This is a genomic window from Rhodoferax sp. GW821-FHT07G04, from assembly GCF_059418585.1.
Window position 1 is genome coordinate 1,594,662 of the sequence record NZ_JBWKQD010000001.1, and the last position, 230,686, is coordinate 1,825,347.

General features: G+C 62.2%; 208 protein-coding genes, 1 tRNA gene and 1 pseudogene (2 of these 210 only partly in view). 89 read left to right on the forward strand and 121 right to left on the reverse strand.

Annotation, left to right across the window (positions count from 1 at the left end):
- The 6 genes from AC07OO_RS07390 to AC07OO_RS07415 all read left to right on the forward strand — a co-directional run.
- Window positions 1-312, forward strand: the 3' end of a protein-coding gene (locus tag AC07OO_RS07390) for an ABC transporter permease (protein ID WP_495081402.1). 513 nt of this gene lie to the left of the window's left edge; the window shows 312 of its 825 coding nt (coding positions 514-825); its start codon lies beyond the left edge, outside the window; the stop codon is at window positions 310-312.
- Window position 313: 1 nt separating this feature from the next.
- Window positions 314-1,111 (forward strand): ABC transporter ATP-binding protein, encoded by a 798-nt coding sequence (locus AC07OO_RS07395; RefSeq protein WP_495081403.1) that lies wholly within the window; start codon window positions 314-316, stop codon window positions 1,109-1,111.
- Window positions 1,112-1,115: 4 nt separating this feature from the next.
- A complete protein-coding gene (locus AC07OO_RS07400) occupies window positions 1,116-2,921 on the forward strand; it encodes a sensor histidine kinase (RefSeq protein ID WP_495081404.1) in 1,806 nt (601 codons plus the stop codon).
- Window positions 2,922-2,935: 14 nt separating this feature from the next.
- Window positions 2,936-4,279 (forward strand): sigma-54-dependent transcriptional regulator, encoded by a 1,344-nt coding sequence (locus tag AC07OO_RS07405; RefSeq protein WP_495081405.1) that lies wholly within the window; start codon window positions 2,936-2,938, stop codon window positions 4,277-4,279.
- Window positions 4,280-4,480: 201 nt separating this feature from the next.
- Window positions 4,481-5,590, forward strand: coding sequence for an ABC transporter substrate-binding protein (locus tag AC07OO_RS07410; protein ID WP_495081406.1), 1,110 nt, complete (start codon window positions 4,481-4,483; stop codon window positions 5,588-5,590).
- A gap of 42 nt (window positions 5,591-5,632) precedes the next feature.
- Complete coding sequence (locus AC07OO_RS07415) at window positions 5,633-6,118, forward strand: acyl-CoA thioesterase (protein WP_495081407.1); 486 nt, start codon at window positions 5,633-5,635, stop codon at window positions 6,116-6,118.
- Between the two features lie 12 nt (window positions 6,119-6,130).
- Here the strand turns inward: AC07OO_RS07415 and AC07OO_RS07420 are convergent, their stop codons facing one another.
- Genes AC07OO_RS07420 through AC07OO_RS07430 form a run of 3 tightly spaced genes read right to left on the reverse strand, consistent with a single transcriptional unit; the run spans window position 6,131 to window position 10,323 of the window.
- Window positions 6,131-6,715: a chalcone isomerase family protein gene (locus tag AC07OO_RS07420; protein WP_495081408.1), complete on the reverse strand. Its 585-nt coding sequence runs from the start codon at window positions 6,713-6,715 to the stop codon at window positions 6,131-6,133.
- Between the two features lie 4 nt (window positions 6,716-6,719).
- Window positions 6,720-8,687: an alkyl/aryl-sulfatase gene (locus AC07OO_RS07425; protein ID WP_495081409.1), complete on the reverse strand. Its 1,968-nt coding sequence runs from the start codon at window positions 8,685-8,687 to the stop codon at window positions 6,720-6,722.
- Window positions 8,688-8,718: 31 nt separating this feature from the next.
- Window positions 8,719-10,323, reverse strand: coding sequence for a GMC family oxidoreductase (locus AC07OO_RS07430; protein WP_495081791.1), 1,605 nt, complete (start codon window positions 10,321-10,323; stop codon window positions 8,719-8,721).
- 116 nt (window positions 10,324-10,439) lie between these two features.
- On the opposite strand from AC07OO_RS07430, the gene AC07OO_RS07435 reads away from it, so the two are divergent.
- Window positions 10,440-11,384, forward strand: coding sequence for a LysR family transcriptional regulator (locus AC07OO_RS07435; protein WP_495081410.1), 945 nt, complete (start codon window positions 10,440-10,442; stop codon window positions 11,382-11,384).
- Here the strand turns inward: AC07OO_RS07435 and AC07OO_RS07440 are convergent.
- Window positions 11,371-11,577, reverse strand: a complete 207-nt coding sequence (locus AC07OO_RS07440; protein WP_495081411.1) for a CsbD family protein — start codon at window positions 11,575-11,577, stop codon at window positions 11,371-11,373. The genes AC07OO_RS07435 and AC07OO_RS07440 overlap by 14 nt on opposite strands.
- A gap of 277 nt (window positions 11,578-11,854) precedes the next feature.
- Here AC07OO_RS07440 and AC07OO_RS07445 point away from each other — a divergent pair, with 277 nt between their 5' ends.
- Entirely contained in the window at window positions 11,855-12,040 is a 186-nt protein-coding gene (locus tag AC07OO_RS07445) for a CsbD family protein (protein ID WP_495081412.1), read from the forward strand.
- A 139-nt stretch (window positions 12,041-12,179) separates the two neighbouring features.
- Window positions 12,180-12,620, forward strand: a complete 441-nt coding sequence (locus AC07OO_RS07450; RefSeq protein ID WP_495081413.1) for a hypothetical protein — start codon at window positions 12,180-12,182, stop codon at window positions 12,618-12,620.
- A 20-nt stretch (window positions 12,621-12,640) separates the two neighbouring features.
- Here AC07OO_RS07450 and cls read toward each other — a convergent pair whose 3' ends face one another.
- From cls to AC07OO_RS07465, 3 genes are all read right to left on the reverse strand, one after another.
- A complete protein-coding gene (cls, locus tag AC07OO_RS07455; protein ID WP_495081414.1) occupies window positions 12,641-14,014 on the reverse strand; it encodes a cardiolipin synthase in 1,374 nt (457 codons plus the stop codon).
- A 113-nt stretch (window positions 14,015-14,127) separates the two neighbouring features.
- Entirely contained in the window at window positions 14,128-15,246 is a 1,119-nt protein-coding gene (locus AC07OO_RS07460; protein ID WP_495081415.1) for a beta/gamma crystallin-related protein, read from the reverse strand.
- Between the two features lie 165 nt (window positions 15,247-15,411).
- Window positions 15,412-15,978 carry a hypothetical protein gene (locus AC07OO_RS07465; RefSeq protein WP_495081416.1) on the reverse strand — a complete coding sequence of 189 codons (567 nt, stop codon included), beginning with the start codon at window positions 15,976-15,978 and terminating at the stop codon, window positions 15,412-15,414.
- 201 nt (window positions 15,979-16,179) lie between these two features.
- On the opposite strand from AC07OO_RS07465, the gene AC07OO_RS07470 reads away from it, so the two are divergent.
- Entirely contained in the window at window positions 16,180-17,937 is a 1,758-nt protein-coding gene (locus AC07OO_RS07470; protein WP_495081417.1) for a putative bifunctional diguanylate cyclase/phosphodiesterase, read from the forward strand.
- 45 nt (window positions 17,938-17,982) lie between these two features.
- On the opposite strand, the gene AC07OO_RS07475 is transcribed toward AC07OO_RS07470, so the two are convergent.
- The gene (locus AC07OO_RS07475; RefSeq protein WP_495081418.1) at window positions 17,983-18,201 is read right to left on the reverse strand and encodes a YMGG-like glycine zipper-containing protein; all 219 of its coding nucleotides are present in this window, start codon (window positions 18,199-18,201) and stop codon (window positions 17,983-17,985) included.
- 428 nt (window positions 18,202-18,629) lie between these two features.
- Here AC07OO_RS07475 and AC07OO_RS07480 point away from each other — a divergent pair, with 428 nt between their 5' ends.
- The 3 genes from AC07OO_RS07480 to AC07OO_RS07490 all read left to right on the forward strand — a co-directional run bounded on the left by AC07OO_RS07480 (window position 18,630) and on the right by AC07OO_RS07490 (window position 23,385).
- Window positions 18,630-21,722, forward strand: coding sequence for a PAS domain S-box protein (locus AC07OO_RS07480; RefSeq protein ID WP_495081419.1), 3,093 nt, complete (start codon window positions 18,630-18,632; stop codon window positions 21,720-21,722).
- A gap of 90 nt (window positions 21,723-21,812) precedes the next feature.
- Window positions 21,813-22,634, forward strand: coding sequence for a response regulator (locus AC07OO_RS07485; RefSeq protein ID WP_495081420.1), 822 nt, complete (start codon window positions 21,813-21,815; stop codon window positions 22,632-22,634).
- 25 nt (window positions 22,635-22,659) lie between these two features.
- Window positions 22,660-23,385, forward strand: a complete 726-nt coding sequence (locus AC07OO_RS07490) for a Crp/Fnr family transcriptional regulator (protein ID WP_495081421.1) — start codon at window positions 22,660-22,662, stop codon at window positions 23,383-23,385.
- 52 nt (window positions 23,386-23,437) lie between these two features.
- On the opposite strand, the gene AC07OO_RS07495 is transcribed toward AC07OO_RS07490, so the two are convergent.
- Window positions 23,438-24,016 (reverse strand): BON domain-containing protein, encoded by a 579-nt coding sequence (locus AC07OO_RS07495; RefSeq protein ID WP_495081422.1) that lies wholly within the window; start codon window positions 24,014-24,016, stop codon window positions 23,438-23,440.
- Between the two features lie 128 nt (window positions 24,017-24,144).
- Between AC07OO_RS07495 and AC07OO_RS07500 the strand changes: the two genes are divergently transcribed.
- From AC07OO_RS07500 to AC07OO_RS07515, 4 genes are read left to right on the forward strand one after another with little or no spacing between them, the layout of a single operon-like run.
- Window positions 24,145-25,284 (forward strand): ABC transporter permease, encoded by a 1,140-nt coding sequence (locus AC07OO_RS07500; RefSeq protein ID WP_495081423.1) that lies wholly within the window; start codon window positions 24,145-24,147, stop codon window positions 25,282-25,284.
- Window position 25,285: 1 nt separating this feature from the next.
- Window positions 25,286-26,119 (forward strand): ABC transporter ATP-binding protein, encoded by an 834-nt coding sequence (locus AC07OO_RS07505; protein WP_495081424.1) that lies wholly within the window; start codon window positions 25,286-25,288, stop codon window positions 26,117-26,119.
- Window positions 26,104-26,961, forward strand: a complete 858-nt coding sequence (locus AC07OO_RS07510) for an MlaD family protein (protein ID WP_495081425.1) — start codon at window positions 26,104-26,106, stop codon at window positions 26,959-26,961. The genes AC07OO_RS07505 and AC07OO_RS07510 overlap by 16 nt, the downstream gene beginning before the upstream one ends.
- The gene (locus AC07OO_RS07515; protein WP_495081426.1) at window positions 26,958-27,593 is read left to right on the forward strand and encodes an ABC-type transport auxiliary lipoprotein family protein; all 636 of its coding nucleotides are present in this window, start codon (window positions 26,958-26,960) and stop codon (window positions 27,591-27,593) included. The genes AC07OO_RS07510 and AC07OO_RS07515 overlap by 4 nt, the downstream gene beginning before the upstream one ends.
- Window positions 27,594-27,656: 63 nt before the next feature.
- On the opposite strand, the gene AC07OO_RS07520 is transcribed toward AC07OO_RS07515, so the two are convergent.
- From AC07OO_RS07520 to AC07OO_RS07540, 5 genes are all read right to left on the reverse strand, one after another.
- A complete protein-coding gene (locus AC07OO_RS07520; protein ID WP_495081427.1) occupies window positions 27,657-27,971 on the reverse strand; it encodes a BON domain-containing protein in 315 nt (104 codons plus the stop codon).
- 116 nt (window positions 27,972-28,087) lie between these two features.
- Window positions 28,088-36,523, reverse strand: coding sequence for a glycoside hydrolase family 94 protein (locus AC07OO_RS07525; protein WP_495081428.1), 8,436 nt, complete (start codon window positions 36,521-36,523; stop codon window positions 28,088-28,090).
- A gap of 3 nt (window positions 36,524-36,526) precedes the next feature.
- Window positions 36,527-36,769: a hypothetical protein gene (locus AC07OO_RS07530; protein WP_495081429.1), complete on the reverse strand. Its 243-nt coding sequence runs from the start codon at window positions 36,767-36,769 to the stop codon at window positions 36,527-36,529.
- Window positions 36,770-36,870: 101 nt separating this feature from the next.
- Entirely contained in the window at window positions 36,871-37,806 is a 936-nt protein-coding gene (locus tag AC07OO_RS07535; protein WP_495081430.1) for an OmpA family protein, read from the reverse strand.
- Between the two features lie 19 nt (window positions 37,807-37,825).
- Window positions 37,826-38,209, reverse strand: a complete 384-nt coding sequence (locus tag AC07OO_RS07540; protein ID WP_495081431.1) for a DUF4398 domain-containing protein — start codon at window positions 38,207-38,209, stop codon at window positions 37,826-37,828.
- Window positions 38,210-38,470: 261 nt separating this feature from the next.
- Here AC07OO_RS07540 and AC07OO_RS07545 point away from each other — a divergent pair, with 261 nt between their 5' ends.
- From AC07OO_RS07545 to AC07OO_RS07555, 3 genes are read left to right on the forward strand one after another with little or no spacing between them, the layout of a single operon-like run.
- Complete coding sequence (locus AC07OO_RS07545; protein ID WP_495081432.1) at window positions 38,471-39,616, forward strand: OmpA family protein; 1,146 nt, start codon at window positions 38,471-38,473, stop codon at window positions 39,614-39,616.
- 34 nt (window positions 39,617-39,650) lie between these two features.
- On the forward strand, window positions 39,651-40,262 hold the full coding sequence (locus AC07OO_RS07550) for a hypothetical protein (RefSeq protein WP_495081433.1): 612 nt from the start codon (window positions 39,651-39,653) through the stop codon (window positions 40,260-40,262).
- A gap of 43 nt (window positions 40,263-40,305) precedes the next feature.
- Window positions 40,306-40,599 (forward strand): hypothetical protein, encoded by a 294-nt coding sequence (locus AC07OO_RS07555; RefSeq protein WP_495081434.1) that lies wholly within the window; start codon window positions 40,306-40,308, stop codon window positions 40,597-40,599.
- A gap of 114 nt (window positions 40,600-40,713) precedes the next feature.
- On the opposite strand, the gene AC07OO_RS07560 is transcribed toward AC07OO_RS07555, so the two are convergent.
- The 4 genes from AC07OO_RS07560 to AC07OO_RS07575 form a co-directional block, all read right to left on the reverse strand.
- Complete coding sequence (locus AC07OO_RS07560; RefSeq protein WP_495081435.1) at window positions 40,714-40,872, reverse strand: DUF3309 family protein; 159 nt, start codon at window positions 40,870-40,872, stop codon at window positions 40,714-40,716.
- Between the two features lie 137 nt (window positions 40,873-41,009).
- The gene (locus AC07OO_RS07565) at window positions 41,010-42,110 is read right to left on the reverse strand and encodes an AI-2E family transporter (RefSeq protein ID WP_495081436.1); all 1,101 of its coding nucleotides are present in this window, start codon (window positions 42,108-42,110) and stop codon (window positions 41,010-41,012) included.
- Between the two features lie 125 nt (window positions 42,111-42,235).
- Window positions 42,236-42,436 carry a CsbD family protein gene (locus AC07OO_RS07570; protein ID WP_495081437.1) on the reverse strand — a complete coding sequence of 67 codons (201 nt, stop codon included), beginning with the start codon at window positions 42,434-42,436 and terminating at the stop codon, window positions 42,236-42,238.
- Between the two features lie 123 nt (window positions 42,437-42,559).
- Window positions 42,560-43,477 (reverse strand): LysR substrate-binding domain-containing protein, encoded by a 918-nt coding sequence (locus tag AC07OO_RS07575; protein ID WP_495081438.1) that lies wholly within the window; start codon window positions 43,475-43,477, stop codon window positions 42,560-42,562.
- A gap of 103 nt (window positions 43,478-43,580) precedes the next feature.
- On the opposite strand from AC07OO_RS07575, the gene AC07OO_RS07580 reads away from it, so the two are divergent.
- From AC07OO_RS07580 to AC07OO_RS07610, 7 genes are all read left to right on the forward strand, one after another.
- Window positions 43,581-44,294 (forward strand): substrate-binding domain-containing protein, encoded by a 714-nt coding sequence (locus AC07OO_RS07580; protein WP_495081439.1) that lies wholly within the window; start codon window positions 43,581-43,583, stop codon window positions 44,292-44,294.
- A 72-nt stretch (window positions 44,295-44,366) separates the two neighbouring features.
- Window positions 44,367-45,395, forward strand: a complete 1,029-nt coding sequence (locus tag AC07OO_RS07585; RefSeq protein WP_495081440.1) for an amidohydrolase family protein — start codon at window positions 44,367-44,369, stop codon at window positions 45,393-45,395.
- Window positions 45,396-45,397: 2 nt separating this feature from the next.
- On the forward strand, window positions 45,398-46,081 hold the full coding sequence (ligK, locus tag AC07OO_RS07590) for a 4-carboxy-4-hydroxy-2-oxoadipate aldolase/oxaloacetate decarboxylase (protein WP_495081441.1): 684 nt from the start codon (window positions 45,398-45,400) through the stop codon (window positions 46,079-46,081).
- 174 nt (window positions 46,082-46,255) lie between these two features.
- On the forward strand, window positions 46,256-47,161 hold the full coding sequence (locus AC07OO_RS07595; protein WP_495081442.1) for an amidohydrolase family protein: 906 nt from the start codon (window positions 46,256-46,258) through the stop codon (window positions 47,159-47,161).
- 5 nt (window positions 47,162-47,166) lie between these two features.
- Window positions 47,167-47,610, forward strand: a complete 444-nt coding sequence (ligA, locus tag AC07OO_RS07600; protein WP_495081443.1) for a protocatechuate 4,5-dioxygenase subunit alpha — start codon at window positions 47,167-47,169, stop codon at window positions 47,608-47,610.
- A 3-nt stretch (window positions 47,611-47,613) separates the two neighbouring features.
- Entirely contained in the window at window positions 47,614-48,513 is a 900-nt protein-coding gene (locus tag AC07OO_RS07605) for a class III extradiol dioxygenase subunit beta (protein ID WP_495081444.1), read from the forward strand.
- A 13-nt stretch (window positions 48,514-48,526) separates the two neighbouring features.
- Window positions 48,527-49,486, forward strand: coding sequence for a Gfo/Idh/MocA family oxidoreductase (locus AC07OO_RS07610; RefSeq protein WP_495081445.1), 960 nt, complete (start codon window positions 48,527-48,529; stop codon window positions 49,484-49,486).
- 8 nt (window positions 49,487-49,494) lie between these two features.
- On the opposite strand, the gene AC07OO_RS07615 is transcribed toward AC07OO_RS07610, so the two are convergent.
- The 3 genes from AC07OO_RS07615 to AC07OO_RS07625 form a co-directional block, all read right to left on the reverse strand.
- A complete protein-coding gene (locus tag AC07OO_RS07615) occupies window positions 49,495-50,274 on the reverse strand; it encodes a hypothetical protein (RefSeq protein ID WP_495081446.1) in 780 nt (259 codons plus the stop codon).
- 87 nt (window positions 50,275-50,361) lie between these two features.
- The gene (locus AC07OO_RS07620; protein ID WP_495081447.1) at window positions 50,362-50,868 is read right to left on the reverse strand and encodes a DUF1993 domain-containing protein; all 507 of its coding nucleotides are present in this window, start codon (window positions 50,866-50,868) and stop codon (window positions 50,362-50,364) included.
- A 119-nt stretch (window positions 50,869-50,987) separates the two neighbouring features.
- Window positions 50,988-51,317, reverse strand: coding sequence for a DUF2917 domain-containing protein (locus AC07OO_RS07625; RefSeq protein ID WP_495081448.1), 330 nt, complete (start codon window positions 51,315-51,317; stop codon window positions 50,988-50,990).
- An 82-nt stretch (window positions 51,318-51,399) separates the two neighbouring features.
- Between AC07OO_RS07625 and AC07OO_RS07630 the strand changes: the two genes are divergently transcribed.
- Both AC07OO_RS07630 and AC07OO_RS07635 read left to right on the forward strand, forming a co-directional pair.
- Entirely contained in the window at window positions 51,400-52,371 is a 972-nt protein-coding gene (locus tag AC07OO_RS07630) for a LysR substrate-binding domain-containing protein (protein WP_495081449.1), read from the forward strand.
- Complete coding sequence (locus AC07OO_RS07635; protein ID WP_495081450.1) at window positions 52,368-53,642, forward strand: serine hydrolase domain-containing protein; 1,275 nt, start codon at window positions 52,368-52,370, stop codon at window positions 53,640-53,642. Before AC07OO_RS07630 ends, AC07OO_RS07635 begins: the two co-directional genes overlap by 4 nt.
- A gap of 3 nt (window positions 53,643-53,645) precedes the next feature.
- Here the strand turns inward: AC07OO_RS07635 and AC07OO_RS07640 are convergent, their stop codons facing one another.
- The 4 genes from AC07OO_RS07640 to AC07OO_RS07655 form a co-directional block, all read right to left on the reverse strand.
- Window positions 53,646-54,407: a substrate-binding periplasmic protein gene (locus AC07OO_RS07640; protein WP_495081451.1), complete on the reverse strand. Its 762-nt coding sequence runs from the start codon at window positions 54,405-54,407 to the stop codon at window positions 53,646-53,648.
- A 69-nt stretch (window positions 54,408-54,476) separates the two neighbouring features.
- Complete coding sequence (locus AC07OO_RS07645) at window positions 54,477-55,352, reverse strand: amino acid ABC transporter substrate-binding protein (RefSeq protein ID WP_495081792.1); 876 nt, start codon at window positions 55,350-55,352, stop codon at window positions 54,477-54,479.
- 296 nt (window positions 55,353-55,648) lie between these two features.
- The gene (locus AC07OO_RS07650) at window positions 55,649-56,560 is read right to left on the reverse strand and encodes a glutaminase (RefSeq protein ID WP_495081452.1); all 912 of its coding nucleotides are present in this window, start codon (window positions 56,558-56,560) and stop codon (window positions 55,649-55,651) included.
- A gap of 108 nt (window positions 56,561-56,668) precedes the next feature.
- The gene (locus AC07OO_RS07655; RefSeq protein WP_495081453.1) at window positions 56,669-56,887 is read right to left on the reverse strand and encodes a helix-turn-helix transcriptional regulator; all 219 of its coding nucleotides are present in this window, start codon (window positions 56,885-56,887) and stop codon (window positions 56,669-56,671) included.
- A 164-nt stretch (window positions 56,888-57,051) separates the two neighbouring features.
- Between AC07OO_RS07655 and AC07OO_RS07660 the strand changes: the two genes are divergently transcribed.
- A complete protein-coding gene (locus tag AC07OO_RS07660; protein WP_495081454.1) occupies window positions 57,052-57,687 on the forward strand; it encodes a hypothetical protein in 636 nt (211 codons plus the stop codon).
- Between the two features lie 69 nt (window positions 57,688-57,756).
- Here AC07OO_RS07660 and AC07OO_RS07665 read toward each other — a convergent pair whose 3' ends face one another.
- The gene (locus tag AC07OO_RS07665) at window positions 57,757-58,011 is read right to left on the reverse strand and encodes a hypothetical protein (RefSeq protein WP_495081455.1); all 255 of its coding nucleotides are present in this window, start codon (window positions 58,009-58,011) and stop codon (window positions 57,757-57,759) included.
- A 253-nt stretch (window positions 58,012-58,264) separates the two neighbouring features.
- Between AC07OO_RS07665 and AC07OO_RS07670 the strand changes: the two genes are divergently transcribed.
- Complete coding sequence (locus AC07OO_RS07670) at window positions 58,265-59,032, forward strand: SDR family oxidoreductase (protein WP_495081456.1); 768 nt, start codon at window positions 58,265-58,267, stop codon at window positions 59,030-59,032.
- Between the two features lie 80 nt (window positions 59,033-59,112).
- Window positions 59,113-60,048, forward strand: coding sequence for a sterol desaturase family protein (locus tag AC07OO_RS07675; protein WP_495081457.1), 936 nt, complete (start codon window positions 59,113-59,115; stop codon window positions 60,046-60,048).
- Here the strand turns inward: AC07OO_RS07675 and AC07OO_RS07680 are convergent.
- Together AC07OO_RS07680 and AC07OO_RS07685 are read right to left on the reverse strand one after the other, a co-directional pair.
- The gene (locus AC07OO_RS07680; RefSeq protein WP_495081458.1) at window positions 60,045-61,397 is read right to left on the reverse strand and encodes an ATP-binding protein; all 1,353 of its coding nucleotides are present in this window, start codon (window positions 61,395-61,397) and stop codon (window positions 60,045-60,047) included. The two genes, AC07OO_RS07675 and AC07OO_RS07680, sit on opposite strands and share 4 nt — an antisense overlap.
- The gene (locus AC07OO_RS07685) at window positions 61,397-62,137 is read right to left on the reverse strand and encodes a response regulator (protein ID WP_495081459.1); all 741 of its coding nucleotides are present in this window, start codon (window positions 62,135-62,137) and stop codon (window positions 61,397-61,399) included. Before AC07OO_RS07685 ends, AC07OO_RS07680 begins: the two co-directional genes overlap by 1 nt.
- Before the next feature lie 210 nt (window positions 62,138-62,347).
- On the opposite strand from AC07OO_RS07685, the gene AC07OO_RS07690 reads away from it, so the two are divergent.
- Window positions 62,348-63,664: a serine hydrolase domain-containing protein gene (locus tag AC07OO_RS07690; RefSeq protein ID WP_495081460.1), complete on the forward strand. Its 1,317-nt coding sequence runs from the start codon at window positions 62,348-62,350 to the stop codon at window positions 63,662-63,664.
- 64 nt (window positions 63,665-63,728) lie between these two features.
- Window positions 63,729-64,529, forward strand: a complete 801-nt coding sequence (locus AC07OO_RS07695) for a ParB N-terminal domain-containing protein (protein ID WP_495081461.1) — start codon at window positions 63,729-63,731, stop codon at window positions 64,527-64,529.
- An 8-nt stretch (window positions 64,530-64,537) separates the two neighbouring features.
- Here the strand turns inward: AC07OO_RS07695 and AC07OO_RS07700 are convergent, their stop codons facing one another.
- From AC07OO_RS07700 to AC07OO_RS07740, 9 genes are all read right to left on the reverse strand, one after another.
- Window positions 64,538-65,272, reverse strand: a complete 735-nt coding sequence (locus tag AC07OO_RS07700) for an amino acid ABC transporter ATP-binding protein (RefSeq protein WP_495081462.1) — start codon at window positions 65,270-65,272, stop codon at window positions 64,538-64,540.
- Window positions 65,259-65,909, reverse strand: coding sequence for an amino acid ABC transporter permease (locus AC07OO_RS07705; RefSeq protein ID WP_495081463.1), 651 nt, complete (start codon window positions 65,907-65,909; stop codon window positions 65,259-65,261). The genes AC07OO_RS07700 and AC07OO_RS07705 overlap by 14 nt, the downstream gene beginning before the upstream one ends.
- Window positions 65,910-65,912: 3 nt before the next feature.
- A complete protein-coding gene (locus AC07OO_RS07710) occupies window positions 65,913-66,599 on the reverse strand; it encodes an amino acid ABC transporter permease (RefSeq protein WP_495081464.1) in 687 nt (228 codons plus the stop codon).
- A 34-nt stretch (window positions 66,600-66,633) separates the two neighbouring features.
- Window positions 66,634-67,443: a transporter substrate-binding domain-containing protein gene (locus AC07OO_RS07715; RefSeq protein ID WP_495081465.1), complete on the reverse strand. Its 810-nt coding sequence runs from the start codon at window positions 67,441-67,443 to the stop codon at window positions 66,634-66,636.
- Window positions 67,440-68,237 carry a GntR family transcriptional regulator gene (locus tag AC07OO_RS07720; RefSeq protein WP_495081466.1) on the reverse strand — a complete coding sequence of 266 codons (798 nt, stop codon included), beginning with the start codon at window positions 68,235-68,237 and terminating at the stop codon, window positions 67,440-67,442. Before AC07OO_RS07720 ends, AC07OO_RS07715 begins: the two co-directional genes overlap by 4 nt.
- A gap of 223 nt (window positions 68,238-68,460) precedes the next feature.
- The gene (locus AC07OO_RS07725) at window positions 68,461-69,120 is read right to left on the reverse strand and encodes a DUF2894 domain-containing protein (protein WP_495081467.1); all 660 of its coding nucleotides are present in this window, start codon (window positions 69,118-69,120) and stop codon (window positions 68,461-68,463) included.
- Window positions 69,117-69,773: an OmpA family protein gene (locus AC07OO_RS07730; RefSeq protein WP_495081468.1), complete on the reverse strand. Its 657-nt coding sequence runs from the start codon at window positions 69,771-69,773 to the stop codon at window positions 69,117-69,119. The genes AC07OO_RS07725 and AC07OO_RS07730 overlap by 4 nt, the downstream gene beginning before the upstream one ends.
- Before the next feature lie 2 nt (window positions 69,774-69,775).
- Window positions 69,776-71,818, reverse strand: a complete 2,043-nt coding sequence (locus AC07OO_RS07735; protein WP_495081469.1) for a hypothetical protein — start codon at window positions 71,816-71,818, stop codon at window positions 69,776-69,778.
- A complete protein-coding gene (locus tag AC07OO_RS07740; RefSeq protein ID WP_495081470.1) occupies window positions 71,815-72,618 on the reverse strand; it encodes a DUF3348 domain-containing protein in 804 nt (267 codons plus the stop codon). The genes AC07OO_RS07735 and AC07OO_RS07740 overlap by 4 nt, the downstream gene beginning before the upstream one ends.
- A 216-nt stretch (window positions 72,619-72,834) precedes the next feature.
- On the opposite strand from AC07OO_RS07740, the gene AC07OO_RS07745 reads away from it, so the two are divergent.
- Window positions 72,835-73,359, forward strand: a complete 525-nt coding sequence (locus tag AC07OO_RS07745; RefSeq protein ID WP_495081471.1) for a glycine zipper 2TM domain-containing protein — start codon at window positions 72,835-72,837, stop codon at window positions 73,357-73,359.
- On the opposite strand, the gene AC07OO_RS07750 is transcribed toward AC07OO_RS07745, so the two are convergent.
- Complete coding sequence (locus tag AC07OO_RS07750; RefSeq protein ID WP_495081472.1) at window positions 73,353-74,246, reverse strand: LysR family transcriptional regulator; 894 nt, start codon at window positions 74,244-74,246, stop codon at window positions 73,353-73,355. The two genes, AC07OO_RS07745 and AC07OO_RS07750, sit on opposite strands and share 7 nt — an antisense overlap.
- Window positions 74,247-74,355: 109 nt before the next feature.
- Between AC07OO_RS07750 and AC07OO_RS07755 the strand changes: the two genes are divergently transcribed.
- Window positions 74,356-75,333, forward strand: coding sequence for an SDR family oxidoreductase (locus tag AC07OO_RS07755; protein ID WP_495081473.1), 978 nt, complete (start codon window positions 74,356-74,358; stop codon window positions 75,331-75,333).
- 9 nt (window positions 75,334-75,342) lie between these two features.
- Here AC07OO_RS07755 and AC07OO_RS07760 read toward each other — a convergent pair whose 3' ends face one another.
- Window positions 75,343-75,756, reverse strand: a complete 414-nt coding sequence (locus AC07OO_RS07760; RefSeq protein ID WP_495081474.1) for a hypothetical protein — start codon at window positions 75,754-75,756, stop codon at window positions 75,343-75,345.
- 79 nt (window positions 75,757-75,835) lie between these two features.
- On the reverse strand, window positions 75,836-76,978 hold the full coding sequence (locus AC07OO_RS07765) for an HPP family protein (protein ID WP_495081475.1): 1,143 nt from the start codon (window positions 76,976-76,978) through the stop codon (window positions 75,836-75,838).
- A 108-nt stretch (window positions 76,979-77,086) separates the two neighbouring features.
- Here AC07OO_RS07765 and AC07OO_RS07770 point away from each other — a divergent pair, with 108 nt between their 5' ends.
- Entirely contained in the window at window positions 77,087-78,112 is a 1,026-nt protein-coding gene (locus AC07OO_RS07770) for an MBL fold metallo-hydrolase (RefSeq protein WP_495081476.1), read from the forward strand.
- 7 nt (window positions 78,113-78,119) lie between these two features.
- Here AC07OO_RS07770 and AC07OO_RS07775 read toward each other — a convergent pair whose 3' ends face one another.
- Window positions 78,120-81,065 (reverse strand): bifunctional diguanylate cyclase/phosphodiesterase, encoded by a 2,946-nt coding sequence (locus AC07OO_RS07775; protein WP_495081477.1) that lies wholly within the window; start codon window positions 81,063-81,065, stop codon window positions 78,120-78,122.
- A 232-nt stretch (window positions 81,066-81,297) separates the two neighbouring features.
- On the opposite strand from AC07OO_RS07775, the gene AC07OO_RS07780 reads away from it, so the two are divergent.
- The gene (locus AC07OO_RS07780) at window positions 81,298-82,587 is read left to right on the forward strand and encodes a lytic murein transglycosylase (RefSeq protein WP_495081478.1); all 1,290 of its coding nucleotides are present in this window, start codon (window positions 81,298-81,300) and stop codon (window positions 82,585-82,587) included.
- Between the two features lie 52 nt (window positions 82,588-82,639).
- Here AC07OO_RS07780 and AC07OO_RS07785 read toward each other — a convergent pair whose 3' ends face one another.
- From AC07OO_RS07785 to AC07OO_RS07795, 3 genes are all read right to left on the reverse strand, one after another.
- Window positions 82,640-83,116 carry a CreA family protein gene (locus AC07OO_RS07785; RefSeq protein WP_495081479.1) on the reverse strand — a complete coding sequence of 159 codons (477 nt, stop codon included), beginning with the start codon at window positions 83,114-83,116 and terminating at the stop codon, window positions 82,640-82,642.
- Window positions 83,117-83,150: 34 nt separating this feature from the next.
- Window positions 83,151-85,007: a S8 family peptidase gene (locus AC07OO_RS07790; RefSeq protein WP_495081480.1), complete on the reverse strand. Its 1,857-nt coding sequence runs from the start codon at window positions 85,005-85,007 to the stop codon at window positions 83,151-83,153.
- A 189-nt stretch (window positions 85,008-85,196) separates the two neighbouring features.
- Window positions 85,197-85,826: a TetR/AcrR family transcriptional regulator gene (locus AC07OO_RS07795; protein ID WP_495081481.1), complete on the reverse strand. Its 630-nt coding sequence runs from the start codon at window positions 85,824-85,826 to the stop codon at window positions 85,197-85,199.
- A 105-nt stretch (window positions 85,827-85,931) separates the two neighbouring features.
- Between AC07OO_RS07795 and AC07OO_RS07800 the strand changes: the two genes are divergently transcribed.
- Window positions 85,932-86,465: a DinB family protein gene (locus AC07OO_RS07800; protein ID WP_495081482.1), complete on the forward strand. Its 534-nt coding sequence runs from the start codon at window positions 85,932-85,934 to the stop codon at window positions 86,463-86,465.
- On the opposite strand, the gene AC07OO_RS07805 is transcribed toward AC07OO_RS07800, so the two are convergent.
- On the reverse strand, window positions 86,462-86,941 hold the full coding sequence (locus AC07OO_RS07805; RefSeq protein WP_495081483.1) for a hypothetical protein: 480 nt from the start codon (window positions 86,939-86,941) through the stop codon (window positions 86,462-86,464). The genes AC07OO_RS07800 and AC07OO_RS07805 overlap by 4 nt on opposite strands.
- A gap of 166 nt (window positions 86,942-87,107) precedes the next feature.
- Window positions 87,108-88,442, reverse strand: coding sequence for an aminotransferase-like domain-containing protein (locus tag AC07OO_RS07810; RefSeq protein ID WP_495081484.1), 1,335 nt, complete (start codon window positions 88,440-88,442; stop codon window positions 87,108-87,110).
- Window positions 88,443-88,553: 111 nt separating this feature from the next.
- Between AC07OO_RS07810 and AC07OO_RS07815 the strand changes: the two genes are divergently transcribed.
- From AC07OO_RS07815 to AC07OO_RS07825, 3 genes are all read left to right on the forward strand, one after another.
- Complete coding sequence (locus AC07OO_RS07815; RefSeq protein WP_495081485.1) at window positions 88,554-89,177, forward strand: DJ-1/PfpI family protein; 624 nt, start codon at window positions 88,554-88,556, stop codon at window positions 89,175-89,177.
- A gap of 78 nt (window positions 89,178-89,255) precedes the next feature.
- Entirely contained in the window at window positions 89,256-90,233 is a 978-nt protein-coding gene (locus AC07OO_RS07820; RefSeq protein WP_495081486.1) for an oxidoreductase, read from the forward strand.
- Window positions 90,234-90,475: 242 nt separating this feature from the next.
- The gene (locus AC07OO_RS07825; RefSeq protein WP_495081487.1) at window positions 90,476-91,486 is read left to right on the forward strand and encodes an aldo/keto reductase; all 1,011 of its coding nucleotides are present in this window, start codon (window positions 90,476-90,478) and stop codon (window positions 91,484-91,486) included.
- A 57-nt stretch (window positions 91,487-91,543) separates the two neighbouring features.
- On the opposite strand, the gene AC07OO_RS07830 is transcribed toward AC07OO_RS07825, so the two are convergent.
- The 9 genes from AC07OO_RS07830 to AC07OO_RS07870 are packed head-to-tail and all read right to left on the reverse strand — an operon-like array spanning window position 91,544 to window position 100,736.
- Window positions 91,544-92,002, reverse strand: coding sequence for a MarR family winged helix-turn-helix transcriptional regulator (locus AC07OO_RS07830; protein WP_495081488.1), 459 nt, complete (start codon window positions 92,000-92,002; stop codon window positions 91,544-91,546).
- A gap of 15 nt (window positions 92,003-92,017) precedes the next feature.
- A complete protein-coding gene (locus AC07OO_RS07835) occupies window positions 92,018-92,761 on the reverse strand; it encodes an ABC transporter ATP-binding protein (RefSeq protein WP_495081489.1) in 744 nt (247 codons plus the stop codon).
- Window positions 92,762-92,773: 12 nt separating this feature from the next.
- Window positions 92,774-94,573 carry a branched-chain amino acid ABC transporter ATP-binding protein/permease gene (locus AC07OO_RS07840; RefSeq protein WP_495081490.1) on the reverse strand — a complete coding sequence of 600 codons (1,800 nt, stop codon included), beginning with the start codon at window positions 94,571-94,573 and terminating at the stop codon, window positions 92,774-92,776.
- A 1-nt stretch (window position 94,574) separates the two neighbouring features.
- The gene (locus AC07OO_RS07845) at window positions 94,575-95,612 is read right to left on the reverse strand and encodes a branched-chain amino acid ABC transporter permease (protein WP_495081491.1); all 1,038 of its coding nucleotides are present in this window, start codon (window positions 95,610-95,612) and stop codon (window positions 94,575-94,577) included.
- A gap of 7 nt (window positions 95,613-95,619) precedes the next feature.
- Window positions 95,620-96,753: an ABC transporter substrate-binding protein gene (locus tag AC07OO_RS07850; RefSeq protein WP_495081492.1), complete on the reverse strand. Its 1,134-nt coding sequence runs from the start codon at window positions 96,751-96,753 to the stop codon at window positions 95,620-95,622.
- A 59-nt stretch (window positions 96,754-96,812) separates the two neighbouring features.
- On the reverse strand, window positions 96,813-97,598 hold the full coding sequence (locus tag AC07OO_RS07855; protein ID WP_495081493.1) for an SDR family NAD(P)-dependent oxidoreductase: 786 nt from the start codon (window positions 97,596-97,598) through the stop codon (window positions 96,813-96,815).
- Between the two features lie 33 nt (window positions 97,599-97,631).
- Window positions 97,632-98,030, reverse strand: a complete 399-nt coding sequence (locus AC07OO_RS07860) for a nuclear transport factor 2 family protein (RefSeq protein WP_495081494.1) — start codon at window positions 98,028-98,030, stop codon at window positions 97,632-97,634.
- Window positions 98,027-99,922, reverse strand: coding sequence for a feruloyl-CoA synthase (locus tag AC07OO_RS07865; RefSeq protein WP_495081495.1), 1,896 nt, complete (start codon window positions 99,920-99,922; stop codon window positions 98,027-98,029). Before AC07OO_RS07865 ends, AC07OO_RS07860 begins: the two co-directional genes overlap by 4 nt.
- 28 nt (window positions 99,923-99,950) lie before the next feature.
- Window positions 99,951-100,736 carry a crotonase/enoyl-CoA hydratase family protein gene (locus tag AC07OO_RS07870; RefSeq protein ID WP_495081496.1) on the reverse strand — a complete coding sequence of 262 codons (786 nt, stop codon included), beginning with the start codon at window positions 100,734-100,736 and terminating at the stop codon, window positions 99,951-99,953.
- 171 nt (window positions 100,737-100,907) lie between these two features.
- On the opposite strand from AC07OO_RS07870, the gene AC07OO_RS07875 reads away from it, so the two are divergent.
- From AC07OO_RS07875 to AC07OO_RS07910, 8 genes are all read left to right on the forward strand, one after another.
- On the forward strand, window positions 100,908-102,113 hold the full coding sequence (locus AC07OO_RS07875; RefSeq protein WP_495081497.1) for a thiolase family protein: 1,206 nt from the start codon (window positions 100,908-100,910) through the stop codon (window positions 102,111-102,113).
- A gap of 15 nt (window positions 102,114-102,128) precedes the next feature.
- Complete coding sequence (locus AC07OO_RS07880) at window positions 102,129-103,373, forward strand: thiolase family protein (protein WP_495081498.1); 1,245 nt, start codon at window positions 102,129-102,131, stop codon at window positions 103,371-103,373.
- A 12-nt stretch (window positions 103,374-103,385) separates the two neighbouring features.
- Complete coding sequence (locus AC07OO_RS07885) at window positions 103,386-104,939, forward strand: acyl CoA:acetate/3-ketoacid CoA transferase (protein ID WP_495081499.1); 1,554 nt, start codon at window positions 103,386-103,388, stop codon at window positions 104,937-104,939.
- Window positions 104,940-105,326: 387 nt separating this feature from the next.
- Complete coding sequence (locus AC07OO_RS07890) at window positions 105,327-107,564, forward strand: NADP-dependent isocitrate dehydrogenase (RefSeq protein ID WP_495081500.1); 2,238 nt, start codon at window positions 105,327-105,329, stop codon at window positions 107,562-107,564.
- Between the two features lie 287 nt (window positions 107,565-107,851).
- The gene (locus AC07OO_RS07895) at window positions 107,852-110,041 is read left to right on the forward strand and encodes an EAL domain-containing protein (protein WP_495081501.1); all 2,190 of its coding nucleotides are present in this window, start codon (window positions 107,852-107,854) and stop codon (window positions 110,039-110,041) included.
- Between the two features lie 108 nt (window positions 110,042-110,149).
- On the forward strand, window positions 110,150-111,091 hold the full coding sequence (locus AC07OO_RS07900; protein ID WP_495081502.1) for a helix-turn-helix domain-containing protein: 942 nt from the start codon (window positions 110,150-110,152) through the stop codon (window positions 111,089-111,091).
- Window positions 111,092-111,200: 109 nt separating this feature from the next.
- Window positions 111,201-112,868, forward strand: a complete 1,668-nt coding sequence (locus AC07OO_RS07905) for a methyl-accepting chemotaxis protein (protein WP_495081503.1) — start codon at window positions 111,201-111,203, stop codon at window positions 112,866-112,868.
- A 106-nt stretch (window positions 112,869-112,974) separates the two neighbouring features.
- The gene (locus tag AC07OO_RS07910; protein WP_495081504.1) at window positions 112,975-115,029 is read left to right on the forward strand and encodes a tetratricopeptide repeat-containing diguanylate cyclase; all 2,055 of its coding nucleotides are present in this window, start codon (window positions 112,975-112,977) and stop codon (window positions 115,027-115,029) included.
- Between the two features lie 33 nt (window positions 115,030-115,062).
- Here the strand turns inward: AC07OO_RS07910 and AC07OO_RS07915 are convergent, their stop codons facing one another.
- Window positions 115,063-116,646 carry a methyl-accepting chemotaxis protein gene (locus AC07OO_RS07915; protein WP_495081505.1) on the reverse strand — a complete coding sequence of 528 codons (1,584 nt, stop codon included), beginning with the start codon at window positions 116,644-116,646 and terminating at the stop codon, window positions 115,063-115,065.
- Window positions 116,647-116,701: 55 nt separating this feature from the next.
- The gene (locus AC07OO_RS07920; protein WP_495081506.1) at window positions 116,702-117,427 is read right to left on the reverse strand and encodes a substrate-binding periplasmic protein; all 726 of its coding nucleotides are present in this window, start codon (window positions 117,425-117,427) and stop codon (window positions 116,702-116,704) included.
- A 167-nt stretch (window positions 117,428-117,594) separates the two neighbouring features.
- Here AC07OO_RS07920 and AC07OO_RS07925 point away from each other — a divergent pair, with 167 nt between their 5' ends.
- Together AC07OO_RS07925 and AC07OO_RS07930 are read left to right on the forward strand one after the other, a co-directional pair.
- Window positions 117,595-118,449, forward strand: a complete 855-nt coding sequence (locus AC07OO_RS07925) for a helix-turn-helix domain-containing protein (RefSeq protein ID WP_495081507.1) — start codon at window positions 117,595-117,597, stop codon at window positions 118,447-118,449.
- A 137-nt stretch (window positions 118,450-118,586) separates the two neighbouring features.
- On the forward strand, window positions 118,587-120,353 hold the full coding sequence (locus tag AC07OO_RS07930; RefSeq protein WP_495081508.1) for a tannase/feruloyl esterase family alpha/beta hydrolase: 1,767 nt from the start codon (window positions 118,587-118,589) through the stop codon (window positions 120,351-120,353).
- 194 nt (window positions 120,354-120,547) lie between these two features.
- Here AC07OO_RS07930 and AC07OO_RS07935 read toward each other — a convergent pair whose 3' ends face one another.
- The 9 genes from AC07OO_RS07935 to AC07OO_RS07975 form a co-directional block, all read right to left on the reverse strand.
- Entirely contained in the window at window positions 120,548-121,513 is a 966-nt protein-coding gene (locus tag AC07OO_RS07935; RefSeq protein ID WP_495081509.1) for an alpha/beta hydrolase, read from the reverse strand.
- A gap of 47 nt (window positions 121,514-121,560) precedes the next feature.
- The gene (locus tag AC07OO_RS07940) at window positions 121,561-122,682 is read right to left on the reverse strand and encodes an ABC transporter substrate-binding protein (protein WP_495081510.1); all 1,122 of its coding nucleotides are present in this window, start codon (window positions 122,680-122,682) and stop codon (window positions 121,561-121,563) included.
- A gap of 12 nt (window positions 122,683-122,694) precedes the next feature.
- Window positions 122,695-125,124, reverse strand: coding sequence for an efflux RND transporter permease subunit (locus AC07OO_RS07945; RefSeq protein ID WP_495081511.1), 2,430 nt, complete (start codon window positions 125,122-125,124; stop codon window positions 122,695-122,697).
- Window positions 125,125-125,173: 49 nt separating this feature from the next.
- Window positions 125,174-126,262: a WD40/YVTN/BNR-like repeat-containing protein gene (locus AC07OO_RS07950; RefSeq protein ID WP_495081512.1), complete on the reverse strand. Its 1,089-nt coding sequence runs from the start codon at window positions 126,260-126,262 to the stop codon at window positions 125,174-125,176.
- Entirely contained in the window at window positions 126,262-127,629 is a 1,368-nt protein-coding gene (locus AC07OO_RS07955) for a DUF1329 domain-containing protein (RefSeq protein WP_495081513.1), read from the reverse strand. Before AC07OO_RS07955 ends, AC07OO_RS07950 begins: the two co-directional genes overlap by 1 nt.
- A gap of 32 nt (window positions 127,630-127,661) precedes the next feature.
- The gene (locus tag AC07OO_RS07960; RefSeq protein WP_495081514.1) at window positions 127,662-129,398 is read right to left on the reverse strand and encodes a DUF1302 domain-containing protein; all 1,737 of its coding nucleotides are present in this window, start codon (window positions 129,396-129,398) and stop codon (window positions 127,662-127,664) included.
- A 65-nt stretch (window positions 129,399-129,463) separates the two neighbouring features.
- Window positions 129,464-130,603, reverse strand: coding sequence for an ABC transporter substrate-binding protein (locus tag AC07OO_RS07965; protein WP_495081515.1), 1,140 nt, complete (start codon window positions 130,601-130,603; stop codon window positions 129,464-129,466).
- A 34-nt stretch (window positions 130,604-130,637) separates the two neighbouring features.
- Entirely contained in the window at window positions 130,638-131,405 is a 768-nt protein-coding gene (locus AC07OO_RS07970; protein WP_495081516.1) for a coniferyl-alcohol dehydrogenase, read from the reverse strand.
- 122 nt (window positions 131,406-131,527) lie between these two features.
- Window positions 131,528-132,982, reverse strand: a complete 1,455-nt coding sequence (locus AC07OO_RS07975) for a benzaldehyde dehydrogenase (RefSeq protein ID WP_495081517.1) — start codon at window positions 132,980-132,982, stop codon at window positions 131,528-131,530.
- A gap of 255 nt (window positions 132,983-133,237) precedes the next feature.
- On the opposite strand from AC07OO_RS07975, the gene AC07OO_RS07980 reads away from it, so the two are divergent.
- Entirely contained in the window at window positions 133,238-135,070 is a 1,833-nt protein-coding gene (locus AC07OO_RS07980) for a sigma 54-interacting transcriptional regulator (RefSeq protein WP_495081518.1), read from the forward strand.
- Window positions 135,071-135,161: 91 nt separating this feature from the next.
- Here the strand turns inward: AC07OO_RS07980 and AC07OO_RS07985 are convergent, their stop codons facing one another.
- From AC07OO_RS07985 to pobA, 4 genes are all read right to left on the reverse strand, one after another.
- The gene (locus tag AC07OO_RS07985) at window positions 135,162-136,136 is read right to left on the reverse strand and encodes a PDR/VanB family oxidoreductase (protein ID WP_495081519.1); all 975 of its coding nucleotides are present in this window, start codon (window positions 136,134-136,136) and stop codon (window positions 135,162-135,164) included.
- Between the two features lie 2 nt (window positions 136,137-136,138).
- A complete protein-coding gene (locus AC07OO_RS07990) occupies window positions 136,139-137,188 on the reverse strand; it encodes an aromatic ring-hydroxylating dioxygenase subunit alpha (RefSeq protein ID WP_495081520.1) in 1,050 nt (349 codons plus the stop codon).
- Window positions 137,189-137,690: 502 nt separating this feature from the next.
- The gene (locus AC07OO_RS07995; RefSeq protein WP_495081521.1) at window positions 137,691-138,149 is read right to left on the reverse strand and encodes a MarR family winged helix-turn-helix transcriptional regulator; all 459 of its coding nucleotides are present in this window, start codon (window positions 138,147-138,149) and stop codon (window positions 137,691-137,693) included.
- A 200-nt stretch (window positions 138,150-138,349) separates the two neighbouring features.
- Window positions 138,350-139,534: a 4-hydroxybenzoate 3-monooxygenase gene (gene pobA, locus AC07OO_RS08000; protein ID WP_495081522.1), complete on the reverse strand. Its 1,185-nt coding sequence runs from the start codon at window positions 139,532-139,534 to the stop codon at window positions 138,350-138,352.
- Between the two features lie 139 nt (window positions 139,535-139,673).
- Here pobA and AC07OO_RS08005 point away from each other — a divergent pair, with 139 nt between their 5' ends.
- Window positions 139,674-140,459, forward strand: coding sequence for an IclR family transcriptional regulator domain-containing protein (locus AC07OO_RS08005; RefSeq protein ID WP_495081523.1), 786 nt, complete (start codon window positions 139,674-139,676; stop codon window positions 140,457-140,459).
- A 14-nt stretch (window positions 140,460-140,473) separates the two neighbouring features.
- Here the strand turns inward: AC07OO_RS08005 and AC07OO_RS08010 are convergent, their stop codons facing one another.
- Entirely contained in the window at window positions 140,474-141,331 is an 858-nt protein-coding gene (locus AC07OO_RS08010) for a LysR family transcriptional regulator (protein ID WP_495081524.1), read from the reverse strand.
- Between the two features lie 89 nt (window positions 141,332-141,420).
- Between AC07OO_RS08010 and AC07OO_RS08015 the strand changes: the two genes are divergently transcribed.
- Entirely contained in the window at window positions 141,421-141,801 is a 381-nt protein-coding gene (locus tag AC07OO_RS08015) for a tautomerase family protein (protein ID WP_495081525.1), read from the forward strand.
- Window positions 141,802-141,816: 15 nt separating this feature from the next.
- Here the strand turns inward: AC07OO_RS08015 and AC07OO_RS08020 are convergent, their stop codons facing one another.
- From AC07OO_RS08020 to rplN, 25 genes are all read right to left on the reverse strand, one after another.
- The gene (locus AC07OO_RS08020; protein ID WP_495081526.1) at window positions 141,817-142,734 is read right to left on the reverse strand and encodes an NAD(P)-dependent oxidoreductase; all 918 of its coding nucleotides are present in this window, start codon (window positions 142,732-142,734) and stop codon (window positions 141,817-141,819) included.
- 89 nt (window positions 142,735-142,823) lie between these two features.
- Window positions 142,824-143,567: an ABC transporter ATP-binding protein gene (locus AC07OO_RS08025; protein ID WP_495081527.1), complete on the reverse strand. Its 744-nt coding sequence runs from the start codon at window positions 143,565-143,567 to the stop codon at window positions 142,824-142,826.
- Window positions 143,560-144,411: an ABC transporter ATP-binding protein gene (locus tag AC07OO_RS08030; RefSeq protein WP_495081528.1), complete on the reverse strand. Its 852-nt coding sequence runs from the start codon at window positions 144,409-144,411 to the stop codon at window positions 143,560-143,562. The genes AC07OO_RS08025 and AC07OO_RS08030 overlap by 8 nt, the downstream gene beginning before the upstream one ends.
- A complete protein-coding gene (locus tag AC07OO_RS08035) occupies window positions 144,408-145,397 on the reverse strand; it encodes a branched-chain amino acid ABC transporter permease (RefSeq protein ID WP_495081529.1) in 990 nt (329 codons plus the stop codon). The genes AC07OO_RS08030 and AC07OO_RS08035 overlap by 4 nt, the downstream gene beginning before the upstream one ends.
- Window positions 145,397-146,269, reverse strand: coding sequence for a branched-chain amino acid ABC transporter permease (locus AC07OO_RS08040; protein ID WP_495081530.1), 873 nt, complete (start codon window positions 146,267-146,269; stop codon window positions 145,397-145,399). The genes AC07OO_RS08035 and AC07OO_RS08040 overlap by 1 nt, the downstream gene beginning before the upstream one ends.
- Before the next feature lie 175 nt (window positions 146,270-146,444).
- Window positions 146,445-147,620: an ABC transporter substrate-binding protein gene (locus AC07OO_RS08045; RefSeq protein ID WP_495081531.1), complete on the reverse strand. Its 1,176-nt coding sequence runs from the start codon at window positions 147,618-147,620 to the stop codon at window positions 146,445-146,447.
- Between the two features lie 313 nt (window positions 147,621-147,933).
- A tRNA-Met gene (locus AC07OO_RS08050) sits at window positions 147,934-148,010 on the reverse strand.
- An 18-nt stretch (window positions 148,011-148,028) separates the two neighbouring features.
- Window positions 148,029-148,424 (reverse strand): 50S ribosomal protein L17, encoded by a 396-nt coding sequence (rplQ, locus tag AC07OO_RS08055; RefSeq protein WP_495081532.1) that lies wholly within the window; start codon window positions 148,422-148,424, stop codon window positions 148,029-148,031.
- A gap of 81 nt (window positions 148,425-148,505) precedes the next feature.
- The gene (locus AC07OO_RS08060; protein WP_209394008.1) at window positions 148,506-149,495 is read right to left on the reverse strand and encodes a DNA-directed RNA polymerase subunit alpha; all 990 of its coding nucleotides are present in this window, start codon (window positions 149,493-149,495) and stop codon (window positions 148,506-148,508) included.
- A gap of 110 nt (window positions 149,496-149,605) precedes the next feature.
- Window positions 149,606-150,229, reverse strand: a complete 624-nt coding sequence (gene rpsD, locus AC07OO_RS08065; protein ID WP_495081533.1) for a 30S ribosomal protein S4 — start codon at window positions 150,227-150,229, stop codon at window positions 149,606-149,608.
- A gap of 90 nt (window positions 150,230-150,319) precedes the next feature.
- Entirely contained in the window at window positions 150,320-150,724 is a 405-nt protein-coding gene (gene rpsK / locus AC07OO_RS08070) for a 30S ribosomal protein S11 (protein ID WP_209394006.1), read from the reverse strand.
- A gap of 19 nt (window positions 150,725-150,743) precedes the next feature.
- The gene (gene rpsM, locus AC07OO_RS08075; protein WP_114972516.1) at window positions 150,744-151,109 is read right to left on the reverse strand and encodes a 30S ribosomal protein S13; all 366 of its coding nucleotides are present in this window, start codon (window positions 151,107-151,109) and stop codon (window positions 150,744-150,746) included.
- A 24-nt stretch (window positions 151,110-151,133) separates the two neighbouring features.
- Complete coding sequence (gene rpmJ / locus AC07OO_RS08080) at window positions 151,134-151,247, reverse strand: 50S ribosomal protein L36 (protein ID WP_012348927.1); 114 nt, start codon at window positions 151,245-151,247, stop codon at window positions 151,134-151,136.
- 60 nt (window positions 151,248-151,307) lie between these two features.
- Window positions 151,308-151,526: a translation initiation factor IF-1 gene (gene infA, locus AC07OO_RS08085; RefSeq protein WP_007869286.1), complete on the reverse strand. Its 219-nt coding sequence runs from the start codon at window positions 151,524-151,526 to the stop codon at window positions 151,308-151,310.
- Between the two features lie 16 nt (window positions 151,527-151,542).
- On the reverse strand, window positions 151,543-152,853 hold the full coding sequence (secY, locus tag AC07OO_RS08090; RefSeq protein ID WP_495081534.1) for a preprotein translocase subunit SecY: 1,311 nt from the start codon (window positions 152,851-152,853) through the stop codon (window positions 151,543-151,545).
- 23 nt (window positions 152,854-152,876) lie between these two features.
- Entirely contained in the window at window positions 152,877-153,308 is a 432-nt protein-coding gene (gene rplO / locus AC07OO_RS08095) for a 50S ribosomal protein L15 (protein ID WP_495081535.1), read from the reverse strand.
- Between the two features lie 13 nt (window positions 153,309-153,321).
- Complete coding sequence (rpmD, locus tag AC07OO_RS08100; RefSeq protein ID WP_315487710.1) at window positions 153,322-153,504, reverse strand: 50S ribosomal protein L30; 183 nt, start codon at window positions 153,502-153,504, stop codon at window positions 153,322-153,324.
- 14 nt (window positions 153,505-153,518) lie between these two features.
- Complete coding sequence (gene rpsE / locus AC07OO_RS08105) at window positions 153,519-154,043, reverse strand: 30S ribosomal protein S5 (protein WP_495081536.1); 525 nt, start codon at window positions 154,041-154,043, stop codon at window positions 153,519-153,521.
- A 17-nt stretch (window positions 154,044-154,060) separates the two neighbouring features.
- A complete protein-coding gene (gene rplR / locus AC07OO_RS08110) occupies window positions 154,061-154,426 on the reverse strand; it encodes a 50S ribosomal protein L18 (protein WP_326529997.1) in 366 nt (121 codons plus the stop codon).
- Between the two features lie 11 nt (window positions 154,427-154,437).
- Entirely contained in the window at window positions 154,438-154,971 is a 534-nt protein-coding gene (gene rplF / locus AC07OO_RS08115) for a 50S ribosomal protein L6 (protein WP_495081537.1), read from the reverse strand.
- A gap of 23 nt (window positions 154,972-154,994) precedes the next feature.
- Window positions 154,995-155,390 carry a 30S ribosomal protein S8 gene (rpsH, locus tag AC07OO_RS08120; RefSeq protein WP_495081538.1) on the reverse strand — a complete coding sequence of 132 codons (396 nt, stop codon included), beginning with the start codon at window positions 155,388-155,390 and terminating at the stop codon, window positions 154,995-154,997.
- Window positions 155,391-155,408: 18 nt separating this feature from the next.
- Window positions 155,409-155,714, reverse strand: a complete 306-nt coding sequence (gene rpsN / locus AC07OO_RS08125) for a 30S ribosomal protein S14 (RefSeq protein WP_495081539.1) — start codon at window positions 155,712-155,714, stop codon at window positions 155,409-155,411.
- An 8-nt stretch (window positions 155,715-155,722) separates the two neighbouring features.
- A complete protein-coding gene (gene rplE, locus AC07OO_RS08130; protein ID WP_495081540.1) occupies window positions 155,723-156,262 on the reverse strand; it encodes a 50S ribosomal protein L5 in 540 nt (179 codons plus the stop codon).
- A gap of 2 nt (window positions 156,263-156,264) precedes the next feature.
- Window positions 156,265-156,585: a 50S ribosomal protein L24 gene (gene rplX, locus AC07OO_RS08135; RefSeq protein ID WP_495081541.1), complete on the reverse strand. Its 321-nt coding sequence runs from the start codon at window positions 156,583-156,585 to the stop codon at window positions 156,265-156,267.
- 9 nt (window positions 156,586-156,594) lie between these two features.
- A complete protein-coding gene (gene rplN, locus AC07OO_RS08140) occupies window positions 156,595-156,963 on the reverse strand; it encodes a 50S ribosomal protein L14 (protein ID WP_007861702.1) in 369 nt (122 codons plus the stop codon).
- Between the two features lie 330 nt (window positions 156,964-157,293).
- On the opposite strand from rplN, the gene proC reads away from it, so the two are divergent.
- Window positions 157,294-158,112: a pyrroline-5-carboxylate reductase gene (gene proC, locus AC07OO_RS08145; protein WP_495081542.1), complete on the forward strand. Its 819-nt coding sequence runs from the start codon at window positions 157,294-157,296 to the stop codon at window positions 158,110-158,112.
- Between the two features lie 76 nt (window positions 158,113-158,188).
- Here proC and AC07OO_RS08150 read toward each other — a convergent pair whose 3' ends face one another.
- The 8 genes from AC07OO_RS08150 to AC07OO_RS08185 form a co-directional block, all read right to left on the reverse strand.
- Complete coding sequence (locus tag AC07OO_RS08150; RefSeq protein ID WP_495081543.1) at window positions 158,189-162,637, reverse strand: EAL domain-containing protein; 4,449 nt, start codon at window positions 162,635-162,637, stop codon at window positions 158,189-158,191.
- A 15-nt stretch (window positions 162,638-162,652) separates the two neighbouring features.
- Window positions 162,653-163,645 (reverse strand): ABC transporter substrate-binding protein, encoded by a 993-nt coding sequence (locus tag AC07OO_RS08155; protein WP_495081544.1) that lies wholly within the window; start codon window positions 163,643-163,645, stop codon window positions 162,653-162,655.
- Window positions 163,646-163,679: 34 nt separating this feature from the next.
- Window positions 163,680-165,770: a TonB-dependent receptor plug domain-containing protein gene (locus AC07OO_RS08160; RefSeq protein WP_495081545.1), complete on the reverse strand. Its 2,091-nt coding sequence runs from the start codon at window positions 165,768-165,770 to the stop codon at window positions 163,680-163,682.
- Window positions 165,771-165,858: 88 nt separating this feature from the next.
- Window positions 165,859-166,662 carry a citrate/2-methylcitrate synthase gene (locus tag AC07OO_RS08165; RefSeq protein WP_495081546.1) on the reverse strand — a complete coding sequence of 268 codons (804 nt, stop codon included), beginning with the start codon at window positions 166,660-166,662 and terminating at the stop codon, window positions 165,859-165,861.
- Window positions 166,659-167,468, reverse strand: a complete 810-nt coding sequence (locus AC07OO_RS08170) for a citrate synthase family protein (protein WP_495081547.1) — start codon at window positions 167,466-167,468, stop codon at window positions 166,659-166,661. Before AC07OO_RS08170 ends, AC07OO_RS08165 begins: the two co-directional genes overlap by 4 nt.
- Complete coding sequence (locus AC07OO_RS08175; RefSeq protein ID WP_495081548.1) at window positions 167,465-169,342, reverse strand: thiamine pyrophosphate-binding protein; 1,878 nt, start codon at window positions 169,340-169,342, stop codon at window positions 167,465-167,467. The genes AC07OO_RS08170 and AC07OO_RS08175 overlap by 4 nt, the downstream gene beginning before the upstream one ends.
- 265 nt (window positions 169,343-169,607) lie before the next feature.
- Entirely contained in the window at window positions 169,608-170,528 is a 921-nt protein-coding gene (locus AC07OO_RS08180; protein ID WP_495081549.1) for a LysR family transcriptional regulator, read from the reverse strand.
- A gap of 6 nt (window positions 170,529-170,534) precedes the next feature.
- Window positions 170,535-171,743, reverse strand: coding sequence for a CaiB/BaiF CoA transferase family protein (locus AC07OO_RS08185; protein ID WP_495081550.1), 1,209 nt, complete (start codon window positions 171,741-171,743; stop codon window positions 170,535-170,537).
- 119 nt (window positions 171,744-171,862) lie between these two features.
- Between AC07OO_RS08185 and AC07OO_RS08190 the strand changes: the two genes are divergently transcribed.
- From AC07OO_RS08190 to AC07OO_RS08220, 7 genes are all read left to right on the forward strand, one after another.
- Window positions 171,863-173,770, forward strand: a complete 1,908-nt coding sequence (locus AC07OO_RS08190) for a hypothetical protein (RefSeq protein ID WP_495081551.1) — start codon at window positions 171,863-171,865, stop codon at window positions 173,768-173,770.
- Window positions 173,771-173,909: 139 nt separating this feature from the next.
- Entirely contained in the window at window positions 173,910-176,129 is a 2,220-nt protein-coding gene (locus tag AC07OO_RS08195) for a malate synthase G (RefSeq protein ID WP_495081552.1), read from the forward strand.
- 162 nt (window positions 176,130-176,291) lie between these two features.
- A complete protein-coding gene (locus tag AC07OO_RS08200) occupies window positions 176,292-178,868 on the forward strand; it encodes a type I restriction-modification system subunit M (protein WP_495081553.1) in 2,577 nt (858 codons plus the stop codon).
- Window positions 178,861-180,159 (forward strand): restriction endonuclease subunit S, encoded by a 1,299-nt coding sequence (locus AC07OO_RS08205; protein ID WP_495081554.1) that lies wholly within the window; start codon window positions 178,861-178,863, stop codon window positions 180,157-180,159. Before AC07OO_RS08200 ends, AC07OO_RS08205 begins: the two co-directional genes overlap by 8 nt.
- Window positions 180,156-181,220, forward strand: coding sequence for a PDDEXK nuclease domain-containing protein (locus AC07OO_RS08210; protein WP_495081555.1), 1,065 nt, complete (start codon window positions 180,156-180,158; stop codon window positions 181,218-181,220). The genes AC07OO_RS08205 and AC07OO_RS08210 overlap by 4 nt, the downstream gene beginning before the upstream one ends.
- On the forward strand, window positions 181,217-184,483 hold the full coding sequence (locus AC07OO_RS08215; protein ID WP_495081556.1) for a type I restriction endonuclease subunit R: 3,267 nt from the start codon (window positions 181,217-181,219) through the stop codon (window positions 184,481-184,483). The genes AC07OO_RS08210 and AC07OO_RS08215 overlap by 4 nt, the downstream gene beginning before the upstream one ends.
- Window positions 184,484-185,191 (forward strand): M48 family metallopeptidase, encoded by a 708-nt coding sequence (locus AC07OO_RS08220; protein ID WP_495081557.1) that lies wholly within the window; start codon window positions 184,484-184,486, stop codon window positions 185,189-185,191.
- 104 nt (window positions 185,192-185,295) lie between these two features.
- On the opposite strand, the gene AC07OO_RS08225 is transcribed toward AC07OO_RS08220, so the two are convergent.
- The gene (locus AC07OO_RS08225) at window positions 185,296-185,907 is read right to left on the reverse strand and encodes a glutathione S-transferase family protein (protein WP_495081558.1); all 612 of its coding nucleotides are present in this window, start codon (window positions 185,905-185,907) and stop codon (window positions 185,296-185,298) included.
- Window positions 185,908-186,011: 104 nt separating this feature from the next.
- On the opposite strand from AC07OO_RS08225, the gene AC07OO_RS08230 reads away from it, so the two are divergent.
- Window positions 186,012-186,983: a helix-turn-helix transcriptional regulator gene (locus AC07OO_RS08230; protein ID WP_495081559.1), complete on the forward strand. Its 972-nt coding sequence runs from the start codon at window positions 186,012-186,014 to the stop codon at window positions 186,981-186,983.
- On the opposite strand, the gene AC07OO_RS08235 is transcribed toward AC07OO_RS08230, so the two are convergent.
- Window positions 186,970-187,815: an SDR family oxidoreductase gene (locus AC07OO_RS08235; RefSeq protein ID WP_495081560.1), complete on the reverse strand. Its 846-nt coding sequence runs from the start codon at window positions 187,813-187,815 to the stop codon at window positions 186,970-186,972. The two genes, AC07OO_RS08230 and AC07OO_RS08235, sit on opposite strands and share 14 nt — an antisense overlap.
- A 116-nt stretch (window positions 187,816-187,931) precedes the next feature.
- Here AC07OO_RS08235 and AC07OO_RS08240 point away from each other — a divergent pair, with 116 nt between their 5' ends.
- From AC07OO_RS08240 to AC07OO_RS08285, 10 genes are all read left to right on the forward strand, one after another.
- Entirely contained in the window at window positions 187,932-188,882 is a 951-nt protein-coding gene (locus AC07OO_RS08240) for an AraC family transcriptional regulator (RefSeq protein ID WP_495081561.1), read from the forward strand.
- Window positions 188,883-189,039: 157 nt separating this feature from the next.
- Window positions 189,040-189,978, forward strand: a complete 939-nt coding sequence (locus AC07OO_RS08245; RefSeq protein WP_495081562.1) for an ABZJ_00895 family protein — start codon at window positions 189,040-189,042, stop codon at window positions 189,976-189,978.
- Window positions 189,979-190,143: 165 nt separating this feature from the next.
- Complete coding sequence (locus AC07OO_RS08250; RefSeq protein ID WP_495081563.1) at window positions 190,144-191,403, forward strand: RNA polymerase sigma factor; 1,260 nt, start codon at window positions 190,144-190,146, stop codon at window positions 191,401-191,403.
- A 109-nt stretch (window positions 191,404-191,512) separates the two neighbouring features.
- Window positions 191,513-191,920, forward strand: coding sequence for an SRPBCC family protein (locus AC07OO_RS08255; protein WP_495081564.1), 408 nt, complete (start codon window positions 191,513-191,515; stop codon window positions 191,918-191,920).
- Window positions 191,917-192,501 (forward strand): YceI family protein, encoded by a 585-nt coding sequence (locus AC07OO_RS08260; protein ID WP_495081565.1) that lies wholly within the window; start codon window positions 191,917-191,919, stop codon window positions 192,499-192,501. The genes AC07OO_RS08255 and AC07OO_RS08260 overlap by 4 nt, the downstream gene beginning before the upstream one ends.
- Window positions 192,502-192,515: 14 nt before the next feature.
- Entirely contained in the window at window positions 192,516-192,890 is a 375-nt protein-coding gene (locus AC07OO_RS08265; RefSeq protein WP_495081566.1) for a YciI family protein, read from the forward strand.
- An 11-nt stretch (window positions 192,891-192,901) separates the two neighbouring features.
- Window positions 192,902-193,327, forward strand: a complete 426-nt coding sequence (locus tag AC07OO_RS08270) for a VOC family protein (RefSeq protein ID WP_495081567.1) — start codon at window positions 192,902-192,904, stop codon at window positions 193,325-193,327.
- Window positions 193,328-193,494: 167 nt separating this feature from the next.
- Window positions 193,495-194,484, forward strand: coding sequence for a hypothetical protein (locus tag AC07OO_RS08275; RefSeq protein WP_495081568.1), 990 nt, complete (start codon window positions 193,495-193,497; stop codon window positions 194,482-194,484).
- A 212-nt stretch (window positions 194,485-194,696) separates the two neighbouring features.
- Complete coding sequence (locus tag AC07OO_RS08280) at window positions 194,697-196,448, forward strand: NHL repeat-containing protein (protein WP_495081569.1); 1,752 nt, start codon at window positions 194,697-194,699, stop codon at window positions 196,446-196,448.
- A gap of 18 nt (window positions 196,449-196,466) precedes the next feature.
- Complete coding sequence (locus tag AC07OO_RS08285; RefSeq protein WP_495081570.1) at window positions 196,467-196,778, forward strand: hypothetical protein; 312 nt, start codon at window positions 196,467-196,469, stop codon at window positions 196,776-196,778.
- 17 nt (window positions 196,779-196,795) lie between these two features.
- On the opposite strand, the gene AC07OO_RS08290 is transcribed toward AC07OO_RS08285, so the two are convergent.
- Both AC07OO_RS08290 and AC07OO_RS08295 read right to left on the reverse strand, forming a co-directional pair.
- A complete protein-coding gene (locus AC07OO_RS08290) occupies window positions 196,796-198,808 on the reverse strand; it encodes a PAS domain-containing sensor histidine kinase (RefSeq protein ID WP_495081571.1) in 2,013 nt (670 codons plus the stop codon).
- Between the two features lie 4 nt (window positions 198,809-198,812).
- Window positions 198,813-199,568 carry a phosphate/phosphite/phosphonate ABC transporter substrate-binding protein gene (locus tag AC07OO_RS08295; protein ID WP_495081572.1) on the reverse strand — a complete coding sequence of 252 codons (756 nt, stop codon included), beginning with the start codon at window positions 199,566-199,568 and terminating at the stop codon, window positions 198,813-198,815.
- Between the two features lie 322 nt (window positions 199,569-199,890).
- Between AC07OO_RS08295 and AC07OO_RS08300 the strand changes: the two genes are divergently transcribed.
- A complete protein-coding gene (locus AC07OO_RS08300; RefSeq protein ID WP_495081573.1) occupies window positions 199,891-201,072 on the forward strand; it encodes a saccharopine dehydrogenase family protein in 1,182 nt (393 codons plus the stop codon).
- 128 nt (window positions 201,073-201,200) lie between these two features.
- Here AC07OO_RS08300 and AC07OO_RS08305 read toward each other — a convergent pair whose 3' ends face one another.
- The 5 genes and pseudogenes from AC07OO_RS08305 to panD form a co-directional block, all read right to left on the reverse strand.
- Window positions 201,201-202,346 (reverse strand): ABC transporter permease, encoded by a 1,146-nt coding sequence (locus AC07OO_RS08305; RefSeq protein WP_495081574.1) that lies wholly within the window; start codon window positions 202,344-202,346, stop codon window positions 201,201-201,203.
- Window positions 202,347-202,431: 85 nt separating this feature from the next.
- Window positions 202,432-203,115, reverse strand: a pseudogene (locus AC07OO_RS08310) (ABC transporter ATP-binding protein); the annotation flags it as partial.
- The gene (locus AC07OO_RS08315; RefSeq protein WP_495081575.1) at window positions 203,112-204,122 is read right to left on the reverse strand and encodes an HlyD family secretion protein; all 1,011 of its coding nucleotides are present in this window, start codon (window positions 204,120-204,122) and stop codon (window positions 203,112-203,114) included. The gene AC07OO_RS08315 and the pseudogene AC07OO_RS08310, both read right to left, overlap by 4 nt.
- Window positions 204,115-204,798 (reverse strand): TetR/AcrR family transcriptional regulator, encoded by a 684-nt coding sequence (locus AC07OO_RS08320; protein WP_495081576.1) that lies wholly within the window; start codon window positions 204,796-204,798, stop codon window positions 204,115-204,117. Before AC07OO_RS08320 ends, AC07OO_RS08315 begins: the two co-directional genes overlap by 8 nt.
- Before the next feature lie 209 nt (window positions 204,799-205,007).
- A complete protein-coding gene (gene panD, locus AC07OO_RS08325; RefSeq protein ID WP_495081577.1) occupies window positions 205,008-205,388 on the reverse strand; it encodes an aspartate 1-decarboxylase in 381 nt (126 codons plus the stop codon).
- Window positions 205,389-205,506: 118 nt separating this feature from the next.
- On the opposite strand from panD, the gene nadC reads away from it, so the two are divergent.
- The 8 genes from nadC to AC07OO_RS08365 all read left to right on the forward strand — a co-directional run bounded on the left by nadC (window position 205,507) and on the right by AC07OO_RS08365 (window position 216,682).
- On the forward strand, window positions 205,507-206,379 hold the full coding sequence (gene nadC / locus AC07OO_RS08330) for a carboxylating nicotinate-nucleotide diphosphorylase (protein ID WP_495081578.1): 873 nt from the start codon (window positions 205,507-205,509) through the stop codon (window positions 206,377-206,379).
- A 2-nt stretch (window positions 206,380-206,381) separates the two neighbouring features.
- Window positions 206,382-207,500 (forward strand): quinolinate synthase NadA, encoded by a 1,119-nt coding sequence (gene nadA / locus AC07OO_RS08335; RefSeq protein ID WP_495081579.1) that lies wholly within the window; start codon window positions 206,382-206,384, stop codon window positions 207,498-207,500.
- A 420-nt stretch (window positions 207,501-207,920) separates the two neighbouring features.
- Complete coding sequence (locus tag AC07OO_RS08340) at window positions 207,921-210,803, forward strand: TonB-dependent receptor domain-containing protein (RefSeq protein WP_495081580.1); 2,883 nt, start codon at window positions 207,921-207,923, stop codon at window positions 210,801-210,803.
- Window positions 210,804-210,882: 79 nt separating this feature from the next.
- Window positions 210,883-212,874: an alpha/beta hydrolase family protein gene (locus AC07OO_RS08345; protein ID WP_495081581.1), complete on the forward strand. Its 1,992-nt coding sequence runs from the start codon at window positions 210,883-210,885 to the stop codon at window positions 212,872-212,874.
- Between the two features lie 25 nt (window positions 212,875-212,899).
- Complete coding sequence (locus tag AC07OO_RS08350; RefSeq protein WP_495081582.1) at window positions 212,900-213,670, forward strand: substrate-binding periplasmic protein; 771 nt, start codon at window positions 212,900-212,902, stop codon at window positions 213,668-213,670.
- Window positions 213,671-213,746: 76 nt separating this feature from the next.
- The gene (locus AC07OO_RS08355) at window positions 213,747-214,511 is read left to right on the forward strand and encodes a substrate-binding periplasmic protein (protein WP_495081583.1); all 765 of its coding nucleotides are present in this window, start codon (window positions 213,747-213,749) and stop codon (window positions 214,509-214,511) included.
- 87 nt (window positions 214,512-214,598) lie between these two features.
- Window positions 214,599-216,107 carry a glycoside hydrolase family 13 protein gene (locus AC07OO_RS08360; RefSeq protein ID WP_495081584.1) on the forward strand — a complete coding sequence of 503 codons (1,509 nt, stop codon included), beginning with the start codon at window positions 214,599-214,601 and terminating at the stop codon, window positions 216,105-216,107.
- Window positions 216,104-216,682, forward strand: coding sequence for a hypothetical protein (locus AC07OO_RS08365; RefSeq protein ID WP_495081585.1), 579 nt, complete (start codon window positions 216,104-216,106; stop codon window positions 216,680-216,682). The genes AC07OO_RS08360 and AC07OO_RS08365 overlap by 4 nt, the downstream gene beginning before the upstream one ends.
- A gap of 34 nt (window positions 216,683-216,716) precedes the next feature.
- On the opposite strand, the gene AC07OO_RS08370 is transcribed toward AC07OO_RS08365, so the two are convergent.
- From AC07OO_RS08370 to AC07OO_RS08400, 7 genes are all read right to left on the reverse strand, one after another.
- Entirely contained in the window at window positions 216,717-217,556 is an 840-nt protein-coding gene (locus tag AC07OO_RS08370) for a putative outer membrane beta-barrel protein (RefSeq protein WP_495081586.1), read from the reverse strand.
- 131 nt (window positions 217,557-217,687) lie between these two features.
- Window positions 217,688-218,263: a GNAT family N-acetyltransferase gene (locus AC07OO_RS08375; RefSeq protein WP_495081587.1), complete on the reverse strand. Its 576-nt coding sequence runs from the start codon at window positions 218,261-218,263 to the stop codon at window positions 217,688-217,690.
- A 380-nt stretch (window positions 218,264-218,643) separates the two neighbouring features.
- On the reverse strand, window positions 218,644-220,131 hold the full coding sequence (gene dgt, locus AC07OO_RS08380; RefSeq protein ID WP_495081588.1) for a dGTP triphosphohydrolase: 1,488 nt from the start codon (window positions 220,129-220,131) through the stop codon (window positions 218,644-218,646).
- 133 nt (window positions 220,132-220,264) lie between these two features.
- The gene (locus tag AC07OO_RS08385) at window positions 220,265-220,435 is read right to left on the reverse strand and encodes a hypothetical protein (protein WP_495081589.1); all 171 of its coding nucleotides are present in this window, start codon (window positions 220,433-220,435) and stop codon (window positions 220,265-220,267) included.
- Between the two features lie 806 nt (window positions 220,436-221,241).
- Window positions 221,242-222,852: an L-aspartate oxidase gene (nadB, locus tag AC07OO_RS08390; protein ID WP_495081590.1), complete on the reverse strand. Its 1,611-nt coding sequence runs from the start codon at window positions 222,850-222,852 to the stop codon at window positions 221,242-221,244.
- An 88-nt stretch (window positions 222,853-222,940) separates the two neighbouring features.
- Window positions 222,941-224,131 (reverse strand): dipeptidase, encoded by a 1,191-nt coding sequence (locus AC07OO_RS08395; RefSeq protein ID WP_495081591.1) that lies wholly within the window; start codon window positions 224,129-224,131, stop codon window positions 222,941-222,943.
- Window positions 224,124-224,447: a hypothetical protein gene (locus AC07OO_RS08400; RefSeq protein WP_495081592.1), complete on the reverse strand. Its 324-nt coding sequence runs from the start codon at window positions 224,445-224,447 to the stop codon at window positions 224,124-224,126. Before AC07OO_RS08400 ends, AC07OO_RS08395 begins: the two co-directional genes overlap by 8 nt.
- A 197-nt stretch (window positions 224,448-224,644) precedes the next feature.
- Between AC07OO_RS08400 and AC07OO_RS08405 the strand changes: the two genes are divergently transcribed.
- From AC07OO_RS08405 to AC07OO_RS08430, 6 genes are all read left to right on the forward strand, one after another.
- Window positions 224,645-226,138 carry an AMP nucleosidase gene (locus AC07OO_RS08405; RefSeq protein ID WP_495081593.1) on the forward strand — a complete coding sequence of 498 codons (1,494 nt, stop codon included), beginning with the start codon at window positions 224,645-224,647 and terminating at the stop codon, window positions 226,136-226,138.
- 81 nt (window positions 226,139-226,219) lie between these two features.
- On the forward strand, window positions 226,220-226,681 hold the full coding sequence (locus AC07OO_RS08410) for a hypothetical protein (protein ID WP_495081594.1): 462 nt from the start codon (window positions 226,220-226,222) through the stop codon (window positions 226,679-226,681).
- A gap of 62 nt (window positions 226,682-226,743) precedes the next feature.
- Entirely contained in the window at window positions 226,744-227,658 is a 915-nt protein-coding gene (locus AC07OO_RS08415; protein WP_495081793.1) for an ATP-binding cassette domain-containing protein, read from the forward strand.
- Window positions 227,658-228,461 carry an ABC transporter permease gene (locus AC07OO_RS08420; protein WP_495081595.1) on the forward strand — a complete coding sequence of 268 codons (804 nt, stop codon included), beginning with the start codon at window positions 227,658-227,660 and terminating at the stop codon, window positions 228,459-228,461. The genes AC07OO_RS08415 and AC07OO_RS08420 overlap by 1 nt, the downstream gene beginning before the upstream one ends.
- Window positions 228,458-228,985 carry a hypothetical protein gene (locus AC07OO_RS08425; protein WP_495081596.1) on the forward strand — a complete coding sequence of 176 codons (528 nt, stop codon included), beginning with the start codon at window positions 228,458-228,460 and terminating at the stop codon, window positions 228,983-228,985. Before AC07OO_RS08420 ends, AC07OO_RS08425 begins: the two co-directional genes overlap by 4 nt.
- A complete protein-coding gene (locus tag AC07OO_RS08430) occupies window positions 228,982-230,322 on the forward strand; it encodes a GAF domain-containing protein (RefSeq protein ID WP_495081597.1) in 1,341 nt (446 codons plus the stop codon). The genes AC07OO_RS08425 and AC07OO_RS08430 overlap by 4 nt, the downstream gene beginning before the upstream one ends.
- Window positions 230,323-230,327: 5 nt before the next feature.
- Here AC07OO_RS08430 and AC07OO_RS08435 read toward each other — a convergent pair whose 3' ends face one another.
- On the reverse strand, window positions 230,328-230,686 hold the final stretch of the coding sequence (locus tag AC07OO_RS08435) for an RCC1 domain-containing protein (RefSeq protein WP_495081598.1). The gene runs 1,174 nt beyond the window's last position; the window shows 359 of its 1,533 coding nt (coding positions 1,175-1,533); its start codon lies beyond the right edge, outside the window — the gene reads right to left on this strand; its stop codon occupies window positions 230,328-230,330.

The window sequence follows — 230,686 nt, forward strand, 5'->3', positions numbered from 1 at the left end:
CGGGCCGCGCGCAACCTGGGCGCCAGCCAGAGCACGCTGTTCCTGCGGGTCATGCTGCCGGCGGCCACGCCCTACATCCTGGCCGGCATACGCATTGCGATTGGCGCGGCCTTCATGATCGTGATCGTGTCCGAGCTGATTGCCGTGCCCGATGGCCTGGGCTTTCGCATCAACGAAGCCCGCGAATACGCCTGGACCGACAAGGTCATGGCCGGCATGTTCACGATCGGTCTGATAGGCCTGGCGTTGGACATAGCCATGAACAAACTCAATAACCACTTGCTGCGGTGGCACCGTGGCCTGGAGAGCTGATATGAACGCAAAACACATCCAAGTTCAAGCCGTCAACAAGATCTTCAAGACGGCGGACAAAGAGGTCGTCGCGCTGCGCGACATCAACCTCGACATCCCCGAAGGCCAGTTCGTCTGCCTGTTGGGGCCCTCGGGCTGCGGCAAGTCCACACTGCTCAATGCGGTGGCCGGCTTTGCATTGCCCAGTTCGGGCGCCATCACCGTGAGCGGCACCACGGTCACTGGACCGGGACCAGACCGGGGCATGGTGTTCCAGGAATACGCACTGTTCCCCTGGATGACGGTGGAACAGAACATCGGCTTTGGCCTGGAAATCAAGGGCATGGACAAGGCCGAGATACAGACCCGGGTAGCCGCGCTGCTGGCCATGCTGGGCCTGACGGACTTTCGCCAGCGCTTCCCCAAGGACCTGTCCGGCGGCATGCGCCAGCGGGTGGCCATTGCCCGCGTGCTGGCCCTGGACTCGCCGACGATGCTGATGGACGAGCCCTTTGGTGCACTGGACGCTCTGACCCGGCGCAACCTGCAAGACGAGTTGCTGCGCATCTGGTCCGAGTTGAAGAAGACCATCCTCTTCGTGACCCACAGCATCGAAGAAGCCATCTACCTGGCCGACCGCATTGTGGTCATGACCTACCGGCCCGGCACCGTCAAGCGCGACCTGCTGGTGGACCTGCCACGCCTGCGCGATCCGTCTTCGGCGGCATTCAACGCCCTCAAGCGCGAACTGGGCCAACTGGTCATGGAAGAGCAACAACGCCACCACAACGACGAACTGAAAATGGCGGCGGTAGACTAGCCCCATGCACCCATCGCGACGCATTGCTTCGTTGTCCGGCGCCTTGGCGCTCGCGGTGGCTCTGGTGCTGGCGGCCTATTGGCTGGGCGCGCGCAATGCGTCCGACAACATCCAGCTCAGTGGCGAGCGGCAATTGCAGATCATTGCCCTGGACCTGGAGGCGGTGCTGGACCGTTTTGACACTCTGCCGTATTCCGTGGCCCACCTGCCACTGGCCGCACAGTTGCTGGCCACACCCGACAAGCCGGTACTGCAAGCCGCCTTGAACGCCACGCTGCAAGACTTGGCACAGCAGGCCAAGGTGGCGGCCATCTACCTGATGGACGACAAGGGCCGCACCATATCGGCCAGCAACTGGGACACACCACAGAGCTACATGGGCCAAAACTTCGGTTTTCGGCCCTATTTTTACGATGCCATCCATGGCAAGCCCGGATACTTCTATGCCATTGGCAACACCACCAGCATCCCGGGTTACTTCATCTCGCAGGCGGTGTACCCGGCCGGCGTCAAGCGGGGTTCGGCTGCCCCCATAGGCGTGGTTGCCGTCAAGATCACGCTCGATACCTTCGAGCAGACCTGGCGCAGCAACGAAGACCCCATCGCACTGGCCGACAGCCATGGCGTGGTTTTTCTTAGCAACCGCGGTGCCTGGAACTACCACAGCCTGCGACCGCTGGAGCCGGCAGTACAGCGCGACATTGAGCAGACGCTGCAATACGTCGGCAAGACCATCGATCCCATTGCCGACCTGGCCAAAGCCGAGCGCGCGGGATTTGGCAACTACGTGGCCCGACCGGTGGGTCGGCTCGGCTGGCAGCTGATGCTTTTCCCGGCCCAGGCCAAGGTGGTACGGGCCGGCGTGCAGACAGCCGGTGTCACGCTGCTGCTCCTGGCCGTAGCGGCGGCCGTGGCCGCAGTGCAGCACCAGCGCAGGCGCCGCCTGGAAGAACGCAGTGCAGCCCAGCAGGCGCTGAAGCTGGCCGCCGACAACCTGGAGCAGAAAATCGCCCAACGCACGCAGGAACTGCTGTTGGCCAATGAACAACTGGCCACCAAGTACGACAAGCTGCAACAAACCGAAAACCTGCTGCGCTCCACCCGCAACGAGATGGTGCAGGCCGGCAAACTGGCCATGTTGGGCCAGATGGCGGCCGGCATCACCCACGAGCTGAACCAACCGCTGACGGCGATACGCGCCTTTGCCGACAATGCCAGCACCTACCTGTCGCGTGGTAACGCAGAGCAGGCCGACCACAACCTACGCCACATCAGTGCCGCGAGCGAGCGCATGGGCCACATCGTCGGCCAGCTCAAGGGCTTTGCCCGCAAGAGCCCGGAAGCGGTGACCGATGTCAACGTCAACCAGGCCATACAAGGGGCTGCACTGATGCTGGATGGCGAATTCAGCCGGCAGGCAGTGCAGCTGGATTTGCACATGCCCACCAGCCTGCATGTGCTGGGCGACACCGTGCGCGTGGAGCAGGTCTTGATCAACCTGATGCGCAATGCCTTGGACGCGGTGGAGACCGCCATCGAAAAAAGGGTGCAGGTGCTGCTGGAGGCGGACGCACAGTGCGTCACCATCCGCATACTGGACTCGGGCGGCGGCCTGCCAGCGGATGTGGTCAAGCACCTGTTTGAGCCCTTCTTCACCACCAAGGCTTCGGGCCATGGTTTGGGTCTGGGCTTGGCCATTTCCTCGTCGATTGTGCAGGCCATGAATGGCCAGCTGACAGCCCACAACCGCGCCGCTGGCGGTGCAGAATTTGTCGTGACGTTGCCCCGTAGCGCAGCCCCATCACGTTAAGCAAGGAAGCCCCCATGACCAAGCTCCACGCCATCCTGGTCGAAGACGAACATGCGGTGCGTCTTGCAACGACGCAAACCCTGGAATTGGGTGGTTTCAAGGTGCAGGCCTGCGCCAACGCCGAGCAGGCTTTCACGCTATTGGGCGCCGACTATGCCGGCATCCTGGTGACCGATGTGCGCCTGCCCAACGCATCGGGCCTGGACCTGCTGGCCCATGCCGTGCAGCTCGACGCCGACCTGCCGGTCATCATGGTCACCGGCCATGGCGACGTGGTGATGGCGGTGGACGCCATGCGCAACGGTGCCTACGACTTCATCGAAAAACCGTTTGCCGCAGACCGCTTGCTGGAGAGCTGCCTGCGCGCGCAGGAAAAACGCCGCCTGGTGCTGGAGAACCGCCAGCTCAAGAAGACCTGGGCGGCCCACCCCACGATGCCCGATCTGATCGGCCAATCACCGTCCATCGAGAAGCTGCGCCAGTTCATACAGAACATAGGCCCCACGCAGGCCGATGTACTGGTCAATGGTGCCACTGGTTGCGGCAAGGAGGTTGTAGCCCGCCAACTGCACCTGGCCAGTGGGCGCAAGGGCGAGTTTGTGGCCATCAACTGCGGCGCCCTGCCCGAGTCGATGTTTGAGAGCGAGATCTTTGGCAATGAGGCCGGAGCCTTTACCGGTGCGCAAAAGCGTCGCATCGGCAAGCTGGAATATGCCAACGGCGGCACGGTGTTCCTGGACGAGATCGAGAGCATGCCCATGGCCTTGCAGGTCAAGCTATTGCGCGTCTTGCAAGAGCGCCAACTGGAGCGCCTGGGCGGTAATGCCACCGTCGCACTGGACTGCCGCGTGATCGCGGCCACCAAGGTCGACCTGCGCCAACTCAACAGCGAGGGCAAGTTCCGCGAAGACCTGTACTACCGCCTGGGCGTAGTCAGTGTGGACCTGCCCAAGCTCAATGCTCGGCGCGAAGACATCCCTCTGCTGCTGGCCCACTTTGTACAGCGTGCAGCGCTGCGCTACCAAAAGCCGGTCCCCACCTGGACCGTGCAAGAGATGGCGCAATGGCAGCAACGCGACTGGCCCGGCAATGTGCGCGAGCTGCGCAACTTTGCCGACCAGTTGGTCCTCGGCGTGGCTGACATCGGGCTGCAGCACGCGGCAGCACGCGCCGTCACCGCAGCATCGGGCGACGACGGCCTGCCAGCTCGCGTGGACGCCTACGAGTCCTCGCTGATTGCTGCAGCCCTGCGCGCCAGTGCCTTCAATGTGGCTGCTGCTGCCGAGAGCCTGGGCATACCCAAGAAGACGCTGTACGACAAGCTCAAGAAACACAATATCCCGGTGGGCCGCCCCTAGACGCCCTTGGGCAAATGTGGATGGCCGCGCATGCGGATTTCGTGACAGCCTGGTGCCGGGTTTCTGAGCATCCAGACCCCATGCAACGCGCGCCACCCACATTCCCAGTAAAAACAAGTACTTAGCCTGCAGGCTGGTATGGCACAGAAGATGCGCAGTGGCTAAGCGACACAAAAAGCCACACCATAAGGAGACACGCGCATGTTGCAAATCCCACGCATCGCCACGCTATTGCTGGCAACACTGGGCTGGGTCGCCACGGCCCAAGCCGATATCCTGGTAGGACAAACCACGGCCATCACCGGCCCTGTGGCTGCTGCCGTCAAAGAGACCGGCGTTGGCGCCAAGCTCTATATCGACGCCATCAATGCCAAGGGCGGCATAGCGGGCGAACAGATCACGCTCATCACACTGGATGACCAATTCGACCCCAAGCTATCGGCCGTCAATGCCCGCACACTGGTGGAACAGCAGCAGGTTGTCGCCCTATTCATGACCCGCGGCACGCCCCACACCGAGGCGGTGATCCCGGTGCTGGAGCAATACGGCGTGCCCCTGGTTGCGCCGTCCACCGGCGCCATGGTCTTGCACACGCCGGTGCGCCGCTACGTATTCAATGTGAGGGCCACCTACCAGCGTGAAGCCGAACGGGCCGTCACCCACCTGGCCTCTATCGGCATACAGCGCATCGCCGTGCTGCACGTGGACGACAGCTTTGGCCTGGATGGCCTTCAGGGTGCGCAACGCGGTTTAGATGCCACCCATCTGCGGGCCGCGGTGGTCGCAAAGTTCGACCGCAGCAAGCCGGACTTTGCCAGTGCCATCCCGCTGCTGCGCCAGGCCCAGGCACAGGCCGCATTGATCATTGGCACCGGACCCGCCGTCGTTGCCGGTATCCGGGCCATCAAGGCCGATGGCCAGAAGATGCAATTCGTCACCCTGTCCAACAATGCGTCCGACGGCTTCATGCAGTTGCTGGGGACCGACGCGGCCGGTGTCATCGTGAGCCAGGTACTGCCCCAGTCGCTGAACGTGCCATTGGTCCGCGAGGCTACCCAGTTGGCCCGCGCACGCAACATCACCGAGGTGAGCCCTGCCATGCTGGAAGGCTTTGCATCGGCAAAAGTCCTGGTCGAGGCCTTGCGCCGCAGCGGTAGCAAGCCCACGCGGGAACGCCTGCAAGCGGCCCTGGAAGGCATGCACAAGTTTGACCTGGGTGGCATGGAGATCAGCTACAGCCCCGACAACCACACCGGCCTGGACTTTGCCGACCTCTCCATCGTCAGCGCCAGTAAGAAGTTCCGGCGTTGACGGCGACAATACGGCAACGCCCCCTCTACCCTACACAAAACCATGACAAGTACCGCCAACCACGAACTCAGCATGACCGTGCTGATGACACCCGACATGGCCAACTTCGCCGGTAATGTGCACGGCGGCACGGTCTTGAAGCTATTGGACCAGGTGGCCTACGCCTGCGCCAGCCGTTACGCAGCGCGCTATGTGGTGACGGTCAGCGTGGACCAGGTGATGTTCTTGCAGCCCATACACGTGGGCGAGCTGGTCACCTTCTTGGCCAGCATCAACCACACCGGTACTTCGTCCATGGAGGTAGGGGTCAAGGTGCTGGCGGAAAACATCCGCAGCCAACAGCAGCGCCATGTGAACAGCTGCTTCTTCACGATGGTGGCGGTGGACGACGAGCGCAAGCCCGTCGCAGTGCCACCACTGCAGCCCCAAGATGACCGCGCCAAGCGCCGCTACGAGCAAGCAGTGCTGCGCAAGGAGTTGCGACAAGAATTGGCGCGCCGCCTGCAGGCCATCAAGGCCATCCACTAGCCGAGAGCTCGCCTAGGACTGGCCCAGCAGGGCGTCCTTGAGTTTGAAGTCCACGGGCACGGGCCCCAGCCAGATCGACACAATCGCTTTGAAGAATTCGGGCTCCTTGAAGGGTTCACCCTGCACCTTGCCGCGAACCGTGACCACGGTGCCGGTTCCGGGAATCCACTCGATCAAGACCTTGTCGCCGACCGCCAGGGTTTTGTTGGCATTGAACACCTCGCTGACGCGTATCAGGCTGGACACCAGCTTGGAAATTTCGGCCTTGGGATAGTTGTCTTCAATGCCCCGCGTCAACGACTTGCCCATCAGGCCGGACGCTACCTCGCGCACCATGGTCAGGGTCACGCGTTTGGGTCCGGGCAGGGCTACCAGCTCGTCCAGCGAGCTGAATTTTTTGCTGGCGTGGATCTCGGTGACATTGATCTTGGAAAAGCCCTTGTAGCGCACGCCAGCGCCATTGAGTTCCAGTTTGCTGCCAGCCACGGTAATGGCCGATTCGACCACAACGCCAGCGATCTCCAGCGGGGCCGCCACCGCGCCGCAGCAAAGACCCATGGCCACCAGGCCGAGTACGAATTGGGAAAAGTGCCGCATGGTCTTACTTGGTCACGATGGCAAAGTTGCCGGGCGCCTTGTCGATCAGGCCGAAGAAGCGCACCAGATCGATCTTGCTGCCGCTGAGCTTGAGGTCGTCGCTGAGCAGCGTGTCCTTGACGCCTGCGGTACCGGCAATCATCTTGACGAAGATGTCCTTGGTCAGTGTCAGCGTGGCGTTGGCGTCGGGGGCTGCCTCTGCACGCTTGAAGTGCAACACGGCGTTCTCGATCCACAGTACATAGGTTTCCTTCAGATCGGTCAGCACCAGGTTGATCTTGAGGTCCTTGCCCTCGGCATCCGGGCCGTTCAAGCCTGCGGCCATGGCTTCCAGAAAGCGCTCAATCGGCGTTTGCAACAGCATCTCCATCAGCATGGCCTTGGATGCACCCTTGGCGGGCGGGCCGTTACGCAACTCTTGCGCTGCGGTCAGGTAAGAGTTGCGCCAAGTCGACGCCTCGGCCATGTAGCCCATCTGCTCGTAGGTCCTGGCCAACAACTCCTTGGCGGCCTTGCTCGATGGGTCGCCGAACACGGCGTGGTTCAACAGCTCAGCGGCCCAGCGGTAGTCGCCCTTGTCAAAGGCCGCCTGTGCGGCCGACACCGCCTTGTCGGCACCGCCCAATAGCTCCAGGTAGCGTTTGGCGGACTCTTGCGGCGGCAATGGGTTCAGGTTGGCCGGGTTGCCATCGTAGGCGCCGATGTAGAACTGGTACACCGCCTTCACGTTGTGGCGCAGGTCGCCGTAGTAGCCGCGCGCGCCGAAGTAGTCCGACAATGACTTGGGCAGCTTGACCGCATCGGCAATTTCACGCGGCGTGTAGCCTGCATTGATCAAGCGCACCGTCTGGTCATGCGTGTACTTGTATACGTCGCGGTGCATGGTGATGAGCTTCTGGATATTGGCGTGCCCCCACACCGGCCAGTTGTGCGAGCCAATATAGATGTCCGCATCCTGGACCTGCTCCAGCGCCTGGTCCATGTAGTTGGACCAGCGCAAGGCATCACGCACCTTGGCACCGCGCACCGGCAACAGGTTGTGCATGGTCTGGGCCAGGTTCTCGGCACCGTCGTACAGCTTTTTGCTGGGGATGCTGAAGGTCAGCTCTGCAGGGCACTCGGCACCCGGCACGTTGTGAAAGACAAAATCCACGCCGTCCAGTTGCAGGGCCTGTGCGGGCTGCTCGATCAGGCGGTTGGGCGGCAGGATGCCAATGGTGCCGTAGGCCACGTCCTTGCCCAGGCCAGTATCCACATTGCCCTTGGCCGAGCGTGGTAGGTCGCGCCCGAACTGGTACAGCGAGCGGCGCGCCATGCCGGTACCCACCAGCACATTTTCACTGGTCGCCTCTTCCAGGAAGCCGGCCGATGCCACGATGGGCAGTTTGCGCTCGGCCACTTCCTGCGGCGTGACGATACCCAGCACACCGCCAAAATGGTCGGCATGGGCATGGGTCAGCACAATGGCCGACACCGGCTTGTCGCCCAGGTGCTGGCGCGCAAAGGCCAGGGCCGCGCTGGAGGTCTCGCGCGCGGTCAGCGGGTCCACCACGATCCAGCCGGTCTTGCCTTCGATCAGCGTCATGTTGGCGATGTCGAAGCCGCGCAGTTGGTAGACACCGTCGGTGACCTTGAACAGGCCGATATTGGCATTGAGCTGGGCATGGCGCCACAGGCTGGGGTTGACCGTCTCGGGCGCCTTATCGGCCAGGAAGTTGTAGGCGTCGAAGTCCTTGAGCACCGTGCCATCCGCCAATGTGATCTTGCCGGTGGGCTTGGCCATGAAGCCGCGCTTGGCGTCTTCAAAGTCTTGCGGATCGTCCAGCTTCAGGCTCTGCGCAAATTGCGCGTTGACCTTCAGCGTTTCAGGGCTGGCATCGCCGGCGGTGCCGCCAATGCCGGTGCTTTTGCCGCAGCCAGCCAAGGTGAGCAAGGCTGCCAGTATGGCTGTATTGCGTTGCGTGGTATTCATGGGTGTTGTCTCCTCGGGATCTTTTATAGGTTCAGTGCGTGGCGCGAATCAGGTCTGCCGCCTTTTCGCCAATCATGATGGATGGCGCATTGGTGTTGCCGCCAATCAGTGTGGGCATGATGGATGCATCCGCCACCCGCAGGCCGGCTATGCCCTTGACGCGCAGCTGCGCATCGACCACCGCCATGGGGTCCGTGTCCGGCCCCATCTTGCAAGTGCCTACCGGGTGGTACTGGGTATCGGCGCGGTTGCGGATGTCCGCCGCCATGGCCTTGGCATCGTCCGCCCGCACCGGGTACAACATTTTGCCGCGCACGGCGTCGAAGGCACTGGACTCCATGATGCGCTGCTGCATCTGGCCACCAGCGACCAGTAGTTGCAGATCGCGCTCATCCGACAGAAAGCAGGGGTCTATGACCGGCGCTACTCGCGGGTCAGCACTGGCCAGGCCCACGGTGCCTCGGCTGTAGGGGCGCAGCACATCCACATGGCAGGAAATGCCATGGCCCAGGTGCGGCTTGCGCGCGTGGTCGTCCACCAGCGCAAGCACAAACACCAACTGCAAGTCCGGCACATCGGCAGCAGGTGTGGATTTGAAGAATGCGCCAGCCGATGCAATGGTGCTGGTGACCATGCCGCTGCGCTGCTTGCGCCATTCGCCTATCGCACCCATGACCTTGCCGGTTCCGCGTAGCGAGACACCAAAGGACGCGGTGTCGCTGGGTACGCGCCAGCTCTGCACGTAATCGATATGGTCCTGCAGGTTCTTGCCTACGCCCGGCAGATCGTGCACGGTGGCAATACCGGCAGTGCGCAGCTCGGCGGCAGCCCCGATGCCTGAGAGCATCAGCACCTGCGGTGAACCAAAGGCACCCGCCGACAGCACCACCTCGCGGCGCGCGCGCACCGTCTGCAATTGCTTGCCCTGGTAGAACTGCACACCCGTGGCGCGCCGGCCCTGCACGTCAATTTTGGCCGTCACGGCATGGGTGACGACCTTGAGGTTGGGGCGGTTCAAGTTGGGGGTCAGATAGCCCTTGGCCGCGCTGCAGCGCTCGCCATTCTTATGGGTCACCTGGTACAAAAAGGCGCCTTCCTGGTTGGCGCCGTTGTAGTCCGGGTTCAGGGGAATGCCGTTTTGCGCCGACGCATCCAGAAACATCTGACTCAAGGGACTGTCGTAACGCGGGTAGGTCACATTGAGCGGACCGCCCTGGCCATGGAAGGCATCGTTCATCTGCTCATTGTTCTCCGCGCGTTTGAACAGCGGCAAGACCTCGTCGTAGGCCCACCCGGGGTTTCCGAGGCTCGCCCAATGGTCATAGTCCCACCGGTTGCCACGCACATAGAGCATGGCATTGATGGAGCTGGAGCCGCCCAGCGTCTTGCCGCGTGGCTGGTAGCCCTTGCGGCCATTCAAGCCGGGCTGGGGTACGGTTTCGTAGCCATAGTTATTGATCTTGGTGGGCACCATGGCCACCACGCCAGCCGGCGCGTGGACCAGTACGCTGCTGTCCGGCCCCCCCGCTTCCAGCAGGCATACCGATACGCGGGGGTCTTCGCTGAGGCGCGCGGCCACCACGCAGCCCGCAGAGCCAGCGCCCACCACCACATAGTCAAACTCCATGACGTCCATCCAGATCTCCGCTTCTTGTAGGAAGCGCGATTGTGGAATCGCCACTAAAATCCGTCCAATGCATTCGATTGAGAAAATCCATGCAGTGGTTGCATTGGAGTTTTGGGGAAGCCCGTATGGAAATTCGACGACTCAAGCACCTGGTTGCCCTGGCCGACACCCGCAATTTTGGCCGCGCGGCGCTGCAGTGCCACCTGAGCCAACCAGCCTTCAGCCGCAGCATCCAGGCCGCCGAAGAAGAGCTGGGCCTGCAGTTGTTTGACCGCGGCTCCACCGAAGTGCATTGCACGGATGCCGGCGCCTTTGTCGTGGAGCGCGCCCGCAAGCTGGTCTTTGACAGCCGCTGCCTGGAGCGCGACGTGAGCCTGTACCGCGAACGTCTGATCGGTGACATCGCCATCGGCGTGGGGCCTTACCCCGCCGCCACGATGGTGCCGGCACTGCTGACGGACATGCGCAAGCGCTTTCCCGGCGTCAATGCGCGGGTAGAAGTGAACAATGCCAACTACCTGGCCGAGCATTTGCGCGCCGAGGAGTTGGATTTTTATGTGGCTGACCTGCGCAATATTCCAGAGAGTTCTGACTTCACCATACGGCGCATTGGCCAGCTATCCGCCAGCTTTTACGTTCGCCAAGGCCACCCTCTGCTGGCCACGCCATCGGTCAAAGGGCGAGCCCTGCTGCCATATGGATTGGCCAGTGTGCGCATACCGGACAAGATTCTGTTTCTATTGGCGCCCCTGATGGGACTGCCGCAAGGCGTGCGCCTGCCTCTGTCTATTGAATGCGACGATCTGAATCTGCTCAAAAGCGTTGCTATGGGCACAGACACGGTGCTGGCCTGCGCCGACGCCGGGGCACTTGAAGAAGTAGCCTCCGGCAGGTTGGTGCGCCTGGTGACTTCCGATCTTCCCATTCAGTACTCCGACATGGGGGCCGTATCACTCAAAGGGCGCAGCTACTCGCCGATGGCACAGTACGCTGTGGACTTCCTGGCGCTGCTGGGGCTACAGCAACCCAGGCCATCGAAGCGAGTAGCTTTGCAACTTACGGATTTTTAATGACGTCGGCGGCCAATTCCTTGGCGCTCTTGACCAATTCCTTGACATCGCCCGCGCGTTTTTCTACTTTGCCTTCCTCCTGCTTTTGCAAGCCCTTGAGCTGTTGCGAGGTACTCCCAACCAGCTTGCCGGCTTCCTCCTGCACTTTGCCGGCAATATTCTTGGCAGTGCCCTTGACTTGGTCTTTGTTCATGGTGTGATTCCTTAAAAATCGAATGGTGTGGAACAACTGTGAGCCAATCTCTGACCTACAAACCCATGGTATGGAATACCACTTGTGACATCAGTGCGCTGGCGCACGCATTGCGCTGAACGCCAGGCACGAAGATTCCGTGGCGGATGACCCAGACTGCTGCACCTGTGTCTGCAGGCGCACAGATGAATGCTCGACACATCCCTAAGCTGGCTTTGTGTGTAGTCGGAAGGCGCACATTTTTGTACTCTTTTCAACACTCTTAAGGATATGGACCATGAACACAGACCAAGCCAAAGGCGCGATCAAAAATGCCGCGGGCAAAGTGCAGACGGAAGCCGGCAAACTGACCGGTAGCAAGGAGATGCAAGCCAAGGGCCTGAAGAACCAGGTCGTGGGAAAGGCACAAAAAAGCTTGGGCGATGCCAAGGAAGCCGTGAAGAATGCAGTGAACAAGCGCTAACAAGTCTTTCTAGGTCCGTGGGCCTCCATGCAAACCAAGAACCGTCACGTGCAGGCATGCATGTGGCGGTATCAGGCCCGGCCTCCAACCACAACAGCAACCGTGTATTGCGCCGAATTTCAAAAGACAGGAGAACCCCATGGACAAAGCCAATCCGCCGGAATCATTTGGGGTGTTCAAGCCCATTGACCATACGGTCATGGCATTCAAGTCCGCTACAGACTTGAATGCCGCCGCGGCCACACTCGCAGGGTGCGGGTTTGCTGAAGAAGCTCTGGTCACCTATGCCCCACAGGAGATGGCGCAGCTGGCCCGCTCTGAGCGCCACGCGGCCAGCGCCTTGGCGGCATTCGGCTACGAACTCGAATTGGTGGATACCCATCTTGCACTGGCGGAAAGCGGCTGCAGCTTTCTTGTCGTACACGCTCCACAAGAAGAGCAGTTGGCGCAAGTGGCCGACGCGGCACGTCTGCACCGGGCTGTCTCTGCACAGCACTATGGCCGCTTCATGATCCAGGACTTGATCGACCAAACTGCACCGAATGCACCCAGGCCAGACACGCCAAGCCCTGTGCGCTAGGCCGTCCACAGCCCTACCGCTTACAGCCAGTATTCCATAGTGCGCGCGGCCCATTCTTTCAAGCGATCCGAGAGTGGACGTTGTGCCCAGCGCTCAGCTATCACTTCCACAGAGTAGCGCAAATCCTCTTCAAATGCGGACTCCAAGGCCTGGGAAAATTCATCGTCCACGACCACGGCGTTGAGTTCATAGTTGTGTAGAAAACTGCGTGTATCGATATTGGTGGAGCCCACTGTGGACCACAACCGATCAATCACTGCCGTCTTGGCATGCAACACGGAGATTTGCAACTCATAGACCCGTATCCCGCTCTTGAGCATCTCGGTATAGAACGAGCGTCCGGCATGGAACACCAAGCCACTGTCCGTGACGCTCGGCAAGACAATCTTGACATCTACCCCTCGGCGTGCGGCGTTGGTCAAGGCCCGCAACACCTGCACATCGGGAACGAAATAGGCGCAGGTGATGTGCACCGATTTCACTGCCGTGTCGATCGCCAAAATATAGGACGCGTAAATATCATGGTCCTTTCCGGGTGAACTGGCCAGTACGCGAACCAGCTTGTTGCCGGCGTTGCCCAGTGGCGGAAAGAAATTGCTGTCGCTCAATTCCGGTGCCGACTGATTGGCCCAGTTGTTCAAGAACTCCCATTGCAGGGCTGCTACTGCGGGGCCTTCAATGCGTATGTGGGTATCGCGCCACCCGACCTCCTTCTCTGCGCTGCTGGACTTGGAGCGAAATAGAGAGCTGTTGGCGTAGGCGCTGCTGATATTGACGCCACCCGTAAACGCCACCTGCCCGTCCACCACCAGGAGCTTTCTATGGTCGCGGTTATTCGGCGACCAGGGACCGACGCGCTTTAGCGGGTTGACCGGATTGAACGCCACCAGGCGGATACCGGCTTCGCGCATCTTGTCAAAAAAAGCCTGGGGCGTGCCAATCGTGCCAACCGCGTCATAGATGACATGGACTTGCACGCCGCTGCGTTGTCTCGCCATGAGCAGATCCGCAAACTGCAGCCCAATCTCATCCTGGTCGAATATGTAGGTCTCCAGATTGATGTGGTCTCTCGCGGCCACTATGGCCTGCATCATCGACGCCATGGTCTGGGGGCCGTCGTAGAGCAATGTCACCTTGTTGCCTGCAATGAGTGGCTTCCCGGTCGCCAACTCCTCGAGCGAGGCCAAAGCCTTGGCGTCGGCAAAGGAATTCTTCCAGCGCTTGACCAGCAGCGCATTGCCAGCCTTCTGGCTCAGCGTACCCTGGGAGTTGGTGACCGTGGGGCCATTGGCGGTCGGCACCACGTCCTTGAGATAGCTCACGTCCGGCAAGGTGGCGCACGCAGAAAAGAGCAGGCACAGCGCGACCACGCCGGCCAGGCGCCAGGGTCGCATGATCGTGGATGTGCACCGACGTGTTGTCATGGCCTGCCCAATCGTTGGATGCGGACACCTCGCGGCAAAACACCGCATCACCCAAGCGCCTTTGCTTTCACGCAGTAGGCGGACTAGCTACGAGGCTCGCCTTGGGCATTGACGGGAATCGTCGCCCCGGGAGGGGATGTCATCTGAACGCGATGCTCTATGCCGCGGAAGTTGTAAGACACATCCCAAAACGCTGGGGCCCCGCCACTGGGGCGTGTGGCACACTTTTGCACATCGCGCGTCGTGGCGGGTGTACCGGAGTTGTTGCGCCCCACGTTGGCACCGACAGCAGCTCCAGCCACTGCACCCCCTACCGTGGCAATGTCCTTGCCAGTTCCACCACCGACCTGGTGGCCAAGAATGCCGCCGACCAGCGCCCCCAAAACCGCTCCACCCACATTGGGTTCACCGCGGGTTGCCGCCACTTCCTCGCGCTCTACCCAGCAGCGCTGCTCAGGTGGTCCCACCACAGCACGTACTGATGTGACATTGGCATCAAAGATGCGCTCCTCATCACGCCGGCGATTGTCATAGACGGGCACGGGTGCGGGGGCATAGCGACGGTCCTCGACGCGCATGTTCCAGTCCAGCGCGCGCACGGAAGAAATGCGGTCATTCATGCCCATCGCTGCCAGGGACGGGTAACGCCCCGGGTTCAGCACCATGCACTGTCCATTGAAACGGCTGTTCTCGCAAACCTCCCAACGTTGACCCAGGACGATGACGGAAGAAGCACGGTCATTGAAGCCCGTGCGCGAAAAGTCCTCCACCGGTCGGTCGGCCGAGAAAGTGCGACCCTGGAAATTTTCACCTTCATAGAAGGTGACCTGTGAAGGCAACGGTGCGGGGGCCAGTCGATCGGCAATGTCACGCCCATCGCGATCCACCGGTTTGACCGACGAGACGCGGTCGTTCAATCCCATGGCACCCAAGGATGGGTAATGTCCGGGTCGCAGGATCATGCAGCGGCCACCGAAGCGGGCATCCTCACAGACCTCCCAACGGGCGTCGCGATCACCTCCAACAATGACGGAAGATGCACGGTCATTGAAGCCAAAGCGCTGCAGATTGCCGATCTGCCTGTCGCTTGTAAATGAACGCCCTTGGAAATTTTCGCGCTCAAAGAAAGTCACTTCCGCGAACGCCTGGCTGGCAATCAGCGCCGCTACAGCTGTTGCGGTCAGTCTATAAATGGATTTCATCGAAGGCTCCTGTTGTTGTCGATAAACCCGAGCCTACGCACGCGCCCATTGCCCGTCCGTTCGGTGACGAACACAAGCCCCTGTTTATGGGTCCTTCGAGCTCTATGTGGGATAGCGCACAGTAGGGCATGCTTGCCTTCCTATACTTCCTACGCGCTTGGCGAGTTACCGCGCTGTGGACACCATGGACGGGCCCAAGTCCTGGAAGGGCCCCAACGGCCTGGTGGTGACATCCAACTCGTCCACCCGGGGCTGACCGCCCCAGGAGCGGTAGACCACCGTGTCGTTGACATACAAAATCAACGCGTTGAACCGCCAGCCGGTGGTTTCGGTGCGTTGCCGGTAGTTGATGAAGTCAGCAAAGAATCCACCTGTCCTTTTCTTTTGGATCTTCGAGGCCGTAATGTCCAGACCATTGCAGGCATCACGCGCCTCCAGGCAAGCGACGATACCCGGCTCCAGATCCTCCCGCTTCAAGATGCCAGACGGCACCAACAAACGCACGATGTCCGAGTGGGTCAGTATCTTGGCATTGGGTTGCTTCGCGAAGTCCAGGCCGTTTTTCTCCAGCGTGGCTTTGGTGCTCTGCATGGGAACGAGGGCCGCCACCGCGCTACGGGCCTCCTCATAACTCTGGAATGCGGATGCATCGGAATGGCTGACCGGCAGCATAGAGGAGCACCCGCTCGCCATAGCAACCAAGACTAGCAGATAGGCAGATTTCAACATCATTTGCGTGCTCCTCTTGGTGTTTGTGCACACGGTAGTCGGCAGCCCGTCCCTGGTCTGTTCGGCATGGCACACAGAAGGGGCTTCCGCCATGGGTTCGTCACCGCACCGACACGCGGCGATGCGCCCCTTATTGTTGCGAAAGGACTGGCGCCACAGAGTATGGTTCTGCCCGTACAACGCCGAGCGCTCCAAGCCGATCCCATGCCAGATAACACCACAGCAAAGACACCTGCGGGCACGCCAAATGCTCGGCGCAACGCCGCGACCAAGGCACTGAGCGCCTCCGAAATGCGCTACCGCAGGCTGTTCGAGACCGCCCGCGATGGCATCCTGCTACTCAATGCCAACACCGCCGAAATAGAAGACGCCAACCCCTTTTTGACCGAACTATTGGGCTACAGGCACGCGGAGTTGATGGGTAAGAAGATATGGGAGGTCGGTGCCTTTGCCGATATCGCCCAGAGCCAGGAAAAGTTCTTGGAGCTGCAAGCCAAAGGCTTTGTCCGCTACGAAGACCTGCCGCTGCGCAAGAAGTCGGGGCGAAAGGTTGCGGTGGAGTTCATCAGCAATACCTACGACTGTGCTGGCACTACGGTCATCCAGTGCAATATACGGGACATCAGTGCCCGCAAACGGGCCGACGAAAAAATCAACGCACTGGCCTTCTTCGACCCGTTGACCCAATTGCCCAACCGAACCCTGCTTGTGGACCGCCTGCAGCAAGCCATGATCGTAGGCGCGCGCAGTGCCAGCTATGGCGCGGTCATGTTCCTGGACCTTGACCACTTCAAGGCCCTCAACGATACGCTGGGCCATGACATGGGCGATCTGCTGCTGCAACAGGTGGCACAACGGCTGACCGAATGCGTGCGCGAGGGGGATACCGTTGCCCGCCTGGGTGGGGACGAATTTGTGGTGGTACTGGCCAGCCTGAATGCCCACCTCCGCGAGGCTGCGAACCAGGCCCAGGAGATCGGCGAGAAGATTCTGGCCACCCTCGGTCAAGCCTACCACCTGGGGGAAACAGAGCACCGCTGCTCGGCCAGCATAGGCGCCACCCTGTTCCTTGGAACCAAGGAGTCCATGGAAGAGCTGTTGAAGCAAGCCGATCTGGCCATGTACAAGGCCAAAGAGATGGGCCGCAATGGCCTGCAGTTCTTTGATCCTGCCATGCAGACCGCCATCCTGGAGCGCGCCGCCTTGGAGGAGGAGCTGAGCCACGCGATTGCGGAGAACCAATTTGTCTTGCACTTTCAGCCGCAAGTTGTGGGAGACGGACGCGCCGTGGGCGCTGAAGTGCTGGTGCGGTGGTTGCACCCCGTCCGCGGCCAGATACCGCCTGCCGACTTCATCCCCTTGGCCGAAGAGACCGGGCTAATCACACTGCTGGGCCACTGGGCTCTGCAGGCGGCCTGTGCGCAATTGGCGCTCTGGGCAGATCAACCCAAAACCCAGCACCTGACACTGGCGGTCAACATCAGTGCCCAGCAGTTCCGCAGGGCCGATTTCGTCAGTCAAGTGCTGGCAGCGCTGGAGCACTCCGGCGCTAATGCCCAGCGACTCAAGCTGGAGCTGACAGAGGGCGTGCTGATCGACAATGTACCTTCGGTGGTCGAGAAGATATTCATGCTCAAGGCCAAGGGCGTGTGTTTCTCGCTGGACGACTTTGGCACCGGCTATTCGTCACTGTCCTACCTCAAGCGCCTGCCGTTGGACGAACTGAAGATTGACCGGTCGTTTGTGCGAGACATCTTGAGCGACCACCATGATGCGTCCATTGCCAAGACCATCATCGCCCTGGCCCAAAGCCTGGGCCTGAATGTCATTGCGGAGGGCGTAGAGATTGAAGCCCAGCGCGACTTCCTTACCGCTGCAGGCTGCCACGCCTACCAGGGATTTTTCTTCAGCAAGCCCTTGCCGCTTGCCAGCTTTGAGCGGTATGCCCGCAGAGCCCTGTAGCAAAAGGACGGTGCGGGTACCTCGCTCGGGGAGTGGCTTCGATTTTTACTTTGGCTTGCTCACTTCGTGACCAATGACGCCACCAACCACCGCGCCAGCAGCTGTGCCGGCCGCTCCGCCACCCATCACGGCCCCGGTAGCACCGCCCAGAACAGCTCCGGTCGCGGTGCCACGCTCTTGCGCGTTCATGCCGGCGCAAGCACTCAGCCCCAAGACCGATGCCAGCAGCACAGGGGGCAAGACTGCAGAAAATCTATTGCTCATGTTCATGATGAAACTCCAAACAAGAAGGACTACAACAAACCGCGGAGCACAAGGCATGCGTCCGCAGATGAAATTCCATTGTTATGAATTGAGCGCACCACCTCTGTGCGTCGGCGTACCCAGGCAAACGCTTTTTTGCGGAGTGCTATATATTTTGTAGCGCAAAGTACCAATTACACGTGGGATACAGCCGTATTTCTCATAAACGAGCTGACCTAAGTGTGCTACCGAACAGAGCCACTTCCGGCCTTTCGCTACGCTAGGCGCACTGCCATCCACCGCGCGCTGGCAGAAGCTAAAACTTGCAAGCCACAGGATGCGCGTATAAGGGTCCGAGCAAACGCCCAACGCGAAAGTACGTCTTTTTGAAAACCACCCATAAAACAACAGTTTGGCTCGCAGCCGTACTCCTGCTCGTAGCCGCTGGCATGGTATTCACGTACTGGTCGTACACACAAATCGAGCAGGCGTCCAAGCATCGCCAAGACTCCCTGGTGACCACGACCGCCGCTGACGAACTGCTGTCGGCCTTGGCAGTGGCCGAAGCCGGCCAACGTGGGTACGCGCTAACCGGTGGCCACACCTACCTTGACCCCTACCTCGGTGCACGTGACACCATCAAAGCCCAGTTGGCTGTATTGCGCCAACTTGCCAGCGGCAAACCCACACAGCTGCAGCATGTAGAGGCCATTGCACGCCTGCTAGACACCAAGTTGGCAGAAATGGACCAAACCATTGCCCTGCGAAGCAGCCGTGACACAGTGGGCGCCGCTGCCATGATCAGCAGTGATGAGGGGAGGCAGTTGATGGAGGCAATACGCCGCAAACTGCGCGGCATCGTCCACGCCGAGGCCGACATCCAGTCACAGAACAATGCGCAATTTGACATGAATATGCGTCGCTTGCTGGCTGGCATCTTGGCCATCGGTTTGCTAGCGCTGCTGCTGTCGCTGTACTTTGCCTATTCAAGCTATCGTGCAGCCCAGCAGCGCCTGAAAAATCTGGTCCATGAGAAAACAAGGGGCTTGCTGGAAGAACAACTGAAAAGCAACGCCCTGCTACAGACCAGCAACCACGCCCTGCAGGACAGTACACAAAAGTTGACAGTCACGCTCAACTCCATTGGCGATGCGGTCATAGCCACCGATGCGCAAGCCCGTGTGACTTTGCTCAACCCTGTGGCCCAGGATATGACAGGTTGGACACAGGCACAGGCACATGGACGGCCAGTGACCGAGGTGTTCCACATCGTCAACAAGGGCGACCGCCACATTGCCACCATTCCGGTTGCGCGCGTCCTGGAGCAGGGTATCGTCCAAGGTCTGGCCAATCACACCGTGCTGATCGCGCGCGATGGCCGCGAATTTGACATTGCCGACAGCTGCGCCCCGGTGCGCGATCTGGATGGCGAAGTGGTGGGCGCCGTATTGGTGTTTCGCAATGTGACCGCGGAGTACGCCGCCCAGCAAACCCTGCGCGATAGCGCGGCCCGGGTGCAAACCATCCTCAACACAGTAGGCGACGGCATTGTGACGCTGCACGCCCTGGGCGGAGCCATCGAATCGGCCAACCCGGCCATCGAGCACATGTTTGGCTACGCAGCCACCGAACTCAAGGGCAAGGCGTTCGGCTTCTTGATACCCGAGCTGGACCAAGAACAACACAATGTGGCACTGGAGCACTATGGTGTCAGCGATGCGGCACGTGCCGTAGGCCTGGGTCGCGAGGTCATGGGCTTTCGCAAAGACGGAAGTCTTTTCCCTCTGGAGATCACGGTTAGTGAAATGACGCTCGGTGGCCAGCGCTACTTCACGGGCATCCTGCGCGACATCAGCACCCGCAAGCAAGCAGAAGAGGCACTGCGTGAGGCCGGGGCCCTGCAGAGCGCCATCTTCAGCAGCGCCAACTTCTCCTGCATTGCCACCGATGCCCAGGGCGTCATCCAGATTTTCAATGTGGGCGCGGAGCGCATGCTGGGCTATACCGCGGCAGAGCTGGTCAACCAGGTCACCCCCGCCGACATATCGGACCCCAAGGAAGTCGTGGCGCGGGCCTATTCCTTGTCCGCAGAACTGGAAACCGACATTGCCCCTGGGTTTGAGGCTCTGGCCTTCAAGGCCTCGCGTGGCATGGAAGACATATATGAGCTGACCTACATCCGCAAGAATGGAACCCGCCTTCCGGTCGTGGTGTCGGTATCGGCACTGCGCAGTGAAGACGCCACCATCATTGGCTACCTCTTGATTGGTACCGACAACACCGCACGCAAGCTGGCCGAGACAGAGCGTGCCCAGCTTGACCGGGCACTGCAAGTGAAGAATCTGGAGTTGGAAGCCGCTCGCTCCACGGCGGACAAGGCCAACCTGGCCAAGTCCGAATTCCTGTCCAGCATGAGCCACGAACTGCGCTCACCACTCAATGCCATTCTGGGCTTTGCCCAGCTCATGGATTCTGGCGTACCACCGCCGACGGCCACGCAGCGGGGCAGTATCGAGCAGATACTGAAGGCGGGCTGGTACCTGCTGGAGTTGATCAACGAGATTTTGGACCTGGCCTTGATCGAATCCGGCAAGCTATCCATGTCCATGGAGCCTGTTTCGCTGCAGGAAGTGCTGCGCGATTGCCAAACCATGATGGAGCCCCAGGCCAACCAGCGCGGCATCCAGATGCGCTTTCCCAACTTCAAGGCACCGTGCTACGTGGAGGCAGACCGCACCCGGGTGAAACAGGTCTTTGTGAATCTGCTGACCAATGCCATTAAGTACAACCGCACGGCGGGGTCGGTGGACGTCACCTTCCGCCCTGCCGGCAAGACGCGCATGCACATCAGCGTGCGAGACACCGGCGAAGGCCTCTCTTCCAAAAAGCTGACCCAGTTGTTCCAACCCTTCAACCGCCTGGGTCAGGAAGACAGCGACGAAGAAGGCACGGGCATTGGCCTGGTGGTCAGCAAGCGGCTGGTCGAACTGATGAACGGCAGCATAGGCGCGCACAGCACCGTGGGTGTCGGCAGCGACTTCTGGATTGAGCTGAACCTGGCAGCCCCCCATTCACTGGAACTGGACGCCGAAGAGGAACTGGCCCTGAACCCCTCCTCGGCGCAGGCCGACGGCGCCGTGCGTACCCTGCTCTACGTGGAAGACAACGAAGCCAATATGGAACTGGTGGCACAGCTGATTGCCCGCCGGACGGACATGCGCCTGCTGCGCGCCGAAGACGGTGTACGGGGCATCGCCATGGCCCGTACCCATCTGCCGGACCTGATCCTGATGGACATCAACCTGCCTGGCATCAGCGGCCTGCAAGCGCTAGGTCTGCTACACGATGACCCTTTGACCACCCACATACCCGTGCTGGCGCTCAGTGCCAACGCCATGCCACGCGACGTTGAAAAGGGCCTGGAGGCCGGCTTCTTCCGCTACCTGACCAAGCCCATCAAGATTGCCGAGTTCATGCAGGCGTTGGACCAGGGCCTTGAACTGGCGCAGCCCGACCCCAACCAAGTGGCTATTGGCAATTAGGCCTGTAGCCCTCTTAAAAGCTACGTGTATTGCTGCTATTTTTGTAGTGCACGCTGCTGCTTAGATTTGAAACGTGTGTAAGGAAAAATCATGATCAATCCAGACGACATCCTTGGCGCCAGAATTTTGATCGTTGACGATCAAGAGTCCAACGTGCAGCTGCTGGAGCAATTGCTGCAGGCGCAGGGGTACACCGATGTGACCAGCACGATGCGACCCGAAGAGGTTTGTGTACTGCACGGCAAGAATGCCTACGACCTGATTCTGTTGGATCTGCAGATGCCGGTGATGGATGGCTTCCAGGTCATGGAGGGTCTGAAAGCCAGCACGGCAGACCCCTACCTGCCAGTCATCGTGCTGACCGCACAACCCGGCCACAAGTTGCGCGCATTGCAGGCAGGTGCCAAAGACTTTGTCAGCAAGCCTTTCGATCTGGTCGAGGTCAAGACCCGCATCCACAACATGCTGGAGGTGCGTCTGCTGTACAAGAGATTGGCCGACTTCAACAAAGTGTTGGAACTGACGGTCCAGGAACGCACGGCCGAGCTGCTGGAAAGCGAAGCGCGCTACCGCAGCCTGACCGAGCTGGCATCCGACTGGTACTGGGAGCAGGACGAGTATGGCAACTTCACCAAGATTTCGGGTCCGGTGCTGGCCATGCTGGGCATGCAGAACGATACCGCCAATGGGACTTCAACGGAGAGAGAGACAACCGGTTGGGATGCGTCCGACCGAGAGGCGCTGCGTGCCGCTATAGCGGCACGCCAACCCTTCTTGGACTTCATCGTCCACCGCCACCATGCGGACGGCACACCCCAGCAGTACCGCGTCAGTGGTGAACCCATGTTCAGCCGCAGCAGTCGCTTTCTGGGCTACCGTGGCATCGGCGTGGAAATCGTGACCGGAGCCTGAAATGACACACACAGGTATGCCATGTATGACTGCACTCCACCGCCCGCGCCAAAACCATTTGCTGGCAGCCCTGCCGCAATCGGACCTCGAGCTCTTCGCCGCCCATCTGGAACTGGTACCCATGGCATTGGGCCAGATGCTGTATGAGCCCGGTACACAACTGCGCCATGCCTTCTTCCCCACTACCTCCATCGTGTCCCTGCACTATGTAACCGAGACCGGCGCGTCGGCCGAAACCGCCGGTGTGGGCAACGAGGGGGTGGTCGGTATCTCCCTTTTTATGGGTGGCGACACTACGCCCAGTTCAGCGGTGGTGCAAACGGCCGGGCATGCCTATCGGCTGGACCGCCATTTGTTGCAGAGCGAATTCAACCGCGCCGGCGCCTTGCAACGCCTGCTGCTGCGCTATACCCAGGCCTTGATGACGCAAATGGCGCAGTCTGCCGTGTGCAACCGGCACCATTCCGTGGAACAGCAGCTATGCCGCTGGCTCCTGCTGACCATAGACCGTGTACCAGCGCGGGAGCTGGTGATGACGCAGGAACTGGTAGCCAGCATGCTGGGCGTGCGCCGGGAAAGTGTGACCGAGGCCGCGGGCAATTTGCAGAATGCCGGTTACATACGCTACCGGCGTGGTCACATCGCAGTCCTGGAACGCCAGGGTCTGGAAACCAGTGTCTGCGAGTGCTATGGCGTGGTCAAGAAAGAGTTGGATCGCCTGCTCAGCGACGTGCACCAGCGCAACCCATAGTCCGCAGGGCCGCTTGTGGGACGATGCCGCACTCGGGTGCGGCATTCCGGCACTACTTCTTGATGCTCATTTCGTTGCGCACCAGGCGCACGCCTTCAATGCCACGCGTAACTTCCATGGCGCGGTCTACCTGGGCCTGGTTGTCGACAAACCCGGTGAGCAGCACTTCATCGTCCCGCGTGACAACGGCAATGTCAAAACTCTTCACACTGGGATCACCCAGCAGCGCGGCCTTGACCTTGCTGGTGATGATGCCGGCATCTACTTTCTTGCCGACCGTGGTGGGCTTGCCTTTCAGAACGACGTTGTTCTGAATGGCCCTGACACCGGCGACCGCACGCACCGCGGCTGTTGCACGATCAACCTGCGCCTGGTTGTCCACAAAGCCGCTCAGCAATACTTCACCCTTGCGGGTTTCCACCTTGAAATCAAAGCTCTTGATGTCGGCATCCGCCAGCAATGCAGACTTTACGCTGCTGGTGATGACGCTGTCGTCAATATCGGTGCCAACGGTTGTACTGGCTATCGGCAGACCACTGCTGTCCACCGGCTTGCTGCAGGCCACCGCCGCAATGGCCAGAAAGCCGACCCACGCGGTGCTCAGCAACAAGGTTTCCATACGGGTTTTCATAGGGCAACTCCAAAGGATTCAGCCACGGATGTGTGACGGTACCGCCAAGCTTGCGCCGATTCGCCGCGGTTTTCTGTTCGCTTGCGAACAAACAGGACCGTCGTTGCAACCTAAGCTCGATTCCACCTATGCAACACCGCAGCGAACCCTGTGCCAGCGCCCGACTGTCGGCCCCCCAGGCGCTGACACTGGGTGGCGCGTGGACCGCGCGCGGGTTGCGCAGCATCCCGGCCCAGCTAGATACTTTGGAAAGTGGGTCAGGCTCTGTGTTGCAAGTCGATGCGAGTGACATCCGCAGGCTGGACACAGCCGGCGCATGGGTGCTGCACAAGCTGCTGACCCGCATGCGCAGCCAGGGTAACCCGATCACATTGCAAGGCCTCCATCCAGACCACACCCAGTTGCTACAGGTGGTAGGCCAGCACGAAGAACAGCATGCCCGTGAATACGCCGCCCCGCCACAGCCTCACACGCCGCAGGTACTGGAGCGCGTTGGCCGCAGGGCCGGGGAGGCTTGGGAACAGCTGCTCGCAATGTTGAGCTTCGTGGGACAAAGCGCCCAAGCCTTTGCCACCTGCATCGTCCACCCCGGGCGCATGCGGTGGCGCCCTATTCTGTTCAACATCCGCAGGGCAGGCTTTGATGCGCTGCCGATCGTCGGCATGCTGTCTCTGCTGCTGGGGATTGTGGTGGCCTACCAGGGGGCCGACCAACTTCGCCAGTATGGCGCCAACATCTTTGTTGCAGATTTGGTGGGCCTGTCCATGTTGCGCGAGTTCGCACCGCTGATCACAGCCATCATCCTCGCCGGCCGATCGGGTTCGGCCTTTGCAGCTCAGATCGGAACGATGTCGGTCACCGAAGAAATAGATGCCATGCGCACGCTGGGCATCGCACCGCTGGAGCTCCTGGTCGTGCCAAAGCTCATTGCGCTGGTCATTGCCCTGCCCTTGCTGACAGTGTTTGCCGATGTGCTGGGGGTGGCGGGTGGCATGGTCATGGCGCGCACCCAGCTCGATGTGGGCTACGCCGAGTTCATGGACCGCATGGCCAAAGCCGTCAGCGTCACCTCTTACATGGTGGGTATTGCCAAGGCACCCATATTTGCCATCATCATCAGCCTGGTGGGCTGCTTCCAGGGTTTTCGCACCCGTGGTGGTGCCGACAGTGTGGGGCAGCAGACCACGCGCAGCGTGGTTCAGTCCATCTTTCTGGTGATTGTGGCGGACGCTTTGTTCTCCATTGCCTTCAGCATCCTGGACCTGTGACATGCAATCCGCCGACACGACAAACGATGAAACGGTCATAGAGATGGACCAGGTGGTTACCCGATTTGGCGACCATGTGGTGCACAAGGGTGTCGACCTGAAGGTGCGTCGGTCCGAGATCTTTGCGGTGATCGGCGGCAGTGGCTCCGGCAAATCCACGTTGCTGCGTGAAATGATTCTGTTGCAAACGCCCACGCAGGGCACGATCCGCATACTGGGCGTTCCCTTGAGAGACATAGACGATGCCGCGGCCCTGGCTTTGCGCCAGCGCTGGGGTGTGATGTTCCAGCATGGAGGCCTGTTTGGCTCCTTGACGGTTCTGGAGAACATAGGCCTGCCACTGCGCGAACACACCGATCTGGGCAACAGCTTGATTGATGAAATTGCGCACTGGAAGCTGTCCATGGCGGGACTGCGGCCCGAGGTGGCTGCCCAATACCCCTCCGAGCTCAGCGGCGGCATGATGAAGCGTGCGTCGCTGGCCAGGGCTTTGGCCCTGGACCCCGAACTGCTGTTTCTGGATGAACCCACTGCGGGGCTGGACCCCAGCAGCGCCGCCGGTGTGGACGACCTGGTGCGCACGCTACGCGACCTTTACGGCCTGACCGTCGTCATGATCACGCACGACCTGGATCTGTTGTGGCAGGTAGCGGATCGCATCGCTGTGCTGGGTGACGGCACGGTACAGGCAACCGGCTCCATGCAAGAACTTTCCATTGGCGACAACCCTTGGGTACGGGCATTCTTTGACGGCCCGCGCGGGCGCGGTGCGCAGCAACAGCAGCAGGCACTACCGGCAACAACACCCCAGGAGACGCCATGGAAACCAAAGTGAATTTCTCCATCGTAGGGGCCTTCGTGCTGGTACTGGGTGCGGTGTTGATTGGTGCAGCGTTGTGGCTGGCATCGGGTGGGGCCTGGCAGAAGGACTACGACATTTTCTGGGCCATAGAGAATGAATCCGTCGCAGGCCTCAACTTGAACGCACCGGTCAAATACAACGGCGTGGAAGTAGGCAAGGTGCGGCGCATAGACCTGGACCGCGCCAACCCCGAACGTGTGGTGCTGTCCTTTGCCATAGAGCGTGGCACCCCAGTCAAGGAAGACACCATCGCGGTCCTGAAAACGCAGGGCCTGACAGGCATCACCTATGTGGAGCTCAGCGGCGGAGCGATCAACTCGCCGCCGCTACGCGCCGTCGCCCCCAACCCCTACCCCGTCATCCGAACCAAGCCTTCTCTCAGCGCGCGATTGGAAAATGTACTGACCAACGTACTGGGCAAGCTGGACAGCACCTCCAATAACATCAATTCCATTCTCAGCCCGGACAACCAGGCCGCATTCAAGAGCATCCTGAGCAACACCGTGCAGGCAACCGCCAGGCTAGGCCCGCTGATGGACCGTGTGGGCCGCAGCGCGGACGCTGTTGAGAAGATGGGCGACGACCTGTCCAAGGCCGGTGCCAGCGCCTCAAGAGCTGCCGATGGATTGGGCGCAGGCGTCAAGCGTTTGGGCACCGAAACCTTACCCGAAATTGAGCACCTCTTGGGAGAGCTCGGCAGTCTCAGCAACTCGCTGCGCCGCCTGAGCGAGCAAACCACGCGCGACCCCAGTGGTCTTTTGTTCGGTCGCACACCGGTGCCCAACGGTCCCGGAGAACAGGAAGCCAAACCATGAACAATACGACTACCTGCTGTGCACGCCGGCTGGCGACCTGCACGGCGATCTTCGTGCTGAGCGCCTGCAGCGTGTTGCAGCCCAAGGCCAGCACACCATCGAGCTTCTATGCGCTGGAGTATGGACGGCCCATTGGGTCATCCGACGCTTCGCGGGCGGCGCCCCTCAACGCCCCTACCTTGATCATCAGCCCGGTGCGAGCGGCATCCGGCTTCGACAGCCAGCGCATCATCTATGTGCGCGAGCCGCACAAGCTGGAGTACTTTTCGCACAGCGAGTGGATCGACGCACCGGCCCGCATGCTTGGCCCCCTGATGGTGGCTTCCATCGAGCAAACAGCCGCGTTCCGGGCCGTGGTAATGACCCCGGGCTCCGCCGGTGGCGACCTGCGCCTGGACAGCGAAATCGTCCGGTTGCAGCAGAATTTTCAAACCCAGCCAAGCAGCGTGCAATTCACATTGCGGGTCTACTTGGTGGACGAGAAGACGCGAAAGGTATTGGCCTGGCGTACGCTGGACAGCCAAGTCACGGCCAGCAGTGACGACCCACGTGCGGGCGTCGCGGCGGCGAATCGGGCGATGCAAGCCGTGCTGGAAGAACTCGCACAGTTCCTGGCGCAAAGAGCACCCTAATTCAACGTACAAATAAAGAGCCCCAGTGCTCCTCCACGAAGCCTGGGGCTCAGTTCGTTGTGTTCAGGGACGGACAGCAACCTCGTTGCGCACGGCGACCACACCCTTGACACCCCGGGCAATGGATTCCGCAGTATTGCGCTCAGCGACATTTTTGGCAAAGCCGGACAGCATGACGGTGCCATTCAAGGTTTCGACCTTGATCGACGCGGCATCTACCTGTTTGTTTTCTATGAAGCGGGTCTTGACCATCGTCGTGATGCCGGCGTCGTCGACATAGGCACCCACGGTTTCCTGGCCGCGCTGGACCGCGCAACCGGTGGCGCTGAGCAAGGCGACGGCTGAAATAGCGATAGCAAGTGTGTGACGGATTTGCATGACGAATCTCCAATAAATAGTTAATACAAAGAATGGACCAGTCAACTGTAAAAGTTCGGATCCAACGTGTCGGTGTGATGGCGCACCCAGCGGCATGGCTTGCTCGCAGCCCATGGCTACTTCATCGGAAGGGGGATGACAAAACAGGCCTCCCCCACCAAGCCCACCCAATTCAGGGCTTGCCCGGGGCGCAATGCATGGGCGGCCAGGTCGGTTGTAGCCTCCAACGCATCCCCCAGGTTGGCCCGCATGAAGATGAAACGCATGCGGCGTGAACCACGCACCAGTGTCATCTCCGCCCGCTCCCAGTGGGACGGCAAGCAAGGATGGAACACAAGCTCCTCTGCATTCCATTGCAGGCCAAATAGAGACTCCACCGCGGCACGGTGCATCCACGCCGCAGCGCCGGTGTACCAGCTCCAACCGCCGCGCCCGACATAGGGTGGTTGTGAATACACGTCACCGGCCATGGCATAGGGTTCTAGACCGTAAGCAATGCCGCGGGTCAAGTGGGCGGCACGGTGTGCCGGACTCAGATAGGTGAAGTAGCGGTAGGGCTCGTCACCTCCGCCCTGCGGATGTTGCGCATCCTTGGCACGTGCCGCCTGGGCCATCAATGCCCAGACCCCCGCATGGGAGTATTGGCCTCCGTTCTCCCGCACCCCGGGAGGATAGGCCTGTATGTAGCCGGCACTCGGCACGGATTGGCTGAAGGGCGGGTCCAGCAACTTGATCAGGCCCTGCTCGGCGTCAACCAACTCGGTGTCCATGGCCGTCAGCGCCATGCTTTGCATATCGGCTGGCGCCGCTTGCGACAGCACGGACCAGGCCTGCGCAATCAGGTCTATACGCGCCTCCGTGTTGGCGCTGGAACCCAAAGGCTGGCCATCGTCAAAGTACGCGCGCGTGAACCACCGGCCATCCCAAGCAGGTCCTAGCAAGGCGGCTCTCCAGCCCCGGATGGCAGCTTCCCAGCTTTGCACGCGCGCATCCTCGCCGCGGTCTCGGGCCAGGGGCACAAAATCGGCCACCAGGCGGCACAGGAACCAGGCCAACCAGACCGACTCACCTCGACCGTCAATGCCGACCCGATTCATGCCATCGTTCCAATCCCCGCTGCCCATCAGTGGCAAGCCATGCACCCCCACCCGCAAGCTGCGGTCGATCGCACGCGCGGCGTGGTCGTACACCGACGCGGAGTGCGGGCTGGCGCTGGGCGTGTAGTACGCGTCCTCCGCGCCTTCGGGAATGGCTGCTCCCTGCAGAAAAGGAACCTGTTGGTCCAAGAGAGCCGTGTCTCCGGTTGCCCGCACGTAACGCGTACAGGCATAGGCCAGCCACAGCAAGTCGTCCGAGAAATGGGTGCGCACACCGGCTCCCAAGGGCGCGTGCCACCAATGCTGCACATCACCTTGCTCAAACTGGCGCGATGCACACAAGACGATTTGCTCGCGCAGCATCTGTGGTGCCGCCCAGGCCAGGGCCATGGCGTCTTGCAACTGGTCACGAAAGCCGGTGGCACCACCGGCCTGGTAAAAGCCTGCCTTGGCCCACATACGGCAGGCCACGGTCTGGTAGAGCAACCACCGGTTGACCATGGCATCAAACAGGGGGTCCGGGGTTTGAACCGTGGTGGCCCCAAGCAACTGGTTCCAGGTGTTGTGCACTGCCTGCAAACGCTCCCCGGTCGACACCAGCGCGGCCGACGTCGCCAGAGCCAAGGCCGCGTCGGCGCTTTCAGCATAACCCAGTAGGAAGCTACGCTCTGCGCCTGAGCCTGCCCCCAGGTCCAGGCGCGACGACAAGGCCGCACAGGGGTCTAGCCCTATACCACTGCGGTGTCCAAAGTGGTCGGGCAGTTCGAAATGCCCGCGTGCGTCGAAACACTCACGCCGGTCACAGGTCCAGTCGTCCACCTCATCGATTCCGCCAGCCAGACTGAGAAAGGCCGTTCCGTCACCAAAACCGGCCGAGCGCTCCCGCTGGGTGCAGAGCAATACGGCGAGACTGCCACGGGTCAGGGGTTGCCGGCAAAAGTCCGTCTGCACCGTGCCACGGTCGGCCCGATTCGCGCCCATCATCCATTCCACCATGCCAATCACGCGCAGGTGTACGGGCTTGGGACCGCGGTTGGTCACTGCGAGTGTGATCTGCTTGACTGCCGTCTGTGGGTCCACGCACCAGTGGGCCTCGATTTCCAAACCCGCGTATTGGTGGCTGATGGTGGTATAGCCCTGTCCATGACGAATCAGGTACTGGCTCGCATCTGCTCCCCAGGCATTAGGCGTCACGCTCCAGACCTTCATCGTCTTGAGGTCTTGGAGCAAGAACCACTCCGAGGGTGGGTCTGCCACCGGATCATTGGACCAGGCGGTCAACTGGTTCAAACGGCTGTTGACCGCCCAGGTATAGCCTCCGCCCGCTTCGGACAATTGCGCCCCAAAGTGCGGGTTGGACAACACATTGATCCAAGGCTTGGCAGGACGCACTCCGGTGCCAACCCCAAAAACGAATTCACCAGACGCTGCGTCAAAATCCCCCTTGGGCGCGGTCACGGCTAAGCCTATGCGGGCGCTAGCCGGCAGCTCCATGCTGGATACCGCCAGACGCTCCTCCAAAGCTTGCTCATGCGCGGCACTCCACTCCTTCACATGGTGTGCCAAGGGGCGCCCATCGGCATAAAGCCGCACGCGAGCCTGGGCCTTCAGCGTCGTCAACTCATCGGGAGACAGGTCGCCGGCGCGCAGCAGCACAAAGCTGGTGACAGCGGGCCGTGCAGGCCCCGTGGTCTCAAAAACATGGCGGTCGCGCAGTGCCACGACCTCGCGCTGCAAGGCCATGTCATAGGAAGCAGGCTCGGAGTTCACCACCACCAGGTCACAGGCCACACCGCCCCAGGCCCACAGATTGAGCGCCTGCGCCATGGCGCGCAGCAAGCCCAATCCCTGCAGCACGCCGGCCGACACCAAGATCAGAGGCCGTTCCCCCGAGATGCCAAACCGCCATAGCAGACGACGGTCGCACACACCCCACTTCACAACCTCGGTCGTGGACGTTCGCTTGGAGGGCCGCGTCAGCGTCAACACCAAGGCAGTCGTCAGCGTCTGCATGGCAGCAAAGTTCTCGGCACTGATGCGCAGCCCACGCAAGCGAATGCCCATCAACGTCGCTGACATCAAGGAAGCGCGCTTCACATTGTTGGCCTGCCGGTACTTGTCGATCACTGCACGCAGGGTGGAGCCGTTGTCCGACACCGCCGTAGCAAAGGTCAATTGCATGCGCGCTCCGGGGGCAATGTGCACCCGCACCCCCAAAGCGCACATAGGGTCCAGCCCCGTTGCCAGCACGGTGCTGCCCTGCAAGGATGGGGGAGGCAAGGGGTCCAACGCCGCCAGGGGGGTCGCCGTGCAATGGTTGCGCCCCAGCCAATGTTGCCGGTCCGTCTGCACGGACATGCCCAGTATGCGGGGATCTGGTGTGGTGAGGAAATGCGCCATCTGCAAACCGGGTTCCGTGGGCAATCGGGGCTTGCGTTCAAACAGCAGTGCCTGGTGGGCGGCCAGCCACTCTGCGCGCACAAAGAGATTGGTAAAAGCCGGGTGCGCCTCGTCGGCCGAGCGGTCTATCAGCGTGGGCTCGAATGCAGAGATCACTTCGATGTCCAGCGGCTTGTTCCCTACATTGCGCAGCTCAAGCATGCGAAATTCAATATCGTCCTCCGGACTCACCCAGACAGTTGTCTGAACATGGATGTCTGGCCACTCCGAGACGAAACACACGCGGTCCGCGTGGTAGATGCTGCGGTAGCTCGTTTGGGGGTCCGGGCTGGGATGCTGGGTCAGTGATACCGGCTTGCCCTGCGGCTCCCAACGCAGGTACAGAAAACTGCCACGGTCATCCCGCAAGGCATCGTCGCGCTGGCGGGTGATGCCGGTCTGTCCCCAGCGGCTCCAACCCGCACCATTGGCCCGCAATGCCACGCTGTACCGGCCGTTGGACAACACATGGGTGGGCTCAACCGCCGCCTCGCCTGGCTGCACCTCGCGCAACAGACTGGGAATGCGCCGGCGCTGCCGCACCAAATGCCGCGACGCTGTGGGCGGCGCATACAACAGAGAAATCTCATTCGGCACCGGCTCGTGCAGCACCGAAGCCACCGATTCGATGGCCGCATTGGCCATGCCCCAGCGCTGCCCGGGACCTTGCAGCAGCACATGGGCCAAGGCGACGATGCTCATGCCCTGGTGGTGGGCCATGACGGTGTCGACCACGGCAAAAGTCTTGCCGTCTACATGACGGGCAGGCGTGTAATCCAGCGCTTCGACGAAGCCATAGCGTCCGCGCGCTCCAAGCTCCTGCAGTACACGGAAGTTATCCACCGCGCATCGGGGCGCAACCACCGCGGCCAGGGCCGTAGCGTAGGGTGCAATCACCAGCTCATCCGCCGGCGTGCGGCGCAGGGCCAAACGCGGAACACCTTGCGGAGCGTACTGGTAAGCCAGCGTATGGTCGCTAGCGGCATAGGCCGACTCGGACACTCCCCACGGAATGTCCTGGGCGCGTGTGAACGCCATTTGCTCACGCAAAGCGGCGTGGCACGCCGCGTACAAGACACTTCCCTTGGGCTCGGCAAGAACCAGGCTGGGCATCAGGTACTCAAACATGGAACCGGTCCAGGAGCGCAGACCCACGCTATTGCCAACAGCGAAAAACGGACGCCCCAGCGACGCCCAATGGCGTACCGGAACATCGCCTTTGGCGATTGCCAGCAGGCTGGTCAACCGTGATTCGGAGGCCAGCAGATCGTAGAACGCGGCATCCCGTTGATGTTCGGCAACGCGGTAACCAATATGGAAGAGCCTCCGTTTGCCGTGGTACAAAAAAGAGAAGTTGGGCTGCCAGGCGAGATCCGCATAGGCACGGGCCAGAGCACGTAGGCGCTGGGCCGCATGCTCCGCACTGGCATCCAGATCCAGGGCTGCCGACTGCAGCGTTGCGCGGTGGTCCGCCAGCATCCATCGCAGTTCCTCGCGCTGTGTGGGGGGCAATTTGGGGCGCTGCGCCAGCAGCGGAGCCATGCGCGCGCATGACGCCGCGATGGCACGTGATGCGGCAGTGCGATCCAGCGGCGCGCGGGCCAATTCCCGACAGGCTTCGGCTACCGCGAGCAAGTGCCCGCTGAGGTTGCCGCTGTCTACCGTCGATACATACAGGGGAAGCAGCGGAGCACAGCTTTGCGTGTCATACCAGTTCAAAAAATGGCCCCGATGGCGCTCCAGCTTCAGCAGCGTCGCCAGCGTCGCCTCTAATCGGCCGAGCAAGTCCTGCGTACCTATCCAGCCAAACTGCCGGGCACAGGCGGTACTGAGCAAGTACAAGCCGATATTGGTCGGCGAGGTGCGGTGCGCCACCATGTCGTGCGGCGCCAGTTGCAGGTTGTCAGGCGGCAAATGGTTGTCCTCTGCACCCACGCAACGCTCAAAGAGACGCCAGGTATCACGGGCGATACCGTGCAGGTAGGCGACATCGTGTGCGGACAACAAAGCGTCAGAGACCGGCGGCCGAGGCCGGCTGGCCCACCACGTCCATAGTGGCGAAGCGGCCCACACACCGCACAAGACCAGTGAAAGCCCGACGTGTGCGGTGTGTGTCAGCAATAGCAGGACAAACAGCGCCAGTGCGAGCAAGGGCTCCATGCGGTGCAATCGTGCTATGGCCAACAAGGTGGTTTCGGCATTGGCTTGTGCCGCTGCTGCGGTGGTCCATTGCAGCAGATGGCGCCGGCTCACAAACGTGCGGTACAACGCACGCCCAATGGCGTCTGTCGCCAAGACCGATTGCTGCAACAACTGCGCCACATGCCAAAGCCCGCCGCACACAGCACGCCCCAGGGCAATGAAGGCCTGGGCAAAGAAACGCCGTTTGGCAATATCCACATGGCGCGGTGTGAAACCCGCCAAGGCGCCCATCAGAGGCCCGGCGGTAAACGCCAGAAACACCAGAGCCAATGCAGTCCAGGGCGAGACAACGTCACCCATCAACGCGGTCAACAGGAAGAGCAGGGACAAAGGCGCTACCAGGGAGCGGCGCAGGTTGTCCAGCATTTTCCACAGGTTGATCGCACGTATTCCGTAGTGTCCGGGCCGCAGCAGTGCAGTAAGCAGGATGGGTAGCAGTTGCCAGTCTCCGCGCGTCCAACGGTGCACGCGGGCCGCGGCCACATCGGCATGAAAAGGAGCGTCTTCGACCACAGCGATATCCGTCACCGCAGCACAGCGCACAAGCGATCCTTCCAGCAAATCGTGACTCAGTATTTGTCCCTGAGGCAATCGACCCGTGAGCACCGCATGGAGCGTCCGCACATGCAGCAAGCCCTTGCCGGTAAATGTTCCCTCGCCAAACAGATCCTGGTACACCTCGGAACTGGCCGCGCTATACGGGTCTATGCCACACTGCCCCGCGAACAGCCAATGGAAAGGTGTGGCCTGATTGGCGGCAGGCAGGGGCGTCACGATGCGGGGCTGCAAGATCCCATAGCCGCTGGTCACTTTGTGGCCGCTGGCATCCAGTTGGGTTTGGTTGTGCGGATGTGCCGCCACCCCCACCAGCTCGCGCAGGCGTCCGGGTGGCAACAAGGTATCACTGTCCAGGGTCACGATGTACTGGATGCTGTCGGCCAAGCGCGAGGCGGGCCCCAGATTCAGAAATACGTTGTCGACACCTGTCGCCAAGACCGTGACCAGTTGCTCCAGTTTGCCGCGCTTGCGCTCCCATCCGATCCAGCGCTGCTCGCTGTCGCTGAACCTACGCTCGCGGTGCAAGATGATGAAGCGCGGTGCAGCAATGGTCTCATCGCTTGCACGGGGATAGCGGGTATTGAGCTCATCCACCCCTTGCTGCGCTAGGGTCAGCAAAGCGGCGTCACCGGCAAGATGTGGCGCATCGGCGTCTGCCCAGTCCGTCAACCCACAAAACTGGGCCTCACGCTCCGGGTTGGCGAGGTAGTGCAACTCCAAATGGTGGACGAGGTCCTGGACGGACGCGGCCGCGGTCAGCATGCCAGGGATGACAACCAGAACCCTATGCTGCGGTGGTATGCCTTCGACCAGGGCCAGGCGAGGTAGATGGTGAGGGCGGATCGACTCGCTGATCAACCGGTTGACCAGGGCGACCACCGCTTCCGACGCGGGGAACAACATTGCGAACACACACACGATGCCCAGCCATCCCTGACCGCCCACCCCCTGTGTCCCCATGCCATGGTGCACCAGCCACCATACCACCCAGGATACGCCGCCCAGTAAAACCAGCAAGTAGCCCGGCAATGCAAGCCTGCGGACGCAGCTTTGCCATAAGAGCCCGGCCCTGCTAGGTAAGCCAATCGCACGGTGCAGCGTTGCCTGGCCGGCTCCCCGCAGCCAATGGTGGGCCACGCGATCCGTGCCATCGGAAGCGTGCATCACATTCAGCAAAGCCTGGGCCAACGACACCTCACTCATGCCACTGCGCCGGGCGAGCTTTTCAACCGCATGCAGGGTCTGGTCACGCGTGGCATCGTCTTCTGCCTGAAACAGCTGGGAGGTCAACATCAGTTGCATCAAGGCACTGGTCCGCGCAATGATGCCGGACCAATCCGCATCACCAATGGCGCGCAATGACATGACGGCATTGCTGACGCTTAAATTGTCCTGTGCCTGGTCCGCACTGTGCTGTATTTGCACAGCACCCAAATCAGGCAGGGCCTGGCGCAGCCAAGCTTGGACGACGCTCTGCCCGTTGTCATCCCCTGCCGTGCGCCTGTCTTGCAGGCGCTGTGCCATTTGCGCCAAAAACACCCGCCCCACGCCGCGCATGCCCAAGAGCGCGAGTAGCTCGCCCAGTGCGTCCGCATCATAGCTTTCAATGTGGTCAAAGCAGATATTGGCGACTTCCCGCGCGGCCTTATTGGTTGCCACACGCTCGGCCAAACGGCGCAGGTTTTCAATCAGAAGCACCCGCAATGTAGTAGGCAGGGCCCAGACTTCGCTGAGCTTGAGCTCGCGCACTTCCTGATAGGCCTTCAGAAAGTGTGCCAACAAGTCTTCATCAAAAGCACCGTCGGTGTGCGCGACAAATGCCCAAGCCACACCGTAGACGCGTGGCAGCCCCGCCAAAGGCTCATCGAGCAACACCGGCAGACTGCGAAAGTAGCTGCGTGGCAAGCCGTCGTGAATCTCTTTGAGCTGCGCTTCGATGGTATGGAAATTGTCCAGCAGCCACTCTGCTGCCGGACTGATGTCATACCCGGTGCTGGCTTGCACGCCAATATAGTGGTGTGCTTCCCGTAGAACGGCGATATTGCTTTTCAGGCGCGGGAAGAAAGTGGCAGCGTAGATGGAGACCAGTTCCGCGCGATGGGTGGCCGCCAGGCTCTGGCCATGTTGCTTGAAGCGTTGTGCACCAAATATCTCGGAGCGTATCGGTGGTTGCACCACCCCACGCGACGGGTCCAGCATGTCGCACAATGCCGGCGAGGCGCCAGGCACCAGGCCGAGCAAGGCAGATCGCGCCATGGCCTACAGCACCGCTGCGGCTATACCAATCATGAGCGCGATACCGACCAGCGTTGTCACGAATCGGGTCGCCATGAACCCACGCACGCTTTCAGCCACGCAATGCAGTGCGAATAAATGTGCATTCGGGCTCCTGCAGACGCCCAAATGGTCTCCCAGTGACAGCAATTCGACAGAGGATGTATCCGTGTTGCCCCCAAATGAGGCCGTAGTCCAGAAGCGGGTGGTATAGGTATTGGTTTTCATTGGGTGCTCCCTGTTCTGGTATGTGGAGGTCAGAGCATGGGTCGTGGGAGGCCCATGCTCTGTTCGCTGTCCCACACTCTCGTGGACAGCGTCGACAAGGACTAGCGCGGCGTGATCACGCCACGTTCGTCGGACAGCACAATTTCCACGCGACGGTTCAACTGGCGGTTCATGGCGGTGTCATTGGGCGCGACGGGGTAGGACTCACCATAACCCCGCACTGAAACCTGTCCGCGGGCAACACCCAGGTCGAAGAGCCCGTCCCGCACGGCCATGGCGCGGCGCTCCGACAGCTCCTGGTTGTGCTGTGTGCTGCCGGTACTGTCCGTGAATCCCTCGACCAGAACGGCGCGCTTGGGGTTCTGCGTCAGCACTGTGGCCAGACGTTGCACCATGCGTACGCCGTCTGCGTTCAAACGCGCCTGGTCTACAGCAAACAGCACATCGCCCAACGTGATGATGAGACCTCGCTCGGTCTTCTTGGCCGCCAGCTCGGCAAGCTGCGCTTCCAACTGCTGGTTTCTTGCATTGGCTTCGGCCGCCAGGCGCTGTGCTTCCAGTTCATTGGCCTGGGCAAGATTCTTTTGCTGTGTGGCAGAGGCTGCCGCATCGCGTGCGGCCTGTGCCGCTCGCTCGGCATCCTGGGCCTTCATCCGTGCCTGATCGGCCTCCTGCGTGCGCTGGTCCAGGCGCACCTGGTCGCGTATGGCAGTCGCACTGGCGATGTCCGCCTCGGACGCCTTGCGGGTCGCTACCTCATTGGCCAATGCGATCTTTTGCTTGCTCAGGTATGCCAGCTTGTCCACGGTTTCCAGGCTCTCGCGACCTTTTGCGGCGGCATCGGCTTTGGCCAGTGCCTCCGTTGCCGCCTGCATTTCCAGTGCGGCATAGGTCGCAATCTTCGGATTGCTCTGGGCCTGCGCGTATTCGGCGTGCGCCTGGTCCAGCAGGCTCGTCGACTTGGGGCCGCTGGCGCATGCACTGACCAGCAGGAGCGCACCAACCAGCAGGATGTGGGGGATTCGGTTTGTTTTCATGTGATTGCCTTGGAAATAGTTACTGGGAACCAGCGCGGTCCAGTTCAACCCGCAATACGCGGATGTCTTCTTGCAGCGTGGCCGAAACGGCCTGCGCCTTCGCGGACCCGGCCTTGGCCTGCGCCAGCTTGGCATCCGCTTGCGCCTGGTTGGCGTAGTCGGTGGCGGCCTTGTAGTCCTTGGCTGCCAAAGCCTGCTTGGCCAAGGCCAGCTTTTCACGTGCCTTGCGCATGTCTTCCGGCGCGAACTCGGTTCCATCGGCACTGCTGGCGTTTTCCACGGCCGCCTGCGAGACGGCGACATCGGCTGTGGCCGGCGCCTTCATGCTGCTACTGCATGCACCCAGAGCCATCCCACCGACCATGCATGCACCTATCAACCAGGATTTGGATAGATCTTTCATATTCGACTTTCTTGATAAAGAGGTTCGTCATCCGCAGACGCGTTTGTGACGACTTGGTTGTAAAGCGCATCGGGCTCCTCGTCTGTGTCTTGGCGCACGCAGGCCCTGGGGGTCGTATGTGGTGGTAGCGCTTGTGCAACACCTGGACCAGGTGCCCCGCCCGCACAACGGCCAATGTGCAATGGCGCACCGACCGGACGCTTGTGTCCCTTGACCATGCAAGGCGTACACACGGTACTCACCTACACACAAGGAAATGAAATGAAGAAAATCACACCGCTCTGCCTACTGGGCATTGCAGGCCTGGGCTCTGCCCTGGCAAGCCCAGCGTTGGCACAGGACAGCAAATACTATTACTGGGGTCTGGGGGTCGGACAGTCCCAATCGCAGATGGACGACAGGCTCACCACCGACAGCTTGCTGCGCTCATCCAATAGTCCCGGTTCGTTTACCAGCGAACGGCAGGACACTGGCTACAAGCTGTTCGGCGGCTACCAGTTCAACCGAAACCTTGGCGTCGAATTCGGATACTTCAATCTCGGCAAATTCACCTACAGCACATCCATGCCGGGCGGCACCCTGAACGGCCGGTATGAGACGGAAGGCGTCAATCTGGATCTGGTCGGAACCCTGCCCATGAGTGCGAAATGGTCTGCACTGGCCCGCGTCGGCGTGCAGTACGCCAATACCCGCGATGCGTTCAGCGGACCCGGCCTGCCGGCAACGGCGTCCAATGACAACAGCCAGCGCGCCAACAACATGAAGGTGGGTCTGGGACTGCAGTATGAGCTGACACCCGCCATCTTTGTGCGCGCAGAGGCTGAACGCTTCCGTGTCAAGGACGGACTGGGCAGCAACGGCGACGTCAACTACTACTCGATGTCGCTGGTGTTTCCGATCGGTCGCCGTGCGGCGCAGCCCGTCGCCGCCCCCGCGCCAGCGGCCTATGTCGCCCCGCCACCGCCACCCCCGCCCGAACCGGTGGTCACCCCCCCGCCACCACCGCCGCCTCCCGTGGCAATGCCCAGGAAGGTTCAGTTCTCAGCCGATTCGCTGTTCAGCTTTGACAAGGCCGTGGTCCGACCCGATGGCAAAGCGGCGCTGGACTCCTTTGCCCGTGAATTGCAAGGCACGCGCTACAGCACCATTTCTGTGGAAGGCAACACCGACCGCCTCGGCTCGGATGCCTACAACCTGAAGCTGTCGCAAGAACGCGCGGATGCCGTCAAAGCCTACTTGACCAGCAGCGCCGGCATCGATGCACGCAAGATCACCGCCGTGGGACGCGGCGAGACCAACCCGGTGACCAAGCCCGGTGACTGCAAGGGTACCAAGCCTACACCCAGCCTGATTGCCTGCCTGCAACCCGATCGCCGCGTCGACGTTGTCGTCACCGGTGAACGCTAAGCCTTTTCTATTTTTTCACCACGAAGGAAATCCCATGAAATCAAACTCTTTGAACTACGCTCTTGTCGCACTCTGCCTGTCCTTTGGTGTTGCCGCCCACGCAGACACCCTGTCCAAGGCAGAATTCAAAACCGCCAAGGAAAAAATCGAAGCCGAATACAAGGCGGCGCTCGTGCCATGCGATGCGCTGTCCGGCAATGCCAAGAAGATTTGCGTGACAGAAGCCAAGGGCAACAAGAAGGTCGCGCTGGCCAACCTGGACGCAAGCAATGAACCATCGCCAAAACACCAGCGCAATGCCAGTGACGCCAAGGCAGACGCAGCCTACGACCTGGCGCACCAAAAGTGCCAGGACATGGCGGGCAACGCCAAGGATGTATGCGTCCAGGAAGCCAAGGCTGCCCGTGTAGCCGCCCAGGCCGATGCAAAAGCCCTGCTCAAGACCAAAGAGGCCAATGCCGACGCGCGCGTGACCAGCGCGCAAGCCGCAACCAAGGCCCGCGAAAAGACCAGCGATGCCCGCAATGAAGCAACTGCCGACAAGACCGACGCCCAGTACAAGGTCGAAAAGGAGAAGTGCGACGCCATGGCCGGCGCGGCCAAGGACAACTGCCTGAACCAGGCCAAGGCGCGCTTTGGCAAATAACGCACCCATTCACCCACACTAACCCACCACAGGAGTCAACACCATGTCCAGTAAAAACACCGAAACCTCTGTCAGCCTCGTAGACCAAGCCGCCCAATCGGCAGCTGCCGCCATCGACACCACCCAGCGCTTCGCCAACCACGCCGTGGAGGGCGCTGCCCACACGCTGCAGGTCGCCCGCAAGCAGATGGTGGATAGCGCCAACCAGGCATCGGACAAGACCATCGCCTACATCCGCGACGAGCCGGTCAAGTCCATGCTGATTGCAGCGGCGACCGGCGCAACCCTGATGGCCTTGGCCCGCTTCTTCGGCGGCCGCACCAGCAGTTCACATTAGCCAAGATTCGGTCGGCGCTGCAAATCAGACATCGCCAATCACGAACCACAAAGAAAAAGGGCAGTGCCATACAGGCACTGCCCTTTTTGCTGTCACCCTGAAACGCATCCAGCGTCAGAAGCGTCCCGTCAATAGCAGAAGCAGCAGTATCAAAACCAGCAGCCCCAAGCCACCGCTAGGCCCATAGCCCCAACTGCGGCTATGGGGCCAGGACGGAAAGGCGCCCACCAGCATCAGTATCAACACAATCAGCAAAATCGTTCCAAGGCTCATACCGTTCTCCTCTAAATGGTCCTATCGAAATGAAATGCAGCGCGAGGCCATTTGTCAGGCACGGCACGGATTCAGGTTACGCAGATCGTCCAATCCCATCTGTTCGGTGGAACACATGCAGCACGGCAAGGCGGCGCTCAGTCGCCCAGCAGTTCGCCCACAGGCTTGAAGTCGTCAATGCAGTCACAGACGACCTTGATAACCACCAGAATCGGCACCCCCAGCAGCAGGCCCCACACACCCCATAGCCAGCCCCAGGCCAGCACACCGACGAAGACCGCCAGAGGATTCATCTTGTTGGCGCGGCTGGTGAGCCAGGGCGTCAGCAGAAAGGCTTCCATGCCATGGATGAGCAGCGACACGCCACTGACCAGCAAGGCCATATCCAGCGTGCCAAACTGCAGAAAGGCCACCATGGCCGAGCCCGTAGCGATGGCCACGCTGCCAACGTAGGGGACCAGGTCGAGCACACCGGCAGCAATCCCCCACACCGCCGCGTTCTCCAAACCCAAGGCCCAAAAGGCCAACCAGGTGGCCAGGCCCACGACGACGCTGGTGAACAGCTGCACCAGCAAGTAGCGTTGGATTTGGCCATGGATCTGGTTCAGGGCCTGTAGCGTGACCCTCTTTTTACCCAGGGTCGGTCCGGCAAGTCGCACGAGCTTGCGTCTGAACTGGTCGCCCGAAGCCAGCAAGAAGAAGGTCAGCAGGGCCACCGTTCCTGTCTGTCCCAGCATGGTCAGCAAGCCCATGGTACCGGTCCACAAATGGTCTTTGATGTCGAACTTGGGCTTGACGAGCTGCACCCGTTGTACTCCCCGCTTGGTGGGTACCTCTTGCGTGCTTTCCTCGGCCACCTGCTCGATCTGTGCCGCCGCTTTTTGCACCGTGGTGAGCGTGCTATCGGGTCGGCCCAAGGGCGAACGCACGGAGTCGTGCAGCTTGCGCGCGGCAACCGGCAAAAGCTCGACCAGTTTGCTCGCATCGTCACTGAGCGAATAGGCAGCGGTGCCGGCCCCTGCAGCCAAGCCCCCAATGAGCAGGGCGGCAGCGATGGTGCGCGGCACATGCCTGGCCTGCATCCAATCCACAGTGGGGGACAAGGCATAGCTGAACAACAGGGCCACCATCACTGGTATGAACAGGGCGCTGGCCCAATGCAGCGTAAAGAGGCTGGCCAGCACCGCCAGCAACACCAGCGCGGCGCTGCGCACATCCACCGGCATGTGCAGATGCACACGCGGGGGTTCCAGGGGCTCGGCTAGTACAGCGGGCGGCGGCGCGTCGTGTTCAAACGGAGGGGGGCGCCTGGGGAGTCGCGTAAAGTCTGCGTGGGCCATAGCGGCCTCCGCTCTCGCCCGCCCTACAGGTGCAGGCTCCTGCCATGGCCCAAAGCGCGTTGTGCCGATGCCTGGTGGTCACCCTGCCGTTTTTCGGCCCCACCCAGCACTTGGCGCTGCAGACCCCGCAGCGCCTGCGTCCGACTCCCCACCAATAGGCCTGCCTGCTCTTGCACCCGGCCCAGCAGGCTTTTTACCGTGCCGTTGAATTGGTTTGCGTTCATGTTGGCCTTTCGTGCGAGGGGTGAACACATCCCCCCGCACACTGGCAGAGGGCTTGTGTTTGCATCGTAGAAAGCACCGCCCTACGACTCCGTTCGCTGCCGCACACAAGCGCGCACGCAGGCCTAGGGTTTGCCCGTACGCATCACCGCCTCCGCGGTCTGGCGTATCAGCTGCAGCGTGGCCTGTTGGGTCAGCGTGCTGGGGCGTTGCGAACTGGTCGCCACCGATACGCGGGTGCGCAGCACCGGCTCGCAAATGGCCCGCAGTGTGTACACCCCTGGCCGTACCGAACTGGCCACCGCATTGCGCGACAGCACGGCGCTACCTGCGCCGTCAGCCACCAGGTCCAGGATGGCGGACACGCCATCGATCTCCAGCGCCACGGTGGGGCGGCAGCCGATATTGGCCATCTCCGCCTCCACCTGCATGCGGATCGCATTCGGCCGGCTGGGTATCACCAGCGGCAACGGTGCCACATCCCGCAGCGCGATGGGGCGCGGCTTGGGGTCTTGGGGCAGGCCTGGCGGGCGCAGTTGCACCAGGAACAGGTCTTCATCCTGCAAGGGACTGGTTTCTATTTCAGGGCTGGACTGGGCGTTGTACAGCAGGGCAATGTCCAGCCGCCCGTTGACCAGGGACTCCTGCATGGCCACCGACAGCCCCTCGCTGATCGAAATGGTGGCGTCCGGCATCTGCTGGCGAAAGGCCCGGGTCAGCGGCACGGCCAGCAAGCGCGCCAGGCTGGGCGGCATGCCCACCGCCACGCGACCGGCCAGCACGCCGCGCACGCGACCCAGCTCTTCCTTGGCGCGCTCCACCTGGTGCAGGATGCCGCGGCCATGGGCCAACAGCAGCTTGCCGGCCTCGGTGGGCACGGCGCCGCGGCCATTGCGCGTCAGCAGGTTCTGGCGCAGCTCCACCTCCAGCAGGCGCACCTGACGGCTCAGCGCGGGCTGCGCCACGTCCAGCGCAATGGCCGCGCGGGTGAAGCTGCCCATCTCGGCCACGCGCACGAAATACTCCAGTTGCTTGAGGTCCATAGTCTTTGCCGAAATAACTTGGCTTCAATTATGCCGATTTGGGATAGCTGCTAGTACCCACCCGGGCTTACCAAAACCCGGGCGGGGGCACAGAATGGCGTCCATGCACAGCGCTGCCACGTCCTCTTCGCCGCCGCCCCTTGTCGGCATATCCTCCATGGCCACGCGGCTGTTGCTCGGTGAGCTGGCGGCGGCCTATGCCGAGCGCGGCGGCCAGGCCATCCGGTTCGAATCGGTCGGTGGCGTGGATGCAGCCAAGCGCGTGCAGGTGGGTGAGGCCTTCGACGTGGTCGTTCTCGCGTCCGACGCCATAGACAAACTCCTAGCCACCGGCCACTTGCGGCCCGACAGCAAGGTGGATCTGGTGCACTCCGGCGTAGCCGTCGCCGTGCGCGCGGGTACGCCGCCGCCGGACATCACCGATGAAGAGGCGGTGCGCCAGGCCGTGCTGTCTGCCGCCACGCTGGGCTATTCCACCGGGCCGAGTGGCGTCGCACTGGCCCAGCTGTTCGAACGCTGGGGTATTGCCGAGCAGATCAAGCCCCGCATCGTCACCGCGCCGCCCGGTGTGCCGGTGGGCAGCTTGGTGGCATCGGGCGCGGTGGCGCTGGGTTTCCAGCAGCTCAGCGAACTGCTGCATGTGGAAGGCATTGCCATTGTCGGCCCGCTGCCACCGGCCATACAGATCACGACGACGTTTTCAGCCGCCATCACCACGGTGTGCACACGGGTGGAGGACGCACGCGCGTTGCTGGCCTATATGGCCTCCAGCGACACAGCGCCCGCCAAACGCCGCCAGGGCATGGTACCCGTTTGATATGAATTTGATAGCGGTATACGCAGGATTGACGAGGGCTAGAGGCCAAAACGCCAACAGAGGGACTAGAACATGATTATCGACTGCCACGGCCACTACACCACGGCCCCCAAGGCGCTAGAGACCTGGCGCAACCAGCAGATTGCGGGTATCAAAGACCCCGGCGCCATGCCAAAGGTCTCTGACCTGAAGATCAGTGACGACGAGCTGCGTGAATCGATTGAAACCAACCAGTTGCGCCTGATGAAGGAGCGCGGCAGTGATGTCACGCTGTTCAGCCCGCGCGCCAGCTTCATGGCCCACCATATTGGCGACTTCAATGTCTCCAGCACCTGGGCGGCCATCTGCAACGAGTTGTGCTACCGCGTTAGCCAGTTGTTCCCCGACCATTTCGTACCGGTGGCCATGCTGCCGCAAAGCCCCGGGGTGGACCCGGCCACCTGCATCCCCGAACTGGAGAAGTGCGTCAAGCAATACGGCAATGTGGGTATCAACCTGAACCCCGATCCATCGGGCGGCCACTGGACATCCCCGCCGCTGTCCGACAAGCACTGGTACCCGATCTACGAGAAGATGGTGGAGTACGACATTCCCGCCATGGTCCACGTGTCCACCAGCTGCAACGCGTGCTTCCACACCACCGGCGCGCACTACCTGAATGCCGACACCACAGCCTTCATGCAGTGCCTGACCAGTGACCTGTTCAAGGACTTCCCGACACTCAAATTCCTGATCCCCCACGGCGGCGGCGCCGTGCCCTACCACTGGGGACGGTTCCGCGGCCTGGCCCAGGAGCTGAAAAAGCCGCTGCTGCAAGACCATTTGTTGAACAACATCTTCTTCGACACCTGCGTCTACCACCAACCCGGCATCGACCTGCTGAACACGGTCATCCCGGTCAAGAACGTGCTGTTTGCCAGCGAGATGATCGGCGCTGTGCGCGGCATAGACCCCGAGACTGGCCACTACTACGACGACACCAAGCGCTACATCGAGGCCTCCAAGATCTTGAGTGTCGCCGACCGCCATCAGATTTACGAGGGCAATGCCCGACGCGTTTTTCCACGGCTGGATGCATTGCTCACACAGAAAGGCCAATAGCCATGACCACTTTAGGCATCGTCAAACGCAACATCACCCGCGCCGACAAGTCCGCGGTAGACAAACTCTCCCGCTTCGGCGTCGCCACCATCCACGAGGCCATGGGCCGCGTCGGGCTGATGAAGCCCTACATGCGCCCCATTTACACCGAAGCAAAAATCTGCGGAACCGCAGTCACCGTGCTGCTGCAACCGGGCGACAACTGGATGATGCATGTGGCGGCCGAACAGATCCAGCCGGGTGACGTGGTGGTGGCGGCCTGCACCACCGACAACGAAGACGGTTTCTTTGGCGATCTGCTGGCTACCTCGTTCAAGGCGCGCGGTGCGGTGGGCCTGGTCATCGACGGTGGTGTGCGGGACGTGAAGGATTTGACAGAGATGGGCTTCCCCGTGTTCAGCAAGGCCATACACGCCAAGGGCACGATCAAGGCGACGTTGGGGTCGGTGAATATTCCAGTCGTTTGCGCGGGTGCGCAGGTCAATCCAGGCGATGTTGTAGTTGCGGATATCGACGGAGTTGTAGTTGTGCCGGCTGCGATGGCGCAGAAGGTGGCGGATGCGGCTGAAGCGCGTGAAGCGAATGAGGGGGACAAGCGGGCTATCTTTGCTTCCGGTGTCTTGGGACTGGACTATTACAAGATGCGGGAGGGGTTGGAGAAGGCTGGGCTCCGCTATATCGACTGAGCGCCTGGGCGGCTGGGCGTTCTGCTCCGTGTCCCCCGGCCGCAAGCGGCCTCCTCCTTTACCTGCGCAGAACGCCCAGCCACCCAGGCTTTTGGCACTTGGACAAATCAACCTCTAGCCCTCGTATTGATTACATGTATCGCTATTTAATTAATAGCAAATATTTGAAAACCTATGGAATTCACTAAAACCCCAGGCTGGCTGGATTGGTATTCAGGCCCCAGCAAACCCCGCTTCTCGCTCCCTGCTGGCAGTGTGGACGCGCACTGCCATGTGTTTGGCCCCGGCGACACATTTCCCTATGCGCCCGAGCGCAAGTACACGCCGTGCGACGCGTCCAAGGACCAGTTGTTTGCACTGCGCGACCACCTGGGCTTCGACAAGAACGTCATCGTGCAAGCCACCTGCCATGGGTCAGACAACCGGGCACTGGTCGACGCGCTGCTGGCCTCCAACAACCGGGCACGCGGCGTGGCCACCGTCAAGCGGGATGTGACCGACGCGGAGCTGCAGGTCATGCATGCGGCAGGTGTACGCGGCACGCGCTTCAATTTTGTCAAGCGTCTGGCCGACTTCACGCCGCGCGAGGTGCTGCTGGAAATTGCCCAGCGCATCGCGCCGCTGGGCTGGCATGTGGTGGTCTACTTCGAGGCACAAGACCTGCCGGAGCTGTACGACTTCTTCACCACACTGCCGACCACGGTGGTGGTGGACCACATGGGCCGCCCCGACGTCAGCAAGCCGGTGGAGGGCCCGGAGTTCGCGCTGTTCGTGAAGATGCTGCGTGAGCACCCCACTATCTGGAGCAAGGTGAGCTGCCCCGAGCGCCTCAGTGTCGGCGGACCGCCCGCACTCAATTGCGAACAGCATGCGTATGCCGATGTGGTCCCCTTTGCCAAACACCTGGTCGAAACCTTTCCAGACCGCGTGCTGTGGGGCACCGACTGGCCGCACCCGAACCTGAAAAACCATATGCCCGACGACGGCCTGCTGGTGGACTACATTCCCCACATCGCAACCACGCCGGAGCTGCAACGCAAGCTGCTGGTCGACAACCCGACGCGGCTGTACTGGAGCTGAAACCCATGTCACTCGACAAACCTTACCTGGACGTACCAGGCACCACGGTCTTCGATGCCGAGCAAAGCCGCCGGGGCTACCACCTGAACCAGTTCTGCATGTCGCTGATGCAGGCCGCCAACCGCGACCGCTTCAAGGCCGACGAGCGCGCCTACCTGGACGAATGGGCCATGAGCGAGGAGCAGAAGCAAGCCGTGCTGGCCCGCGACCTGAACCGCTGCATCGCGGCGGGTGGCAACATTTACTTCCTGGCAAAGATTGGCGCCACCGATGGCAAGAGCTTTCAGCAAATGGCCGGCAGCATGACCGGCATGACCGAAGAGGAATACCGCAACATGATGATCGCTGGCGGCCGCTCGGTGGAGGGCAACCGTGTCATCGGTGAAGACGGCGACGCGCAAGCCCATCGCCAACCCCAGGGCAGCGCAGGCCACAAGAAGAGCATCTAGAACATGGCAAAAATCACCGCTTCCGTCTACACCTCCCACGTGCCCGCCATTGGCGCCGCCATCGACCTGGGCAAGACCCAGGAGCCGTATTGGCAGCCCGTCTTCAAGGGTTATGAATTCTCTAAGCAATGGATGCGGGACAACACACCCGATGTGATTTTTCTCGTCTTCAATGACCACGCAACGGCCTTCAGTCTGGACATGATTCCCACCTTTGCGATCGGCACCGCGGCGTCCTACCAGCCCGCCGACGAAGGCTGGGGGCCGCGCCCGGTGCCGGTGGTGCAGGGCCACCCGGAGCTGGCCGCGCACATTGCGCAGTCCGTCATCCAGCAGGACTTTGACTTAACAATAATCAACAAGATGGCGGTGGATCACGGACTGACCGTGCCGCTGTCGCTGATGTGCGGCCAGCCCCCCGCGTCCGACTTCCACTGGCCCTGCCCGGTGATCCCGTTTGCCGTCAACGTGGTGCAGTACCCGGTGCCCAGCGGCCAGCGCTGCTTCAACCTGGGCAAGGCGATCCGCAAAGCGGTGGAGAGCTACGACCAGGATCTGAAGGTGCAGATCTGGGGCACCGGCGGCATGAGCCACCAGTTGCAGGGACCGCGCGCAGGCCTCATCAACCGGGAGTTCGACAACGCCTTCCTGGACCGCCTGATCGCCGACCCCGCCGGCCTGGCCCGCATGCCCCACATCGACTATGTGCGTGAAGCCGGCAGCGAGGGCATTGAGCTGGTGATGTGGCTGATTGCCCGCGGCGCGATGGATGACGTGGCGGGCAACGCAGATGCTTCCAAAACGATAGCATCACAGTCAAACTCCGCGAGGGCTAGGCACCGCTTTTACCATGTGCCTGCCTCGAATACGGCCGTTGGCCACCTGATACTCGAAAACCCATAACCCTTCCATACCCATGAGCACCAAACCCATCAAAGTAGCCCTGGCCGGCGCAGGCGCCTTCGGCATCAAGCACCTGGACGGCATCAAAAATATAGACGGCGTAGAGGTCGTATCCCTGGTCAGCCGTGAACTGGACAAGACCCGCGAGATCGCCGCGAAGTACGGCATCGCCCACGTCACCACGGACCTGGCCGACAGCCTGGCGCTGAAGGAGGTGGACGCCGTCATCCTGTGCACGCCCACGCAAATGCACGCCGCACAAACCACCGCCTGCCTGCAAGCCGGCAAACATGTGCAGGTGGAGATTCCGCTGGCGGATTCGCTGCAAGGTGCACAGGATGTGGTGACGCTGGCCCAGCGCAGCGGCCTGGTCGCCATGTGCGGCCACACGCGCCGCTTCAACCCCAGCCACCAGTATGTGCACAACAAAATCCAGGCCCAAGAATTCAACATCCAGCAGATGGATGTACAAACCTATTTCTTCCGCCGCAGCAACATGAATGCGTTGGGCCAGGCCCGCAGTTGGACGGACCACCTGCTGTGGCACCACGCGGCGCACACGGTGGATTTATTTGCCTACCAGTGTGGCAGCCCCATCGTGAAGGCCAACGCCATCCAGGGACCGATACACCCAACGCTGGGCATTGCGATGGACATGAGCATCCAGTTGAAGGCGGCCAATGGCGCCATCTGCACACTGAGCTTGAGCTTCAACAACGACGGCCCGCTGGGCACCTTCTTCCGCTACATCGGCGACAGCGCAACCTACATCGCGCGTTACGACGATTTGTTCAATGGCAAAGAGGAGAAGATCGACGTGAGCCAGGTGGCGGTGTCCATGAACGGCATCGAACTGCAGGACCGCGAATTCTTTGCCGCCATCCGCGAGGGCCGCGAGCCCAACAGCAGCGTGGCCCAGGTGCTGCCGTGCTACCAGGTGCTGCACGACCTGGAGCGACAACTGCAAGCCTAGGGCAGCGCTTACTCCACAGGCGCCTTGGCCGCATCGATGTACTGCGGCGTCAACCGAGCCCGCCCTATGCCATTCCACAGGCGCTGCGCCACGTCACCATGCTGGGCGATGAACTGGTTGGACAGCGCGAGGTAGTAGGTCGCGTTGGAGAACGTGGCGGGAAGCGCTTCGATCTTGCCGGCGTACTGCGGACTCAGCAGCAGCCTGCGCCCTTCTGCCTCGGTGCCTATGACGATATCGCCACGTCCGGCCAGCATTTTCTGGAAGTTGGCCTCCATGCTCTTGCCGTGCTCGTCCGTGGGCACATGCAGGCTCTTGAGACGCTCAGGGATGACCAGGCTGCCGTATTGCGACAGTACCGGCTGGACCACGGCCGTGAAGCGCTTGCCATCCCAATCCGCGCTACTGCCCACCCGCCGGTACGCAAGGGTGCGGACGACGGCGGTGGCACGTGCAGGGTCGGGCGCATCACCCTTCATCGGAAAGCCCACCAGCGCCACCACGGCAGGTGCATAGGGCGTGACCGGGTAGCCATCCACATCCCCGGAGCGCACCCCTTCCAGGCAGCGCCGCGCGGGCGCGGGCATGTACTGAATGACGACACCCGCTTCTTGTGCGGCCATCTTGACCAGGAGGCCGGCGGTGCCGCCGCCCGACGCATCGATGAACGGCAACTGGGCTTTCTCGCCCAGGCAGAGGCGCAAGGTCACCATTGGCGCTGGCTGCGCCTGCGCGGACGCACACAACAGCAGCACGGGTAAGCACCAGCGGCACCACGACGACAGCATCGACGATCCTGGTTGAAGCGATGCGGAAATTATAGGCAGCGCACCGCCATGCATCCCCCAGCAAGGCTGAGGGATCGGGGATGGGTTTTAGGGATTGCCCAGGAAATCTCGCTTGCCGATCTCCACGCCGTTGTGGCGCAAGATGGCGTAGGCCGTAGTGATATGGAAGTAGAAGTTGGGCACGGCGTGGCCCAGCAGGAATTGCATGCCCTTGTAGTGGGTTTCTTTTTCACCGCGCTTGGTGACGATGTCCTTGTCTTCGGTGCCATCGATCTGCGCCGGTGTGATGGTCTGGATGAAGGCAATGGTCTTGGCGACGCGGGCTTTCAGCTCGGCGATAGTTTTCTCATTGTCTTCAAACACCGGGATGTCCACACCGGCTAGGCGCGCGACCACGCCCTTGGCGGAATCGCAGGCGATCTGCACCTGGGTGGTCATGGGCAGCATATCGGGGAACAGGCGAAAGGCGGTCAGGCTGGCGTCGCTGAGTTTTTTGGCTTCGACATGGGCCTGGGCCTTGTCGAGAATATTGGACAGATTGCCCAGGATGTTGACGAAACGGGGCACGCTGGCTTGGTACATGGAGATGGTCATGGGAATCCTCTTATGGGTCGTCGCGGGTTCGCGGCGCGCCATGGTAACGGGTATCCCCAGATCCTGCAGGCGACCCACCAATCTCCTTGGCAGGGCCAGCTTCGATGCCCCGGCTGCTCTCAGGCGAACACCTGCTCCAGCACCAGGCCATGGGCCGGCGTGGCCGGGCGGCGTCCCGTGGACTGCGGCCGCTGCGCCATACCGGATGTGACCGCGATGCTGGACGGTTGCATGGCATAGATCAGCGCGCGCTTGTGCTCGGCATTGGTGAAGCTGTCGCCGGCCTCCAGTACATAGTCGCGCAGGTCGTTGTCCAAGGTGATCCACACCGTGCCATCGCGGCAGACAATCTGCACGCCTGCGGCATCCGGCAGGTTGAACATGGCCCGGCGCTCCAGGTTGAGGTCGAAGTGTTGTGGGCTGCTGGTGGTGGGATTCGGGTTTGTCATGGTGGCTCCTTTTACATGCACTATGGGAATGAATATACTGACATGCACCCCTTCATTCAAACGGCGAATTGGAATACTTTGCATGCGCTATCGGAATGCGAACTCAGTCACCGCCGTGCCCCAGGGGGCCGGCATTGCCCGGGGCGAGCTGCCCCGGCTGGAGTTGTTGCGCGCCTTTGAAGCGGCGGCACGCCTGCTGAGCTTCACGCTGGCCGCCGATGAGCTGGCGCTGACACAGTCTGCCGTCAGCCGGCAGATCCAGACCCTGGAAGCCGACCTGGGCGTGGCCCTGTTTGAGCGGCGCCACCGCGCACTGGCGCTGACCGATGCGGGCCGGGTCATGCAGCGCGCCGTGGTGGAGAGCCTGGAGCGCCTGCGCGATGCCACGGCCCGCGTGCGGGCCAGCACCGGCGCCCAGATGCGCCAGGTGTCCATTACCACGACACCCGGCTTTGCGTCGCTGTGGTTGATACCGCGGTTGGCAAAATTCACAGCCAGCCACCCCGGTGTGGATGTGCGCGTGTCGGCCACGATGGAGGTGCTGGACCTGGACCGCAGCCGCATCGACCTGGCCGTGCGCTTCTGCCCCATGGCCCCGGGCCTGGGGCCGCCGCTGTTTGAAGAATCGGTGCTACCGGTTTGCGCCCCCCAGCTCGTGCGGCAGGGCAGCCACCCGCTGCGCAAGCCGGCAGACCTGCAGCACCACACGCTGCTGGCCGTGGAGACCCCGCAGGGCATGGCGCTGACGGCCGACTGGGCGCCCTGGTTTGAGATCATGGGCCTGTCGGACCTGCACATGAAAAACACGATGCGCTTCACCCAGTATGCCGACGCCATTGCCGCCGCCATCGCCGGCCAGGGCGTGGTCATAGGCCGCATGCCCCTGCTCAACGAATTACTGCGCGATGGACGCTTGGTGGCACCGTTCCAGGGCCAGGCCGCATCGCGCCGCGGCTACTACATCGCCGCCTCGGCGCGCGCGGCCAACAACCCCGACGCGCAGGACTTCGCGCGCTGGCTGCGCACCGAGGCCGAAGGCTTGCACCAACCATGACGACCCACACCATCACCTCTCCCCTACCATCGGCACACCGTTTGGCGCTGGCAGTATTGGCCTGCACAGCCCTGCTGGCCCATGCCAATGCACCCGACGAGGCCGCATTGGGCAAAGCCCAGGGCTACCCCGCTGCACCCAAGCTCTCACAGGCTTACCAGGAGCGCTACATCGTGGGCTCGTTCAGCGCCATGGACAGTCTGGTTCCGCATTGCACACTGCCACCATCACCCCAACCGCTGGCCCTGCCCCAGGCCGAAACCGAGACCGCTTTCCACTACCGCTTCCGCGGCCAGACCTACACGCTGGACGACTACATGCAGCGCCAACGCGCGACTGCGGTGCTGGTGCTCAAAGACGGTGTGGTCGTGGCCGAGCGCTACAACTACGGACGCGGCCCCGGCATGCGCATGCTGTCCAACTCCATGGCCAAGACCATTACCGCCTTGGCCCTGGGCCAGGCGCTGGAAGAAGGCCTGATCCGCTCGCTGGACGACACGGCCGCCACCTATGTGCCCGCCCTGCAGGGCAGCCTGTATGGCGAGACCCGCATCGTGCACTTGCTGCGCATGGCCTCGGGCGCCCGCTATGTGGAGGACTACACAGCCTATGACGACCGCGCCCGCTTCAACGCCACGATGCGGCGCGATGGCGTGGTGTCGGCCGCGCGCAGCATCACCGAGCGCGAAGCGCTAGAGGGCGAGCGCTTCAACTATGCCGGCGCCCAGACCCAGGTGCTGGGTCTGGTGCTGCGCGCTGCCACCGGCAAGACGCTGTGCGACTACGTGGCCACCAAGCTCTGGCACCCCCTGGGTGCAGAGGCCAGTGCCACGTGGCAAACCAATACGGTGGACCAGGTAGAGCTGGCCCAAGGCGGCTTCAATGCCACCGTGCGCGACTACGCCCGCCTGGGCTGGATGCTGGCCAACGATGGCGCCGTCAACGGCCACCAACTGCTGTCGCGCGAGTACCTGCTAGACATGACCGACGCCACGCGCCAACCCCAAGCATTTCGTCCCGGCCACATGCTGCACAAAGGCAACGCCTATGCGGGCTATGGCTACCAGACCTGGCTGCTACCCGGCAGCCACCGTCGCTTTGCGCTGCAAGGGGTCTATGGCCAAGCCATCTTTGTCGACCCGGAATTGAAGCTGGTCATGGTGCACACCGCCGTGGGCAAGGATGCATCCGGCGATGCCAGCGGCAACCACCTGGGTGCGGAGCGCGACGCGTTGTTCCGCGGCGTGGTCGCGCAGTACGGCGCGTGGTAAGCCCTACAACACACCTACCGCGGGGCCTGGCAGCTCCAGACCAGGGAAGTATTGCCGGAAGGTTTTCTCGAATGTCTTGTCGCGCTTCATCTGGACCAGGGTCTCGTTCCAACGCGCGACCAAGGCCGGGTCCGTGCCTTGCGAGGCCGCGATGTACAACTGCTTGTGCATGAACACAAACACCAGCTTGAAGTCCGATGCCCTGTAGCCCGCCTCTTCTGCCAGGGCCTGCAGATTGGTCGGCGAGCCGGCGAACAGCGTGATGCGCCCGGCCATCAGCTTCTTCACATTGGAGAGGTTGCTGTTGGCACGGTCCAAGTTGTTGAAACCCAGCGTGGTCAAGACCTGGTCACGCACATCACCGCGGTAGACACCGATGGACGCCACCTTCTTGGCATCCTCCAGGTTGCCAATGCTCAACGTAGAGTCGGAGCGCACGTAGAAGGCGTAGGTGTTGTCAAAGATGGGCCCAATCCACTGGTACAGGCTGTCGCGCTCGGCCGTGCGAGCCATCGAGAACAGCAGCGTATTCGGCGCTGCGCCCAGGCGATTCAGGCCGCGGGCCCAGGGTACGAGCTGGATGTCGTCGCCGTTGTCGGTGCGCCGCTGGATCTCACGCACCACATCGGCTGCGAAGCCCGCAGCCCTGCCGTCGGCACCTTGGAATTGCAAGGGCTTGTTGTCTTCGCAGTAGATGCTCAAGCTTTGGGCCGAGAGCATCCCGCAGGACAGCAGACCCGCCAGAAGGAGGAACAAGATTTTCATGCAGGGGCCGGCCAGGCCTTGGGGCCCGGCACTACAGAGGCGCCAGCAGCAGCGGTCCGAGAGGGACAGCTACTTCTTGGCGTAGTCTTCCATGGGCTTGTCGTTCAAGTTGGCCCAGGCGGCCTTGGTAGTCTCGGTGGCCGGCAGGCCTACGCGGGTGTTCTTGGGTGGCACGGGCTGCACAAACCACTTGTCATAGATCTTGGCCAACTCGCCGGACTGTTGCAGTTCGCGGATGCTGTCGTCGGCCAGCTTTTTGAAGGCCGCATCGTCCTTCTGGAACATGATGGCAATGGGCTCCACGCTCAAGGCTTCCCCCACGATCTTGAAGTCGGCCGGCGTCCTGGCGGTGGCGATATGGCCCGCCAGAATCTGGCCGTCCATCAGGAAGGCATCAGCCCGGCCGGACTCCAGCAACTGGAAGCTGTCGGCATGGTCATTGCCAAACGCCTCATTGAACTCCACGCCATTGGCCCGCGCCTGGCGGCGTAAGGTTTGCACGGAAGTCGTGCCGCGGGTGGTGGCCACCGTCTTGCCGCCCAGGCTCTTGACGGAAGTAATACCCGAGCTGGCCCGCACGGCCAGGCGCACTTCTTCCACATAGGTGGTCAGCGCAAAGGCCACTTCCTTTTGGCGCGCCTGGTTATTGGTGGTGGAGCCGCATTCGATATCCACACGACCGGCCTGCACCAGCTCGATACGGTTTTGCGAGGTGACCGGCAGGTAGCGCACCTCCAGCTTGCGGCCAATGGCTTTCTCGGCATTGGCGATGATGTGCTGGCAGATCTCCACATGGTAGCCGCCATACTTGCCGGCACCCAGCGCATACGACAGCACGCCGGAAGACTCGCGGACGCCCATGGTGACGACCCCACTGCTCTTGAGTTTGGCCAAAAGATCGGCGGGCTGGGCACTGGCCATCTGGGGGGCGGAAGCCACAGCCATCAGTACGGCCGTCGTTGCAAATATGTGTCGTATGTTCATGCCAGCCTCTGTGCGATGTTTCACTGTGAACCAGACGATTGCAGCCCTGCCTTATTCGCAACCGGGGTGCTCCGTCTGCCATAACCTGGGCGAATGTTAGTACGGCACAGCATGCAAGTGGCTGTCAACTTGCAAATTGGCGATGCCGAATCGGCATGGGCCAATGCAAGGCCAATGCAAGGCCAATGCAAGAGAAGGTTGCAGCAAATATTGTCCAGCACCAACCGGCCGCGCACAACGCCGTCGGTCCTTTCCCGCTAAAACACCGACAGCCCCGTCTTGGCCACAAACAACTCCAGCGCCATACGCCCCAGGTAGGAGTTACCGGTTTTATCCAGCGCCGGTGACCACACACAAAGGCTCAGCCGGTCGGGCACCACGGCCACAATGCCGCCGCCCACGCCGCTCTTGCACGGCAGGCCAATGCGAAACGCAAACTCCCCTGCCGCGTCATAGGTGCCGCAGGTCAGCATGATGGCGTTGACGCGGCGCACCTGGGCTTCGCTGATGACCGGTGTGCCGTTATAAGGGTGGCGGCCATCGCGGCACAGGTAGCCAGCCGCACGTGCCACCTGCACGCAGCTCATGCGGATGGCACATTGGTTGAAGTAGGCGTCCAGCACGCGGTCCACCGCGTTGTCCAGCGTGCCAAAACCTTTCATGAAATTGGCCAGGGCCGCATTGCGGTAGCCGGTATCGGCCTCGGACTGTGCCACCTCGGGGTCTATCGCAATCGGTTCCGCGCACAGGCTGGACAACAGGGCCAGCAAATCGGTTTTGGCATCGCCCAGCGTCAACAAACGGTCGGCCACTGCAATGGCCCCGGCATTGATGAAGGGGTTGCGCGGGATGCCGCGTTCGGTCTCCAACTGCACCAGAGAATTGAATGGGCTGCCCGAAGGCTCACGCCCTATGCGCTGCCACAGCGCGTCACCCAGGCCGCGTATGGCCAGCGTCAGCGAAAACACCTTGGACATGCTCTGGATGGAAAACGGCGTGGCACTATCGCCCGCCGCCGCTTCCTCGCCATCGCAAGTGCGCAGCGCCATGCCAAATTGCCGGGGCGACACGCGTGCCAGTGCTGGAATGTAAGTGGCGACCTGGCCGCCGCTACCGAGCAGCGGGGTGATTTCAGCAGTGATCTCGTCCAGTACGGATTGGAATTCCATGGCAGTGGGGAGCGGCATGGCGCGAGGGCCTGGCAATAGCGCCAAGGCCATAATAAACCGCGAAGCCCCGATCGTGGGGCGCGAACAAGAGGTAACGCAGGAAAGCGGCTAGTTCACGGTCTGCAGCGCGACCTCGGCCGGTTCAAAGAACAGGCAGGCCCGCTCGTAACGCTGCACTTCCTCAAAGGGGTATTTGATAGCCCCATCCACCTTGATATAGCGCGGCCCCGTGCCCACTGCGGCCGCCAGGCTGATGGACGACTCCGAGCGCCCCCAGCGCTTGGCCAGTTCGCCCTGTGACAGCAGTTGCTTGGATGTGGCGTCCATCGAATTCTCCCGGTTTCGTTTCTCACTTGTGCCATTGTTGTATCGACCGGCCCGCCAGAAAGTGAAGATGTGTGCGGATTTTCCGGCCTTTATTCCATACACCCGCTTTGGGTAGGTGGCTCGCTTTGTGTACATTGGATGCTCACTCCATTTCCCCCGACGCCATGCAAGCACTCCGCACCCGCTTCATCTCCCAATTGGCTGCTCTGCTGCTGTGCAGCGGCGCCTGCCTGTTGTCTACCGCCCTGGCTCAACCGGCGACGCTCTCGCCTGCTCAGGGAAGCTGGGGCAACCTGCAAGGCGAAAAGGGCGCGCGTACACTGCAATTCCAAGGGACTGCCAGCTTGCTGGGCAAGACGGTCCCCGTGACACTGACGTTCTTTTGCAGCACAACACTCAGTAAGAACGCGCAGGGGGCATTGGGTATGGACCTGGAGGTGTCCCAGGTCGCATCTCTGGCACCCTTCCCCTTCGATGACTTTGAAGGACCGGACGCAAGCACCAACGGCCAGAACTTGTTGACAGCCAAGGTCTACACAAGCGACGGTGCGCCGGCCCTGGGCTTCAGCGCATCACCCAGCGGCTCATATGCCCGCGCGGATGTTTTTATGTTTGAAGTGTCAGCCGTGACGCGCCAGCCCAAGAGCACGGCCAGGTCCATTTTGACGGCGCTGGCCAACGCGAAAAGCGAGCGCCTGGATATTCGCATCGCAGACCCACGCGATTCCAAGCGTGCGTTGGAGATTTCGATTCCTGTGGCGGGCCAGCATATGGCCTTCAAGGCCTTGTTAAAACCTTAAGCGAGCGCCCATGAAAAAGGGCACCAGGTTTCCCTGGCACCCCCAAACCGACCAACAGTTTGAATCAGTTCACTTGGTCGCAGCGTCCGCTGGCTGAGCGGCAGTCTTTGCAACAGTTTTGTTAGTGCGGCTGTGCTTGACTTTCTTAGCTGTATGTTTCACTGGCGTGGCAGTGTCGGTGGGTGTTGCAGCCGGTGCAGCAGCGGTCACCGTGGCGGTGGGCGCTGTGGTGGGCTTTGCAGTAGCCACCGGGGTTTGTGCGAAGGATGCAAGGGCCACACCGGACAACACGGAAGCAGCGATCAGGGACTTGATATTCAACATGGTTTAACACTCACTCATTGGCAACAGTCGCATAAGCTCCGACCGTCTCGAGCGGTCCAACATATGCGTCGGACTTGTACACACAACGCCGCGTTTTTCTGCACCGTTGACGGCGTTTACTTTTATTTACCTATTGCCTTTTTCAACACACAGACCACTTGTGCTGGCGCCTAGGTGACCGACAAAGGCGTGGCTTGCTTCTAAGCTTGCCGCGATTCATTCCATCCGCATGCATGAAAAGGAATAGCGAAGCATGAAAGATCTCTTCTCACTCCAAGGCCGCACGGCATTGATCACCGGTGGCTCACGCGGCATAGGCCGCATGATTGCCGAAGGCTTTCTCGCGCAAGGGGCCAGGGTATATATCAGCGCACGCAAAGCCGTGGCCTGCGATGCAACCGCGGCTGAGTTGTCGGCACTGGGGCACTGCGTGTCTTTGCCCGCGGATGTGTCGACGGTGGAGGGTTCCAAAGCCTTGGTCGCCGCCTACGCGAAGCATGAGGACCAACTCGACATCCTGGTCAACAACGCCGGTGCGGCCTGGGGCGCGCCCTTTGATGACTTCCCCGAAAGCGGCTGGGACAAGGTTGTGGACCTGAATCTGAAGACCCCCTTCTTTCTGACCCAGGCCCTGCATGCGCACTTGCGCAAGGCTGCGCAAACACGGCCCGCCAAGGTCATCAACATCGCCTCCATCGACGGCGTTTCCGTCAATCCCATGGAGACCTACTCCTACGCGGCCAGCAAGGCCGGTCTGATCCAGTTGACACGCCGCATGGCGCTGCGATTGGTGCAGGACAACATCATCGTCACCGCGATTGCGCCCGGCGCCTTTGCGTCCGACATGAACAAGGATGCGCGCGACCACGCGGACGAAATTTCGGGCCATATCCCCGCAGGCCGCATTGGCAGCAACGAAGACATGGCCGGCGCCGCTATCTACCTGGCATCGCGCGCGGGCGACTACGTGGTCGGGTCCACACTGGTCGTGGATGGGGGCGTCACACACGCGCGGGGTTGAGGCGTGCACGGCACCCGCAGGGGCAACCGCGCTTTACAACCCGGTGCTAGACTGGTCGCTCTTTCGGAGACGCCCTCAGCATGTCGCCTTTTGAGAAGTTCCTGCTCTTCGTTGCCGCGCCCGGTGTGCTGGGCCTGTCGCTGCTAGAGGCCATCGTGCTGTCCCGATACCAGCACTACGACTGGCGCGCGTTTGGCGTCTCTTTCTTCGATTTTGTGTTGCGCATTGCGGTGTCGATCTTTGTGCCATTGACCATCGCAGCGCCGCTGATCAGTTGGACCATCCAGCACCGCATCACCACCATTGCACTGGACAACGTGGGCGCCATCGCCCTGCTGTTCTTGACGCTGGAGTTTTTTTACTACTGGCTGCACCGTGCAGGGCACCGGGTTCGCTGGTTCTGGGGCAACCATTCCGTGCACCACTCGCCCAACCAGTTGAATCTGGCTGCTTCTTTGCGCATAGGCGCCTTTGGCAAACTGACAGGCAATGTGGTCTTCTTGCTGCCCTTGGTGTGGATGGGTTTTGACCTGCGCCTGGTGGTTACTGCGCTGACATTGAACCTGCTGTACCAGTTCTGGTTGCATGCCACATGGATACCCAAGTTGGGTTGGTTGGAGTATGTGCTCAACACGCCCTCTTCCCACCGCGTGCACCATGCCGCCAATGTGGAATACCTGGACGCCAACTACGGTGGCGTGCTGATCGTCTTTGACCGCCTGTTCGGCACCTATATTGCCGAACGTGACGATTTGCCCTGCCGCTATGGCCTGGTACACCCCATGACCAGCTACAACCCCTTTTATGTGGAGTTGGCGCAGTGGATCAGCCTAGCCCGCGATCTGGCCCGAGCCCGCAGCCTGCGCACGCTGCTGGGCCATCTGATGCTGCCACCCGGTTGGTCACCCCATGGCAATGGGCAGACCACCGAAGACATGCGCACACGGCACCAGCAATTGGCCGACGCACCAACACCGACCACGTCACCCGCCCTGCAGACGGCCGCACAACCCTAAACCACTGCGCCAAGGCGCAGTTCCAGGCGCACCTCCAGGCCACCCCCGGGCCGGTTGCATAGCCTCAGCGTGGCGTCCATGGCACCCGCCAGTTCCTGCGCGATGGCCAACCCCAGGCCCGTGCCACCCGATGCGCGGTTGCGCGAAGACTCCACGCGGTAGAAGGGCTGCAGCACGGCCTGCAATTCGGCCTCGGGAATGCCTGGCCCGTTGTCGCAAACGACGATGTCCAAGCGATCGGCGGCGACGGATTCAATGTGCAGGTCCGCGCTGCCGGCAAACTTGATGGCGTTGTCCAGCAGGTTGGTCACCAGGCGTTTCAGGGCCAGGGGCCGCAACTGCAATGGCACCGGCGCCACGCCCTGCAATCGCACAGGCTGGCCTGCATCAACGTAGTCGCAGACCAGGCCGTCGAGCAAGGCGTTGAGATCGACGGCACGCACGGCTTCGCTGCTGGCTTGCGCACTGCGCGCGTAGGCCACGCCCTCTTCCACCAGGGCCTGCAAATCAACCAGGTCGTCTTGCAACTTGTCGCGCAAGGCCCCCGGCGCCAGCAGGTCCGCACGCAGCCGCATGCGGGTGATGGGGGTCTGCAGATCGTGCGACACCGCAGCCAGAATGCGCAGGCGCTCGGCCAGGTGGTGGGTAATGCGCCGCCCCATGGCATTGAAGGCACGCGCGGCCCGTGCAACTTCGGTGAGACCGGTCTCGGGCAAGGGCGGGGACACGCGGTTCAACTCCATGCCATCGGCGGCATCCGCCAGTTGCGCCAATGGCCGCACCACGGCGCGCACCGCCAGCCAGGTGACAAGAGCCAACACCATCAGCTGAACCAACAGCAACCCCGCCGTCACGGGCGAGATGTGCATGCGCGGGCGGTCCATGCGCAGGGTCACCGGACTGCCATCGCCCAGACGCAAACCCAGCTCGACATGCTCGCCCAGGCCATCGGCATAGGCCGCAGCATTTCCCACCACCCGCTCAGCACCCAGCGCATCCACCACCGATGCGCGCACCACGCGCGCCAGGTCGGACTCGGCTTGTGGCGGCGCGCTTGGCGCGTTGGGAGCAGCCAGCCGGTAGTGGTAGTCTTGGCGGGCAATGCGGTCCAACCAGTTGGGCCGCTCGGGGGGCGGCAAACGGTCCAGTATGGCCATCGAGGTCGCTACATCGCGCCCGATGTAGGCCAGCATCATGCTGCGTCCCAGTTGCGCGCGCTCGAATACCACCCAAAAAAGGGTCAGTGCGTGGGCGGCCACCAGGCCGCAAAACAAGATGACGGCCAAGCGGCCAAACAGCGAGCCCCATAGCCGTTGCCACCAAGGGCGTGCAACGCCTGCCGCAGCCATCACACCTGCCCCGCCAGGGGCTCTACCGCGCCGCAGAACACATAGCCTTCGCTGCGCACGGTTTTGATGAAGCGCGGCTCGCGGGCATCGTCGCGCAGGCGCTGGCGCAGGCGGCTGATCAAGAGGTCGATGGAGCGGTCAAACGGGTCCGCGTCGCGTCCCTGTGTCAGATTGAGCAATTGGTCGCGGTTCAGCACACGCTGCGGGTGGTCCAGCAGCACACGCAGCATGCGGTACTCGCCGCCCGTCAGGTCCACCATCGTTCCCTCGGGGTCCAGCAAATGGCGCGCCCGGGTGTCCAGCCGCCAGCCGTCGAAGCGGATGAAGGGCGACGGCTCCACCCCTTGCAGATTGGGCGGCAGCATCATCGTGCGGCGCAGCACGGCGCGGATGCGGGCCAACAACTCGCGGGCCGCGAACGGCTTGCTGAGGTAGTCGTCCGCGCCCATCTCCAGGCCGACGATGCGGTCGGCCTCTTCGCGGCGGGCGGTCAGCATCAGCACCGGCACATGGGCACTGTCCCGCGCACGCAGGTCACGGCACAAACTCAGGCCGTCTTCGCCCGGCAGCATCAGGTCCAGTACCACCAGGTCCACACGGGTGTCCGCCATCAAACGGCGCATCTCAGCGCCATTGGCGGCGCTGCTGACGCGGTAGCCATTGTTACTGAGGTAGTCGCAGACCAGTTGGCGTATGTCGCGGTCATCATCGACGACCAGTATGTGGGTGGGTGTGTCCATGGTGCTGGCTACCTTAGCAGCGCGGTTGCCGGGCCACGGGCCCGTTTTGTATCGCAGTGTATCCAGCCCCCACAGGGATACATGGTGTGGCACTTCAGGGCCCGGGCATACACGCCGCAGATACACCGCGCCGCTGTAATTCCTATGTGCCTTTCGTTTTCGCGCAAACCGCGCCTTCTAACCCCGCATGGACCAACAAGGAACCTCTGTATGCGTACACCCACTCTTCGCCCCACCCTGACCGCGCTCACCGCTGCCATGGCCCTGCTGTACAGCGGTCTGGCCCTGGCCCAGCCCAAACTGCCCCCCCCCGAAGCCACCGATCCGGTTGCACGTGGCGTCATGGTGGGCACGCCACCACCTGCCGACAAGCGCGTGTCACTGGCGAACGTGCTGGCCTATCCGAATGGCCGCTGGGCCTTCCACCACATGCGCGAGCTCGGCCCCACGGTAGCGGTTTCGCGCGGCACGCAAGCGCCTTCCAAGCTGGCCGCTGCACCCAAGACGCTGGATGACAGCTTCAGCTTCGACACGGGGCCGGACGCCCGCACCACGCTAGGCCAGTGGCAGACCAACACCTACACCGATGGTCTGCTGGTGCTGCACCGTGGCCGTGTGGTCTACGAACACTACGCCGCGGGTATGCTGCCCCAGCAAGCCCATGCACTGTGGTCGGTGAGCAAGTCATTCGTGGGCTTGCTGACCACCTGGCTGATCCATGACGGCACACTGGATGCTCGGGCGCCATTGGTGCGCTACGTGCCCGAACTGGCCGGCACCGCCTGGGCCGACGCCAGTGTGCAGGACACGCTGGACATGACCACCGGCGTGGCCTACACCGAGGTGTTTACCAACCCCCAGTCCGACATTCACCGGTACCTGCGCGCCACGGGCCTGGTGCCAATGGCCCCCGACTACACCGGGCCACGGGCCGTGTATGACTTCCTGGCCAGCGTCCAGAAAGAGGGGGAGCACGGCGCGGCCTTCCGCTACAAGTCGGCCGACAGCGAAGCGCTGGGCTGGGTGCTGCGACGGGTCACCGGCAAGAGCCTGGCCGCGCTGCTGTCCGAGCGCATCTGGAGTCCACTGGGCGCGCAGGAAGACGCCTATTACTGGCTGGATGGCATTGGCACCGACGTGGCCAGCGTGGGCCTGAATGCCAGCCTGCGTGACCTAGGCCGGTTTGGCGAGCTGATGCGCCAAGGCGGCAAGTGGGAGGGGCGGCAAGTCATTCCCACCGCCGTGGTGGCCGAGATCCGCAAAGGTGCGGACCCGCAAAAGTTCGCTGCCGCCGGGCAAACCGCGCGCAAGGGCTACAGCTACCACAACCAATGGTGGATCGCCCACGATGCGGACCAGACCTTTGAGGCGAAGGGCGTATTTGGCCAGCATATCCACATCAACCCGGCGGCCGAGCTGGTCATTGTCAAGCTCTCGTCGCATGCGGTACCGGACACGCTGTTCACCCACCCGCTGGACCGCGCGGCGTTTGCTGCCATTGCCAGCGCCGTACGCGGCAAGCCCTGAGACCGCAGCGGCGGGGCATGGCACCTACAATCACGCCCTTTGCCTGCCCCCTGCTGCTGTAGACATGAACATCGTCGTCAACCAAGACCTGAAAGCCTATATCGACCCGCTCACCCCCGATGAGCATGATGCGCTGGAGCGCAGCCTGCTGGCCGAAGGCTGCCGCGACGCGCTGGTGCTGTGGGGTGATGTGCTGGTGGATGGCCACAACCGCTATGGCATTTGCCAGAAGCACGGCATCCCATTCCAGACCTTGCAAAGCACGCTGTTCAAGACGATGGAAGACGTGCACCTGTGGATGATCGACCAACACCTGGGGCGGCGCAGCGTGTCCGACTTCCAGCGCGGCGTGCTGGCCTTGCGCAAGCGTGAAATTTTGAGCAGCCGGCAGCAGCAACAGCCTGCCACGCCCGTAGCAGAGGCGCCAGCCGGTACCGATGCGGAGCAGGCTCCGACAACCTCCACTCTATCGCCGGCCGAACCGCTGAAGACCCGCGAGGGCATCGCCAAGGCCGCGCGCCTGAGCAGCAGCCAGGTCGTGATGATCGAGAAAATCCAGAAGCAGGCCACGCCCGAAGTGGTAGCGGCCGTGAAGTCGGGCACCATCTCCATCAACGCCGCCGCGGCCGTGGCTACCTTGCCCGAACAGGAGCAGGTGGCCGCCGCCCTGGGCGGCAAGGAGTTGCTGCAGCAAGCCGCCAAGCGTGTGCGCGAGACCCGCAAACGCGACAAGCCCGAAGCCACCGAGTCCGCACAACCTCCCGCAGCGGACAGCACGGAAGCGCTAAAAGCCCGCATACAGGAACTGGAAGCCGAGAATGCCCAACTGCGTGCGCAGTTGGCGGCAGCGCTGATCGACCAATAGCCGCGCCGTCATGCGTGCAGGGCGCCTAAGAACTGTTTGAGTTCCTGCGTTTGGGGGTTGGAAAACAAGGCATCCGGCGCACCCATCTCGTGCACCAGGCCCTGGTGCATGAAGATCACGCGGTCGGCCACCTTGCGCGCGAAATTCATCTCGTGCGTCACCATCAGCAGCGTCATGCCGTCCTCGGCCAGGCCCTCCACCACGCGCAGCACCTCGCCCACCAGTTCGGGGTCCAGCGCGCTGGTGATCTCGTCGCACAGCAGCACGGCAGGTTCCATAGCCAGCGCGCGGGCAATAGCCACACGTTGCTGCTGACCGCCCGACAGCTGGTCCGCATAGGCATCAAATTTCTCCGCCAGCCCCACGCGCTGCAGCAGCTTGCGCGCATGGGCTTCGTTGGTCTTAAAGTCGGTGCGCTTGACCAGGCTGGGGGCCAGCATGATGTTCTTGCCGACGCTCAAATGGGGGAACAGGTTGAAGCTCTGGAACACCATGCCCACATGCTGGCGCAACTCGCGCATGGCCGCGGCATTGTGGTGCAGCAGCGGCTTGCCATCGACACTGAGCGTGCCGCTCTGGAAATCTTCCAGGCCATTGATACAGCGCAGCAGCGTGCTTTTGCCCGACCCGCTTTTGCCAATGATGGCGATGACCTCGCCCTGGGTTACTTGCAGGTCAATGCCCTTGAGCACTTCATTCGCGCCAAACGATTTGCGCAGGCCGGCGATTTCAACGATGGACATGGAACTTCCTCTCCAGGTGCTTGGCATACAGGCTGACGGGGTAACACAGCACAAAGTACAACAGCGCCACCCCGCTAAAAATCAAAAACGGGCTGAGGGTGGCATTTGCAATCGTCTTGCCCACCTTGGTGAGCTCCATGAAGCCAATGACCGACGCAAGCGCCGTGCCCTTGATCACCTGCACCAGAAAGCCCACCGTAGGCGGTATCGCGATCTTCAGAGCCTGCGGCAGGATGATGTAGCGCAGCTGCTCCCGAAAATTCAGCGCCAGACTGGCGGATGCCTCCCATTGCCCCTTGGGGATGGACGCAATGCAGCCCCGCCAGATCTCGGACAGGAAGGCACTGGTGTACAGCGTCAATCCCATGCCCGCCGCCACCCAGGGCGAGGTGTTGATGCCAAACAGCCCCAGCCCGTAATAGGCCAGGAACAGCTGCACCAGCAGCGGCACCCCCTGGAACACCTGCACATAGGTGGCCACCATGGCTTCCACCCAGGGTGCCTTGCCCAGGCGCAGCAGCACCAGCAGCATGCCCACCAGCCCACCGCCGATAAAAGCGAGCAGCGACAGGCCGACCGTCCAGCGCGCGGCCAGCAGCAGGTTGCGCAGGATGTCCCACAACGAAAAATCAACCATGGCCTACCTCCTTCCGCCAAACAAGAATTTGGCGCCCACCCAGTTGAGCAATTGGCGCAGCAGCACCGACAGCAGCAGGTAGATGCCACCCACCACGATGAAAGCCTCGAACGAGCGGAAGTTGCGGCTCTGGATCAGGTCGGCCGCGTAGCTCAGCTCTTGCGTGGAAATCTGCCCGCACACCGACGACCCCAGCATTACGATGATGATCTGGCTGACCAGACTGGGCCACACCTTCTTCAGCGCGGGCGGCAGCACCACCCGCACAAAGGTCTGGCGGCGTGACAGCGCCAGGCTTTGCGCCGCCTCGATCTGGCCCTTGGGCGTAGCCTCCAGCCCGGCGCGCACGATTTCGGTGGCATAGGCACCCAGGTTCACAACCATGGCGATGAAGGATGCGGTCTCGGCCGACAGCCGGAAGCCCGCCGCCGGCAAGCCAAAGAAGATGAAGAACAGCTGCACGATGAAAGGCGTGTTGCGGATCAGCTCCACATAGGCCGACACCACGCCCCTGAGCCAGGCCGGTGCCAGCGCGGCGCCAAAGCCTCGGGCACGCACCCATGCGCAGCTGATGCCCAACAGCATGCCAACGATGACCGAGGCAAAGGTCAGTGCCAGCGTCCACCCCACACCGGTCAGCAGCAGCGGCCACTCGGACAGCACCGCGGCAAAGTCAAGTTGGATCTTCATCGCAACCGCGCAGTCATGCTAAGCGTGTGTCGGTTTACAGCGGCAGGTCGCCCGCGGGGCGGCCCAGCCACTTCTTGGCCATGGCATCGAGCTCGCCGCTCTTCTTGGCCTCGGCAATGATTTCGTTGACCTTGAGCTTGAGCTTATCCTCGCCCTTGGCAATGCCGATGAAGTTGGGGCTTTCCTTCAGCAGCAGCTTGTATTCGCTGGAGAGCTGCGGGTTCTTGGTCATCATGTTGCCTGCCACCGATGCGCCCAGTGCCACGAACTGCACCTGGCCCGATGCAAAGGCGGCGATGGTGGCGTTGTTGTCTTCAAAGCGTTTGGTGTCGGTGGTGGGCGGCGCCACCTTAGCCAGCTCCTGGTCTTCCATCGCGCCGCGGGTCACACCCACGGTCTTGCCGGCCAGATCGGCAAAGCTCTTCACGCTGACCGTCTTGGGGCCAAACACGGCCTGGAAAAAAGGCGAGTAGGCGGCCGAGAAGTCAATGACCTTTTCACGCTCGGCGTTCTTGCCCAAGGTGGCGATTACCAAGTCCGCCTTCTTGGTCTGCAGCGCGGGGATGCGGCTGCCGCTGACCACGACGACCAACTCCACCGGCACGCCCAGCTTCTTGGCTATGTAGTTGGCCATGTCAACATCCAGGCCGATGGGCTTGAGGTCGGTGCCGACAAAACCGTAGGGCGCAGAGTCGGTCTGCACCGCCACCTTCAGCACCTTGGATTTGAGGATATCGTCCAGCGCGGTCTGGGCCTGCGCGGTGGAGGCAGCAACCAACCAGCCGGCCGTGGCCATGGCGAACAGAAAGCGGCGTTTGCTGAAAAGTGTGTGCACGGGTGTCATAACAGGGCTCCTAGGTAGGTTGACGGGTCGGGGACTGGGTTGTGGGTTGGCTTGGACGAAGATCTTGTATGCAAGCCCCGTGCCTGCGAGGCGCTGGCCGGTGCATCAGTTGCGGCGTTGTTGTTCTTCAAAGGTTGTAGCGCGTGGCGCAGTTCGGCCAGCGGGTCGCCACTGGCGGTTTGCAGCCGCAATGCAGCCTGCACATTGCCGATGTGGCGCTGCATAACGGCCTCGGCCTGCGCCCAGTCGCCCCGTTCGAGTGCGGCCACAATCTCGGCATGTTCGGCGCAGGAGTGCGCGGCGTCGTGCGACGACTGGTAGCGCATGGCGATCAGCGTGGTGCGCGCGGTCAGGTCGCACAGCGTGTCGGCCAGCAGGCTGTTGCCCAGGCATTCGGCCAGGCAGACATGGAAGTCGCCCAGCAGAAAGCTGCGCAGGCCCACGTCGTCGCCCTTGATGGCGGCCTTTTCTTTTGCCAGGTGGCCCTTGAGCAGTTTGATGGCGGGCTTGCTCACCGTTGTGGTGCAGCGTATCAGCCCCATTTCGATGACACGGCGGGCCTCAAAGGCTTCGCGCGCCTCGGCCAGCGAGGGTTCGATCAGGTACCAGCCGCGCCGGCTGCTGACGGTGACGATGCCGCGCGCGGCCAAGTGCGTCAGGGCTTCGCGAACAATGGTGCGGCTGCAGTCGAACAGCATGGCCAGTTGCTGCTCGCCCAGCCGGGCGCCAGGTGCGAGCTTTTGGGCCATCACGGCTTCGATGATGCGGTCGCTGATTGCGTTGGCAGTGGTCATAGCCACATCACCAGCAAAATGCGTGCCACTGGTATACAAGATTTGCGCACCAAAACCATGCAAGTCCACGATTAGCTACAAAAACAGTAGCTACATGCGCATATTTCACGAGGGCTGTCGTCCAATTTAATCTACAAGTCACCCAGAAGTGACTTATTAACCCCAGATTGGGGTTTTTAGATGCCCCGATGCTACCGATGGATGACGGGGTTCCCGAACTCCGTCAGGATTTGGGCTTTGCAGACCGGGGGGGCTTTGCAGCAATGGGAGCCACCCGGTCGCCCTGCTCCAGGCACAGCAGGGTGTCAACATAGGACATGAAGCGGTTCAGGTAGTCGGGTGAGGTGTCGCGCATCAGCGCCAGTGAACGCAGCGCCACCACATGGGAGTTGATGGGGCCGGCATTCTTGGGCGCCTGGCCCAGGGCCTGGTTGACCTGCTTCTCGGCACTGAGCTTGGACCAGGTGTTACGGAACAGGCGCACCGACTTCAGCTCGGCACGCGGCGCAATGGCGGCCACGGCTGCGGCGGCTGTGACGGCCGGCTGAGGGCGAGCGGCATCTGCCGCCGCCGGAGCCTGCTGCGCCATGCTGCGCACCAGATCACCCAGGGTTTCGCGGGGAACGGCCGTCTCCAGCGCGGCTGGTGCAGCGCCCTCGTCGGCCTGCAACACTTGCTGCATCCGCGCACGCAGGGCCTGGACCGCGGCCTCCAGCTTGTCATCCAGCAGGCGGCGAGCGCTGCCCTGGTGGGAGGCTGCCCGTTGGGCCAAGGCTTGCAGGTAGTGGAAGCGCACAGGGTCGAAGGCTTGCGCGCCATCCTGCTGCAGGGCCTGCAACCGTGCGTCCAGCCCGCCACCGTCCACGCCACCCGCCTCGCTCATGGGGAGGGCTGCTTGTCAGCACTGCCGCTGTTGTTATTGGCGGCCCTGGGCACCGGCGCCATCTCCACGCGGCGGTTTTGCGCGCGCGACTTGTCGTCCAGATTGGGCACCAGGGGCTGCTCGGCGCCAAAGGCAGCGGCAAAGACCATGGAGGGTGGCATGCCCTGGTCGATCAGCGTGCGCGTCACCGTCAGCGCCCGCTGGGCCGAAAGCTCCCAGTTGTCTGCGAACGCGCTGTTGCCGCGCACCACCTTGTCGTCGGTAAAGCCACTGACCATCAGCAATTCGCTGCGGGCCGCCAGGTAAGACTTCAACGGCGTCACCAGGGTGCTCAGCAGTTGCCGCCCCTCGGGCTGCAGTTGGTCAGAGTTCATTGCAAACAGCACGCGGCCGCTGATGCCGATGCGGCCGTTGTTCAGCGTGATGCGCCCGGCGGCCAGCGGCTCGGCCAGGGCCTTCTCCAGCGTCATGCGGCGCTGCTCTTCGATCTGGCGCTTCTTGACCTCGTCTTCCAGGTGCGATGCCATCTGCATCTGCACCACCAGCACGCCCACCAGCAGCAGCACAAAGGCGCCCAGCAGGCCCGACATCAGGTCGCCAAACACGGCCCAGACCGGGGCCGTTTGCTCCATGCCTGCGTCTACATCGTCCATGCTCAGGCGACCTCTTCCGCCAGTTGCGCCTGCTTGGCCGGCAGTTGGCGCATCTCTTCAAACACTTCCTTCTGCGACAGGATGCTGAGGTCGATGATCTCGCGGGCTTGGGCTACGTAGTAGGCCAGTTGCTCGTCGCTGCGCGCCATGGATTTGTCCATGGCCGCTTCGATGCGCTGCAGGCTGGCGATCAGTTTCTCGTTGGCCGTGTTGAAGGCGTTGACCGCAAAGCCAAAGGATTCGCTCAGTGCAGAAACTTCCACCGCGCTGCTGGTCACGTGGGCCGCGATGTCGGACAGTTTGCCGGCCTCGGCGTCCACCTTTTCCGTGAACTGCGTGCCGGCTTGGCCCAGCGCCACGGCGGAGGACGCAACCAGGTTGTCGATGACTGCACGCTGCTCCACCGAGGCATGGTGGATGGAGTCCAGCAAACTGTTGAGCGTGGCCATGATGCGGCTGCGCTCTTCCAGCAGTTCGTTGTCGCGCGCGGCGCTGCTGGACACCTCTTGGCGCAGTTTGCCAATGACTTCGGCCGCAGCACGGGGTGCCTCGGAAGCGGTTTCTATCAGGCGGGTGATGGGCGCTTCCAGCGCCGTGCCCAGTGTCGCCAGGTGCTCGGCCAGTGCGGCTTGCAGGGCACCCAGGCGGTCTACCGCGGCCTGGCCGCGCTGGGCCTCTTCGTCACGCAGGGCGCTCCACTCCGCGCGCAATGTGCCGACAGCCTGGTCCATGCGGGCCTGGTGCTGTTGGGTCCACTCCGCTTCGCTGGCCATGCGGGAGAGCACCAGGTCTTCGGAGCTGGTGACCAGGCGTGCGAGTTCGGCCAGGGTCTGCTGGGTGCTGGCCTGTGCCTGCGCGGCGATCTGCTGCGCGGTCTGCTGCAGCGTGGTGCTGATCTGTTGCTGCTGGGCCAGCGTGTCCGCGCCCGCCTGGCGCCAGGCCTGCTGCAGATCCACTGCCATGCTTTGCAAAGACTGGCCCAGCCCGGTGACAACGGCCGCGTGGGTCTGCTCCTGACGCGCCAAAGCCGCTGCGTAGGACTCGGTGGTGGTCGTAGCCGTGGCGCCCAAGCGTGCGGCCAGGCCATCGAGTTGCGTTTGCGTGGCCGCCACCATGCGCTCGTGCATGACCTGGGCCTCCTGGGCGATGCCGGCCATGGCCGCGGTCACCATGGGGCGGATGCTCTCGCTGGCGGCGTGGGCGCTGTGGTTCAGGCTGTCGCGCAGCGAGCGGTCCACGGACTGGGCCAGTTCGGTGTAGACGGCCTTGGCGCCCTGGTGGAAGTTGTCCTGGTTGCTCAGCAGGCGTTCGTTGAGCTGCTGGCCCATGCGTTCCATCTGCACCATCATGGCCTGCATCTGGTTGACCACGGCCGGCAGCGCTTGCGATTGCAGTTGCAGTGCCTTGTAGGTTTCCTGGCGTTGGTGCGCCAACGAAAAGCCGCGCAAGGACGAGCCGGCAATCGCCGTGTCCAGCATTTGAACCGCGGCCAGGCGCTCGCGCCGGCTGATGGCCGACATCAGGCCCAGCATGGCCGAACTGGCCACGCCCGCAACCGAGGTGCCAAAGGACAGGCCCAGGCCCTTGATCGGTGCGGCAAAGGCGCTGCGTATGGCCTGCAGGTCGGCCGTGCCCTCCAGCGCGAACACCGCGCCATTGAGCGTGACCACCATGCCCAGGAAGGTGCCCAGCATGCCCAACATCACCAGCAGGCCCACCAGGTAGGGCGTGAGTGCTGGGCCGGGCATGGCGATGCGTTCGCCCTCGATGCGCAAACGCACAGGGTTGTGCAGCGAGACGTGCAGGCCACCCAACCACGCGCCCAGGTCTTGCATGGGGCTGGGGATGTTGGCCAGCGTAGCGGACAGGCTGGCCGTGGCCTGGCGGAAGCGGTGCAGCTCCAGTGCACCCGCGCCATAGACGGCGGCGATGACCAGGGTCACGGTCAGGGCCAATAGGTGGGTGGCGCCCAGGAAGCCACTGGCCACCCAGACAATGGCCATGGCGCCGAGGGCAAAGGCGCCGGCAAAAAGAGACTTGTTCATACGGCAGCGGGTGTTTGTTGTTGTCGTGTTATCGGGTTGTGGTGGTGCAGGGCTTCGAGCAGACCCACGGCCGGCTGCAGGCGCAGGTCTAGCTCGGCCAGCAGCACGGCTTGCAGCTCTGCGCAGAAGCGGGCCAACCAGGCGCCGGGTTTCATCCACAGGGCGGGGTTGTCTGCAGTATCGGGGGCGGCCTGCACGGTCTGCAGGTGCGCCTTGCGCAATTGGTTGAAACGTTTTTCGAGCAGGGTCGGCAGCGACGCGAGCAACTTGGCTTCGCGCTCGCACAGTATGCCTTCAAAGGCCCCATCCAAGGCGACCAGTTGCTGCAGCGCGGGGGCTGCCTGGGCCACACCCTCTCGCACCTTGGCACGCAGGTTGCGGACCTGGGTCTCCATGTCGCGCTGGTGGGCCTGGTGGTAACGGCGAAACGGTGCGTAGGCCTTGCTGTCCTCCAGCGGACCTTCCAGCGTGGGCATGACCAGCTCGGCGCGGACTTTGGCACTGCCACCGGTCGTGCCCTTTTGTATCGTGGTCTCCAAGCTGCCGCGCAACTTGGCAAATTCGGCGGCGAGGTCGGTATCGGTTGCTGTTGGAACGGTAATGGCGTCCAGCCCTTCCCCTGCGGCAGCACCGGCGTTGTGCACGGCACTGAGCGCAATCGCATCCGTGAAGGCGATCCACTGCCCCAACTTTTCGCCCAGCGCAGACGCCGGCTCGTGCGCATCCAGCACAGACAGATCAGCCAGGGTGCGCAAGAGTTGGGAGCTGTGGAAGTGGGTACGCGTGGGCGCTCGCGCCATAGATCGAAGGGGTCCAGGTCAACGCATCACCGGCCAAGCCAGAGATGGGGCGGCAATTTTACCTTGGGATTGGATGGCAGGGAAAAGCGGCGGAACGGGTGCCGATGACGATACGTCCACTTACGTTTGAAACAAGTCTTATACGCCCCAATGGGCGCTTGAACCGTTAGCTTGAACATACCCTCAACAGGGTCAACATCTGATGGAGCTTTTTCAATGACGATTTCTCAAACGCCCAACCGCATCCACCCCTTGATCGCCGTAGCCGCCGTCTCGGTAACCCTGGTGAGCGCCCTGGGCATTGCGGCCCTCACTGGCGTGCTCCCCAATTCACACGGCTCGGCCGCAGACGCGGCGCGTGCACCCACCGAGTTGGTGACGGAATCGAAACAATCTGTAGCGGGCAATGCCAGTACCGCAACCGTGCTGAAGCAAAAGCCCACACAGCAAACACACGCTGGCAACGGCACGGCCGCGCAGCACACGTCTAGCAACAACGGCAACCTGCCACCGCAGCCCAGTGGTCAGGTAGTGGTCAACAACGAGGCGCCGCCCCCTGCACCGGCGCCCGCCGCCAAGCCAGCACCGCACAACAGCCCCGTAGGCATTGGCGTGGGCGCCGTCATCGGCGGTGTGCTGGGTAGCCAGATGGGCCACGGCGATGGCAAGACACTGGCCACCATTGCCGGGGCCATTGGGGGTGGATACATCGGCAACGAAGTCGCCAAGAAGAATCAATAACCGGCGTAGTAGCTTTGCAGGCCCTGCAACAGGGCCTCAAAGGTCACCTTGCAGCGAGGGCTGCTGCGCAGGTCTTCGTGCATGGTGAGCCAGGTCTCCAGGTTCAGCGCAACCGCATCGGGCAGCACACGCACCATCTGCGGATTGCGCGCCGCCACGGCCACTTGGCAAATGCCCAGGCCGCAGCCCGCGCGTATCAATGCCAGCTGGGCCACGTCGCTGTCGGCGCGCAGCACAAAGGCTTCGCGGCGCCAATAGGGAGCGCCCTTGCGCGCGGCGCGCAAAAAAGGTGTCTCTTCATCAAAACCGATGACCGCGTGCTGCCCCAGGTCTTGCGGGCTGCTAGGTGTGCCACGGGCGCGCAGGTAGCGCTTGTGCGCATGCAGGCCTAGCACCACCGTGCCCACCTTGCGGGCGATCAGCGCCTCCTGCTTGGGCTGGGTCATGCGGATGGCAATGTCGGCCTCGCGCTTCAGCAAGTCCTGCACGCGATTGGAGAGCACCAGCTCTACTTTGAGATCGGGGTGCGCTTTTTGTAGGTCAGCCAGAATGGGTGGCAACACCTCCACCCCCACGACCTCGCTGGCGCTGATACGCACCGTGCCTTTGACACCCTCGCCCTGGCTATCAGCCGCGCGTTGCAGCGCGGCGGCCGAGCTGTCCATGGTCTGGGCAAAGGTCTGCAAGGCCAATGCCGCCTCGGTGGGCAGCAGCCCGTGCTGGGAGCGGGTGAACAGTGTCAAACCCAGAGCTTTTTCCAACGCCGCGATGTGCCGCCCCACGGTCGGCTGCGCCACGCCCATGGCGCGCGCCGCGCCCGACAGCGAGCCTTCTTTCAGCACGCCCAAGTACGAGCGGTAGAGTTCCCAGCCGATATCGTTATCCATGCATAAATGTATAACGTCTAGTACATGTTCGTCAATTGCATAGCAACCGCATTGCGCCGAAACTTCATCCATCGCAACACACTTTCGGGTGATTTAAAGGAGTATCAACATGGAAAGCAAAACAGCCTTGGTCTTGGGTGCAACGGGTGGTATCGGCGGCGAAGTTGCACGCCAACTGCGGGATGCAGGTTGGCAGGTGCGCGCACTGCGCCGCGGTGGCGAGCAGGCCGTGGAGCGGCGCGACGGCATGGTCTGGGTACGTGGCGATGCGATGAACCGCGCCGATGTGGTAGCCGCCGCCGAAGGCTGCTCTGTCATCGTGCATGCGGTCAACCCACCCGGCTACCGCCGCTGGGCCGAACTGGTGCTGCCCATGATCGACAACACCATTGCCGCCGCGCGCAGCCAGGGCGCCACTATTGTGCTGCCCGGCACCGTCTACAACTACGGCCCCGATGCCTTCCCTCTGCTGCAAGAAGACGCGCCGCAGAACCCCACCACCCGCAAAGGCGCCGTGCGGGTGGAGCTGGAACGCCGCCTGCGCTCGGCCAGCACAGAAGGCTGCCGCATCATCATCGTACGGGCCGGGGATTTTTTCGGCCCCAAGGTGGGCAATAGCTGGTTCTCCCAAGGGCTGGTCAAGCTCGGCAAACCCGTCGCCAGCGTTAGCCTGCCTGGCAAACGGGGCGTGGGCCACCAGTGGTCTTACCTGCCCGATGTGGCCCGCACCATGGTGGAACTGCTGCAACGCCGTGCGTCTCTCGAGTCCTTTGCCGCATTTCACATGGCGGGCCATTGGGATGCCGATGGCTCGCAAATGGCGCAAGCCATACAGCGGGTGGTGGTGCGTAGCGGCCATGCGCAACCGAAGTTGCGTGCTTTCCCGTGGTGGGTGACGGCCCTGGCCGCGCCCTTTGTCACGACGCTGCGCGAACTGCGCGAGATGCGCTACCTGTGGAAGACGCCGGTGGGCATGAGCAATGCCAAGCTGTTGGCGGTGTTGGGCTACGAACCCCACACGCCGTGGGACCAGGCGGTGCAGGCCGCGCTAGTGGGCATGGGCTGCCTGCCAACCCAGCGCGCCTGAGGGGAATGGTCAGTGCTTGGCGGTGGAGTTGCTGCGCTTCTTGGCCTGTTTGTCGGCAATGGCCAGATCCAGCAGTTCCAACAGCGGCACGGTGGCTGCTTCGGTCCAATCAGTGTAATGGCTGGCCTTGACCAATGCAGACCGCGCGGACTCCAGCGAATCAACGCGCATGTGCTCCAAGACGGCCGCCTCGTGGGCGCGTTTGACGACGACACTGAGTTTGAGCGTGGGCCGGGTCGGGTGGCTGATCTCGTCAAACGGAAAGGCAATGGCCCAGATGGCGTCCAGATTCGTGGATTGGACCAGGGCTCCCACCAGAGGGGCGACAAAGCCGGCGACCTGCATGCTTTGGTAGAGGCTACGGTCCTCTGCAGTGGTCGGGGTCGCGGAGGGAAGGGCCTGGGGCAGAGATAAAGTGGTCATGGTTTGCATAACGGCACATGGGCGTAATGCGATGACAAGCCCTGCGGCGCAATAGCCCACAAAAAAGCCACGCAGATCGTCAGGGCTTAACGGCTTTACTCAGCGAGCGCACCAGATCAGACTGGGTCAAGATACCCACGAGCCGGTTGTCCGCATCGATGATGGGCAGGTGGTGGTGCCCGGCCTCCGAGAACAGCGGCAGCAGCTCTACCGCGTGCCGTTCCGCACTGGCCACACGCACCTGGCGCACCATGATCTGACCCACCACTTCCGGCCGGTCGCTATGCACCAGGCCCGAGGGCCGCAGCATGCTTTGCAAGCGGTCGGCCAGGCCGGCGCGCTCGTCCATACGGGCATGGCGCAAGAAATCCGCCACCGTGACAATGCCCACCACGCGACGCGCCCGGTCCACGACCGGCAGCGCCTTGACCTTGTACTGGCGCATCAAGGCCCAGGCCTCGCTGAGGCTGGTGCCAAACTCCACCGCCTGCGGTTGAGTCGTCATGATGTCTTTGACCCGTAGTTCGCCCAGCGTGCGCTGGTAGGCAGCGGCCTCCGCATACTGCAGCAGCTCCACCAGGTCTTCAGGGTCTACGTCCATCACCTGGTTGTAGTGTTGCAGGGCCATGTCCAGATCGCCGCGCGTGAAGCGTTGCGCGCTACCGGTCGATGGTGGCTGCGGTACTGCATGCTTATGCGGGTAGGAGCGCCCCGTCAGCGGGTTGAACACCAATCCCACCGCGACCAGCAACAAGGAGTTGTACACAACGGGAAAGGCCACGAACGACCACGCATCGTTGTGGGCCAGCACCACCAGCAGCGCGGCCGCGCCACCAGGCGGGTGCAGGCAACGCAGGGTCATCATGGCGGCCATGGCCAAGGCAACGGCCAGGCTGGCGGCCAGCACCATGTCGGGCACCAACAGCGCGCAGGCCGTGCCTATCAACGCCGACACCGCATTGCCACCCACCACCGACCACGGTTGGGCCAAGGGACTGGCGGGCAAGGCAAACACCAGCACGGCACTGGCGCCAATCGGGGCGATCAACCATGCCGCGGCACCGGGGTTCCACCACCGGCTCAGCAGACCTGTGAACAAAATGCCGAGTGCCGCGCCCACCACAATCCGCCAGCGCTCCTGGGCTGGCACCGTCAGCGAGGCCGGTTGCAGGCGTTTGAGCCACGCCAGCGCGACAGCGGCGAATTGACGGTTGGTTTGCATAGGCTGTAAATTATGCGGCACCCCCTGGTGTGCGCCGGCCCCGCTGGCACGCACCGTCTCCCTCATGAATACCCACCACTCGCCCACGCGACGACTCCACATTGCACGATGAAAAGAACCCTCAAATGGTTGGCGATAGCCACTGCCGCACTGCTGGTGATTGCCGCTCTGGCCCTGGCCTGGATGCTGCGACAACACCCCTCACTACTACCCTATGCGGCCCTGGATTGGAAGAAGGATGCGGCGCCCCAGGCACCGCTGCGCATGCGTTTTCTGGGCGTGGCCACCGTGCTGCTGGACGATGGTGAGACCGCGCTGTTGACCGATGGCTTTTTCTCGCGGCCGGACCGCATGCAGAGCTTCCTGGGCAAGGTGGAGCCGGACCTGAACAACATCGCCCAAGGCTTGGCAAAGGCCCATATACGACTCAAAGACCAGGCACCCGCACCCGGGCTCAGCGGCAAGCTGGCCGCGGTGATTCCGCTGCACTCGCATTACGACCATGCCATGGACGCACCCGAGGTGGCACAGCGCACCGGCGCCTTGCTGCTGGGCTCAGAGTCCACGGCCAATGTCGGACGCGGCTGGGGTTTGCCAGAGGCACAAATCCACATTGCCAAGCTGGGCCAGCCCATGCCGTTTGGTCGCTTCACGGTCACGCTATACCCCGCCGTGCACGCCCCCACCGGCTTTACCGGCGGCGTGATTGCGCAGCCGCTGAAGCCACCGGCGCGGGCATCCGAGTACAAGGAGGGCCAGAGCTATGCCATGCTGGTTCAGCATGACGGACGTTCAGTGCTGATCACCGGCAGCGCCGGCTTCGTGCCTGGCGCGCTGCAGGGTGTCAAGGCCGACGTCGTACTGCTGGGCATTGGCACCATGGGCAAGCAGAGCGAGGAACACCGCCAGGCCTATTGGCGTGAAGTGGTGCAGACCACCGGCGCCAAACGCGTTATCCCCATCCATTGGGACGACTTCTGGCTGCCGGCAGACCAACCCATGCAGCCGCTGCCACCACCGCTGGACGACTTTGACGTATCCATGCGCTTCCTGACCGCACGCGGCGCCGCCGAGCATGTGGACATACGCCTGCCGCTGGCGTGGCAGGCCATGGACGTCTTCAGCGGATTGTGAAGAAGCCCTAGACGTGGCGCAACAAGGTGGCGTGCCCACCGGGCGAGCGCCATATCTCAGGCGGTTTCCAGGACGCACACCACGGCGCGATCTGTGAGGCCGGCATAGGCCGCGCAATGCAATAGCCCTGAGCCACTGTGCAACCCAGCCCGATCAGGCAAGTGCCGTGGTCCACGGTCTCCACACCTTCGGCGATGCAACTGCGCTGGAATGCCGCAGCCAGACCGATGACGCCTTTGACGATGGCCAGATCGTCGCGATCCTCCAGCATGTCGCGCACAAAACTCTGGTCAACCTTCAAGGTTTCCACCGGCAAGTGACGCAGGTAGGTCAGGGATGAATAGCCCGTACCGAAGTCATCGATGGCAAAGCGAACACCCAATCGGTGGCATTCCTCCATGATGGTGGCGGTCGACGCAATGTCCTCCAAGGCGCTGGTCTCCAATACCTCCAGCTCAAGGCAATGGGGCGATACATCGGGGTAGTTGGAGAGCGATTCGGCCAATTGCTTGACAAAGTGGGGATGCTGCAACTGCCGCGCGGGGATGTTGATGCTGACATCCATGGTCAGCCCTTGGGCTTTCCATTCGCTCATCTGTTTGAGCGCCTGGTCCAGCACCCAGGCACCGATGGCTTCGTTGAGTGGGTGGCGCTCGATGGTCGGCAGGAAGGCCCCCGGCGACAGCAGGCCACGCTCGGGGTGCTGCCAGCGTATCAGTGCCTCCGCGCCCAGCACGGCGCCGCTTTGCATATTGACCTTGGGCTGGTAGTACAGCACAAACTCCTGCCGCGCCAGACCCTGCGCAATCAGGTCTTGCTGGACACTGCGGCTCTTGGCCTCCGCGTCCTGGGCCGAATCGAACAGGTGGAAGCGGTTCTTTCCACTTTGCTTGGCTTCGTACATGGCCTGGTCCGCGTGCCGCATCAGGTGGTCGGCGTCGGTGTTGTCTTGCGGAAACATCGTGATCCCTATGCTCACGGTCACATGCATCAGCGTGTCCTCGACCAGCACCGGACGGGCAAAGGCATCCAATATGCGGTGGGCCATGTGAATGCAGTCCTGAACATTGTCTACATCGGTCAACACCGCGACAAATTCGTCTCCGCCCAGGCGCGCCAGGGTATCGACATCGCGCAGCACGGCCTTTACCTGGCCGGACACCGCGACCAGAAGCTCGTCGCCGGCCTTGTGCCCATGGCGGTCATTGACGGCCTTGAACCCATCTAGGTCCATGTAGAGCACGGCCAGGCTGCGGCCGTGGCGCACACACATGGTCATGGCCTGGTTCAAGCGGTCAGACAGCAGGGTGCGGTTGGGCAAATCCGTTAGCGCGTCAAATTGCGCACTGTGCTCCAGCTTCTCCTGCTGCAGCTTCAAGGCGGTGACGTCTGAGAACAGGGCCACATAGTTTCTGACCTTGCCCCGGCGCCCCCGCACTTGGCTGACCGTGAGCCAGACCGAGTAGGCTTCGCCGTTGCGGTTGCGGCTCCACATCTCACCTTTCCACTCGCCATGGCGCACCAGCGCCGTATGCATGGCCTTGAAGACCTGTGGCCCTTGCCGGCTGGACCGGAACATCTGCGGCGTGTTGCCTAGCACCTCATCCCGGCCATAGCCTGTTATGCGCGTAAAAGCCTCGTTGACCTCGACCATGCGGCCCTCGCGGTCGGTTATCAATATGCCTTCGCTCGCATTGGTAAAAACGCTGGCCGTGAGGCGCAGGCGCCGGGTCGCAGCCAGCTGATCGCTGATGTCGCGTGCGATCTTGGACGCGCCGACAACGGCGCCCAGGCTGTCGCGTATCGGTGAGATGGTGACCGATACGTCAACCACGTGCCCATCCTTGTGCACACGCTTGGTCTCGAATGGCTCCACTTTGAGCCCTTTGCGGATACTGTCCAAGATGGCGCCTTCTTCTCCCTGTCGGTCGAGCGGCAAGAGTTTTAGCACCGGTTGGCCCAGCATCTCGGCAGCGGAATAACCAAACATGCGCTCGGCACCGGGATTCCAACTGTTGACAGTCCCGTCCAACGATTTGCTGATGATGGCGTCGTCAGTGGACTGCACAATGGCGTCGGATATACGGGCCGCAGCGTATGCACGCATGAGCAACATACTCACCCATATGCAGACGACCGACAGCAGGGTGGCAACACCCGCCAAAATGGCCGTATGGATGCGCCAGGATTCCAACACGTCGTTCTTGTCGGCGCTGACATACACCACCAGCGGAAGACCGTTCACCCGCGCAAAAGACACCAGCCGGGGTCTTTGGTCGAAGAGACTGGTCTCTGACTCATAGCTTCCCCGGACCATGGGCCCCATATACTGCTTCCAGGCCTGCCCACCCGCAATGGATCGGCCCACGAATTGGCTGCTGGCCGGACTGCGCAGCAGCACCAGGCCATCGTTGCGGACAATGCCTATCGTGCCGGCCGGCTTGATGCGCTCTGCTTCGAACGGGGCCGCAACCCGGTCCAGGTCCAGGGCGACCATGATCACGGCGATGTCCCCCTTGGCGTCTGGCAGGGATATGGAAATGGGAATGAGACTGCGGTTGGTCATGCGGCCCACAATGGGCTCCCCTACAAAGAGACCGGGAGAGGAGCCATCCATTTGGGCCCGAAAATAGTCCCGGTCACTCACGTCAACGGTCGCGCTCTTGGGCGTTCCGGTAATCGCGTGCGCCTGGCCGCCACGGGTGACCACCCGCAAATTCAGCAAGCCATCGGACTCTTGGCGCAGGGCATCGCCCAAGGCCACGAACTCAGGTGACTGCGCAGGATCGCTCTGGGGGTGCTGTTCAATCCAGTGCCGCGCGACCGTCAACGTGAGTTCGGCCTGCTTGAACAATCCCTGGGTTTGGGACTGTACGGCCGCTGCCAGTTGGTCCAGCAACAGCGCATTCGACGACAAAGCGCTGGCGCGCGCCCACCAGGACCAAGCCCCCACAACCCCCCAGATACACAGAAGGATGAGAACCGTCAGTCCTATGGGACTGTGCCGACTGGCAAACGCCAGCCGGTGTGAAAACCGTTTCGTGAACTGCCACATCCGGGGTGCCTCCGCGACCACTAAGCCGTCACCACCAACGCCATGCAACGGGTATTGCTATTTTTTATTTCTACCTGACAGTGAATTATTAGACCGCTTTTCTCGCATGCCAGGTCCATAGAATGGCGCGATGAAACGAATGCAGTTTGCCCCCACGCTGTTGTCCATACTCGCGCTCGCGGGATGCACGTCCACACCACCGATCGCCAGCACGGCCCCCACGCCGCCCTCGCCACCTGTGTCCGCCGCCCAGCCGGCTCCCGTCGCACCAACAGAGGTGCAAGAAACGCACGACCAGCGGTTCGCTCACTGGGTGCAGGACTTCAGTGTCGCCGCCCATGCAGCCGGCATAGAGCAGGCCACGCTGCACCGCGCGTTCGACAACGTGCGCTTTCTGCCCCGCGTCATCGAGCTGGACCGGTCGCAGCCCGAGTTCACCCGCGCAGTGTGGGACTACCTGGATAGCGCCGTGTCGGCCACCCGCGTCAGCCGCGGCCAGGAAAAGCTGCGGCAACTGCGCAGCCAGATCGAGACCGCTGCGGCGCGCTTCGGCGTGCCCACCGAGACCCTGATGGCTATCTGGGGCGTGGAGAGCAACTTCGGCACCCATATGGGTGACATACCGGCCATCGATGCGCTGGCCACGCTGGGCTTCGAGGGCCGCCGCGAAGAATGGGCACGCGGCCAACTGCTGGCCGCGTTGAAGATCTTGCAAAGCGGCGACATCAGCCGTGACCAGATGGTGGGCTCCTGGGCCGGCGCCATGGGCCAGACGCAGTTCATTCCATCGGTTTTCCTGGCCTATGCGATCGACGCCGATGGCGATGGCCGGCGTGACATCTGGGGCAGCATTCCGGATGTGTTTGCGTCCACCGCCAACTTCATTGCCAAGTCCGGTTGGCAAAAAGGCCAACCCTGGGGCCTGGAAGTACGCTTACCGCCGGACTTTGACTTTGCGCGCGCCGACGGCGATGTGCGGCAGGCATCCGCCGCCTGGGCCCGCGAAGGCATCAAGGCCATGGATGGCTCCGCGCTGCCCGCCAGCCTGACCGAGGCCTCTATCCTGCTGCCCGGCGGCGCACGCGGACCGGCCTTCTTGATTGGCCCCAACTTCCGCACCATCCTGCGCTACAACAACTCCAATAGCTATGCGCTGGCCGTCAGCCTGCTGGCGCAGCGCCTGGCCAATGGCCCGGCCGTGCAAGCCGCTTGGCCACGCGATGCGCAACCGCTGAGCCGCAACCAGACGCTGGAGTTGCAAACCGCGCTGAATGCCAACGGCTTTGACACCGGTACACCCGATGGCATGCTAGGCCCTGCCACGCAGCGCGGCATCCGTCGCTACCAACGCAGCATCGGTTTACCGGCCGATGGTTTCGCCACGCAAGAGTTGTTGCAGCGCTTGCAAAGCAAACCGTGACTCGGAGAAAGCACGATGCTGCCGGGCCCATGCGTGGGCCGCAGCATCATCACTATTTGAGTTGCAGCTTGGCCCCGTTCAGAGGCACGGCCGTCAAGCTGTTCTTGGGGGAGCCGTCGATCAGCTTGTCGGTATAGGTCAGATACAGCAGCACTTGGCGCACCGGGTCCACCATGCGCACTACGCGCATCTTCTTGAACAGGAAGGAGCGGCTTTCGCTAAAAACCTCTTCGCTCTTGGGGATGGGCACGGTAGATGAGATGGGCCCCACTTGCCGGCAGGCGATGGACGACTCCGACTTCTCGGTAGCCACACCCAGCGCACCTTTCAGGCCACCGGCCTTGGAGCGCGACACATAGCAGGTAACGCCCGCGACCTTGGGGTCGTCAAAGGCCTCGACCACAATCTTGTGGTCCGGTCCCAGTAGCTTGAAGGCCGTATCCACCTCACCAATTTGTTGGGCCATGGCGGTGGACGCGAAGGGAACGCTCAGAGCGAGAAGCGCAATGTGCAGTTGGTTCAATTTCATGTCGTTCCTGATTTTTTGGAGAAACGGGAACAGTTCAACGGCATCCTGTCACCGAATACCAACTGCTGGCCAGACCTTCATCGTGCATCACGCCAGACGACAAGAAATACAGCTTATTGTCCTCGGACGAGACACCCAGGTAGCTGTTGGTCGGTGGGTAGTAGCGGTAGTAATAAGGGCCGTAGAACTGCGAGACAGCCGTTGGGTTGAAGGTGCCGCCGTACACCCGCTCAGCATAGTTGAACAGACAGTCATGGCTCTGCGTGCCCAGCACAATGGCCAATGCGCGGCCGGCGTCCAGCATGCCGGCGCCACAAGTGGTGGTGGTGCAGTAGCACTGCCCCTGGTCCACACCGTCAGGGGCATGGCAGGCCTTGATCGGCCCGGCAGTCGGGTCGTCCGCCGCACCGCTGCTGGGGAAGGGGCGGGCCGTGGATTGCAGCATGAGCTTGACCATGGCCGGCGTAAGTATGGGCTGGGCCGACAGCATCAGTGCCACCGTGCCGGCCACCAAAGGGGCCGAGAAGCTGGTGCCCACGCTGATCCTGAAAGAGTCTGTATAGGACGAAGCCACTGGGCCTGTCGTGCCCGTATTACTGGCCGCCAAGATGGGGTACAGGCAGGGCGCATTGGCGCCTGTGTTAACGCAGTTGCCCCCTGGTGCGCTGATGGTGATTTCCGGCCCCAGGTCGGAAAAACCCACCTTGGTTCCAATGTGTCGCAAGCCGGCGACAGCGATGACACCAGGGCAATTGGCCGGTGTACCCACCGCGTGGCCGGTGCTATTGCCGGCAGCGGCCACGATCACCGGAGGATTGTCTTTGCTGGCCAACTGGGTGAGCGCATCGCGGTAGCTCAGCGAGCAAGCGCCGCTGGAGCCCAGGCTCAGGTTGATGACGCGGGCCGGGTTGGCATTGGTCGGGACGCCCGGCACCGCCAAGCCCGCGGCCCACAGCATGCCGGCAATCACGTCGGAGTCATAGCCTCCACATTTGCCCAGTACCCGCACCGGCAAAAGCTTCACGCCCCAGGCTACGCCCGCCATACCCACGCCGTCGTTGGACGCTGCACCAATCAGGCTGGCTGTCATCGTGCCATGCCAGGAGCTGCCGGATACGTCGCAGCCAGCCAGCGCACTGGTGCGGCTATCGGATTCGGCCTGGGTCACCCAGTCGCCCGGGTCTGAGGCGTCGGCATCACGCCCACCACCATCGTTGGCCGCCGTCGATTCGCTGACCATGTCATAGCCGCTCACCAAGCGTCCGACCAAGTCGGGGTGCTCGGGCCGCACGCCGGTATCCAACACGGCAACCACAATACTGGGGCTTCCAGTACTGAGCTCCCACGCCTTGACCGCGTTGATGCTGGCCGCCACTTCGCCAGTCGGCGCGCGCAGGTACCACTGCCCCACAACCGGCCCGCCCGTGGTGCCATTGACGGCCGGCCCGGCGTTGTACAAGGGGTCGCTGGGCACGGCAAAGTGTGTGCGCCGTTGGTCCACTACCGCGTACTCCACGCCGGGTTCGGCGCTCAGCCGCAGGGCCAGTGCCGCAGCACTGATGCCAGTGGCGTGCAGCACCTGCGAATCTGGTGTCAAGGCACGCCCCGCGCGCAAGGCAACACCCAAGCGACCGCTCAAGCTGTTGGCCCGTGCCGCGGCCACATCACCCACCTCACTCGCACTGGATTGGGCGGACATGGCATGCACGCGCACCATATCGGCATCGGCCTTGAATTTCACAATCACCCGCGCCGCCTCGTCGGCCACGGCGGGGCGTGCGGAATAGGCGGGGTTGTATTCGCCTTGGGCACTTTGGGCGAGTGTATGAGCGCCTATGCCGAGCAATAGGCAGACGCTAGCGCGCCGAAACAGAGATATGGGGTTCTTCATCAAGCTTTTAGGTTTACAAAAAAACAGCATGGATGGGGCTTGGAGCGCGTTGCCGCGCCGGCAAAGTTGCCATCTCGGTCCATCATAGTGCGCCTATGCCATCCCACCCCCCACGGCGACTGTAAAGACACCCAAACTTGCAACAAACGGTGACGCCTGCACCTTATGTCGCTGGGTAGGCGGTCGCCGTCATGGCGCATCGGTATTGGCCGCATACGCGGCCTGGTTCGGTGCCAGATACGCGTAGACCAACTGTACAAGCTCCCTCTTCAGCAGCTTGGACTGCAGTGCGCCCACTCTGGCTGCACTGTGGATCACGCCTTCGACTGCTGCGCACAGCACATGCGCAGCCGCGTCGTTCGCGGTCTTGCCCTTTCCCTTTGATCGGGGAGACGCAGCCACGATGGCACGGTAGCGGGCCTGGTACTGCTCCTGAAACAGGGCCTGCGCGGCGCTGGCACCGGTATGCGGCGGGGCCAGCTCCAGCAATTCCCGGTGCAGCGCTGGATAGACGCTGTGGGCGGCAACCATGCCGGTGACCAAACCCTCCACCAGTTGCAGGAGCGGCATGCCTCCGCCCTTCCTGGGCTCTGGCAAAAGCGACAAAACGTCATCCAGATGCCGCTGCCGGATCGCTTCGACCAAGGCCTGCTTGTCGGGAAAGTATTGGTACAGCGATCCGATGCTGACTCCGGCCGTTTCGGCCACATCATTGGTGTTGAAACCGGCCCAGCCGCGCTCGCCCAAAACGCGAGCACCCGCCTGCACGATGGCCGCCACCGTGGCACGCGAACGTGCTTGGCGCGGCTCTTTGCGCATGGGCGGGCGTTCTGGGGGAAAGCGAGTAGTCAAAGCGGCCTCTCAAACCTAGGATATGAGCACATTACTCATATTTTAGAAATGCAGAAAAAGGATTCCACCGCCATGGACACACCCACATTGCTCCGCACGCTCTTCCAGTACCAGGCCTGGGCCAACCGCGAGTTCCTGCAAAAGATGGAGGGCTTTGACCCGGACCGGCACTCCGACGCGCTGCACACGGCGCTGCGGCTGATCAACCACTCCTTGGTCGTCGGCCGTATATTTGCTGCGCACCTCACCGGGGAGCAGCATGGATTTGCAACCGACAACACCGCGCAGACCCCGTCGCTTGTGGAATTGCGCACGGCCGTCACCGCGTCTGACCGCTGGTACCTGGAATATCTGGAGACGGTGACGCCCGAACGGTTGTCCGAAGCCATACCGTTTGTCTTCACCGACGGCGACAGGGGCTCTATGTCGCGCGCAGAGATACTGCTGCATGTAGTCACCCACGCCGGATACCACCGCGGTGAAGTGGGGCGCATCATGCAGCAGCTTTCCCTGGAGTTGCCTTGGGACACACTTGCGGTACACCTGCACAGCCAGGAACCCCAGCGCCGCACCATGCACGCTGGCGCCAACGCTGCGCGGGCCTAGAAGCCGGATGACGACTTGTAGTATGGCGTGGGGGCTTGCCCCGAGTACGCATCGACCACGGTCGTACCTGTTGCGTCAAACCACACATTGATCAGCTTAGTCTGAAAGGTCGTAGGGCTGGTCCAGGCCCATGCGTAGATCGTGAAGCTGCCTTGGTGCTGCGAAAACGTGGGGGAATTGACACAGCCCATGATGGACGTGACTTGCGAAAACGTCATGCCCATCGTGATTGCATTGAACTTGGCATTGGTGAAATCCCCGGAGCCACAGGTTGCGGTCACCGCTGCATAGGGTGCACTGGCACCTACGCTATTGAGCGCATAGGAATTGAGTGTGACGACCACGTTGTTGTAGATAACACCGTTCACGACCACCGAGTCCAGCGTCAGCTTGTTGGTGGCGGGGTCAAACGTGTTGACGGCCATCGCACTGTTCGCCGCCAATACAAGGGCCAAAGAGCCCAAAAATCTACGCATACATTTTCCCTGGGTTGATTGTTATGAATGGAGTGATTTCTCAAATCCGCCGCGGATTCTAGTGGCGCAAAGTGGCCGAAATACTCACTTACAACTCGGCCTCACAAACCCCGCGTTTAGGGGATTGCCATTGCTGCAAATATGTGCATGGCCTGCTTGAACAGAGTCAAGACGAGTCCTGTTCGACAACCTCTCGCACAATGGCCAATGCCCCGGCTAGCGCATGGATGGGAACCGACCCCAGCGCCACGCGTATTGCATGGGGCACGCAGGTCGTCGTCGCAAACCCCTCTGCGGTGGATACCGACACGCCACGCCGGGCCAGCGCCGCCGCAATGCGGTCCGCACGCTGGTCTTCACCCAACGGCAACCAGACAAAGTAGGAGTGGGGATGGCGCACCATGGCCAAACCTGCGAGCGCCTTCTTGGCAATGGTCTGCCGCCGTGTGGCGTCTGCCCTCTTTTGCGCCTCCAGCCGTGCGACGGTACCGTCCTCTATCCAGGCGCAGGCGATAGCGGTGATCACCCCGGCGGTATTCCACGACGTAGCGCGGATTGCCCGCTCAATGGGCTCCATCAACGTCTGAGGACCGGCGACGAAACCAAACCGTAGACCGGTGGCAACGCTCTTGGATATGCTGGACAAGTAAACCGTGCGCTCCGGTGCCAAGACCGCAATGGGCGCTGGCGCCTCGGGCGCCAGGTAGGCATAGGGTGCGTCTTCTATCACCAGCAGGTCATGCGCGCGCGCAATCGCTGCCAGCCGTGTGCGTGCGCGTGTATCCATCACACAGCCCAAGGGATTGTGCAATGTGGGCATGGTGTATACGGCCCGCACAGGCCGCGCATCGCACAGACGTTGCAAGGCATCCAGATCCGTACCCGCCGCGCCGATGGGGACGGGCGCCAAGTCCAGTCGCAAATGCTCGGCCAACACCCGAAAACCGGGGTAGGTCAACGCGTCCACCGCCACCACGTCACCTGGGTTCAGCAAGCCCATTGCAACCACCGCCATGCCATGCTGCGCACCGTTGACGATCAGCACCTGATCCCCACCCACATCGAGTTGACGCGCCCGCAAGTGCCGCGCCACGATAGCGCGCTCATGGGGGCGACCGCCGTAGGGGTGGTAGTGCAACATGGATTCCAGATCACCCGATGCGGCCAGCTTGCGCAGGGCCTCGCGCAGCAATTCGGTCTGACCCGCAACGCTAGGGTAGTTGAACGACAGGTCGATCGCGCTGGCCGCAGGCCTTGCCAAATCGTCACCCAGGCCGCGCGGGTATGTCTGGTCGCGCACAAACGTGCCTCGCCCCGTTTCGCCCACGACAAGGCCTATGGTTTCCAACTCCGCATAGACCCGGCTGGCCGTGGCCAGCGCCAGACCGTGTGCCTGCGCCAACTCTCGGTGCGTGGGCAAGCGGGAGGCAGGTCGCAGACGCCCGGAACGAATGTCCGCTGCCAGTGCATCGACGACCTGCTTGTACCGAACTTTCCCCATGGGCTCCGCCTTGGAATGTATCTATGACAATTTTTTGATTGTATTAAATATCCTCGATAAGATGAAATCTCCATTCACCCCCGCGGGAACATCCCGCCTAGGAAAAGCACCATGCGTATTGCCCTATTGGCCTTTGAAGGCTTCAACGAACTCGACTCACTCATCGCGCTGGGTATCCTGAGCTGGGTGAAAAAGGAGCGAGCGGATTGGGAGGTGTCTTTGGTCGGCCCGTCGCAACAACTGCGATCCATGAATGGTGTCACGATAGAGACCCATGCCGCACTGGCCTATGCCCGGAGTGCGGACGCGGTATTGGTAGGCAGCGGTTCGCAGACCCGCAATGTCGTCCAGGACGCGGCGCTGATGGCACAGCTGGACTTTGACCCTGGCCGCCAACTCCTGGGTGCCCAGTGCTCGGGCGCGCTGGTACTGGCCAAGCTGGGCTTGCTCAACGGCGTGCCTGCCTGCACCGACCTCACCACCAAGCCCTGGGTCGAAGAGGCCGGCATCACGGTGCTGAACCAACCCATTGTTGCCAAGGGCAATGTGGCCACGGCCGGTGGGTGCCTGTCCGCGCCCTACCTGGCCGCATGGGTGATCGCAAGGCTGGCGGACACCGACGTGGCGGCACGTGCCATGCACTACTTTGCCCCGGTCGGGGAGAAAGACGCGTACGTGGCTCGCGCGATGGGCCACATCGAGCGGCTATCGGCTGCGAACACTGATCGGGTGTAGTCCGCACAGCGTGCGCCTACATGCGCACGCTCCATCGCAAGCCTATACTGCAAACCCCAATTGCGAATGGAGATTGCCATGGCCTTGTCTGACCAGGTTCCTGTGAAATCCGGCTTCGGCGCCAAGTCCACCGGTGCCGACGTCATCGCGGATTGCAAGCTCAGCGGCAAGGTCGCCATCGTGACCGGCGGCTACAGCGGCATAGGACTGGAAACTGTGCGTGCGCTCGCCAACAAGGGGGTGCGCGTGGTCGTTCCGGTTCGTGACCGCGCCAAGGCCGGCCCGGCACTGGCGGGCATCGCGGGTTCGGTGGAAATGGCAGATATGGATTTGGGAGACCTTGCCTCGGTACGCCGCTTTGTCGAAGGCGCCGCGGCGTCCCTGCCCACACTGGATTTTCTAATCAACAACGCCGGCATCATGGCCTGCCCGGAAACGCGCGTCGGCCCCGGTTGGGAGGCCCAGTTTGGCACCAACCATCTGGGCCACATGGCCTTGGCGCTGGGGCTGATGGACTTGCTCACCCGCACCGGCAACGCGCGGGTGGTTGCACTGTCGTCGACCGGCCACAAGATCAGCGGCATCCGCTGGGACGACATCCAGTTCCAGACCAGCCCCTATGACAAATGGCAAGCCTACGGTCAGTCCAAAACCGCCAACGCGCTATTCGCCAATGCCCTCAGCCGCCGCTTGAAGCCCTCGGGCGGTCACGCCTTTGCCGTCCACCCCGGCGGGATATTCACCCCGCTGCAGCGCCATCTGGGCATTGCCGAACAGGTTCGGCTCGGTTGGATCAACGAAGATGGCTCACCATCCGAACTGGCCAAGGCCGGGTTCAAGACCACCGAACAGGGCTGCTCCACCACATTGTGGGCCGCCACCACACCCGCCCTGTCCGGCAAGCCCGGCGTCTACTGCGAAGACTGCGATATTGCCGCCCCAACCGACATGGGAAGCCCCTTCGCCCGCTTTCGCGGTGTCGAAGCGCACGTCTGCGATGAGGCGGCGGCAGAGCGCCTGTGGGTGGAGAGTGAAAAGATGTTGGCTGGGGTGTGAGATGCCGTAGTACGTCGCACCAACTAGGTCCGTCAAGGCTTTATCGACTTTGGTCTCAATCGACTGGCCGCTTTTAAGCAACGTCGTTCCCGCTGGGCATCACTGCTTCATTCGCATTTACTACCAAATTGATAGCTCCTGAAGCATATTTGACGAGGGCTAGCGTCTCATTGGCCTTGATCCATACCCGCAAATACCCCATCCCCTAAACTAGGCAGTTCTCCACCCCGTCCACACGCCACATGCAAACCCGCACCCTAGGCCCCTTCCAAGTCTCCGCCATCGGCTTCGGCTGCATGAACCTCAGCCACGGGTACGACGCACCGGTGTCTGCCGAGCAGGCCGAGCGCGTGCTGTTGTCGGCGCTGGATGCAGGGGTCACGCTGTTTGACACGGCCGCGCTCTATGGCTTTGGCGCCAACGAGACGCTGGTGGGCAAGGTGCTTAAAACCCACCGCCACAAATTCACGCTGGCCAGCAAATGCGGCATGCAGGGCGTGGATGTCAACGGCGATGGCAAGCTGGTGCGCGTCATCGACGGTCATCCGCAAACACTGCGCAAAACCTGCGAAGACAGCTTGCGCCGCTTGCAGACCGATGTGATCGACCTCTACTACCTGCACCGCTGGGACAAGCGCGTGCCGATCGAAGACAGCGTGGGCGCTTTGGGTGACCTGGTGCGCAAGGGCCATATTCGCAGCATTGGCCTGTCGGAGGTGTCCGCCGTCACGCTGCGCCGCGCGCATGCCGAGCACCCGATTGCAGCGGTGCAGACCGAGTATTCGCTGGCCACGCGCAACCCCGAGATCGCGGTGCTGGATGCATGCAAAGAACTGGGCGTTGCCTTTGTGGCATTCAGCCCCGTAGGCCGAGGGCTGCTGTGTGACAAGCTGCTGGATGTGTCTGCGCTCTACGCTGGCGACATACGCCGCAGCATGCCGCGTTTTGCGCCCGACAACTATGCGGCCAATCTGCGCTTGCTCAGCGGTATTAAACAGGTTGCCAAAGAAGTAGGCTGCACGCTAGCCCAGTTGGCCATTGCCTGGCTGCTGCACCGGGGCGAGCACATCATCCCCATACCCGGCACCACCAGCGTGTCGCACCTGGCCGAAGACCTGGAGGCGGCCAGCGTGTCATTGAGCGCGGCCACGATGGCCAAGCTAGATGGTCTGATCAACCAAAACACGGTGGTGGGCTCGCGCTACAACGCCCAAGGTAATGGCGAGGTGGATACTGAAGCATTCGCCTCTTGACGATAGCTACAAACTTTATAGCTACTCACGTCCAATCCAAGAGGGCTAGCGGCAAGTTTACTGTTTGTAGATTTTCTTCAGCAGCACCAACAGGTTTTTGCGCTCGGTTGCGGTCAGCCCGTTGGTGGCATCGATTTCCAGCTGGCTGACGGCCTTCTCGGCCTCCGCCACCAGCTTCTGCCCTTTGGCGGTCAGGTGCAAGCCCATGGCCCGGCCGTCCAGTGGATGGGGCTTGCGCACAATGACTTTTTTCTTTTCCAGGCTGTTGATCATGGCTACCAGGTTGGGCGCCAGGATATTCAGGTGGCTGCACAGCTGGCGCGACGTAATGCCGGCGTTGTGGCGGATCAGGGACAGCACCGAGAAGTCCACCGTTCGCAGATCGAACGGGGCCATGCGCTGCATGAACTGGTCGATGACGACCAGCGCGGCACGCCGGGCGTTGTAGCCCACCAGGGTTTCCAGAAAGCTGGTGTCTACGGTTTCCACGTAGGGCGTCTGATTTTTTTCATCCATGCGCCTATTTTGCCCTCACACCGCAACCGGCTTGCGCGCAGCGCCCAGGTAGGTGTCTATGACCCGCGCATCGGTCGCCAGGTCTTTGGCCGGGCCGTGCAAGGCCATGTCGCCCATCTCCAGCACATAGCCGTAATCCGCAGCTTCCAGTGCAGCGCGGGCATTTTGCTCCACCAGCAGAGTGGTCACACCGGTGCTGCGCAAGGCGTCAATCGTGCGAAAGATTTCCTTCACCACCAGCGGCGCCAGGCCCAGGCTGGGTTCGTCCAGCATCAGCAGCGTGGGGCGCGACATCAGCGCGCGGCCCACGGCCAGCATTTGCCGCTCGCCACCTGACAGCGTGCCCGCCAGCTGCGTGCGCCGCTCCTTGAGGCGGGGGAACAGTTCGTAGACCACATCCATCTGCTCACGCCAGGCCTTGTTGCCCAGGCGTACCTGGCGAAAGGCGCCCAAGACCAGGTTGTCTTCCACCGGCATGGTGCCAAACAGTTCGCGCTTTTCAGGCACCAGCGCAATGCCCAGCATCACGCGCTCTTCCAGCGACAGCGCGCTGATCGCTTGGCCATTGAATTCAATAGCGCCCTGCGCGGGCAACACCCCCATCAGCGCATTGAGCAGCGTGGACTTGCCCGCGCCGTTGGGGCCGATGACGGTGATGACACTGCCCTGTGGCGCTTGCAGGTCGATACCGTGCAGCACCTCGGCACGGCCGTAGCCGGCACGCAGGCCTTTGACAACTAACAACGGTGGTTGGCTCATGCTTGGCATCTTTCAGTGTTCCACACCCAGGTAGGCGGCGCGTACCTTGGGGCTTTGCTGCACTTCCTGCGGCGTGCCGTCCATCAGCTTGGTGCCGAACTCCATGACCACGATGTGGTCGGTCACGTCCATTACCAGGTCCATGTCGTGCTCCACCAGCAGGATGCTCATGCCCTCACTGCGCAGCTGGCGCAGCACGGCGATCAGCGCTTGTTTCTCTTTGTGGCGCAGGCCAGCGGCTGGTTCATCCAGCAACAACAATGCCGGATCGCTGCACAGCGCGCGCGCAATCTCCAGCAGGCGTTGCGGCCCCATGGCCAGGTTGCCGGCCAACTCGTGCATGGTGTGGCCCATGCCTATGCGCTCCAACTGGCGGGCGGCCTCACGCAGCAGGCTTTGTTCCTCGTCGCGGTCCAGCCGCAGCATGGATGACAGTGCGTCCTTGTTGCCGCGCAGTTGCGCACCCAGGGCCACGTTTTCCAGCACCGTCAACTCAGGGATCATCTTGACGTGCTGGAAGGTGCGGCTCACCCCGCGGCGCGCAATCTCGCGTGATGGCAGACCGCCTATGGGCTGGCCACAGAAGCTGACCTCGCCCGACGTCAGGCCCAGCACGCCGGTGATCAGGTTGAAGGTGGTGGACTTGCCGGCGCCGTTGGGTCCAATCAGGCCGACGATCTGCCCGGCCTTGATGGAGAACGTGATGTCGTTCACCGCGGTGAGCCCGCCAAACTGTTTGCGGATTTTCTGAACGTCCAGCACGGTGTCGCCCACGGCGGGCTTGACACGTTCAGCCAGCGGCTTGGCATTGTGCCAATCCACCACTCGCTGTGCCTTGGGCAGATAACGCGCCACCAACGACCACACGCCATCCGGTAAATACTTCAGCACCAGCACCAGCACTATCCCAAACACAATCACTTCATAACTGCCACTGGTGCCCAGCAGCTTGGGCAGCAAGACCTGCAACTCGTCTTCCAGCAGCTTGGTCATCAGCGCGCCGCCGATGGCACCCCACACATAGCCCGCGCCGCCCAGCACGGCCATGAACAAGTATTCAATGCCAAACTTCAGGCTGAACGGCGAGGGATTCACCGTGTGCTGAAAGTGCGCGAACAACCAACCCGAGATGCTGGCGAACAGCGCCGCCAGCAAGAAGATGCCGATCTTGTGCCGCAGTGTGTCCACGCCCATGGCCTCGGCCATCAGCGTGCTGGCGCGCATGGCGCGTATGGCACGGCCGGTGCGCGAGTCCAATAAGTTTTGCAGCGCAAACGCAGCACACAGCACCATGCCCCAGGCCAGCACAAAGAAGCTGCGCCCCTGGCTGATGTCCCAGCCAAACAGCATGATGGAAGGCACGCCCAGAATGCCGTCGTACTTGCCCAGGCCGTCCACATTGCCCATCAGGTAGTACAGCGACAAGCCCCAGGCGATGGTGGCCAGCGGCAGGTAATGGCCCGACATGCGCAGCGTGATCCAGCCCACAAGCAAGGCGCTGACGGCGGTGATGAACAAGCCGGCAAACACCGTGAGCCACGGCGACCAGCCCATGTTCACGCTCAGGTAGGCGCTGGTGTAGGCGCCAATGCCCACAAACGCGGCCTGGCCAAAAGATGTCAGCCCGCCAATGCCGGTCAGCAGCACCAGGCCCAAGATGACCAGGCTGTACATGGCGATGTAGTTGAGCTGGGTGATCCAGAACTCGGGCACCGGCGACACCGCATACAGCAACATGGCGGCCACCAGCGTGACGCGCTGGGCGCGTGCCGAGTACACCCAGCGCTGGAGAGTGGCAGATAACACGGTCATATCAATGCTCCTCCGCGTGGCCACCGGCCACCGAGCGCCACAACAAAATCGGCAGCACCAGCGTGAACACAATCACCTCCTTGAAGGCGCTGGCCCAGAACGAACCAAACGCTTCCACCAGCCCCACAAACAAGGCCCCCAACGCGGCCAACGGGTAGCTGTGCAGCCCACCCATCACCGCCGCGACAAAACCCTTGAGACCGATCAAAAAGCCCGAGTCGTAAAACACCGTGGTGGTGGGGCCAATCAGCAGACCCGACAGCGCACCGATCAACGCGGCCATCGCAAATGTGGTTTGCCCCGCGCCGTGGGTTGATATGCCCATCAGCCTTGCCCCAAGGCGATTGACCGCCGTGGCCTGCAAGGCCTTGCCATACAGCGTGCGGCTGAAGAACTGCCACAGCAAGACGATCAGCGCCACCGACACACCGAAGATGATGGTGGCCTGGCCGCTGAGGGACAACGGTCCCACACTGAAGCGTGCATCCCAGAACGAGGGGTTGCGAAAGCCCTCGGCACCAAAGAACAAAAGGCCCAGTCCCGTCATCGCAAAGTGAACGCCCACTGACACAATCAACAACACCAACGAACTGGCATCGGCCAGCGACTGGTAGGCCAGCCGGTACACCAGCGGCCCAAACGCGGTGACGATCGCCACCGTCAGCGCCGCCTGCACCGGCAAGGGCAGGTTGTGCGGCGCGGCCCAGATGGATAGGCCCGACACCACCAGTGGCAGGGCCAGCGTGCGCAACCCAGCCTTGGCGGCGCGCCCTGCACTGCCGGTGTGCAGCCAGCTCTGGCGCACATCCATGGCAGCCGCCAGCCCCGCCATGATCAGCAGCAGCCACACCGTGCCCGGCACCTGGCCGGTACGGAAGATGGCCAGCGTCAGCGCACCATAGGCCACGAACTCGCCCTGCGGAATGAAGATGACGCGCGTCACGCTGAACACCAGCACGGTGGCCAGGCCCAGCAGCGCGTAGACAGCGCCGTTGGTGACGCCGTCCAGCATCAAGATGCTGACGATGGAAAAGTCCATGGGAAACCTATTCGACTTTCCAGTCACCATTGACCACCTTGACCATCACGCCGGTTTCCAGCGTGAAGCCCCAGTGGTCGTCCTTGGTCCAGTTCAGCACGCCCTGCGAGACCTCGGTGCGGCCCATGGTCTCCAGCGCGTTGCGCAGCGCAGCGCGAAACTCCTTGGTGCCGGGCTTGCCAGCTTTCAGCGCCAACGGCACGGCCTTTTCCAGCACCACCAGCGCGTCGAATCCGTGTGCGGCAAACTGGTTGCGTGAGCCGGCGCCATAGGTTTTTTCGTACTGCTGCACATACTGCACCGCAACCTTCTTGGACGGGTGGCTGTCGGGCAACTGCTCGGCGATCACGGCCGGGCCGGACACCACAAAGGCGCCCTCCACGTCCTTGCCGCCCACGCGCATCAGGTCGCGCGAGGCGGCTGCATGGGTCTGGTAGATCTTGCCCTTGAAGCCGCGCTCCACCACGGCCATGTGCGGCATGGCCGCACCGCTGCCGGATGCCACGACCAGCATGGCATCAGGGTTGGCGGCCACCAGTTTCAGGGCCTGCGCGGTGACACTGGTGTCAGACCGTGCAAAGCGCTCGGTGGCAATGAGCTTGATGCCGCTCTTCTCGGCCTCGGCCGTGAAGTCCTTGAGCCAGCTCTCGCCATAGGCATCGGTGTAGCCCAGGAAGCCCACGGTCTTGACGCCCTGCTTCTTCATCAGGCCAACGATGGCATGCGCCATGACGGGCGTCGACTGGGCCATGCGGAAGGTCCAGCCATCCTTGCCCGGTGGCAGCGGAATGGGCGACAGGGCCAGTTGCACGGTCTCGGCCTCGGTGGCAACGGCTGCCATGGGAATGGCCACCGGCGTGGCCACCGAGCCCAGGATCACGTCGGCCTTGTCATCGGTGACAAAGCGCTTGGCGTTCTTGACGCCGTTGGTGGGGTCGGTCGCATCGTCCAGCACGATGATCTTCAGTTTTTCGCCGGCGATGCTGGCGGGCCAGAGCTTGATCTGGTTGTTCACCGGAATGCCCAGGCCCGAGGCCGGGCCGGTCAGGGACAGGCTCACGCCGATGGTGATGTCAGCCAGCGCGCTGCCTGCAACGGCCAGTGTGGCGGCTGCGGCGATCAGGGATTTGACGAACTTCATACGATGTCTCCTTGGTGTAGTTAGAACGGTACAAAAGCAAAACGGAGTGTGACCTGGATTCAGCGCGGTGCCATGCGCAAGGCGCCATCTAGGCGAATCACTTCGCCGTTCAGGTGGCCATTGCTGACGATGTGTGCGGCCAGTTGGGCAAACTCTTGCGGCTGCCCCAGGCGCTGCGGGAACGGGATACTGGCCGCCAGCGAGGCTTGCACCGCCTCGGGCAGTTGCTGCATCAGCGGCGTGGCAAACAGGCCCGGGGCCACAGTGCAGACGCGGATGCCGTGTTGCGCCAGATCACGTGCCATGGGCAGCGTCATACCGACCAAACCGCCCTTGGACGCGCTATAGGCCTGCTGCCCCACCTGGCCGTCAAAGGCCGCCACCGATGCGGTGAACATCATCACGCCGCGCTCACCGTCCTCCAGCCGCTCCAACTGCGCACAGGCTGCAGCAAACAGACGGCTGACGTTGTAGGCGCCGATCAGGTTCACATTCACCACCCGCACAAAATCTTCCAGCGGCGCGGCCGAGCCGTCCTTCTGCACAATGCGCTTGGCGCTGCCGATGCCGGCCACGTTCATCAGCACGCGTGCCGGGCCATGTGCGGCGGTTGCCTTGGCCAGTGCCGCGCCTACGCTGTCGGTGTTGGTGATGTCGCACTGGCAGGCCACGGCGCAGCCGTTTCCAAATTGCGCGCCAATATCCGCCGCAACCTTTTCTGCCAGCGCCATGTTGACGTCGAGCACCGCAACCTTGGCCCCCAGGCGGGCCAGCTCACGTGCGGTGGCTTCGCCCAAGCCGGAGGCGGCACCGGTGACGAGGGCGGATTGTCCTTGAATGTTCATGTCAATTCTCTTTGGGGTTTGGGGGTGGAAAGCTCAGGCGTACTTGTCGCCCACTTCTTCGCGCAACGGATGGGTGTCGTAGATGATGGTCATCTTGGCGATGCGGTCGCTGCCAGGCGCGAAGTCAAATACGTCGACGCAGGTGAACGTCACCACCTTGCCGTCTTTGAGGGTCCAGTCATAACGAAAGTAGGCCGCTACACGGGTGCCTTGGGTCGCCGGTTCCACGCTGGCGAACAGGTCGATCGGGGTGATCACGCTGAGCGACGATGCCTGTGCCAGCTTGGGGAAGAAATCGCGCGCCACCATGTTGCCAAGAAAGGGTGATGCCACCATGCCCTCCGGCTCAAACGTGGCAATCAGCGCGGCGGTATCGCTGGCGTTGAGCGCCTTCAGGTAACCGCGGATCGTGTCGAGTTGGGGCGAGTTCATGGTTGTGTGTCCTTGGCCGGAAGCAACGTAAAGTCCAGCGTTCCTGCGTGCAGGGCTTCGACCAGGTCGGCGCGGTGCTGCAGTACGGCCCGTTGGTTGATGGAACCTTTATCGGTGATTTCGCCGCGGTCGATCGATGGCGGCTCGGCTAACAGAATCAGACGCGCGATGCGACTGGCACTACCGGTGGCGGTCTTGGCCAGGTCGTCCACCACGCGTTGAAAGTGCGCTTGCACCGGCGCGCTGGTCAGCACGGCATCCATAGGTGCCGATGCGCCCAGACCCGAGAGCTTGCGCACCTCGTTGGTCGGGAACACCATGGCCCCCACTTCCTTGCAGTTCAGGCCAGTGATCACCGCGTCTTGCACATACGGCGCGCCGGCAGCGATGATCTTGCTGCGCATGGGGCCAACACTGACAAAGGTGCCGGTGCTGAGCTTGAAGTCTTCGGCAATGCGGCCGTCAAAACGCAGGCCCTGGTGCACATCGTCAGCGTCGATCCAGGTCACGGCGTCACCACTGCAAAAGAAGCCCTCTTCGTCAAAGGCTTGTTGCGTGGCCTCGGGGTTGCGCCAGTAGCCGGGCGTAATGTTCGGGCCTTTGTAACGCACCTCGGTTTTGCCATCCACGACTACCAACTTGACCTCCAGACCCGGCGTTGGCACACCCAGGTCACCGGCCTTGACCTTGGCGCGGTTGACCGACAACGCAAAGGGACCGGACTCGGTCATGCCCAAGCCAGTGCACATGGTGATGCGCTCGCCCACCTCGCGCTCCTGGGCTTCATGCAGTGCATCCCAGATGGGTTGCGACAAGGCCGCTGCGGCGTAGAAGAACATGCGGACGCGGCTCAACAGCGTTTTGCGCAGCACATCGTCGGTCTTCATCGCGTCGGCAATGGCTTCAAAGCCGGTGGGCACATTGAAGTAGACCGTGGGCGCAATCTCACGCAGGTTGCGCAGCGTCTCGTGCATCAGTGCCGGCGTGGGCTTGCCGTCATCGATGTACAGCGTGCCGCCGTTGTAGAGCACCATGCCGAAGTTGTGGTTGCCGCCAAAGGTGTGGTTCCACGGCAGCCAGTCCACCAGCACCAGCGGCTCTTCCACCAGCGGCGTCAGCGACTGGCGCATTTGCTGCTGGTTGGCACACCACATGCGGTGTGTGTTGACGACAGCCTTAGGTAGCTTGGTGGAGCCCGAGGTGAACAGAAATTTGGCGATGCTGTCCGGGCCTGTGCGAGAAAAGGCCTCATCCACTGCGGGCGTTGGTTGGGTGGCAAGCAGTTGGTCAAATGTGCTTCTAGCCCTCGTCGAATAGGCGTATTCCGCTATTGAATTGAGAGTAACCTCACAATCCTGCGGAACCGCGGCCGTGATCGCCGCACCATAGCGCCGGCCGTCGCTGGCAAACACCAGGCCCGGTGTCAGCGTGGCCATCACATGCTTGAGCTTGCCGTGGTCGGTGCTGACCGTGGAATAGGCCGGCGACGTGGAGCAATAGGGTATGCCCACATAAATGCAGGCCAGGGCCAGCAGCGCGTGTTGCAAGTCGTTGTCGCTCAGGATCACCACCGGGCGCTCGACGCCGAGCTGGCGGTCCAGCAGGGCCTGGCCGATGCGGCGCGCACCATCGAGCGCTTGCGCAAAACTCAGGCGTTGCCAGTCGCCGGTGCTGCCATCGTTGTGGCGGGTGCGGTGCGCAAACAAGGTGCGGTCTGGTGTGGCCTGGGCCCAATGCAGCAGGCGCTCGCCCATGGTGTTGGCATAGGGCTGCAAAGAGGCTTCGGCGCGCAGGTAGCGCACGCCCTGCTGGCTGCCTTCACGCAGCACCACGCGGGTTACGCCAAAGCGCATCGGCCGGTATCGGGGTTCACTGCTGACGGTGGTGGTCATGCGGGTCTCCAATGGTTCTGGCGGCGGCTCAGTCTTTTTGAACCTTGGCCGCGCGGCCTTCGAGGAAGGCCCGCACACGTAGCTTGGCTTCGGGTGCCGACTGCGCAATGGCCGCCATCAACGACTCGGTCATCAGCCCGTGGTCGGCCGTCTGATCGGCAATGCGGGGCAACACATGGGTCAACGCGTAGTTGGTGGCCGGTGCGTTTGTGGCCACGCGCTCGGCCAACTCCAGGGCCTTGGTGAAGGCCTGGCCCTTGGCCACCAGGTACTGTGCAAAGCCGGCGCGTTCACCGTCCTCTGCGTTGTAGACGCGGCCGGTCAGCATCATGTCGGTCATGCGGGCCACGCCGATCAAACGCGGCACCCGCACCGAGCCACCGCCGCCGACAAAGATGCCGCGCGAGCCTTCGGGCAACGCATAAAAGGCCGTGGTGTCGGCCACGCGGATGTGGCAGGCGCTGGCCAGCTCCAGACCGCCACCCACCACGGCGCCATGCAGCGCAGCGATGACCGGCACCGGGCCAAACTGCACGGCGTCCAGCGCCTTGTGCCACATGCGCGAATGGTGCAGGCCTTGCAGCGCATCGCGCTCGCTCAGTTCGCTCAAGTCCAGGCCGGCGCAGAAGTGCTCACCATCACCGTCGATGACGGCCGCACGCACCTCGGTACCAAAGCTTTCGAAAACACGGCGCAGCTCCAGCACCAGCGCGTCGTTGATGGCATTGCGTTTGGCCGTGCGGGTGAGCCGCACCACGGCAACGGCGCCGGTGATCTCGACCGACAGGTCAGCGGAATGGGAGGTTGCAGACATTCGGATTTCCTTGCTTCAGTGCATCAATTTAGTTATAGTCTATAACCAATTAGCAGCATTTACAAGACAAGAAATGGTCGAAATGCTGTGGCCTAGGGTTTGTACTAGGCCCCGCCTGTGAAACGGAACAGGCACACGAATGTGATGGCTTTCAAGTAAGGAGACAAGGTAATGCAAGCGTTTATTCCCTACGGCATGTACTGGTCCACGCCCTTTGCCAAATGGCAGGGTTCGCTGGCCAACCTGAACGCGCTGCCGCTGGCGGCGCAGGTCGGCAAGCAGGCCATGGCCGCGCGTGGTTTTGATCTGGACCAGGTGGATCTGGCCATACTGGGCATGACCAATCCGCAGAAGGGCAGCTTCTATGGCCTACCCTATGTGACCGGCATGATGGGCATTGACCGCGTGACCGGCCCCACCATCCAGCAGGCCTGCGCGACCAGCGTGCGCGCGCTGCAAATGGCGGCACAAGAGGTGGTGTGTGGCACGGCCCGCTGCGCCCTGCTGGTGATGGCCGACCGCCAGTCCAACGGCCCGGTGCTGTACTACCCCGACGCCACCGGTACCGGTGGTTACGGCATCACCGAACACTGGGTGCCCGACAACATGGGGCACGACCCCTACGCCAAAAACCCCATGCTGGACACTGGCGAAAACGTGGCCCGTCGTTATGGCATCAGCACTGCCGAGCAGCACGATGTCAAGCTGCACCGCTACCAGCAGTACCAGCAGGCACTGGAAAACGACCGCGCGTTCCAGAAGCGTTATATGGTGGACGCACCGCTGTCGGATTCCAAATTCCGCAAGCAGACCGGCGTGCTGAGCAGCGACGAAGGCATCTTCCCGACCACCGCCGAGGGCCTGGCCAAGCTCAAACCGGTCAAGCTTGACGGAACCGTGACCTTTGGCGGACAAACGCACCCGGCCGACGGCAACGCGGGCGCCATTGTGACCACGCGTGATCTGGCGCGTGCGGTGTCCAAAAACCAGGGCATAGAAATTGAAATTCTCAGCTTTGGCATGGCCCGCGTGGAGCCCGGTTATATGCCGATGGCACCTGCCCCTGCCGCGCTGCGCGCACTCGAACAAGCAGGCTTGGGTATCCACCAAGTGGATGCCATCAAGACGCACAACCCCTTTGCCGTGAACGACATCGCGCTGGCGCGCGACACCGGCTTTGCATGGGAGCGCATGAACAACTATGGCAGCTCCATCATCTGGGGCCACCCACAAGCGCCCACCGGCATGCGCGCCATCATCGAGCTGATCGAAGAGCTGGTGTTGCGCGGCGGCGGGGTCGGCCTGTTCACCGGCTGCGCAGCGGGTGACAGTGGGTATGCCACGGTGCTGCGCGTATCGGATGCCTTGAGCACTTAAACCTAGGGTTGAACCATGACAAAACACTTCTCTGCACGTTTTCAAAATGCCTGGCTGGTCGATGGCGTTCGCACCCCCATGGTCGACTACTGCGGCGCGCTGGGTGCGGTGTCGCCCACCGACATGGGCATCAAGGTGGCGCGCGCCGTCATCGCCCGCAGCGGCCTGCCCGCCACCGATGTGGACTCGGTGATCACCGGCTCCATGGCGCAGGCTGACTTCGATGCCTTTGTGCTGCCCCGCCATATCGGCCTGTACGCCGGCGTGCCGGTGGCGACGCCGACCATTCTGGTGCAGCGCATTTGCGGCACCGGCTTTGAGCTGTTCCGCCAGGCGGCCGACCAGATCGCGCTGGGCTATGCCGAGCTGGCGCTGGTGGTGGGCACCGAATCCATGACGCGTAACCCAATTGCCGCCTACACCCACCGCAGCGGCTTCAAGCTGGGCGCGCCGGTGGAGTTCAAGGACTTTCTGGTCGAAGCCTTGAACGACACCGCCGGCCCCGTCACGATGATCCAGACCGCCGAGAACCTGGCCCGGCAATACGGCATCAGCCGCAACGATGTGGATGCGTATGCGGCCCAATCATTCGAACGTGCGCTAAGGGCGCAGGCCGAGGGCTTTCATGCGGGCGAGATCGTGCCGGTGGCGAACGAGAGTTTTGCGTTGGAAGGTTATGCCACGCGTGGCATCGCGCTGCCGCGCAAGGTCGCGCAGTTGGACCATGACACGCACCCCCGGCCATCGCCGGTGGAGGCACTGGCCAAACTGCGCACCGTGTACGTGGGTGGTGTGCAGACCGCCGGCAACAGCTCGGCCCTGGTCGACGGTGCGGTCGGCGCGCTGGTGGCCAGCGATGCCTATGTGCAGCGCAATGGCCTGCAACCGCTGGCCCGGCTGGTCGGCGCCGCGGCAGTCGGTGTGCCACCCGAGACCATGGGCATAGGCCCTGCCCCAGCCATCCGCGCGCTGCTGCAGCGTTGCGGGCTCGCGCTGGCCGACATTGGCCTGTTTGAAATCAACGAGGCCCAGGGCGCACAAACCATTGCAGTCGAACGTGAACTGGGCCTGGACCGCGACAAGCTCAACGTGAATGGCGGCGCCATCGCACTGGGCCACCCCCTGGCAGCGACCGGCGTGCGCCTGACCGTGACGCTGGCGCGTGAACTGCGCCGCCGTGGTCTGCGCTACGGCATTGCGTCCGCCTGTGTGGGCGGTGGCCAGGGCATGGCGCTGCTGATCGAAAACCAAAACACTTAACGGAGACACCCCATGAAAGTCATTACAGCTGACCAAGCCGGCGCCTTGATCCCCGACGACGCCACCATCTTCCTCGGCGGCCTGGCCGTGACCAGCCTGCCCGAGGAAATCCTGCAAGGCGTGGAGCGGCAATTCCTGGCCAGCGGCCACCCGCGCAATGTGACCACCTGGGCCTGCGGCGCGGTGGGCAATTCGGGCGAAGCTGGCATGAAGCACTTTGCGCACCCCGGGCTGATCAAGCGTGTGGTGGCCGGCCACTTTGGCCAGACCGGCAAGGAGATGATGAAGATGGTGTTCGACGGCGAAGTCGAGGCCTACAACTTCCCGCAGGGCAGCCTGTCGCATCTGACGCGCCAGATCGCCAACCGCTCACCGGGCTTGCTGACCCAGGTTGGCCTGGGCACCTTTGTCGACCCGCGCCTGGAGGGCGGCAAGATGAATAGCCGCTCCACCGAGGACCTGGTGGAACTGGTTGACTTCAAGGGCGAAGAATGGCTGTTCTACCCACCGCCCAAGATCGACGTGGCCATCATCCGCGGCACGCTGGCGGACGAGAAGGGCAACATCACGCTGGACAAGGAGGGCGTGCTGCTGGAGCAGCTGTCCATCGCGCAGGCGGCCAAGCGCTGGGGCGGCATTGTCATCTGCCAGGTGGAGCGCATCGTCAAGGCCGGCACGCTGCACCCCAAGGCCGTCAAAGTGCCGGGCTTGCTAGTGGACTATGTGGTCGTGGCACAACCCGAGAACCACATGCAAACCATCGCCACGCAGTTCAACCCCGCGCTGTGCGGCGACGTGAAGGTTCCGGCCGGCAGCCTGGCCCCCATGCCGCTGGACGAACGCAAGGTGATTGCGCGGCGCGCCGCGATGGAGGTCACACCTGGCGCCATCACCAACCTCGGTATCGGCATCCCGGCCGGCATTCCGTCGGTGGCGGCGGAAGAGGGGGTGTCGGATTTGCTGAGCCTGTCGATCGAAAGCGGCGTCAGCGGTGGCATTCCGGCGCAGCTGGGCGACTTTGGCCTGGCCTACAACGCCGAGTCCATCATCGAGCAAAGCGCGCAGTTTGACTTCTACGACGGCGGCGGGCTGGACGCCAGCTTTCTGGGCCTGGCGCAGACCGACCGCCACGGCAACGTCAACGTCAGCAAGTTCAACGGGCGGCCGGTGGGCTGCGGCGGTTTTATCAACATCACGCGCTCAACCAAGAAGCTGGTGTTCTGCGGCGCCTTTACCGCCGGCGGGCTGGATGTGGAAGTGGCCGATGGCCGGCTGCACATCAAGACCGAGGGCAAGTCGCGCAAGTTCATCGACCAGGTCGAGCAGATCACCTTCAACGGCCACGACGCCGCGCTGCGCCAACAAGAGGTGGTGTTTGTCACCGAGCGTGCGGTCTTCAAGCTGACCGCCGACGGCCTGGAGCTGACCGAGATCGCCCCCGGCGTGGACCTGGAGCGCGACGTGCTGGCCCACATGAGCTTCAAGCCCATCATCACGAACGTGAAGCCCATGGACGCCGGCATCTTCCGCGCGAACTGGGGTGGGCTGGCGGCGGCGTTGGGTTGATCCGGGATGGGCCGGCCAAGTGCACGACAGTAGACGCTATTACTTTGATAGTGGCATACGCATATTCCACGAGGGCTAGCGGCCAGTTTTCCTCTGAAGTATCGCCAATAACCCCAATATGGGTAGAAATAGGGTGTTTTTGAGATGACCAGGTGACCCAGCGGCAGCCTGGATAGGCTCCTGCCCCCGCTTTGAAAGGGCTGTTTTGGCTCCGCATGCAAAAAATTTTTCCTCCAATGGTTCTTATTTTCAAATTATGAAATTTGATTGCAAAAAAATGCCCCCGGGTCAGACCGCTGAAAGCACAATCACGCACGATCCCATGACTGCAGCTTGTAACCCCAGCAAGCTGGCGGCAGTTGCCATAACAATTTTTGGAGACAAGTGATGACGACCCAATCCCCCACCATCATCTACACCTTGACCGACGAGGCCCCCCGCCTGGCCACGGCGTCCTTCCTGCCCATCGTGCGCACCTTTGCCGCACCCGCCGGCATCAACGTGACCGAGGCCGACATCTCGGTGGCCGCACGCGTGCTGGGTGAGTTCCCCGAAAGCCTGACCGAAGCCCAACGCCAGCCCAACACGCTGGCCGAGCTGGGCAAGAAGACGCTGCAGGCGGATGCCAACATCATCAAGCTGCCCAATATCAGCGCATCGGTGGGCCAGTTGCAGGCCTGCATCAAGGAACTGCAGTCCAAGGGCTACGCGGTACCAGACTACCCCGAAGCCCCCAAGACAGAAGAAGAAAAATCCATCCGCGCCCGCTACGCCCGCTGCATCGGCTCGGCCGTGAACCCCGTGCTGCGCGAAGGCAACTCGGACCGCCGCGCGCCCAAGGCCGTCAAGGAATACGCCCGCAAGAACCCGCACAGCATGGCCGAGTGGAGCCAGGCGTCGCGTTCACACGTGTCGCACATGCACGCTGGCGACTTCTACCACGGCGAGAAGTCCATGACCTTGGACCGCCCCCGTGATGTGAAGATGGAGCTGATCACGAAGAGCGGCCAGACCATCGTCTTGAAGCCCAAGGTCTCGCTGCTGGACCGCGAAGTCATCGACAGCATGTTCATGAGCAAGAAGGCGCTGCTGGAGTTTTATGAGCGCGAAATCGAAGACGCACGCAAGACCGGCGTGATGTTCTCGCTGCACGTCAAGGCGACGATGATGAAGGTGTCCCACCCCATCGTGTTTGGCCACTGCGTGCGCATCTTCTACAAGGACGCGTTCGAGAAACACGGTGCCGTGTTCAAGGAACTGGGCATCAACGTCAACAACGGCATGGCCGACCTGTACACCAAGATCGCCACCCTGCCGCAAAGCAAGCAGGACGAGATCAAGCGCGACCTGCACGCCTGCCACGAAAACCGACCCGAGCTGGCCATGGTGGACTCGGCCAAGGGCATCACCAACTTCCACTCGCCCAACGACATCATCGTCGACGCATCCATGCCCGCCATGATCCGCAACGGCGGCAAGATGTGGGACGCCAATGGCCGCCTGAAGGACGTGAAGGCCGTGATGCCCGAGTCGACCTTTGCCCGCATCTACCAGGAGATGATCAACTTCTGCAAATGGCATGGCAACTTCGACCCCAAGACCATGGGCACCGTGCCCAACGTGGGCCTGATGGCGCAGCAGGCCGAAGAATACGGTTCACACGACAAGACGTTTGAAATCTCCGAAGACGGCGTGGCCAACATCACCGACCTGGCCACCGGCGAAGTGCTGCTGAGCCAGAACGTGGAGCAGGGCGACATCTGGCGCATGTGCCAGGTCAAGGACGGTGCTATCCGCGACTGGGTCAAGCTGGCCGTCAACCGCGCACGCAACTCCGGCATGCCCGTAGTCTTCTGGCTGGACGCCTACCGCCCGCACGAGGCGCAGCTGATCACCAAGGTCAAGATGTACCTGCATGAGCACAACACCACCGGCCTGGACATCCAGATCATGAGCCAGGTGCGCGCCATGCGCTACACGCTGGAGCGCGTGATACGCGGCGAGGACACCATCAGCGCGACCGGCAACATCCTGCGTGACTACCTGACCGATTTGTTCCCCATCATGGAACTGGGCACCAGCGCCAAGATGCTATCCATCGTGCCGCTGATGGCCGGTGGCGGCATGTACGAAACCGGTGCCGGCGGCTCTGCCCCCAAACACGTACAGCAGCTGGTGGAAGAAAACCACCTGCGCTGGGATTCGCTGGGCGAATTTTTGGCACTGGCGGTGTCGCTGGAAGACCTGGGCCTGAAAACCGGCAATGCCAAGGCCAAGGTGCTGGCCAAGACGCTGGACGCGGCCACCGGCAAGCTGCTGGACACCAACAAGAACCCCTCACCCAAGACCGGCCAGTTGGACAACCGCGGCAGCCAGTTCTACCTGGCCCTGTACTGGGCACAGGAACTGGCTACGCAGACCGACGATGCGGCACTGGCTGCACAGTTTGCGCCTCTGGCTAAGCAATTGGCAGACAATGAGCAAGCCATCGTTGCGGAACTGGCCGAGGTGCAAGGCAAGCCCGCCGACATCGGCGGCTACTACCTGCCCGATGTTGCCAAGCTGGACGCCATCATGCGCCCCAGCGCCACGCTGAACCAGGCCCTCGCGTCGGTCAAGGCGTAACGGTCATCCAGGAGCCAGCCGCCCGCGTCAGCGGTGGCGCACGAGGGCCTACCATGCGCCCCCGGGCTCCGTTTTCGGCACCGCCTCGCAGTCAGGCGGCAACAGCAGGTGTGCCACCCAACACTGCACGCAATGGCAAATCGAATTTCACGCTGCGCCTTGACTCTCAAGTCGGGCAAAACGTAAGCTCAACGCGTGCAAGCGTCCCATCGACATCACCAGCCGTCTTGGCGGACTGAATCCAGCGTTCCACTCCATTAATCCAAGCGGGAAGACTCGATAGACCTATGGAAACACAATCGCTGGGGCGCAGGCTGCTGGTGCGGGTCAACCTATGGTTGACGGTGATCCGTGATGCATTCATCGCACTCATGCCCTTGACCTTCTTGGGGCTTGTGGCGCTGCTGCTGCAACACTTCCCCTGGAGCGTCTACCAGGATGCGATGCGCTCGCTCTGGGGTGACGGTTGGGCGGGGCACCTGGAGAAGGTGATCAAAGCCTCACATGGAATTTTCGGCATGGTGCTGGCGTCCGTTGTCGCCACCCTGCTCACGCGACGGTTGACCCCTCCGTCGTTCGACATGACCGAAGTGCCCTCCGTGATCGTGGCCATTCTGGCATTGATCCATTTCATGCTGATGGCGTCCGCGCGCCCGCTGTTTGTGGATGGCCTGGGGCACGGGGCCATGCTGCACGGCATTGTGGTGGGCATCACGACCGCCGAAGGGCTGCGGCTGGCCATTCGGTGGCGTTGGCTCCAGATGGGCGATAACCCCTACGACGCCGATTCCATTTACCACCACGCGCTACGCCTTACGCCGGCAGTCATTGTGGTGGGCCTAACTTTTTTCGTGTGCATGGAGTTGCTAGCCACCCTGCCAGGGGTCTCGCCCTATGTGCTGTCCCCGGTGGTGGCCTGGGCCCAGTCCCAGCAGGCGGATGCAACCTGGATACTGAGCGGTTTGGCCACGCTGCTGAACCAGGCCGCATGGTTCTTCGGCATCCATGGCGGCAAAATTCTTGACACCTATGGTGCGGCGCTCTTTACCCCCATGGGTTCTCCCTATACCAGTGCGCTGGCATGGCGGCCCTTGTTCGACCACTTTGCACTAATGGGGGGAGCGGGTGCCACAGTGAGCCTGGTCATTGCCATCTTGCTGAACGTTCGGCACGGACCGCAACGCCAGATTGCCAAGTGGTCCGTGCTACCCGCCATCTTCAACATCAATGAAGCCGTGCTCTATGGGCTGCCGATCGTGTTGAACGGAGCTTACTGGGTGCCGTTTCTCTGCACACCCCTCCTCTTCGCAGGGATGACGGTGGCGGCGGCCGAGTCCGGCCTGGTGCACTTTGTGGTGGCGGACATTCCGTGGACGACACCACCGCTGTTGTCCGGCTGGTTGCTCACAGGCTCCTGGCTAGGCGCCGCATTGCAAGCTGTGGAGATCGTGCTGGGGGTCGCCCTCTATCTTCCGTTTGTGCGACGGGCCGAAGCCACGCGCAAGGAGCGCGAAGCCACGACGGTGAACCATGCGCTGAAGCGCATCGTGGAAGAAAGCCAGAAGTTTGGTACGTTTGTCATGCGCCACGACCAGACGGGCCTTGTTGCCAGACATCTGCTCGCAGACCTGTGCAATGCGTTGAAGACGCGTGACGGCGGGCTGTGGCTGGCCTACCAGCCCAAGCACGACACCTCGGGGCGCATGGTCGGCGTGGAAGCCCTGGTGCGGTGGAACCATGCCACTTACGGGCCCATTTCACCGGTCGTGATGGTGGCCTTGACCGAGAACAGCACACACATCCACAAGCTGGGGCTCTGGGTTCTGGAGCAAGCCTGCGCGTGCAAGGCGCGGTGGAATGCCATGGGCCACCGCGACCTGATCATGGCGGTGAATCTTTCGCCCTCGCAGCTGGAAGACTATGCATTGACCACCCAGTTGGAGGAACTGCTGCAACGCCACGGCTTGGCCCCTTCGGAAATCGAACTGGAGATCACCGAATCCGCCGTGATTCCAGACAGCCAGACCGTGGAACAAACCTTGCGCAAATTTGCGGACATGGGTGTCCGGCTTGCCATGGATGACTTCGGCATGGGCTACTCCTCACTGCTGTACCTGCGGCGTTTCCATGTGCATTCCATCAAAATTGATGGATCCTTGACGCGCGACGTCCTGAGCAACGCCACCAATGCCGACATCATTCGCACCATTGTGGCCCTGGGGCGATCCCAGAAGGTGGAAGTGGTCGCAGAGTATGTGGAGACCCTGGAACAGCGCATGATGCTGGCAGACCTGGGTTGTGACATTTTTCAAGGCTATTTTCACAGCCCCGCGTTACCCGAGCAGGACTGCCCCGGGTACTTTGCCAAGGACCAGGGCACGCCAACCGCGCCGCGTCAGAACAGGCCACAGCCGGTGGAGCCTGCACGCATTGACAAATCGAATTTCATGCACATCCTTGACGCAGCGCGGCCCTGAAACGTAAGCTCAATCGGTTCAACTGTTCCACCCCAAGTCAACCGTTGGAATACGGAGACTGCTGCTGGCGGTAGTTGGCGGTCTGCGCTGAAAAGAAGTCCATCAAGAATGAATAAGCTGTCCGCTCCCGCTGGTTTCAAAGACGACATGGACGAGTCGAATGTTGCCGTTGAACTCGGTTTAGCCCACAGGGGGTGGTACATCTACAGGCCGCACCGCGAGCAGGCCATTTTTGCCTACAACCGCGTCAAGGTCTCGGGGATGCAGGTGACGGAAACCCGGCTTGGACATTGCATCGGGCGGTTTGATCCACACAAGCAAGACGGCACCTATCTATCCATGGGTTTCTCCGTGTCTGGTGTCAGTGCCGTGGAGGGTCCGTATGGCCGCATCACCTTGCAGGCAGGGGACATATCCCTGTGGCACGGCAGTGTCCCCATGAACTTTCATATTCAGGAGCCCTACCATCTGTTGAATCTGGTGTTTAGTGACCAGTACTTGAAATCGGAAATACTGGATATTCCGTCGGTGACCGGCATGCACTTCAGGCCACAAGATCCCTTTGGGTCCATCCTCAGCGGCTTCATGCAAGGGCTGTTGAACGAATGGCAATCCCTATCCGAGGCCGATCTGACACTGGCTTTGCTGGCAGCGCGCAGCCTGATGGTCAAAGCGATACAGAAGAAGCGGGGCGAGCAGTTGGTCAACCCCGACGCAAAGCGCATCACGTCCGCCATGCGTTTCATTGACCAGCACTTGTACGACCCGGAACTGACACCCAACAAGATAGCGACGGCTCTGCATATGTCACTGCGCAGCTTGTACCTCCTGTTCGCGCGGCAGGACTTGACCGTGCAAGGCTTCCTGCGTGATCGCCGCCTGGAGGATTGCCGGCTGACTATCGCCAGCAAGCGCACCGACCTGAACATGAAGCAGTTGGCGCTGAGCCGTGGCTTCAATGACCTGTCTGGCTTCAGCCGCGCATTCAAGCGCAAGTACGGAATATCACCCATCGAATTCCAAAGGTGGGTCTTCACACCCTTGGAATGAATGTGGGCATTGCGCAGCAGGCATGCGCACCACGCCTTTCCACCCCGTTGGTTCAGCCAACAACAAGCAAAAGTGACAGTGTCGAAATCTACTGAAAGGAAAGTGCGAGATGAACGATATGACGGTGCGCGCCAAATTGGCTTGGGCGTTTGGGGGACTTGCGCTGCTGGTCTTATTGATTGCGGGGCTGGCCATCAAGATGCTGGGCGATGCGGACGAACGTTTCAGCAAGTATGTCGACGGCATCAGTGCGCGAGCCGACATGGCCCACCTCGTACGGGAAGCCATTGACCTTCGCGCCATCGCCGCACGCAATCTGGTGCTGGTGACCAAGCCGGAAGATGTGGCAGTCGAAAAGGCCGTGGTGACCAAGGCCCATGCGGATGTGGGCGCAAACCTGCGCAAGTTGAAAAAATTGGCGGAGGAGGAAAGCACCTCGGATGAGGCGCGCCGCATGATTGCGGAAATCGACAGGATTGAGCAGGCCTACGCACCGGTGGCGCTTGCCATTGTTGATCTCGCGCTCAACAAGAAGACCGAGGAAGCCATTGCCAAGATGAACAGCGAGTGTCGTCCACTGTTGGCGTCTTTGGTGAAAGTATCGGTCGAATACTCCAACCTCGCCGCGGATCGCGCATCCAAGCTGGTGGATGCGGCCGCCGCCGACTACGCCGCGCAAAGGAACTACCTGATCGCCGGATGCCTCGTGGCGCTCATGGCAGCCGTGGTCGCAGGTGTTCTCATCACGCGCAGCCTGACGCGGGCGCTGGGGGCCGAGCCCGCTGAATTGAGCCACGCGGCCAACCGCGTCGCCGATGGGGACTTGGCGTCCCGCCTCCACGTGCGCGACGGTGACACCCGCAGCGTGATGGCCGCGATGGAGCGCATGCAGGCCTCGCTCACGCGTGTAGTCTCCGCGGTGCGCCAGGGCTCGGACAGTGTTTCCACAGCTTCCGCAGAAATTGCGCAGGGCAACCACGACCTCAGCGCCCGTACCGAGAGCCAAGCCAGTGCCCTGGAAGAAACCGCTGCTTCCATGGAAGAGCTCAGCTCCACCGTCAAGCAAAACGCCGACAACGCCCGCCAGGCCAACCAGTTGGCCCAAAGCGCCAGCACCGTGGCGGTCAGAGGTGGCGACGTGGTGAACCAAGTCGTGGACACCATGAAAGGCATCAACGACTCCTCCAAGAAGATATCGGACATCATCAGTGTGATCGATGGCATAGCCTTCCAGACCAACATCCTGGCCCTGAATGCGGCGGTAGAAGCCGCCCGTGCAGGCGAGCAAGGTCGCGGCTTCGCCGTGGTGGCCTCCGAAGTGCGGAGTCTGGCTGGGCGCAGCGCCGAAGCCGCCAAGGAAATCAAGGCCCTCATCAACGCCAGCGTGGAGCGGGTCGAACAAGGCTCGGTGCTGGTGGACCAGGCGGGCGCCACCATGACCGAGGTGGTCGACTCCATCCGCCGTGTAACCGACCTCATGGGAGAAATCAGCGCGGCCAGTTCGGAACAGAGTATGGGCGTGGCGCAGGTGGGAGAGGCTGTCACGCAGATGGATCAGGCCACGCAGCAGAATGCAGCCTTGGTGGAGGAAATGGCCGCCGCGGCGTCTAGCCTCAAGGGCCAGGCCCAGGAACTGGTGGCCACCGTTGCGGTGTTCAAGCTGTCCCAGGGAGAGCGCCCATATGCGCCGGCCCGGCATTTGAATGCGGTACCAACCGGGTCCAACATCCTCCCGCAGCCTACGCAGGCCAGGCTGATTGCCCAAAAACTGGCGTAACCCGTCACAATAAGCCCACCAACACACCACCACGGGGGCTTGTTCAAAACATGGAAGTGGTACCCAGGCGCGCATTTGCTGTCCAGCCGGAACCGGAGACCCCGACGTGAACCGGCTGTGGCGCTGGGCGGGGCTGCTTGCGCTGGGCATCACTTGGCATGGCGGTGCGTGGCCGCAACAAGAAGTTTTCGCGCGCCTCGACGCCATCTACCTGCTGTCGGAGCGGGACAATCTGGCAGCGCTGGAGCAGATGCAAGCCTTTGGAAAGAGCCTGGATGGCGGCACCCCCTACCCCGTGCAGCGGGAGTACCTGTCCAACCGTATTGCCATGGAGTTGGATTCTGACAAGGGCGATACCGTCAAGGCAGCCATCGCCCAGTTGCGGGCGCTGGCCCGCGAGCAACGGGATGATGCCGGCATGGCGCTGGCCGCAGCGTTCGAAGCCGCGACGCTCTTGGTGGCCGCCCAGTCCACTACCGCCATTACCAAGCTGGACGAGGCCCGCCCCCTGGCCGAGCGCTCCGCCGATCCGGCCGTTCTGTGGCAGTTCTATCTGGTACTCAGCAATGCCCAGGTGAATCTGGGCCGGTTCGAGGCGGGGCTGGACAGCGCACTCAAATGCCTGCAATACGCTGAACAACAACAACGGCACGCCCGCCAGTCGCGGCTGCGCGCGCTCAATGTCCTGGGGACGCTGTACGCGATCATGAAAAACTACCCCCGGGCGCTGGCGGCTATCGACGAAGGGCTGGCGTTGGCCAAAGACCTGGACTCCCGCAAGATGATGGCGTTGCTGTACATGAGCCAGGGCAATATCCACTCGGCCATGGCGCATTACCAAGACTCCATCACCTCCAATGCGCGTGCGCTCCAGGCCAGTCGGGACGCAGGCTTTACCCGAATGGAGTCCCTCATCCTCAATAACATGAGCGATGGCTATTTGCGCCAGCGCGCCTATGCCAAGGCAGAAGCCCTGGCGCGCCAGGTGCTGACCCTGGCGCGCCAGCGTGATGCACAAGGCTTGGCCTCCACCGCGATGGCCAATATTGGCTTTGCCCTGATCGGCCAGGGACGCATCGCGGAGGGCGCGGCCGAGGTGCGCGCGGCGCTCAAGCAGTTCCATGCGGCTGGCGCCATCGCGGGAGAGGAAGATGTGTTGGGCGAACTCGGCCGCATGTACGAGCAAAAAGGCCTCTACCGTGAAGCGCTGGCCACGGTGCGCGAACAACAGCAACTCAGCGAGCAGCTGTTCCGGACCGACCGTGAGAAAGCGGTGGCAACCCTGCAGGAGCAATTTGATGCCGTGCAGCGGCAGAAGCAAGTTGAAGTGCTGGCCCGCGACAACAACCTGAAGGACGCCGAGTTGCGCAACCAACGCCAGCAGCAGTTGGTAACCTTGCTAGGGGCGGTAGTGGCCATCATGGGCGGCGCGGGGATCTTCCTGCTGTACCGGCGCGTCCGCGCGGCCAATACACGGCTGCGCCAGGCCAATCAGCAACTCGCCATCAGCGCGGTGCGCGACCCGCTGACAGGCCTGAACAACCGCCGTGCCTTTCTGGACCTGATGGGCCGGCGCAACCCCGGAATCCCGCTCGGCCGGCGCGAAGGTGACAGCCCCGATGGTTTGATGATCCTCGACATCGACCACTTCAAGACCATCAATGACACGCTGGGGCATGCAGGTGGCGATGCCGTCCTGGTGGAGATCGCCAAGCGCCTGCGCGGCTGTGTGCGCGACAGCGACATGGTCGTGCGCTGGGGCGGTGAAGAGTTCCTGATCTACTCCCCCAAAGCCAGTACACCCCATTTGCGGAGCTTGGCGCAGCGGGTGCTCAAGGCCGTTGGGGAAACACCCATGCGCGTGGGCGACAAGCCGATGGCCGTCACGGTGACGGCTGGCTTCCTATTGCTGCCGTTTTCAGACATCCCCGAGACCGCATGCAATTGGGAGCGGGCACTGCAAATTGCCGACGCCGCCCTGTACATGGGGAAAGTCAATGGGCGCAACCGCGCCTGCGGCTTGGGTCGCGTGCTGGTGCCGTTCGAACAGGCCTTGCCAGTACTGGAACACGACATTGCAGCCGCAGTGCAGGATGCGCTGGTGGAATGGGTCGAGGTGCAAGGACCGGTGTCCTCCGATGGGGCGGCGGCCCCTGGCTGAGGAAGGAACTCCGGGATCTGGTGTGGCCCGCCCTCAGTGCAACAGGCCCACTGCGGCCCTCTGCGGGTAGACGGACGGCCCGCTGAGCTTGAAGATGGCCATTACGTCCACCAAGGCCTTGGCCTGGACGCGCAAACTGCTGGCCGCCGCGGCCATCTCCTCCACCAAGGCGGCATTTTGTTGGGTAGCCTGGTCCATCTGTGTCACCGCCTGGTCCATTTGGCTTACGCCGGTGGCCTGTTCGCTACTGGCCGAGCTGATTTCACCCATGATGCTGGTCACACGTTGAATGGCGCTGACAACCTCGGTCATGGTGCTGCCGGCCCGGTCCACCAGCAGCGTGCCCTGCTCGACCCGCTCCACACTGGTGTTGATGAGCGTCTTGATTTCCTTGGCCGCTTCTGCCGAACGTCCGGCCAGCGCCCGCACCTCCGAGGCCACTACCGCGAAGCCACGCCCCTGGTCACCGGCGCGGGCCGCCTCGACCGCGGCGTTCAAGGCCAGGATATTGGTCTGGAACGCAATGCCGTCAATGACACTGATGATGGCCGATATCTTTTGCGATGACTCGTTGATGCCCTTCATGGTGGCAACGACCTGCCCGACGACCTCGCCACCCTGAATGGCAACGGTCGATGCGCTGGAGGCCAGTTGGTTGGCTTGGCGCGCGTTGTCGGCGTTCTGTTGCACGGTGGAACTGAGCTCGGCCATGGAGGCCGCCGTTTGCTGCAGCGCCGCTGCTTGCTGTTCGGTGCGCATGGACAGGTCGTTGTTGCCCTGGGCGATCTCGGCGCTGGCGGTGGACACGCCCTCGGCATTGCCTCGCACCTCACCCACAATATGCGACAGGTTGTCGCGCATGGCCAGCAAGGCATTCATCAACTGCGCAGCCTCATCCTTGCCATCGGGAAATATCCCCACCGACAAGTCCCCCTCCATGATGGCTTGCGCCGACGCCACCGAGCTCCCAATCGGCCCGGTGATAGAGCGGGTGGTGAAGTAGGCCAGGCTGACCCCAATCAGGGCTGCGGCCAAAGCACCAGCGCTGAGCATCCACTGCCCGGTGCGCGCCACCGCATTGGTCTCGGCCTGGCTCTGCGCCAAGCGTTCATCCATATGGGTATCGAGGGCCTGCAGGGCATTCAAGTAGTTTTGGGCCAGAGGCCGCAAAGTCGTGGTCAGGGCTCCTGCGACATCTTCACCGGCCAGTTTCTTTTTCACCAACTCGCTGCGCGGACCGCGGTAGAGCTCGCGCAGCTTGCCGATGCTGGCGAACAGCTCTTGGCCACGCGCATCCTGGATCAAGGGTTCGAGTTGCTTTTGCGTTTCGCCAATGGTCTTGGACGTGCCATCCATCTGCGTTTGCAGGGCCTGGATGTGGGCCGCGTCACTGGCTTGCAGCAGGGCTTCGGTCCGCACCCAGTTCAGATGGATGTCGGCAGACCACTTCTGGGCCAAGGCATTGCGCTGCAGTTCGACGGTAGCCAGGTTGTTGGTGGCGTCATTGAGTATGCCCAGGCGCCACGCACCTATGACCGAGATCATCGCGGTGACGATCAGTACCAAGCTAAAGGCCAGGCCCAGGCGGGTCCCGATTTTCCATTGGTGGAGTGTCATATGCATTCTCCTTAAGAATCAGCGGCAATGGGTACAGGGTCTGTGCGGGCACTCACTACTTGGCGCTCGGCACTATCTTCGACAAGGCTGCGTTCAGCTTCGCAATCGTCTCATCGCTGACGCGTCTGCTGCACAAGATATGGCGGGTGGAACCTTCGTGGATGTCCGAAAACGTCAGCACGGTCAGGCTTTCGCCCAGCCGCCCCACATTGGCCAGCAACATATCGGCTTCCTCTTGCGGGGAAAACATGAAATCGGCACGGCCTGAAGCAACCATGCGCGCCAAATTGGTTTGTTCGGTGGTGACGGTTTGCACTTGCGCCTTGGCCCGCGCCATGGTGTTGACGACATCCAATCCATAGGTCAACCCGACTTTCATGACGACGCGGATCGATGGATCGGCAACCATCTCCGCGAGCGTTTTGTGCTGCGATTGAAAATTGGACCGCGCAAGAGCAATCGTCGGTTTGTCGCGGTACAAAGGTGCGGTAAATTTTCCAAACTTTTCACGCTCGGGGGTCTTGTACCAACCCACACCGCAGTCCAGACCCGTACCGCTCTCAATCACCACGAGCTGGCGCTTGGCCGGTGTGTGCTGCCAACGAAAGCGCACGCCCGCTCTGTCGAACGCCGCTTTCGCCGGGTCCGCCGTCAATCCACTGGCTCCTGCTTCGCCATCTTTCACCATGTAGGGAGGACGTACGTAGTAGTGCAAGTCGATGAGATCTTCTGCATAAGCGGTTCCCGCTACCGCCCACAGGATGCAAAGTACTGAACGCATTGCCCTCCAGGCACCTTGGAGTTTCGCTAGTGCCCGATCCTCCTCTCCATTTTGGTGCGTGTCAATGCAGGTCCTGTGGCGACGCCGCCGATAAATTGAATTAATTACAAATTAGAACTATATTTGCCGCTATGACCGCTTCTTGATGGGCCTTGCCCACCGCTCCCATGCACCATCGCCCCATACAAGGCCCGGATGGCCTTTTCAATGTCTCCAGGCAGCCCCGCTTCCTGGTCGACAGCAGTGCCATTGGCTGGGACGGTGCGTATTTCACCGACATCCAGGCCGCGGAGGAAGGCACGGTCGAACACAGCCATACCCGGCTCTGCATTCAGCACGCGTCCGTGCCCTTCCGTGCGCGTGAGTTGCGGCGAAACGCCGTTTGGACGACGGTGAATCCAGGCCTGGGCGTCTGGCAACCCGGCGATGAGCAGCGCCTGGACTGGAGGGGCGGGGGTGGTCGACAGTTCCTCTTCGTGGATCCGGCACGCGTCGAGCAGATCCTGGAGTCTCCGGCCAGGCTGCGGCGTTTTCCACACAACGTGGGCATCGCTTCACCCGTTGCCGAGATGATTGTGCGGGCGCTGGCGCGCGACCTGCACGACGGCAGCCCGGCGGGCGCGCTGGTGGGAGACGGATTGATCGTCGCGCTGGTCGCCCATTTGCGTGGCATCGGCCTGGGCACGCCCAGGGGCGCAGGGCTCGCGCCCACGGTATGCAAGCGGGTGCAGGCCCATATGCAGGAGCATTTGGCCCATCCGCTGCGCCTGGCCGAACTGGCGGGGTTGGCGCGCATGAGCGAGCGGCACTTTTGCAGGGCCTTCCGTGCCAGCACAGGCGACTCTCCCCACCAATATCTGCTGCGCCAGCGCGTGGAGCGCGCCAAGCTGTTGTTGGCTGAGGGCCGGATGCCGCTATGCGACGTTGCGCAGTCGGTTGGCTTTGCCGACCAGAGCCAGTTCACGCGCACGTTCAGGCGGCACACAGGCGTCACTCCCGCAAGGTACCGCGCAGGCTGCTAACAAAAAAGCCATGGCCGGATTCGACCAATGCGTCCTGAAACGACAAGACGGTTGGCGCCCAGTCCCCTAGATTCAATTTCACCCGAGATGGCGCCAGCCGCACGGGTCGAATCCACAATTTCAGGAGACACAGCACCATGGCCTTTCAACCCGCGTTGGCGATCAACCCCCCTTTAAACATCCCCCACCCCCAACCCAACTTCCGCCGCGCCAAGCGTGTCAACCTACCCGGCGCGGTAACCGCAACCGCTGCCGTGGTGGCCGTCGTCACGCTTGCCGGATGTGGTGGTGGTAGCACGATCAGCGTGCCAACCAACCTGGCCTGCGACGCCATAACGACTGGCGCTCTTGCCATTCCCGGTCTCAAGGTCGCGTCTGCCGTCAACGTCGCGGCCAAGACCGACGGCACGACGGGCGGTGACAACTACCCGGCGCATTGCCGGGTGCAAGGCAGCATCAACGACCGCGTCGGCATCGACGCCAAGCCCTACGCCATTGGCTACGAGGTCCGGCTTCCCGCAAGCTGGAACGGCAAGTTCTTCTTCCAGGGCGGGGGCGGCACCAATGGCGTGCTGGTGCCGGCGGTGGGCAATCTGCTCAACTCCAGCACGTCCAATGCGCTGAGCCAGGGCTATGCGGTGGCCAGCACCGATGGCGGGCACAACACCGGCCAGAGCGATGTAGGCTTTGGCCTGGACCCGCAGGCACGCGCGGACTATGGCTACAACGCAGTCGGCATGCTCACACCAGCGGCCAAGCAGATCATCGCGCGCACCTATGGTCGCTCACCCGAACGCTCCTACTTCATGGGCTGCTCCAACGGCGGGCGGGACGCCATGGTGGCCGCTACGCGCTTTGCCGACCAGTTCGACGGCATGGTGGCCGCCGACCCCGGCTTCAACCTGCCCAAGGCGGCGATTGCGCAGCAGTGGGACACGCAGCAGTTCATGTCGGCCGCGGCGGCGGGCCAATTGCCCAAGGACGCATTCCCGCAGTCGGTCATGAATGCCGTGGCCAACAGCATCCTGGCCAAGTGCGACGCGCTGGACGGCGCGGTCGATGGCATGGTCAACAACCGCAGTGCCTGCCAAAGCGCCTTCAACCTCGCCACCGATGTTCCCACCTGCGCCGGCACACCCGACGGCAGCTGCGTGACCGCGAACCAGAAGTCGGCGCTGCTGAAAATCTTTGCCGGGCCTAAAAATACCGCCGGGCAAAGCCTGTACGCCACGTGGCCGTGGGATCCGGGTGTTGCCGGCGCCAACTGGCGCTTCTGGAAGCTGGACGCGGGTTTTGCGCCGCTGCCATTCAACACGCTGATCGGCGCCAGCGCCATGGGCTACGTCTTCACGGCACCGCCCGACGCGCCGAACCTGGCCGATGGCGGCATGGGGTACCAGATGCGCTTCAGCATGGATACGGACGCGCCCAAAATCTTCGCCAAGACCGCCACCTTCAAGGAATCGGCCATGGACTTCATGGCGCCGCCCAACGCGACCCAGCTCACCGCCCTGAAGGCCCGCGGCGGCAAGCTGATCGTCTACCACGGCACGGCCGACCCGGTGTTCTCGCCAGACGACAGCATCGCCTGGTACAACGCGGTGAACGCCGGTGACAGCAAAGCACCAGACTACACGCGGCTATTCCTGGTGCCGGGCATGAACCACTGCAGCGGAGGCCCCGCCACGGACCGCTTCAGCATGCTGCCGGTGCTGGAGAACTGGGTCGAGCGCGGCGTGGCGCCGGACAGCGTGGTGGCCGGCGTCAACCCCGCCGACCCGGACGTGGTCGCCAAGGGCTGGCCGGCCAAACGCACGCGGCCCTTGTGCGCATACCCCAAGCAGGCCACGCTGAAACCCGGCGCGACAGATCTGGAGAGCGCTGCCAGCTTTGTCTGCCAGTGAATGGTGCGTTGCAGGCTCGCTGCCTCTTCTATTTGCTACTATTTTTGTAGCTACACACGAATATTCCACGAGGGCTAGCGGCACATTTTGATCAAACCCATCGAAAACAGGCATAAACAAACCCATTTGGGGTATTTTTGATGCTCTGCCACCCCGCATGCGGCCCGCGCGCAGAGCCCCACGGCGTGCATGGCTCAAACCTGCGCGCGCAGCCACCCTGCCAGATCGGTCATGACCTTCAGACCAACTGGCGACACCGCCGTGAAGTGGATGCAGGCGTGGATGGCGCTGGGGTAGTGCAGGTGGTCCACCGCCACTCCGGCGTTGGCAATGCGTTGGGCAAGCACATGGCCTTCGTCGCGCAGCGGGTCGTGGCCCATAGTGGCTACCCAGGTGGCGGGCAGGGCCTCAAAGCTGCCGGACTTCAGCAGCGCGTAGTCCGGGTGCTTCAGCACCTCCGCTTGTCCGCCGAGGTAGCTGCCCATGAACCACTGCATCACGCCGGTGGTCAAGAACTTGCCATCGTTCTCCTGGTACGACGCGCTGGGTTCGTCGGGGTGTTGCGCCACCGGGTAGATCAGCCCCAGCGCACGCACGTTGGCAGCCTGCACACGCCGCGTGGCCACCAGGGCCAGTTGCGCGCCCGCGCTGTCGCCAGCCACGGCGATGCGGCTGGCATCACCGCCCAGGGCCGTTGCGTGGGCCAGCACCCAGCGCAGCGCCGCCTCGGCATCGTCACGCGCCGCAGGGAATGGGTGCTCGGGCGCCAGCCTATAGTCAACCGCCACCACCAGCATGCCCGCGTGGTGGCACAGCGTGCGGCAGACCTTGTCGTGGGTCTCCAGGTCGCCAATCACAAAACCGCCGCCGTGCAGGAACAGCAGCACGGGTGGCGGCGTATTCGCGGCCTCCGCTTGCGGGGTGTAGATGCGCAGAGGCAAGGCACCAGCCGGTCCGGGACACGTGGTGTCTTCCACTGCGCCAATGGCGGGTGCCGGCAACCCCAAACCTTCCGCCATATCGCGGTAAATTTGCCGCGCGACGGACGGCGGCAGTGACTCTATGGGCGGGTTGCCCTGGGCCGCGGCCTGGGCCAGGAATCCGGCCAGAGCGGGGTCGATATCGGCGACTTCGAGCATGGGTTTGACAGCGGCATTCATGGGGTGTTCTCCTGTGGGTGTTGTGAATGAAAGTGGGATGGCAAGGCTCAACGCAGCAGCCTGCCGTCGCGTGCGCGCATGCCGATCTCGACGAAATCCGAGCCCTGGTGGCGGTCGCGCCCAAACACCAGACGAAAGCCGCCCAGGTCCAGCGTGCCCAGGCTCTCCAGAATCTCACCCAGGCGTTGGCCATCGGCACGCGGCCCGGCGCGGCGCAGTGCCTCGGCGCACAGGCGCAGGTTCAGGTAGGCCTCCAAGCCCTCGAAGCTTGCCGCCTCGGGGCCGATAAAGGCGTCGGCGTCCCGCTGCAAATCGCGAACAATGGCCAGGCGGGTAACGTCCAGATGTGGGACCACGCTGGTGTAGCCAATCATGCGGTCTCGGAACAGGCGCGTCAGTTGCGTCAGCCCCGCAGACGACAGCGTGGCCACCGTCAACGGCACACCCGCGCGTGCGGCGGGCGGCAGCCGGTCCAGCGCATCCAGCGCCGCATAGCCCAGGCTGATGACCAGGGCCTGCGGGGCGGACTTGGGCAAATCCTGCAACGCGGCGGTCAGTGATGCTTCCCGCCCGTCGGTGCCGCTGCGAACGACCTGCTGGCCGGCGCGTTGCAGCGCGGCCACCAGTGCGTCGGTGCGCGCGGGCTCGGAATCGTCGCTGAGCACAACGACCCTGCTGATGCCGACGGACTGCAACTGGCGGGCCAGCGCGTCGGCCTCGCGCGCATCGTCCGGCCGGGTGCTGAAGACGTGCTGCACGTCCGCTGCGCGCAGTTGCAGCGCGCCCGACATCGGCCCCACCAAGGGCACATGCAGTTCGCGCGTGACCTGGGCCGCCTCCAAGCAGGCAGGCTCGCCCAGGCAGTTGGCGATGACGGCCGCGCCGCGCTGGCGCACCAGGGTGCGCAGATTGGCGGCCACACGCCCGGGTTCACCACCGTCGTCCAGCGTCACCAGCTCCAACGGCCGCCCCAGAATGCCGCCGTTGGCATTGACACGCTCCACCTGCGCCCGGGCGCCGGCCAGCACACGGTTGGCCACCGGGAAGCCGGCGCCGGTGAGTGGCAGCGATTGACCAATTACCAACGACTCGGGGGCCGCCAGCGCCGTGGCGCAGGCGCTCCACAACGCCAGGCATGCAACGACAGCAAAAGCGCGACGGGCCAGCATCTGCGACGCCACTTACACGAGCACCGTGGCGGCTGCGGGTGCCGAGCGCACCGCAGGCACCGCGGTGGGCCGCAACAGGAAATGCGCCAGCGCCGGCATCAGCACCAGTGCCCCCACCATGTTCCACACGAACATGAAGGCCAACAAGATACCCATGTCAGCCTGGAATTTGATCGGAGAGAAAGCCCAGGTCGCAACCGCCAGCGCCAACGTGATGCCGGTGAGCATGACCACACGGCCAGTGAATTCCAGCGCGTGCAGGTAAGCGGCCGACAAACTGTCGCCGGCCCGCAGCCGCGCCAGCATCACCGACAGCACATACAAGGCGTAGTCCACACCAATGCCCACACCCAGCGCAATCACCGGCAGCGTTGCAACCTTCACCCCCATGCCCAGCCCCACCATCAATGCCTCACACAAGATGGACGTCAACACCAGCGGCAACACCGCACACACCACGGCGCGCCAGGAGCGAAATGTGAACCAGCACAGCAGCAGCACCGCGCCATAGACCCACAGCAGCATCTCGTGCATGGCCTTCTGGACGACGATGTTGGTGGCGGCGTCGATACCGGACGAGCCTGCGGCCAGCATGAAGCGCACGTCGCCAACGGGCTGGGCAGCAATAAAACGCTCCACTTCGTCCACGACGCGGCTCAGGGTCTCGGCCTTGTGGTCCTTCAGGTAGACATACAGCGACAGGAAGGAGCAGGCCTGGTTGAACAGCTCACGCGGCGCGCGGGTCTGCACACCGCCCAGCGCACTGGCGTTGGGGAACAGCTCGAACCATTTCAGGTTGCCCTCGTTGTAGCCCACCATCGCCAGCTTGGAGAGCTGGGCCATGGAGTTGGTGGATTCCACGCCCGGTAGCTGCTCCAGTTGCCAGGCCAGCTGGTCCACCCGGGCCAAGGTGCCGTACTGCGTGCACTGGTCCTCGGGCGTGGAGACCATGACCGTCAGGATGTCGCTGCTGGCGGCGTAGTGGCGGGCCAGGTAGGCGTTGTCGCGGTTGTAGCGCGAGTCGGCCCGCAGCTCGGGCGCGCCGGGGTCCAGGTCACCAATCTTCAGGTGCAGGCTGACGGCATAGCCCCCAGCGGCCAACAGAAGGCAAACCAAGATCGTGGCCAGGGCCGGGCCACGCTGGGTGAACAGATCGAGCAGCGCCCACAAGCGGGTACGGCGCGGTGCATGGGCGCCGTCCTGCACTTCAAGCTGCAGGCTGCGGCGCGCCCCCCGGGCGCTGACGCCGACATAGGACAACAGAATCGGCAACAGCACCAGGTTGGTAAAGATCAGCACGGCGACACCGATGCTGGCAATCACGGCCAGGTCCTGGATGACCTGGATCTGGATGATGGCCAGCACCGCAAAACCCACCGCATCGCACAACAGCGCGGTGGCGCCGGCCACGATCAGGCGGCGAAAGGTGTAGCGGGCTGCAACCACCTTGTGTGTGCCGCGGCCTATGTCCTGCATGATGCCGTTCATCTTCTGCGCGCCGTGGCTCATGCCGATGGCAAACACCAGAAACGGCACCAGCACCGAGTAAGGGTCGAGTTCGTAGTGGAGCAAGGCCAGCAGGCCAAACTGCCACACCACCGCCACCAGCGAACAGGCCACCACCAGCGCGGTGCTGCGCCCGCAGCGGGTGTAGCCGTAGAGCACGGCGGCGCAGATCAGCAGCGCCAGACCGAAGAACAGCAAGACCTGTTGCAAACCCGCGATCAGGTCACCCAGCACCTTGGCGAAGCCGATGACATGGATGCGCAGAGATCCGTTCTCATACTTGCTTCTCAACACTTCAATCTTGCGCGACAGGTCGCCATAATCCAGCGCCTCGCCGGTCTTGGGGTTCTTGTCCAGCAATGGAACAAAAATGATGCTGGACTTGAAATCACCCGCCACCAACTGGCCGATCTCGCCCGAACGCTCCACATTCGCGCGCACCTCGGCCAGCGCGACGGGTGATCCGTCGTAGCTGTCACCCATCACCGTGTTGCCATCCAGCCCCTCCTCGGTCACCGCCACCCAACGGGTGTTGCTGGTCCATAGCGATTTCATGAAAGGGCGGTCGACACCGGGCAACAAAAAGATTTCGTCGCTGAGCTTTTGCAGCGTGTCCAGGTAGGCCTTGTCGAAGATGGATGCACCCGTCGTCTCCACCACGATGCGCATCGCATTGCCCTGCCCGGCCAGATTGCTTTTATTGACCAGGTAGTTGGCGATGTAGGGGTGCGTGGTGGGAATGGTTTTTTCAAAGCTGGCGTTCAGGCGCAGCCCCCAGGCCTGCCAGCCCAACAACAGCGTGACAGCCAAGCAAATGCCCATCACCCAGGGGCGGTGGTTGAAGAAGGCGCGCTCCCAGACGGTGCCGGAGGCAGTATCGAAGTCTTGCAGTCGGGCGACGACCGGTTGGGTGTCCAGGGATGTATCGGCGTGCATGGTGTGGTGATCGAGAAATTGCGTGGAAGGCCTTGGGGTCATCCGGTGTTCACGGCGCGCTTTGGCGGCGCAGGCCGCGCAGGCTGGCCAGCACCAAATGGCCATTGGCCACAGCGGCGCCAGAGGCTGGTAAGGGCCCGCCCTGTGGCGTGATGGCGGTGACCGTGCGCCCGTCATCGCGGCTCAGCAACAGGTCGCCGGTCTGGCTCAACAGCGCCAACGCGCCACCGTCCAGTTCCACGGCCGCGCTGATGGACACCGGCACACCAGTCGGCACCTCGTCCCAGTGCGCGCCCTGGTCGGCCGAGCGCAGCGCGTGGCCCCGCAGGCCATACGCGATCAAGGTGCCCGAACGTGCCGCCAGCAGGCCGAAGAAGCTACCCTTGTAGGGCGAGGCCAGCGCAGTGAACGTGGCACCGGCATCAGTAGACTTCAACAGCAGACCTTGCTCGCCCACCACAAAGACATTGCTCCCCACATGGCGCACGCCATACAGATGCAGGCTCTTGGCATTGGGCAGCCGGTCCAGGGCCGGTGTCCAGGTCTTGCCACCGTCCACGGTGGCGAAGGCCAGGTTGTAGGCGCCGACTGCGAAGCCGTGTTGTGCGTCGCTAAAGTCCACATCGAAGAAGGGTTTGTCCGGCCCTTCCTCGGCAAAGCGCTGCGCGGCGCTCTGCACACGCGCATCGCTGCTGCTGCGCGCCGCTGTTGCAACGACCTGGGCCGCCTGCACACCATCGAGCTGTAGCGCCCAGGTTTGCCCGGCGTCCTCGGTCTTCAGGATCACGCCCAGGTGGCCCACGGCCCAGCCGGTGCGCGCGTCGACAAAGCGCACGGCCGTCAGTGTGACCTGCACCGGCACCCGGGCCTGTTGCCAGCTCTGGCCCGCGTTGTCGGACCACAGCACCGTGCCGCGCTCGCCAACCGCCACCAGGCGCTGCCCGGCGCGGGTGACCGCCAGCGTGGCGGCCAGCAGGGCCTTGGGGCTTTGCAGCGCGGCCTGCGTCAGCACGCGCGGTACCGCTCCCGCCGCAGCGGGCGACGACACCTGGGCCGCTGCCACGCCGCTCGCAGCCCACAGGCATAGCGCCAGCGCCAAGCCCCGGCCTGCACGCGCCCTCACAGCGCCCGCATGCATCAGCGTGTCCCCTCGTTGGCCAGCTCTTCGGGGCTGAAGAAGGAACGTGGGATCGGCGCCACCGGTTGGTACTGCGTCTTCAGTTCGTTGGACGCCATGTTCAGGTAATAGGCGCCGGTTTGCAGGTCGTAACCACCCCAGGCCATATTGCCGATCAGTGCAGGGATATCCGGCGCCAGCAGCGTCAAGGTGTAGTTGGTGCGCCAGAGGTCGCCCTTGGCGTCCCAACCGTCGAACAGCATGATCTGCCAGCTGTCCTCGTCGATGTAGTACTTGCGCTTGGGCACCACGTGGCGCTTGCCCGCAGCCACTGTGGCCTCCACCTCCCACACGCGGTGCAGCTCCCAGCGCACCTGGGCCGGGTTCAAGGTGTTGGGCGTCACCAGATCGGCCACCTTGGCGGCGGCGGCCCTGTTGTTGTTGTACGGGATGTACAACTCCTTCTTGCCGACCAACTTGAGCTCGTACTTGTCGATGGGGCCAAACAGGTTGAAGGCCTCATCGAACAGGCCAATGCCCGAGGTCACCGAGTCCGGCGTGTCATAGGCCACCGAAGGCGCCTTGCGCACGCGGCGCTGCCCCACCAGGTACTGCCACAAGCCGCGCGGCTTGCTGGCGTTGAGGTTGTCGTGCGCCAGGATGGCTTCGCCGGCCTTGGAGCCGGGTTCGCTGACGGCGAACTTGCCCAGCGCGTAGTAGCCGTCAAATTTTTCCAGGCTGCCTTCGGGGTCGTAGTACTGGCGGCGAAAGCTCTGCGTGCCGCCGGAGGCCATGGCGCGCTTGCCATCGGCCGTCACCACCCAGACGCGCACCGGCGCCTGCACATAGGTGCCGGTCCAAGCCAGGCGGTGGTTCTGGATCACCTCATAGGCGTCCTTGGGGATGGGGAAGGGCGTGCCGCCGTAGGCGCCCTCGGTGCCCTGGCCGCCGTCGACCAATTGGGCGCGCGTCGCATTCTTGAAGGTGTTGTCGTACACCCATTGCGGTGCCGCCGCGCTGCGGTGCGTGGGGTAGACGTCGATGCGGAAATCAGGGTACTTCTTCATCAAGGCCTTGACGCCGTCGCTGAGTTTGGCGGCGTGCTGATCCATGTTCTTGGCGTTGATGGACAGCACCGGTTTCTCGCCGGGGAAGGGGTCGGGGCGCGCGTCGCCGCTCTTGTAGCCGGCGGGTGCCTTGGTCAGGCCACCGGTCCAGGCCGGGATGCTGCCATCCGCATTGGCGCCACGCTCGGCGCCCAGCGGTGTCAGCGTGGTCTTGAGTTTGGCGGCCTCGTCGGCAGAGACAGCGGCCCAGGCGCTGGTACCGGCCAGCGGTGCGATGAGAAGGCCCGCAACGAATGGGGCCAGGAATGGTTTGTGGTGCATGGAAAAACTCCGTTTCAGGAAATGCGGATTAGTCAGAACGTGCGCGACACGGTGAAGGACAGGTTGGCGCGGTCCTTAAGCGTCTGGGCAAAGGTGAGCTGGCGCGGTGAGCCACTGCCCGCGACCAGGGTTTCGGTAAAGGTCTTGGTAGGGCCAAAGAAATCGCTGTAGACCAGTGCCACATTCCACACGCCCTGGTACTTGCCCTTGATGCCTATGCTGTAGTCGCCGGCGTTGGATGCGCCGCCAGCGAAGTTGGCAATGGCCGAGGAACGGCCACCAAAGTTGTACCCCACGCCCATGGGTATCGAGACATCCAGACCCGGCAGCACCTGGAAGTACTGCGGCTCGAACAGCATGCGAAAGGCCCAGGCATCCCGCGTGGTGTTGGGGTCCAGGCCACCCAAGCCCACGCTGGTGCCGCCGGGTCCGATGGCAAAGATGTCCTTGGTCACCCGCAGCGTCCGGTTGAATGCCAGTTCGGCCACGATGGCGCCGCCCTGCCACAAGGCATTGGGTTGCAGCACATAGATGCCCGAGGCCTGCAGATGGGCGGTGTCGCCCACGGCGTAGCAGGGGTTGTTGTCGCTGGTGTCGCAGTTCAGGATGGGGCCCAGGCCCAGCACGGCGGGGTCGCTAGTCAGCGGCGCATTGGTGCGGACCGAGCCTTCGACCGCCCAGTTGAGTTGCCCCACCGACGAGGTGACGCTGGCGCCCATCGTGCGGATGTTGCTGGCGTAGGCCAGGTGCACATTGCCGTTCACAAAATCGAACACCGGCACGGCGGGCGTCTTGTCGTGGTACTGCGCGGCATAGAAGCCGAACTCGTATTCGCTGCCCGTGGGGCTCCAGCGCAACTGCACACCGCCCTGCCCTGAGTCCTTGGGTTTGAAGTCCTTTTCAGGGTCATAGCCCAACAGAATGGGGTTGCCGCTGGCGTCGTTGCCAAAGTTGACAACACCGGTGCCCACGTAGTCCTGGTTGGAGAAGTAGCTGCCGACACCGGGGATCTTGCTGGGGCGCCATTTGAGCTGGTAGTAGGCGCCCAGCGACAAGCCCTCGGCCACTTGCAGCGAGCCGGAAACTTGCTCCACCGGCAGCAACACCTCCTTGAACTGCCAGCCCGGTACCGAGACGATCTTGGCGATGTCCACCGGGCCTTGCGCATTGGCAATGCCGTTTTGGCCGAAGAACAGGCTCTCGCCCCACTGCAGCGTGTGCTTGCCGACCCGCAGCGTGCCCTTCATGTCGCCAACGTCCCCCTTGAAGTAGACAAAGGCGTCGAGGATCTCGCTGCCCTGCCCGTGCTGGGCGCGCGTGGCGGCCAGGAAGTCGTTGGGCGCCTGTGTGGCCACCGCGTTATTGGCCAACGGGTAGTTGCCGACCACGGTGCTGCCGGCGTTGACCGGTGTGCCCTGGTAGCTGTTCTTGCGCAGGTAGACGCTGTCGTGCCAGGTGGTGGCGCTGATGCGCGCGCCAAAGTTTTTGCCGGTCACATCCAGCTCGGCCAGCAGGTCCCAGCGGTTGGATATCTGGCCTTTCTGGAAGTTGTGGTCACCATCGTCTTCGTTGATGGTGCCGGGGTCCGTCGTCACGTCAAAACGCGTCAGCTCCGGCGACGGATCTTTGAGGCGGGTGGCCGTGCTGTATTTGGGCGTCAGGTCGAGCCGGATCTTGAAATCCGAGTTCGGCGTGTCGATGTCAAAGGCATGGGCAGCCGGCAGCGCGAGCGCTACCGCTGCCGCTACCCAGGTGCGGCGAAATTTCATGGTTTTGTCTCCTGTTAAATGGGGTAAGGCCCGGGCTTGGCGCCCGGTGTTTTCTTGGGTGTGTCTTAGCGTTGCAGCACGAACTGCCCGCCTTCGATCTTCAGCATCACGACGGCGCGGTCGTCAAAGCCGATGTGGTCGGTCGGCGTGAAGTTGAGAACGCCGTGCGAGACGACGATTTCCTTCTCGCTCTCCAACGCGTCCCGCAGCGCCTGGCGGAATTCGGGTGTGCCCGGTTTGGCTTTTTTGAGCGCGACCGGCACGATGCGTTGCAGCACCTTGAGTGCGTCGTTGGCATGGGCACCAAACTGTGTGCGTGAATTGGCACCGTGGGTTTTCTCAAACGCATTCACATACTCGGTGGCCACCGGTTTGATGGGGTTATTGGCGGCCAGTTGTTCGGCCACCAGCACCGGGCCTGCGGGCAGAATGGCGCCATCCATGGCCTTGCCACCCACACGCACCAGGTCCGGTGACGCAGCACCATGGGTCTGGTAGATGGGGCCGCTCCAGCCGCGTTCACGCAGGTTGATTTGGGGCATGGCGGCGGCCGAACCGGCGCCCACGATGAGCACCGCATCGGGCTTGGCAGCAATGACCCGCAAGGCCTGCGACGTGATGGCCGTGTCCGGCGGTGCGAAGCGCTCGGTGGCCACGATCTCCAACCCGGCCTTCTTGGCCGAGGCGGTAAAGGCCTGCAGCCACATCTCGCCATAGCCTTCGTTCCAGCCCAGGAAGGCCACGCGTTTAACCTTGTCGGCCACCATGCGTTTGGCTAAGGCGTCCGACATCAGCGACACCGGTTGCGGCAGTGGAAAGGTCCAGTCGTCTTTGCCTCCGGGGCGCGGTGCGGGTGCAAACGCCAACTGCACGGTGCGCGTCTCGGCGGCTACTGGCGCCATGGCCAGCACGGCCGGCACGCCCGAGGAACCCAGCAACAGATCGACCTTGCTTTCGATGATGAAGCGGCGTGTGTTCTTGACCGCGCCTGTGGTGTCGGAGCCATCGTCCAGCACGATGAGCTTGATCTTCTCGCCACCAATGCGCTCGGGCCACAGGTCCAACGAGGTCTTGACCGGCAACCCCAGCGAGGACAGTGGGCCAGTCAACGACAGGTTCACGCCAATGTTGATGTCGGCGTGCGCTGCGCCCGCCAGTGCCAGCAGCGCCGCTGCGAGCGTTATGCCCAAAATGGGTTTCTTCATGGTGTCTCCTCTTTTTTTTTGTTTTTAGAAGCTGTCAGAGGTAGGTCGAGGCCAGGCCACCATCGACCGGGATATTGACGCCGCTGACCCAGCGCGCCGCGTCGCTGCACAGCCAGGCAATCACCGGCGCGATCTCGTCGGCAAAGCCGGGGCGCAGCATGCGGTGAGCGTCGGCCTGCACGCGCTCCTGGCCCAGCATGGACACGAAGTCACCCAAAATGGGCGTGAAGACCGGGCCAGGGGCCACGCAGTTCATGCGCACGCCTTTGCCCATGAACCATTCCTGCGACTGGGTGGCGTTCCACACAATCAGCGCTTCCTTGAAATACTGGTAGCAGGTTGCGTGCGGCACCGGGTGGTCGCGCAGCCAATGGGCACCGGCGGCAAAACTCTTCATCACCGCCAGTTCCTTGTGCAATGCCAGACGCAGGGGCCACTCGGCTCCGAGGATGGATGCCACATTGACGATGCTGCCGCCACGCGGCATGCGGGCCAGCACTTTTTCGGTCAGGTGGCGCACGCCCAGGTAGTTGACGCGGGCCACCAGATCGCCATCGGCCGTGCCGGGCACGCCGGCCACATTGCACAACGCGTCGATACGGTCTGGCAGTTGCGCCACGGCCGCATCAATGGCCTCGGCCGTGCCGAGATCGGCTTTGACGAAATGGTCCAGCGTCAGGCTGGGGTCGTTGCGGTCCAGGCCAATGACGGTGGCGCCCTGGAAGCGGGCGAGCTTGGCCACCTCGGCGCCTATGCCGGAGGAGGTGCCTGTGATGACGATGGTTTTGCCTTGCAGTTGCATGGTCATGCCTCCCGACGAGCCGCCTCTAGGGAGGCGTGCGCCCCCTTGGGGGGCAGTGAACGGATGTGAGCTTGGGGGTTCATAGTTTTCTCCTTGTTGTTTGACGAATGGATATGCGGGGGTCAGAACGGATACATCGGGGCCGTGTCTTTGACGGTCATCCACTGCCACTGCGTGTATTCCTCCCAGTCGGCGGGGCCACCCACGCTGGTGCCGTTGCCGGCGATGCCGGGGCCGCCAAAGGGGTTGACGCAGTCATCGTTGACCGTCTGGTCGTTGATGTGCACCATGCCGCACTTGAGCTGCTGCCCCACGGCCATGGCGCGGCCCACCGAGCGGGAGATGACGGCACAGGCCAGGCTGCCGGTGTTGTTGTTGGCCAGCGCAATGGCCTCCTCATCGGTGTCAAACGTGATGATGTTGGCCACCGGGCCAAAAGTTTCCTCGTCAAACACGCGCATGCCGGGCTTGACGCCGGACAGCACCGTGGGCTTGTAGAACAGGCCGTCAAACGTGCCGCCCGCCTCCAGCTTGGCACCGGCCTTGACGCTGTCTTGCACGATGGCATGCACGCGGTCGCGCTGCTTGGTGTCGATCAGCGGACCCAATGCGACCTGGCCGCTGGCACCGTCACCGACGGGTAAGTGGGTGGCCTTGGCGACCAGGCGTTGCGTGAGTTCTGCGACGATGCTCCGCTGCACCAGGATGCGGTTGGACGCCATGCAGATCTGCCCCTGGTGCAGGTAGGCGCCCCAGGCCGCGTTGCTGGCAGCAACGTCCAGATCGGCATCGTCCAGGATCAACAGCGAGTTGGCACCGCCCAACTCCAGCGACACCTTCTTCAGGTGTTTGCCCGCCAGTTCACCGATGCGGCGGCCCACGGCGGGCGAGCCGGTGAACGCAATCATGGGCACCAGGGGGTCGGTCACCAGCGCCTCGCCGGCCTCGGCATCACCGGGCAAGACCTGCAACAGGTCCTTGGGTAAACCGGCCTCGGCAAAGACGCGGGCGATCATCAGCCCGCCGGTCACCGGCGTGCGGCTATCGGGTTTGATGACCACGGCATTGCCGGCAGCCAGGGCCGGCGCCACGGCGCGTATGGTCAGGATCAGCGGAAAGTTGAATGGCGAGATCACCCCCACCACACCGTGTGGCACACGCCGTGCAATGCTGGTACGACCCGGCACGCTGGGCAGTACATGGCCTTGGGATTGCAGAGGCATGGCGGCGGCCAGGTGGCAGAGGGTGATGGCCTCGCGGATCTCGTGCTGGCCCTTGGGCAGGATGCCGCCGGTCTCCCGCGTGGCGTACAGGGCCAGCTCGTCAAAGTGCTGCAAAAACAGCGCACCGGCGCGGCGGAACACCTCCGCCTTTTCCCGTGGTGGCACCTCCACCCAGGCCTTTTGCGCAGCGGCCGCGGCGCGGGTGGCCACGGCCACATCGGCCGCATTGGCAATGCCCACGGTGCACAGCAGGCGACCGGTGGCGGGCTCCAGCACCTCGCGCACGCCGCCGCCCTTGGGGGTGGGCGCCAGGCCGGAAAAATTCAAAAATGCAATGCTTTCAGAAGCGCCCATCCGCTGTCTCCTTGGGTTGTTTGATCAAGTCACCACATCCGTGTGGCGTATCACTTCATTGCAATGCGCGGGCCAAGCGCGGCCACTACGTGGCCATGCTGGGCTGCACAAGACGGCCGGATGCTGGGGAAATTAGGGACATACCCTAGGACGATTTATTGCAGTGCAGCAGCGCAAATTTGGATAAAAATTTTTACCAAATGGTTAAAAAATGCCGCTACATTTATCCAAATCATCAAAACAACGCGCAAATCCATGCCACCCTCCAAGCGAATATCCCTGGCCGACGTGGCCCGTGCCACCGGCACCACCTTGGGCAACTTCGACAGCACAGCCGTGGCCAAGGCCATGGGCAGCTTCACCAGCGCTACGGCCGGTGGCGGCATGCCACCCAGCGCCGCCCACCCCAGCGTGGCTGACATCAGCGAATGCCTGTTCTTCTCGCCCGGCGACGGCCGCATCTGGCTGCAGGACCAGCGCATGGTGCTGTTGCACACCGAGGCCCTGGGCTCGCTGCGCCGTGAAATGGTCGACAGCCTGGGCCAGGAGCGCGCCCGCGGGCTGTTCACGCGGGCCGGCTACGTCAGCGGCGCCCGCGATGCGCAACTGGTGCGCAAGCAATGGCCCGACGCCGACCCGCTGGCCGCCGCCATCGCCGGCACGCGCCTGCATGCGCTAGAGGGCGTGGTGAAGGTGGAACTGGTGCGTGCGTCCTACGACCCCGACACCAGCCGCTACGAAGGCGAATTCCTGTGGCACAACGCCAGCGAGGACGACGAACACATTGCCGCCTATGGCATCGGCGGCTCGCCAGCCTGCTGGATGCAAGTGGGCTATGCCACCGGCTACGTCAGCACGCTGCTGGGCTGCCTGGTGGTGTTCCGCGAGATCGAGTGCCGCTCCATGGGCGACGCGCATTGCCGCGTGCTGGGCAAGTCGGCCGAGCTGTGGGACGACGTGGAAGAAGACATGCGTTACCTCAACGCCAAGGAGTTCGTCGACACCGCCGCCTATGCGCGCCCTGCCGCCAGTGCCGCCGAGCTACCGACAGCAACGTTGGCCGGTGACGCCATGGTGGGCGCATCGTCCGCCTTCAACGCGGCCTGCCACCAGCTCAGCCGCGTGGCCCGCACATCGGCCACGGTGCTGTTCACCGGTGAGTCCGGCGTGGGCAAGGAAAAGTTTGCCAGCATGCTGCACAAGATCAGCCCACGCAAGGACCAGCCGTTTGTGGCCGTCAACTGCGCGGCGATTCCGGACACGCTGATCGAGTCCGAGTTGTTTGGCGTGGAGCGCGGCGCCTACACCGGCGCCAGCCAGTCGCGGCCTGGCCGGTTTGAACGCGCCAGCGGCGGCACCTTGTTTCTGGACGAGATCGGCACACTGAGCTTTGTGGCCCAGGGCAAGCTGTTGCGCGCGCTGCAAGAAGGCGAGATCGAACGTGTGGGTGGCACGCGCAGCATTGCGGTGGATGTGCGTGTGGTGGCGGCCACCAACGAAGCCCTGCGCCAGGCCGTGCGGGACGGCACGTTCCGCGAGGATTTGTTCTTCCGCTTGAATGTGTTTCCCATCCACCTGCCACCACTGCGCGAGCGACGCGATGACATCCCCCTGCTGATGAACCACTTCCTGAACCACTACCGGCACAAGCATGCCTGCGCGGTCCGCGGGTTCACACAGGCGGCCGTACGCGCGCTGCTGAACTACGACTTTCCCGGCAATATCCGCGAGCTGCAAAACCTAGTAGAACGCGCCGTGATCACGGCGGACACGGACGGGTTGATCGACCTGCACCATTTGTTCACCAGCGGTGAGACCTTGAGCGAGGACGTGATGACCCTGCGGCTGCAGGCCAGCTCGGGCACGCTGAACCTGGATGCCGTGCGCGCCACACCCGATGCAGGCAGTGGCGGCAGTAGCGGCAATAGCGCCGGTGCTGGTCCTCAGTCACTGGAGCAGACCGAGAGCGAAACACTGCAACGCGCCATCACCGCCGCGCACGGCAACCTGTCCGCGGCCGCCCGGCTGCTGAACACCACGCGGCCCAAGCTGGCGTACCGGGCGCGTAGGCATGGGTTGATTGACTGAATGCGAGACTGGTGCACTCTGGTCAAGCAATTGCTATGTTTTGTATAGTGAACAAGGCATATTCTACGAGGGCTGCTGGCCTATTTTCTCATCACAGGTCCAGCACCAGCCGCGCCGACTTGGCGCGCGAACAGCAGGGCGTGAACTGGTCGTTGGCGGCCTGCTCATCGGGGGTCAGGTAGACATCCTTGTGGTCCGGCACGCCGGACAGCACGCGGGTCAGGCAGGTGCCGCAGACGCCTTGTTCGCAGGCCGTCTGCACCTCCACACCCGCCGCGGCGAGCGCCTGCGTGACGGTCTGCGCCTTAGCCACGGTGATGACGCGGCCGGAGCTGGCCAGTTGGACTTCGAAGCTGGCATCGGTCTCGGAGGGCGCCACTTCGGCGGCAAAGAATTCGTAATGCAACTGGCTCTCGGGCCAGCCGCTTGCGCGCGCCGTGCTGAGCACCGCGTCTATGTACCCCTTGGGGCCGCAGACATACAGGTGCACGCCATTCTGCGGCTCCTTCAGCAGCGCGGCCAAGTCCAGTTGTTGCGCGGCATCGCCATCGTCGAAATGGAATTGCACATGCTGCGCGAAAGTGGACGCGGTAATGCGTTGCACAAAGGCTGTGCGCGCACGTGTGCGGCTGCTGTAGTGCATCGCGAAGTCCGCGCCCGTCAGCGCCAGGCGCTCAGCCATGCACAGGATGGGGGTCACGCCAATGCCACCGGCCAGCAACAGGCTGCGGTGCGCGTCGTGCGCCAATTCGAAATGGTTCTTGGGTGCGCTGATGTTCAGTAACTGCCCTTCCTGCACCTGCGTGTGCATGGCCTGCGAACCGCCACGCGAGGCCGGGTCGCGCAGCACGGCGATCAGATAGCGGTGGGTCTCGTGGGGGTCGTTGCACAGCGAGTATTGGCGTATGAGGCCGCCCGGCAAATGCACATCGACATGCGATCCCGCCGAGAAGGCGGGCAGCGGCGCGCCGTCCTGCTCCACGAGTTCAAAGCTGCAGATGTCGGTGGCTTCCACAGTCTTGCGCGCCACGCGGACTGACAGGCTGGGTGCTGCACTACTGGACATGGTCAGACCCCAATGGCTGGAGCCGTGGGTTGCTGCTGTGCAATCAGGCGCTCCAGCACCTTGCGCGACTGGATGCCACCGGCGTCGATATTCAGCATCAGCAAGGCGCGTCCCGGATGGGCCAATAGATTCCTTTGCTGCAGCTCCAGCATCTCCAGGTCTTCACTGAAGATCTTGCCCTGGCCTTCGCGGATGGAGTCGGTGAGGGCCTGGTCCGCCGGGTTGAACTGGCGCGCCATGCCCCAGAAATAGTGGATGGAGGTTTCGGTCTCGGGCGTGATGAAGTCCACCACCACGCTGTTGGCCTTGTGTTCGGGCGCGGCGTCATATGCCCCCTTGCCGGCATGCGCCACGCCAACCTCGATCATCACACTGCTGGGCGGTGTGAAGCGGCAGATCTGCCAGCGGTCCACCGGCACATCGTCGGCCAGGTTGTTGCCGCGCAGCGCCATTTGCCAGAAGGGTGGCGCCGTGATGTTGTGCATGAAGCGGCTGGTGACGACCTTGTCGCCATCGACTGTGGTCTTGCTGGGCGCCTCGTCAATCTCTTTCTGGCCAATGCTGTTGGCGTGCACGTAGGTCTCATGCGTCAGGTCCATCAGGTTGTCGATCATCAGCCGGTAGTCGCACTGGATATGGAACAGGCCGCCCCCATAAGCCCAGGCGGGGTTGTCGTGCCATTCCAGATGCGGGATGGTGTCGGCATTCGCCAGCGCCGCATCACCCGGCCAGACCCAGATGAAGCCATGGCGCTCGACCACTGCATAGCTCTTGATGGCCGGAAAGCCACGCACGCGCTGGCCCGGCATGGCAATGGTCTTGCCGTCACAGCCCATCTGCAGGCCGTGGTAGCCGCAGACCAGCTTGCCCTCGCACACCCGGCCCAGTGACAGCGGAGCGCCGCGGTGTGGGCAGAAGTTTTCGACCGCCGCCGCACGGTTGGCTTCGCCCCGGTAGAAGGCGATGTTCTCGCCACAGATGGTGCGCCCCAGCGGTTTGTCGTCTATCTCGTCGGGCGTGCAGGCGACATACCAGGCATTTTTGAGAAACATGATGCGGTCCTTGTTGGGTGAAACCGTCCGGTGGTTTACGGTTGGGTTTGGGCGCTAGTGTGGTTTATATTCAGTATACTGAATGATATTCATTGTACGGAATGACTGTTCGGAAGGATAGCCCTTTGGGGTTGGTATTAACCCTTGCTCGTTAGGGTCGGGAGCGCGCAGTGGTGGCGTTGGTATCAGTCGGGCAGCGGGTTTTGCTCCGTGTCCCCCGCCCGCTGCGCGGGCTCCTCCTTTACCTGCGCAAAACCCACTGCCCGACTGATATGGCGCGGCTGGGTTTGCACCGATCGGATGGGAGAAAAACCCGTTCGTATCAACGGTCCCACGTTGGTCTCGGCGTACCAGCGTTAGCAAGCCAAACTTCAAGCAGCAGGCATGGGGTGGCTGTTCTGCGCAGGTAAAGGAGGAGTCCGAAGGGCGGGGGACACGGAGCAGAACGGCCACCCCATGCCTGCTGCGAGCGTGCGCCAAAAACGCACACGGTCCATGGGCGCTAGTTAGTCTGGCCCTGCTGGTCGTTCAAATGCACAAACTTGCGCAGCAGGCGCATGAATTCGCGTTGCTCGGCAGTATCCAGGCTGTCCATCATTCCGACATACATCTGCTCAATGCCCGGGCGCATGTCCGCCAACACCGCAGCGCCCTCCGGTGTCAGCGACAGGCTGCGCTGGCGCCGTGGCAGCACCTCGCGCAGTATCCAGCCCTTGGCCTCCAGCCGGGTTGCTATGTCGGCGGTACTGGAGGTGTCCAGCGCGATCAGCTGCGCCAGCGTCACCTGGTCCACGCCTGGCGTCTCATGCAAGGTGCGCAGGATGGCGTACTGGATGGGCGTGACATGGCGGCCATGCACTTCGTGGAACTTGGCCACCGCAATCTGCTGAGCGCGGCGGATCAGGTGACCGGGCTCGTCGTGGAGCTTGAAGTTGGGCGGAATGTTCTCTGCAGAGGTCATGGCGGGATTTTGCCCCACGGGGTATTGGGGGGACATACGGCCACGGACCACGGTGATATTCCCTGGTAGTTGCTACTATTTTTATAGCTAAGTTTTATTATTACACGGGGGCTACAAGCATATTCTATTCTGAATGCCATCCAGACAGACGCAATAACCCCGATATAGGTATATTGATACTGGGCCTTCTACATAGCTCGTCAGTTGCCAAAATCCAGCGGCAAGCCCACGTAGTTTTCGGCAATGGTGCGCGCGCCGGCTTCGCTGTGCAGCAGGTAATCCAGCTCCGCCTGCTGGAAACGCGCACCCATGGCGCCGTCATCGGGAAAACGGTGCATCAGCTGCGTGAACCACCACGAGAAACGTTCGCCGCGCCAGATGCGCTTGAGACAGCGCGCCGAGTAGCCATCAATACCAGCTTCGGTCTTGTCGTTGTAAAACGCGATGAAGGCTTGGGACAGGAACTTGACATCGGTGGCCGCCAGGTTCAGGCCCTTGGCACCGGTTGGCGGCACGATGTGGGCCGCATCCCCGGCCAGGAACATGCGGCCAAAGCGCATGGGCTCGGTGATGAAGCTGCGCAGCGGGGCAATGCTTTTTTCTATCGATGGCCCGGTGATGAGTTGGTCCCGGCCTTGTGGGTCCAACCGCAGGCGCAGCTCGTTCCAAAACGCATCGTCGCTCCAGGCTTCGGCTTTTTCAGTCAACGGCACCTGCAGGTAGTAGCGGCTGCGCGTGTGGCTGCGCTGCGAGCACAGCGCAAAGCCGCGCGGGCTGTTGGCGTAGATCAGTTCATCGTGCACCGGTGGTGTTTCGGACAACAGACCCAACCAGCCAAAGGGGTAGACCTTTTCGAACTCCTGCATGGACGATGGTGGCACGCTGGCGCGGCACACGCCATGGAAGCCGTCGCAACCGGCAATGAAGTCGCAGTGAATCTCAAAGGACTGGCCGTCCTTCTCATAGGTCACACGCGGCTGTTTGCCGTCGAAGTCGTGCACCGCCACGTTGCTGGCCTCGTACACGGTGGGCAGATCGGCGGCGCTGCGCGCCTCCATCAGGTCACGGGTCAGCTCGGTCTGGCCGTAGACCATGACACTCTTGCCGCCGGTCAATTTTTGCAGATCGATGCGGTGGCGTTGGTTGTCGAACAGCATCTCAAAACCGCCATGCACCAGGCCCTCGCGGTGCATGCGTGCGCCCACACCGGCTTCGTCCACCAGGTCGGTGGTGACCTGCTCCAGAATGCCGGCGCGGATGCGGGTCAGCACATAGTCGCCACTCTGGCGTTCCAGGATGATGGTGTCAATGCCGGCCTTGTGCAGCAGTTGGCCCAGCAGAAGCCCCGAGGGGCCGGCGCCGATGATGGCGACTTGTGTTCGCATACGTGTAGGTGGTGTGACTGATGATCGGTATGGGTACAAGCTTAGGACTCTGCGCACCCTTTGTCTGCGCCGCGCACCATTGTTTGTGCGATGATTGCACCTATTGTGCGATCACCGCGCAAAGAAATCACAAGTACCCATGACGATTGCCAAGGCGGATTTCATCGAAGGCATGGCCAAGGGCATGGCGGTGCTGGAGAGCTTTGACACCGAGCGCCAGCGGCTCAACGCCACGCTGGCCGCCGAGCGCGCCGGCATCACCCGCGCCGCCGCGCGCCGCCATTTGCTGACGCTGGCGCACCTGGGTTATCTGGAAACCGATGGGAGCTACTACTGGCTGTCGGCCAAGGTGTTGCGCTTCTCGGGCAGCTACCTGGCATCGAGCCGGCTGCCGCGCGCGATACAGCCCACGCTGAATCGGTTGGCGGTGCTAGCGCAGGAGTCGTTCTCGGCCGTGGTGCTGGACGGCGACGAGGTGGTCATCGTGGCGCGCAGCGGCAATGACCGCAACACATCCGAGACGCCCACGGGCCGCGTCATTGCCTACGGCCTGCACATGGGCGCCCGTCTGCCGGCGCACGCCACGTCCACCGGGCGGGTGCTGTTGGCGGCCAAGACCAAGGCCGCGTTCAGTGCGTGGATGAAAGGGCGCCATCTGGCCCGGCTGACCCCGCTGACGACGACCGAACCCAAGGCGTTCCGCGCCTTGATTGACACCGTGCGCAAGCAGGACTTTTGCCTCAGCAGCGAAGAGCACGAGCTGGGCGTGCATGCGCTGGCCGTGCCGCTGCGCAACAACCAGGGCGACACGGTAGCGGCACTGAACACCGTGGCCTCGCACAGCCGCTTGTCCACGCAGGCCATGCAGCGGGATCTGCTGCCCTTGCTGCTGGATGCAGCGCGGGAATTGCGGCCGCTGCTGTAAGGCAAGGCCCTTGGCTAGACCCGCACTGCACTCCTGAACGCGGCCGCCAGGGCGGCCAGCGCATCGCGCGCCCGGCCATCCTTGACCCGCGTATGCAGCAGAACCGGCAGGCGCGGCAACTCCGGCAGCCCAAGCTTGGACCCCACATCCACCGCGCCAAAGGGCAGCATGCGCGGTGCCAATGCGGCCACACCAATCCCGGCCATGACGGCCGCCGCAACCGCCGCCACGCCACCACCGACAAAAATTTCGGTCCAGGGCACGGCCGCCTGGTCCAGCAACTGGCCGGCCAGCGCACGCACACCGCAGGGCTCGGCCATATTGGCCATGGGCAAGGGCTCGCCCGCGCGGTGCTGCCAGTGGGGCGCCGCGAACCAGCCAAATTGCTCTTCGGTCAGGACCTCACCGTCGCTGCGCCCGGCATGCAGGCGCACGATCACGGTGTCGAGCTCCCGCCGGTCGAAGCTTTGCAACAGGTCGCCCGAGGACGCTATGCGGATTTCGATCAGCAGCTGCGGGTCTTGTGCATTCATGCGTGCGATCAACGTGGCAAGGTCCGGCCCCGCCACATGGTCGCTGATGCCGATGGTCAAGCGCTGGCGGGCTGCGGCAAAAGCATGGAGGGCGCGGTCGTGCACTTCCAGCAGTTCGCGGGCATGCTCGAGGAAGGCCACACCCCGCGCCGAGAGCTGCACCGACCGGGGCGTGCGCTCGACGAGCCTGCATCCCAGCCGGTCTTCCAGGCGCTTGAGCTTGAGACTGACTGCGGCCTGTGTCGTCCCCATCGCGTCTGCGGCCTGCGTGAAGCTGCCCAGCTCGGCAATGCGGATGAAAGCCTGGACGGCATCCAGGTCGAGGGGGCGTTCAATCATTTCATTTTTTTATTACTGATATACAAATCAATAGCATATCAAAATAGATACCATAAGGCCAGCCCAACACCCCCGTCGAAAGGATCGCCATGCCACTCGCCCACATTTCGCTGCGCGCCGGAAAGCCCGAGGCCTACCGGCAGGCCATCTTTGACAGCCTGTACCGTGCGCTGCGCGAAACCTTCAACGTGCCCGAAGACGACCAGTTCATGACCATCACCGAGCATGAGGCCGCGAACTTTTGCTACAACGCGTCGTACCTGGGCATTGCGCGCAGCGACGATCTGGTGTTCATACAGATCACTGCGAACAACACGCGCACGGTGGAACAAAAGAAGGCGCTGTTCAAGCGGATAGCGGAGTTGCTGGGTGAAAAACCTGGTATCCGGCCAGAGGACGTGTTTGTGAACCTGGTTGAGGTCGTGAAAGAGAACTGGTCCTTCGGTCACGGCCTCGCGCAATATGCGTGAGGCGCGCAGGCGGTGTCAGCGCTTGGATGTATCGCGCGCGGCCAATAGCCGGTCGGCGTAGTCCTGCCAGGGCGCGCCTTTGGGCAAGTCCTGGAACACACCAGCGGCACTTTGTTGCGCCACCCAGTCGTGCTTGCCGGCAATGGCCGTTGCCATCCACGGCTCAAAGCCGGCCTCTTGCACCGTATTGGCGGCCTCGCGCATTTCCTCGGCGCGGCGCTTGCCGTGCTGGGCCACGCGGCTGAAGAAATAGGCGCCGGTCTGCTGCCAGTCTATGGACGGAAAGGTTTCCATCAGCGTGGGGATCATGTGGTCTTCCACACCGTAGTGGCGGGCGGTGGTGTAGCTCTCGATGACCAACGCCTCCAGCCCCTTGATCATGACGCTGCGGCACATCTTGATGGCGGAGGCCACGCCGATCTCGGCGGCGACCGCCTTGGCATCCATACCCCAGCCATTCAGCGTATCGGCCAAGGCCGCCGCGTGCGCGCCACCCAGCAGCATGGGCACGCGCAGGCCGTAGGGCGGCACCGAGGTCATGACACCGGCCTCCACATAGTGGCCGCCCGCCGTATCGATCAAAGCAGCGGCCTGCTGCTTGGTGCCGGGTGATGCGGAGTTGAGGTCCAGAAAGACGGTGCCCACGCGGATATGGGGTGCGGCCGCTTGCGCGACGGCCAGCGTATTGGAAGCCGTGACGGCGGAGATGATGCAGTCCACACCCCCCTCGCACAGGTCTTGCAGGGATGTGCTGGCCCGCACACCCGCCTGCGCAGCGTGGGCCAGTGCCGCATTGCGCGGGTTGACAGGCGTGGCCTCGGGGTCAAACTGGGTGTCCCAGGCGCTGACCTGGGCCACCTGGCTGAGCAGCCCCGCCGCAAAAATCTTGCCGACTTCGCCGTAGCCGACCATGCCTATGTGTTGGATGCCCATGGTGTTTCCCGCCTATGCCTTATAAGAAATTCGGCGCCAGCCCTCGTGGAATATGCATCGTTTGCTATTAAATCAGGAGCAACGCTAAATCAGCGCGCCACCCCCAGCAGCTTGTCCAGCAGCGCCGGCTGCTCCAGCAAACCACGCGCCGTGCCGCTGTGCACCACGGTGCCGCGGTCCAGCACGGCGGCCGTGTCCGATATCGCCAGTATCGCCTGCGGGTGCTGCTCCACGATGATGGCGGACAGCCCCTCCTCGCGCGTGATGCGGCGTATGGCGCGCAGCAACTCCTGCACGATGATGGGCGCCAGGCCTTCGCAGGGTTCGTCCAACAGCAGCAGCATGGGATTCAGAACCAGCGCGCGGCCCAGGGCCAGCATCTGCTGCTCGCCGCCCGAGAGTTGTGTGCCCAGGTTGGTCTTGCGTTCGGCCAGGCGGGGGAAAAGTTCGTAGACACGCTCCGGCGTCCATGGGCTGCTCGCACGGCCCGGGCGCGCCGGGCGGGCCACGGCGGTCAGGTTCTCGTGGACCGTCAGCGACTTGAAGATATTGCGTTCCTGCGGTACCCAGCCTATGCCGGCTGCAGCGCGTTCATGCGATGGGAGCTTGTGCAGGGCAACGACACCCAACGATTCCGAGGTGCCCAACGCGATGTTGCCCGCATGCTGGCGCGTGGCGCCGGCCAGCGTGTTGATCAGTGTCGTCTTGCCCGTGCCATTGCGGCCCAGCAGGGCCAGCGTTTCCCCTGCGTTGATGGAGAGGGATACGCCATGCAGGACGACGGCCTCGCCATAACCCGCACTGAGTCCTTCGACCTTCAATAGCTCAGCCATTGGATTTCACCCCCACGCTTGCCACTGCGTGTGCTGCGCTGCCCCCCGAGGGGGCTGCCTCACCTTGGGGCGGCCCGGCGGTGTGGCATCCCTCTTCTTCGCCATGCCCCAGGTACACCGCCTTGACGCGCGGATCATTCGCGATCTGGTCCGGGTCGCCCTCGGTCAGCACCGTGCCATTGACCAGCACCGTCATGCGTTTGGCAAAGCTGAACACCAAGTCCATGTCATGCTCGATCAACAAAATGGATACATCGGCCGGCAGCGCCGCAACCGTCTGCAGCAACTCTTCCCGTTCGCCCGCCGGCACACCGGCCACGGGTTCGTCCAGCAGCAGCACCCGTGGCTCGCAGGCCAGTGCAATGGCGATCTCCAGCAGGCGGCGTTTGCCGTATGCCAGCACGCGGGTCTCTTGCGCCATCACGGTGGTCAGGTGGAACTGTTCCAGCAATTGCTCACAGCGCTCGGTCACTTTGGCAGAACTGCCCAGCGTTTGCCACCACTTGCCACCCAGGCCCTGCTGCTGCGAGACCACCATGGCCAAGGTTTCCAACGGTGTCAGCGTGTCGAACAACTGGTTGATCTGGAAGGTGCGCACCATGCCGCGGCGCACGCGCTGGTGCGGTGCCTGCGTGGTGATGTCCTGGCCCTCCAGCACGATCTTGCCGGATGAAGGCTGAAGCACGCCGGTCAACAAATTGATCAACGTGGTCTTGCCCGCGCCGTTAGGGCCGATCAGCGCATGGCGTGCGCCCTGGTGCAGGTCCAGCGTGACATTGTTGGTGGCGGTGATGCCGCCAAACTGCATGACCAGTCCTTTGGCGGAGAGTACGGTTGCGCTCATGCGGCACCGCCCTTCTTGCCCTTGGCGCCGAACCAGGTCCATGGGCGAATCAGCCGCTCACGCCCGACCAGCACCAGCACCACAAGGAACAAGCCAATCCAGAAGGTCCAGTATTGCGGTGTGATGCTGGATATCGCGTCCTGCATCAGCTTGAACACAATGGCCCCGGCCACGCCGCCATACAGCCAGCCCACGCCACCAATGACGAGGATCAGCATCACGTCCGCTGAGCGGTGGAACTCAAACACATCCAGCGACGCAAAGCCCGTGGTCTGCGCCAACAGCGCACCCGCCGCACCGGCCAGCATCGCAGCCACGGTGTAGACCACGGCCAGGCGGCTGTTGACCGAGATGCCAATGGCCATGGCGCGCAGCCGGTTGTCGCGTATCGCCTTCAGCGTGGCGCCAAACGGCGAGCTGACAAAACGCCGCGCCAGCACAAACACCAGCAGCAACACCGTCAGCGAATACCAGGCGGCAACGCGACCCGACAGATCGAATTCAAACTGCCCCAGCAGTGGTCCCATGACCACACCCTGCAGGCCATCGGCGCCACCGGTCAACCAGTCCAGCTTGTTGGCCAACTCCATCAGGATCAGCCCCACACCCAGCGTGACCATCAGCCGCGTCAGATCGGTACCGCGCAAAATCGTCGCGCTGCACAGCGCGCCCAGCAGCCCCGCCGTGCCCATGCCGACCAGCAGACCCACCAACGGGTCGGGCATGAAATGCTTGGCAAACAATGCCGCGCTGTAGGCCCCCATGCCAAAGAAGGCCGCGTGGCCCAGCGACACGATGCCGGTGTAGCCCAGTATCAAGTCCAGCGACAGCGCGAACAGCGCGACGATGGCGATCTCGTTGATGATGAGCGCATGGCTGGACAGCAGCAGCGGCGAGGCCAGTGCCAGCGCCCACAGCAGCAGCTCCCACCAGGTCCAGCGCGCACGGCTGAGCAGCATGTTTTGCGAAGGGGTTTGGTTCGACATCACTTGCCCCCCTTGCGCACAAACAGGCCATGGGGCTTCCACACCAGAATGGCAATCATCAGGCTATACACAATGAAGCCACCCAGTTTGGGGATGTAGTACTTGCCGGCCACATCGGCAATACCCAGCAGCAGCGCAGCCAACAGCGGCCCGGTGATGCTGGACGTGCCGCCGACAGCGACAACAATCAAAAAGTAGATCATGAACTTCAGCGGAAAGCTGGGGTCCAGGCCCAGCACCTCGGCACCCAACGCACCGCCCAGACCGGCCAAGCCCGAGCCCACGGCAAAGGTACCCAGAAACACCCAGTTCACATTAATGCCCAGGCCCGCCGCCACACGCTGATCGTCCACTGCGGCGCGCAGGCGGCTGCCAAAACGGGTTTGCGTCAGCACGTACTGCAAAGCCACGGTCAGCGCCGCACACACAGCAATGATGAAGAGACGGTAGTGGCCCATGCCCAGCATCCAAGCGCCCTCACCCAGCTCGGTGCGGCCCTTGAGCCATTCAGGTAGTTGCACGATCTGTTGGCTGGAGCCAATGAAATAGTCGGCCGTGGCCACCGCCATGAACGTCAGGCCGATGGAGAACAACACCTGGTCCAAATGCGGCTTGTGGTACAGCGGCCGGTATAAGGTGCGCTCCAGCACGGCACCCAATAACGCGGAACCGATAAACGCCAGTGGCAAGCACACCAGAAACGGTACGCCCCACTTTTGCATCAGCAACACGGTGATGTAACCGCCGACCATGGCAAACGCACCGTGCGCCAGGTTGATGAAATTCATCAACCCCATGGTCACGGCCAGGCCCACCGCGAGTATGAAAAGCAGCATGCCATAGGCAATGCCGTCAAAGAGAATGGTCAACATAAAGAGTCAGCCGAAGGAGAGTTTTGCATGGTGATTGGGTAAAGTGACCGGGCTTTGGGGTGGAAGGCGTGCGGCCAACCCTCTCAGCGCGCACAGACAGCAGTCGCGCGTGATTTCACCCCAAAACCGCAGCGCTTTGCCCAGTCGCCGGGCAAAACGTGCGCGCAAAACCAGGTTACTTACTCTTCCCAGGATCCTTGACATCCTTGATCACATCAAACTCCACGTTGTGCAGTTGCCCATCCAGCCGCTGCACCTTGCGCAGATAGATGTTGTGCACCACGTCCCGCGTCTGGCTGTCGATAAACATCGGCCCACGTGGACTCTCAAAAATCTGACCCTTCATGGCCGCCAGCAAAGCATCGCCACCACCCTGCCCCTTGGTGGCCTTCAACGCTTCGTAGATCACACGCATGCCGTCATAACCACCGACCGCCATGAAGTTGGGCCGCATACCCTTGTTAGCTTTTTGAAAAGCCTCGACAAACTTCTTGTTGAGGGCCGACGGGTGGGCCGCCGCATAGTGGTGCGAGGTAACCACGTTCAGCGCGCCATCACCCATGTCGTTCAACTGGTCGTCATCCGTCACGTCGCCCGTGCCGATCAGCTTGATGCCGGCCTTGTCCATGCCGCGCTCCAGAAACTGCTTCATGACCGCGGCACCGGCGCCGGAGGGCACAAACACAAACAAGGCGTCGGGCTTCAGATCCCGCACCTTCTGCAAAAACGGCGCAAAGTCTGGGTTGCGCATGGGTACGCGCAGGGAGTCTGCCACCTGGCCGCCATTCAACAGCAAGCGCTCGATGAAATACTTCTCGGCATCAATACCCGGGCCGTAATCGCTGACCAGCGTGACCACCTTCTTCATGCCGTTCTTGGGCGCCCAGTCGCCCATCGCAACCGCGGCCTGCGCCAGCGTGAAGCTGGTGCGCACGATGTAGGGCGAGGCCTGCGTGATGCTGCTGGTGGCTGCGGCCATGACCACCATCGGCGTCTTGGATTGCGTGGCGATCGGTGCGGTGGCCAAGGCTGCCGGCGTGATGCCAAAACCAGCCAACACATTCACCTTGTCGTTGACGACCAGCTCCTGCGCCAGGCGCTTAGTCACGTCGGGAATCGTGGTGTCGTCCTTGATGATGAGCTGGATCTTCTTGCCGGCCACGGTGTCACCGTTTTGCGCCATGTAAAGCTTGGCAGCCGCCTCGATCTGGCGGCCGGTGCTGGCCTGCTGGCCGGTCATGGGCAGGATCAAGCCGATCTTGAAGGTGTCGCCATCGGCCGCTATGGATTGTGTAGCTGCCAACGCAGTAACCACAAGGGCCACCGCCTTCAATACCTGTCTCTTGTGCATCGTGAGTCTCCGGATTTTGGGAAGCATGTTTTGGCTTATCGCAACTATGCTTGCAAAGCCCAACCCATGCAATAGGGATTTGTGACTCCTTGTTATAGCAATAGTGAATAGCTTGGGCAGCGCCAATCAGCGTCACGCGGTGTCCGCGGAGGATGGAGGAAGCTAATAGGAAGAGGCGTGTTGAACGGGTGTTGGCGGGTTGAGAGGTTTGGTATTCCCAACGCCCCCCCCTGCATGGTGCATGCTGACGCCACAAAGCAAAACGCCCACTTAGTAGTGGGCGTTTACTGTCAGCGGAGACCGCTTACTGATTTGGTTGCGCGAGAAGGATTTGAACCTCCGACCTTTGGGTTATGAGCCCAACGAGCTACCAGACTGCTCCATCGCGCGGTAGCCTTCTATTATAGCTTATTCTGCAGCAGCTTCAGCATTTACTTCAACTTCAGCAGGACGATCAACCAATTCGACCAAAGCCATGGGTGCATTGTCACCAACGCGGAAGCCCATTTTCAAAATACGGGTGTAGCCGCCGGGACGGGCCTTGAAACGGGGACCCAGTGTATCGAACAGCTTGGTCACGCTGTCGCGGTCGCGCAGGCGGTCAAATGCCAGACGGCGGTTTGCAACAGTGGCCTCTTTGGCCAGAGTGATCATGGGCTCAACCACGCGGCGCAGTTCCTTGGCCTTGGGCACTGTGGTTTTGATGACTTCGTGCTCGATCAGCGAATTCATCATGTTGCGCAGCATCGCCAGGCGGTGAGAGCTGGTGCGGTTGAGTTTACGTAGTCCGTGTCCGTGACGCATGGTAGATTTCCTTTGAGTTTTAAATGGGCAGCCGTGTCAGGTACTGCCCTTTGCGTTGAACCCCTTAGAGGTTCGAAAAAATTAACGCTTTTCCAACGCTGCGGGTGGCCAGCTTTCCAGCTTCATACCCAGTGTCAGACCGCGGGAAGCCAAGACTTCCTTGATTTCATTGAGCGACTTGCGACCCAGATTAGGAGTCTTGAGCAACTCGTTCTCGGTGCGCTGGATCAGATCACCGATGTAGTAGATGTTTTCGGCCTTCAGGCAGTTGGCGGAACGCACGGTCAGTTCCAGCTCATCCACGGGACGCAGCAGGATAGGATCGAATTGCGTGTTACCACGTGGTGCGGGCGCATCGAATGCGGCCAGTTCGCTGCCTTCCAGCTGTGCGAACACTGCCAGTTGTTCCACCAAAATCTTGGCAGAAGCACGCACTGCGTCTTCAGCAGAAATGGCACCGTTGGTTTCGATTTCGACAACCAATTTGTCCAGATCGGTACGCTGTTCGACACGGGCGCTTTCGACGGTATAGCTCACGCGCTTGACGGGCGAGAACGACGCGTCCAGAACGATGCGGCCGATAGACTTGTTGGGCTCATCAGCGTGGCGACGCATGGTGCCGGGCACATAGCCGCGACCCTTTTCAACCTTGATCTGCATATCCAGTTTGCCGCCGTGCGACAGGTTGGCGATGACATGACCGGGGTTGATGATTTCCACGTCGTGCGGTGTCTGGATGTCGGCGGCTGTTACCAAGCCTTCAACATCTTTGCGCAGGCTCAGCGTGACTTCGTCGCGGTTGTGCAACTTGAAGACCACACCTTTCAGGTTCAACAGGATATTGACGACGTCTTCTTGAACGCCGTCGATAGAGGAGTACTCGTGCAAGACACCGGCAATAGTCACTTCGGTAGCCGCGAAACCGGGCATGGAAGACAACAACACGCGGCGCAACGCATTGCCCAGCGTGTGGCCGTAGCCACGCTCAAAAGGCTCCAGAGCGACCTTGGCACGGTTAGTGCCAAGTTGCTCAACGCTGATGGACTTGGGTTTTAGCAAACTATTTTGCATGCAGACTTCCTCTCAATACCCCCGACTCGTTACGTCGGTAAGGCTGGTGAAGCACCTTGACTGCGGTGCCCCACGGCCAAGGAACGATTTCAACAATTCAGACGCGATGATTAGCGTGAATACAACTCGACGATCAACGATTCGTTGATGTCTGCGCCAAACTGGTCACGGTCGGGGACAGTCTTGAAAGTGCCTTCGGCTTTTTCAATGCTGACTTCAACCCATGCAGGCATACCGACTTGTTGCGCCAATTGCAAAGCTTCAACCACACGGTTTTGCTTCTTGGATTTTTCGCGCACGGAAATCACGTCGCCGGCCTTGACCATGTAGGAAGGGATATTGACCGAATTGCCGTTCACGGTGATCGCTTTGTGGGACACCATCTGACGCGCTTCAGCGCGGGTGGAACCGAAACCCATGCGGTACACGACGTTGTCCAGGCGGGACTCCAACAGGAACAACAGGTTGGCACCGGTGTTGCCCTTGCGGCGGTCGGCTTCTTCGAAATAGCGGCGGAATTGGCGCTCCAGCACGCCGTACATACGCTTGACCTTCTGCTTTTCGCGCAGTTGGAGACCGTAGTCGGAGGTGCGAGCACCCGAAGTGCGGCCGTGCTGGCCGGGCTTGGAGTCGAATTTGGCCTTGTCACCGATAGCGCGACGGGCGCTCTTCAGGAACAGGTCGGTGCCTTCGCGGCGGGAAAGTTTAGCCTTGGGGCCGAGGTAGCGTGCCACTTGATCTTCCTTTTATGTCATCTTCCGCATCAGAAATGCGGGAGCCACCAGCGTTTGCCGGTGGCGGTGGGCTTGTTAAAAAAACGACTATTAGATACGACGGCGCTTTTGAGGGCGGCAGCCGTTGTGCGGAACGGGTGTCACATCAGCAATCATGTTGATGCGAATGCCCAGTGCCGCCAGCGCGCGAACGGAAGATTCGCGGCCAGGACCAGGACCCTTGATTTCAACGTCAAGGTTCTTGATACCTTGGTCCAGAGCGGCGCGGCCAGCCACTTCGGAAGCTACCTGGGCAGCAAACGGAGTGGACTTGCGGGAGCCCTTGAACCCTTGACCACCGGACGAAGCCCAGGACAACGCATTGCCTTGGCGATCGGTGATCGTGATGATGGTGTTGTTGAACGAAGCGTGCACGTGTGCAATGCCGTCGGCAACATTCTTGCGAACTTTCTTGCGAACGCGCTGGGCGGCGTTATTGGCGGGAGCTTTTGCCATGGTGGTCTCTCAATCCCTGTTATTTCTTCAATGACGCAGCAGCCTTACGCGGGCCTTTGCGGGTACGGGCGTTCGTGCGGGTACGTTGACCGCGCATGGGCAGACCACGGCGATGGCGGAATCCGCGGTAGCAGCCGATGTCCATCAAACGCTTGATGTTCATCGTGGTTTCACGACGCAAATCGCCTTCGATGGTGAATTGAGCGATCTGATCGCGGATTTTCTCCAGATCAGAGTCAGTCAAATCTTTGACCTTCTTGGAATATGCAATGCCACAGGCTTCGCAGATCTTGCGAGCGCGGGTGCGACCGATACCAAAAATGGCGGTCAGGCCAATCTCGGAATGCTGTTGCGGCGGAATGTTGATGCCAGCGATACGTGCCATTTTCGTCCTCTAAAACTCTTGCAATTAACCCTGACGCTGCTTGTGGCGTGGATCTGTACAGATCACGCGCACAACGCCCTTGCGTCGGATGATTTTGCAGTTGCGGCAAATTTTCTTGACCGAAGCCGAAACTTTCATATTTCTCTCCTAAAACCCTTCGCTCCGTTCCGACTTCGATTCGCGCGGAACATGCGCTATTTACTTTGCTCTAAACACAATCCGCGCACGACTCAGGTCGTACGGGGTCAATTCCACTGTGACCTTATCGCCAGGCAGGATTCGGATGTAATGCATCCGCATCTTGCCGGAGATATGCCCCAACACTACATGACCGTTTTCCAGCTTGACGCGAAATGTCGCGTTGGGGAGGTTTTCTACCACCTCACCCTGCATCTGAATTACGTCATCCTTTGACATATGAAACCGCTGTCGCTCAAGAAGATTTGAAATTAGCCTTCTTCAGCAGCGATTCGTATTGCTGGGACATCATGTAGTTCTGGACCTGGGCCATGAAATCCATGGTCACCACAACAATAATCAACAGTGAGGTACCACCGAAGTAGAACGGCACGTTGTATTTGAGAATCAAAAACTCTGGCAACAAACACACAAAAGTGATGTATATCGCACCGGCCAGCGTCAAGCGAAGCAGGATTTTATCAATATATTTTGCCGTTTGGTCACCAGGACGAATCCCAGGAATAAACGCACCACTCTTTTTCAGGTTATCGGCGGTTTCTTTGCTGTTGAACACCAGCGCGGTGTAGAAGAAGCAGAAGAACACGATAGCGCTGGCATACAGCATCACATACACCGGTTGACCAGGGCTCAGCGTGCTGGCGATATCTTTCAGCCAGCGCATCGAATCACCCGAGCTAAACCAGTTGGCAACCGTTGCTGGCAACAGGATGATGGAGGAAGCGAAGATCGGAGGGATCACACCCGCCATGTTCAACTTCAAAGGCAGATGGGAGGATTGACCGCCATACACCTTATTTCCAACCTGGCGCCGTGCATAGTTCACCAGAATCTTCCGCTGACCACGCTCAACAAACACCACAAAGTACGTCACCAAGGCAACCAATACGACCACCACCAGAGCAACAATAATGCTCATGGCACCGGTACGCACCAGTTCCAGCAGACCGCCAATGGCATTGGGCAAGCCTGCCGCGATACCACCAAAGATCAAGATCGAGATGCCGTTGCCCAAACCGCGCTCGGTGATCTGCTCACCCAACCACATCAGGAACATCGTACCGGCGGTCAGCGTCACAACCGAAGTCATGCGGAAACCAAAACCGGGCGAAATCACCAGACCGGCGGATGATTCCAGGGCCAGAGCGATACCCAGCGACTGAAACAATGCCAGACCCAAAGTGCCGTAGCGCGTGTACTGGGTAATCTTGCGACGACCGCCTTCGCCTTCCTTCTTCAACTGCTCAAAGCTTGGCAGCACGTAGGTCAACAATTGCATGATGATCGACGCCGAGATATACGGCATGATCCCCAGGGCAAAAATCGTGAACCGGGACAGTGCACCACCCGAGAACATGTTGAAGAGACTCAGGATACCGCCCTGCTGGCCCTTGAACAGCTGCTGCAACTGCGTGGGATCAATGCCCGGCACAGGGATGTGCGCGCCCACGCGGTACACGACCAGCGCGAGCAGCAAGAACACCAGCCGACGACGCAAGTCACCAAACTTGTCCGTCTTTGCTATTTGAGCACCGTTAGTTGCCACTGAGTTCTCTCTCAAGTTTTGACTTAAGCGACGCTACCGCCAGCGGCTTCGATCGCTGCCTTGGCACCAGCCGTAGCACCAATACCGTTCAGCTTGACCGATTTGGTCAGCGAACCAGTATTAACAACCTTGACCACCTTGGCCAATTGGCCAACCAGCTTTTGTTGCTTCAGTGTCAGCAGATCGACTTCTGCCAGGCCCAACACTTCCAAATTGGTCAGTGTGATTTCGGCATTGAATTGCAGCAAGTGCGATTTGAAACCGCGCTTGGGCAAACGGCGATGCATAGGCATCTGACCGCCTTCAAAGCCGACCTTGTGGTAGCCGCCTGCGCGGGACTTTTGTCCCTTGTGGCCACGACCTGCAGTCTTGCCGATACCAGAGCCGATACCACGACCAACACGGCGCTTGTAATGCTTGGCGCCATCGGCTGGCTTGATGCTATTGAGTTCCATCATCATCGACCTCTTAGAGCACTCGGACCAGATAACTGATCTTGTTAATCATGCCGCGAACTTCCGGTGTATCCACCAGTTCGCTGGTGCTGCGCAGCTTGCGCAGGCCCAGACCACGCACGGTAGCGCGGTGCGACTCTTTGGTACCAATCGGGCTACGCACCAATTGGATCTTTACGGTTTGTTGTGTTGTCATTTTGAAGTTCGCTTTCAGACGAAGAGTTCTTCAACAGTCTTGCCACGCTTGGCCGCCACTTCGGAAGGCGTTGTCGACACCGACAGCGCGTCCAAGGTAGCACGGACCATGTTGTAGGGGTTGGTCGAACCATGGCTCTTGGCCACGATGTCGGTGATACCCACTACTTCGAACACGGCGCGCATAGGACCGCCGGCAATGATGCCCGTACCCTTGGGTGCCGGAGCCATCATCACATTGGCTGCGCCGTGGTGGCCCTTCACCTGGTGGTGGATGGAGCCATTCTTCAGCGAAACCTTGATCATGTTGCGGCGGGCTTCTTCCATAGCCTTTTGCACGGCTGCAGGCACCTCTTTGGACTTGCCCTTGCCCATACCGATGCGACCTTCGCCATCACCGACCACGGTCAGAGCTGCGAAACCGAGAATACGGCCGCCCTTAACCACTTTGGTGACGCGATTGATCGCGATCATTTTTTCGCGCAGGCCGTCTTCAGGCCCTTCAGCCTTACCCTGCATCTTCGCTTGAACTTTAGCCATTCTGTATTCCGATCTGCTTAGAACTGCAAGCCAGCTTCACGTGCCGCATCGGCCAGCGCCTTGACGCGGCCGTGGTACGCAAAACCTGAACGATCAAATGCGACTTTTTCCACGCCAGCAGCCTTGGCCTTTTCCGCCACACGCTTGCCGATGATTTGGGCCGCGGCAACATTGCCACCCTTGCCCGCCGCACCCAGGGCCTTGCGAACTTCGAGTTCGGCCGTGGAGGCTGCAGCCAACACCTTGCCGCCGTCGCCAGAGATAACGCTGGCGTAGATGTGCAAGTTGGTACGATTCACGGTCAAACGCGCAACGCCTTGCGTAGCAATGCGGATGCGAGTTTGACGGGCTCTGCGAAGACGCTGCTCTTTTTTGGTCAACATGTTGCAGCTCCTTATTTCTTCTTGGTTTCTTTGATCGTGATCTTTTCGTCCGCATAGCGGATGCCCTTGCCCTTGTAAGGCTCTGGCGGACGAACAGCACGAACTTCAGCGGCGATTTGACCCACACGCTGACGGTCGGCACCCTTGATCAGGATTTCGGTCGGGGTGGGTGTCGCAACCGTGATGCCAGCGGGCATGTCAAAGTTGACGGGGTGCGAATAACCCACAGCCAGATTCAGCTTGGCACCGCTTGCCTGGGCTTTGTAACCCACGCCAACCAGGCTCAGCTTCTTCTCGAAACCCTTGGTCACACCGACCACCATGTTGTTCACCAATTGGCGCATGGTGCCGGACATGGCATCGGCTTCGCGGGACTCATTGGCCGCCTTGAAGCTCAGCTTGCCAGCGTCACTGGCCACCGTCACCAGGGGGTTCAGTGTCAATTGCAAAGTACCGCCTGTACCCTTGATACTGATTTGGCTGCCTTGAATAGAGACATCCACACCAGCGGGGACAGTAACGGGAAGTTTACCTACACGGGACATTTGTATTTCTCCTCAATGTAGCGTTAAGCGACGTAGCACAGCACTTCGCCACCGACACCGGTAGCGCGCGCTTTGCGATCTGTCATCACGCCCTTGGGCGTCGTCACGATGGCAACACCGAGGCCGTTTTGGACCTGGGGGATGGAATCGCTACCGCGGTAAACACGCAGACCAGGACGGCTGACGCGCTCGATACGCTCAATCACAGGCTTGCCTGCGTAATACTTCAAGGCGATCTCCAGCTCGGACTTGCCTTCAGCTGTAGAAACCTTGAAATTGTCGATATAACCTTCGTCTTTCAACACTTGGGCAATCGCAACCTTCACTTTGGAAGAAGGCACGGAAACGGTTGTCTTGGCAACCATTTGTGCATTGCGGATGCGTGTCAACAGGTCGGCGATGGGATCACTCATGCTCATGTTCAGTTCTCCTATCGCTTACCAGCTGGCCTTGACAACACCGGGGATTTCACCGGCGAAGGCCATTTCACGAATCTTGGCGCGACCCAGGCCGAAATGCTGGAACGTGCCACGGGGACGTCCAGTGATGGCGCAACGGTTACGCTGACGGGTTGGGTTGGCATTGCGGGGGAGCTTCTGCAGCGCCAGACGGGCGGCAGCACGCTCTTCTTCGGTACGCTTTGCGTCACCGGCAATTGCCTTGAATTCTGCGTATTTCTTGGCGTACTTGGCAGCCAATTGATCACGCTTCAGCTCACGCTGGATTAAAGCCATTTTAGCCACAGGTCACCTCAGTTCTTGAACGGGAAACGGAAGCCAGCGAGGAGCGCCTTGCACTCTTCGTCGGTCTTAGCCGTCGTGGTGATGCTGATATTGAGGCCACGCAAGGCATCCACCTTGTCATATTCAATCTCAGGGAAAATGATCTGCTCTTTGACGCCGATGTTGTAGTTACCACGGCCATCAAACGCGCGACCAGAAATACCACGGAAGTCACGCACGCGGGGCAGAGCCACGGTCACGAAACGGTCCAGGAATTCATACATTTGCACACCGCGCAAGGTCACCATGCAGCCGATCGCCTGGTCTTCACGGATCTTGAAGCCCGCGATCGCCTTCTTGGACTTGGTCACCACAGGCTTTTGGCCAGCAATCTTAGTCAGGTCGCTGACCGCATGGTCCATGACCTTCTTGTCGGCGACGGCTTCGCTCACACCCATGTTCAAGGTGATCTTGGTCAGACGCGGCACTTGCATGGGCGAGGTGTAGCCAAACTTGGCCTTCAACTCGGGCGCCACTTTTTCGCGGTAATGTTGTTGCAGACGTGCCATGTTTATGCCACCTTGATTTCTTCGCCGCTGGACTTGAAGACGCGTGTGCGCGTACCGTCAGCCAACACCTTGATACCTACACGGTCCGCCTTGCCAGTTGCAGCATTGAAAATTGCCACATTGGACTGGTGGATGGGCATTGTCTTTTCAACAATACCGCCAACCGCACCCTTCATAGGGTTGGGCTTGGTGTGTTTCTTCACCAAGTTAACACCCTCGACAACCAGATGGGAGTCATCTTTGCGCAGGGACACAGTCCCGCGCTTACCCTTATCGCGACCAGCGATAACAATGACTTCATCGCCCTTGCGAATCTTATTCATGGCGCGTCCTTACAAAACTTCAGGAGCCAGAGACACGATCTTCATGAACTTCTCGGTACGCAGTTCACGCGTAACGGGTCCAAAGATGCGGGTGCCGATGGGCTCCAGCTTGGCGTTGAGCAGCACTGCTGCATTGCCATCAAACTTCACCAAAGAACCGTCGCCGCGACGGATACCCTTGGCAGTACGAACCACCACCGCACTATAGACTTCGCCTTTTTTGACGCGTCCGCGGGGAGCTGCTTCTTTGATGCTCACTTTGATGATGTCACCGACGCTGGCGTAGCGACGCTTGGATCCGCCGAGCACCTTGATGCACAGCACGGACTTCGCGCCGGTGTTGTCAGCGACTTCTAGTCGAGATTCAGTTTGGATCATTTCAATATTCCCAACTTGCACTGGTGAATCCGCGCCCACCAGATCTCTGGCAAACACCGACACCGAGTCAGTCTTGGGCCCGCTGTACTTGACGCGAACCACTCGCGCCACATCCATTTGGGCAGAAACTTCTGCTTTTTCAAGCGAAGCCCGCTAGTTTGCCACAGCGTTTTTACTTTGTCAAAGCTTTTTTGTGGATTGTTGCAAGAAAATCAGCCTTGCGGGCCATGCCGACCAAGTGCGCTGCGACAATACCTGCTCTGCAAGGCCCCTCTTCCCTTCTTTTATATAAGAGACCGGCTTGTGTCCCAGCTCCCGGAGAATCCGTCCATGCGTGAACACCACATCGCCTTTATCGGCGGCGGCAATATGGCCACCGCCATGATCAGCGGGCTGCTGAAGCAGGGCTTTCCCGCCGCCCAAATCGATGTGGTGGAGCCTGTTGCCGAGGCCCGTGAACGCCTGCAGTCGCAAATGGGCGTTCAGTCCCATGCCCAGGCCGACGCCTTTTTGAAGAAGGCCAGCATGGTTCTGTGGGCGGTCAAACCCCAGTCCTTCAAGGAAGCCGCGCTGCAAACCCGGTTTTACACCCACGAGGCCCTGCACATCAGTGTGGCTGCCGGCATTGCCAGCGACAGCATCGCCAAATGGCTGGGCAATGAGCGCGTGATACGGACCATGCCCAATACCCCGGCCCTGATCGGCAAGGGTATTACCGGCCTGTTTGCCCGCCCTGCCGTGACGGACGCCGACCGCCAGCACGCCGAGCGCGTGGTATCGGGCATGGGCCAATTCCTGTGGCTGTCCAATGAGAGCCTGTTGGACGCCGTGACCGCCATTTCGGGCTCAGGCCCGGCTTACATGTTCTATTTCATGGAGGCTATGACCGCAGCCGGTGCCGACATGGGCCTGGAACGGGAACAGGCCTATCAATTGGCCGTCGCCACCTTCATAGGCGCCGGAGAGCTGGCCCAGTCCAGCCACGAACCCCCGGAAATCCTGCGCCAGCGGGTTACCTCCAAGGGTGGAACCACGCATGCAGCGATCACCTCCATGGACGACAGCCACATCAAGGACGCTTTTGCCAAGGCGCTGCACGCGGCGCACCGGCGTGCCCAGGAGATGGGTAAGGAATTCGGCGAGGCCTAATTGGCTATTTAGGCGGTAGCCCTCGCAAAATCTGCGTGAGCCGCTCCGCTATTGATAGCAAAATGAAGGCTCCCCGCTAACTACTGAGATTCTCCATCGGAAAGCGTGCCTCTAGCGCGTCACTGGGCAGCGGCTCGCTGAGCAGATACCCCTGGATGCAATCGCAGTGCAGGTCTGCCAGAAATTGGCGCTGCTCCTCGGTCTCCACCCCCTCCGCTACAACCTTGAGGCGCAGATTGTGGGCCAGGGAAATGATCCCCGACACAATGGATGCGTCGTCCACGTTCTTCGCCATGTCGCGGGTAAAGGCACGGTCGATCTTCAGCACGTCGACCGGGAACCGCTTAAGGTAGGCAAGCGAGGAATAGCCGGTGCCGAAATCGTCAATGGCCAGTTCCACGCCGGTGGCCTTGATGGCGCGCAGCAGCAGCAGTGTTTCTTCGGCATGCGCCATCAGCATGCTCTCGGTGATTTCCAGCGTCAGCCGCCGCGGATCCACGCCTGTATCCCGCAGGGCCGTGCGCAAGGTATCGATAAAGTCGACCTGCTGCAGTTGCAGGCCAGACAGATTAACAGTCACATACAGGCCCGTTGAGCCGGCGTCGTGCCACTTCTTCAACTGCCGGCAGGCCGCCCGCAGCACCGCTTCGCCAATGGGGATGATCAACCCGGTTTCTTCGGCCAGGGGAATGAACTCCAGCGGCGAGACCAGACCGCGGGACGGGTGGCTCCAGCGCGCCAGCGCCTCCATACCGACGATGCGGCAGTCGGACGCATTGGCAATCGGTTGAAAGTACACGACGATCTCGTTGCGCTCCAGGGCGCGGCGCAAGGCGCCCTCAAAGCGCAAATGCTCGCTGGCCGAGGCCTCCATGTCCTCCTCGAAGAACTGGAAACCGCTGCTCTTCTTCTTGGCCCGGTACATGGCCGTGTCCGCATGGCGCAGCAGCGTGCTGGAATCAACCCCGTTGGTGGGGAACACCGCGATGCCGATGCTGGCCGACACCACGAGGTCATGTCCATCGATCTCAAACGGTGCGGTCACGGCATGGCAGATTTTTTGCGCGGTGCCAGAGGCTACGCCCACGTTGGGCAGGTCATCGATGACGATGGCGAACTCGTCACCGCCCAGGCGCGCCACGCAATCGCTGCCCCGCACACAGCCGCGTATGCGCGCGGACACGCTTTTGAGCAGTTTGTCGCCGATCTCGTGGCCCAGCGTGTCATTGACGAATTTGAAGCGGTCCAGGTCCAGGTACAGCAGGGCCAAGGATTTGGCCATGGGCTGCGCCCGCTCGATGCAACGGCTGAGGTGGTCGTTGAACAGCGTCCGGTTGGGCAGGCCCGTCAGAGAGTCGTTGTATGCCAAATGGCGCACATGGCGCTCTGCGCGGGTTGCATCCACCAGGCGCCGCACGCGCTGGTTGACCACCGCCAAATGGATGGGCTTGGGTATGTAATCGCTGGCACCGGCGGCAAAGGCGCGCTCAATCGAGGCGCTGTCTTCCAGCGCGGTAATCATCAGTATCGGGATTTGCCGCCACTCGGGAGATTCTTGTAGGCGCGCGCAGGCGGTGAAGCCATCCATGACCGGCATCAAGGCGTCCATCAGGATCACATCCGGCCGCATGCGCTGCACCTCGGCCTCTACCTCGCTACCATCCGCGGCCTCTGTCACCACAAAGCCGCTGCGCTGCAAGGCCGCGCGCAGGGCCGACCGGGTGCTGCGGTCATCATCCACGATCAACACCAGCGCCTCCCCCACCACGGGCAGGGGCGCCAGACTGTCGGCCTCGCGCTCCAACTCACTGTGCAAGGCCTGCTCCACCACCGCATATTCGGCCCGCAGGCGCGGCATCAGGCGTCCTGCCGCATCCACTTGGTCACTCTCGGCCAGCGACTCGATGTTCTTGGCCAACGCGGCCAGCTCCAGCGCGCCGAAATTCCAGGCCGCACCTTTGATGGCATGGGCCACGCGGCGCAAAGTCTCATGCTCCTCGACCACGACGGCCGCTGCCAATTCGTCCAGGTAGCTGGGCATATCCTCCAGGAAGGGGCGAATCGCCTGCCCCATCGCACCGCCAAGCGCCTCGCGCAGGCGTGCCAGCACCGCCTGGTCGATCGGTCCCTCCACCGCGGGCGCATCGCCCACGCCCGGCTGGGCACCCTGCGCGGACGCCGGCACGGCGATCTCCAGGCCACCCAGCCAGCGCTGCAGGCGCGCAGTCAAATTGCCCAGCGTCAGGGGTTTTGACAGGTGGTCGTCCATGCCGGCCGACAGGCATTTTTCAATATCGGTGGGCTGGGTGTTGGCCGTCATCGCCACAATGGGCACGCGGCGTCCGCTGTCGGCCTCCAGCCCCCGTACCACGGCGGTCGCTTGGTAGCCATCCATCTCCGGCATATTGCAATCCATCAGGATCAGGTCCCAGGGCTTGCGCTTGAAGGCCTGGATGGCGATACGGCCATTCGCGGCCACTTCCGACTTGCAACCCAGCATTTCCAGCATGCCGCTGGCGATGGTCTGGCTGGTGCGGTTGTCCTCCACCACCAGAATCTGTGGCAGGCGCTTGCGCACCGCGGGTGCAAAGCGTTGCAACTCGCTGGCCATGCCCATGGCCGCGCCTATGCACTCCAGCAGGCGCTCCAGGCGCAAGGGCTTTGCCAGGTAAGCGTCGGCGGCCGGAGTCACAGCCGGGCTTTCGTCGCCATAGCGCCGCATCAGCACCAGGCGGGGTTGCGCATGCATGGACTGGCTGCGCATATCGCGCAGGGTTTGCCCGCCCGCCGTGGCCATTTGCAAATCGACCAGTAACAGACCAAAAGGCACCCCATCCACCTGGGCTTGCGACACGGCCTGCTGGGCCTGCACCAGACCGGCCACCGCCTGGCATTCGTAGCCCACGGCCGACAGTGATTGCTGCGCAAACTGGCGTACGGTGGCGCTCTCGTCCACAACCAGCACCCGCCCGGTGCGCGCCGCGCTCATGGCCAGGGCTGGCGGGCTGCTACCCAGTTGCAACGGCACGACAAACCAGAACGTGCTGCCAACGCCCTCGGTACTGTCGACGCCAATTTCCCCGCCCATCAGCGTGCACAGCTGCTTGCAGATGGACAGGCCCAACCCCGAGCCATCATGGCGGCGCGTGGAAGAGGTATCTGCCTGTGTGAAGGCATCGAAAATGCCGGCCTTGGCATCCTGCGCCACACCCACGCCACTGTCGGTGACAGCGATGCGCAGCATCCCCTGCTTGCCAAACGGGCCAACGGCCGACACGCGCACGGCCACCTCGCCGCGTTCGGTGAATTTGATCGCATTGCCCACCAGGTTGAGCAACACCTGGCGCAGCCGCCGCGCATCGCCACGCAGGCAAATCGGCACGCCGGGGTCTACCACGTACGCTATCTCCAGGCCTTTGTGGCCGGACTGGGGCACGACCAACTCAATCGTCTGTTCGCACAGCCGGGCGATTTCAAAGTCGGCATCGGCCAACTGCAGCTTGCCCGCCTCCAGCGACGAAAAATCAAGAATGTTGTTGATCAGGTCCAGCAGGTACTGCGAAGAGTCCCAGGCCAGGCTGACATAGCTGCGCGCCATGGGCGGCAATGGCGAAGCACGCAGCATGTCCAGGGTACCCACCACACCATTGAGCGGCGTGCGCAGTTCATGGCTCATGGTCGCTGCGAACTCGGCCTTCAGATGGGCCAGGCGCAGGGCTTCTTCACTGGCCAGGCGCAAGGCCTGCTCCCGTTCATCCAGCACGTGCATCATGCTGTTGAAGGCATGCGCCATATTGGCAATGTCGCGTGGCCCCGTCAGCTGTGCCCGCACCCCGGATTCGCCTTGCTCGGCCCGCCCCATGGTCTCTGCCAATTGCACCAGGGGTTGGGTCATGCGCCGCGTCAGCGCGCGCGTCGTCAGCAAAAAGAACACGGCAAACGACAGCGCAATGGCCATGTTCAGCGCAAACAGCGTCAGCAGTGCTGTGCCCAGGGACGCCTTGGACAACACCACCCGCACGTAGCCAATGGTCTGCGGCCGAGCCACCTCCGCTTCAAATGGCGAGCTAGTAGGCCCAATACGCACTGGCGCCACAAAGTGCCAGGCCTCGCTGTCCTCGGACTCCAGAAACGCAGACACCGCGCCGGACAAGCCCATGGGCGGTAACTCATCCCCGGGCGTCAACGGTGCCCCGCCGGCACCGTGGGCAGTCAACAAGCGGCCATCAGCGCGCCGCACATCCACACGGTCCACATCGGGAAAGGCCAGGACGCCGGAAACGGCGTCGGCAATGTTTTCACCGGCATCCGACAGCAGCGCCAAGCGCGCCTGGCGTGCCAGGCTGTCCGCCAACCGCTGCCCCTGCAGTTGCCTGTTTTGCCGGATGTCCCGGCTGCTTTGCCACGAGATCACCAAGGACGACAGCAGGGCCAGCAGTAACACGCCCGCCGCGACCATGATCGAGAGCTGCTGGCGAAAGGTCGTCCGGCGCAGCAGCGAGAGGACTGGGTTACGAGGGTGCATGGACATAGAGACGGGTCAGCGAACGGGGAATACGAGATCGAAAGCCTGCTGGCGGGACGACAACTGCAAACCCAGGTGACTGGCCGTGCGGATGTTGACCGCCAAAAGCGCATCCTTCATTGGCACCACGGGTGCTGCGCTGCCCACCGGCAGGCTCAAGGCCGATACGGCGAGTTGGCGCCCCAGCGCCAGGTTGTTGGGGTACAGCGAGAACAGCGCACCGCGCTTGACATGGCTCACATTGCTGGAAAAGACCGCCAAATTGCGGTTCCATGCGTTCTCCAATATCAGCGGCAGCACCGAAGACTCCTCCACCGCCGTAGAGTCCTGGGGCAGCCATAGCGCGTCCTTTTTGGGATCTGCCGCGGTCAGCACTTCCTGGTAGACCCGGACTGCGTTTTTCAGGTCCGCCACCTCAATAGCCTGCAACTCCAGCCCCAGGCTGCGGGCCGCGTCGCGGGCCAGGCGCACCAACCACGCGTTCTGCTTGGGGTCAAAGACCACGGTGATCCGCCGCACCTCCGGCATGAAGTGTTTGAGCCGCTCGAACAAGACCCTCGGGTCCGGCGCCAGGCTGACGGTCGGGAAACTACGACCGTCCCCGGTGGGCGGAGAGACCACGCCGCCGGCCAGCACGGCAAACTCCGCGTCCAGGCTGGACGCGGCCTTCATGCCCTGGCGCCCCAGCGCAATGACCACCTTGATGTCTTGGCGTTTCAATTGGGCGACAACATCCTGCCCCGACTGCGCACCGCCGACCGCATAGCTCGTGACCGAGGTGCCCAGTTGCGCTTCTATACCTTCAATGATCTTCGCAAAGATGCTGCGGTAGGGCTCTTCCAGGTCAGGGTACAGAACCGCAATGTTGCCACTGTCTACTGCCGGCGCACTCTTGCTGCGTTCGGCCCGCACCGAGGGGGTAGAGGCTGGGTCGGCGGACAGCGCCACCGCAGGCCAGACCAAGCACAGGGCCAGCAGCGCAGCAGGGGGGCTGGCGTGAATCTTCACGCCCTTTCCCGCAGGGATGCGTGCGGCCAGATCTTCACAATCGGTACACCGCCTGCGCATAGGCCGACATCGGCGCCATGGGCAGATCATTGGGAATAGCGGTGCCCGGCGCAACGCTGGGCTCACGCACATCGGCGTTGAACAGATTACGCACCCCCAGGCTGAAGCTCCACTGTCGCCGCTTGCTTGCCGAGGTGCTGATATTCAGGTCCACCGTCGTGTAGTCGGCTATGTTGGGCCGCAGGTCACCGGCGGCCCGTCGGCGGTCGGCAACCCAATTGAGCTGCGCGCCCAGCACCCAGTCGTTGGCAATGTGCCAATCCAGCCGCGTGTAGACGTGGTTGTGCGGTGCATAACCGGCATCCGTGTGGGTGGACTCGTCTATGGAGCTTTGCCACGAGTAGGCACCGGTCAGGCGCACACTGCGGTTGATGTCCCACACGCCCTCCAACTCCCCACCGTCCCCGTATTGGGAGCCGGTATTGAAGTAAGTGCCGCCCACGGTGCGGATGATGTCCTTCATGTCGTAGTGGAACAGGCTGACGTTCACCTGCAGATCGCGCCGCGCTTGCCAGCTCACCGCCGCTTCCACCGTAGCGACCGACTCCGGCCGCAGCGCAGCATTGCCCAGCGCCACCGGATTGGTGATGCCATACACCTCCACAAAGGAAGGCGCACGGAAGGCCCGCCCTGCCATCAACTTGGCGGTGACGTCCAGGGACGCATCCCAAACCAGGGCCAAACGGGGGTTCGTGGTACCTCCAAAGTCCGAGTAGTAATCGCGGCGCAAGCCCGCGGTCAAGGCCCAGTCCTTGGCAAAACCCCATTCGTCCTGCACGTAGGCGTAGTCCACCAGGCGTTTGTGGGGAAACACGAAGGGGTTGCTGTTGCTGAAGTCCACCAGCGCACCGCCGGCCACGGGTATCAAGGCACCGGTGGGCGAGTAGTTGAAGTTTCTAACCTCCGCCGTCTTGTAGAGGTCCAGATCATCGTGACCCAGGCCCAGGCGGATGCTGTGCTGCGCAAACCCCGAATAGGTCACAAAACTCGACAGCCGGATTTGCCGCTCCCAGGTTTCCGGTCCACCGAAGAACCCATTGGCCGACACGCCACCGCCAATATTGGCGCCCGGGGGGAACAACTGAAACGCGCGGGGAATGATCTGCGCGTAGTGCAAATAACTGGCGACAAAGCCAACGCCCCAATCCTGCGCGAACTGCGGATCGGTCCAGGACACATCGGCCGTGATGCGTTCGCTCTTTTGTTGACCCACCGGGTCCAGCGCGGACGCGATACCGGCCCCCACGCCCACGTTGTTGCGCAGCTTGTAGCCCGCATGCGCCCGCCACTTGTCCAACCCCAGGTCCAGGTTGCCATCCACGGCCTCATAGCCCGTGCGCACCGGGCCGGGGGCCAGGCTGGCGCGGGTGCCGAAGATTTTGTCAAACCGGGTTTGCGCGTCGGCGGCAATGGTTTCCTGAAAGCCGTCACTGCTACCTACGCGCAGATACCCGGCCACATCCACCGCCCCCATCTTGCCGCCGTGCTGCACCCACGCGTTCTTGGTCGCGAACGATCCCACGCGCAGACCGGCCTCGGTTCCCTGCGTTTCCGCTGCGGATTTGGTGATGATATTGATGACCCCCGAGAAAGCGTCAGCCCCGTACAGCGCGGAGCCGGGTCCACGGATGACCTCAATGCGGGCGATGTGCTCCACCGGGTAGCCACCCCACAGATTGCCCTTGTTCCCGACATACAGCGTGGTGATGGGCACCCCGTTCTGCATCACCAGGACCTGCGGCGTGAACTGGGTATAGACACCACGGATCACATACAGCGGCGCATAGACATTGGCACTGCGGCTGACGTGCACACCGGGCACCGTTTCCAGCACCTCGTCCAGGTCCGTGGCGCCCATGGCCGCAATGTCTTCGGCTGTGATCACGGTAGCCACCGCGGGTGCGCGGCGCAGGGACTGCTGGCTGCCGGTCGCGATGCTGACCGTGGCCTTGTCGCCATAGGACAGCAACAGCTCGTCCTCTTCAGCAACGGCGTTTTGTGCCAAGGCGGCCTGTGTGGGCAGAGCCAGGCTGGCAAGCAAGGTGAGTTGGCCAAGTCGCTTCATGATTCAAGTCCCCTTTGAATGTGCGCTCCAACTCCCCATGGTCTTTGGCCCCATTCTAGGGGCAGAAGTTGTGCGCAGACACGGCCCCTCATGTTGGCCAAACCCGTATTTCTACGCCCTCGTAGGTCACATCGGTGCAAGGCGTGGGGAACAGACTGCCCTGAGGCTTTTGGGCTGCCTCCACGATGCAAGGCGGCATGCCACCCAGCGTCTTCAGGATGTTGAACAGTTGGTACTGCTGGGGTGTAAAGCCCATGTCAGCCGCCAGCGCAGCGGTCAGCGCGGCATAGTTCATTTTCAGGAATGGCTTCTTCTCCGCCAGCAAAATCGCTTCGACCGCAAAGGCCAAGCGGTAGTGGCGCCCCTGGTCCATCTGCTGCGCCTGCACCAGGGCGATCAGGTGTGGCAAGCGCTCGTCCGTGGAATGGATGGGGCGCCCGTAACCGTAAATTCTGCGACAGGCCAACTCCTCATGCACAAAGGAGCGGATGTCTTGCCCACCCTCTTGGGCACGACCGGCCCGTAGGAAGAAGTCAATCGCGCGCAGGCCCGGGCCGCCCCCGTAGACACCTGCTTCGGTCACGGCAATGGCGGCCGACAAGCCCAGCACCGGGGCGCTGCGCGCACTGGCCGCCAGCGCACCGACCCGGTTGTTCCACAGACGCGTATCCGGGTAGCTGGTGAGTGTCCAGATGCCATGGAGCAGGGCAATCTCGGGCTGGGAAAAGCGCCGCCCGGTGATGCCGAATGCATACAGCTCCAGCCAATCGATGCCCTGCAGGTCGCCATGCAGATCGTGGCCGCGAAAGACGGCACGGCTGCCCGGCCAGCAGGCGCCGACCTGCGTGGTCAAGACCCCGACATGGTCTTGTAACTGCGTGGGACCTGTCATGGCACCTCCTGGCGGTGCAAAGGGTCGTCAGTCAAATTGACCGGGTAGAAGGGGAATTTTTTGACACCGTATTCCTGTTGCTCCAAGGCATGGGCGGCGGCCCCCGGCAGGCGCAACAACAGGTACAGCATTTCGCCTTGCTGGGGCGAGAAACCCAAATCGCCCAATGCAGCCGCCGCCACGCCCGCCATGGCCAATGGCAGGCCCAGCGCCGACTCCAGGGTGCTGCGGTGGCTGCGCAACCAGGCCAGGTTTGCAAAGGGGCCAAGGCCCGTCAACTGGTCCAGTGTTTGCAGCACGGTAGTTGCTGTGCTGATGCCGTGCGGGTCAAAGCCCGCCGGGTGCTCGGCCTGGGGCCAGATGTCCAGGCTGGGTGACTCCCATGCGGACGCCTGTTCTACCCAGGCCGCCGGGTCGTGGCCCGCCTGGTCCCAGATGTGCATGGCCTCCCGCACTTCGCGGGCGCCGCCGCAGCGCCCCGCGCCGACCGACAGCGCCGCCATCAGTGAGGCCGCCGCCGTGGAGCCTGCCACACCGCCGCACATGGCCGCATGCACCGCGGCATCGCGCGGCCCCGGGTTGGCCAATACCAGGGCCAGGGCATCCAGCAGATGGGTCTGCGCAGCGCTGGGCGCCTCGCCCCGGAACAGCAGGTACAGCATCTGCGCCCAGCGGGCCTGGCCCAGCATGTCGCCAAAGACATCGTAGCCGTGGCAGTAGGCGGCGCGCGTCGCAAAGGGATTGTCCGGCTCGGGCTCCTCGCGCCAGATGCGGGTGTGCAGGCTTTCCTTGGGTGGGGCCGTCATACGGCAGACCCCAGAGTCTTCATGCGCAGGCCCATGGGCGGCACCTCTTCGCCGTCGATGCGCACATCGAGCAGCGTGGGGCCCTTGCGCGAGAAGATGGCCTCCATGTCCAGCGCCTCCATGTCTTCGGGTGAGCGGATGATGAACCCCGGAATACCCATGGATTCGGCCTGCATGCGAAAGTCCACGGTCGGCAGCTCGAACGCCGTGGGCTCGGCGCCGGCCAAGCGCTGGCCATGCTTGACCATTCCCAGGGCGCCGTCATTGAGGATGACAAACACCACGGTCAGTTGCTCCACGGCCGCCACCGAAATCTCCTGGCCATTCATCAAATAGCTGCCGTCGCCGGTGATGCACACCACGGGACACCGGGGGTTGCCACGGGCGCACCCTATCGCCGCGCCAATGGCCCAGCCCATGGGCGCAAAGTCCATCAGCACGCGCAGCCAGCCGGCATCGCCCTTGCGGCGCTTGCCACCGTCGCTGCGCGCCGCATAGTCATGCTGACGGGCGACGCGCCGGTCGTGCGGCTGCAGGTAGTGGATGGCCCATGCGGTGCTATTGCCCGCGTCCGCAAAGAAGCGGGTTCGGGAGGGGCACAGGCGCGACAGCTCGCGCATCAGCCGTTGGGGTTTGATGGGGCTGTCGTTCGACACAAACTTGGCGGGCTCCTGCAGCATGTAGTCCGGGTTCTTCAGGCCCACCGGGGACGCAAGGGCGACTGGGGCCGCAGGCTGGACGGCACTGGAAACTGCGGGTTGCGCCAGCAAGGCAACCAGGCGCTCGCACACCGAGCGTATGCGGCCGCGCACATGCAGGCGCGCCATCGGCGAGCGCAACAAATGCTCTTCGGACGAGTCGATGTGCACCAGTCGCTGGTTCAACACCGCATGCGACCAGGCGCCGCTGGTCCATTCGCCCAGCGTGGTGCCAATGGCCAGTATCAGGTCAGGCTCGTCGTGCAAGAGCGTGTCGGCCGTGTGGTGCCCGGCAAAACCAAACACGCCGCGGTACAAGCGGTGGCGCGTGTTGATCAGGCCCTTGCCATCGGGCGAGGTGACAAAGCAGGCGTTCGTCATCTCCGCCAGTTGGATGATGGCCTCGATGGACTCGCCACAGCTATGCCCCCCTCCGATGAGGATGACCACGCGACGGGCTTGGCGGATCTCGTGGCACAGGGTCTGCACCAGCGCGTCGTCCACCAGCGCCGGGCGGTGCAGCAAGGAGCGCAGGTTGTAGGCCGGCACCATGCTGTGAATAGGAGTTCGCAATATGTCGACCGGGATGGACAGGTGCGACGGCCCGCGCGGTGCCTTGGACGCACGCGTCACAGCGTTGACCAGCTTGCTCTCCATCTGGTCGGCATGCGAGACCAGGGTGTCGTAACGCGTGCAATGCCGAAACATGCCCAGCGTATTGACGCCGGTGCAGGCCGACTCCTGCAGCGCCCGTTTGCCAAACGACGGTAAGGCAGGCTGACCGGTGATGGCCAGCATGGGGACGCCGTTGTCATAAGCGCAGGCCACGCCCGTCAGCAAGTTGGTCGCGCCCGGCCCGGATGTGGCGCAGCACACGCCGATCTTGCCGGTCTCTCGGGCGTAGCCATCGGCCATGAAGGCGGCGCCTGCTTCGTGGCGTGCCAGCACATGGCGCGGTCCACCACGGCGCGCACTGCGGGCCAGCGCGTTGTACAGGGGTTCGATGGCCCCTCCCGGTACGCCAAACACATACTCCACGCCCAACTGCTCAATGTAGGCGACGATAAGGTCGGCGACCTCCGGCGCAGCGGCAACGGGAGGGTTGCGCATAGGCGCGGTGTCTTCGAGCAAGGGACGCGCCAACTCCAAGCGGTCTTGCAACTCACTGTGATTCATACGGCTTGTTTCCAACGACGGGGGACGGATCCGCTTTTTTTGGCGCGGATTTGTAGTGCCGCAGCATCGCATCGAACGTTCAAAACCGCAACACATTCAGAGCCTGCAAAGGCGCTTTGTCGGCAAACACACCACAGTGGACCTGCGATCCGCGTGCCGGCTGTGCGATCCCGCACGGCATGCCGCCACGGAGCATCCCGCAGCCAGTCGTTTACAGAAAACTACCTGCTAGCCCTCGTGGAATATACACAGTACGCTCTTATTTTTATAGTGCCTGCCAAAAACCGGGGCGGCCATAATGCTGCTTCAGGAAGTCTATCCACAGGCGCACACGCAGTGGCAAGTGCTTACGTTGGGGGAACACGGCGTAGATGCCGTTGGGCGGCGCCGAGAACTCGTCGAGCAGCACGACCAGTTCACCCGCGGCGATCTCGGCCTGCACCTCCCAGGTGCTGCGCCAGGCAATGCCATAGCCCGCCAGGCACCAGTCGTGCAGCACCTGGCCGTCAGAACAATCCAGCGGCCCCACGGGTTTGAAATGGATGACTTCACGCGCCGCCGCCGACCCCACGCTGAAGGCCCAACCCCGCGTTTGCGATGCGTCACTGGACAGCGTCAGACAATCGAAGCGCGCCAGGTCCTGTGGATGCTGGGGCTTGCCATGGCGCTCCAGGTAGGCCGGCGTGGCCACGCACATGCGCCGGTTATCGGCCAGGCGCACGCTGACCAACGACGAGTCGGGCATGTCGCCCACCCGCACCGCGCAATCGTAGGCCTCGCCGGCAATGTCGACAACGCGGTCGCTGAGGTTCAGCGAGATCGTGACCTCGGGGTGCAGCTCGCGGAACTTGGGCACCAGCGGCGCGACGCGGCGTCGGCCAAAACCGGCCGGCGCGGTGATGCGCAAATGCCCGCTGGCCTTGACACCGCCGGCACTGACGCTAGCCTCAGCATTGGCCAGGTCGGCCAGCAAACGCTGGCAATCTTCCAGGAAGGCGCTGCCCTCGTGCGTCAGCGTGATGCGCCGCGTGGTGCGCAGCAGCAGCTTGACGCCCAGGCGCTCTTCCAAAGCGTCCAGGCGCCGGCCCATGATGGCGGGTGCCACGCCCTCGGCATGGGCGGCCGCAGTCAGACTACCGCGGGTGACGACGGCGACAAAGGACTCCAGTTGCTTGAGCTTGTCCATGATGACCTATGCCTTCCGATCCTCCAGGCGCACCACACCGGCGCTCTGCAATTGCGCAATGTCGGTATCGCTGTAGCCCAGACCCCGCAGAATCTCGGCGCCATGCTCGCCCAGGCGTGGCGGGCTCAGACGCAGGCCCGGCCGCTCGCCGCCCAGCGTGATGGGCAAGAGCGGCACCTGGGTGGCGCGGCCGTCGGGTAGCGTCATGGGTGCCAGGCCGCCGGTCTGCTGCAGGTGCGGGTCGTCAAACAGGTGCTGCGGATCAGTAATGGGGGCAAAGGGCAGGCCTACCTGCTCGAAGCGCTGCGAAAGCTCGGCGCGGTTGAACTGGGCCAGCCGCTGGCGCAGCTCGGGGATCAGCCAAGAGCGCGCCAGCACGCGGTCGTTGTTGGTGGTGACGCGGGGGTCGGCAAACAGGTCGGCATAACCGAAGGCTTCGCAAAAGGTCTTCCACTGCCCGTCCCCCACCACGGCCAGGAAGATTTGTTCTGCGTCTTTGACGCTGAACACGTCGTAAATGCCCCAGGGCGAAATGCGCTCGGGCATGGGCGCGGCGGCCTTGCCGGTCACCGCGAACTGCAGCATGTGCTGGGCCACCAGAAAGATGTTGTTCTCGAACAGTGCGCTCTGCACTTCCTGGCCCTTGCCGGTCTGGGCGCGCTGCATCAAGGCAGCCATGGCGCCGATGGCGCCAAACATGCCGCCCATGATGTCGTTGACGCTGGACCCCGCACGCAACGGGTCGCCGGGGCGCCCGGTCATGTAGGCCAGGCCGCCCATCATCTGCACCACTTCGTCCAGCGCGGTACGGTGGTCGTAGGGGCCGGGCAGAAAGCCCTTGTGGCTGACGTAGATCAGGCGCTCGTCCAACGGGGCCAGGCTGGCATAGTCCAGCCCTAGCTTTTGCATGGTCTCGGTCTTGAAGTTCTCGCTGACGATGTCGGCCGTGGCGATCAGGCGCAGCACGATCTCGCGGCCCTTGTCGCTCTTCAGGTCGATCGCAATACTCTTCTTGTTGCGGTTGAACAGTGGGTAGAAACCGGCTCCACTGCCCAGCAGCTTGCGCGTGCTGTCACCGGCCAGCGGCTCTACCTTGATGACCTCGGCCCCCAGGTCGCCCAGCACCATGCCGCAGGTGGGGCCCATGACCATGTGCGTGAACTCCACGACGCGAACGCCGGCAAGCGGCAGGTTTTTTGCTTGGGTTGGGGGCATGCACTACATCCTGATTTGTCACAAATCGTTTCCGATCTACCCCTATAGTAATCCGCAAGGGATTGAATGCGGATTGGCCCGCTAAGATTCCCACAGATACAACCGTCCAAGCCCCGCCCATGAGCTTTACCCTCACCGCCTGGCCCCAGCCCACCGACCAGCCACTGCCCACCACCGTGATGCAGGCGCAGGCCCAACTTGACGCCCTGTGGGAGACGCAAGGCGCCGCACCCGAGCCGCGCTTTCTGGCCCTGGCGCGTGCACTGGAGGCCCGCTTCCCCAGCACCGAGGACGGTGAAAGCGAACTGTATGACCACGGCCTGGACCTGATGGAGCGCAGCCCGGACACAGACCGCGCCTACAACATCGGCCTGTGGACGCGGGCCGAGCGCTTCACGATCGGCTTCAACCACCTGGTGGTGCAAGCCAACGACCTGGGCCTGCACGTCATGGACGGCCAGAATGGCGTGGCCTACCTGGCTAATGGCGAGGTGTTGACACTGAGGCCTAATAGCGCCGCGTCGCTGACCTGCCGCCTGGACGATGCCACCAGCCGCAAGGACTGGCGGGCTTCGTGGCTGGAATGCCGCCGCCTTGCGCCGCAACGCATGCCGGAGGCGCTGACCGTCTGGGCCCTGCTGGTCAGCCAGGGGCGCCAGGCAGCGCCCCACCCCGCTTTGGGCGCAGCCCTGGCCAAGCTCAGTGGCACCGACCCGCGCAATGACAAACGCGTGCAATGGTGCATAGCCAAAGTGCTGCCCTCCCAATTGGCGCAAGAAGCGCAATTGCTGGAGGGTCTGCGAGGCGCCAAGGATCTGGTGGCCTTTGTGGATGCAGAGTTGCAACGCGGTCCCACCACGGCTACGGCCGCCTCCGGTGGCACAGGCTCCGCCGCGCCGCATGCCGTGCCCGACGCCGCAACCGCCGAGGCTGCACAGGCCCTGGGCATAGACCCCGACCTGGTGGCACGCGCCGAGGCAGGCAGCGCGCAGGCGCAGTGCAAGCTGGCGCTGAAGTTCATGGAGGCGCCGGGCAAAGCAACACCCGCCATCAACAAGCTGATCCTGCTGTGGCTGGAGCGCGCCGCCGCACAGAATCAGAGCCTGGCCCAGGCCCTGCTGGGCGACGGGCTGCTGAGTGGATGGCGCGGCTTTCCAGTGGAGATGGAGCGCGGGTTGGCCTTGCTGGAGGCGTCTGCCGCGGCGGACGATGTCGACGGGTTGAATTACCTGGCGCAATACCTGTACCGAAAAAGCGTGCGCAACCGGCCGGGCGATGCCGATATCGAAAAGCTCAAGGACCCCACCAGCCTGCGCTACCAGGCCCGGGTGCCCCAGCTGCTGATGCGCGCCGCCACACTGGGCAGTGCGCGAGCCCTCTTCTACCTGGCTGTGCGCCTGTGGGACGAGATTGGCACGCCGCGCGACGATGTGGCCGCCAAGGCCGTGATGCAACTGGCTCGCACCCGGGCCGCCAAATACTGCGTGGAGCAGCCCGAGGTGCTGAAGCTGATGGAAGCCACGCCCGCCGACTCCAAAGAGGTGATGGCCCTGGCCCAGGAGCTGGGCCGCGACATCAAACAGTTGCCCGCCCTGCTGAATGCCCGCCACGCGACCTTGGCCCGTTCTACACCCATCGCTGCGGCTGCGACCGCATTGCCAGCGGCAGCGGCACCCACTCCCTCTCCGCGCCACCGCGCACCGCAGCCGGACGCAGACGATGACAGCCATTGGCAAGATACGCCCATGCAGCGCCCTGCTCTGCACATAGGCCACATCGCCTTGGGTTTGGGCGTGATCGGCTTTGTCGTGTGGCTGATGCTGATCACCTCACTGGGCAAGGGCAGTTTCAAGCCCATCGCTCTGGCCTTGGGCGCGGTGAGCGCCTTTGGCGTGTGGCGCTGCACAGCCGATCTGGACTGGGGTGGTTTGAAACGCGGCCTGCTGAGCGCCATGGCACTGGCACCCGGTGCGGGCTTTATCGTCTGCGTATCCGTACTGCTGCAGGTGGTGCGTGCCCGCACTTGATTACGCACTTATTTGTCACAAATAGATTGATAATTTTCCACACAGTAATCGACAAAGTATGGAATACAGTACATCCATAGCCTGAGGCTCGGCCTCAGGCGACCCATTTCTACGAATCCTTCCCCCTGAAAGGCACCCCATGACCACGTCCACCCCACGCAACACCGAGCACCGCCTGCAGGTGGCCACCAGCCTGCACAGCTTCATCGAAGACAAAGTGCTGCCCGGCACCGGCATTGCGCCCGAGGCGTTCTGGAAAGGTTTTGACGCCATCGTGGCCGATCTGGCGCCCAAGAACATCGCCCTGCTGGCCGAACGCGACCGCCTGCAGACCGAGCTGGATGCCTGGCACAAGGCCAACCCCGGCCCCATAGCCGACATGCCCGCCTACAAGGCCTTTCTGCAGAAGATCGGCTACCTGGTAGAGAGCCCCAAGAAGGTCAAGATCAGCACCAAGAACGTAGACGCCGAACTGGCCACGCAGGCCGGCCCGCAGCTGGTGGTGCCCGTGCTGAACGCCCGCTACGCACTGAACGCCGCCAACGCGCGCTGGGGCAGCCTGTACGACGCGCTGTATGGCACCGATGTGATCAGCGAAGAGAACGGCCAAGAGAAAGTAGGCCCCAAGGGTTACAACCCCAAGCGCGGCAAGCAGGTCATTGAATACGCACGCCACGTGTTGGACCGCACGGCCCCGCTGAAGAAGGGCTCGCACGTCGGCTCCACCGGCTACCGCGTCAAGGGTGGCGAACTGGTAGTCACGCTGAAAGACGGCAGCACCTCCAAACTGGCCGATAAGGCACAGTTCATCGGCTTCCAGGGCAATGCCAAAGACCCATCCAGCGTGCTGCTGCAGCACAACGGCCTGCACCTGGACATCACCATCAACCGCGCCACGCCCATCGGCAAATCGGACGCCGCCGGCGTGGCCGACCTGGTGCTGGAAGCAGCCCTGTCCACCATCCTGGACCTGGAAGACTCCGTGGCCGTGGTGGACGCCGAAGACAAGGTGCTGGCCTATGGCAACTGGCTGGGCATTCTGCAAGGCACACTGGTCGAGCAGTTCGAGAAAGGTGGCAAGACGCTGACCCGCGGCCTGAACGGCGACCGCGTCTACACCGCACCCGATGGCAAGAAGGACGTGAAGCTGCACGGCCGCAGCCTGATGTTCGTGCGCAACGTGGGCCACCTGATGACCAACCCAGCCATCACCTACACCGCTACTGACGGCAGCACGAAAGAAATCCCCGAAGGCATCATGGACGCAGTGGTCACCACCACCATCGCCCTGCACGACCTGAAGAAGACCAAGAAGGACGCCATCCGCAACTCGCGCAAGGGCTCGGTCTACATCGTCAAGCCCAAGATGCACGGCCCGGCCGAAGTGGCCTTTGCCGCCGAGCTGTTCACCCGCGTCGAGAAGATGCTGGGCCTGGCCGACAGCACCGTCAAGCTGGGCATCATGGACGAAGAGCGCCGCACATCGGTCAACCTGAAGGCCTGCATTGCTGCGGCCGAAAGCCGCGTCGCCTTCATCAACACCGGCTTCCTGGACCGCACCGGCGACGAGATGCACACCGCCATGCAGGCCGGCCCCATGATCCGCAAGGCGGACATGAAGAGCAGCGCCTGGATCCAGGCATATGAGAAGAACAACGTGCTGGTGGGCCTGTCATCCGGCCTGCGCGGCAAGGCGCAGATCGGCAAGGGCATGTGGGCCATGCCCGACCTGATGAAGGCCATGATGGAGCAGAAGATCGCCCATCCCAAGGCCGGCGCCAACACCGCCTGGGTGCCCAGCCCCACCGGCGCCACACTGCACGCCCTGCACTACCACCAGCTCTTGGTCAGCGATGTGCAGAAGGAATTGGAAAAGACCAACTACGAGAAGGCCCGCGACGGCATTCTGGACAACCTGCTGCAGATCCCCGTGACCGCCACGCCCAACTGGAGCGATGCCGACAAACAGGCCGAACTGGACAACAACGCCCAGGGCATCCTCGGCTATGTGGTGCGCTGGGTGGACCAGGGCGTGGGCTGCTCCAAGGTGCCCGACATCAACGACATCGGCCTGATGGAAGACCGCGCTACGCTGCGCATCAGCAGCCAGCACATGGCCAACTGGCTGCACCATGGTGTGGTCACCAAAGCCCAGGTCGAAGAAACCTTCACCCGCATGGCCGCCAAGGTCGACAAGCAGAACGACGGCGACAAGCTCTACACCCCCATGGTGGGCAACTTCAACGGCGCGGCCTACCAGGCTGCAACGGAGCTGGTGTTCAAGGGCCTGGAGCAGCCCAGCGGCTACACCGAGCCGCTGCTGCACGCCTGGCGGTTGAAGGTGAAGGCAGCCGCCTGAGCTTCAGGCTCTGTAAGCCGCTCCTGATTTAGGAGCGGCTTACGAGCATTCCACGGGGCTAGCGGCCGATTTGGCACTTGCCCCTCGCTACAGAACGGCGCCTTCGGGTGCCGTTTGCTTTTGGGGCATACGCCCCACTGCGGCTTGGTACCATCGTCCCCCATGTCTGCCGCAAAACTCACCCTCTCCCGCCTCGAAAACCTGCTGATGACCGCGTGCGATGCGCTGCGCGGCAACATGGACGCCAGTGAGTACAAGGAATACATCTTCGGCATGCTGTTCCTCAAGCGTGCCAGCGACCTGTTTGACGAACGGCGCGAGGCCATCAAGGCCGAGGGCAAAGCCGCTGGCCTGCGTGCGGCCGACATTGCGCTGAACCTGGAAGACAAAGACCAGTACTCTGGCAAATACTTCTACGTGCCACCCCGCGCCCGCTGGAGCGACGAATGGATCGATGAATCCGGCAACCGCCAGCCCGCTCTGAAGCACACCAAGGTCAACGTCGGCTCCATGCTCAACAAGGCGCTGGAGGCTCTGGAAGACGACAACGCCGACGCATTGCAAGACGTGCTCAAGGGCACCATCAACTTCAACCGCAAAATTGGCCAGACCACGCTGGACGACGACACGCTAGTGGACTTCATCCAGAACTTCGACAAAATTCCGCTGAAAGACAGCGACTTCGAATTCCCCGACCTGCTGGGCGCAGCCTACGAATGGCTCATCAAGTACTTTGCCGACTCTGCGGGCAAAAAAGCGGGCGAGTTTTACACCCCGGCCGAAGTGGTGCGCATTTGCGTAGAAATCTGCGATCCCGCCGATGGTATGCGCGTGTATGACCCTACGGTGGGGTCCGGCGGCATGCTCATCCAGGTACGCGACTACGTGCGCGAGAAAGGCCAAAACGCTACCAACGTCCCCCTCTTTGGCCAGGAGAAGATGGGCACCACCTGGTCCATCTGCAAGATGAACATGCTGCTGCACGGCATCCCTGATGCAGACATCCGCCAGCAAGACACTCTGCGCGAACCCCAGCACCAGGACGCAAATGGCCAACTCCGCCGCTTTGACCGCGTGCTGGCCAACCCCCCATTCAGCCAAAACTACCTCAAGAAAGACATTAAATTCCCCGGCCGTTTTCCGGTGTGGATGCCAGAGAAGGGCAAGAAGGCCGACCTGATGTTCGTGCAGCACATGCTGGCGGTGCTCAAGGCCGATGGCCGCCTGGCCACCGTCATGCCCCACGGCGTGCTGTTTCGCGGTGGCGAAGAGCGCGAGGCGCGCAAACACTTCATTGACAGCGGCTACCTGGAAGCCGTCATTGGCCTGCCCGGCAACCTGTTTTATGGCACCGGCATACCGGCCTGCATTCTGGTGCTCAACAAGGCGGGCGCGGCGCAACGCAACCATGTGCTCTTCATCAACGCCGACCGCGAATACCGCGAAGGCAAGGCACAAAACCACCTGCGCGCCGAAGACATCGACAAAATTGTCCACGCCTACCGCGCGGGGCAAGACATCACCGCCTACGCCCGCCGTGTGCCGGTGGCCGAAATCAAGGCAGACGACTACAACTGCAACATCCGCCGCTATGTGGACAACGCTCCACCGCCCGAGCCGCACGACGTGCGCGCCCACCTGCACGGCGGCGTGCCGGTCAACGAAATCGGCAACCTGGTCCATTACTGGCAAAACTACCCCGGCCTCATCGATAGCTGCTTCTCGCTGCGCGCAGCTCCCGAACATGGCACCCACTATGCCGACTTCACCCCCGCCCTGCACAGCCAACGTGCCATTGCGGACCACATCGCCCAGCACCCCGGCGTGCAGCAGGCCCAGAGTCAGTTCATGCAGCAGCTGGGGGCATGGTGGCAAGCGCACCTGCCCATCATCGAAGCTCTGGCCCCCGACGCCACCAACCAGCACGCCACCCGGCGCAACGTGTACGCCGTGCGCGCCGCGCTGCTGCAAGACCTGGAGCGCAGCTTCTGCGGGGCGCCCAATGAAGAATCCGCCGCTAGCCCTCGTCAAACCTTGCTCACGCGCTATCAAATCAGGGGCGCGTTTGCCAACTTCTACCGAAGCCTGGCGTCTGACCTCAAATCCATTGCAGCCAGCGGCTGGGGCCCGGAGCTGATCCCCGACGACGACATCCTGCAAAGCCAGTTCCCCCAGGTGTTGGCCGAGCTGGAGAGCCAATACGCCCGTCTGGCCGAACTGCAAGCCCTGTTCGCCGCCGCCAGCGAAGAAGACTTTGAAGACACCGAAGACACGGGCGTGCTGCCTGCCGACGACGTGAAGTCGCTAAAAACCTCACTCAAAGACGCTAAAGGCATGTCCAAGACCGCCAAGCGCGACCCAGCATTGGGTGACTGGAAGACCTTTGCCGAAGAAGCCGAGCGTATCGAAGCACAACTGAAGCGCCACAAGGCGCTGGAAGACGAGGCAAAAACCCTCAAGGCCCACATCAAAAGCACCACCGAGAAGCGCGACGCGCTGGTGGAGCAAGCCCGCAAAAAGATCAGTACGGATGAGGCCCGCATCATCATCATCCAGCGCCTGGGCCAGGTGCTGATGGCCAACTTCCAACACTACCTGCGCGCCGACCAGCGGGCTTGCGTGGCGGCGGTGGAAAACCTGTGGCGCAAATACGCGGTGACCGCCAAGCAGATTGAGGCGCAGCGGGATGCGGCGGCGGAGCAGTTGCAGAAGTTTTTGGTGGAGTTGGGGTATGCGTGACCCACTACAAACCGAGCGAAGTGTGCGCTTGGACTCGCTGGCTGAAATTGATCCTGAAGCTTTGCGTGAGTCCACAAGCCCACGATACAAGTTTAAGTACGTCGATATTTCGTGCGCTTCCAGCGGAAAGTTGACGCTTCCGTCTGACTTCATCGAATTTGCTAATGCGCCGAGCCGAGCAAGGAAAATACTCAGGGACGGGGATGTGATCGTTTCCACGGTACGCCCCAATCTCAAAGCATTCGCTTATTGCCGATTAGCCGATGGGCCGTACATCGCATCCACGGGCTTTGCCGTGTTGCGCGCTAAAGAAAATGTCGATGCTTATTTTCTTCTCTCTGCGCTGTTGAGTGATGATCTAGGCAAGCAAATTGAGAGCCATGCTGTAGGGTCAAACTATCCGGCAATCAACTCATCCGATGTTCGTCGCCTCAAAGTTCCAGCCTTTGATTTCAAAACTCAACGTGCAATCGGAAAAGTTCTTGGCACCATCGACACCGCCATCGAACAAACCGAAGCGCTGATCGAGAAATACCAGCACATCAAAGCCGGCCTGATGCACGACCTCTTCACGCGTGGCGTGCTCCCCAACGGCCAACTGCGCCCACCCCGTGAACAAGCGCCCGAGCTGTACCAGGAAACGGCGATTGGATGGATTCCGAGGGAGTGGCGCGTTGCTAACTATGGCTCTCAGGTTCAGATCATCGACCCCAACCCGAGTCATCGTTACCCGAACGAAGTAGCTGAAGGTGTCCCAATTTGCTCGACAGAGAATTTCGACGGCACCGACAACTTCGACCTATCGCGAGCCATTGCTGTTCCGCATCAGTCTTACGTAGACCAAAACAATCGTTGCTGCTTTGAAGCTAGTGATGTCGTCTTCGCTCGAAAAGGGAGAATCGGTCTAGCCCGGCGCTATGGTGAGGTCAAAAAGGTCTTTAGTCACACCGTTGTGCTATTTAAGCCAAAGACGGATGACATTGATGCCCAATGGTTACTGTGGGCCGCTCGTTCATTTTGGTTTCTTGGTGCGATTGACAGGACGATGAACTCCAATTCGGGGGTTCCTACGTTGGGGGTCGACTTCATCAGCAAAGTTTCCATTCCGTTCCCCGCCGTATATGAGCAGTCGATCGCTGCTCAAAAGCTCAACGGCGTTAGTATCAAATTGAATTCGCTCCACCAAGACCTTGAAAAATTAAAAGCGAAGAAACTCGGCCTCATGCAAGACCTACTCACCGGCAAAGTGCCGGTCTCGGTAGATGCTGAACACAAGGAGCTAATGGCATGACTCCAGAGCGTCCGGTGTCCTTGACCCCACCGCCCAGCGGCTACGCCCAGTGGCTGGCGGACCTGAAGAACCGCATCCACACCGCCCAGCAGCGTGCGACGCTAGCCGTCAACCGGGAATTGGTGGCGCTGTACTGGCACATTGGCCACGACATTCTGGCACGCCAAAGCAACGAAGGCTGGGGCGCCAAGGTGATTGAGCGGCTGGCGCATGATCTGCGCACGGCGTTCCCGGACATGAAGGGGTTTTCACGCGCCAACCTGATGTACATGCGCGCTTTTGCCGAAGCATGGCCCAGTGTTGAAATTGTCCAACAGGCTGTTGGACAAATGCCCTGGGGACATAACCTGGTGCTGCTTACCAAGCTCAAGGACCCTCAATTGCGCCTGGCCTATGCCGACCGAGCCATCCAGCATGGCTGGTCGCGAGCCATGTTGACGATTCATATCGAAACCCGTTTGCTAGAGCGTGAAGGCAAGGCCTTGACCAATTTTGCAGACCGCTTGCCTGAGGCTGGCTCGGACTTGGCGCATCAAACGCTCAAAGACCCTTATGTATTTGACTTTCTGGGGGTTGGCAGCGAGGCCCATGAACGCGAACTGGAATCTGCTTTGGTGCAACACATCACCCGCTTTTTGTTGGAGCTGGGCGCAGGCTTTGCGTATGTAGGCCGACAGGTGCCACTGGAAGTTGGGGGTGACGACTTTTTCCTCGATCTACTGTTCTATCACCTCAAGCTGCGTTGCTATGTGGTGGTTGAATTAAAAGCCGACAAGTTCAAACCCGAGCATTTGGGGCAACTGGGCTTTTACCTCGCCGCCGTCGATGCGCAAGTCAAGGCCGAGCAAGACGGCCCCACCATTGGCCTGCTACTGTGCAAAAGCAAGAACAAGGTGGTGGCGGAATACGCTCTGCGCGACTCCTCCCGGCCCATGGGGGTGGCCGAGTATCAGCTGGTTGAGTCTTTGCCTGCCACCCTGAAAACCAGCCTGCCCAGCATTGAACAGTTGGAGCGGGAGTTGACAGACGACGAAGACGGGGATGTAGTGGGCTTGCCATGAGCGAATACAGCGAGGTAGAGCGCCCCTTCTTGCAGCAACTCGCCGCCCAGGGCTGGACGGTGGTGGACCAGGGCTGCGCCAACATCCCCCAAGACCCGGCGGCCAGCCTGCGCACCACGTTCCGTGAATGGCTGCTGCCCGGTGTGTTTGATGAGGCGGTGCGCCGCATCAATCCCCTGCCCAACGGCACGCCCTGGCTCACCGACCGCCAGTTGGATGACCTGCGCAGTCAGTTGCTGCGCCAACCCAACCGCACGCTGCTGGAGGCCAACGAGGCCATTCAGGCCCTGCTGTTCAAGGCCCAGGTCGATGTGAACGAGGCCACGGGCGAGGCCGACCCGGTAGTGCAACTGATTGACTTTGCGCACCCTGAGAACAACACGTTTCACGCCATCAACCAGTTCCGCATTGACACGCCAGGCTGCGTAAAGGCGTTCATCATTCCGGACATTGTGTTGCTGGTGAATGGCATACCACTGTGCGTGGTGGAGTGTAAAAAGGGTTCGGAGACCTGCGCCAACCCCATGGCGGAGGCTTTTGTGCAATTGCAGCGCTACATGAGCAAGCGCCCCGAGACGGCAGCCGCGGGCCTGCGCGAAGGGGAGCCACGGCTGTTCCACAGCAACCTGCTGCTGATTCGCAGCTGTGGGCTGGAGGCCGACTACGGCACCATCACCTCCAGCGAAGAGCACTTTTACGACTGGAAGACGCTCTATCCGCAAGACGATGCGGCGCTGGAGGGCATGAGCGCGCAGCGGCGCCTGGTAGCGGGCATGCTTACCCGGCACAACCTGCTGCACATACTGCGCACCAGTGCCCTGTTCATGGACACTGACGGCGGCCCGCGCATCAAGGTGGTGTGCCGCTACCAGCAGTACCGCGCGGCGGCCAAGATACTGCAACGTTTGCGCACGGGCGCCACCAGCCTGGAGCGCAGCGGCGTGGTGTGGCACACGCAAGGCTCCGGCAAGTCGCTGACCATGGTGTTCTTGGCGCGCATGCTGCGCAGCAGTAGCGACCTGAACGACTACAAGATTGTGCTGGTGAACGACCGGCAAGACCTGGAAGAGCAGTTGGGAGAGACGGCCACTCTCATCGGTGCGCGGGTGAATGTGATTGAAACCCGCAGTGAATTGCGTCACCAATTGGGCACCGACAGCTCGGACGTGAACATGGTGATGGTGCACAAGTTTCAGGAGCGCAAGGAAACACTGACCAACACCGTGGCCGAGGCCTTGGGCACCTACTTGGCCATACCTTCGGGGCAACCCTTTGGCGTGGTGAATGCGTCGGCGCGCATTGTTCTGCTGGTGGATGAAGCGCACCGCACGCAGGGGTCTGACTTGGGGGACAACCTGTTTGAGGCCTTCCCCAATGCAACGCGCATCGCTTTTACCGGCACGCCGCTGATTACCGAACGGCATGCAGGACGCAAGACGCACAAGCGCTTTGGCGAGTACATCGACAAGTACAAGTTGATGGATTCCGTGAACGATGGGGTTACGCTGCAAATCCTTTACGAAGGCAAGACGGCAGACACAGCCCTCAACGAAAAACATGCGTTTGACACGGCATTTGAAGACTTGTTCAAGGAACGCAGTGCAGAGGACTTGCTGGCCATCAAGAAAAAGTATGGCGCCACGGGTGATTTGCTGGAAGCAGAAAACCGCATCAATGCCATTGCGAAGGACTTGGTAACCCACTATGTGGACAACATCTTGCCCAATGGCTTCAAGGCGCAGGTCGTGTGCCACTCCAAGCTGGCATGCATTCGCTACCAAAACGGCATACGCACCGCGCTGAATGAACGCATCGCCAAAGAGGGGCAAAGGGCAGCGCCAGACGCCGAGCTGATTGCGCGGCTGAAGTTCTTGAAGACCGCGGTGGTGATTTCGTCGGACGGCACGAATGAGGCAGCCTTTGTGACACAAGCGCGCAAGGAAGCCGTTCGCCTGAACGCAACCGGCAACTTTTGCAAGGCGTTCAACCAGGACGACCCGGATGCCATCAACACCGGTATTGCCTTTTTGATTGTGTGCGACATGCTGCTCACCGGCTTTGATGCGCCGATCGAGCAGGTGATGTACATCGACAAAAAGCTGCGTGAACACACACTCTTGCAAGCCATCGCACGTACCAACCGTGTGTCGCGTGACAAGAAGCGTGGCTACATAGTGGATTACATCGGCCTAGCCAACCACTTGACCGAGGCACTGACCATTTACGCCGCCAGTGACGAGCTGGACGAACTACAAAGTGGTCTGCAAAGCATCAGCACAGAGCTGCCAGTGTTGGAAGAACGCTACCAGCGGCTGCTTCAGCACTTCGATGCCCTAGGCGTTCAGAACATCAAACAGTTTGTCAACGGCGATCTCCCCGACCTAGAGGCAGAAGCTGCGGTGGTACACGCGGCGGTCAGCGCACTCAAGAACGAGAGGCAGCGCGCCGATTTTGATGTGTACTTGAAGAAGTTTTTGATGAGCATGGACATCGTGTTGCCGCATGCATCTGCCCAGCCCTACCGCGTGCCTGCGCGTCGGTTTGGCTACATCTTGGCAGTCACCAAGGAGCGCTACAAAGACACCAGCCTGAACCTGGGCAACGCGGGCGAAAAGGTGAAGGCGCTGATCAATGCGCACCTGATCAGCCTGGGCATCAACCCCAAAGTGGAACCCGTGGAGCTACTGGCACCGGACTTTATGGAGAAGCTGGCAGCCCACGCGGGAAAGAACGCCGCGGCCAAGGCCAGCGAAATGGAGCACGCCATTCGCAAGCACTGCACGGTGCACCATGACGAAGACCCAGCATTCTTCAAGAGCCTGTCCGCCAAGGTGGATGCGTTGATAGAAAAGCACCACGAGCAATGGGACTTGCTGGCAGAAAAGCTTGCCGAGCTGCGTACGGAAGCCGTAGCAGGCCGCAAGCAAGGCAGTAACGGCATGGGCCGCGAGGCCACTACCTTCTTTGAGCACATTGTGCAGGTAGGGTTTGCGGATGGTAGGGTGCCCGACGCTGACGCGCCTGCACTCAAGGTTTTGATGGAAAAGTTGGTCGAGGTCTTGCAAGAAACCATTGGCAGCCTGGATTTTTGGATGAACGCGGACCAGCAGAAACGTGTACGCGGTGCCATCAAGACTGAAATTGCGAAGGCGAGCATTGAAGAACTCAAGACCAACCGCGAACGTGTGACCGTTGAAGTGATGAAATTAGCTAAAAATCGCCACGAAGCACTGATACGTGGCGACAAGGCAAAGGAGGCGTAAATGCAAGTGCGCCAAGTACAAGACATTCAGTACCAGTTGCTGCCGGGTGCAGAGCGACGAACCACCGACATCGTTATTGAGCGGGACGGCATGGTAAGCGTGCGCCCCCCGCTGCGCATGACGCCCGAGCAGGTGGACGCAACCGTGTTCTCCAAGCGCATGTGGATCTACCGCAACCTTGCGGAATGGCGCGACCTCAACGCCACCAAGGTGGTGCGAGAGTGGGTCAACGGCGAGTCATTCTTGTATCTGGGCAGCAGTTATCGCCTATTGCTGGTGGAGGAGCAGGACACAACCCTCCAACTCAAAGACGGGCGCTTTCAGTTGCTTCGCTCGGTCGTTGCGAAGGGTGGCAAACATGCAGCCCAAAAAGCGTTTGAAGCTTTCTTCAGAGACAAAGGCTTGCCACGCATTCAACAAAGGGTGGCTCACCTTGCACCCCGTGTGGGCGTCACAGCGGGCAACGTGCAGGTGAAGGACTTGGGGTTTCGCTGGGCCAGTTGCATGCCAAACGGAGACTTGCACTTTCACTGGAAGTGCTTGATGGCCCCGCTCACAGTGATTGACTACATCGTGGTGCATGAGCTCTGCCATATGCGGCACCGCGACCACTCGGACGCGTTCTGGAATGAAGTGGACAAAGTGTTACCAAACTACCGCGAACGCAAGGAATGGTTGCGGCAGCGTGGGGCGCACTTGGACCTTTGAGTGCCCGATATCCAAAACATCGGCCTGATGGAAGCCCCCGTAAACCGCTCCTGATTTAGGAGCAGATTACGCACATTCCACGAGGGCTAGCGGCCAATCTGGAATTAGCGCCCGGCCTGCATCGCCGGCCGCGCCTGGACACGCCCCAGCCATCGCTGCACGTGGGCATGGTCGGCCACTGGGGCGCCGATAAAGGCGCTGTAGCCCATCACCGATCCCACCAGAAGGTCCACGAGCGAATACGTGTCACCCAGCATCCAGGGCTGGCGCGCCAGCCTGGCATCGAGCAGGGCCAGCAGTGCATTGAGCTCAGCCTTGGCAGCGTCGGCATGGGCGCTGCTGCGCAGTGCCTCGTCACCCAGGGTCGCGCGGTGCAGACGCGTCAACACCGCGCCATAACTGACATAGGCCCAGGCACACCACGAGAGGGCTTGCAGGCGCTCGGGTGTGCCGGCCGCCGGCCACAGCCCGCGCTCCACGCCATAGGTCTCGCCCAGCCACAGCTGGATGGCCAGCGCCTCGAACATCGGCGCGCCGTCGACGGTCAGCGTCGGCACCTTGGCATTCGGGTTCAGGGCCAGGAAGTCCGGGCGGTGCTGCTCGCCGGCCCGGATGTCGATCTTGACCCGCTCGTGCGGCAGGCCCAGCTCGGCCAGAGCGCAGGCAACAGGGGAGGCGCTGGACATGGGATGCCAGTACAAAACGATGGAGGACATAGTGTGTTTTCCTTGTGAAACACCGGCACAGCGCCGATGACGGTGTCACTGTAGAAAGCATTGCGGACAAATTCGGCCCTCAATCGTGGCTATAGTGGCCAGATATGTTGAGTGCTTCCTCACGACTGCTGCGCCTGCTGTCCCTGCTGCAAACCCGGCGCCATTGGGCCGGGCCCGAGCTGGCCGAGCGCCTGGCCGTGCATGCGCGCACCCTGAGGCGGGACATCGACCGGCTACGCGCGCTGGGCTATCCGGTTGCAGCCAGCAGCGGCGTTGCGGGTGGTTATGCCTTGCGGCCGGGCCAGGCCCTGCCGCCGCTGCTGCTGGACGATGACGAGGCGCTGGCCGTCGCCATCGCCCTGCGCACCGCCGCCTCCGGCCGGGTCGGTGGCATCGAAGAGCACGCGCTGCAGGCCATGGTCAAGCTCGAACAGTTGATGCCGCTGCGCTTGCGCCAGCGCGCCGATGCGCTGCGCTCGGCCGTGCACGCGCTAGATGCAGTCGGGCCCAGCGTGGATGCTGGCCTGCTGACTGATATCGCCGGTGCCTGCCGCGACCAGTTGGGCCTGGCATTCGACTATGTGGATGCGAAGGGCGGGCCCAGCCGGCGGACGGTAGAGCCACAGGGCGTGGTCCACACCGGCAGCCGCTGGTATCTGGTGGCCTGGGACTTGGCACGCAGCGATTGGCGCACCTTCCGCATCGACCGCATTGCCGGCGGCGTAGCGGTCGGCGGGCACTTTGCGCCGCGCGTCGGCCCCGATGGCGGCGATCTGCGTGGCTTTGTTGCACGCTCCCTGGTCATTGCGCCCGATGCCGAGCAGGCCCGGGTGATCCTGCACGCGCCACTGGCCCAGATGGCCGCCCGCATACCGGCCACATCCGCGCGGCTGGAGGCGGTCGATGGCAACGCAGAGCGCTGCCTGCTGCAATGCGGCGCCCATGCCATCGATTCACTCGTCTACTGGCTGATGGTGCTGGATGTCGAGTTCGAGGTGCTGGAGCCGCCGATCCTGCGGGACCGGCTGGCACTGGCAGGACAGCGGCTCATGCGCAGCGTGGTCAGGCGGCCTTGACCCAGGCGCTGCGGTGGTCGGCGGCGTACTGCTCCAGTGTGATGGGCGGGCGGCCCAGCAAGGTTTGCACGGCATCTGTGGTGCGCTCGGAATAGCCCAACTTGAAGTAACCCAGAATCATCAGCAAAAACTCGGCATAGGCCGGTGGCAAGCCCGCCTGCAACAAGGCACTGCGCATATCGCCCTCCGGGATGTCCTGGTAGGTGATCGTCTGGCCGGTGGCCTTGGACAAAATGGCGGCCACCGCATCGTGGTCCATCGCCACGCCGCCGGTCAGGTCAAAGTCGCGGTTGTTGAAGTCATCTGTGCTCAGCAGCCGCGCCGCCACGGCGGCGATATCGCGGGCATCAATGAAGCTGCCCTTGGCGTTGGCCACCGGCAGAAAAATCTTGCCCTGCGCCAGAATGCCCTGGATCCAGAAGGTATTGAAGTTCTGCATGAACCAGTTGGGGCGGATGATGTTGTACGCCAGCCCCGAGGCCTCCAGATGCAGCTCGGCCTTGCGCATGGGCGCGTTGTCATCGGCATTGGCCCCCATGGCCGACATGAAAACGACCTTCTGCACCCCTTGCGCCTTGGCAGCGTCAATCACCGGCTTGAGCAGTTCGTCCTGGTTGGTATAGCCGGGTGGGGACAGCATGAACACCTTGCTGACACCGCGCAGCGCAGTGTCCAGGCCGGCGCCGGTCACCAGGTTCAGGTGGACCTCGGTGGCGGCGTCGGCGACGGGGCGGCTGGTGGCTTTGCGCACGCTGTGCCCTGCCGCGCGCAGCAAGCGCACCAGTTCAGAACCGACCGTGCCGTTGGCACCGATGACGAGTGTGTGGGACATATTCATTTCCTAAGGAAGAGTGGTTGATGGGCGAATGATCCGCCCAAACATCCGTACTACGAATAGACAAAAATACGCTTTTCATGTCCAATAGTACAAAACCAGCACTTCTTCCCATGGATCTATTGACCGACATCTTCCGCCAGGCAGGCCTGCGCCGCCGGCTTCTGGACCAACGCCACCTGCGCGATGCCACCGCCCTGCAGTTCCCGTGCGAACGCAGCATGGGCTTGCACGTGGTCACTGCCGGGCAGGTGTATTTGCATTCCACATCTCTGCCCCAACCCCTGTGTCTGCAGGCCGGAGACATGGCGATCATGGCGCGCGGCTGCGTGCACTTTGTCAGCACCCATGAAGACCTGGGCGCTGTGCAAACAGTGGCCCTGGACCACGCATGGCCCGCGCCCGAAGCGGGTGCGTCTGATAGCGCTGTGCCGCAGAACGCACTCATCAGCGGCGCCTACCAGTTCTGGCACACTCCCGTGCACCCCTTCTTTGCCGAGATGCCCGACTGGCTGGTGCTGACCACACAGGATGGTCCCTACCCCCCTGCCATCGCACACAGCATGCAACTGCTGCAGCAGGAGCTGACGCTGGGCGCGCTGGGCAGCGAAACCCTGGTCTACGGCCTGCTGGACGTGATTTTTGTATTGCTGATGCGCGAGATGCTGCAACGCCAGGGCAAAGACACACCACCCTGCTGGAGCCACGGCATCCAGGACCCGCAGGTGATGAAAGCCGTGCAAGCCATGCACGACGACTGCGCCCGCGCCTGGTCGCTGGACGCGTTGGCACAGCATGCAGGGCTGTCGCGCACCAGCCTGGCCGAGCGCTTTCGCGAATCCATGGACAACACGCCCCTCAACTATTTGCGCACGGTACGCATGCAAAAAGCCATGGCCGCGCTGAGCGAGTCGGAGCGCTCACTGGAGCAGATCGCGCAAGAGGTGGGCTACACCGATGCGTTCAGCTTTTCCAAGGTGTTCAAGCGCACCGTGGGTGTGGCGCCGCGGGACTTTCGTAGGCAGGATATGCAGGATAGGTCGCTGGCCTGGCGGATTGCCTGACGCCAAGCTCTTTCGCAGCGTCGCTTGCGACATTTTTGCGGAATGAGTAGGCCCCACACCGCTCGCGACACCCCTCTGCCTGAACGGACTAACGCGTGGAACGAAGCCGATCATTTGCAAAGACACCTCTATACTTTGGATTTCGCTGAGAGGTTCGATGCGCCGCTTCGTCTTTCTGTTTCTGGCTGCCTACTCTGTCAGCGCCTGCTTACTCTTAATTGTTGCAAGCCTGTTAAGTCTCAAGAGTGCCGCCATATTGGGAATAGCGCCGTTGCTCGCTGGCGCGTTCTTCTCAGCCCATTTCTTTGTCAAGCGAAATGCTCGACTTCCCAGCGCTACGGAAGCGACCTCCTTTGCCTGGCAGTCACTCGTCAGTGTTGTGGTGCTGTCAGCAGCTATGGTGGCGGCATCAGGTGACATAAATGCATTTAACAGTCTGAAAAGTCTGGGAAAGCTCTTTCAGGCAGGAGTACTCGGCGCGTTCTTAATCATGGCGATCATCGTGATGATTGCAATTTCATACTTCGCTGTTCGCTGGGCCTTCACTTGGTATGCAAAGCAAACATTCGCTGATAAACAGCGAAAAATGCATAACAACGGCGGTGGCCAAGTCGGCTCTGGTTCCAGCGCTGGGTCTATTTCTACGCTAAATGCGACACCTCGCTGGGTCAGGACATCGTTGACAATCTCCGCTGTGTGGGCGGCAATCATCATTGGGCTTGCGGTGAAGACGATCGTCCAAACACCGTCTTTTGAGATTGTTGCCGCTGAGCCATGCCCTCAGCTACTGCCGCGACTGGCTGAAAGTGTTGAACGGAATTTGCAGTCGATGAATTCACGCTTCTTCGTCAAATTTTTTGTCTGGCAAGACGCCAAGACGGGTACTGAACTCTCACCGTATCGAACAGGTGAGCAAGCACTCAGTTGTGATACTTTGGAACGCCGCGCAAGGTCATTTGCGCTTGGCGCTCAAGCTGGAGTCATTCAGCCTCAGGTTTACCCGCGCAAGGGAGTTCTGGGACTACTCATAGTCCTTCCCATGTTTGCCTTTCCGCTTATCGCGTATCTCTGCCATCGACCATGGTCAACCCGGTAGCCACCTCGGTGTGAGCACAACCATGGCGTGCATCTTTAACTACCGAGGCAACGTTAAGTCCCTAGCCTACGCGCTATTCGGACGCCGCCGACCGGTTCAAAGTCAATGAAGCAGTCACAGGGCCAGGGGCGCGCTTAAGCGTGCCGCGTGCGATATTCTTGCGAGATGCCCACAGCCGACACCCTGCAAGCGATAGACCACATCTACCGCCGCGATGCGCGGCGCGTCTTCGCCACGCTGGTGCGCCTGCTGGGAGACTTCGATCTGGCCGAAGAAGCCCTGCACGAAGCCTTTCGCGCCGCGCTGGAGCAGTGGCCCGAGCAGGGTGTGCCAGCCAACCCCACGGCCTGGCTGGTGTCGGCCGGGCGCTTCAAGGCCATTGACAGCATCCGCAGGCAGGCACGTTTCACGTCCACCGAAACCATGGAACAGCCGCTGGATGCGATTGCCGATGAGACGCTGCCTGCCGCCGACGCGTCATCCGCCGAGCTGGAAGACGACTCGCTGCGCCTGATCTTCACCTGCTGCCACCCGGCCCTTGCGCCCGATGCCCAGGTAGCGCTCACGCTGCGCGAGGTCTGTGGCCTGACCACCGAAGAGATCGCCCGCGCCTACCTGACGCCTGCGCCCACGCTGGCGCAGCGCATTGTGCGCGCCAAGGCCAAGATCCGAGACGCAAAAATCCCCTACCGTGTGCCCGAGGCGGATGAGCTGGCCGAACGCATGCCCAGCGTGCTGCGGGTGCTCTACCTGGTGTTCAACGAAGGCTACTCGCCATCATCCGGCGCGCTGCTGACCCGGGCAGACCTGTCGCACGAAGCCATACGCCTGATGCGGCTGATTGCCACCGTGTTGCCGCCACCGCCCCTGGCCGAAGTGCATGGTCTGCTGGCGCTGATGCTGCTGCACGAGTCGCGCCGCGCTGCGCGTACCGACACGGCGGGCAACCTGGTACCGCTGGAGGAACAGGACCGCGCGCTCTGGCAAGCCGGCCTGATAAGCGAGGGCTGTGCCCTGGTGGAGCAAGCCCTGCAGATGCCCGGCATTGGCCCCTATGCCTTGCAGGCCGCCATTTCCGCGGTGCATGCAGAGGCCACAACCGCCGACCAAACCGATTGGGGCCAGATCGTCGGGCTTTACGACGAACTGCTACGCATAGAGCCTTCGCCTGTGGTCGCGCTCAACCGCGCGGTCGCTGTGGCCATGCACAGAGGGCATGCAGAGGGCATTGCGCTGGTGGATGATCTTTTGAAACTGCCTGCCCTGCAGGATTACCACCTGGCCCACGCTGCACGGGCCGACCTGTGCCGCCGCTTGCAGCGCTGGGACGAGGCGCGCGCCGCCTACCAGGCGGCCCTGGCCCTGGTGCAGCTGGAGCCCGAGCGCCGCTTTCTGGAGCGGCGGCTGGCAGAGCTCACCCATTAATTAATTTCAAAAATATTTTTCTGTGGATGTCGAAAAGGCCGCGGCCCGTTCGATTAGTTGTTTTAAAACCTGCCGCACACCGGCAACCAACCCCAAGGAGCCCTCCCAAATGCAAATCACGGTTGAAACTCTTATCCACGCGCCCGTCGCCAAGGTCTGGAGCGCCTACACCACCCCGGCCGACATCGTGCAGTGGAACGCCGCGTCTGACGACTGGCACACCACCAAATCCACCGTCGACCTGCGCGAGGGCGGTGCCTTCTCGTCACGCATGGAGGCCAAGGACGGCAGCTTTGGCTTTGACTTTGCCGGCACCTACACCAAGGTCGTGCCCAACCAGCGCATCGAATACGCCTTTGGCGACCGCACCGGTACCGTCGAATTTATCGAGGGGGCCGATGGCGTCACCGTGCGGTCCACCTTTGATGCCGAGACCGAACACCCGATTGAACAACAGCGCTTCGGCTGGCAATCCATCCTCAACAAATTCGCCCAACACGTGGAGACCTCCAAATGAACAAGTCCACTCTAAAAGCGATAGGGGCCGCGCTGGCCCTGGTTGCATCCGGCTGCGCACTGGCGGCACCGGTCAGCTACACCATTGACCCCACCCACACCTTCCCCAGTTTTGAGGCCGACCACATGGGCATCTCGGTCTGGCGGGGCAAGATCAACAAAAACGCCGGCACCGTGGTGCTGGACAAGGCCGCCGGAACCGGCACGGTGGAGATCGCGATTAATTTGGCTTCCATCGATTTCGGATTACCCGCGTTGAACACCTGGGCGACTGGCAAAGACTTCTTCAACGTGAAGAAGTCGCCCCGCGCAACATACAAAGGCACATTGGAAAAGTTTGTGGATGGCAGCCCTACGCAGGTCAGCGGTGAGCTGACGCTCAATGGCCAAACGCACCCGGTCAACCTCACCATCCACCGTTTCAAGTGTGTCCCCCACCCGATGCTCAAGCGCGAGCTGTGTGGCGCAGACGCCAGCGGCACGTTCAACCGAGACGCCTTCGGCCTGTCTGCGGGCAAGGACTATGGCTTCAACATGGATGTGGGCCTGCGCATCCAGGTGGAAGCCATCGCGGCGCAGTAAAAGAGGAACCTGCCATGAAGTACCTCTGCCTCGTCTACCTCTCCAAAGAGAAGTGGAGCGCCTGCCCCGACGCCGTGTGCTTTGAGGCCGCCAAGGGCCTGCAGGCCAGCGGCCACCTGCTGGCCGCCGAACCCCTGCACCCGGTGGAGACCGCCACCACGCTGCGCGTGCGCAACGGCCAGCTGTCGATGACCGACGGCCCCTTTGCCGAAACCAAGGAGCAACTAGCGGGCTTCTACCTGCTGGAAGCCAAGGACCTGAACGACGCCATCCGCCTGGCCAGCAAGATACCGCCAATACAGCACGGCAGCATCGAGGTGCGGCCCGTGCGGGAACTGGATGTCAACGGATTCCAGTCGTTCACGCCCGTCACCCAGACAAGCCTCTGAGGAGTCACACCATGACCCACACGAAGACAATTTTCATCAGCCTGCCCGTGGTCGACCTGGCCAAGTCCGTGGCTTTCTACACGGCCCTGGGTTTCACACAGAACGCCCAGTTCAGCGACCCCACGGGCGCCTGCATGGTCTGGAGCGAGACCATCAGCGTCATGCTGCTCACCCACGAGAAGTGGCGCACCTTCACCACCCGGCCGATCCCGCCGTCCACGTCCAGCGAGGTGGGGTTCAACCTGTCCTGCGAAAGCAAGGCGGTAGTGGACGCGATGAACGCAGCGGCTGCGGCCCATGGCGGCATCGCCGACATCAACCCGATACAGGACATGGGCTTCATGTATGGCCGCGACATGGCGGACCCTGACGGGCATATCTGGGGCGCGATGTGGATGGACCCGGCCGCGATGCCGGGCGCTGAAGCCAAAGCTTGAGCCTGCACGCCACCACAAGAGAGCCGCTACCAAATCAGTAGCGTCTTTCTCATATGGGATGAGGGCTGGTTGCCTATTTTTGCGTGGGCATCCCGCCACAGGCCAGCCCCTAAAATGGGGGCCATCTGATCGCTTGCCAGCCCGGCCGGCGCACCATCCCCCCATCTATGACCCCAAAATTCGCCCCCATCGCCCTGCTGCTCGCCTCCCTGCTCACAATGGGCAGCGCATGGGCCGCCTCCACCGTCCCCCTCATCGAGCAGGGCACAGTGTTTGACACCAAAGCCCCCCGCACACCGGAGCAGATGCGCGGCTACATCCTGTATGCGGCGGAGACCTTCCGCCCGGAAATCAGTATCAAGGTCGAATCCGACACACCCGGCGCCTTGCAGCTGGAGCTCAACAAGGAAAACCAGTACTACATCTCCTTCCTGTTCACCTACGACGGCGCGGGCTTCAAGGCCAACTACGTCACCAGCAAGAATTTGAACTATTCCGAAGACCGCGACGGCAAGCGCTACATCCACGAGAACACCATGGTCTGGGTCAGCGAAATCATCCGCAGGGCCAAGGCCGTTTACGGCATGCAGTTGACAGCCAAGGGCGAAGTGACCGCCCCCGAAGCCGTTGCCGAGCTGCACTTCCGGTCCACCGGCGCGTCCGACAACGTGTCATTCCGCAAGACCGACGACACCCATGCCTGCGGCAAGTACGACGAAGTGGCACGCATCGCCAACTGGACCGATGCGGAGATCGCCGCGCGAGAGCAAGAGGTGAAGGACTGGAACGCCAAAGGCCCCAACATGACCTCGGCCGAGCGCAGGGCCGAGCCCAAAGCCTTGTTGCCAAACGCCGCCGTGTTTCGCATCCCCGCACTGCGCCCGGTTCAGATCCAGATCGCGTCCTCCGGATTTACCAATATAGACCTCAGCAGCAACGGAGCTCTGAGCGCAAGCCAGACCCGCCGCGTGCGGCGCACCTGCGGCCCGCTCACATTCCGATTCACGCCCCAGGGCGCCAAGAAATATGCCGTGGAGTATGCGGTGAGCTATGCCGAGTCTATGAGTGGCACCTGCACGGAAACGGTGTACGACGTCACCGACCCCGGCCAACGGATCGTCGTGCCCACGCTGGCCGCCGACAACTGCCCGCGTTAGCACAGAGGCTGTGCGGTGGCGGGGGCCCTGCACAACCCGGATTACTATGAATTTGATAGTGCATTGCGTAGCACCGACGAGGGCTAGCAGCCCATTTTCTTTAAATGCCCCTAGCAGAACTAGGCGGAATGCCGTTGCGGGCGCATCCGCGTTTGGGGCAAACTAGGCGCCTTCTTCATAACAACATCAGCAACGGCGAGGGCACACCCACCATGACCAAACGCGAATGGCAATTGGCTATCCCCATCCTCATTGGCTTTGCACTGAGCCTGGCGGCCTATTTGCATGGCCAAAACATGGTCAAGCCGGATGACAACATCGCCGCGATGCGCGTCGTCCAGACGCCGCAGGGCGAGCGGGTGGCCGTCGTCGCCAACAACGCCCTGCATGTGCTCAATGCCCAGGGCAAGCGCCTGGCGCGCCAAGACTTGAAAACGCTGGGCCTGACCGAAAGCCCCAACGACATGGACTGGACGGTGGACGCCCAACAGCGCGTAGAGGCCTGGTTCTTTGACGATGCCTCCGAGCCGCGCGTGCTGCGCTGCGCCTGGAGCGAGGCACAGGCCCAGTTGGTGGACTGCCGCACCGCGATGTCGGGTTCGCAGCTCAAGTCCAACGCCCGCTCGCTGGCCGTGCACCTGGCGGTAGACCGCATCGGTGAGCGCGTCTTCATCGCCGATGCCAAGGGCGGCCATGTGCAGGTGTTTGACCTGAATGGCAAGTCCCTGGCCAGCACCGACTCCAACACCCTGCCTCTCTCTTTCCCCAACCGCTTGCGCTACCTGGGCGACAACACGCTGGCCGTGGCCGACAACGACCACCGCCGTTTGAGCTGGCTGCGCGTCACCCCCGGCCAGCCCATGCAACTGCTGCGCAGCCTCACGTCCGCCGAGCATGGCCAGGCCCGCAAGGGCCGCGGCAAGGTCACCGATGCGGCCTTCGGCCCCGATGGCACGGTGTGGATGCTGGCCGTCAAGCAGGGGCAGAAGGATGGCGACGTGCTGGTGTTTGACGCCCAGCAGCGCCCGGTGGCGAGGGCCGCACTGCAGGACGATGCCGACCCGCTCATCCTCGAAGCACTGGGCGACAACACGGCCCTGGCCGCCGACTACACCCTGGTCAAGCTGCACCACATCGACGCCCAAGGCCGCGATCTTGGTGAGTTTGGCGACGCCAGCCTGCGCGGCGAACTGCAGCCCCTGCAAGAGCTGGGCCGGACCAGCACGCTGTGGAAGACCGGCGCGCTGGTCGCCGGCGGCGCAGTCATCGCGCTGGGCTTGATCCTCGGCCTGCTCTTCGGCCAGAAGCCCAAGCGGCCCGGCCAATTCGACGGCGAAGACAAGGCAGCCCTGGCGACGCTCAGCCATGAGGGGGACACACTGCAGTTCCCCATGGTGCTGCAACAAACGCCCCGCTACCGGGCCGAGGTGCGCAAGCAAATGTGGGCCTTGGGTTTTGGGTTGCTGCTCTTCATCTTGGCGCTGACTGTCCTGCCCCGGCTGATGTCCGTGGATCTGGGGCTGGTCTTCCGGCAGGGAAAGCCCCCGCCCCTGCTTTTGCTCATTTTTGTCATCCCCCTGGTCAGCCTGTTTGTGGTCTGGCGAGACCTTCTGCGCCCCGGTGAACTGCGGGTCAGCCAGAACAAGCTGGCCTGGTTCCAGGGCGAGAAGATGGTGTGCGTGGCGCCACTGGTAGAGGCCTATGCATCGACCAATGCCCTGCTGTTGGGGCACAAGACCGTGCGGTTCCGCATGGGCGCCCTGCGCCACAAGCAGGGCACCCCCATGTTTGACATGGACTTGTTCAACCGCGCCGTGCTGGCCCGCCTGCCGGCGGACAACCTGGTCAACGACCAGGCGCTGGCCTGGCAGGCCGTCAAGAACCGCCCGCTGCTGTTCCGGGCGACGCTATTGGCGCTGCTGGCCATCCTGGTGCTGGTCAACCTCTACCCCCTCTTTCGCTAAGCCCGCGTCCTGCCATCCATGACGGCCCTGCAGTACTTGATCTTCGACGCCAGCGACGACGGCGAGGGCAATGGCACCTGGGAGGCCATGGCCAGCGTGCGCGCAGCACAGCGCTCCGCCCTGCAGGCCGAGGTGCAGCATGTACTGGACTGGGCAGAGGCCAACCGCCCCGGCCCGCGTGGCCCGCTGGACGAAGGTGGTGTGTGGGACGCAGACCTGCACACCCAGGCCGAGGACGGTGGCGAATGGACCACCGTGACACTGACCCTGATCGGCCCCTGGGACTGGGGCGAGGCCCTGCTGGCAGGGCTTACGACAGACACAACCTAACTAACGCACACCGCTCCTTAAAGCCGCACCGTAAAGCAAGTGCCTTTACCCGGCGTGCTGCTGGCGTGGATCGTGCCCCCGTGCAGATCAACGGAGTTTTTGACAATCGCCAGCCCCAGACCGGTGCCGGGAATATCGCCCACATTGCTGGCGCGGTGAAAGGTCGAAAACAAGTCCGCCATTTCCTCTGCGGGGATGCCAATGCCGTTGTCCTGCACCTGAAAGACCATGGCCTCGCCTTCGCGCCGGACCGAGAAGCGCACCTCCCCACCCGCCGGTGAGTACTTGAGCGCGTTGGACAACAGATTGTCGAAGATATGGCGCAACAGCTTTTCGTCAAAAACACCTTCACTGTCGGCGAAGTCAAACTCCGCCACCACCGTTCCCGTGTGCTGGGGTTGCTGCAGCTTGGCGTTGTCCACAATCGCCTGGCAAACAGTGCGCAAATGGATGCTGCCGGGACGGAATTCCAGCATGCCCGCTTCGGCCTTACCAATGTTCAATATTTTGTCCAGCATCTGCGTCATGCGTCGCACACCGGCTTCTATGCTGTCAATGATGCCGGCCTGCTCGTCCTCCGGTAAACGGGCGCCGTAGTACTTCAGGAGCTCGGCCGACGACAAAATAGTGGCCAGCGGTGTTCGGAATTCATGGCTGGTCATGGCCACGAAGCGTGAGCGCAACTCGTTGAGCTGCTGCTGGCGCACCAAGGCGTTGCGGGTGTCTTCCTCGGCCGCCAGAATCGGCGTGATGTCGATGAAGGAGGCCAGAAACTTCTGCGCTACCCCGCTAGCGTCGCGCACGGAGATGGCATCGCTGTGGACCCACACGGTGCCACCGTCTGCGCGCAGCAGCCTGAAGTCGGAGGGCTCCACTTGGCTGACCAGTTCTGTCCCGTCGGTGGGGTCGACTAGCGCCGCATAACGCGCTGCCACGTCCGCACGGTCCCGCGGGTCTATGAGTTGGGCTGCGCGCCATTGGCTGGTTTCCGTGTCGGGCGCGTAGCCCAGCATCGCTATCAGGCGTGCGGAGTAGACCGCTTTCTTGCTAAGCGCATCCCATTCATAGCTGCCCACATTGGAGCAGCGCACCAGCAGGTCCAGGCGGCGGCGCTGGTCTTCCTCGCGGGCCAGCAGATCGCTTTTGAGTTGGCTGGCGGCGTCGGACTCGTCGCGGGCCATGCGCAGCTTGCGCTCCGACCGCCCCAGCGCGCGCGAGCTGATCACCGCCACCGCCAGCATGAAGCCCCCCGCAACCAACAGAGTCAGGACCCCCAGCAGCAAGCTTTGGCGCCAGGACTGGCGCAGTGTCCCGGTCGGGTCCTGCAGGTCCACCCGCAACCCGGCAGCCGCCAGTGCTGGGGGGAGCACCACGGCCTGGTGCATGGTGGGGTCCTGCGGTAGTACGGAGCCGGGGGTGCCTGGTGCTACCAAATCGATGCTGACTTTGACGCCGGTTGCCATTTCGAGCTTGCTGTCGAACTGGTCTTCCAGCAGGGTGCCTATGACGACGAAGCCCGCCAGGCCATTGAGGTCTTCCACCCGTGCGCCGGTCAGCAGGTACAGGTGCTGGTTCAGCAGGGCGGCCGTGGCTTGCGGGGCCTGGTCCTTGGCCAGCGTGTCGAGCAGCCAGGCGCGCAGCCCATCCGGTTGGCCAAAGATTTCAGGTCGGTGGGATTGCACCGCAATGCGGCCGTCCGCACCGTAGATGTTGGCAAGCTGCACGTGGGGCAGCTTGAGCAGGGGGACACTGGTGTCCAGGAGTTTGTTGTGGTCGCTGAACTGCAGGCCCTCTACGATCAACTGGTTGCTACGCAACAGATGGGCAACCGCGAACGCCTCTTCCTGTGCTTTAGCCAAGACATCGGCCGCCTTCGTTTGGTGCTGTTGCTGCTGATCCCACTCCAGGGCGCTGTAGCGCAGGTTCTCTACCGTGACCCAGCCCACCACCGCCAGCACCCAGACCAGTAGCAGCAGCCCGTTGAGTATGCTCAGCGGACGGTTGAAGGTGCTCTTGGCAACGGCTTTCACCGAATCAGTTTAGCAGTCGACTGATACGGTCATAGGATTCGGGCGAGCGCACCACATAGCCTGCGGCCGAGAGGCCCTTGAGCTTGGCGGGGTCGATCTTGGTCAGGGTCTGCTGTATGGTGTGCCGGTCGGCCGCGCTGACCGACGGGTGCACCGCCACGCCCAGATTGGGTATGTGCTCTGAGCTGACCAGCACCTTGAACACATCGCCATGTTTGGCTATGGCCTGGTTCAGGTTGAAGTCCCAGGTGGCGGCGGCGTCTACGCTGCCGGCAACCAGCGCGTCCGTCACCCGAGGGTGCGAGCCTAGGAAGAAGCTTTGCGAGAAGTAGCTCTGCCAGTCCACACCCTTGTGGGCCAGCATATTCTTGGGCACGATGAAACCGCTGGTGGACTCACGCGCTACAAAGGCAAACTTCTTGCCTTTGAGGTCCTCCAACTTGTTGATATCGGTACGGCTCTTCAGCGTGAGGATGTAACCCTCGTAATAGTCATGCTTGGCGCTGCGGTCCGCATTCCAGCTCAGCTCGGTCAATATCATCGTGATGCCGGGGTTCTTTTGCCGAGCCAACAAATAGGGTACGGGGGAGATGGAGGCCAGATCGATCTTGCCGTCGGCCAGCAATTGGGTGATCTCCGCATAGTCGCGCGCGCCGACCAGCAAAATGCGCCGCCCCAATTTGGCCTGCAGTTCGTCCAGCAGGGGGCGGTAAAAGCCCTTGATGTCGTCCCCGCTGAGATCCTTTTGCCAGGGCGGCACACCAAATCGGTAGGGTGCAGGTTCAGCTGGGGGTGGTGCCCCAGCGGATTGCGCCGCTACCCAACCGGGAGCAAGCAGCAGCCCGAGCCAGAGCCCGCTCCAGCCCCACCCAACCCAACACCGTACAGCCTTGCCGAGCTCCGTCCACCACTGTCGCATCGCTTTACTCCCGAATCGGGCACATGGTAACCATTGCGCACGCGGCAAGGCAAGCGGTGCCGCAGGGGCCTGCACGGCTGGTGAGTCTCCGCAGAGACTGCGCGGGGATGCGGCGGCCAAGCACTTTCGGTAGACTGGCCCGACCATTATGAGGAGCACCGCTATGAGCAAAGCATTCGACGTCGTCGTGCATGGCGCCACCGGGTTCACCGGCCGCCTGGTCGTAGAGTATTTGATGGCCCGCTACCCCAACGGCGGCAACGACGCCGGCCTGCGCTGGGCCATGGGCGGGCGCAGTGCGCAAAAGCTGGCGGCCGTGCGCGATGAGATCGGCGCCCCGGCCGACACACCCCTGGTCGTCACGGAGGGCACAGACCCGGCCAGCCTCAAGGCCCTGACCGACCGCACCCGCCTGGTGCTGACCACGGTCGGCCCCTACCAGTTGTACGGCAATGAACTGGTGGCAGCCTGCGCCGCCTCGGGCACCGACTATGTGGACCTGTGCGGCGAGCCGGTCTGGATGCGCAAGATGATCGACGCCCACGAAGCAGCCGCCAAGGCCAGCGGCGCGCGCATCGTGTTCTCCTGCGGCTTTGACTCCATCCCGTTCGACCTGGGTGTGCTGATGCTGCAAAACGAGATGAAGGCCAAGTTTGGCACCAGTGCCAACCGCGTGCGCGGGCGGGTGCGCAAGCTCAAGGGCACCTTCTCCGGCGGCACGGCGGCCAGCCTGAAAGAAACCATGGTCTCCGCCAAGCAGAACCCGGCCGAGATGGCCCTGCTGCGCAACGCCTTTTCATTGACGCCGGGCTTTGAAGGCCCGCCCCAGCCCTTTGGCAACAAGCCGCTGTTTGACGAGGCCATTGGCGCTTGGGTCGGCCCCTTTGTGATGGCCGCCATCAACACCCGCAACGTGCACCGCTCCAACTTCTTGCTGGGCCACCCCTACGGCGCCGATTTTGTCTACGACGAGATGACCGTCACCGGCACCGGCGAAAAGGGCGAGGCCCGCGCCAATGCGCTGGCCAATGACAAGTCCATGCATTCCGACGACGGCCCCAAGCCGGGCGAAGGCCCGTCCAAGGCCGAGCGCGATGCGGGCCACTACGACGCGCTATTCCTGGGCCAGGACGCCGCGGGCCACACGGTGCGCGTGGGTGTGACCGGCGACCGGGACCCCGGCTATGGCTCCACGTCCAAGATGATTGCCGAGTCGGCGGTGTGCCTACTCAAGGACGCCACCGACACCAAGGGCGGCATCTGGACTCCCGCGTCGGCCATGGGTACCCGGCTCATCACACGCCTGAAGGCGAACGCAGGGTTGACATTTGCGGTTGAGGAATAGCCGGAAACTCCTAAATTAGGAGCAACAAAGGCATATTCGACGAGGGCTTTCGGCCAGTTTTACTAAAAATCTGCTGCGGGCCCCTTCAATAACCCCGTTTTGGGGTATTTGAGTGCTCCGGGCCCTCGTCAGTCCAGCGTCTGCCGGTACCGCTTCAGCGCCACCACGCTGACCACGGTCATGAACAGCAGCATGGGCCACAGCTCGCCCAGCAGTTGCGGGGCCGCATTGCCCTTGAGCAGAATGCCGCGCACGATGCGCAAGAAGTGCGTCAGTGGCAACACCTCGCCAATCGTCTGCGCCCACTCGGGCATGGCGCGGAACGGGAACATGAAGCCCGACAGCAGCATGGACGGCAGAAAGAAAAAGAACGTCATCTGCATGGCCTGCAGCTGGTTGCGCGCGATGGTCGAGAAGGTAAACCCAACGGCCAGGTTGGCAATGATGAAGACACCGATCATGGCCATCAGCAGCACAAAGCTGCCCTCCATCGGCACCTGGAACAGCGCAAACGCCGCGCCCAGAATCACGCCCAGTTGGATATAGCCGATCACCACATAGGGCAGTATCTTGCCCACCATGACCTCACTGGGGCGAACCGGTGTGGCCAGCAGGTTTTCCATCGTGCCGCGCTCGCGTTCGCGGGTCATGGCCAGGCTGGTCAGCATCACCATGGTCATGGTGAGGATGGTGCCGATCAGACCCGGCACGATGTTGTAGCGCGACAGGCCCTCGGGGTTGTAGCGGCGGTGGATGCGCACCTCGTATGGCGCGGGCGCCGCCTGCAAGCCGCGCAGCGGGCCCTGCTGCACATCGTGGCGCAGGGCCAGGCTGGCCACGGCATTCAGCGCGGCAATGGCGTTGCCCGAAGCCGAAGGATCGGTCGCGTCCACCGACACCAAGAGCGCCGGGTGCTCGCCGCGCACCACGCGTTTGCTGAAGTCCGGCGGAATGACGATCAGGAACTGCACCTTGCCGGTTTCGACCAGGGCCTCGGCTTCGGTCTCGCTGGTGCCCGTGCTGTCGATGCGGAAGTAACCGGTGTTTTGCAGGGCCGCGACGATGCTGCGCGACAGCGGGCCGCTGTCGGTGCTGACGATGGCCGTGGGCAGGCCCTTGGGGTCGGTGTTGATGGCATAGCCAAACAAGACAAGCTGCAGAATCGGCACGCCCACCGCCATCGCAAAGGTCAGGCGGTCGCGCAGCATCTGCTGGAATTCTTTGATGAAGACGGCCCCCATGCGGGCCAGGCTGAAGCGGCGGTGGGTGGTCATAGGTTTACCCGCCGCTTCACGCAAAGTTGTCCTGGGCCTGGCTGACCAGGCGCACAAAGGCGTCTTCCAGGTCCTTGGCGCCGCAGGTGGCCACGATGTCCTGCGCCGTGCCCTTGGCCAGCACCTTGCCATAGGCAATGTAGACCAGTTCGTGGCAGCGCTCGGCCTCGTCCATGTAGTGGGTGGAGACCAGCACCGTCATACCGCCATCGGCCAGGCGGTGGATCTGGTCCCAGAAATCGCGCCGCGCCTTGGGGTCCACACCGGCCGTGGGTTCGTCCAGCAGCAAGAGGCGCGGTTCATGGATCATGCAGGCGGCCAGTGCCAAGCGCTGCTTCCACCCGCCAGAGAGCGACCCGGCCAACTGCTTTTGGCGCGTGGCCAGGCCCAGTTGATTCAGCGCGTCGTCCACGGCCTGCTTGCGGTTGGGCATCTCGAACAGCCGGGCAATGAAGTCCAGGTTTTCGCGGATGGAGAGGTCGTCGTACAGGCCAAACTTCTGCGTCATGTAGCCGACCTGGCGCTTGATGGTGGCGGCGTCTTTGATGATGTCCAGCCCCAGGCAGGTGCCGCTGCCGGCGTCGGGCGTCAGCAGGCCGCACAGCATGCGGATGCTGGTGGTCTTGCCGCTACCGTTGGGGCCGAGGAATCCGCAAATGCGGCCGGTGCCAACCTGGATGTCCACGTTGTCCACCACCGCCCGGTCGCCGTAATGTTTGCTGAGGCCCTTGACGTCAATGGCCAGTGTGGCGCTGCTGTTGTCGCTCACGGCTGCTTCCCGGCATTGGACGGTGTGTTGGAGGGCCGCACATCCAGTGGCTGGCCCGGCCGCAAACGCGCCGCATCCGCGGCATTCGCTTTGGCCTCGACCATGAACACCAGCTTGGCACGCTGGGCGTTGGAGTAGATGACGGGCGGCGTGTATTCGGGTTGCGTGGCGATGCGGCTGATACGCGCTGCAATGGGGGCACCGCAGCCGTCGCACAGCAATTGCACGACCTGGCCGACCGCCAGGCTGGTGATTTGCGCCTCGGGCACAAAGAAGCGGGCCTTCAAATTTTCGGGCGGCAGCAGCGACACCACGGGCTGGCCGGCGGGCACCAGTTCACCGGCGCGGAAGAATGTTTCGGCGACCACCGCGGTAGTCGGCGCAGCTTGCTGCTTCTGCGCGGTGCGCCATTGGGTCTGCTGCAGTGACGCCGCGGCCGCCGTGGCGCTGGCCTGCGCGGCACTGCGCTCGTCCACGCGGGCAGGCAGCTTGGCCACCTGCAGGGCTGCGCCCAGCTCGGCCACGCGGGCCTGGGCCTGGTTCATTGCGGTGGTGGCGTCTTCGACCCGGGCCTTGGCGACAAAGCCCTGGGTCAGCAGTTGCTGCTGGCGCGCCAGCTCGTTGCGCGCCAGCGTGGCCGCCGCCTGGGCCTGGCTGTACTGGGCCTGGGTGACGGCGACCTCTTCGGCGCGGCGCCCCTTGTCGGTATTGGCGGCCTGGGCGCGGGCGCTGTCCGCACGGGCCGTGGCCTCGGCCTGGGCCGCGCGTTCGGATTCGCTGTCCAGCGTGAACAGCGGCGCGCCCTTGGCCACGCTTTGGCCCGGCTGCACGGCCAGGGACTCCAGCTTGCCGGCCAATGGTGCCGACACATAGACATAGTCGCCCTCGGCATAGCCGGACCAGCCGGTGGCGGGCTTGTCGCTGCAGGCACTGACGGCCAGCAACAGGACCGCGATGGCCGATGGCAGCCGCCAGCGCCGCACAGATTGGAAAAAGGCTTTAGCCATGGGGTGCGTCCTTTGCGGATGGTGTTTGTGCGTTGTTGTCGGGTACCGGCCGGTGCGTCAGCGCCCACAGCGCATGGTCCACGCGCTGGGCGATGCCGGCGTCGCTGAGCACATCGTTCTGGATGCCGGCCGCCAGCAAGGGCGGCACGATGCCCAATTGCATGGCGCGCGGCGCGATCACCATGGGCGCGACAACGGCGCCCATCAGAAAGGTGACCCGCTGCATCGGCTGCATGGGCGCCACCAGGCTGCCCTCTTGCACCGCCTGTTCCAGCAGCCCCATCAGCAGGGCCACATGGCGCGTGCCGTTGGCTTGCAGAAAGGCCATGGCCACCGCCTCGCCATGCGAGGCATCGGCCAGCACCCGGCCCAGCCAGTCGCCGTGCTCGCGCATCAGCCGCCCCAGCCGGCACAGGGCCTGGCGCAGGCGCTGCAGCGTGCTGCCGTCCATGCTGGCCTCTTGCTGCAACTGCTGAAACAGGTCTTCGTACAGGCGGTTCAGCAGCTCGCGCAGGAAGTTGTCCTTGCTCTGGAAGTGGTAGTGGAACATGCCCACATTGACCCCGGCGTGTTCGGCCAGCAGGCGCAGCGACAGGCCCGCGCAGCCGTGCTGCGGGTACAGCACGCGGCCGCTTTGCAGCAGGACCTGGTCGATATTGCGGGAGGGGCGGGGCATAGGGTGGCGAGGGCTCAGTGATTACTAGTCAAATGACTAGTAATGCGCAGTTTGCGGGCATTGGTGGCGTTTGTCAAGCGGCGGTGGGGAGGGTGTTGGCCGAAGCGCGCCGCGGACCGGGCGTGCTGGCTGGGGGCATGGGCGCGAGGAACGCTCCCAAGTCAGGAGCGCTACATGCCCATTTGACGAGGGCTAGTGCCCGATTTGTCTTAAGCCATCTGCACCGGAATGGTGGAGCGCTCTTCCTTGATGCGGTTGTCGGGGTTCACAAACACCAGCTTGGGCGCGTGACCCTGGACTTGGTCCTCATGCACCTGGGCAAACGAGGCGATGATGACCAGGTCGCCCACCGCAGCACGGCGCGCCGCCGAACCGTTGACCGAGATGATGCGGCTGCCCCGCTCGGCGCGGATGGCGTAGGTGATGAAACGCTCGCCGTTGTTGATGTTCCAGATGTGGACCTGCTCGTTTTCGGCGATGTTGGAGGCATCCAGCAAGTCCTCGTCGATGGCGCAGGAGCCTTCGTAGTTGAGTTCGCAGTGCGTGACGGCTGCGCGGTGGATCTTGGATTTGAGCAGGGTTCTGAACATGGGGCTATTGGCAGGTTGAAAGGTGAGCCTGTGGCCAGATGTGTACCATCTGAGGCCACTCTGAACGACGCCGCGTAGTGTATGGCACCGCATGGCGCGCTTTTTGACCCCATTACCTATGCAAAAGTCATTTGATTTCTCTGCCCCAGCGCTGGAAAAGCTGGCCCAGTCCGACGTGGCGCGTGCCCTGGCCGAAGACGTGGGCGATGGCGACCTGACCGCCGGCCTGATCGACCCCACGCGCCGCGCCCGCGCCCGGGTGTTGGCCCGCGAGAGCGCCGTGGTCTGCGGCCAGGCCTGGGTGCAGGCGGCCATCCTGGCCCAGGACCCCAAGGCCCAGATCACCTGGTATGTGCAAGATGGCGGCCGCTGCGAGGCCAACCAGGTGGTGTTTGAAGTGGAAGGCCAGGCCCAGGCCCTGCTGACGGCCGAGCGCACGGCACTCAACTTTTTGCAACTGCTCAGCGCCGTGGCCACCAAGACTGCTCGCTATGTGGCCGCGGTGGCCGGCACCCGCGCTGCGATTGTGGACACCCGCAAGACCCTGCCCGGCCTGCGCCTGGCACAGAAATATGCCGTGCGCTGCGGTGGCGGCACCAACCACCGCGTAGGCCTGTACGACGCGGTGCTGATCAAAGAGAACCACATCGCCGCAGCCGGCGGCATTCCCCAGGTGCTGGCACAGGCCGACAAGGTCGCGGCCGAGGCCGGCTTTGTCGAGATCGAAGTGGAAACCCTGGAGCAGCTGCGCCAAGCGCTGGACGCCGGTGCCCGCATGGTGCTGCTGGACAACATGGGCCTGCCCACCTTGCATGAGGCGGTGCGCATCAACGTCGGTCGGGCGATCCTCGAAATTTCGGGCGGCGTCACGCTGGAAGGCCTGCGCGCGCTGGCCGAAACGGGCGTGGACCGCATCTCCATCGGCACGCTTACCAAAGACGTGCAGGCCACGGATTATTCGATGCGCTTTGACACCTTCGCGGGAGCCTAACGATGCAAACCGCAACCATCACCATTGACTACGAGCAACCCGACACCCACACCGGCGGCGTCTGCAGCACACGCCACGCCTGGGCCCGCGTGCCCGTAGAGCCCACGCAGACCGAACGCGCCGCGCTGAAGGACAAAGTGCGCCGGCTGCTGAAGGAAAAAAACGCGGTCATGGTGTCCCACTACTACGTGCACCCCGACCTGCAGGACCTGGCCGAAGAGACCGGCGGCATCGTCAGCGATTCGCTGGAGATGGCCCGTTTTGGCCGCGACCATGCGGCGCAAACACTGGTGGTGTCCGGCGTGCGCTTCATGGGTGAGACGGCCAAGATCTTGTCGCCCGAAAAGAAGGTGCTGATGCCGGATCTGGACGCCACCTGTTCGCTGGACCTGGGCTGCCCCGTCGACGAGTTCTCCGCATTTTGTGATGCGCACCCGGACCGCACGGTGGTGGTCTACGCCAACACCAGCGCGGCGGTCAAGGCACGGTCCGACTGGCTCGTGACATCGAGCTGTGCGCTGGACATCGTGCGCGCGCTCAAGGACCAGGGCCAAAAAATTCTGTGGGCGCCCGACCGCCACCTGGGCGGCTATATCCAGCGCGAGACCGGTGCCGACATGGTGTTCTGGAACGGCGCCTGCATCGTGCACGACGAATTCAAGGCCTTTGAACTGGAAGCGCTGAAAAAGGACCACCCCAAGGCCAAGGTGCTGGTGCACCCCGAATCGCCCGCGGATGTGGTGGCTCTGGCCGACGCCGTGGGCTCCACCAGCGCCATTCTGAAGGCTGCGCGCGAGATGGATGCCGGCGAATTCATCGTCGCCACCGACAACGGCATGATGCACAAGCTGCGCACGCTGAACCCCGGCAAGGTTTTTTACGAGGCCCCCACCGCCGGCAACAGCGCCACCTGCAAGAGCTGCGCCCACTGCCCCTGGATGGCGATGAACGGCCTGGCCGGCCTGGCCCATGTGCTGGAACACGGCACCAATGAAATCCATGTGGACCCCGCACTGGGCCTGCTGGCGCGCCGGCCTATAGACCGCATGCTGGCGTTCACCGCCGCACTGAAGGCCGGGCAACCGACGAGCCATTTGGTGCCGCATCTGGGTGCGGCTTAAAAGCTGACGTTTTGGACAGGGTCTGGTGTAACCAGGCCGTATCCCAGGCAGGTTTTAGTTGCTCCATCGCAACGTTTTCACCACCTGCGCCTAGGTGAATACGCGTATCAGGGAAAGTCTCAATAAGCCCCCAAACTGCCTAGTACAAACCACTACGCAGCAGCAAAAGATCCAATGAAATCAGGCCACTAGCGCGATTGGTAACGCCTATGTAATCGGGCCGTCGATAGCAGACAGCCCGGTACCCGCCGACCCGGGGAGCCTGAGACCCAGATTCGCGCACAAAATTCCCCTCCTCGATGTAAACGTCTTGTAAAGCCACCGCTTTGACTTTGTGCCGCTGTGCGGGCGAACACGCTACACAACGAGCCCAAGCGTTTGCCAATTAAAACCATTAATTGTCTTAGGAGCACTCGCGATATGTTGAAACCTACGAAGTTGAGCATCGGCCTGGCCATTGCCTTTGGTGGCATGGCGCTGGCGCCGCAGTGGGCATCGGCTCAAGAAAAATCCACGTTGGAACGCGTGACGGTTACCGGCTCCAATATCAAGCGGGCCGACAAGGAAGGCACCTCTCCCATAGAAACCATCAGCGCGAGGGACATACGCGACAGTGGTGCGAAGACGGTTTTGGATCTGATGAAGCAGATTCCGTCCATGGGCACCGACGGCTACAGCGACACGGCCTCGCAGAACGGTTTTTCCAAGGGCGTCGCCACGGCTTCCCTGCGCTCCCTGGGCGCAACATCCACACTCATCTTGCTCAACGGCCGCCGCCTGACCCCGTCCGCCTATGCCAACCCCAACAATGGCCAGTCAACGCTGTACGACCTGAACTCGATCCCCATCTCCGCACTGGAGCGCATCGATATTTTCAAAGACGGGGCTTCTGCCGTGTATGGCTCCGACGCCATTGGCGGCGTGATCAACTTCATCACCAAGTCCGACTACCAGGGCTTCGAGATCGCAGCGCGGGCCGGTGCCAACGATGACGGCAAGTTCGGCCGACGCGGCGCCAGCCTGACGGCCGGTGCGGGTGACTTCCAGGCCGATGGATACAACTTCCTGCTGACGGCCGACATCACCAAACGCGATGCCACGTCGATCCGCGAAGGCTCCAACGACATTGCGGCCGCCGACTATGCGGCCATCAACTTCCGTCTGAATCCCTATAACAGCAACATCTCCAACCAGCCATTCTTCTACCGCGAGCGAACCCCCGGCAGCTTGGCATTTGTGACGGGTGCAACGGTTGTCAACCGGACCAACTGCGACCCCTCGCGCCTGATCACTGGCGGCCCCCAGCACAACATCACCAGCGGCACGCTGTTCGGCCGCACCTTTTGCAACTACGACACCGACCAGTTCGCCGACGCCCAAAGCAAGGGCGACGACCTGAACCTGCTGGGCCGTGGAACTTTGCGCATCAATGGCGACATGTCTGCGTTTGTAGAAGCCGGCTACACCAGTTCGCAACGCACCTACCGTGGCGCTTCGCGCAGCATCAACGGCCAGGGCGGTCCGGTGACCAACTTCCTGGCCGGCGGCCTGGCCGAACCCTTCCAAGCGGTTTTGCCGGTTGGGCATCCTGACAATCCATTTCCCGATGTCCGCGCGGCGCTGGTCTACCGCTTCGAAAACATCCCCTTCAGCACAGATTTGACCAACAAGCAAGCGCGCTTGCTGACAGGCTTGAAAGGTACGTCAGGGGCCTGGGATTGGGAAACCGCCGTGCTGTGGAACCGCACCGACCGCGATGAGGTGAACTACGGCTTCATCTACCTGCCCACGCTGCGCAAACTGCTCACCGGAACACCGATTGCGACCATCGCGGCCGACCCCACCATCACACGGCCCCTGTTCAACAAGGGCATTGGTGAAATCCTGCAATACGATGCCAAGGTCAGCACGGAATTCGGCAGCATGGCCGGCGGTCCCATCGGCTTTGCGGCTGGCATCGAACTCCGCCGCGAAAGCCTCAAAATTGACCCGGACCCATCCAACGCAAATGGTGAGATTCTGGGCTTGTCCACGACCCAGATCGATGGCAGCCGCGACGTCAAGTCTGCATTTTTCGAATTCAGGACACCGTTCCAGAAGAATTTCGAAATGGATTTCGCAGGCCGGTTTGATGCCTACCCCGGCATAGCGACCAACTTCGTACCCAAAGTCGGAGCCAAGTGGACCGCAACCGAGGGCCTGGCGCTACGTGGCTCCTTTGCCAAAGGCTTCCGCGCTCCGGCCGTGTCGCAAGTCACGCCCGGTGGTGCCCAGTTCTTCCTGAACAACACCGTCGACCCCATCCGCTGCCCCAATGGATCGACCCCAGCACCCGGTGCCGACAACATCGACTGCAGCAAGAGCATTTCGGGTGTGGGCGGTGCAAATCCCAACCTCACCCCCGAAACATCCAAGAGTTTCTCGCTGGGCATGATCTACTCGCCAACCAGCAGCCTGGATGTGCTGGTTGATTGGTACAAGATCCGCAAGGAAGGCGAAGTGGCCCTGGTCTCCGGAACCACCGTGCTGGAACACCCCGAGCGCTTCCCGGTCGGCTCCGTCATACGCGACACCAACCCCGCCAACCTGCTGCGAGACGGCAATGGCAACCCCATCCCCGGGTCTGGTCCGCTGCTGGGCGTAGCGACACCCTGGGTCAACCAGGGCAGCACCGAGGTATCGGGTGTCGATCTGGAGTTCAAGCTGCGCAACAACCTGGGCGAACTGGGCAAGATGACGTCGTCCATGAAGGTGGCCTACATCCTGTCGTACAAGCGCGCAGAGGCCCCTGGTGATACCGAGACCAATGTCGTGGGTACCGCTGGCGGCCTATCCGATTGGGCCACATCCACCGGCCCCATTCCCCGCGTACGGCTGGAATTCAATTCGGCGCTGACCAATGGCCCCCACACCTTCACCGGCGCCCTGCACTACGTCAGCCAGATCGACCAAAACCGCTACACCGATGGCGCTACCGTCTACACCACGCCAGCCTGCCATTGGGGTGGACCGGCCAACGGTGTTCCCTCGCGCACGGTGCTGGGCACGTCGCCAAACGGCTACATCGACCGGTTCCCCGATTGCACGGTTCCCAGCTGGACCACCGTGGACCTGGGCTACTACTACACCGGCATCAAGAACTTGACGATGGGCTTGCATGTGGCCAATGTGTTCGACACCAAGGCCCCCTACTACCCCGCCGCCAACACCAGCACAACCACCACGCTGGATGGCTACAACTCGTCGCTGCACAACCCCTACGGCCGGTACTTCACGCTGACGGCAAGCTACGTCTTCAAGTAATGTGAGCCAGCAGGCGCTGTTGCAGCGTGATCCGCTGCAACAGCGCTTTTTTTATGATTCGAATCGACTTGTACAGACCATGACATACCCGACCCACCGAATTTGGAACATCCTGGGAGCTTGGCTTTTGGCGGCATTTGCGCCTGCAGCGCTGGCACAGACCGCAACCCCTCCCAGCATCGCAAGCTTTTTTGCCAAGCCGAATTTTTCATCGGCAGAGCTGTCTCCATCGGGCAAATACCTATCGGTCATCATTCTGGGTAAAAACGGGCGCCAGTTTTTGGGTGTTGTGGAAACAGCCAACACGGCAAAGATCCAGGTGGTTTCCAAATCGGACTCCGTGGACATGCTGGATGCCCACTGGATCAACGATGAACGCCTGTATTTCTCCATTGGCGACACACAGGATTCCGACGACAACCGCAATGGCGAGGTGTACGCCATCAACCGCGACGGCAGCGACCAGGTGCAGATCATCACGTCGCGGGACGCCAGCAATGGCCGCAAGCGCTCACCGCTGCGGGGTGACTACCGCGTCCATGGATCGCTGGACGACGGCAGCGAAGACCTGCTCGTGGGCAAGCTGAGCCTGAGCGCAACCGATGGCTCCGCCAAAAGTGAGCGCCTCTACCGCATCAACAGCAAGACCCTGGAGCTGACAGACGTGCTCGGTGACTTGCAGCCGCGAGAAGTGACCGGCTGGGTGTTAGACAAGGACAACCAGCCACGCTTTGGTTTCTCTCAGAGCAAGGGGCGCTCTATCGTTCACTACCGCGAACCTGGGTCCAGGGACTGGATCGAGCTGAGCAACTTCGATGTTTTGGATGCAAATGGCTACAGCCCCAAGTTCATCGACGGGGCCGGACAGGTGTATGCGCAGAAGAACAACGCCCAAGGCTTCAACGCACTCTACTTGTTTGACCCGAAGACACGCAAGCTGGCAGATGCACCCCTCTTCCAGACAACCGGGTTCGACGCCAATGCCAACCCCATCTTTGAATACAAGACCCGCAGACTGCTGGGTTTGCGATACGAAAGCGATGCGCCGGGAACGCAGTGGTTTGGTGCAGAACAGCAGGCCGCCCAGAAGGCAGTAGACGACAAGCTGCCGGGCATGGTGAACCGCATTGCCTGCCGCACCCCGACCGTGTGCCTGGTCTTGTCCTTTTCGGACCAGGACCCGGGCCGCTACTTTCTGTTCAAACCCCAGCAGAATGATTGGATCGCTATCGGACCGCGGCATGTGGACATCGACCCTTCCCAACAGGGGCGCCGGGACTTCCACCGCTACCCCGCTCGAGATGGAATGGAAATTCCGGTGTATGTGACGCGTCCAGCGATCAAGGCAAAAGGACGCAGCCCTGCCGTGGTGCTGGTGCACGGCGGCCCCACGGTGCGCGGAGCCCACTGGGCATGGAGCAACCAGGCGCAATTCCTTGCCTCGCGTGGTTATGTCGTTATTGAGCCAGACTTCCGGGGCAGCACCGGTTACGGTGACAAGCACATGCGGGCAGGCTGGAAGCAATGGGGACTGAGCATGCAGGATGACTTGGCCGACGCCGCCAACTGGGCAGTGGCGCAGGGCTGGGTGGACAAAGACCGCATCGCCATCGCAGGGGCCAGTTACGGCGGCTATGCCACGTTGATGGGGCTTATCAAACACCCGGACATCTTTCGCTGTGGCATCAACTGGGTGGGCGTCAGCGACATCGAATTGCTGTACTCGGTCACGTGGAGCGATGCCTCCGAGGCAGGGCTGCGTTATGGCATGCCCACCATGGTGGGAGACCCCGTCAAGGATGCGGTCCAATTACGCGAAACCTCACCCCTGGTCCAGGCGCAGCGATTGAGCAGCCCCTTGCTCATGGCCTACGGCATCAAGGACGTTCGCGTGCCGCTGGTGCATGGAACCAAGTTCCGCGACGCGGTGACGCAGCACAACCCCCATGTCGAATGGGTCACCTACAAGGAAGAGGGCCACGGCTGGCGCATGGAGAAAAACAACATCGACTTCTGGGGCCGGGTGGAACGCTTTTTGGAGAAGAATCTGGCGCCCAAGAGCACGCTCTAGCGATAGTGCGCCGATACTCCCTTTCTTGAAACCCCTTGCCCAAACCCTGCTGGGGCCGCTGGCGGCGCTGCTGCTGTGCCACACCATTTGCATAAGGCACGCCCACGCGGACCCCACCACACTGCCGGCCTACACACTGGACTACCCGCCCCTGGTCATCGTGGACCACGGCCAGGCCAACGACCAGGGTTTGGCAACGCGGGTATTGCGCAACGCCGCCCAACGAGCCGGAGTGAAACTCGACATCCAGATCATGCCCTGGGTGCGCGCACAAAAAACCACGCTGGAAGGCTCGGGCGAACTGCTGTACCCGGTCATCCGCACGGCGGCACGCGAACCTCTATACGAGTGGATAGGCCCGGTGGCCCGCGTTGACTACCAGCTGTTCCGCAAACGCGGCGCGCAGGCCGTGCCGGTGCCGGCCCGCATTGAAGACTTCCCCGCGCACCGAGTAGGTTTGGTGCGCGCCGACCCCGTCACCGCCATGCTGGCCGACCGCGGGCTCAAGGTGCGGGACGAGGCCACCAGCGTGCTGCAGCTGATCAAGATGCTGCTGGGCGACCGGATTGACTTCATCGCACTGACGCCCGAGGCCATGGCCTATGGGCTGAACTTGCTGGCGATGGACCCGCAGACCGTGGAACGGGTCAAGCCGCTGAACGTGCTGCTGACCGATGGCCTGGCCTACGTGGTGACGCGCAAGGGCATGGCATCCGATGCCAGCCGCAAGCTGCAGCGCAGCCTGGGTGAGATGCGGCGCGACGGCAGTTGGGACCGCGTGTACGACGGCCCATAGCGCGGCATACGCCCCTCGCGGGCGACCATTGCATTGCATTGACGCGCGGGCTTCCCAGCCGGATACTGGTGGCATTGTGAAACCCCTTGCCACATTCCTGTTGCTGGCGCTGTTGTACGCCGGGCCCCAGGGCGTTGCCATGGCCCAATCTGCAGCCCTGCGCACGGCTGCCCAGGAGGGCTCGGCCCCCAAGTACCTGGATGGCGAAAGCCCCGCCAGCGGCCACTGCCCCGACATCTTTGCCGCGCTTGAAAAAGTGGACAAGGGCCTGCGCTTTGCGATCGACCCGCGCCCCACCCCAGTGAAACGCATCGAAGCCGAACTCAAGGACGGGCAGTTGGATGTGGTTTGCGCGCTGCTGGACACCCCGCTGCGCAAAGAGATTGCGGTCCGCATCACCACACCATTGTTCACAGTGCAGGAGCGCCTGGTGGGCCGCAAAGACGATAACGGCGCTATCCACTCCATGAAGGACCTGGCGCAATCGGGCGATCTGGTGGTCACGCAGTCCGGTGCCAGCTACGCGGCCGAACTGCGCCGCAATGGCGTGCAGGTCGTGGAGACGCCCGGCGGTAGCGTGGTGGCGTTGCGCAATGTAGCCAACAAGCGGGCACGCTTCTACTACACCAACGAGTTGACCGGTGCCCACTACATCAAGGCCGAAGGCCTGAGCGACCAATTGCGCCTGCACCCTGGCGTGCTGCAGTCCAGCCTGAGCTATATGTGGGCCAGCCGCAGCCTGGACGCCGCCACGGTGCGCCGCCTGGAGCAGGCCGTGGCCCAACTCAAACGCAGCGGCGAGTTGGACCGCATCTACCAGCGCTACCAAAAAGAACAGTAAGACCCACCCGGCTCGGCGGTGCAAGTTGATACTGGCTGGTAACCGGCCACCGACCGGAGACCGGTTTAGCTGCTAAGGTGTGCCCCCATGACAACGCCCCCTCCGCTAGACGCCTTCACCCGCCGCACCGCCAGCCAAGTGGTGTACCAGATCTTCCCCGAGCGCTTTGCCATTGGCGGTGGCCTCAGCAGCGCCCAGAAACTGACCGACCCTGCCTATGACCTGCCCGGCGCGCACAAGCGCGACTGGAACGACAGCACGCTGCAGCAGCCCTGGGGCCAGCAATTCTTTGGCGGCGACCTGAACGGCATTGCCGACAAACTGGACTACCTGACGGACCTGGGTGTGACCGGCATCTACCTGACACCCATCTTTGCATCGCCCAGCAACCACAAATACGACGCCACCGACTTCTTGCGCATCGACCCCATGTTTGGCGGTGAGGCTGCGCTCAAGCGCCTGACGGACGCGCTGCATGCGCGTCAGATGAGCCTGACGCTGGACGCGGTGCTGAACCATGTGTCGGACCAACATCCGTGGTTCCTGGCTGCCAAGGCCGGTGATGCCAGCAAACGCGACTGGTTCACGTGGCTGGGCGACGGCAGCTACGAATGCTGGCAAGACTTCACCAGCATGCCCGAACTGAACCTGGCCAATCCCGCGGTGCGCGATGCGCTGTACCGCAAGCCCGACAGCGTGGTACAGCACTGGCTGGCCCAGGGTGTGGACAACTGGCGCTTTGACGTGGCGCAGGACGTGGGCATACCGGTGGCGCAAGAGATGCGCGCCATCGTTGGTGAGCGCTTTCCCAGTGCCGGCCTGCTGGGCGAACTCAACGGTTTCTCCGGCGCCTGGTTCCAAGCCGGCGGCGGCTACCAGGGCATGATGAATTACTGGTACCGCACGGCCACGCTGGCCTGGCTAGCCGGAGACATTGACGCCGTACAAATGAACCATGCCCTGCGCGATGCGCGTGCCGACTATGGCCTGCCGGGCCTGCTGTGTTCGTGGAACATGCTGTCCAGCCACGACACACCGCGCCTGATCACCACCGTGGGCAGCGCCGAAAAGGCGCGCCTGGCCATGCTGATGCAGTTCACCATGCCCGGCGTACCCCTGGTCTATTACGGTGAAGAGATTGGCATGGAAGGCGGTGCCGACCCCGATTGCCGCCGCCCCATGCGTTGGAATGCTGCCGACTGGAACCCCATGCAGCGCGATTGGGTCCAACGCTTGATCACCCTGCGCCAGGCCAACCCGGCGCTGCAGTATGGCGATGTCAAAGTGCTGGGCGACAGGCTGACCGGCAGCAATGCACTGGTCTTCTTGCGCCATACCGATGTGCCCGGCGAGGCCGCGCTGGTCGTCATCAACCTCAGCGACCAGCCTCTGAATGCCTTGCTGCTACTGCCCTACTCACACTGGTACGACGGCGTGCCGTTGCAAGACGCACTGGGCGGCGCACCCGCTACCCGGGTGCAGGCCGCCAGCGTGCGCCTGGCCATCGCGCCGCACAGTGGCGCGGTCTACCAAGCGGTGGAGCCGCATAAGCACTACACTTTCTTCAAACCGCGCAACACCCTGACGCTGCTGTGACCGAAGAATTGCAACCCCCATCGCGCAATGACAAACGCCACAGCCACATTGGCATACGGCTGCAATACCGAAGCCATCCGGATGACAAATGGGCCTACCTGGAGGCACTGGAGTGGAATGCGGTGGGCTTCAATTTCTACCATGCCGATGACCTGCCCGGCACGGCATTGGAGTTGCGCCGCGGCCTGACCCGCTTTACCGGAACCATTGCCTGGCAATCGGTCAACACCAGCGACGACATCGTGCTGGCCACCGTGGTGAACCGGCTGCTGTATGCCCGCACGCAGGAGGTGGCCAACGCCAACCCACAACTGCAAACCCGCTTGCTCAAACTGCTGCGCGTACCGGGCATGGTGGACGACAAATTGAAAATCCTGGCTTCGCTAGGCCCCATGGTCAGCGTGGCCCAGATGGCCGAGCTGGTGGCCCAGCGCAAGCAGGATCACCCCATGTACCACTACGGCGTCAAGGTCCAATCCGAGGCCTGGGCGGGTATTGTGGAGAATGCGCTCAGCGTGTCGTCGGTGCTGGTGTCGCTGGATAAATTGTCGGGGGCCTTGGGCAAATCGTCTTAGGCGCTGCCAGCATTCGTTGCCCAAGCACTGGCTATCAGAATCGTGCCTTCAGAAAAACCGTTGGGCCGTTCATCTTCAAGTCCAGGCTTCCGTTGTTGTTGCCCTCGCCATTGATCTTGACCCGCGTCGCGCTGTATTCCGCACCGACACCGAAGTGCTGGGCGAAGTACCATTCGCCACCAACCGCCAGGTTGTAGATGTGCCCACTCAAATCCCCACCGCTCTTTTCGACGCCGGACAGGTCGGCATACAGGCGCACGGCAGGGGAGATCGCGTGGCGCCAGCCAAACTGCACCAATGGGGCCACTGCGTCCGTGCTGTAGCTGGCGTTCCCCGATCCCGACACATTGTTGTTGGCATTGCTCACCGCATTGCCCTCCACACCAAAGCGGATGCGGTAGTAGGCGACGCCAATGCCGACACCAAAGACATCCGCACCGTCGCCGACCCACCATCTGTACGACGCGTTCGCCAAATCCAGCCCCACGTTGGCATTGACGTTGCCCGTGAGCGCGAGGTTGTTGGGCTCGGCCGTGAACGACCGGTTGAAGGTGTCGGAGTACTGGCGGTAATACCCGTAGTAGTCCAGCGCAAAGCCTTGGCTGTGGCCCAGCAAAAAGTCGGCCTTCAAGCGCGGCACATGGATTTCGTGGGAAGAAACTTCGCCCGAGCTGGCTGAACCATAGGGCGTTTGGAGATTCAGATTGGCATTGGGACTGACCACATAGTCCCCAATGGAAATGCTGACGGAGTCCAGCGCTTCGGACGGCGCTGCATGTGCGGGCATCGAAGCGCCGCCCGACAGGGCCAGAAGCAGAAGGCCTGACGCAACCGCGGTACGGCGGATGGGATATTCAGACAGCGGCAGCGGCATGGCGTGTGGCTTTCGGGTGGTTGGAAGTCCGCCACTCTAGAACCCGCACTGATCAGGGTCTGTGCGATTGTGAACAAAACAAAGCAAGCACTAGGTTTGACGTGAGGAACGTCGCTGCGGTTCGAAGCAGGCTAGACCAGACTCCGACGAACAAACACCCGGCCCTCTGCGTCTGTGCGATGCACCTGAAATCCGGCGGTCAGGTACATGCTCAGCGGGCCGAAGTGGTTCTGCGCCTCGCTCGACGCTTCGGCCATTGGCATGGCCTCTGCGATTTGGAGGCCCTGTGCCTTCAGCCCCGCGCATGCTGCATGCAACAGAGCGGTGGCAACCCCCGAACGCCGATGGGGCTTGGCGATGACAAAGCATGTGATCTGACCCATTCGAGTGGCGTCTGGGTCTGGTTCATCTGCAAAGGAGTCCATCATTGTGCGAGGCGCTGCATTGCACCAGCCGACGGGCTTGCCGGCGCGGTAGGCGAGATAGCCCTCCATGCGGTTGTTGCAGATTCGATCACAGGCCGCGGCGCGGTTCTCTTGTACGGTTCGAGTCGCCCAATTGACCTTCGCATGATCCACGTACAGGAACTGACAGAAGCAGAAGCCCCATTTCGGATTGTCGGCAAAGGCCTCGCCGTCGAAGAACAGCAGGAAGTCCTGCATCAGCTCCGGGCAGAGCTTACGAATCTCAACGGGCGATTCGGTCATGCATCAACTCCAAGGGCGTCGTCGCGTCTAGTGACCCCCAACGACAACGGTTAGTGGCGGATCAGCGACGCTGTTGGCTGACAGCCGCTGGATTGATAGGATAGTGTCGCTTTGAGGCTAGGGGTGACAGCAAGGACTGGACCGCATCTACCAGCGATACGAAGAGACCAATGACGGTACGGAGCAAGGTTTGCTGAACGTTGCATCCAGGCGCCTCGCGCAAGGCGGGAAGGGATTTCTTTGGGGGAAATTCGGCACGCATCATCGGCTTCCAAATGTTTCGAAAGCTACCAAAGTAGCATCCAAATCAGATCTCGCTTGGAACGACTGAAGGTGACGTATGGGTCGACTGCCAAATTAAAAACCGGACGCCACCGTTCCTATAGGGGTTTAAATATGGATTGCCCATCAGAAAATAATCTCGTGTGGAGTTCTGCAGCATGTCCGTCCGTCAGTGTGGCGACATAGTCGCAAACAACGCGATTAGCTTGTTCTACGCCATCTTGCTTTGCTTTGGAATAATCCTCTTTCCACTCCTCGGGCAACAGCGCACCGTCACTCTTCACTAACGCTTCAAAGATCTGTGTCACAAGTTCGTGGCCTCTATGTTCTATTACGGCAAGGCGAGAAGACCTGATCACGAGTTCATAGTTAAGTCGCTTGAGCAGTTCTACTTCTATGAGTTTGTCTCGAGGAAGCCGAACAGTTGATAGCTGTGGAAATTGAGTGTTGGGAACAAATTCGACCGAGTGAATAAGCTCCCCAACTCTCCGGGACGTAAATTGAGTTCTAACCAAAGCAACTTTTGCCAGATCCTGATCATCATCATAGGCGAATACTCGGGATAAGACATTTTTAATATCACCGACATCATTCGAATGCAAATCGCCTTCGAAGCCTGATTGCTTGAGGACCTTTTCGGTTTGCCCTTTAACGTCTGTTAATAGCTGAAATATATTTGCAACAAATATTATTAACTCACTTGAGTGTTTCAATTTTTTAAATTGAGCTTCCTTGAGAACCTTGTTTACCTTTATAAGTACTTCATCCCGCATTTTTTCGTCACGCATTAGCTCAGATACGAGCCGGAGAGGGGTTGTGAATCCCGCATGAAGAGAATCTTCTAGATCATAAGTTGAATATGCAATATCATCAGCAAGATCCATAATTGCGCACTCAATGGTTTTGAGTTTTTCATTCTTTCCGACAAACCCTGGTGCGACATTAGCCTTGATCCTATTTACCAAATCTTGATCAATCGCATAGTATCCTTTTGTGGGCGCAGATATAGTGGTCCGCATATGTGGGATGCGATGGTCATATTTCAAAACTGAGGCTAAGGCTCTATACGTCAGGTCGAGACCATGCTCAGAAGTTACCCTATCGTCCTGTTCGCGCCTTATTAGTTTCTTTTCCGTTATTGCGAGTATTCGTAGTGTTTGTGCATTTCCTTCGAAACCACCAAATTGACGCATAAGTTGATCAAGCGCATGCTCTCCATTGTGACCAAATGGCGGATGGCCTAAGTCGTGCGCAAGGGCCGCGAACTGAACTAAATCGACATCTATCTCTGCCTTCTTTTGCCAGAGTGGTAAATCCTTTTTATTTAATCGCCGTGCAATTCCAACGGCAATTTGCGCTACCTCCAAGGAATGCGTGAGTCTATTGCGGAAGAAATCTGATTCGACGCTCGGAAACAGCTGAGTTTTTCCCTGCAATCGCCTGAATGATGCTGAGTGTAAGAGGCGAGCATAATCCTTTTGAAAGGGAGACCAACCACATTCGCGGTTTTCGTCTACGCCTTGGTTGCCACTTAGGCGGATTGTGTCACTTTTGATGTACAGCGGATTATTTTTTTGAATCGCCACCATAACTCCTAATATTCGCAAGCCTTACAGTTGATCATCAGTGCTGGTAATTTTAAGAATCCAAAATTTCAGATCAAAAAAAAAGAGTCGGGCTATCCGACTCTTTGTTTTTGATCTGCATCTAGATCAGGAATTAGCGAGATTTGCTTGCAGTTTTCTTTTGATGTGAAGACTGCTCAGGCTTAGTTTTATTCTGATGGTTTGTGGTTTTCACATCTCCTCCAAAAGCTGCAAAAATACGTTTTCCATCCTCAACTCTCTTGTGGAACATATATTCAAACTCAAGAGGTTTTTTCACCGTCATGGCATATCCTTCTCATTAATGAAACCAGCCGTGCGAGGCACCGTGCTCACTAGCGTCTTTGCCGCCATCCCCTTCGCGTTGAGAGGCATTCCCAGTAGGCAGCCACACCTGAGTGCACTTTGGGACATTTCTTCATCAGGTTCTCCCGGGTAGGCGTACCAAGAAGCAAGCTTACCGCCGCAGTATTGCTACTTTGCAAGTTTAGCTTAGCCATTACGATGCCGTATGTCAACGACAGATATAGCTTGCAATGTGATTGATCAGCTTTTCGTCAGTTTTCGGCGAACACCCCGCCATCGTGTCACTAATATGAGTAAGACGTACGACAAGCCCAAATAAGCCGCGAATAGCTTGTCACTGCACTTTCTACGAACGCTGTGGTTGAAACGAGTCCTCGCTCCTAAACACAAGTAGATTTCGCAAATGGGTGAACGCAGTCATGGAGCGCTACTTGGAAAACGTTGCAAAAACGTGCTGAAGGAATACATAAAGGGTAGAGTTTGCGCCCTGCTATCGCTACCCGTTTGACCACGTACCTAGATGTCCGCAGTTTCACCAAACGCATATTCCCTTCATTCGCCACCCGACTTGGCGGATCGGACGTCCATCATCGGCCATGACTCACGGTTGCAATAGAGCGAGCGCCCCTCCTATGAGGTTAGCAAAAGAACGCTTGCAAACCCGGACACAGACGCTTGCGACTTACGGCCGGGGAACGGAATCTGCACGCCCGCATATATCTGGGCGAACTACATGTGAGTGCAACACCAGCGGCTATAGCTACAAGAGCTGCAACCAGTCCGAACTTAATCCGGAATTAAAGTAGTCGGAACCGCCTTGTCCATCATCTCAGGATAGTCCCGGCTGAAGTGCAGCCCCCGGCTCTCATGCCGCGAATGCGCCGAGCGCACGATCAGCTCGGCCACCTGCACCAGATTGCGCAGCTCCAGCAGGTCGCGCGTGACGTGGAAGTGCGCATAGAACTCCTGGATCTCACCCTGCAACAACGCGATGCGGTGTGAGGCGCGCTCCAGGCGCTTGTTGGTGCGCACAATGCCCACGTAATCCCACATGAAACGGCGCAGTTCGTCCCAGTTGTGGGAGATGACCACGGCCTCGTCGGCGTCGGTCACGCGGCTGTCGTCCCAGGCGGGCAGCGCCGGCGGCGGCGCCAGCGGCGTGGCCAGAATGTGGGTGGTGGCGGCGCGGGCGAACACCATGCACTCCACCAGCGAGTTGCTGGCCAGGCGGTTGGCGCCGTGCAGGCCGGTGTAGGCGGTCTCACCGATGGCGTGCAGGCCGGCAATGTCGGTGGCACCCATGAGGTCGGTGTGGATGCCGCCGCAGGTGTAGTGCGCGGCCGGCACCACGGGAATGGGTTGCTTGCTGATGTCAATGCCCAGTTCCAGGCAGCGGGCGTAGATGTTCGGAAAGTGCTCCAGGATAAAGGCCAGCGGCTGGTGCGAGATGTCCAGGTAGACGCAGTCGAAGCCGCCCTTCTTCATCTCGAAGTCGATGGCACGGGCCACCACGTCGCGCGGGGCCAGTTCGGCACGCTCGTCGTGCTGGGGCATGAAGCGGGTGCCATCGGGCAACAGCAAGCGCCCGCCTTCGCCGCGCACCGCCTCGGTGATCAAAAACGACTTGGCGTGGGGGTGGTAGAGGCAGGTGGGGTGGAACTGGATGAACTCCATGTTCGTGACCCGGCAGCCGGCGCGCCAGGCTGCGGCAATGCCATCGCCGGTGGCGGTGTCGGGGTTGGTGGTGTACAGATACACCTTGCCGGCGCCGCCGGTGGCCAGGATGGTGTGCGGGGCGCTGAAGGTGTGGACTTCGTCGGTGGCCTCGTCCAGCGCGTACAGACCCAGGCACTGGTTGTTGGTGGACCGCGGGGTATCGACTGCGTGCTCCAACTTGTTGCGGGTGATCAGGTCCACCAGCGTGTGGTTCTCGAACAGCGTGATATTGGGCGTGCGGCGCACGGTCTCGATCAGCGTCTTCTGCACTGCGGCACCGGTGGCGTCGGTCACATGGACGATGCGCCGGGCGCTGTGGCCGCCCTCGCGGGTCAGGTGCAAATGGCCGTCTTCTTCCGAGAACGGAACGCCCAGCTCGCGCAGCCAGGCAATGCTTTCGGGTGAATGCTCGACGACGAAGCGGGTGGCCTCGGGCTCGGACAGGCCGGCACCGGCCACCAGCGTGTCCTGCACATGCGAGTCAAAGCTGTCACCCTCGGCCAGCACGGCGGCAATACCGCCCTGGGCCCAGTTGCTGGAGCCGTCGCTCATGGCGCGTTTGGTCAGCACAGCCACGCGGTGCGTGGGCGCCAGGTGCAGGGCGGCCGACAGGCCGGCCAGGCCGCTGCCGACGATCAGGACGTCGAAATGGTGTTGCGTTGCGTGGGGAGTGGAAGTCATTCGATTGCTACTACATTTATAGCTGCATTCGCAGCATTCACGAGGGCTAGAGGCCAATATTGCGTATGGTGTCTATCCCAGAAACGGCCTAGACCGGTGGCAGGCTTTGCAGCAGCAGGCGCTGCACATTGCCACCCATGATGGCGCGGATATCGTCTGCGCTGAAGCCGGCCTGGATCAGGCCTTCGGTGAGCTGGGGTAAGCCCGTAACGTCAAACGGCGTGCGGGTGGCGCCATTGAAATCAGAGCCCAGGGCGACATGGCGCACGCCAATGGTGTCGACCGCGTAGCGTATGGCCTTGACGATGCTGGGCAGCGTGGGCTGGCACACCGCGCCCTCCCAGTAGCCAATGCCCACGACGCCACCGGCGGCGGCGATGCGCCTGAGGTGGTCGTCGCTGAGGTTACGCGGGCCGGGGCAGGTGCCGGCCACGCCGGTGTGCGACACGATTACAGGGCGTTTGGCCATGGCCAGCACGTCGTCGATCAGGGGTTTGGACGCATGGGCCAGATCGATCAGCATGCCACGGGCTTCGAGCTTGGCCACCACCTGGCGGCCAAAGGGGGTCAGGCCGCCCTTGTCCATGCCGTGGGCCGAGCCGCCGACCTCGTTGTCAAAAAAATGCGTGAGGCCGGTGATGCGAAAACCGGCGTCATACAGCCGGTCCACGTTCTCCAGCCCGCCCTCCAGCGGGTGCAGGCCCTCGGTGGCCAGCAGGGCAGCCACGCGCTGGTGGTCGGCGTCCCAGGCCTTGACGAAGGCGGCCATGTCCTGTTGGCTCTTGACCCAGACCAGGCGGCCACCGCTGTCCTGGGCGGCCTGGCCCAGTTTCTCGCTCTGGTACAGGGCGCGCTGCAAAAGGCTGCTCCAGGTGGCCACCGGCCAGCGCTGGGCCATGGCCAGCATCGTGATGCTGTCGGTGTCGGCGCTGTTGCGCTCGTAATTCATGCCCTTGGGGGTCTTGGTGACCGTGGCAAACACCTGCAGCGCCACATGGCCGTCCAGCAGGCGGGGCAGGTCGGAGTGGCCCCGGGTGTAGCGCTGCAGCAGGTCGCGGTTCCACAAGAGTGCATCGTCATGCAGGTCGGCCACAAACAGCGCCTGGTGGGTGGTGCCCGCCTGGGCGCTGGCCGGGTAGGGAGCCGGGTGGGTGACGGTGTTCATGCTGCCGTCCACGATGCTGGGCACCAAGAAGAGGACGCCGACCGCCACCGCCGCCAGCACCGCGATGCCGCCGAATACCAGCCTGCGCTTCACCGATATGCCTTTGTCACTCAATTTGGTGCAGCGAGGCCAGGTTGATCAGCGCGGACAACACCTCGGACTTGAAGCCGATCCGCTGATGGCCGTCCTGGTGGCCACCGCTCATGATGAGCTTTTGCAAGTATTCCACGCAGTCGCGGTGGCCCCAGAATTTCTCGATGGCCAGTGCGATACGCATGTGGTGCTGGGCGATCACGGCCATTTCATTGTCGATACGGGCTTGCAGCGGCCGCTCATGCAGGGGCATGGGGCGCGTCGGCAAGTCGTCTTCTTCCCACTGCAAGGAGGGGAAGCCGGTCTCGTGAAATCGTGAGTCGTTCGGATCTGGCACCGCAAAAGATTCCTGCGAAATGGATGGGCCAACAAGCCCTATTGTTCCAGAAGAGCCCCCTGCATGCCTGCCATATCGGCTAATGATTGCAAATTTATTAAATAGTTCGCACTCTACTCCACCATGCCCGGCCCTGGGGCGGACGCCCATCAACGCCCCGTCACAGATGCGGCAACAGAGCACGGCACAATAGGCCCATGTCAAACCTACCTCCCTTTATTGCCCCCGAACGGTTCACCGACGCCAAGGCGGCGCTGGCCCAGGTCACACGCATTTACGACGGCAGTATTGCCCACCTGCGCCAGGCCATGCAGCGCTTTGTGGGCGGCGACGATGGCACCGGCCACGTGCGCGCCTGCTACCCGCTGGTGCGCATCCACACCGACACGGTGTCGCGCAACTTCATCCCCGACAGCGCCCGCCTGAGCTACGGCTTTGTGGCCGGCCCCGGCCGCTTCGAGACCACGCTGACGCGGCCCGACCTGTACAGCGACTACTACCTGGACCAGTTCAACCTGCTGCTGCAAAACCACGGCGTGGAGCTGGAGGTGGGAACCAGCTCTCAGCCCATTCCCGTGCACTTCTCGTTTGCCGAGAATGACCACGTGGAAGGCAGCATGAGCGCTGCGCGGCGCACGCTGATGCGCGACGTGTTCGACCTGCCCGACCTGGCCGCCATGGACGACGGCATCGCCAACGGCACCTACCAGCCGCGCGCGGGTGAGCCGCAGCCCCTGGCGCTGTTCACCGCACCGCGGGTGGACTATTCTCTGCACCGCCTGCGCCACTACACCGGTACCGGGCCGGAGCATTTCCAGAACTTCGTGCTGTTCACCAACTACCAGTTTTACATCGACGAGTTCATCACGCTGGGCCATGCGGCCATGCAGGACCCCAATAGCGAGTACATCGCCTTTGTGGAACCGGGCAACATCGTCACCCGCCGGGTGGGATTGAGCGCCGAGGCGACCGACGCCCTGGGCAAGGAACTGCCCCGCATGCCACAGATGCCGGGCTACCACCTGGTGCGCGCCGACCGCGCCGGCATCACCATGGTCAATATCGGCGTGGGCCCGGCCAATGCCAAGAACATCACCGACCACATCGCCGTGCTACGGCCGCACGCCTGGATCATGCTGGGCCACTGCGCCGGCCTGCGCAACAGCCAGCAGCTGGGCGACTACGTGCTGGCCCACGGCTACGTACGCGAAGACCACGTGCTGGACGAAGAGTTGCCGCTGTGGGTGCCGATTCCCGCGCTGGCCGAGATCCAGGTCGCACTGGAGCAGGCTGTCGCCGATGTGACGCAGATCAAGGGCGCGGCGCTCAAAAGCATCATGCGCACCGGCACCGTGGCCAGCACCGACAACCGCAACTGGGAGCTGCTGCCCGACAACCAGCCCCAGCGCCGCTTCAGCCAAAGCCGTGCCGTCGCGCTGGACATGGAAAGCGCCACCATTGCCGCCAACGGCTTCCGCTTCCGCGTGCCCTACGGCACGCTCTTGTGCGTCAGCGACAAGCCGCTGCATGGTGAGATCAAGCTGCCCGGCATGGCCAACCACTTCTACCGCGAGCGAGTCGACCAGCATTTGCGCATCGGCATGCGCGCCGTGGAGCTGCTGCGTGCCCAGGGCGCCGAGCAGTTGCACAGCCGCAAACTGCGCAGTTTTCAGGAAGTTGCTTTCCAATAAGCGCGTAACAATGTGTTCCATACCGAGCAACAAAGGTGTAAGGTGCAGGCAGTGCATGCACCTACACCGCCATAGCGAACCATGAACGCAAGCAGACGCAAGCAAATTCGTTGGATAGTGGGTTTTCTCTTTCTGTTGATGGTCTATTTCATCTGGACCACTGACAAGATCACCATGCAGGGCGAGCGCACGATCTACACCGTCAACTGTGCCAATGGCGCCTGGGACGGCAAACGCTGCACCGGCGAGCTGGACGCCGGCCCCCGCTACCGCTACCGGGCGCTGCGCGCGCGCGGCGAGGTACTGTTCTGGGTGATAGGCGCCACGGAGCCCTCGTCCAAACTCACGGGCTGCACCATCCAGGACGGTCGCAACTGGAACTGTCCCATCACCGCAGACGCTGCCAAATCCATCACGCTGGCCCTGACCTCGGGCGACCCGCAGAGCAACGCCGCCTGGCCCACGCGGCCCTTTCACGCGGTGTCCAAGATGACCTGGATCTTTCTGAGCTGGGGCTGGAAGTTGACCAATGTCTGCAACTGAGGCGGCCTGAGACCGTGCAGCACGGGGCGCCCGCCACGGACGAAGACGCTCGGCCAGACGGCCTGTTGCTGTGCGCCCAGCACTTGCGCAAGCGCTATGGCGGCGTGGCCGTGGTCGACGACCTGTCCTTTGGTATTGGCGCGGGCGAATGCCTGGGCATCATCGGCCCCAACGGCGCCGGCAAGACCACCACCATCCGCATGTGCCTGGGTCTGACCGCCCCCGACGGCGGCAGCATACAAACCCTGGGCCTGACCATGCCGCAGGACGCGCTGGCCATCAAGGCCCAGTTGGGGGTGGTCAGCCAGATGGACACGCTGGACCCGGACTTCAGTTGCGCAGAGAACCTGCTGGTCTACGGCCGCTACTTCGGCATGAAAGACGCATTCATTCGCGCCCGCATACCGGCGCTGCTGGAATTCGCGTCGCTGAGCGCCAAGGCCAACGCCCGGCCCGGCGAGCTGTCGGGCGGCATGAAGCGGCGCCTGTCGCTGGCCCGCGCCCTGGTCAACGACCCCAAGCTTTTGATGCTGGACGAGCCCACTACCGGACTGGACCCCCAGGCACGCCACCTGATGTGGGAGCGCCTGCAGTTGCTGCTGCAGCAGGGCAAGTCCATCCTGCTGACCACCCACTTCATGGACGAGGCCGAGCGCCTGTGCAACCGCCTGCTGGTGCTGGACCACGGCAAGAAAATCGCAGAGGGCAAGCCACGCGACCTGATCGCGCAGCACCTGGAGCCTGACGTGGTGGAGGTCTATGGCATGGGCGCTCTGGCGCTGGCCGAAGGGCCCATGCGTGCACTGGCCGCGCGGGTCGAGGTCAGCGGCGAGACGGTATTCTTCTATACCGCCAATGCCGCCGCCCTGCTGCAGGCCCTGCAAGCCCAGCCCCACCTGCGCACACTGCACCGGCCAGCCAACCTGGAGGACCTGTTCCTCAAGCTCACCGGCCGCCAGATTCGGGAGGATGCCTAGTGAACATCTGGCGCCTGCCCCGTCTGTCCTGGCGTTTCTGGCCCGTGTTCCAGCGCAACCTGCTGGTCTGGCGCAAGCTGGCCCTGCCCAGCCTGGTGGGCAATATTGCAGAACCCTTGATTTGGCTCGTGGCCTTTGGTTACGGCATGGGCGCCCTGGTCGGCCAGATCACCGTGCCCGGCCCCACGGGCCCCACCACCGTGCCCTATATCCTGTTCCTGGCCAGCGGCTCCATTTGCATGAGCGCGATGCAGGCGGCCTCGTTCGAGGCGCTGTACTCCGCCTTCTCACGCATGCACATGCAAAAGACCTGGGACGGCATCATGAATGCTCCCGTGGGCCTGGACGACATCGTGCTGGCCGAAATGCTGTGGGCGGCCTTCAAGGCCTTGTTTACGGTCACGGCCATCATGGGTGTGATGCTGGTCCTGGGCATCAGCCACTCGCCCAAATTGCTGCTGGCCTGGCCGATTCTGTTTGGCGTGGGTATCACCTTCAGTTGCATTGCGCTCATCTTCAATGCGCTGGCCCATGGCTATGACTTCTTCACCTATTACTTCACGCTGTTTTTGACGCCCATGATGTTCTTGAGTGGCGTGTTCTTCCCGCTGGAGCAGTTGCCGACCATCGTGCAGGTGGTGGCCGACTGGTTGCCACTCAGCAATGCCGTGCAGTTGGTGCGGCCCCTGTTCATGGACCAATGGCCCAGCGGCGTGCTGCGGCATGTGGCGGTCTTGGCGGTGTATGCGGGTGTGTCGTTCTGGGTGGCGTTGGCCTTGACCCGCAGGCGGTTCAAAGCGTGAGCGCGCGGCCACCACAGCACCTACCGCAGCCCCAACTGTCGGCCGAGATGGTGGCCATGGTGCAATCCGGCGTGTCCACCATCGTCAGTTCCTGCGACGCCGCTCTGCGTCCCAGCATCATGCGGGCCATGGGTAGCACCATCACCGCCGACGGGCGCACGGTGACGGTCTACCTGGCGCGCAAGCAGTCCCGCCAGCTGCTGCAGGACATTGCAGCCAGCGGCTGCCTGTCCGTGGTATTTTCTCAGCCGTCCAACTACCGCACACTGCAGCTCAAGACCCGGCAGGTCCGCAGCCGTACCACCAACGCCGCCGACCACGCCCTGCTGAAGCGCTACCTGGTGGCTATGGAATGGGAACTGACGCAGGTCTATATTCCCCCGGTGTTGACGCGGGTCATGCTGGCCCACGACATCGACGACCTGGTCGCCGTGGAGTTTGAATTCCAGGAGGCATTCGACCAGACCCCGGGGCCCAATGCCGGCGCCCCCATTGCATCGGTGCGCACGGGCGGTGCGGCATGACGCGCCCCACGCTGAGCGAGATACGCCCCTGCCTGGAGGGTGTCATCCCGGCGGTCATTGCGACCGTGGCGGCCGATGGCACACCCAATGTGGCCTACATCTCGCAGGTCTTTTTTGTCGACGAGAGCCACGTGGCCCTGTCCTTCCAGTTCTTCAACAAGACGCGCGCCAACATCCTGGCCAACCCCTATGCCAACCTGCTGGTGCTGCATCCCCAGACGGTGCAGTTCTTTCGCCTGCACCTGCGCTACCTGCGCACCGAAACGCAAGGCCCCCTGTTTGAAGGTATGAAAGCCCAGCTGGCCGGCATTGCCTCGCATACCGGCATGTCCAACGTGTTCAAGTTGTTGGGCTCAGACGTCTACGCCGTGCAGGAGATCGAGGCCGTCGAAGGCTCGCCGCTGCCGGAGCAACCACCGCGCTACAGCATGCTCAATGCGGTGCGCCGCTGCAGTGAGCGCTTGTCGCGCAGCACATCGCTGGACGAAGTTCTCAACGCCGCACTGGCCACGCTGACCGATTTCATGGGCGTGCAGCATGCCATGGTGCTGATGCTGGACCCGGTAAGCCAGCGCCTGTACACCGTGGCCAGCTGCGGCTATGCCACGTCCGGTGTGGGCTCGGAGATAGACCTGGGCCACGGCGTGATCGGCGTGGCGGCACGCGAGCGCACACCGGTGCGCATCCAGCACATGGCCACGGCCTACCTGTACAGCAGCACCATACGCAGCAGCCTGCAGGCCAGTGCGCCCGACTTTGCACCGGACGTCGACATCCCCTACCCCGGCCTGCGCGAGCCGCACAGCCAGTTAGCCGTGCCTATCGTCTCGGCATCACGCCTGCTGGGCGTGGTGTTTGTGGAGAGTCCGCACGACATGCAGTTCGGCTTTGAAGACGAAGACGTGCTGGTGGCCATGGCCGGCCACCTGGGTGCGGCCATTGACCTGATGCAGTCTGTGGCCGAGCCCCAAGAGGTCGTAGCTGCAGAGCCGCCTGCACCCCTGGCACAAGGCTCTGCACTGCAGGTACGCCACTACCGCGCCAACGACAGCATCTTCATCGGCGACGACTACCTCATCAAGGGCGTGGCCGGCGCCATCTTCTGGAAGCTGGTGCGCAACTTCTCGGAGCAGGGGCGCACCGCCTTCAGCAACCGCGAGCTGCGCCTGGACCCCGACCTGGGCCTGCCCGATGTGACCGACAACCTGGAGGCGCGACTACTGCTATTGCAGCGTCGGCTCACGGAGCACGGTCCGCTGATCCGCATCGAGAAGACCGGGCGCGGACGCTTCCAGCTGGTCGTGCAGCGCCCACTGGAACTGCAGGACATGGCGTAGCGCGCTCAGTTCAACGTGTGAACGGTCTGGTAGCGGCCCGCGCGGAGCATTTCCGTGACGGCAGCCACATCGTCGCCCAGGCCATAGCCCACCAACAGCTGCACACCTTTCAGCCAAGCCAGGTTCTCACCAGAGGCAAGGCGCACAGGCACCGACCGCGGCAGCGGGCCAGACAGATAGGGTGGTATCGCGGCGACCGTGGTGTAGGGCACCCAGCCTTTGGAACCCAGAAAGAACAGGCCTGATCCCGTTTGTGCAGCCACATAGACGCGGCCTGTCTTGCCACGGTGCAACGTAGACACGGTGGCAGCGACGTCCACCGTGGCATTGCCCAGCGGGCCAGCCTGCGATCCGGCAAAGGTAC

Coding starts and splice junctions, on each gene's coding strand:
- AC07OO_RS07395 (WP_495081403.1), top strand. CDS start 314: ATGAACGCAAAACACATCCAAGTTCAAGCCGTCAACAAGATCTTCAAG.
- AC07OO_RS07400 (WP_495081404.1), top strand. CDS start 1,116: ATGCACCCATCGCGACGCATTGCTTCGTTGTCCGGCGCCTTGGCGCTC.
- AC07OO_RS07405 (WP_495081405.1), top strand. CDS start 2,936: ATGACCAAGCTCCACGCCATCCTGGTCGAAGACGAACATGCGGTGCGT.
- AC07OO_RS07410 (WP_495081406.1), top strand. CDS start 4,481: ATGTTGCAAATCCCACGCATCGCCACGCTATTGCTGGCAACACTGGGC.
- AC07OO_RS07415 (WP_495081407.1), top strand. CDS start 5,633: ATGACAAGTACCGCCAACCACGAACTCAGCATGACCGTGCTGATGACA.
- AC07OO_RS07420 (WP_495081408.1), bottom strand. CDS start 6,715: ATGCGGCACTTTTCCCAATTCGTACTCGGCCTGGTGGCCATGGGTCTT.
- AC07OO_RS07425 (WP_495081409.1), bottom strand. CDS start 8,687: ATGAATACCACGCAACGCAATACAGCCATACTGGCAGCCTTGCTCACC.
- AC07OO_RS07430 (WP_495081791.1), bottom strand. CDS start 10,323: ATGGACGTCATGGAGTTTGACTATGTGGTGGTGGGCGCTGGCTCTGCG.
- AC07OO_RS07435 (WP_495081410.1), top strand. CDS start 10,440: ATGGAAATTCGACGACTCAAGCACCTGGTTGCCCTGGCCGACACCCGC.
- AC07OO_RS07440 (WP_495081411.1), bottom strand. CDS start 11,577: ATGAACAAAGACCAAGTCAAGGGCACTGCCAAGAATATTGCCGGCAAA.
- AC07OO_RS07445 (WP_495081412.1), top strand. CDS start 11,855: ATGAACACAGACCAAGCCAAAGGCGCGATCAAAAATGCCGCGGGCAAA.
- AC07OO_RS07450 (WP_495081413.1), top strand. CDS start 12,180: ATGGACAAAGCCAATCCGCCGGAATCATTTGGGGTGTTCAAGCCCATT.
- cls (WP_495081414.1), bottom strand. CDS start 14,014: ATGCGACCCTGGCGCCTGGCCGGCGTGGTCGCGCTGTGCCTGCTCTTT.
- AC07OO_RS07460 (WP_495081415.1), bottom strand. CDS start 15,246: ATGAAATCCATTTATAGACTGACCGCAACAGCTGTAGCGGCGCTGATT.
- AC07OO_RS07465 (WP_495081416.1), bottom strand. CDS start 15,978: ATGATGTTGAAATCTGCCTATCTGCTAGTCTTGGTTGCTATGGCGAGC.
- AC07OO_RS07470 (WP_495081417.1), top strand. CDS start 16,180: ATGCCAGATAACACCACAGCAAAGACACCTGCGGGCACGCCAAATGCT.
- AC07OO_RS07475 (WP_495081418.1), bottom strand. CDS start 18,201: ATGAGCAATAGATTTTCTGCAGTCTTGCCCCCTGTGCTGCTGGCATCG.
- AC07OO_RS07480 (WP_495081419.1), top strand. CDS start 18,630: ATGGTATTCACGTACTGGTCGTACACACAAATCGAGCAGGCGTCCAAG.
- AC07OO_RS07485 (WP_495081420.1), top strand. CDS start 21,813: ATGATCAATCCAGACGACATCCTTGGCGCCAGAATTTTGATCGTTGAC.
- AC07OO_RS07490 (WP_495081421.1), top strand. CDS start 22,660: ATGACTGCACTCCACCGCCCGCGCCAAAACCATTTGCTGGCAGCCCTG.
- AC07OO_RS07495 (WP_495081422.1), bottom strand. CDS start 24,016: ATGAAAACCCGTATGGAAACCTTGTTGCTGAGCACCGCGTGGGTCGGC.
- AC07OO_RS07500 (WP_495081423.1), top strand. CDS start 24,145: ATGCAACACCGCAGCGAACCCTGTGCCAGCGCCCGACTGTCGGCCCCC.
- AC07OO_RS07505 (WP_495081424.1), top strand. CDS start 25,286: ATGCAATCCGCCGACACGACAAACGATGAAACGGTCATAGAGATGGAC.
- AC07OO_RS07510 (WP_495081425.1), top strand. CDS start 26,104: ATGGAAACCAAAGTGAATTTCTCCATCGTAGGGGCCTTCGTGCTGGTA.
- AC07OO_RS07515 (WP_495081426.1), top strand. CDS start 26,958: ATGAACAATACGACTACCTGCTGTGCACGCCGGCTGGCGACCTGCACG.
- AC07OO_RS07520 (WP_495081427.1), bottom strand. CDS start 27,971: ATGCAAATCCGTCACACACTTGCTATCGCTATTTCAGCCGTCGCCTTG.
- AC07OO_RS07525 (WP_495081428.1), bottom strand. CDS start 36,523: ATGGCGCGATCTGCCTTGCTCGGCCTGGTGCCTGGCGCCTCGCCGGCA.
- AC07OO_RS07530 (WP_495081429.1), bottom strand. CDS start 36,769: ATGAAAACCAATACCTATACCACCCGCTTCTGGACTACGGCCTCATTT.
- AC07OO_RS07535 (WP_495081430.1), bottom strand. CDS start 37,806: ATGAAAACAAACCGAATCCCCCACATCCTGCTGGTTGGTGCGCTCCTG.
- AC07OO_RS07540 (WP_495081431.1), bottom strand. CDS start 38,209: ATGAAAGATCTATCCAAATCCTGGTTGATAGGTGCATGCATGGTCGGT.
- AC07OO_RS07545 (WP_495081432.1), top strand. CDS start 38,471: ATGAAGAAAATCACACCGCTCTGCCTACTGGGCATTGCAGGCCTGGGC.
- AC07OO_RS07550 (WP_495081433.1), top strand. CDS start 39,651: ATGAAATCAAACTCTTTGAACTACGCTCTTGTCGCACTCTGCCTGTCC.
- AC07OO_RS07555 (WP_495081434.1), top strand. CDS start 40,306: ATGTCCAGTAAAAACACCGAAACCTCTGTCAGCCTCGTAGACCAAGCC.
- AC07OO_RS07560 (WP_495081435.1), bottom strand. CDS start 40,872: ATGAGCCTTGGAACGATTTTGCTGATTGTGTTGATACTGATGCTGGTG.
- AC07OO_RS07570 (WP_495081437.1), bottom strand. CDS start 42,436: ATGAACGCAAACCAATTCAACGGCACGGTAAAAAGCCTGCTGGGCCGG.
- AC07OO_RS07575 (WP_495081438.1), bottom strand. CDS start 43,477: ATGGACCTCAAGCAACTGGAGTATTTCGTGCGCGTGGCCGAGATGGGC.
- AC07OO_RS07580 (WP_495081439.1), top strand. CDS start 43,581: ATGCACAGCGCTGCCACGTCCTCTTCGCCGCCGCCCCTTGTCGGCATA.
- AC07OO_RS07585 (WP_495081440.1), top strand. CDS start 44,367: ATGATTATCGACTGCCACGGCCACTACACCACGGCCCCCAAGGCGCTA.
- ligK (WP_495081441.1), top strand. CDS start 45,398: ATGACCACTTTAGGCATCGTCAAACGCAACATCACCCGCGCCGACAAG.
- AC07OO_RS07595 (WP_495081442.1), top strand. CDS start 46,256: ATGGAATTCACTAAAACCCCAGGCTGGCTGGATTGGTATTCAGGCCCC.
- ligA (WP_495081443.1), top strand. CDS start 47,167: ATGTCACTCGACAAACCTTACCTGGACGTACCAGGCACCACGGTCTTC.
- AC07OO_RS07605 (WP_495081444.1), top strand. CDS start 47,614: ATGGCAAAAATCACCGCTTCCGTCTACACCTCCCACGTGCCCGCCATT.
- AC07OO_RS07610 (WP_495081445.1), top strand. CDS start 48,527: ATGAGCACCAAACCCATCAAAGTAGCCCTGGCCGGCGCAGGCGCCTTC.
- AC07OO_RS07615 (WP_495081446.1), bottom strand. CDS start 50,274: ATGCTGTCGTCGTGGTGCCGCTGGTGCTTACCCGTGCTGCTGTTGTGT.
- AC07OO_RS07620 (WP_495081447.1), bottom strand. CDS start 50,868: ATGACCATCTCCATGTACCAAGCCAGCGTGCCCCGTTTCGTCAACATC.
- AC07OO_RS07625 (WP_495081448.1), bottom strand. CDS start 51,317: ATGACAAACCCGAATCCCACCACCAGCAGCCCACAACACTTCGACCTC.
- AC07OO_RS07630 (WP_495081449.1), top strand. CDS start 51,400: ATGCGCTATCGGAATGCGAACTCAGTCACCGCCGTGCCCCAGGGGGCC.
- AC07OO_RS07635 (WP_495081450.1), top strand. CDS start 52,368: ATGACGACCCACACCATCACCTCTCCCCTACCATCGGCACACCGTTTG.
- AC07OO_RS07640 (WP_495081451.1), bottom strand. CDS start 54,407: ATGAAAATCTTGTTCCTCCTTCTGGCGGGTCTGCTGTCCTGCGGGATG.
- AC07OO_RS07645 (WP_495081792.1), bottom strand. CDS start 55,352: ATGGCTGTGGCTTCCGCCCCCCAGATGGCCAGTGCCCAGCCCGCCGAT.
- AC07OO_RS07650 (WP_495081452.1), bottom strand. CDS start 56,560: ATGGAATTCCAATCCGTACTGGACGAGATCACTGCTGAAATCACCCCG.
- AC07OO_RS07655 (WP_495081453.1), bottom strand. CDS start 56,887: ATGGACGCCACATCCAAGCAACTGCTGTCACAGGGCGAACTGGCCAAG.
- AC07OO_RS07660 (WP_495081454.1), top strand. CDS start 57,052: ATGCAAGCACTCCGCACCCGCTTCATCTCCCAATTGGCTGCTCTGCTG.
- AC07OO_RS07665 (WP_495081455.1), bottom strand. CDS start 58,011: ATGTTGAATATCAAGTCCCTGATCGCTGCTTCCGTGTTGTCCGGTGTG.
- AC07OO_RS07670 (WP_495081456.1), top strand. CDS start 58,265: ATGAAAGATCTCTTCTCACTCCAAGGCCGCACGGCATTGATCACCGGT.
- AC07OO_RS07675 (WP_495081457.1), top strand. CDS start 59,113: ATGTCGCCTTTTGAGAAGTTCCTGCTCTTCGTTGCCGCGCCCGGTGTG.
- AC07OO_RS07680 (WP_495081458.1), bottom strand. CDS start 61,397: ATGGCTGCGGCAGGCGTTGCACGCCCTTGGTGGCAACGGCTATGGGGC.
- AC07OO_RS07685 (WP_495081459.1), bottom strand. CDS start 62,137: ATGGACACACCCACCCACATACTGGTCGTCGATGATGACCGCGACATA.
- AC07OO_RS07690 (WP_495081460.1), top strand. CDS start 62,348: ATGCGTACACCCACTCTTCGCCCCACCCTGACCGCGCTCACCGCTGCC.
- AC07OO_RS07695 (WP_495081461.1), top strand. CDS start 63,729: ATGAACATCGTCGTCAACCAAGACCTGAAAGCCTATATCGACCCGCTC.
- AC07OO_RS07700 (WP_495081462.1), bottom strand. CDS start 65,272: ATGTCCATCGTTGAAATCGCCGGCCTGCGCAAATCGTTTGGCGCGAAT.
- AC07OO_RS07705 (WP_495081463.1), bottom strand. CDS start 65,909: ATGGTTGATTTTTCGTTGTGGGACATCCTGCGCAACCTGCTGCTGGCC.
- AC07OO_RS07710 (WP_495081464.1), bottom strand. CDS start 66,599: ATGAAGATCCAACTTGACTTTGCCGCGGTGCTGTCCGAGTGGCCGCTG.
- AC07OO_RS07715 (WP_495081465.1), bottom strand. CDS start 67,443: ATGACACCCGTGCACACACTTTTCAGCAAACGCCGCTTTCTGTTCGCC.
- AC07OO_RS07720 (WP_495081466.1), bottom strand. CDS start 68,237: ATGACCACTGCCAACGCAATCAGCGACCGCATCATCGAAGCCGTGATG.
- AC07OO_RS07725 (WP_495081467.1), bottom strand. CDS start 69,120: ATGAGCGAGGCGGGTGGCGTGGACGGTGGCGGGCTGGACGCACGGTTG.
- AC07OO_RS07730 (WP_495081468.1), bottom strand. CDS start 69,773: ATGGACGATGTAGACGCAGGCATGGAGCAAACGGCCCCGGTCTGGGCC.
- AC07OO_RS07735 (WP_495081469.1), bottom strand. CDS start 71,818: ATGAACAAGTCTCTTTTTGCCGGCGCCTTTGCCCTCGGCGCCATGGCC.
- AC07OO_RS07740 (WP_495081470.1), bottom strand. CDS start 72,618: ATGGCGCGAGCGCCCACGCGTACCCACTTCCACAGCTCCCAACTCTTG.
- AC07OO_RS07745 (WP_495081471.1), top strand. CDS start 72,835: ATGACGATTTCTCAAACGCCCAACCGCATCCACCCCTTGATCGCCGTA.
- AC07OO_RS07750 (WP_495081472.1), bottom strand. CDS start 74,246: ATGGATAACGATATCGGCTGGGAACTCTACCGCTCGTACTTGGGCGTG.
- AC07OO_RS07755 (WP_495081473.1), top strand. CDS start 74,356: ATGGAAAGCAAAACAGCCTTGGTCTTGGGTGCAACGGGTGGTATCGGC.
- AC07OO_RS07760 (WP_495081474.1), bottom strand. CDS start 75,756: ATGACCACTTTATCTCTGCCCCAGGCCCTTCCCTCCGCGACCCCGACC.
- AC07OO_RS07765 (WP_495081475.1), bottom strand. CDS start 76,978: ATGCAAACCAACCGTCAATTCGCCGCTGTCGCGCTGGCGTGGCTCAAA.
- AC07OO_RS07770 (WP_495081476.1), top strand. CDS start 77,087: ATGAAAAGAACCCTCAAATGGTTGGCGATAGCCACTGCCGCACTGCTG.
- AC07OO_RS07780 (WP_495081478.1), top strand. CDS start 81,298: ATGAAACGAATGCAGTTTGCCCCCACGCTGTTGTCCATACTCGCGCTC.
- AC07OO_RS07785 (WP_495081479.1), bottom strand. CDS start 83,116: ATGAAATTGAACCAACTGCACATTGCGCTTCTCGCTCTGAGCGTTCCC.
- AC07OO_RS07790 (WP_495081480.1), bottom strand. CDS start 85,007: ATGAAGAACCCCATATCTCTGTTTCGGCGCGCTAGCGTCTGCCTATTG.
- AC07OO_RS07795 (WP_495081481.1), bottom strand. CDS start 85,826: ATGCGCAAAGAGCCGCGCCAAGCACGTTCGCGTGCCACGGTGGCGGCC.
- AC07OO_RS07800 (WP_495081482.1), top strand. CDS start 85,932: ATGGACACACCCACATTGCTCCGCACGCTCTTCCAGTACCAGGCCTGG.
- AC07OO_RS07805 (WP_495081483.1), bottom strand. CDS start 86,941: ATGCGTAGATTTTTGGGCTCTTTGGCCCTTGTATTGGCGGCGAACAGT.
- AC07OO_RS07810 (WP_495081484.1), bottom strand. CDS start 88,442: ATGGGGAAAGTTCGGTACAAGCAGGTCGTCGATGCACTGGCAGCGGAC.
- AC07OO_RS07815 (WP_495081485.1), top strand. CDS start 88,554: ATGCGTATTGCCCTATTGGCCTTTGAAGGCTTCAACGAACTCGACTCA.
- AC07OO_RS07820 (WP_495081486.1), top strand. CDS start 89,256: ATGGCCTTGTCTGACCAGGTTCCTGTGAAATCCGGCTTCGGCGCCAAG.
- AC07OO_RS07825 (WP_495081487.1), top strand. CDS start 90,476: ATGCAAACCCGCACCCTAGGCCCCTTCCAAGTCTCCGCCATCGGCTTC.
- AC07OO_RS07830 (WP_495081488.1), bottom strand. CDS start 92,002: ATGGATGAAAAAAATCAGACGCCCTACGTGGAAACCGTAGACACCAGC.
- AC07OO_RS07835 (WP_495081489.1), bottom strand. CDS start 92,761: ATGAGCCAACCACCGTTGTTAGTTGTCAAAGGCCTGCGTGCCGGCTAC.
- AC07OO_RS07840 (WP_495081490.1), bottom strand. CDS start 94,573: ATGACCGTGTTATCTGCCACTCTCCAGCGCTGGGTGTACTCGGCACGC.
- AC07OO_RS07845 (WP_495081491.1), bottom strand. CDS start 95,612: ATGGACTTTTCCATCGTCAGCATCTTGATGCTGGACGGCGTCACCAAC.
- AC07OO_RS07850 (WP_495081492.1), bottom strand. CDS start 96,753: ATGAAGTTCGTCAAATCCCTGATCGCCGCAGCCGCCACACTGGCCGTT.
- AC07OO_RS07855 (WP_495081493.1), bottom strand. CDS start 97,598: ATGAACATTCAAGGACAATCCGCCCTCGTCACCGGTGCCGCCTCCGGC.
- AC07OO_RS07860 (WP_495081494.1), bottom strand. CDS start 98,030: ATGAACTCGCCCCAACTCGACACGATCCGCGGTTACCTGAAGGCGCTC.
- AC07OO_RS07865 (WP_495081495.1), bottom strand. CDS start 99,922: ATGACCACCACCGTCAGCAGTGAACCCCGATACCGGCCGATGCGCTTT.
- AC07OO_RS07870 (WP_495081496.1), bottom strand. CDS start 100,736: ATGTCTGCAACCTCCCATTCCGCTGACCTGTCGGTCGAGATCACCGGC.
- AC07OO_RS07875 (WP_495081497.1), top strand. CDS start 100,908: ATGCAAGCGTTTATTCCCTACGGCATGTACTGGTCCACGCCCTTTGCC.
- AC07OO_RS07880 (WP_495081498.1), top strand. CDS start 102,129: ATGACAAAACACTTCTCTGCACGTTTTCAAAATGCCTGGCTGGTCGAT.
- AC07OO_RS07885 (WP_495081499.1), top strand. CDS start 103,386: ATGAAAGTCATTACAGCTGACCAAGCCGGCGCCTTGATCCCCGACGAC.
- AC07OO_RS07890 (WP_495081500.1), top strand. CDS start 105,327: ATGACGACCCAATCCCCCACCATCATCTACACCTTGACCGACGAGGCC.
- AC07OO_RS07895 (WP_495081501.1), top strand. CDS start 107,852: ATGGAAACACAATCGCTGGGGCGCAGGCTGCTGGTGCGGGTCAACCTA.
- AC07OO_RS07900 (WP_495081502.1), top strand. CDS start 110,150: ATGAATAAGCTGTCCGCTCCCGCTGGTTTCAAAGACGACATGGACGAG.
- AC07OO_RS07905 (WP_495081503.1), top strand. CDS start 111,201: ATGAACGATATGACGGTGCGCGCCAAATTGGCTTGGGCGTTTGGGGGA.
- AC07OO_RS07915 (WP_495081505.1), bottom strand. CDS start 116,646: ATGACACTCCACCAATGGAAAATCGGGACCCGCCTGGGCCTGGCCTTT.
- AC07OO_RS07920 (WP_495081506.1), bottom strand. CDS start 117,427: ATGCGTTCAGTACTTTGCATCCTGTGGGCGGTAGCGGGAACCGCTTAT.
- AC07OO_RS07925 (WP_495081507.1), top strand. CDS start 117,595: ATGCACCATCGCCCCATACAAGGCCCGGATGGCCTTTTCAATGTCTCC.
- AC07OO_RS07930 (WP_495081508.1), top strand. CDS start 118,587: ATGGCCTTTCAACCCGCGTTGGCGATCAACCCCCCTTTAAACATCCCC.
- AC07OO_RS07935 (WP_495081509.1), bottom strand. CDS start 121,513: ATGAATGCCGCTGTCAAACCCATGCTCGAAGTCGCCGATATCGACCCC.
- AC07OO_RS07940 (WP_495081510.1), bottom strand. CDS start 122,682: ATGCTGGCCCGTCGCGCTTTTGCTGTCGTTGCATGCCTGGCGTTGTGG.
- AC07OO_RS07945 (WP_495081511.1), bottom strand. CDS start 125,124: ATGCACGCCGATACATCCCTGGACACCCAACCGGTCGTCGCCCGACTG.
- AC07OO_RS07950 (WP_495081512.1), bottom strand. CDS start 126,262: ATGCATGCGGGCGCTGTGAGGGCGCGTGCAGGCCGGGGCTTGGCGCTG.
- AC07OO_RS07955 (WP_495081513.1), bottom strand. CDS start 127,629: ATGCACCACAAACCATTCCTGGCCCCATTCGTTGCGGGCCTTCTCATC.
- AC07OO_RS07960 (WP_495081514.1), bottom strand. CDS start 129,398: ATGAAATTTCGCCGCACCTGGGTAGCGGCAGCGGTAGCGCTCGCGCTG.
- AC07OO_RS07965 (WP_495081515.1), bottom strand. CDS start 130,603: ATGAAGAAACCCATTTTGGGCATAACGCTCGCAGCGGCGCTGCTGGCA.
- AC07OO_RS07970 (WP_495081516.1), bottom strand. CDS start 131,405: ATGCAACTGCAAGGCAAAACCATCGTCATCACAGGCACCTCCTCCGGC.
- AC07OO_RS07975 (WP_495081517.1), bottom strand. CDS start 132,982: ATGGGCGCTTCTGAAAGCATTGCATTTTTGAATTTTTCCGGCCTGGCG.
- AC07OO_RS07980 (WP_495081518.1), top strand. CDS start 133,238: ATGCCACCCTCCAAGCGAATATCCCTGGCCGACGTGGCCCGTGCCACC.
- AC07OO_RS07985 (WP_495081519.1), bottom strand. CDS start 136,136: ATGTCCAGTAGTGCAGCACCCAGCCTGTCAGTCCGCGTGGCGCGCAAG.
- AC07OO_RS07990 (WP_495081520.1), bottom strand. CDS start 137,188: ATGTTTCTCAAAAATGCCTGGTATGTCGCCTGCACGCCCGACGAGATA.
- AC07OO_RS07995 (WP_495081521.1), bottom strand. CDS start 138,149: ATGACCTCTGCAGAGAACATTCCGCCCAACTTCAAGCTCCACGACGAG.
- pobA (WP_495081522.1), bottom strand. CDS start 139,534: ATGCGAACACAAGTCGCCATCATCGGCGCCGGCCCCTCGGGGCTTCTG.
- AC07OO_RS08005 (WP_495081523.1), top strand. CDS start 139,674: ATGACGATTGCCAAGGCGGATTTCATCGAAGGCATGGCCAAGGGCATG.
- AC07OO_RS08010 (WP_495081524.1), bottom strand. CDS start 141,331: ATGATTGAACGCCCCCTCGACCTGGATGCCGTCCAGGCTTTCATCCGC.
- AC07OO_RS08015 (WP_495081525.1), top strand. CDS start 141,421: ATGCCACTCGCCCACATTTCGCTGCGCGCCGGAAAGCCCGAGGCCTAC.
- AC07OO_RS08020 (WP_495081526.1), bottom strand. CDS start 142,734: ATGGGCATCCAACACATAGGCATGGTCGGCTACGGCGAAGTCGGCAAG.
- AC07OO_RS08025 (WP_495081527.1), bottom strand. CDS start 143,567: ATGGCTGAGCTATTGAAGGTCGAAGGACTCAGTGCGGGTTATGGCGAG.
- AC07OO_RS08030 (WP_495081528.1), bottom strand. CDS start 144,411: ATGAGCGCAACCGTACTCTCCGCCAAAGGACTGGTCATGCAGTTTGGC.
- AC07OO_RS08035 (WP_495081529.1), bottom strand. CDS start 145,397: ATGTCGAACCAAACCCCTTCGCAAAACATGCTGCTCAGCCGTGCGCGC.
- AC07OO_RS08040 (WP_495081530.1), bottom strand. CDS start 146,269: ATGTTGACCATTCTCTTTGACGGCATTGCCTATGGCATGCTGCTTTTC.
- AC07OO_RS08045 (WP_495081531.1), bottom strand. CDS start 147,620: ATGCACAAGAGACAGGTATTGAAGGCGGTGGCCCTTGTGGTTACTGCG.
- rplQ (WP_495081532.1), bottom strand. CDS start 148,424: ATGCGTCACGGACACGGACTACGTAAACTCAACCGCACCAGCTCTCAC.
- AC07OO_RS08060 (WP_209394008.1), bottom strand. CDS start 149,495: ATGCAAAATAGTTTGCTAAAACCCAAGTCCATCAGCGTTGAGCAACTT.
- rpsK (WP_209394006.1), bottom strand. CDS start 150,724: ATGGCAAAAGCTCCCGCCAATAACGCCGCCCAGCGCGTTCGCAAGAAA.
- rpsM (WP_114972516.1), bottom strand. CDS start 151,109: ATGGCACGTATCGCTGGCATCAACATTCCGCCGCAACAGCATTCCGAG.
- rpmJ (WP_012348927.1), bottom strand. CDS start 151,247: ATGAAAGTTTCGGCTTCGGTCAAGAAAATTTGCCGCAACTGCAAAATC.
- infA (WP_007869286.1), bottom strand. CDS start 151,526: ATGTCAAAGGATGACGTAATTCAGATGCAGGGTGAGGTGGTAGAAAAC.
- rplO (WP_495081535.1), bottom strand. CDS start 153,308: ATGGAACTCAATAGCATCAAGCCAGCCGATGGCGCCAAGCATTACAAG.
- rpmD (WP_315487710.1), bottom strand. CDS start 153,504: ATGACAACACAACAAACCGTAAAGATCCAATTGGTGCGTAGCCCGATT.
- rpsE (WP_495081536.1), bottom strand. CDS start 154,043: ATGGCTAAAGTTCAAGCGAAGATGCAGGGTAAGGCTGAAGGGCCTGAA.
- rplR (WP_326529997.1), bottom strand. CDS start 154,426: ATGTTGACCAAAAAAGAGCAGCGTCTTCGCAGAGCCCGTCAAACTCGC.
- rplF (WP_495081537.1), bottom strand. CDS start 154,971: ATGTCCCGTGTAGGTAAACTTCCCGTTACTGTCCCCGCTGGTGTGGAT.
- rpsH (WP_495081538.1), bottom strand. CDS start 155,390: ATGAGCATGAGTGATCCCATCGCCGACCTGTTGACACGCATCCGCAAT.
- rplE (WP_495081540.1), bottom strand. CDS start 156,262: ATGGCACGTCTGCAACAACATTACCGCGAAAAAGTGGCGCCCGAGTTG.
- rplX (WP_495081541.1), bottom strand. CDS start 156,585: ATGAATAAGATTCGCAAGGGCGATGAAGTCATTGTTATCGCTGGTCGC.
- rplN (WP_007861702.1), bottom strand. CDS start 156,963: ATGATCCAAACTGAATCTCGACTAGAAGTCGCTGACAACACCGGCGCG.
- proC (WP_495081542.1), top strand. CDS start 157,294: ATGCGTGAACACCACATCGCCTTTATCGGCGGCGGCAATATGGCCACC.
- AC07OO_RS08150 (WP_495081543.1), bottom strand. CDS start 162,637: ATGCACCCTCGTAACCCAGTCCTCTCGCTGCTGCGCCGGACGACCTTT.
- AC07OO_RS08160 (WP_495081545.1), bottom strand. CDS start 165,770: ATGAAGCGACTTGGCCAACTCACCTTGCTTGCCAGCCTGGCTCTGCCC.
- AC07OO_RS08165 (WP_495081546.1), bottom strand. CDS start 166,662: ATGACAGGTCCCACGCAGTTACAAGACCATGTCGGGGTCTTGACCACG.
- AC07OO_RS08170 (WP_495081547.1), bottom strand. CDS start 167,468: ATGACGGCCCCACCCAAGGAAAGCCTGCACACCCGCATCTGGCGCGAG.
- AC07OO_RS08175 (WP_495081548.1), bottom strand. CDS start 169,342: ATGAATCACAGTGAGTTGCAAGACCGCTTGGAGTTGGCGCGTCCCTTG.
- AC07OO_RS08180 (WP_495081549.1), bottom strand. CDS start 170,528: ATGGACAAGCTCAAGCAACTGGAGTCCTTTGTCGCCGTCGTCACCCGC.
- AC07OO_RS08185 (WP_495081550.1), bottom strand. CDS start 171,743: ATGCCCCCAACCCAAGCAAAAAACCTGCCGCTTGCCGGCGTTCGCGTC.
- AC07OO_RS08190 (WP_495081551.1), top strand. CDS start 171,863: ATGAGCTTTACCCTCACCGCCTGGCCCCAGCCCACCGACCAGCCACTG.
- AC07OO_RS08195 (WP_495081552.1), top strand. CDS start 173,910: ATGACCACGTCCACCCCACGCAACACCGAGCACCGCCTGCAGGTGGCC.
- AC07OO_RS08200 (WP_495081553.1), top strand. CDS start 176,292: ATGTCTGCCGCAAAACTCACCCTCTCCCGCCTCGAAAACCTGCTGATG.
- AC07OO_RS08205 (WP_495081554.1), top strand. CDS start 178,861: ATGCGTGACCCACTACAAACCGAGCGAAGTGTGCGCTTGGACTCGCTG.
- AC07OO_RS08210 (WP_495081555.1), top strand. CDS start 180,156: ATGACTCCAGAGCGTCCGGTGTCCTTGACCCCACCGCCCAGCGGCTAC.
- AC07OO_RS08215 (WP_495081556.1), top strand. CDS start 181,217: ATGAGCGAATACAGCGAGGTAGAGCGCCCCTTCTTGCAGCAACTCGCC.
- AC07OO_RS08220 (WP_495081557.1), top strand. CDS start 184,484: ATGCAAGTGCGCCAAGTACAAGACATTCAGTACCAGTTGCTGCCGGGT.
- AC07OO_RS08225 (WP_495081558.1), bottom strand. CDS start 185,907: ATGTCCTCCATCGTTTTGTACTGGCATCCCATGTCCAGCGCCTCCCCT.
- AC07OO_RS08230 (WP_495081559.1), top strand. CDS start 186,012: ATGTTGAGTGCTTCCTCACGACTGCTGCGCCTGCTGTCCCTGCTGCAA.
- AC07OO_RS08235 (WP_495081560.1), bottom strand. CDS start 187,815: ATGTCCCACACACTCGTCATCGGTGCCAACGGCACGGTCGGTTCTGAA.
- AC07OO_RS08240 (WP_495081561.1), top strand. CDS start 187,932: ATGGATCTATTGACCGACATCTTCCGCCAGGCAGGCCTGCGCCGCCGG.
- AC07OO_RS08245 (WP_495081562.1), top strand. CDS start 189,040: ATGCGCCGCTTCGTCTTTCTGTTTCTGGCTGCCTACTCTGTCAGCGCC.
- AC07OO_RS08250 (WP_495081563.1), top strand. CDS start 190,144: ATGCCCACAGCCGACACCCTGCAAGCGATAGACCACATCTACCGCCGC.
- AC07OO_RS08255 (WP_495081564.1), top strand. CDS start 191,513: ATGCAAATCACGGTTGAAACTCTTATCCACGCGCCCGTCGCCAAGGTC.
- AC07OO_RS08260 (WP_495081565.1), top strand. CDS start 191,917: ATGAACAAGTCCACTCTAAAAGCGATAGGGGCCGCGCTGGCCCTGGTT.
- AC07OO_RS08265 (WP_495081566.1), top strand. CDS start 192,516: ATGAAGTACCTCTGCCTCGTCTACCTCTCCAAAGAGAAGTGGAGCGCC.
- AC07OO_RS08270 (WP_495081567.1), top strand. CDS start 192,902: ATGACCCACACGAAGACAATTTTCATCAGCCTGCCCGTGGTCGACCTG.
- AC07OO_RS08275 (WP_495081568.1), top strand. CDS start 193,495: ATGACCCCAAAATTCGCCCCCATCGCCCTGCTGCTCGCCTCCCTGCTC.
- AC07OO_RS08280 (WP_495081569.1), top strand. CDS start 194,697: ATGACCAAACGCGAATGGCAATTGGCTATCCCCATCCTCATTGGCTTT.
- AC07OO_RS08285 (WP_495081570.1), top strand. CDS start 196,467: ATGACGGCCCTGCAGTACTTGATCTTCGACGCCAGCGACGACGGCGAG.
- AC07OO_RS08300 (WP_495081573.1), top strand. CDS start 199,891: ATGAGCAAAGCATTCGACGTCGTCGTGCATGGCGCCACCGGGTTCACC.
- AC07OO_RS08305 (WP_495081574.1), bottom strand. CDS start 202,346: ATGACCACCCACCGCCGCTTCAGCCTGGCCCGCATGGGGGCCGTCTTC.
- AC07OO_RS08315 (WP_495081575.1), bottom strand. CDS start 204,122: ATGGCTAAAGCCTTTTTCCAATCTGTGCGGCGCTGGCGGCTGCCATCG.
- AC07OO_RS08320 (WP_495081576.1), bottom strand. CDS start 204,798: ATGCCCCGCCCCTCCCGCAATATCGACCAGGTCCTGCTGCAAAGCGGC.
- panD (WP_495081577.1), bottom strand. CDS start 205,388: ATGTTCAGAACCCTGCTCAAATCCAAGATCCACCGCGCAGCCGTCACG.
- nadC (WP_495081578.1), top strand. CDS start 205,507: ATGCAAAAGTCATTTGATTTCTCTGCCCCAGCGCTGGAAAAGCTGGCC.
- nadA (WP_495081579.1), top strand. CDS start 206,382: ATGCAAACCGCAACCATCACCATTGACTACGAGCAACCCGACACCCAC.
- AC07OO_RS08340 (WP_495081580.1), top strand. CDS start 207,921: ATGTTGAAACCTACGAAGTTGAGCATCGGCCTGGCCATTGCCTTTGGT.
- AC07OO_RS08345 (WP_495081581.1), top strand. CDS start 210,883: ATGACATACCCGACCCACCGAATTTGGAACATCCTGGGAGCTTGGCTT.
- AC07OO_RS08360 (WP_495081584.1), top strand. CDS start 214,599: ATGACAACGCCCCCTCCGCTAGACGCCTTCACCCGCCGCACCGCCAGC.
- AC07OO_RS08370 (WP_495081586.1), bottom strand. CDS start 217,556: ATGCCGCTGCCGCTGTCTGAATATCCCATCCGCCGTACCGCGGTTGCG.
- AC07OO_RS08375 (WP_495081587.1), bottom strand. CDS start 218,263: ATGACCGAATCGCCCGTTGAGATTCGTAAGCTCTGCCCGGAGCTGATG.
- AC07OO_RS08385 (WP_495081589.1), bottom strand. CDS start 220,435: ATGACGGTGAAAAAACCTCTTGAGTTTGAATATATGTTCCACAAGAGA.
- nadB (WP_495081590.1), bottom strand. CDS start 222,852: ATGACTTCCACTCCCCACGCAACGCAACACCATTTCGACGTCCTGATC.
- AC07OO_RS08405 (WP_495081593.1), top strand. CDS start 224,645: ATGTCAAACCTACCTCCCTTTATTGCCCCCGAACGGTTCACCGACGCC.
- AC07OO_RS08410 (WP_495081594.1), top strand. CDS start 226,220: ATGAACGCAAGCAGACGCAAGCAAATTCGTTGGATAGTGGGTTTTCTC.
- AC07OO_RS08430 (WP_495081597.1), top strand. CDS start 228,982: ATGACGCGCCCCACGCTGAGCGAGATACGCCCCTGCCTGGAGGGTGTC.